Source organism: Chryseobacterium sp. X308, assembly GCF_020733145.1.
Taxonomy (GTDB): Bacteria; Bacteroidota; Bacteroidia; order Flavobacteriales; family Weeksellaceae; genus Chryseobacterium; species Chryseobacterium cupriresistens.
In genome coordinates, this window is the sequence record NZ_JAJFZH010000007.1 from 1 (window position 1) to 212357 (window position 212357).

Consider the following 212357-nt stretch of genomic DNA (forward strand, 5'->3'; position numbering starts at 1 on the left):
CTGCTGCAGTAACATAGTTAAAATCTACCGTATTACCAATGGCTGTACTTCCTGCGTCGATAGAGATCACATCGTTCAGGGTGATGTTTACCGTTGTAGTTGCGGTTGTATTTTGAGCTTGAACATTGTTAGTTCCAAATAGGATTGCTCCAAAAGTTAAGGCTGTGATTGTAATTAGTTTTGTCATGGCAGTAATATTTATTGTTATTTTTTACTTAATTGTTATCTTTTGTATACTGCAAATTTATAGTGGTGGTAAAAGTTTCTTTGTAGTGGAAAAAGGAAGTTCATGTAGTAAAATCACTACAAGGTTTATTCATATGATAAATGAAAAGCCCTCGATACTTTTGTAGTATCGAGGGCTTTTCTATTTAAAATTGGTATTGATTTACAATGCAGTGGCAGTATAAGTTATTTTTTGTGTGTAAGTTCCCTGTGGTTTTCCTAAAAGTACCTTGGATGCATTTTCCGCAGAAATAGAGTAAGCAATATTTAAAGACTGTTTGGTACCTAAACCTGCATTACTCACCAGCACCTGATCATTTGGAGATAAAGTGACCTCATTCAGAGTTCCCACCATACTTCCGCCTGGTATTGCTTTTACCTGTAATATATCTACAGGAATGACATTTGCGCCACTTACAAAGTGTGCACCTTCAGATTTTACTTTTACATCAAAATTTTTGGAGGAAATAATGACTAAACTATTGGGAACTGTCACATTTTTTGATGAATTATAATCTTTTGTGTTCCCATAATTGAAATCTACAGCGCCTTCTGAAGCAGCAGAGCCAATATCCATTGCAATAACATCTGATAAAATAATATTGACTGATGTACTCACATGCTCTGAATGTTGTGCCATAACCCGGTGGGTTCCTAAGGCGGTTGTTCCCAGAGACAACGCAACGATAAAGATTTGCTTTTTCATGATTAATAAATTTAGTGAGGTGTAATAATATTGTCATTCGGAATTCATTATAAAGCTAATAACATTATATGACATTACCAAGACTTTTTTCATTGTTGAGTGTATTATATAAAGAATCTGCCATCTTAAAGCAGTATAAATAATTGATTATAAACTACAAGTATACAAGACAAACATCAATTAATTTAATTAACAATAAGTGATTTTAAATTCGATTAAACACGTCAAAAAATAGAAAAGTCGGAAGATTTTTCTTCCGACGATCATTACCATAAAAGGACTCCTTATTTAATCTTTAGTACCTATTTGTTAACCAATCTGTTTGTTATAAAACATTTTATATTAAAAAACTCTTTTTCCATTTGGTTACTGTGTTTGGGCTTAATTTAAAGTGAATGGCGAGTTGAGTGTTATTAAGTTTATTTTTTTTCTGATAATCAAGCATTTTAAGTATATCCTTTTTCATAAATGAACGATGCTTCTGACTGGCAGCAAAAGTTTCCTTATCCGGAATCCCAAAAATTTTTTCATTAAGTTCCATAATATCCATAACGGATAAACTTTCTTTCTCTAATAATCGTTGACAGGAATCTCTTTTTTCCGGAAACTCTTTTACGATGATGTCATTATAAATTCTTTTATAATCGGGAACTATTTTTTCCATAAAATGTTGTATTTAATTTATTTCGCTTTTATACTTATATATCCATTTATACAAAGTTGTTTTAGGAATTTTATAATGCTCTATTACTGCAGCCTTTGACATTTCTCCTGATTCTATCTGTCTCAGAATAAAATCAATGATTTCCCTTGTGTAAATATTTTTACGAAACTGAGGTAAGCCTGGCTTTTTATTCTGTCTATTTTCTATGCTTTTACCTGCTATTGATGGGGCATACAATATCAAATGCTGAGAATACAGCCTGAAAAAATCATATTCTAATAATTTACTCCATTTCAACAGATTTTCTGTTTCTATACTTGAAGATTTGTACATTCCTTTTATTTCCTGTTCCGTACATTTCATAAAGCTACAGATACGGGATAGTTCTATCCCGCTTTCTGCAACTTCTTTTTCAATCAATGTCCCTATTGGAATCTCTTTAAAATTCATTAGTCCGTGTTTTTAGAATCTTTTAATTGAAGGGTATTTATAAACCGACAGACGGAATTCATCTGCCGGATACAATGAATTTAAGGTGAGCTCATCCGTTCTATTTTATCATTTCATATCAATAGGATGACATTCTTTGTGCTGTCATAAAGACACGTCGGATATTATTGCTGGGATCAGTATCATTTAAATTATCTACAGAAACAAAAACGATTACTCTATACCAGATTCCGTCAACAATTACATCTACCGTTTCTATCTCCTGAGAATTATCACTGGAGCTTGTAGCTGTTACAGGAGTAGAACTGCTATTCATATTGTCTCCCCAGTTAAGATAAATTCCATTATCCGTTTCCATATAACCTCCAGGCGCTAATAAAACGTTCGAGCGGCGGAAGCGGTCTACGCTCGATAATGCCGAATACCATACTTTAATATTAGAACTGGAGGCATTTACCAAACGTGGATTGTAGGTAACGGCTCCTGAACCCTGATTGGAACTTGCATTAAAATCAAGGTCCAATTTTAACTTTCCTCCTAAAATAGCATCATAAGTACCGCCAACCTGTGTGCTCAGCAATCCTATATACGTCGCCGGTAATGTATAAGTAAAGAACTGATACTCTCCAGGTGCAAGTACTTTCCCAACACCTACTGTTGCACTACAGCTCTGCCCTCCTATCGAAATGGGAAATGTTGTTGTATTGGGGCTGGATACTGTTGGTGTTCCGGAAACAGTATAATTTAAAGTACCGGATCCTTGCGCAAAATTACCCTGAGGAAGTGTTGCGGTAAGACCATTGACAGGTCCTATCGTTTGTGGAGCATATACTCCTGCATTGCCTCCTGAATAAGGAATCGACATGGTACCCTGATAAGGAGTTCCGGCGGTATAGGTAAGCGGACTTAGTGTTGCGTCAGTACATCTCAAACCGCTTATCGTTCCCGGCTGTAACGAGCGCCCGTCCAAAGGTCTCCATTGGGTTCCGTCCCAATAAACATATCCCTTAAAGGTAAAGGTAGCCTGAGTTCCCAGATTGTAAACCAATAAGCCAACTGCAGGATTAGGTATTGTAGACGCATCATTATATACCGTTAAAGCTACTCGTGGACCTAAAAACCCTTTTTGGCTGCCCGATGCAAGCTGACTTACATTAAGCTCCAGAATAGCAGATGCATCGGGAATTGCACCAATGCCTGTAGATCCTGAATTGGTTACAATAAAATCATTGGCTAATTGTGCGGCCGTTGGAGTTCCTGTTACAGCATTGTTTTTACCACCATCGATATTGAATATCCCTTGTGGATTTTGCGTATTGATGCCTACTTGAGCGAAAGCTAATGCGCCAACTGTTAAGGCAAGGATTGTATAAAATTTATTTTTCATTTTGTTTGATAATTTGGAAAACGGAAAAGAGTCTTATGAGTACTCTTTTCCATAGTTACTATATTTTGAATTTGTGTTCCTGTTATTTTGCTATAAAATGATTTTGAAAGAGGGAGGAGACCGAATTTGTAGTCCTGCCAGAAAAGCCATTTCGTACACATCGGTTTTAAGAGATTGCTCTGGACAAAACTGTTTTTCGTACAGGATAAATATCTTATGCTTTCTATGTAATATTCCTTGTTTTTCTTTAAACGTGTTGGTTATAATAATAGCAATATCTTCTGATTTTCCATAAAAAATGATAGTAGACCTGCCATTTTCAGCTCTGGATATTTTCTGTTCAGAAATCAATTTTAAAACTCTTTTTTGTTCTTTTTTATCTTTAGCTTTTTTTATAGTATTATTACAAGAATTCTGCAATGGTTTTGATAAATAAGAAGAAAGTACAACAATCTTGATATTGGACATTTGCTGCAGGTTATGCACTTTAGTGTCGGCTTTAATATATAATGAAACCAGACTATCTTTTCTCTCTAACAAAGAAATAATAATACTGTCTTTAATATAGAGGCCACAACTTTTTCCAATATATAATTGAGCATATATCTTACAAAAAGAGCAAAGCAAAAGAAGCATACCTGATGCCTTTGTCATATTGTAACTCTTATTCTTAAAATACATTTTCACCTCATTGGAATTGAGTTGTAAAATTGATCTTATTTTAAGCTTAAATAAAGAAATACCATACGCTACAGATACCTTATCAATACGGTAAAATATACGGCACAGATACCACCAAAAGAATAAAATGCATTTAACCTTCTAATTTTCAAAACATTACAATAAACAATGATAGATCGTTTGATTAACAGCATTAAAAACCAGAAATTCCTGTGCTACGCAAATGGAAATCTGATAATATTACAATTACCATTAACCTTGTATGAAGTTCTGAGAACCAAAAAAAACAACACAATGACAAACAATAATCAAAACCTGATGCAGATAAAAAAACAAAAAACCAATAGTCTAAAAAAATCCGTTGAGGATAAAGTATAAATGAAATTGTGTGGGGTGTCTACAAAAATATGACTATGACTTTTATTATGGTATTAAAAATGGCAGATGATATAGTTTACCTTTTTTTAGTAAAAAACATTCAGAACATTTAAAACTACAATTTCTGACCTACTAATTTCAGTATTATGTACAAGCCGCTATAAAGATTTAACATTACTTAATCACTTGGTATATTTTAGCTTACATTTTTATGGAAAAATAATTTTACATAAATAATTTTCAACTACAAATAAGTAGTATCTTTTAACAAATATTTATGACCAATGTTACGTAAAATTTGGAATTATATACAGAATCTGCATATTGATCCCACTGCTGACAGATTTGAACGTCTGGATGCCCAAATATTAAATTTATTCGCATTTTCTATAGGAATAGTTTTGCTTGTAAGCGGATTCAGAGATTTGCTGTTTGGGTTTGAGGGCTATTTTTTGTTATTGTTTGTGCTAGGCAGTATTTTTCTTATTCTTTTCTTTTTTACTAAGGCCCGGCAAAATATCATGATATGCTTTATTGTTATAGAGCTTGCTATGCTATTGGTTTTCTTCTTTTCATCCACTTCAGGTTTTGAAAATGGCTTGTCATTATATTATTTTTTGCTGCTCATGACTTCGTTATTTATTTTTAACACAAAGAAAAAATTAAAGTATATTATAGCTGTTTTTGCTACCGCGTTTGTTTTATTTCTCATAAGTCATTATTATGATTTTAGAATATTCAGGATTAAAAATGCCGGAAATTTAGAATTTTCAAGAAATCAGAGACTTTTTACTTTTTTACAAGTATTTATATGGTTTGCAATTTTCGGATATTTTATTCTGCTAAAACATTTTACTGTTTTGGAGCTGTACAGAAAAGTCCTTCGTAGCCAGAATATAATTGCTAATATACGTACGAGGCTGGATAAGAAAGACGATATAGATTTAGAAAACCTTGTAAAAATGGCTATGAATGATGACATCGCGTTCATACCAAAAATAAAACAATCATTTCCCGGATTATATGAAAACCTCATGCATGTAAATCCGGAAATTACATCAGAAGAGTTTAAACTATGTGCTCTTCTCAAGCTGAATTTCACTACAAAAGATATTGCGGAATACAATCATATTTCAATACGTACAGTTCAGTCAAGGAAAAGCAGGCTGAGGAAATCATTTGGAATCTCTTCTGATACAGATCTTTACAAATGGATAGATACTTTCTAATTTCCCTTATTTTAGCAGTAGCTGTTTATTAGAAATCAATAAAGCTCAAAAAGAATTTTCTACACTTTTGAAAAAATTGGAATATCGTGGCTTTCTCATATTGAGAATGAGTTCACCCAAAGATCGATGGAGCCTGATAGCTTAGAAATGGAATTGCAAAATCAGAAGATGCCAAGAAAAGACCTGGAAATAAAACATAGGGTTGAAAAAGTTTTAGAAGTGATACCGCATCTATCAAAGCTCTACTCACGAGGAAATACAGAAACTAAACGTGACATTCTGTGTTCGACTTTAACGGAAAAACTTGAATTTGAAGAAAATGCGTTTCGAACACCAAAATTAAATTCTGCGTTATCTCATATCTTACACATTAACAATAGTTTACAAACAAAAAAAAGACGGACAAAACATTAAAAAAAATGTCTCGTCCGTCCGAGTGACCGCAGAGTTGCATTTTCCGAACACTTTTATAGAAGATTTGAACAAAATAGCTGAGCTTGAGTCGTTAAATTTCAAAATTCATATTTGATTATTTTAATCTACCACTTTGGAACTATCAATTTTAGCTATGAACCTTCCATTGCCTTCTATCTCATGAAAGTTCAATCCCCTTGTTACAGCTTTAAAATCTGCTTGAGAGTTTTGAAACGAGGCAAAGACAATACTTTGTGCTTCTTGCTGCAAAGACAGCTCTCTTAAGAACTCATGAAAATCTTTTTAACAAAAGCGGGTGACTCCTATCTTTAGCATAGGAAGTCTCTAAAAGTGCGATATAATAAGCCCACATGGCGCGAATATGATCACTTCCGGAAGAATCAAACCGTAAGTCATAATATTTCAGTTTTCCATTTGGAAGGGCTACTTCTATTATTGGCATTTACTTATCACCGGATATGCGAATAGCGCTTTTATCTTTACTTTGATAGTTGAAATGTGTTAATAAAGTAACGAAACAATTTTCCAGCAATTGAATCTTTTCATCATCCTGTTTCGTAAATAAATCTTCTCCTAAATTTGATTCTAAGCCTTTTAAATTTTCCCACTGATCTGATAGCATTTTGAGGCGATTTTTTAAACCCACTGTAGTTTCTTCAAGCGCTTCATAAACTATAATTAATTTTTTCAGATTGATCTTTAAATATCAGGCTTTTCAACAAAACATAACTGTTATTTAATGGTTACAGCCATGTTAGGAACTACAATATCGCCTGTTAAACCTGTATAACGTTGTGCAAATATTTCAACGTAATCATTCGTGGATAGTTCAGTTGTGCCATTAATTGGCAATACCACAATATCATTTAAAGCAGCTCCACGTCCATATACTTTATACTGACTGATGGCTGTTCCGTTTTTTGCAATATAGATGATATAAGTACCGGCTGCAGGTACCTGAAATGATACAGAACCCGTGACCTGAAAAATTCTTTTCTTTTTACCCACATACTTCAACCTGTTAGGAACCCCATCCGTAGTAAATCTGAACAGGTTTGATGAGGTGGAAACAGATGTTGAAGTGCCAATTTTTACAATATTACTTGGATTGGAGCTGTTAAAACTTACCCCAATACCGGTTCCTACTGGATAATCAACTGAAAAGTCACCAACAGCATTGGTGTCTGCTTCAGTTGGAAGACCTGCTGCCCTGACGGTCCAACTGTTATTAAAATTGTATCCTGAATACGTCCCAGTAGTATAAGGCTTGACATATCCAGCTGTATTGGTTCCTGTAAATACAACGGATTCCATCACCGCATCTCCTGTAATGGTAAGCCCGCTTGTTGAAACATCAAAACCGATTGCCGAACCGTTGACCTGACTAAACCCGCCCTGTTTTTCAACCGATGTAAAGGTTCCCGTAAGCTTTTCGTAGGTGCCGGAATTATTAGCTGCCCAACCCATATTGCTGAGCAGAAGCTGCCCGATATTATTATAGGTTATACCATTGGTATTTCCGGTAAACTGGATGATACTGAGAAACACCAGTCCAAGCCCGGAAATGGTTCCCACACTACTCGAGTTGGCTACAACACTATCTCTGAAGATAAGATTCTGGGTAGCGGCACCTGATATATTAAAAACATTTCCTGATGGTGCACTGAGGGTAACACTCTTAATACTTCCCCCTGTTGCTCCCTCAAAAATATTTCCTGTCGTTCGGACAATAATATCGTTATTGGTATCAAGTCCGTGTATATAAGCATTATTAATTTCTATAGGTCTGTCAAAAACTATCTGTCCGTTGATTTCATACAATGTATCTGCATTCAGAAGGTACCTTGTTCCACCTCCTGCACTTAGTTCCGTTGCCAGCACTGTAGCTAAAACATCTGTAGACTTTATTCGCTTAAAATTAAGTCTTTCAGAGACATTACTTCCTACAGGGAACCATGCTGCCGTATTGGAAGCATAATAGTAAAGCTGTTTGAAATTAGTATCGTACACGATGAGTCCATCAGCAGGTGAAGCAATAGCGATCCGCTGGGCTGTTGTCAGACGTGGAGCTAGCAGCCCTCTTGTTGTGGAGTTGAGATCTAAAATAGAGCTGGGATGAGGAGTTGTTGTATTTATCCCTACCTGGGCTCTCATTGAAAATGAAATAAGAAAAGCCATCAACAACATAAAAAGCTTTCCTGTAAAAGAATTTTTTTTTGTTTTCATATTAAAAGATTTAGGTGGTTTGATAAGGTAATTTTATGTCTCGGGTAAGCAGTAAGTCAGAAAAACACTAATCAGCGTTTTCCGGTGGTCTCAGAGTAAAAATGATTCAGTAATAAAAAAATCTACAGTACTGTATATTTTTCGTAAAAAGGAGTAATTCTTGTTCTGACAATAATTAAAGAAACCAGGTTATCGGATATCAGACAGGATATGGTCATTGTTTTATACCATTTATAGATCATAACGGTAATCCACCTGCCTTTATCAATGAGCCTGTACATCTTTTTTTTAAAGTACATAATAACAATGTCCTTCCTCTTGCCTTTTAGTGAAAATAAGTCTATCATAATATTTTGTAATTTTTAGTTTAACAATTTTTATGGTTTCCTTATTTCATGGATAGTTTTATTATTCCAAATGTCGTGAAATAAATTAATCTCTATTATGACGGTGATCATAAAAAGAACTAGTTAGTCTTTTTTTATTATGTAGGATTGTGTTTATTAATTACGTCAGTATAAAGGCAAAAATCATGGAGTTCCCAATCAAGATTCGACATGAGTTAGCCACATACTTGTTGTATTAACCTGGATTAATGCTATTTTTAATATGGTAGGTCAAAAAGTACATATCTCAAAATGCTGCTTTTTGCCTTCAAACTCACCAATCATTTATGCTTAGGAGGATGGATTTCTTACCAGACAATTCCTCCTAATTCATTCCTTTCACTGACGTGGATATATTGATTATTTAGAACATATCCACATCAATTTTAGTTCAACAAAGCAAACCCCTTACTACGGAACTTGACGTATTAAAGAGTAATCCACCAAAAGTAATAAAATAAAAAAACCTTCCGGGACATTAGGAGGTTGAATATATCTTCATCCGATATTGAAGTAATTGAACACTTAAATATATACCTCTAAAAATGAGAGTCAACTACAGATTTATTAGTTCATAAATAATCCACAATACTCACAAAAATAAAAAAAATCCATTAAAAAATGAAGTTTAAAATGTGTGATTAAGTATCGATAAATGATGTGGTGTCTTATGTCTTTTGTTTCAAAATCTGCATTAACACTAACAAGGCACATACCAAAATCTTCACTATTTAATGAAAATAACGTTTTTGTGGTATGAAATAAAAAATTAGCTTACAAATAGCCTAAATTGCAAGAAGTTTCATATCAACAAAAAATCCCCGGATCTCTCCGAGGATAAAACTAATAACCATGAAAACTCAACTAATGAGTTGTATTTTAATATACGATCAAATTTACGGTATGGATTTTATTAAATAAATAAAAACCTCCCGGATAGCAGGAGGTATAAAAACTTATGTTAAAATTTATTTATTAACAATACAAATGTAATAACTCTCTTCCAATTGATTTATGACTTGGCTCATAAAAAGCTCCCAGGCTAAGAGAGGTGGGTTTATTTTTTTACCAAAAACCTCCTAAAGGGGCGGAAATATCTATATATTTCTTTCCACTAATAAATTAAATACAATAATTTATTCACTATTAAATGATATAAAATCTTTTTTGTGTTTTTGCAAGAAATTTTATTATATTTGATTAAAGTCTGTTATGAAAGCCGACTACTTAATCATGCGACCTCTCCTATTGAGAGGTTTTGTTTTTATTTGGTTCATTAATTTGCATCCTAGTCTTAATGTTACCAAGCCTAAGAATGAGGATCTTCTTATTATAAATTATGAACATGAGGATAACATACGCCTGCAATCCGATTCTGTTACCATCGATTTTTATTTGCTTGCTATAAATTGAGGGTAAAATTGTTTCTTTTTAGACATCCTAATGAAACACTCTGTTAGACATATAAGAATTATCTACTACTTCCCCTGCACTTGGGCGCAAAAAGAAAAATTCAAAAGAAATATCACTTACCTTTGCAGTTGTTTAATGTTTATTATTATGGAAAGCACTTCGATATACAGAAAAAAAGTAGTTCGATATAGTTATCTAAAATTGATTGCTTGTTCAATTTTGGTCAGTATAATTTGTTGTGTACTGGCTTATAGCTTAAAGCATAGTACTGCTTATGTACAGGAAAAATTATCTGAAAAAATTTCCGGCTTTGATCCGAGATTTTATATTATCGCACCAAGTATTGGTATTACGTTGATATATTTCCTGAGAAAATATGCTTTTCAAAGCAGAAAGAATAAGGGAATAAAAGAAATCTATACGACATTGGAAACAAGGAAAGATCACCTGCCCTTTTTTAAAATTCCTTCACACTACATTAATGGCTTCTTAACTGTTGCTTTTGGCGGATCAACGGGAGTTGAAGTCTCAACCGTTGTTGCAACCGCTACAGTAGGTAACCAAGCTTATAAGAGATTACAACCTGCAGGAGCTTACAAAACCGAATTGATATGTGCAGGGGCTATTGCTGGCGTAACTCTGCTATTTGGAAGTTCGTTGGGTGGTTTGTTTTTCGCATTTGAGGTCATTGCACGAAGATACAGCAGGACTTTACTACTTAGTGCATTAACTTCGATGTTCATTGCATCAATTATTGTTTATTATTTTGATTCCACTCCCCTCTTTACTTTTGCAGTAAAAGAATGGCGGTGGCAGGCAATTCCTTTTGTGATTATTTTAGGATTGATAGGAGGAGTTTTGGCACTTTATTTTACTAAGATTGTTATCTATGCAAAATCTTATTTTGCAGAGATAAAAAACAACTTTATCCGAGTTAATATTGGAGCAATAACGGTAGGAGTTTTTATATTTTTCTTGCCAGCACTCTATGGTGACAGTTATCATGGTCTTGAAGAAATTTTAAGAAATAGTTTAGATAAATCTATTGATCTATTATACTTCTTTCCGCTGATCCTGCTCGTTCTGTTAAAACCCCTTGCAGCCTCACTTACATTAGGAGCTGGTGGTGACGGTGGTGTCTTTGCGCCTAGTATCGTAACAGGTGCAATATTAGGTGTTTTGTTTGCTCAGCTTTGTAACCATTATCTCGGAACTCAACTTGTGACTATTAATTTTGCACTTTTTGGTGCGGCGGCAATGCTTTCTGCTGCAATCCATGCACCTTTTACAGCAATATTTATTATTTCAAGTCTTGTTCCCAGTGGATATGTTTTGCTGCTACCATTACTAATTAGCAGTTTAGTTTCAAAAGTACTAGCGAAAAATCTCTTTCCCTATAACGTATATACTTATAAAGAAGAGGCTGTCACTAAATAAATAATACATATGCAGAAATCTAAGTACTTTAATTTTAATAAACATCTTCTACTTTATAACAAATTTCAAACACAAAATCAATGCTTTCCTAGCGCAATAATTTGTAAACATCATACTTAATTAAGGATACATATACGATTTAACAGCTACAGGTAGTGTAATTTAAGTAATTCTAAGTTCATTAGCATCTCCATATCTTCAAACCTTTCATCTTACTCTGAAAAGTTTGAAGTTGTTATGTCTCCACGCTTGGTCTGGCTTCTTCACTGTCTCCGTAAACCGCACGACACCCATCGCCATCAACATAAAAACCTGTTAAATTCCGGCTTGGGCCCCTTTTATATTTTTTACGTTATTTAATAATGTAATGAGCCAATGATATTGTCCATTATATCAGCCGTAATTTATTCAGCACACTATTTGATGAAGTCGCTACCACTTCCTTAATTGAATGAATTCCTGAACTCTAACGGTGAAATATTAGTTTTCGCTTTAAACAGTTTATTGAATGACTGTGGGTGTTCAAACCCCAGTTCATAGGCGATCTCGCTTATGGTAAGTTCAGTTGTGGAAAGTCTCTCTTTGGCTTTTTCGATTAACTTTTCATGGATGATTTGCTGCGTGGTTTGTCCGGTCAACGATTTGAGCATTGCACGCATGTATTGGGGTGATATATTTAGCTTTTCGGAAAGCAGCTGCACCGTAGGCAAGCCATGCTCTATTATATTTTTTCCTTCAAAATAATCCGAAAGAAAATTTTCCAACCTCTCCAAAAACTGATGAATGACTTTCTTACGTGTTATAAACTGGCGCTGATAAAAACGTTGGGAATAATTAAATAGAGTTTCCAATTGAGAAATAATAATGTGTTGGCTGAACTGGTCTATATTGCTCTGATATTCCTGTTTGATATTTTCAATGATCTGCTTCATTTTCAGTTCCTCATCTTCTGATAGGAACAGCGCTTCATTAACAGAATAATCAAAAAATTCATATCTTTTGATGGAAGTGGAAAGTGCCGTATTCCAGAGAAAGTCCGGATGGATCATTAGCATCCATCCGGAAGGATTTCTTCCTTGTTCTTCACGTATCACACTTAAAATCTGATGTGGGGCCATGAAAAACATCACTCCTTCATCAAAATCATAATCATTCTGCCCATACCTGTACTTGTGCTCCATATCACGTTTTAGCGAGATCATATAAAAATCAAACAGAAGGCTCTGTTTTCCGACTTTTGTATGCTCGGTCATATCTTCAAAATTGATCACACTAATAAGCGGGTGCTTCGGCCCCGGCAGACCACGTAGTTTGTGGAAGTCTGAAATGGTCTTAATTCGAACAGGCTTATCGGACATGGAATTATGTGCTTTTATATTAAAATAGATAAAACAAAAATACAGATTATCGGAGTTCCGAAAAATAATACGAACCTTTTAAATCTTCCAATAAAGTTGGATGTACAGGATTCCATCCCAGCGCATTCCTTGTCCATTCACTTGAAGTGGGGTTATCCAGCTCTGCAAAATGCGTAAACCAGGAAAAATGCTGCCCAGCTTCCTGAGAATTCAGCGAGGTAAAAGGAATATTTAAACGATCCGCAATTTCAGCGGCTACTGTCTTGAGCTCAATTCCTTCTTCGGATACTGCATGATATCTGGTTCCATTTTCAAATGGTTTTTCCAGCGCCAATCGGTAGAGCCCTGCCGCATCCAGTCGATGCACAGCTGGCCAGCGGTTATTTCCATCACCAATAACCGAAGAGACACCTTTTTCCTTTGCTATTTTGATAAATAGCGGAACAAAGCCGATCTGATCTCCTTCACCATGCACAGATGGCGATAATCTAATCACGGCGACACGCACACCTTTTGCAACCTGATCGTCCGCGGCATTTTCAGTTGCAATCCTCGGATGTGGGTGATGGACGTTGCGGTCTTTCTCAGTTGTGATGCCATCTTTTGAAAAAAGTGCAGTGCCGGAAGTGATGAGAAAGGGCTTGTCCGTACCAACCAGAGCATCTCCTATGGCGCCGATTACATCCCTATCCAATTCACACATTTCCTCAAACCGCCCAAAATCATGTACAAATCCTAAGTGTATAACTGCATCAGCTGCATTAGCCCCAGATTTCAGACGTTCAAAATCAGTAAGGTCACCGTGGTGGACCTCTGCTCCTGCTTCAATTAACTTCTTTGCAGATTCTTCCGACCTTGCAAGCCCAAGAACCTTGTGACCAGCTCCTAATAATTCTTGTACTACAGCTGTTCCTACGAAACCTGTAGCGCCTGTAACAAATACTTTCATTTCTAATATTATTTATGAAGCAAAGTTCGGGGTTCTTATATCGCAAAATGTAGCCAAAAATAGCTTTGTTGTAGCCAAAACTTACAATTTAACTAAGAGTGATTTAGATGTTTGATTTTAAAGGGTCTTTTAATTGGCAGATATCTCTGTATAGTCCCCGGCGAAACGCAATCCACATCATCAATTCCGGCAATCCTGCTACTGTGTGCATCCTGAATTATCTATTTATCATCAAATCCAAGTAAGAAACACTTCGAGGATAAGGAAATGTTATATCCATATACCATAACAGGTATTTGGAAAATCATGGAAGATCATCTTAAAAATAGAGAAATCAGAAATAAGACTGTGCTAATACAGACTGGCTGGGATATAGATGACAAGGCTAACAGAACAAGACCAGTTCACACAGAGCTACTGGGTACAGGGATTTTGATTGTCTAACATCTTTGTAATTTACATAAATTGCCGGCTAAGAGTTTTTTCCTTCACCGCCGCTCCACCAAAATTTAAAGGTGTCGGGACATTTCCGGTAAGAACTTTTGCTTCAATTGAAAAAAATCATTAAGTTCGAATACGAACTTTATTACACTAAGAAAATTAAACATGGCAAAAAACATTGGACTAACGAAAGATGCCGGCTGGCAGTTTGGAATCAGAAAAACTATGCCAACGAACGTGGAAACACTTTGGGAAACCTTTTTTTCAGACAGGGGCTTAGGCTACTGGGCTGAGGGGGTTGATCAGAACTTTTCGACTTTTAAAGAATATTCACACATCCGAACTACATGGAAGCATAAAGATTTTGAAGAAAGGGCCCATTTGCAGGTCAGGTTTATTCCAACTAAAGATAAGGATAAGACCACAATTTCGATTCATGTTGATAATTTAAAAAATGAAAGTCAACGTGAAGTAACTAAAAAATACTGGTTGGTGGTGATTGAAAGTCTATACTTGCTAACAGCACCCTAGATTTCGGGCCAAGGGGCTAAATCTAATTTTTACTTTCCTTAACAGCTTCGAATAATCCAGGATAACTTTTGATTATACTTCTTGATCTACAAGAATCGTAGTTGAGAATCAGAATCAATGTTTTCATATAGAGATTGCTTTATTGGATTGAATACCATTGCCTTATCGGTTTTATTTCATTGCTCAGGATGTAAATGTATAAGACATCAATTTAAATTATAGCATGAATAATTTTGTGTTCATATCCTCGTTTCTTTTTTCCCCGACAACATAACTCTATATCAACATCATTTTTTGGCAGTCACAAGGGTATATTCACCATCCCAATTATCTTTCAAACCCGGACTTAACACCTCTCCATCTAAACCAATAAAGTTAATTGGCTTATTTATTTCATAACTGTAAGATGCCTATCTGCGATATTCTTCATTCAATCCGGCGAAAACTATCTCTTATCAGCTGATGAACATCAGAAAGTTTATAATACAACTTTCCGCTTATTGTATAATATGGCAGCCTTTTGTCTGAGCGGTAACGTTGCAACGATCTGGCACTGATCTTAAGTAATTGCAAAACATCCTGATTGTCCAGTAACTGTTCTCCGTCAATACTGTTTAAATCATTTTGCTTTCGACTTAATTTTTCGCCAAGAATATCAAATCGGGTCATAATACGCTCCATCCATGCCATAAATTCTGTTCTGTCAATGTTCATGATATTTATTTTAAGAGTAAAGCAAAGTTTACACTTTACTGGGAAATTCTTTCGGTAGACTGTCATAACTACCGAAAGATTATCCGCAAAAAAGACATAAGTTCACTTCATTGATCACAATCTGCAAAAAACTGATTAAGATTGTCGTTTAAAAGCTGAAGAAACTTAGTTCTGTTAATTTTCCTGCTTTTAATTTCATGGAGGGTCTTATAAAAGTTCCCTAAATTAACATTCAGTGATTTTTCGGTAAAACGTATTACCTCACTGAATTCAATATTTCCGCCGTTGAAACAGCAGGTTTGATGAAGTGCGTAGAGAAGTTCAACCAATCCTGACTTTGAAGCCGACCAGTTCAGGGGAGACCTGTCAGTGACTTTTTCAAAAATGTATCCTTCTGTTTGGCTGATCGATTGTAAAAGATATTTCTCTAAAAGATCGTTGGCAAGAATCTGGGCAACTAGGTGATCGTGAGATGTGGCAAACTTTTCATCATAATTATACAGCCCAGATTGAAGTTTTGTTTTGAGATCAAATTGATTCCTGACAAAATACTTCTGGTCCAGAAATGCGGCTTTCCGTCTGTAATATTCATAAAAGTCAATATGCTGCTGATAAAAATCTTTAAGCAATTGCAATTCACAATTATAATATTCTTTTAAACTTAATTGTCCTGCATTCGGTTTCGCCGCCTCAATAGCTAATAAATTTGAATAATAAATAAAACGCGAAATAAAAAGCGGCTTGAGTTCTTTAAAAAAATAAATTTCATCTGCTACGGATGAAAATTCAAGTCTGGCTACCATTGATTTGATGAGTCTTATGGCTGTATCAATTTCCATCAAAGATTTTTCGCAGGCTCCTATCCTATCTTCACTATGAGTAGAATCAATCATCTCTAATTTTTTGTCCAGTTCTCTTTGTAATTCTTTGCACTTTTTAAAAAACAGCTGTATTTCCATATTTTTATTTAAAAAGTACAAAAATTAATCAAATCATCTTTTCATCAATCCTAAACAGTACCATCATTATTTTTGCTATTCTCGATATTCTGGATAAACTCAACAGGGCTCATTGAAGTCATTTCATGAAACAATTTAGAAAATTTTGATCTGTTGGAAAAACCACATTCTTTAGACAGGTCATCGACCGCATATTTTCGCCATAGAGAATCGTTAATAAGCCTTTCTTTTGCATATATAATTCTTAAGCGGTTAATATAAGCATTAAAATTGCAGCCTTTATGCTCATTGATAATGGCAGATAAATATGCTGTATTGGTCTTCAGTTTCTTGGCCAGCTGGTTTTGTGTCAGTCCCTTTTCAAGATAAAAATTTTTCTCTTCCATTTGCTGCAGCTTACTTAGAATGTCTTCCACCAAATGTTCAGGCAGTCTGGAAGTCTTGACACTACTGCTCTGCTTAGGATCATCCTCATCTGGTTGAACATACTCCTTTTCCTTTTTATTTTTTTTCCTTGTTCTGTAATAACCTGCTACAGAAAACACTAAAACACTGATGAACGAAAGCAGTGCTATGGTATAAACGTAGTACGAGGTATTTTCCAATTTTTTCTTTGACTCCATCAGATCTTGTGTATCATATTCTTTATGAATCCTGGTTGAGAGATACTTAAAATCTGCAGATAATATTTTATCAAATTTTAATAATTGTCTAGTATAGTAAAGTTCTTGTTTATGATCTTTCTTATTTCTGTAATAATCAATAAGCAGCTCATATGTTTCTCTGGTCGCTGGTAAAACAAAATTATTTTGCTGAAATACAGAATCCACTTTTTTAAGGAAACCTATTCCTTCATCGTCTTTTTTATTTCTTAACAGAATTTTACCTTTCAAAAAGTAAATAACTGAGGCATTCGTAAAGTCATTTATCTTTTCAATAGCTCCTATAGCAGTATCAAAATCCGACAACGCCTCTTTATCCTTATTATTAAGATAACCCAGCACTGCTTTAAGTTTATAAAAATAACTCCTTTCCAGATCAAAATCTTTATCATTTGATGATTGCTCCAGACCCTGTTCTGTAAGCACTGCTGCTTCCTGATACCTGCCAAGCAGGACAAGACAAATGCCCATCTGATTAAGGCTGTTCAGGTAGCCCTTCTTTCTGTTATATCGAAGATTGGGAAGTGTTTCCGAAGTATGGGGTTTATTATAATATCTGCTGCATTGTAAGAAGATATTAAGGGCTTCCTCGTAATATCCCAGATAGCTTTTAACCACTCCTATATGATAGAGATTTTTGTAGTAGAGATAAGAATTATCAGAATTTTTTAGATATTTCCAGGCCTTTAGATATTCATCTAAGGCTTTCTGATATTTACGTAACGTGAAATAATATATACTGCCCTTAGTGAGATAGGCATTTCCGATTGTTTGAGAATCCTTTGACAATAATGCAGCCCATATCGTACTATCGGCGTAAACAAGTTTTCTGTCTTTGCTAAAGTAGACTGCATCCCTGTAAGCCTGTGATAATTCTTTGTAGTTATTTGTTTTTCCAGCTTCTTTAATATAGGGATTAACAAATTCCAGTGCACGGGCATCATTTTCATCAAAGTTATCATAACGTGCCCTGTAGTCTGAAAACTTCTGACCATCCGTTAAAATGCTAATAAATACAAAAAAAAATATTGCTTTTTTCAAAACAGAAAAAGTTTTCATCACAAATTTTTGAAATACAATGATTATTATTCAAAAGTACACAAATTGAAACAGGAATAAAATTATTTCAACAGAAAGGGAATTTAACAATCATCAAAATAAAACACAACAAATTGATTTCCAAAACATTAAATCAATATTATATTTTGATTTAATTTACAAAACATACCTCAATAATTTATAAATCAAGTCCAAACATCATTTTTTTCAGTCCGTCGATGTTCTAAATTCGTTCTCAGAATTCTAATAAAAACCGGCCGGGATCACTAATTTTTAAATCCCAGATTATGAAAACCTTAATTTACATTTCATCAGGAATTATCATCACTATAATCCTGCATGCCTGTCATCCGGATCAATCTGTATCAGCCGAAGGTCCTCAGGAGAATAATCTCAATATTAATAGTCTTTCTGCAAAATCAGACAGCACACAATATATGGAAAGCGATCCTCCTAAAGATCGCGACCATTGGAAACCTACAAACCAATAACCATTGAAATGAATGATACATCAATTCCAATCCTGACAATAAGATCAGGACAAAAGTGTCCGGTCAGCGGGCTATGGAAAAACAAGGGGACTTTCACCACAACAATCATTATTGCTGAGAAATCAACAATGCCGGAATATTGCGGACAAAAAGTTGTATGGATTCTTTTATACCAATGCTAATAAAATACCATGAGAAAGCTCGTTGAACAACTACCGACATTAACTGCTTACTTTTTTGTACTGCTGTTTATGTACGCATCGGTAAGCAAGATTCTTGATTTTGAAAATTATCAGGTTCAGATTGCCCAGTCTCCTATTCTGACAGCTTATGCCGGAGTGCTATCTTACGCTGTAATAAGTATTGAATTACTGATCGTTATTCTGCTGCTGATTCCACGTTTAAGACCTGCAGGTTTATTCTTTTCTCTGGGGATAATGACCAGTTTCACCGCTTATATCTATATGATCCTGCATTATAGTGAGTCTGTTCCGTGTTCATGCGGGGGTATTCTGGAAAAAATGGACTGGGATGAGCATCTTTTTTTCAATCTTGTATGTGTACTCCTGGCAGTTATTGCGTTGATCTGTATCTATCATAACCAGCAAAAAAACAGATATAAAGCTTATATAATACTATGCGCGACTATCCTGACAAGCTCTTTTGTAGTCATTCTGCTTTATATCAGTTCAGAATACACCATAAAAAAGGAAAATAATTTTACCCGTCGTTTTCTTATCCATCCGCTGATTGAAGATAAAGTATTAAAGCTTGACAATGAACATTATTACTTTGCCGGAAATAACACACTCAATGTATTTCTGGGAAACAAATCAACCCCTTTGGCTCTGACATCCACGGATAATCTTTTTAACGCATTACAAACCATGCATATCTATCCCGATCAGACAGATCACACCTACACTAACCTGCAATTAAGGGTAAAAGATTCAGATTATTATCTCTATGACGGAAGTGTTCCTGTTATTTATAAAGGAAAACTAACAGAACCGGCAGCCCGGACCATCAGCTATAACGAAGTGTACTTTAATCAGCTTGCCGTTATTGATTCTTCAACCTTCGCAGTAAGAATACGCAGCAGTAAGACTGGAGAATATGAATTAGGATTGCTTTCTCTAAATAGTCATCCGAAATTTACCTTACATGACCAGTTGCTGGAAAAGCAGATTGACGGAATATTTGATGCGGACGGCCAATTGGTTACTGACTTAAAAAGCCAACGTATCACCTACATGTATGCCTACAGAAATCAATTCCTGGTAATGAATGACCAGCTTCGGCTCAAGAAATTCAAAACCATTGATACCATTTCAAGGGCGCAGGTTGAGCCCGTTACTCTGGCGGATGGCAGTACAAAATTAAAATCCCGCCCTCAAAAGGTTAACGCTGCCTTAGCGGCTAATGGTCCTTTCCTTTTTAATCAATCCCATCTCATGGGAAAACACGAAAGCAAAGACCGGTGGAAAAGCTCTACGATCGTTGACATCTATAGGACGGACAAACAGGAATATACCGGAAGCTTTTATTTAGATCGTATTGATAACAAACCCGTTTCTCAGATTATGGTCACCGATCAGTACCTCTATGCTATAGCCGGCAGAAAACTGATCCGCTACCGATACCGAACATCTAATGTAAAATATTTTACAGCAGGGGAAGCTGAAAACCTGAACAAAGAGTAAGCAATCATTAACCAAAAACTTCAATTATTATGAAAAAGTTTCTTATTCCTGCCGCCCTGGTGATTATGGGCACAGGAGGTGCATTAGCATCAACCATCGAAAGTTCATCCAAAGTGATTACTATTGGATACAGAGTAGGCAATTTCGGAGAACCTACCTGTGTAGCCGTTAAAAACTGTGAAACAGTTAACACAGGAGTACTCTGCACGTACACAGATGCCACAGGCCCTCACAACTTAAAAAGAATGAGCGGCTCACAGTGCTTCGGAGATTTGTTTGAAATTTTACCGTAAACCCTATCAATTAACAAAAGAGGATGCCACAGGCATCCTTTTTATCATTTACGATTACTTTGAGAAGCCTGAATCACAATATAATTCAGCCACATTTCATTTAACAGCGGTTTTATTTCTGAATTGTATGGTAATTTTTTTAATGAATAGCTACTAATCCCAACCGATGATCTACGCTATGTCCTTTCTCCACTTTCCACTTTACGGTACTGCCGTGTTGGTAGTTTTTTTAAAAAAAGATGAAATTTTCTTCATTTAATTTTTAACACGACGAGTTCTGTCGCTATACGAAACTATCTTTGTATCAGTAAGAAAAAGGATAAGAGCTCTTCCAGTCTTTACTAAGTATTAACCAATTAACCTAACCAAATCATTATGAACAAATTCCCATTTACTCCTGAAGGAGTGCAAGCAAAACAAAAAGAACTGAGTACATTAACTCTTGAAGAGAGATTAAAAATTGCTGAATATGTAGCAAGCAATCCGGTTGAATTCATTTCAGAAAGCTTTGAAATGTCTGATGAACAGCTGTTGTATTTAAAAGAAGTAGAATTAGTCGATATCAGAGTAACAGGATTCAGCCTGGCAATCGGATTCTTAGGACAAATACCTGTTGAGATGCAGGATACAACGCCTCCTTCAGCTTTTGCTGCAAGAGGAAAGAAAAAGAAAGAACTTTCAACCAATGTAAGTACAACAACGAATCCACAAACCGGTTCGACTACTGTTACAGGTTCAGTAGGTATCAAGTGGACCTGGTAATTTACCAAGGCTTATGAACAATAAGGCTGCCCCCATATGGCAGCCTTTATTTATTTTTTTAATTATATTTGCCTGACACCCCGATAAATAAGAAAATGAAAAATATTAAATCACATTTATTTATATTACTATTAACACTAACCCCTTTCTTTTTTAACGCTACGACCATACCTTTTGAGCTTATCGATGGAAAAATTGTTGTTGATGTGAGTATTAAAAATAATAGACATAGCTTTATTTTTGATTCGGGAGCTTTTACCATCATTTCAGCTGAGCTAAAAAACCAGCTGAATGAAAAAAAAAGTACAACTGTTTTCGAAGGCGTAGATGCAAATAACGCAAAGTCTAAGATGGAGGTTTTCTCAACAGATTATATCCAAATAGCAGATCTGAAAATGAAAAACATCAATTTTTCATTTGCTGACATCAACTGGATGAGTGGCCGGGCATGCAAAAAGATCAGCGGGATTTTTGGTGCCAATATGATGAAGGATAAGGTTTGGCGGCTAGATTTTAAGGCAAAGACTATTACAGTCTTTGATAAACCTCAGGAACAATCTGGTACTGTTGCAGCAATCCCTTTTTCCGAAGAAAGCTTCACGGGTGTTCCCAAAATTAATGCTAAAATAAGAAATCAAAATATAGAATTCATTTTTGATACCGGCTCAGGAATGGGCTTTACAGTAAATCAAAAGGTGTATGATAAAATAAAAGATAAAGACTTTATAACTTTTGAAGGACTCTTATCACAATCCTTAAATAGTATTGTAAAAGGGCAAAGACAGGTTGATCTAATGGAAGTCGAGCTTAATAATACCCAACTTGGTCCTCAAATTATTGACAGCAGTTCAGATTCTCCTAATCTCATTGGTACAAAATTTATTGAAAACTACTTGGTAGACCTTGATTTTATCAGCAAAAAAATTCTTCTTGCCAATGAAGGGAAAAAACCGCAATATCAAAGTTTCGGAATCGCATTAGCTCCTGTTGACAACAGCATTGTTATTGTTAACAAACTTGAAGTTCCTCAATTATCAGAGATAAAACTAACGGATAAAATTATTAAAATCAACAACTCTGATGTAACAAAGGCCTCAGGCGACACCTTTTGTAAAATAAAGGAACTCCTTGACCAAAATCAGTCTATTACCATAGAGAATGAATCTCATAAAACATTCACTTTAGAAAAAAAAGATGTTTTACAGTATCTGCATTAGAATTATATAATCACGTAACAGCACTTATCATGCTAAAAGCTTCAGAATATTTCTGAAGCTTTTAGTTTTATTTACCACTTAGTAATTCTTAAAACTGTATATCTTTTTTCATTTGTTTCTCTATCCATGGAATCCCCCTCTTCCCTTTCAGAAAATAATCCCACCAATCCCGTATCCTAATTTCCAAATCTTTCTCTGCCAAGGAACCAGTTGTAAAAACATGTCCTTCTCCCGGATAAAGCAATGCCACGACATCCTTTTTATTTCTTTTCAATCCTATATACAATTCAATCGTCTGATCCCATACAATCCTTTTATCCTCCATCCCGGTCCATAAAAACATCGGGGCACTCACTAGATGTACATTATCAATCGGATTATTATCCATATACAGCTTCTTATTTTCTGCAAAAGAAGCATCCATATTATACTGTCCCTCTTCAAACTGCCAGTAAAAAGGAGTCGATGATGTTTCATTATAGGAAAAATACATTCTGGTCAGATCACTGGCTCCTGCTCCGGAAATATAGGTCTTAAAACGGTGGGAATGTCCTGCTATAAAGTTCGTCCGGTAGCCTCCAAAAGAATGACCTATCAATCCTACATTCCTAAGATCAACGCCCGGATGATTCTCTAAAGCATCCAGAGAACTTTCCACACAGTCGAGTGCTGAGAGTCCTACCCCGGATACTCCGTTTACAATATCCGGCAGATACACAAAATATCCTTCTTCCAGAAGCTTCTTTATAGAAAACCCTACCGGAAAATTATTGAGTGGTGACAAATACTGGTTAGGATTTCTGCTTTGCACTTCATAGATATGTACTACCATCGGATATTTTTTCCCTTCTGTATATCCAATCGGATAATACAGAAGCCCTTTTAAAGATATCTCCTCTTTATTTTTAAAACTAATAATCTCCATACTAATCAAAGCAGATGTTTTATCCTGTGGATTACTCTGAAAGATAACATCCCCTTTTGGGTGTCCGATCTCTTTATAAACAATCCCCGGCGGCTTATGAAGGCTTTCTTCTACATATATGGCTTTATTTAACATTCCATCCGTCTTATACCACGTGATATTAGAGCCTGAAGAAGCCATGAGTGTTTCTACCTTACCCTTATGCCATTTTAAAAAAGTCTTCTCTATGGTTCCTTTCCTTGTTAATGACAAGAGCACCGGAGCATTTATATCCAGTATGCTTCTTCTGAAATTATAACCTGTTTCAGGATATAAATCCGTTTCATCTTTAGTGACCACCCTTACTTCATTTTCCTTATCGATAGTAAGTGCCGTAAACTTTCCATTATTGATTTCATATCTCCAAAGATCACTGCTGGTTTCAAAGTAGATCGTTTTGCCATCTTTACTGAAATACGCTTTTGTCAGGTCCTTTTTTTCAAGAGCTACCCTATTTAACGTTTCTGTATCCAACAATATCCATATTCCTTCCTTATTTTTATACACAAAATGATTTCCGCGATCTGATACTGAAACCTCCGCCTGCATGATGCCCAGATCTTCATACGTATTCTTTTTCATATTATAAAACCAGCCATGAATCAGAGGAAACAGGGTGGAATAATTCTGAAGTTCATCCCTGTTAAACATCAGAAAGTAATCCGAGTTATTCAGGCTTGCTACCGTTGTAAACCGGTCAGAGGGAACCTTGATCACCTTGCCTTCATCTTTCTGCCATATCCAGTATCTTTTTACAAAGGAACCTTCCTGCTTCGCCTCGAGATTCCCGTCATTTCCATACCAGATATCCACCGTTCCTTTTTCTGCCGCAATATGCGTCATTCCCGTAATCATAACCGCTTTTCCTTTCTGTATTTCCGTAAACCGCAGGTATTCCTCCTGCTTTATTTCTCCGATATCCGGATACAGCAGCTCTAAGTTCGCCGTATCCACAAAAACAATTTTCTGAGACTTACTTTCTGTACCAGCATTACCGCCACTTGACACTTCTTCCTTAAGAATCATCAATTTTCCTGAAGGTGTTTCCTCAATGCTCCGTATCATACCGGATGTAGAATATACTCTTTCCACTTTATCACCGGAATACCTGACGAGCTGGTTTTCCCGGCCTTCTTTTTTCACAATATACAATGCAGATACTGAACCACTCAATCTGAAATACTGCACCCGCTCTACTCTTTCCAGCAGTTCAGATTTTGCATTGTAGATATGGAGAATACTGTCACTGGTCTGCACAAAATATTTCTGTCCTTTCTCCATGATCCCGCACTGTATAATACTTCCTGAATCACTGCCCTCCCGGCCTGTTTTCACTTCTTTCTGCATTCCTGTAGCAAGATTCCATAACAGGGCTTTTCCCTGCCCCAATGCCAGCAGCTGATTGCCTTTTACAAAAGAGTACTGGTATTTGTTGGTCAGCGTTCCAACCAGTGATTTTACTCCTGATCTTCCTGCAGCCAGTACCACTGCGGTATCATAATTATTCCTGTACACTTTTGTGGCTACGATCCATTTGCTGTCATCCGACACTTTATTAACGGCAATGTTGTAATACTGGGAACTTTCATCTTCCAATGAATCCCTAAAGACCTGTCCATAACAGACCATTCCCAACAGAATAAGTAAGAGAATAATCAGTTTATTGATGTTAATAGCCATTATTCTGCGGTTTAAGGTTAGGATTAAGGAGAATATCTTTCTGCGGAATGGGCCATACACTATGAAAAGTTTTCCAGTTGGGCTTTACCGCCTGCAGATCAGCGAGCCTGTTATTGCGTTTTAAGTCCAGAAAGCGGTGTCCCATTTCGGTAAAGAACTCCCTTCTGTTTTCCAAGAGGATTTCACCCAGTAAAAGCTCTTTTGAAACTGATGTTAAAGCACTCAGGCCTGCCCGCTGTCTCACCGGATTGATATACTGCAATGCTTCCCCAGTCTTATTCTGCTGAGCCAGCGCTTCAACCAGCAGTAAATAGACTTCTTCCAGACGGAAGACGATAGAATCTTCCGTATCATTGATGGTGATATTTTTATACTTATCCGCTCTGTACCACATATTCCCTCCCACGGTTACCGCAGCCATCCACTGCTGTTTTCTAAGGTCTCCCGCTTCAAATGAATTCACGAGGCTTTCAGATAACGCGTATCCTGTAGGCGCCGCTCCTGAAAAGTAGTATACCATCGCTTCTTTCACAGGATCACCGGGATTCGCGGGCTTTAACTGCCATATAATATGCTTTGAATCCTTCTGAAACACCTTTGACAAGTCATTCTGAAAACTGTACAGCGGACTCCCCAAAATGGTCTTAAGCACATGCTCTGCCTCTGCCCACTTCTGCCTTACCATATACACTTTGGCCAGCATCAGCTCTGCTGTTTTCCGGTTGGGATATACCCTTTCCGCGTCCCGGTACTGATCCGGGAGCAACCCCGCACAGTAAGAAAGATCCGTTTCCAGCCTTGACAGCACCTCCCCGGATTCTATCCTTGACAAAGACTGATTAACCTTATAATCCGTTGTTACCGGATAAGGAACGGGTCCAAAGACCTGCTGAAGATAAAACAAAAGCATGCTACGTACCAGAAGAGCTTCCCCTTCTATCCTGTTCTTTTCATTACCCGGCAAAGCTGATGCTCTGATTCCTTCTATGATGGCATTGGCAGCATAGATATGTTGGTAAGCGGTTGACCATACCGAATACACGGTAGAATTGGTATCGGTCTGCTGGTTATGATACAGCGCCAGTACGCCATTGGTATCGGTTAAGGCATAGGAGTCCAGATCATCGGTATAGACACCCAGAAAAGGTCCCAGTGACTCCCCTGACAACGGTGAGTTATCCCTTAAGCCTGCATATAACCCAGCCAGCGCTGCATTAGCGGTCTGAACATCCGCAAAGACCTTATCTTTTCCGATCTGATTGGAAGGCGTTTCCACTTCCAGCATCTTTTCACAGGAGAAAGCAAGGATACAAAACAGCAGAATCATTCCCGTATTCCTCCAGAACACCATCGCCTTACGATATTGATTTATATTAATTTTAGAATTTTTCATTATTATTTTTTTTTAGCATTTAGATTTACAGGGTGATCAGCACTCCCATGGAATAAGTTTTTAAAGGCGGCAGGAAGCCAATGTTCCTGAACTCAGGATCAGGCCCGAAGTATCTGGTAAAGGTCAGCAGGTTCTGTCCCTGAAAATAAACTTTCACACTTTTAAATGTGCCCTTTACCGGAACCTGATAGCCCAGCTCCAGGTTCTTAAGGCGGATAAAAGAAGCATCGGACACCGTTGCCGTACTGTTCATAAAAAACACATGGAGCTGATTCCTGATCCCATTACTGCCTGAAGAATACGGCATATAGCTTCCCCCGGGATTCTCAGCAGACCATACATCCAGTACCTCCTGAGGCTGGTTATTCATGGTTCCCGGTATCGGCATGATATTGTTATAATTCCAGTTTCTCTGTTTCACAAACTGAAAAAGAAACGACAGGTTCCAGTTCTTATAGCGAAGGGTATTGTTCCAGCCTCCAAAATAACGTACACCTATATTCTCCACAGCCTGCCTGTCATCAGGCGCTGTGATCTTGCCATCGCCATTAAAGTCTTTGAACCGGTATAATCCCGTAGCCGGATCAATTCCTTCATACTGGTATACTTTTACTGAAGTAATAGGCTGTCCTATGACATAGGTATTGGCATAGGTAGACCCTGCAAGACCCGGAAAAGCAACCAGCTTGTTCTTTGGAAAACTTATATTAACGTTTGATTCCCACTGAAAAGCTCCACCTGAAAAAGGTCTCCCGGAGAGTTCCAGCTCCCATCCCGAGTTCTCCACGACGGCATCCAGATTCGCCAGTACACTTGGAAACCCAGTTATGGAAGGAAGCTGATATCCCACCAACTGGCTCGAAGAACGGTTCCTGTACCACGCTGTGATCAGGTTAATCCTGTTTTTCAGAAATCCCAGCTCCAAAGCCGCTTCCAACTTGGTGGTCTTTTCCCAGCTGTAATCCGGATTATACAGCCTTGAAGGATTGAGGCCTGCGGTATTATTATACAGGTATTCCGAGAGATCATAGGTATCCAGATACCCATAGTCTCCAATATTATCACTTCCGGTAGTTCCGTAGCTGCTACGAAGTTTCCCAAAGCTCAGCCATTTCTTATTTTTCAAAAATCCTTCCTGAGAGAATATCCATGCCGCTCCCACGGCCCCGAAATTCGCAAACTTATTGCTGGGACCAAAGCGGCTGCTTCCATCCCTTCTTCCCGTCACATTCAGGATATACCTTCCGGCATATTGGTAATTCACCCTTCCAAAGAAGGCGGCATATCGGTACTCCGTTTTAATCTGATCGGTAATAATCCTGGTCCTTGCCGCTCCTATATTTTCTATAAAAGCATTGCTCTCAAATCCAATCCCGATCATAGAACCCTGATTGCCTGTATCCCGCTGAAAGGTCGTCCCTACCAGCACATCCAAGGCATGTCTGCCCTTCTTCATCTGCCAACTGAGTTGAGGTTCCAAAATAAAGGAAAAACGGTCCTGATTACTTCTATATGACTGCGAGCTTGCACTGGACTGCCCCTGATAGGAAGCAGGATTATACATGGTATTGGGCTTTAATGACCTTTCATCAAAAGACTGGTAATTAAGCCCTCCACTGAACTTCAGAAACCAATATTTCAGCAGTTCATACTGTACATTTATATTGGTTAAAAACTGCTTGTTCTCATAGGAATAGGAGCTGTTATAGAGCCCTGCCGGATTGTTAAAGGAATTGTTCTCCCAATTGAGGCTCCCATCCGGCAGATATAAAGCAGGAGCATAGGGAACCATCAGGTAAGCCTGTCTGGTAATATCCTCACTCAGTACGTTATTTTTCTGAAGGGAAAACCTGCTGGAAACACTGAGCTGAAAACGTTTGTCTTCAGAACTGTGGCTGATATTGGCAGCCAGATTATCCGCCTTATACTTAAACCCTTTTGAAAACACGGTAGACTGCTCATTGTGCCCATAGCCTACCAGAAAACTTGTTCTGTCATTGCCTCCGTTTAAGGAAACATTCGCGGTAAAAGCATCTGCGGTATTTCCGATGAGTTCTTTCCTCCAATCGGTATACCTCCCCTGATCCCACACTCCATTGACATCATAGGCATTAGCCGGATAGGCAGAAATTCCATCATTCTGATAGGCCTGCCTCCGCATCCTTAGATAATCCTCAGTCTTCATCATCGTTAGATTACTGATCACAGAACTCACCGCATAGGAAGTCCCTGCATTTAGTCCCAGATTCCCTGCTCCTCCTGCACCTGCACCAACTTTCCCATTCTTCCCTTTCTTGGTAGTGACCAGCACGACTCCATTCGCTCCCCTAGATCCATAGATCGAGGTCGCATCCGCATCTTTCAGAATCTCAATACTCTCAATATCCGCAGGATTAATACTATTCAGCGGATTGATACTGCTGGCGGGCAGTACCGCTCCTGAAAACTGGGAAGCCATTTCTCCTCCTACCGGAACCCCATCTACTACATACAATGGATTATTCCCCAAAGCCCTCAGACTGTTCTTTCCTCTTATCTGAATATCATAGCCTCCTCCCGGCATTCCCGAGTTCTGTACAATATTCACTCCCGCTACCCTTCCCTGAGCCGCAGAGAGCACATTCAAAACAGGTTGATTTTCTATATCTTTTGCTGAAACTTTGGCGATACTACCAGTTCTTTCTTTGTCTTTAACCTTGTAGTAGCCAGCGTTGAGAATAACTTCTTCGATTCCCTTTACTTTCTGTTCTAAGCTGATATTAACGACTTTCTGATTAGTGAGTGTGAATTTTTCTTCTGCATAATCAGGGTGTCTGAACAATAGGATGGAATTTTCTGCCGAAACCTGTAAGATATAGGCTCCGTTTTTGCCGGTCATGGTTACCTGATCACTACCTTCTTGGGAGATTACGACTCCTGAGAGTGGTTTACCTGATGAGGTTACGGTACCGGAAATGGTGCGTGTTTGAGCTTTTGTAGTAATGCTTACAGTGGTAAACATGAGCCCAAAGAAAATGCCTCCTATATGGTAATAGGAATTTTTCATAGATTTGTAAAGGTTTTTAATTTTTTAAAGATTAAATACTGAACTACGCTCTTTCCCGTTGGTCTGCAAACTCTATGGGAAGGGGCTTTTTTCTTTCTTCTGATTTTTAAGTTGAGTAGTTTTTTTGATTCATTTTTTAGATAAAGACTTTCCTGATGCCCTTTGGTATGAAAAAGGACTGGTGAGGTTCTGTAATCAGTGACCGCAAGGCACCGGAAAGAATATACTATGAATGAAATATGTGTTCCCGTGTAAGCTTGTTAAAGCCGCAATAGGTTGTACCCTCCTATTGTATCGTGTAGTCTGATACTATTTTTGAAAGCGGGCTTAGATTTTTTGTGTAGAGATAAAGCGAACTGCATTGAAAAAAACGGCATGGGACTCTACATTATCCAATTCGGGGTACTGGTATACCTTACATACAGATAAGAGAGCCCACGCCTAGGTCGTGAGCTTCCTGCTTATCATCTCGTATGTTAAAAATTACCAGTTTTCGAATTTGAGACTCTAAGCAATAGCTTCTATTAATCTTTGAAGTATCGCAAAGTTACATTTTCTGTAACCTATTTTACAAATATAATAATATTTCCTTATTGCGCACAGAAAACCGCACTATTTTTTTACCCTTTCTTTTAATTTGTTCTAATGGACGACGAGAAAGACGTAATTATTGAAATTTGCAAATACATTTATCTTAACTGGATTTCAAAGGCGGAATCACAGAGAGATTTTGCATCAAAATGCGGCGTAGAGGAAAGTACTGTTAGAAGAATAAAAAATATTGCACTAGAAACATCAAAGACTGATTACAATATGTCTTTAAAAACTTTGATTAAAATCTGCCAAAAAAATCAAATAACTTTAGAAGATTTTTTCGGAAATATAAATAAATAAAATTCTGACTGATAGTTAGGATTTTATTTAATTTACCAATTGCTTTGTAGTAACGCTCCGAACATTGTTGGAGAACTTGTTCTGTTTCTTTCAATTCTTTTCTGGCTTTGATGTAATCTTTGTTGGTTTAATATAGACCAATTGATAAAATAACAATAGCAATAGTTGAAAAAATACTCTAGATTTTTAGTAATTTCATAGATGTATTTTTTAGTAAAATTGAGAGTAATTCCTTAATTTAATTGATTTAAAGTACATCTAAATATTATAATATTTTTTTAAGTTTTAATCAATAAATATATTTATTGTATGAATGATACAGAAGTTATTCAATTGGTAAATAATGCTCTAGATAATTTTCTAGATAGTTCTGATACTTGGTTACTTAAAAACGATCTTAGTGAGCAAAGTATCTCACATAGAATTGCTCTGCATCTAGATGCATTATTTACTAAGTATAATGTTGATTGTGAATACAACGGTGATGTTGATAGAGATAATAATAAAAAAGCCATCACGATTCTTAAAGACGATTTAAAAGAATTTGGTTTACTAAAAGATTCTGAAGCCAGTGAACTTGAAAGAGAACTAACAAGCAGAGCTGTTTTTCCGGATATTATAATACACAAAAGAGGTTCAAATGATTCTAATTTATGTATTATAGAAGTGAAAAAGAGTACAAGTACTGTAAGCTATAATTATGATTTTATAAAGTTGAAAACTTATACTTCCGATCAATACGATAATACATTAAAATATCAGCTAGGAATTTTTTTGGAAGCTGTTATTCATTTAGAAAAACCTTTTTTCAAGTTAACCTTTTTTAAAGAGGGGAGTCAAATCAAAGCTGTTGATCATGAGAGTTAATATAATAATTTCTGGGTTATAAATAATTTGTTTTAATATTTGCATATTTGATTGATAACCAGAAAACTAAATATATGATCAATAAATTAATTTTACTTGCATTTTTATGTGTTTTTTCAGTCAAAGTTTTATCTCAAGATAGTTTATCAGTGACTTCCATGCAATTAGCGGACTATACTTCAATTAAAAATGATAAGTCAACTCAAGCAGATCCCGTCCCTAATGCTTTGAAAAATATTTTTGACAGACTTTATGTTGAAGATGCTGGAATAGATGCTTATAGAGAAAATCTTGGTGAATTATTAGGACGAATAGTCACTAAGGAAACTACAGGAAACGAAATTGGTTTAATCAGTGTCAAAAGAGATTCTGTAACTATAAATAGTTTTACGCCAACGGAAAATAAACTAATTTCTCATAAACTTACGAAGAATAGTTCGGCTGCTCTAAGCTTATTTATCAACGCTTCTGCAACAGACGATAGAATTTATGAATATCTGGTTACAGATATTTCAAGAGCTATTTTACAATATAAGAATATTGATAAACAAATTCTTAAGAGTGCTACTACAATTGCAGAAAGTAATGATTTGAAGAAATACTACATTATTACAGGTGTAACAGTGACTGAAATATCAAAAAGAGAGTTTACCAAAAAGCAAAAAAATTGATGCTACAAATTTTCCTATGAGTGGCGTTGCGATAACTTTTGGAGGTAGTTTTTTTGTGTCTGATGATAATTTTGAGAGAGAATATAAAATTGGATTTACTGTTACGAGTTTAGCGAAAATTAAGGATGAAGTTGACAAAATGATTAGATAGTAATTTTTAATCTTGGAACGTATAAGATTGTCAAGTAAAACTTGTAAATTCTTAAGACCGTATTTAAAAAAAATGATATAATGAACTATAACCAATTTTCAAAAAAAGAGTCTCTTATAGATGATATTCTTGCTAAGCTTGGAATATTAATTACAAAAAAACTTATAATCAAAATTGATCACGAACCTGATTACGAAATATCTGAATATACGAGAGAGCGTGAAAAGGAATATTATTTGCAGAACTTCTGGAATTTTAAAAATAAATTCAATTCTGTCGTTGAGGCTGAAGTATTAGAAAATCACATTCTTCATTATGACAATTTTATTCAATTAAGTGAAGAGTACAATATTCCTTTTTGCAACGATGAAGAGTGCGAATTCTTACTGGATGTTTTGAAAAAAGATAATGACGCTTTAATAGTTTATGGTTTTGGAACTGATGCGGGTAATTTTCGAATAAATAATCTACGGATTAAATCCATTGATAATTTAAAAGCACGTGTACATTACGATGGTAGTTTTTATGGCAGCAGTTACGAAATAAATCAAAATGATTTTGCTGTTTATTCAATTTTATATGTTAATGCATTGCCGCTAGATATTGATTCTATGCCTTTTTATTATTCTTTGTTGGGAGAAAGTCATCTACTTTTAAAAGAAAAAAAATATAAACTTTCCTATTTTCTACTTTACTCTGCTTTTGAAAGCTTTATAAATTATGAACTTGGAAGAGATGAGGAAGAAGGTAGATTAAAAGATAAACTCAATGAGTTATTTTGTTTAAAATTTCCAAATTTAGGAATACATCAAATTTATACTTCTATTATCACTTTGTTTGATAAATATACTCTAGATAGAAATTCAATTGCGCATGGACGAAATATGATTGATGTTGATGATGTGACAGTCAAAAAATCATTCATTTTTGTTTTAACTATGATTTCTGCTTATCTTCTAAATAGTTCAAAATTTGATGATCTTTATAGTAAGATTAAAAACTAGTATTAACATTCAGTTTTTTTAATTGTTTATATTATTGAAATCTTCTACTTTTCATAGAAAATGTTATTCGATTTCGATCTTGTTGTATTGCATATTTTAGATGCCCATTTTGTATATTTGAGAATAACAAACTATAAACTAATGATCAGACCAAATTGGCAATTAAAATTCAGAGATTTACCTGAAATTCCCCCTTTGAAAAGATGGAGAGATGGAGTTCATTTCACTCAAGAACAAAATATATCATTTAAAATATTTCAGCATCAAGAAATTTCAAGTTCTGAACAAAGTGATTTTATCAGTCTTTTCAAATTCTATGAAGAACTTGATGCTGCTCTTCAAGAACTTGATTACTCTTCATTTGATTCCAGTGAATTTGAAATGTTTAAAAATTATATAGATTATGCTTTTAATTATATTCCACTTTTGGCTAACAAATTATCAGTAATTCATACATATAGACTTGTTGTTAATGAATCTGTTTCAAAAAAAAATGAGAGACTAACTAACATCAGTTTTTTAAAATACCCACCTATAGACATTGTAAAAAGCATTAATCGATATAATAGAGCAAATACTCCAAATACAAGTGTATTATATGTTGCAGAGAATATTGACTCCGCTTTAAAAGAAATAAAACCACCAGTGGGTAAACTAATCACAGTTGGCTTGTGGAAAACAAAAGAGCAAAAAGAAATTATTTCCTATCCAATTTCCCATAGTGACATGGCACTTCCTTTTAATCATGGAGTACAGAAGGCAACCGCAGCATTTGAAAAGTACGGCGATAATCATTCTAAACTCTGGGTTGAATGGTCAAGACATTATTTTAAATTATTAGGAAGAGAGTTTACAAAACCTGTTTCTCATCATTATGAGTATTTGATTAGTGCTATGTTTTCTGAAAGAATTCTTAAAATTAGGAATGATCCCAATCCTTCTTTTAATTTTGACTGTATAATTTATCCAAGTGTCGGAAATGATTTTGGAACTGATAATTTGGCCGTACACCCTGAGTCTGTCGAAAAAGAATTTGGGCTATTGCAAATTACCGAATTTGAAATTGAGGAATGCTATTATGAAAAAGAATATGTCAGAGGTCATCCTGAAGTTATAACTCTTGCAAAGGTCAAAAATAGAGTCAACGCCAGGAGAATACAAGATAATGGAGATATTGTTTGGTAGATGTGGTTATATTGATAATAATTTATTTATCTTATTAAGAACTAATTATATTAAATTTTGGAACAGAAAACACAAGATAGACTATTAATATTAGGTATATTGGGGTTAATAGTAGCAATAATACTTTATAAAAATGGCCCCGAATTGATTCAATCAAGATACTTTTATGATAAAGATATTGGACATAGAGGTGCTATTGGTGATGCTTTTGGAGGTACAGCAGGGCCAATAATCGCTTGGATTGCATCAATTTTAACTTTTATGGCTTTTTACATTCAGTATGAAGCAAATAAAGAACAGCGAAACCAATTTGCTAAACAAGCTGATGATACCGTCATAGAAAGATTTGAGAATAGGTTTTTTGAATTAATAAGAATACATCGAGAGAATGTGGAAGAGCAAAATATTCAGAATATAATTTTGGGTAGAAAAGTATTTACAACTTATTATTTTGAATTAAGATACATTTATTTTGTATTGGAATGCAATTATGATACTTCGACTGACAGTATAAAACTTAGTAAAGAGCAGTTGACTAATTTGGCTTATTTGATTTTTTTCTATGGAATTGGACATGTAAGTGATAGTGTTTTCTCTCATATTGCTCCAGAGATTAATTCTACTGATTTTTTCAAAGCTACTTTAAAGAGATTAGAATGTGAAAAAAATATATATTCTGAGTTTTTGAGCAATAAAGAAAAATATGAAAATAAGATTGGTTTAAGAGTATTAAAATTGAAAAATTTAGAAATAAATCATAATGGAAAAAAAGCTGTTTTTATTCAGCAGTACGAACCCTTTACTGGACATGGGACTAAAATTGGACATTATTATCGTCATTTATTTCAAACGGTTAAATATGTACATTCTCAAGAAAATAAATTATTTACTGATGAGGTTAAATATGATTACGTGAAAATGCTGCGTGCTCAGTTATCAAACTTTGAGCAGGTTATATTATATTACAATTCTATATGTGTTCTTGGTAATGCTTGGATAACAAACGAGTATATTAAGGATTATCATCTTTTGACAAATTTGCCTCTTTCATTTACAGACTTTGGAATACAACCTGAAGAAAAGTTTAAAGCTGAAATATCAATTGATCCTAACTTTTTTGATTGGGAAACATTGAAGAACTCATTTGTTTAAATAAAAAATGAACAATTAAGATGTCTAATATATTTTCGATTTGTACCAGACGTGAGAATCTTGTACGGTGTAATTCACTGGAGCTAGACAATATTATTGAGAGGATCAAACCTGACCTTATTTGAAGAAACTCCGCTATTTTCTTTTGATCATTATTATGTCAGTAAGATACGCAACAGTTTAGAATCAAATGCGATAAATGCACATGTATGTGATTATAATATTTTAAACATACCTATTGATTCAGATGATCTTCATGATAGGCATTTTTTGATAACTTAAGTAAGCTTCATATGCGTATTGAAAGACTTTCAGATAATAGTGGCTATAATTATGGAATATTTAGTTATATCTCTATGATATAGAAGTAGTATTTATAATAGAAAAATCCCTATTTATATAGGGATTTTTTATTTTGGAATTTTTATTATTTCTTAGATTCCTCTACTGATACTTTACGGAATTCCTTGAATAATTTGCTGAGTTCTAAAGCTGATTTTCTGGCTCTTGTTCCTGCTGCCTTATTTCCTTTTTCAGCTTGTTGGTTTGACTCTGTAGTAAATGATTCAAATTCTGCATTAATCTTTTCAATAAGTTCTTTCATATGGTATACAATGTTAAATATGACGCAAATATAATTCTTTGATTTTTTTACATTATAACTTTATCTTTTTTCATTATGAAACTCCAAACATTAATTAATTCCTCGCATATTTTTTATTTCATCTTTTTTTGTTGTTATATTTATATTTAAAAAAATAAAAATTGATGAAATCTCCTTTTAATATTCATCCTCCAAAGAATTGGCAGGATTTTGAAACTCTTTGCTTGAAACTTTGGGGAGAAATATGGAACATACCTCACGAAATTGATTTTAATTCTGACAATGCACAGGGACAACATGGTGTAGATATTTATGGTCCGGTGAATGGAGGCAAGGACTATAATGGAATTCAGTGTAAGAATAAAAAATTAAACCTAATAGATGGATCTCCGAATCGAATCTCAATAAAAGATATTCAGGAGGAAATTGAAAAAGCAAAGCTGTTTAAACCTGACCTAAACAAGCTTGTTATAGCAACATCATTGCCTAAAGATCAAAAAATTGAAGAGTATGTAAGAACTCAAAGTCTACAAAATGTTGAATTAGGATTATTCACAATACAAATATGTTTTTGGGATTTCTTTGAACGTAAACTATCAGAGTTTCCGAATGTTTATAACTGGTATGTGAAGAACGAGGATTTTCACCAGGTCAAAAGCATATCCGTATTATTTCCAAATGGGCAAAATGAAATAAGCTGTTTTCCGAAATTTCAAAAAACAATTAAAAAATATAGGATTAAGAAGGAAATGGATTCTGGAGCCGACGATTTAGACTTGAGTTTATCTTTCAATGAGTTGTTAGAAAAATATAAATTGGACCTGAACACTTCCAAACCGGGTTTCAAAAAATTTAACGATATGTTTGCTAAGATAGATATGAGTAGAAACCCTTTGATGCCTAAAATTAAATGGGAGCAATATTGTTGGTTAAAACTACAAATCACAAATACAGGAGCCGCTGTCATCGAAGATTATAAAATAGAACTTGAATTCGAGGGCGATTTTATAAGAGTTGGAGCTGAAAAAGGACATTTTATATATAATCCAAAGTACGTTAATACAGTTAGAGAATATAGCAATTCAGATGATTCTCTAATTATACTTCCAAAAAACAGAACTTTAGTACAAGCCGATTATTTTACTACAGGGAATTTTTATATTAAGCCTAAAATTGGTGAAGGGAGTGTCATAAAAATGAATTGGAAAATTATATCACGTGACTTTACTGATTCAGGATTTCTTACAATAATAATTGAACCTAAATTTCATCAGATAGTAACTATTGAAAATACTGATTCAACATTAGATGAGAAAGATGAGGTTTCTTATCAAGTAATTGAAAGAACTGGTGTACAACAAATAGGTTATGTCGATTATTATGATAAAGAATCAGATTATAACTTTGAATAGTTTAGAAAGTATCTTATAGAATTACAATTTCTAGAGCCAAAGATCATCTAATTTTATTGGTGAATGTGAATGAAAGTGATAATGACACAAACATTTCAGATCTGATCTGCTATATTGATTACAATAATTTCAGCATGATCAATAGTGAGGTATATTCTATTGTCAATTACCTGTACAAAGTATGCAAAGCTAAAGGGGATTAGAATTGGATATAATGTAAATTTAGAAGCAACTCTATTGATACTTTACAGATTATGTAGTTGGTATTTTGGACATTTTAATCTTAAATTCCCCTAAGGCTATCAAAATATTGTTCTTTGTATTGTTAGTTTCAGTATCTTGTTTTGTAATAATTCAACTAGGTCTTGAGTTGTTTTCAAAGTCTCTATTTCTTCTCTATTTAAAAGCAATATGAATATTTTATCTCTATTTAATGCACTAAGCACTTCGCTATGAGCATTGCTAACTCCATCAGAAACTCCTGTTATACCACTCAATGAAATTAATATTCCTGAACTTACACCTCTATCTTGAAGTTTTCTAACAAACCAACCTACTTCGTTGCTTCCTAGCCTACAAGCTGTATTTTTACATTCTGTAATAATTGCGAAATCTAAAAAATATAAATCGGAACTTCTTTTATCATTAATAAATACAACATCTAATTCGTGAGCGCGAACACCATCTAAAACATTTTTTTCATAAAAACTTACTCCAGATATTTTGTCAAATAAGTATTTTACTAATTCTTCAAGCTTATCACCTTTAACATCACTATTTGGAGCTGTATCCGATTCCAATAAAAGCTTCCTGATATGTCGATTAGAATACCTAGCCATTAGTGTAGATTTTTATGAGACCCGTAGTTTCTTTTATTTAGAATAATATTTTCAAATTTATCATAGATTAAGGCTTCTATAAAATCTTCAAGATCGAATGCTATTATAAAAGGATTTATTTGTGAATCAAAATTGATTCTATTATTAACTCTGTCTAGGTATAATAACAAGCCTAAAGACGAATCAGATTTTTCCGTAAGAAATTTTAATTGTTCAACAGCAGAAAGAATCACATTGCTGTTCCCAATTTTACATTCTACTACAATAGGATTTCCAATAACACGACCTAGAACGTCATTCCAAATTGCAAAATCAACTCCTATATCTTCATTTTTCAAGTTATGAACATATTTCATACGGAGTGTTCTAAAAATCTCTTCAACGACATACTCCATTTCAATACCACTACCTGTAGTACGGAGATTTCTTGTTTGAATTAGTAATGATCTGAAGATATTTTTTATGTTCTCATCGTAAGTATCAGTAAGCATACGATTTATATAAATTCTTTCGGGATTCTTCTTTTTCTTAGGTAATTCACTTACAAATGCGTCAATAGCAATCTTTAATAATTTTTCATCATTGAGATTAGCACTAAGAGAAAGCTTGTTCTCTAAGAAAAAAGGAACTTTTTCAAATTCTTTGTCAATAATAATCAGCGACTGTATTCCTAATCCTTCGCAAACTCCGATTTCATAGATTGTATTTTCATTATATTTAGTTAATATAAAAATTGCAAAATCAACTTGTCGAAGCTTACGCTTCAAAATATCTTGGAATGATGTACCAATTGAACCATCATAAAATTCGTATACTTCAATTTCCTTTTCTCGAAGTATACCATAAATATTTGAAGAATCCGCATTGTAGGAGCCGGATAAGTAGCACTTTAAATGAGTCAACATTTTTATATATTTATAAAAACGCAATGTAGTAATTTTTTAATACCTTAAAAAGAGAATTTATTGAGAAATCTTAAAAGTCAATATTTTCATTTCATGTCTTTTATATTTGTAAACAATTAATAACCATGCTAAAACCCACTCCAAATACCCTTAGAAAAGAATCTATCCACATTGATGGTAAAGACAAGACCGATGAGATAGAATCTTATTCTTTTGAGAACAATAAGTGTGTCGTTGTGTATAAAAGCAGTGGTAAAGCCTATTTTTATCCTCAACATAGAATTAAGATGGTGAGATCTGCTATTCAAAGTGAGAGAGCCGGAAATATTTTTTCTTATGTAAAGGCAATTGCAGCTAGCGTTGGTTTGAAGACCGAGGAAGGTAATAATATTCTTGCCAATAGCTACGGGAGTATCCGTTTTATTCCTGAGACTTCTATTCTATATAATTTCCTTAACGGAAAAGAACCCGAAAAGAATTACCACGCCTCTCCTATTGAAATCTTTCCTTTCGGTTTTAATTTAAGTCAGAAAAAGGGAGTTGACAATGCGTTTTCAAATCCGTTAAGTGTTATTGAAGGTCCTCCGGGAACAGGAAAGACCCAGACCATTCTTAATATTATCGCCAACGCGGTGATGAATAAGCAAAGTGTGGCCGTAGTTTCAAGCAATAATTCGGCGACAAAAAATGTATTTGAGAAACTGGAGAGCAATGGGGTTTCTTTTATAGCGGCATTGTTGGGAAGCAGCCAGAATAAAAAGGAATTTATCGATGCTCAGACTGAAATCCCGGATCTATCAGATTTTAGATTAGAGGAAGAACAGGAACAATCCCTTATGCATTCTATTCCTCTTCTTTTTACTGAGCTTTCTGAAAAGCTGAAACTAAAGAATGAACTGGCTTTACTTGCGCTGGAAATCGATAAGATCAAAACAGAGCATCAGCATTTTACGGATGATGTCGCGTTGGCAACCGAAATCCGTTTTAAAAAGAATGTCAGTTCAGACCAGCTGCTTTCATTATGGGTTACTTTGGAAGATTATGAGAAAAAAGATAAGAGATTTTACTGGTGGCGAAAACTGATATTCCCTTTTCTGTATGGAGTAAGAGATAAGATTTTTTATACTTTATCATATGAAGAGATGATCAGGATTGTTCAGTCAAAATACTATGGAGTAAAAATTTCAGAGCTTGACCTAAGAAAACAGGAGCTTCACAATACATTACAGCATTTTTGCTTCCATGATAAAATGAAAGAATATACGGAAGGATCGATGCAGCTGTTTAAAAACAAACTCTACCAAAAATATAAAGAACAGAAACGTTCAGAATATACCGAATGGGATCTTCGTTTTAAATCAGAAGAATTTATTAAAGATTATCCTGTCATCATGAGTACAACCTACTCGTTAAGGAGAAGTCTTGCTGAAAATGTAGTCTACGATTATGTCATTGTTGACGAATCTTCACAGGTGGATCTTGCAACAGGTGTACTCGCATTATCCTGCGCAAAACAGACCGTCATTGTGGGAGATTTAAAACAGCTCCCCAATGTAGTGGATTCTGCAACAGCAGAAAATACAGATCAGATCTTTAAGAACTATGATATCCCGGAACCATATCGTTATTCCAATCATAGCCTGCTTTCTTCCATTATAGAAGTATTTCCGAATGTATCTAAAACACTGTTAAAGGAACATTATCGCTGCCATCCTAAAATCATTGATTTTTGTAACCGTAAGTTTTATAATGATCAATTAATTATCCTTTCAGAAGGACAAACGGAAAGAGAACCTTTATTAGTCTATAAAACAACTGAAGGCAACCATGCCCGACAAAGAGAGAATCAGCGACAGATTGATGTAATTATTCAGGAAATCATTCCTCAGCAAAAGCTGGAAGGTGTAAATCTGGGAATTGTAACCCCTTATCGTAATCAGACCTTATCGCTACAAAGAACATTTCAGGGAACAGATATCAAAGCTGATACGGTAGATAAATTTCAGGGACGAGAAAATGATGTGATTATTCTATCCACGGTAGATAATGAAATCTCTGAATTCACCGACAATCCCAACCGTCTGAATGTAGCTATTTCCAGAGCAAAAGATCAGCTGATCCTATTGGTGAACGGAAATGAAAGTGACAACGACACGAACATCTCGGATCTGATCCGCTATGTTGATTATAATAATTTCAGCACGATCAAAAGTGAGGTACATTCTATTTTCGATTACCTGTACAAAGGATATGAAGAAAAAAGAAGAGCCCTTTTGTCAAATCAAAAACATAAATCTGTTTTCGACAGTGAGAATCTAATGTATGCGTTAATCAGGGAAGTATTGTCCGACGATCAATTTTCAAAATATGGCGTTATTCTGCATCATCCATTGAGAAATTTATTGTTAGATTTTTCCAAATTAAGTCCTGAAGAAGAGCGTTACGCAAGACATCACGCTACACATCTTGATTTTCTGATCTACAACAAGCTAGGAAAAAACCCTGTATTAGCCATAGAAGTCGATGGATATGAATACCATAAAATAGAGAGCCGACAAGCTGAAAGAGATCTCATGAAAAATGAAATCTTGGAGAAGTATAAAATTCCTTTGGTAAGGTTTTCGACGACGGGAAGTGGGGAAAGAGAGAAGCTGATAAGCGTACTAAAAACATTAATAAGCTAACAGTAAACCCCTTACAAAATTTACAAACGTTTTCTTATTTGAAAGATGAAATTATATACGCTTAACAGATAGATAAATGTTTAATAAAAACCATTTCTGTATTAATGATTATAGACCAATGATATTACTACTTGAGACCAATACAGCATTTCTTATACTTTTTTCCAGAGCCGCAAGGACATCGGTCATTTCTACCAATTTTTTTATGACGGCTCAAATTATTGTTAATTGGAAAATCCCTAACAGTTAATGTTTCCTTAACCATTTTTTTAGTTTCTAAAAAATTAATGTTTTTATTTGCATCCGAATAATACAAAATATCATCCTCGGACCAATCCTTTGCGTTAAGTAGAATGAAATCCTCAGAATTGGTTTGAGTAAATTTAGGAGCATCAATAGCAATCCCTATTATTTTTTCATATTTAGGAAATTTGTTTTTTGTAACACCACAGGCAATTTCAAGCAGCGCTTGTCTTTTAGGTCTATATACATTATCGTAATCCTTATTTCTAGGATCGTGTAATTGTAAAAAGACATAAACTGTATTTTTATAAAAGGATGGCATAATAGATAAATTACGCATAAGCGTTGTCCCATCACCAGGAAATCCTTCTATAGCTCGTGTCATAAGATCGGACAACGTTCTTCTAAAAAATCTAGGTTCTTTAGCCATTTCACAAATGGCGCTTTCACCTTTAAAGATGTTACTATTTCCTTTAAGAGTTTCATCTAAGGCATTTTGAGTAGTATATTGAAGTAGATTATCCCACAGCTCAGATATCTTATTTGCTTCTTTTCTCCTTTTGTACAAAGCCGAATTTTCAAAGGAGTTCCACGCACCTTCGGAAATCATAATACTGGTTGCCTTTTCATCTGTTACTCCAACAAAATGTTTTTGCTTTACCGAATCAAAGTTTTGAAAGTAATTAGCTAACAGGTCTTCTTCTCCGCAATAAATAATACTATCATAGTATTTTAAAGCCTTCTCTTTCTCTGAAAGATATTCAGAAAAATCGTATACAGTATCTAATTCTTTAAGAATGATTTCTAAATTAAAGGTATCAAAAATATGAATAGGCTTATTACTGTCGAGCTCCACAAGAAAAGGAATATCAAGTCCTAATCTTTCCCTTTTACTGTAAGTTACAGCAAGACTTCCGTTAATATTTTCGGGTGAATGCCGCAAACAAGCTTCCGCCGCTCCATGAGCAATAATAATACTATATATAGTTAAATTTTCACGAGGTATGAGTATCGGAAAAGGTGTTGTTTTTTTACTGTCTAAATATATTTTATCGGGATTTTCAAGTACATATCTTCTTGCTCCTTCCGCTGTTCTTATTTGGTTCTCAATTACATTTTTGTGCCAGCGTTTCCATTGCACATCAATATCACCCTCCAAATTATCGAATTTCCTACTTTCACGATCAAAAAATAAAAAAATCTTATTGTCAAAGACAGCCATTAAATCGCACAATTCCTTTGTATCTTCTTTGTAAGGATTTGGATAAGACCATAGTTTTAAGAAAGTAGCATCACATAGTTTTGCTAATATTCTTTCTGTTTCAGTATAACCTGTAGATTTTTCAATTGCCATTAGTTTTAGTCTTTAAGAGATAATGTAAGGTAGCAAATATTTAGTGAGTTTCCCATAGGTTTATTTTTTTATTTGTTAGTCAAGGTTTTAAGCATTCCTAAAGTAAAATTCTGAGACTACGGAAAACCATAATTAGTTCCTTTAAAGTTCATTTAGATTTGCAGATATAAAATTAACTACAATGAAAAAATCGTTACTTTATCTTGTATTACTTCTCTCCGTTATTTCATGTACAAACTATTACACTGTTAGACTACAGGAAGATACACCTCTTTACTACAGCAGTGACAGCAGTAGATCAGTTACCATTATTCCTAAAGATACGGAAGTTTTCTTGTCTTCAAAAGCTGGTAAGAAAAATTATAGCAAACTTAAATGGGGAAATTATTACGGTTGGGCCTATAAACCCAGCTATACAGCTTATAGCGGCTATTCTAACACCTCATCGTATTCTCCTTCACCAGTAAGAGCATCCTCGAGTTATAGTTCTCAATCAAATTCAGGCGGTTCAGTACATGTTAAAGGTTATACGCGAAAAGATGGAACTTATGTGCGACCTCATACAAGGAGTGCACCGAGAAAAAAATAGTTCCAATCAAAACTGTTTTGTCATCCTTCCAAAAAGCAATGATTACGGCTTTCCGTAATGAAAATGATGACCAAAAATTTACTTTTGATCTGGTATTAATCTGTTTTGATATCAAAATAATTATTAATTAATCTTTATTGCAGTATGGATACAATCGAAGCAATCAAGCCAGGACCCAAGCCTAAAAAACCAGATGGAGAACCTGACAGAAGGAGAAGGGTAAACCCTCCCAATCAACCGAAGCATCCAAAGCTAAAACCTCATGAACATGAAAAAGGGGATTAGACTTGGATAAAATGTAGAAGCAGCTGATTAGCTGCTTCTTTATTATATTAATTTTTGGAAATTAATTTCTACTTCCAAATTCAAATGATGTACTGAAATCATTTTTTAGAATGATAAAAGCATCAAACTTTTTACCGTTTTTACTCTTCATGTTTTTGATTAATGATGTTTTGTTTTGAGTTAATAATAAAGTAAGATCTTTAATACTAAGCTGTATTCCACATATAGTTCTAAAGAGAATCCAACTGCATTGTTCATCCGGGCATTTGACAATTTTATCCTTGATAATAAGATGATGTTGTTGGCATTTGGGGCATTTTATTTGTGGGATGTTTTCTTGGGGAATATGGAGTGATAAAAGTTCACTGGTGATTTCTGCTGTGTAGTGTTGGATGTCGTTCATGAACTGGTCTTTGTTGAGTTCACCTTTTTCAATTCTATCCAGTGCTATTTCCCATTCCGCAGTTATTTGGACATTGACTATTTTTTTGTCTTTAACAAGGTTATAAGTCTGTAAACCTTTATCTGTAGGATGCAGGGTTTTGCTTTTCCTTATGATATAATTTCTGCTGAGCAGGGTTTCAATAATAGAAGCTCGGGTGGCTGGGGTTCCGATACCGATAGTAGATAGTGCCTGCTTTTCTTCTTTGTTTTCAATCGAACTTCCTGCGTTTTCCATGGCTGATAAAAGATCAGCTTCTGTATAAAGTTTAGGTGGTTGTGTGGTTTTTTTCAATAACTCGGTTTTTGAAATCTTCAGTTCATCGCCAATTTTGAATTCTGGAAGTTCTGTAAGAGCTTCTGCATCATTGAGAATTTCATTATCAGATAGAATCCCTTTGATGGCACGCCAGCCTTTCTCCAGTATTTTTGATCCTTTGATCTGGAATTCATAATGATGTACTTTTATCATAATTTGGCTTACTTGTTTTGTACAGGCATGGGATAATGACTCCAATAAACGGTAAGCAATCATCTCATAAATGGCTTTTTCAGTTGCAGTAAGTGCGGATGGAACTTTCGTAGTGATGAGTAAACCATGATGATCCGTTACTTTTACATCATTAACGATTCTCTTGTTGAAGTTTCCGAATTTTAAAGTAGATATGGCTGATTTAAATTGATCGTTTGTATTGAGGATTCTGACAAGTTCAGGAATCTCCGCCCATAAATCTTCAGGAATATACTTGCTGCCGGTTCTGGGATAGGTAATGAATTTCTTTTCATACAAACTTTGGGCAACTTTTAAAACTTCATCGGCAGAAAGGCCAAGCTTTCTGTTGGCTTCTTTCTGTAATTCTGTGAGATCAAAAAGTAAAGGAGATTGTTCCTTCACTGTTGTAATGGATACATCTTCTACAACAGCTCTTCCCTCCCGTTCTATGGATTTTTGGATTTGTTCTGTCTGCTTCTTTTCTTCCCACTGCAATAATGAAAGACTGATAAAGTCTGTATATTCTTTTCTGTGATTCAGCTGGATTTGAAAGTACTTTTGCTTGGTGAAGTTCTGATTTTGTAGGAATCTTTGACAGATTAAAGCAAGAGTTGGTGTTTGTACTCTGCCTAATGAATAAACATCTTGGTTTCCTGCAATGGTTAATGCCTGAGTAGCATTGATTCCAACCAGCCAGTCCGCTTCACTTCTGGCTTTAGCTGCCTGATACAAACCGTCAAAGGCTTCGCCAGGCTGGAGGTTTTTAAAACCGTCCTGTATTGCTTTTTCGGTAAGGGAACTGATCCAGAGTCTTTCAAAGGGTTTGTTGCATTGTATGTAGTGATAGATATAGCGGAAGATCAACTCTCCTTCCCTTCCAGCATCTGTAGCCACAATAATACTGCTGCATTGATTGATGACTTGTTTTATGGTGTTGAGTTGTTTTAAAGCCGAAGGATCAGGCTCATAGCCTTTTGCTGTCTTTAGTTTTTTGGGAGTTAGAATAAAAGGGTTTGGAAAGATAGGCAAAGAGGCTTTGTTAAAGCCTCTTATACCATAATTTTCAGGCATTCCTAACGCGATTAGATGTCCTAATGCCCAGGTGACACAATAGCCGTTACCGGATAAATAACCCTCTTTTTTTTCATGAACGCCTAACAACTGTGCAATTTCCCTTGCAACACTCGGTTTTTCTGCAATGATTGCTTTCATATGATGGATTTAAATGTTGATTATAATTTTTGTCTTCTTGGATTTCTAACCTTTTTTTGCTGATCTTCCTGTTGTTTATTGGCAGGCTGTTGCTGTTTTGATTCTAAAGGCTCCTTCACATTTTTAGTAGCTTCATTGGTTTTACCTTGGGTGTTAACCGTAGTTTGAGTTTTATGATCTTCTGTAGGTTTTGCCCCTTCTTTGAGCTTATTGGGATGATTGAAGGAGAAATCAGTTTTGGAAGTTTCTTTGTTGAAAGTAATATAGCCTTGATAGGCTTTACCTTTAGCATCCTGGAGGCCATCGATATAAATGGTTTGTCCGGCTTTGAATTTTCATACTGTGAATCGTCAAGTTCTTTTCCTCTGAATACTCTGGGAGCTTCTTGATCCATATGTTGACTTTGCTGTTGATTGTGTTGTTGGTTTTGTTGGGGTGACTGATTATTGTTGAACAGAAATTCTACATACCGCTTATCTGCATTGAATTGTACAGTGGCATCGAAAAGTTCACCTTTTTTAGAGGTCATCCCTTCAAGATATAATGGTCCTCCTTCCAACAGGATTTGTTTCTGATGTTCATAGAGTTGTATTCCTTTGATTTCATCAGGGATTTTCATATACTCCGCTCTATAGGCTACTAGTTCATTGGTGAGCCGGTCACGGCTGATGATTGATGGAATAATTTCATCGGTTTTAGGATTGACCAGATCCACTACCCTGCCCATATTCCCGGTTTCTCTAAGGTTCTTTTTGTCTTCATCACTGAACTGATGACCTAAGAATTTATTATTGAGACTGGGCTCTTTTCGGATTCCATGCAGATGAATGGCAACCTGTCCTGTATCTCCTGTCTGAAGGGAAAGCCTGACATCCATCTTGCTCACTGCCGTTCCCAGATTAATGGTGATGGGAATTAATGTATTGGTTTTAAAACCTCTGAGTAATGAATCCATAGCGTTCATCTTTTCAAGCTTCTCCTGATTAAGGCCGAATTTCTCCATCGTTTTCCAGTCGATCTGTTCAAGCTGAAAACGATATTCCTGATTGTCTGTGTTGTTGTCCATTGTATTTTGATTTTTGGGATTATTATTGTGTTGAGGTAAAACTTCGTAGTCTTTCAGCTTTTCTTTTTCTTCGGGGGATGCCTGATCAACATACTTCTGAAGATCCTTGGCGGTATTGACAGCATCATATTCTGAAACCTTGAAAAAGTTGAAATGCGTGGGGTTTTTAAGCTGCCGGTAAAAGTTGGAAAAGAAATTGGAGAATAGATCGCCGTGTTTATCAACCCTGATCAACTGCTCATTATCCTTTTTTTCTTGTGGAGGAACCTTTTGCAGATTCCCATCCTGATCAATTCCTTTAACCATTTCAACCTGGTTGGTATGAATGTTCAGCACTATCAAAGTGTCTGTTGATGGTTTGAGTCCACCAGATTCCTGTGAATTTATCAATTCATCTTCCATTGTATTTTATTTAATGGAACGAAGGTATAGGCTTAATTAAGTGACTCGTAAAGATTGGAATGGTGATGAATGATTTGGCGGTGGATGTCTTGCTACTATCAAGAGTTTAAACACTCCCGGATCAATTGATGGACATCAGAAAGCTTATAATACAGCTTTCCGCTGATAGTATAGTAAGGCAGCTTTTTATCAGTCCGGTACCGCTGTAATGATCGGGAACTTATTTTTAAAAGCTGTAAAACATCCTGGTTATCCAGAAGCTGCTCTCCGTCTACTTCTATAAATCTGGATTGGTTCTTAATCATCTGTTCTTTCAGTAGGTCAAATCTTTCCATGATTCTTTCCATCCAGGCTATAAATTCTGTTCTTTCGATATTCATAACTGTGATTTTTATGATTGCTGGTGATGTAAAATTGAACAAGAGAAATCATATAAAATCACTACTTTTTCATAGTAATGAAAAAAAATATCGATTGATAAGAAACCTTAACCCACAGGATTGTAACTTACAAATTATTTAATAGTAATGACTACCGACTATGAGTGAAATGTCTGATTTTAGAGAAAATTATATTAAACAACTTGAAAGAGAGGCAGAAAAAGCATTAAAAGACAATGAAAAAATAATTCTTGAGTTTATACACTTTGCTACGAACAAAAATCTAGAATTAACTACTCAAAATTTTAAGTATACGCAAATATCAGGCATTATTGTTGAATCACCTGACATACTTTTGAAATTAAACGAAGATCTACTCCCTGACAAGGGCGGGCTTTTAGACTATAAGATGAGAAGTTCAATTTAAAAAGCAAATATTCTCTGATGGTTATTTTTTTACAGACAACTATATCACAATGGCTAAGTCTTTATTCAGACGGAACTACTCATTTTTAAACGGCTACCAACTGGCTCATTGTGATTCTCTTTTGAAATATTTTCTACATGCGGATCGGAAAAGGATATCCGTATCAATGATATGATAATAAATACAGATGTTTTCTTGGGGAGAAGATCAATTTGGAAAAACATTATATCCAAAATGATTTAATCGCAATCAACGAATGATTAGATAGTATAATGGAACGAAATATTAATTAATTTTGTAGACAGATACTGAATATTATTACTATAATGCAAATAATACCTGTTAGAAATATTCATTCAAGGATAAAAGAGCCTGGTACTTCGGGAGAATTTATTATCTGGAATTTGCGTGAACTTTTAGCTGGCAAAGATATGGTGCAGGAACTACACAGGCACAGTTTCTATTTCCTGCTCATTATAGAAAACGGTACCGGCGAGCACATTATTGATTTTATTTCTTATCCGTTGGTTGATCGATGTATTTACCTGATACATCCGGGGCAAGTTCATGAACTTATGCTTAGCTCAAATAGCAAAGGCTATCTTTTACAGTTTACGGATGAATTTTACCTGAATTATGATATCACAACAAATCAGATACTGAAGGAAATCAGTCAGAATAGCTACTATTCAGCTGCCCCTGAATCTTTTGAAAAAATATTGTCTTTAATGGCAACAATAAAAAAAGAAATATCTGATAAAAAATATAGATATGAATATGCCATACAAGTAAATCTTCAATTGCTTTTTGTAGAATTATTAAGACAAAAACATAATCTTATTACAACTCAAACTGATGAAAAAAAATCTTATCAGTTAAAACGCTTAGAAGAATTTAAGGAGTTGATAGCCGATAACATCTCTGATCATAAACAGATTTTTTGGTATGCTGATCAAATGAATATGACTACCTACCAATTAAATTCCATCACAAGAGCAACTTTAGGCAAAACATGTTCAAAGCTCATTAACGATCATATCTTGCTTGAAGCAAAACGCTATCTTTTGGCCACGACCAATCAGATTAACCAAATCTCATGGCATCTTGGATATGAAGATGTCTCTTATTTTATCCGTTTCTTTAAAAAACATACAGGCTATTCTCCAGAAGCGTTCAGAAACAATTTTAAATAAGTCCCATTCAACTTCATTTTTGTCCTATTATCTGGGTAAAGCTCTATAATACCTTTGCAGCTGTAACATGCAAGGTGTATGAAAATAATACGAAAAATACTACTTACGGGAATTGTCGGAACATTCTCAACGGATATTTGGACTATCATTCTAAAGGTTTTTGGAGTACATTCTCACGGACTGTTGCTTGTAGGCCAATGGATAATTTCTCATTTAAGCCTATCCTCGCAAAAAGAACTTGAGGGGAAAGCATTATATCTCGGTTGGACGGCGCATTACTGTCTTGGAATGCTATTCGCCTTTGTACCCATTGCGCTATATGGACAGAAGTGGCTGCATCGCCCTACTTTTGCTACCGCATTAATCACAGGCCTGACTACATTCATGTTCAGTATTTTCATCATCCAGCCGATACTAAATTTTGGTGTGGCATTTTCCGAATATACCGGACAGCCTATTATTCTCCTGAAAGTAGCCTTGTTTCATATTGTGTATTGTATCGGATTATACGGTACAGCAAGAATGATAGCTAATTGTCCAAAAACTCAAAAAACATAAAAAATACCGAATATGAAATACACTGATAAAGGATTGTTAACGACAATTTCACTATGCATATTGCTAGCCTCCTTGGGAACCAGCATTGTTAATATTGCACTTCCTTCATTAACTGCTTTTTTTGCGGCGAGCTTCCAGGCCATTCAATGGGTTGTTATTGCTTACCTGCTTACTATTACTGCATTTGTTGCCATTGCAGGCAAGTTGGCAGATCAACATGGTCATGAAAAAACGTTACTTTTCGGAATCGTTGTATTTACGCTTTCTTCATTAGCGTCGGCGTATGTGTCTAATATTTGGTTATTAATTGTTATGAGGGCAATTCAGGGAGTAGGAGCTGCTATATTGTTGACGGTAAGTATGGCAATGGTTAAAAGGAATATAGCAAAGGAGAGAACTGGAACTGCTATGGGGATTCTGGGTACAATGTCTGCCATCGGAACTGCAATAGGACCTTCAGCAGGAGGATTACTGTTATCCCATTTTGGATGGCCGTCTATTTTTCTACTGCTTACTTTTTTGGGAATAACAGTTTTTTTTTCTGGCAAAACGTTTTCTCACAAAAGAAGAGCCTATATACAGATCTGGACAAATACATTTTGCCGATATGCTACTGCTCTCGTTTACGGTAGGAACCTATGCATTAGCAATGACCATCAGTAAAGAAAGTTTCAATATATACACACTTCTGTTATTTCTGGTTTCACTTCTTTTGGGAATGCTTTTTTTCTTGGTACAGAAGCGCAGAACACATCGCCTGATAGATGTCAGTATCACTAAAAATAAACTCCTGATAAGTTCATTACTGAGAAATTTAATTGTTTCATGCTTGATGATGACTACGCTGATTGTCGGTCCTTTTTTCCTTGCGTCAGGTTTAGGGTTCAGTAATGACGTGGTAGGTGGAATAATGTCCATAGGCCCGATGATTTCCATTTTCACTGGCATTCCTTCAGGGAAGATCGTAGATAATATTGGTACTGAGCTTACTATGAATACAAGCTTGATTATATTGCTTGCCGGGACACTATGTTTAGCCTTACTGCCCGGTATTTTTGGATGGGTAGGATATGTTATCGGAATCATCCTGCTAACTCCGGGATATCAACTGTTTCAGGCAGCCAATAATACTTCTATAATGTCAACAGTAGGTGAAAAGCAGACAGGTGCTGTTTCTGGTATTCTGAATTTATCCCGTAATATCGGGCTTATTACAGGAGCCTCGCTAATGGGCACATTATTTATGAAGGCTACAGAATCCGCACCCGAAGCAGCGAGTCAATCCGAAAGAATGTTTTTCGGACTTCAGATAACCTTTCTTTTTGTTGCTTTCCTTCTGATACCGTTAATCCTGAAAAGTCTTGTCCATAAATATAAGTTAAATAAAAAGTAAATAGAAAATGATTTCAAAAATCTCATTATTGCACGCTATTGCTATCCCTTTTTTGAGAACGTTCACTCTATTATTATTTTTATCCTCTTTGCCTGTCTGCGCACAAACAGTCAATGAGTTTAATTCGTGGTGGTATTACACAGGAACGTATAAGATACTGCCCCGCATTAACGTGCAGACAATGTATTCGTGGAATAGGAATGATTTCGTTAGAAACTGGCAACAATCAAAACTAAAAATAGGAGCCGACTATGAGTTTAACAGGCATTGGAAAATTGCTGCGGGTTACGAATGGATAATCCTTTATCCTTACGGAGAATTTCCTATTTCAAAAAAGCGTGCGGAACATCGGATTTATGAAGAATTAAAACATGATTTTGTGTTAGGCAAATTCAAGCTAAGTACTAGTGTAAGAGCGGAACATCGCTTTCTGAATACTGATGTAACTCACCGCATTCGATTACAGACGGGCGTAAAATTTCCCGTGTGGAAACAACAGAACCAATCTTTGATAGGTCTCTCTTTTTATGAGCAGATGATATTGAATACAGACAAACAATTGGTGAATCAGTATCTGGCACAAAACAGGCTTTATGGAGGAGCGGATATTTTCCTGGACAAATCGCTTACGCTAGGCCTAGGATAATTAAACCATCGCATTTATTTAACGAAAAACCGCATAGAAAATAATCATACTTTAATAATTTCTTTATACCATTATTTGGATTTGACTAAGAAATAACAACATTCACTAATTTGATGAATGAAAACATCATCCAAAAATAATATCTAAAAATGATTCTCTAATTTTGTAAAATGCATGAAAATTACTCAAACTAATCTCACCGGTTATACCGCCATCTGAGAGAAAATGGTGTTTACAATATTTTGAGCCCACACTCTTTCCTAAAAACCGAGTGATTGAAGAAGAAGGCATGATACCAAAGTATTTGTACTTTGTAGTTTCGGGATACCTACGACTTTTTCACTACAATGATTATGGAGATGAAGTAACCACTCATATCAACTGTCCACCTGGATTTATCACCTCATACATTAATTTTATTAATCAGACAAAATCCAATGAAAATTTGGAATGTATTACAGAATGTAAGCTGTTGAGAATTAGCAAAAATAATCTGGATATATTGACCGAAAAGAGTACCCTTTTTAAAAACTTCAGCATTTCGGTTTTTCAGCAATCGCTTGTCTATAATGATCATAGATCAAAAGAACTGGCGACATTAAGTGGTAAAGAACGATACCGGAAATTTATAAAAGATTATCCGCATATTTTACAGAATGTCCCATTACAATATATCGCTTCATTTCTTGGCATGGACCCTAAGAGTCTAAGCCGAATAAGAAAGGAATCACATTTATAAACTTAAGTGATAAACATGACAAATTTGTAGCATTAAAAATTTTAATCACAATTGACATTAAGTAACATTTGTGAAGTATACCTAGAAAAGCTTTGCCGAATTTTGTCTCATATATTAAACAATTAAAAATTATGGTACAGAAAAATTTGGCTTTAGTAACAGGTGCAAATGGGCATCTGGGAAATAACCTTGTGAGACTGCTGATAAAAAAAGGCGTTCCCGTGCGTGCGGCTGTCCGCAACATCAAAAATACGGCACCCTTTGCAGGGCTGGAGTGCGAGGTGGTACAAGCCGATATAACAAACATGCAATCTCTGACCACTGCATTGCAAGGTATACAAACATTTTATGCGGTCGGTGCTGCTTTTAAACTTTGGGCCAAAGACCCTAAAAAGGAAATCTATGATGTCAATATAGAAGGAACCCGCCTTCAGATAGAAGCTGCTGCACAAGCTGGCGTAAAACGCATTGTTTATGTAAGTTCTATTGCTGCGTTGAACTACACCAAACTTCCGACAAAAGAAAGCAACGGTTACAATCCCGATCGCAGGGATATGTATTATAACTCAAAAAACGACGGTGAAAAAATGGCCTTTGACCTGGCCAAAAAACACAATATAGAATTGGTTGCCGTATTGCCGTCTGCCATGATTGGTAGTGAATCATTTGCACCGCTAAATGTATCTTACAATATCATTAACCTGATTTTGAAAAAACAAATCCCTATAGAAACCAATATTACTCTTAATTGGATTGATGTAAAAGACGTTGCCGAAGGATGCTACCTCGCAGCAACAAAAGGCAGAGCCGGCGAACGCTACATTTTAGCAAACGAACAATGTATGTCGATTAAAGAAACAACCAAAATTGCTCAAGAACTTTTGCCTGAACTGAACATTAAATTACCCACTGCTGTTCCTAAACCCATACTTTTCGCAATTGCATGGCTAATGGAAATAGTAAGCAAAATTACATCAAAAACACCATTGCTTACTAATAAAGACATTGCCATGTTTTCGGGACTTCAGCAAAATTTTGATATTTCAAAAGCCCGGACAGAACTTGGTTTTGATCCTAAAAATCCAGTGCAAGCAGTAAAAGAGGCAATATACTATCTGCGAGAAAACGAAAATCGCCTATAAATTTTGTCTGAAGCAGCCATCATTAAAACTTTTCAATCTCTCTTCCTTATTGACTCATTGCCCAGGTGGTTAAAAGCATCTAGTCTTCTTTGTTGTGCAGTTTTCGTCTTATACCTAACGAGTATAGCAATGGTGTGGTTGATCATTGGATAGATTATAATACAAATCCCTATGATTAAGCCAGTTCCAAATAAGCCAAATATAATATGTAAAACTTGCATAGAATCCTGAAACATACCAAAAGAGATCTGCTCTGAAAAGTAAATCCATTTTGAACGTTTAACTCCCATCACCAGCAATATAAGCCAAAATCCTAAGAATGAAGCATTAAAGATCCGGCTTCCCAGAAAAATAGTCTTTTTAACTTTTGGTCTCATTCCTTTTACAATTTCCAGGATAAAACTTACAGAAGACAACAGAATAGTGGTATTAATCCCGATGATAGTTCCCATAGAATGAGCCACCGTAATGTGTGTTCCATGTGTAAAAAGATTAATGGCAGGAATGGAAATCAACAATGCTAAAAACAGGTTCAGAAAGATCCATAACTCTGATAGCATCAGCATACGGTAAGAGACTGAAAACTGTTTCTTACTTTGTGCCGGAATATCTTTTTTCCAAAGATAGATGATTCTTAGCAGGATGATCCATTCCGTCATACTGATGATATATGCTAAATAACGGATCCATTCTGCATTCGGAACGGGATAAATGTGATGTGCCCAATTGAACATCACATTAATAAGACCGAGGAAGAAAAAAAAGAATCCCGTTTTTGAATGGCTGTAACCTGACTTTCCACTGTTTCTTTCCATTACATACATAGAGGTACCGTATACCAACATATTCCATGCCCCTACATAGGCACCGCCTGCTTTCCACTGCATCGTAAGGTTTTGAGTATAGTGTTCTCTGAAGTAAGGCAGGATCCAGAGGTGAGCTTCTGTAAAATGAAAAATCACCAATACGATTCCCGTTCCCCACATCCAGTAATATACAGGCCAACGGGAAAAAGTACGCCACATCACACGAAAATAATAAATTCCGAACAAGATCCATCCTAAAAGAATAGGTACATAGAAACCATGAGGAAATTCAAGGTATTCTTTTCCTTCAAATTTCTTGAATATATAACAAGCCGCTATCAATATACCCGTAAATGTAAAGACCCAAAATTGCCACTTCATAATCCCTGAGCTTGTCTTATCATTCTGGATATACCACATGATCCCGCCAATAGCTGTCATAAAGATCCATGAAAGGGCAAAAAGAGTATGTAACGGCCGAAGAACAGTAAATGGAAATATGGTTTTAGCAAAATCCGGAACCGCATACTGTACACCAGATAAAAAACCAACAAAAAGACACAGTACCAGGCTCAGCAGCCCGATCAGTATATAATAGAAAGGATAAGCGTTATTTTTCATTTTTTACTTTTTGTGGATAGTCTACCCATCCGCCATAATTGATCACAGCATTCTGTGTTGGATAATACCCCGTTCTATCAACTTCTTTTAAAAATTGTAGGATCTGGTCCTGCTGATCAGGCGAAAAATCGAATTTGGGCATGGATTTGATCCCGCTGATCATCATTACCTTTAGATATTCATCACTTTTATCAGGCCTGGACGTAACATTAGTAAGATCAGGGCCTAAATATCCCCCCAGACCATACAGTTGATGACAAGCATTACAATTATTTTCCAGCCACAGTCTCTCACCGTTCAAGGCTTTTTCTGAAAGCTTAAAATCACCGTAATCTGCCTTTTCAGTATAAATTTCTCTATTGTAGAATGCGTAGATGAAAACCATGAAAAGAAAGATGCCCGCGTAGTATTTATTCATCTTCATTGATATTATGTTGTATGAATCTAAGTCTGTAGTGATCTCCAAATAAAACATTCTTCCTATTGGGGACGTTAGGTGCCGGGATCTGCCGGAATAAGGCTGAGTAAAAATGTGTACTTTTTTTCTGCTTCTGAACATATAGGATAATTTCCATCCGCGTAATACTCCTCATAATGAATATTTTAATTACTTGAAATGATGATAATACAACCTCGAATCATATACTCCATTGATCGCTTTATGTATAGAATAACATGATTTATGACACAAAAATAGAAAAAAAATCTATAATAAGACAAAAATGTCTTATTTATAATATCTTTGTGCAAGTAAACTAGATTATTAAAAAAAACCGAAACAATGAACGCAAATTTATCTTCCGCCCACAGAATTCTGTTTCTGAATACTTTGGCATTTACGATCTGTTTTGCCTGTTGGACTTTAAACGGTGTTTTAGTTACTTATCTTGTTGACAACAATATTTTCAACTGGTCTGTGGTAGAAACAGGCTGGCTTTTGGGAATCCCTATTCTTTCAGGCTCTATCATGAGACTTCCCTTAGGGATTTTAACAGATAAATATGGAGGAAAACCTGTATTCTCAACTTTACTTTTACTTTGCAGCATACCTTTATTTTTATTATATTTTGCAGATTCTTATTGGATCTATTTGTTATTAAGTGTCCTATTCGGAATGGTGGGCACAGCATTTGCCGTAGGTATTGCCTTCACTTCTGCTTGGTACCCGAAAGAATGGCAGGGACGTGCATTGGGAATATTCGGAATGGGAAATGCAGGAGCTGCTCTTACTACATTTTTTGCTCCTACTCTGCTCAATTATCTATCTGCTGATGATCCGGAAAACGGATGGAGAATGCTTCCCATCATCTACGGAATTACGTTAACGATCATCGGATTTATATTCCTGTTTTTTGTTGAAAATAAAAAAGCAGCAGTTCAGAACAAATCAGTAAAACAGCTTCTTAATCCTTTAAGCAAAATCAGGGTTTGGCGATTCGGTCTGTATTATTTTCTGGTATTCGGCCTGTTTGTTGCTTTCTCGCAATGGTTATTGCCTTATTATGTAAGTGTTTACCAAACTACATTGGTTTTAGCAGGACTTCTTACTTCCGCATTCAGTTTACCGAGCGGTGTGATCCGTGCATTTGGAGGCTATCTCTCAGATAAATTCGGGGCCAGAAAAGTCATGTACTGGGTACTCTATTCTTCTCTGGTCTTAAGCGGATTATTGATGCTTCCTAAAATGGAGATTTTGACACCGGGAAAAGGAATCACTGCAAAAAAAACAGGAACAGTTCAAACCATTGAAAAAGATAAGATTATTCTTGATAACGGGGAATTCAGCATCAGTTCAAAACCTGAAATACCTCAGCAAACCTCTGTATTACCCAAATCATTTTCATGGCAGGAAGTTTTGGTAAAACACAATGAAAAAGTACAGAAAAAACAACTTTTAGCACAGGGCGTTACCCTCATCAAATTTGAAGCACATATATGGGTTTTCTCCATTCTTGTCATTCTTATTGGCATTATGTGGGGAATCGGTAAAGCGGCCGTCTACAAACATATCCCTGAATACTTTCCGAATGAAGTGGGTGTTGTTGGTGGAATGGTAGGGCTTATCGGTGGTTTAGGAGGCTTCATTGGACCTATCTTATTTGGTTATCTCCTAGATTTTTCAGGATTATGGACCAGCTCATGGATTTTCGTGTTCCTGGTTTCAGCCATATCTCTTTTCTGGATGAATACAATAATCAAAAAAATGACACATAAAGAAGCACCACACATTAAGGATAGAATTGAACATGTCAATTGCAACAAAGATTAACATTAAACCCAAAAATAAACAACTAAAAAGATGAATGATTCACATTGGCTCACCAACTATGACTCTTCCAACGAAGAATTCTGGAAACGCAGCGGCAAAAAAACAGCATGGAAAACATTGACCATTACAACTGCGGCTCTCACCTTATCTTTCGCGACCTGGTTTTTATACAGCGTCATCGTTATCAAACTTCCTCACATTGGCTTTCAGTTCACAGATGACCAGCTATTCTGGATGGGAGCAATGCCCGGATTAGCGGGAGGGCTTCTAAGAATTGTCAATACATTTCTAATTCCTATCTATGGTACCAGAAAGGTAGTTTCTGTCAGTTCACTCATCAAGATCATTCCTGTGGTCATGCTTGGATTTGCCGTTATGAATCCTGAGACATCCTTTACTTATTTTATGGTGATTGGATTCTTGTTGGGAATCGGTGGTGGAGACTTTTCATCTTTTATGCCTTCAACATCCTTATTTTTCCCGAAAAAAGAAGCCGGAACCGCACTCGGTATTCAGGCTGGAATCGGTAATTTTGGAGTAAGCCTGGTACAGTTGCTTTCACCACTTGTGATCAGTTTAAGTATCTTTTCATTCATGGGAGGTGGCGAGATCATTGTGGAAACAGGTAAAACCATCTACTTGGAAAATATTGCGTTCATCTATGTTATTCCACTATTTATCATTGGAATCTGGGCATGGTTCTCATTAAAAAGTATTCCGGTAAAGGCATCTTTCAAAGAGCAATTGGACATCTTCAAGGATAAACATACCCTGTACTGTACAATGACCTATATCATGACCTTCGGGATTTTTGCAGGATTTTCGGCATCCTTCCCTATGATGATCAAAAACCTGTATGTTCCTTTAGACAAAAACCTTGATCCGCTACAGTTTGCATTTTACGGACCGCTTATTGGTTCAGCATCCAGAGTGATCTTTGGAAAAGTTGCTGATAAGATCGGAGGTGCATTACTTACACAGGTTACCGGAATAGCATTGATCATCCTGATTTGCAGATTGATTCTCGGAGGATATTTAACACCTACTTCTCCCGATCAGTTCGAGGGTTTCCTATTTATCGTTTTAGCCATCTTTTTCTTCACAGGAATTGGAAATGCAGCAACGTTCAAGCAATTCCCAGTCATTTTCTCAGATTCTCCGAGAAAAGCAGCCGGAGTTATAGGCTGGACTGCAGCAGTGGCCGCTTTCGGACCTTTTGTGTTCAATGTTTTGATCACACAATCCAGAATGATGACAGGTGATTCAAGGCTCTTTTTCTGGTTTTTGGTAGTGGGTTGCGTAATGGCTACAGCTGTCAACTGGCATTTCTATACCAAATCGGGATGTGAAAGACCTTGTTAATAATAAAAACTTAAAAAAAATGAAAAAAAACCTCATGTTACTGATGATGATGATGATGATATCCATCATTCTGAATGTTGTTCTGGTCTATAAATTCTTTTATCAGGGCGAAAAAGTGATCATTAAAAAAGACAGCAGATCCGAGATAAAAATGACCAAAGAAAACCGTGAATATGTGATGGCAGAAATGCGGGGTTTCTTGGAAAGTGTACAAAAGATCAATGACGGAATTGCTAAAAACGATCCCAATATGGTCGCCGGTGTTGGTCAGCAATCCGGAGCCTGTAAGATAAATACCATTCCTCAGGGATTGGTAAGATCTTTACCCTATGAGTTCAAACAAATGGGCTTTCATACCCATGAACTTTTTGATGTAATGTCAAAAATGGCCAAGCAAAAATACGACAGACAGGAAATTCAGGTGAAAATGAATGAACTTCTCAACAACTGTGTTGCTTGTCATCAAACTTATAAAATAACCGCTGAACCTTAATGAAATGTTTAAGAACAAAATTACTTTAGGCATTTTAAGCCTCGCTTTCGGATTGGCCAATGCACAAATGGATAGTCTGAAAATGAACATTGATCTGCGAACACGAGCAGAACTGGATAATGGAGCAAGAACCCTCATTCCAAAAGGGAAATCTGCAGAGACAACTGTTCTTTCCCGTGCTCGAGTCGGAATAGATTATTATTATAAAAACCTGGAAGTTTACCTCAGTGCACAGGATGTAAGAACATGGGGAGAAACAGCTTCCAATACAGGAAAAAATCAGAACTTCACCATTCATGAAGCCTGGGCAAAATATCAGTTTTCAGGCCAATTTTCTTTGAAACTAGGGAAACAGATTCTTTCCTACGACAACGAACGTTTACTTGGGACATTGGATTGGATGATGCAGGGACGAAGTTTTGAAACTTTGAAAGGTATTTATACCCTAAGTCCGAATTCTAAAATCGAAGCTGCAATCACCTACAACAATGATGATAATGATACCAATGATTTGTCCGAAAAAGAGATTTACAGCATTTCGGAGGGTGGAGAAATCACAAAATCACTTCAGGTTTTGCATTATCAATTTACCGGAAACAACAAATTCCTATTCTCAGCCATCGCTCTGAATAATATTTTGCAAAATCCATCAGGTACCCATTATGATATGTTGACAATGGGAATCAATGCGAAAAAATATTTCGAAAACATCGGTTTTTTCGGTTCAGCATATTATCAAACGGGTAAAAACACAAGCGCTCAGACCAAGTCTGCTTATCAGTTTTCAATCAATTCAGATTTTCTGATTCATCCAAAGATTAATATTGTTGCCGGGACGGAATGGCTTTCCGGTAGGAGTTATGATACTTATTCCGGAGAAAACAGATCGTTCAGCCCTTTGTATGGAACCAATCACCTGCATAATGGGTTTATGGATTATTTTTATTTTGGAACAAGCCATTTTAACGGTTTCGGGTTGAATGATTATTATCTTAAATCTACTTTTAAGTTTAATTCTAACTCCATAATTACGGGTAACCTGCACATTTTCACTACAAACGGAAAACTGGGTGAGAATAATCTGGAAAAAAAATATTCATCTTATTTAGGAAGCGAACTGGATCTGGTTCTCATCCAAAAATTCTGGAAAGTGATCACGGTAAACCTAGGTCATTCCTTTATGTTTGCAAGTGACAGTATGAAAGTCCTTAAAAATGTTTCAGAACCAAAAGATCTGCAAACGTGGACGTGGCTTGCTCTGAAAATTGCGCCTAATTTCAAACTGAAATAATTTGTCTTGATCGATGAAAGTCATTAGAATTTTAGTGGCTTTCATTTTTTTAAGCTTCACTTCAACTTTATACCAAATATGAATCTCCTAAAATCTATGGTTTCGGCGAGGTTTTTGTATTTTTACAACCAAGTTAGTAGTTTAATCATTAATAAGAATAAATGTTGATATTTTCGAATACATGTCAGTATGCAATAAAAGCATGTATTATACTTGCCATTGAAAGGCGGAAGATTGGGATCGCAGATATTTCGGAAAAAATAGGCACCCCTACCCCTTTCACTTCCAAAATTTTACAGCATATGACCAGAAAAAAACTGATTTCTTCAGGAAAAGGAAAAGGTGGTGGTTTTTATCTCGATGATGAACAATTTGAGAATCTGACAATCAAAGACATCTATGAAAATTTTGAAGGTAAGGAAGTTCTTACCTCATGTCTTTTAGGGTTATCCTTATGTAATGGGGAAAATCCCTGTCCCATTCATCACCTTGCTGTTGCTGTAAAGGAAAAAGTGATGATCATGTTCCAATATAAGATCAAAGATCTGAAAGATCTTGGAAGTGTAATGAAGCTGATGAATGAGCCAGAAGTATTTTAAATTCTACAGCTTATAACTGCGGAATCTGGATCTGATCAATTTTTGATCTGTATGATTTCAGTTCAGAAAAAATACGGTCTACTTTTGATCTGAAATAGTTTGTATGGGCAAAAAGATCTTCATAATAAGCAATTCCTTTCAGTAAATTAGCTTTGAAGCTCTCCCATTTTTTCACCTGAGATTTGGTGATCTCTTCAGAAAAATCGGCTATTTCGTTTTTAAGATGATCCACATACAGTTTCAATTCGTTGATAAAGACATTTGGACGGCGTTCGTCCGGCAAAACATTTTCGTATCCGTAAATATGGCGAACCATTTCCGAAAGTGAAAGTTCTCTGTCGAAAAAGCTAAGATTAGGTCCCGGGCAAATAACAACTCCCTGTTTCTCACCTTTTATCGGCAATCCGTGTTCCAGATAAGCGGAATTGACAAGACCTACACAAAGGCAGGATTTATCGGTGATATTTTTTCTGCTTTTTTCGTATTGTTTATCTGTAAGATTTGCTCTGTTATTTTCCAGCTCATCCATTTTGATATCCTGATATTTTTTTGAAGCGGTACAGGTTCCTTTCGGATCAAATTCTTTGCTTAAAGCCAAAAGTTTTTTAGGACATGAACTCCCGAACTTACTTTTTGCTATATTTTTTTCCTTGATGATCTCATTGCTTGTTCCTTTGATTGTATTGAACGGAACTCCCAATGGTGATATGTTGCTCAGATAGAAGTCTTCTTCTTTTCCTTTCACCAGAAGATCTCTTGTTTCCTGATCGAGAGAAGTAGCTTCCGGAACCAACAAAAACGGAGAACCCCATCCTACACTGTCTGCATTATAATTTGAGAGAAGAAATTCGTGTTCTTCAGAAGTTCCTACACCGCCTTGTACAGAAATTTTAATGTCTAAAGGCTCGGAAGGAGCCGTTTTACCCTTTTGTTTCAATGCTTCGCTCCATAAAGAATATGCCGAAAACTGGAGTTCACTCTTTTTTTGTTTGAATTCCTCCATGATTGGACCCATCAAAAGTCCGTCCGTAGCAAAAGCATGACCACCACAATTCAAACCGGATTCTATTCTGTATTCCGAAACCCAAAGTCCTTTTTTTGCAAGAAAATTTCCCTGGATCATCGCTGAACGGAAATCACTTACCTTGATGATGATCTTCTTTTTCAGTTCTCCGTTTTCATTAGGAAAAAAGTGTTCAAATTCCTCCAGATAGCTGTATAATCTGGGATTCATCCCTGCTGAAAACACTACAGATGAAGACAGTTTACTCTTCGCAAAACCACGCAGAGAAGCATGGGCATCATTATAAATCGTAGGAAGCTGTACATCCTTCACGAAGTTGTCCTTATCTACTTTGGTCATGATGTTGACATCAATTTCGCCCGGAAAAAGGTTTTCATCAATGAATTTTTTAATGTCTGCTGCGAAATCGTTTTTCTTATCGAGAATGTTCTGTAATCCTTTTTTGAAATCGGAAGTACTCGGCAACATTCCGATAAACTGTTTTAAGCTTTCTGTGTTTTTGGTAATTTCTTCTTTAAAATATTTACATTTTTTCGTAACAATATCATCCATCATATCCAGATATGCCGTGATTCTTCTCGCTCTGTGATCTTCCGATTTTATGGAAATGGCAGAATAATCAAAATTGAATTTCTTACTGTAAAAATCTCTCATTCTTTCCACGATCTCATCATCGATAATAGACACTACGGAAGAAATTCCAAACTGGGCAACACGGATCGGACTGTCTATGGTATAAGCCAGTCCCATTACAGGAATATGAAAATTGTGTACTGGTTTTTTGTTCATTATTTATTAAATTGGTTTAGATTGATATTTTTAAATTCTTTATTGATGTAATTCTTTATTCTTAAAGCTCTGATAAACATCCCGATCGAGATCATAATGACCACCGAAGCAAAAAGCAGCCAGTATTTTGCACTTAAAAATGGAATGTAAACGATGGAAAAGAATCCCGAAAGTCCCAAAATAACCTCATTACATATGATCCCGAAGATCATGATCACAATACTGGTCTGAAGGAATTTGTTGATCTTGATATTTTCCAGATGCAGCATTTTCCAGATCAGGAAAAGACTCACTCCCATCAGTAAAACCAAGTGCAAATACCCGATCACGATATTGATATTGCTGAAAGCGTAAATTCCCAGTTCAGGAATTGCCGATAAGATCTGAAGAATGAATTTTCCTAAAAATGCAAAGCCTACAACCACAAGAAGCCATTTTTGTATGACATGCTGTTTTTTGAATAGTTTGGTTTGCTCGAACCATCTCCAAAGTTTAATTGCTCCTATAATCTGAAGGATAGAAATCACACCGAAAAAGATGTGAAGGAGCTCCGGCATATCTATCCATAAAATGGAAAGTCCATATCCGAAAAAGCATCCAACAGCCAATAAGCGGAAAATGGTTTTATTCAGTTTTTCCTGAATTTGAACGCCGTATTTTTTCAGGGAGATCAAAAACAAACCTATGGAGGAAAACAGGAAAAATCCGTTATACTGAAAATGAAGATAAAAATAGGTAGAAGCTCTGAACAGCACATCGAACTCGTCTTTCCTTGCCGAAAAATATCCCAACCCGAAAATTCCGATCGCCGACAATGTAGCAAAGAATGCTCCTGACTTCAGCCAAATGGTTTCAGGATTCTTATTTTTCCTAAGATCAATCAGTAAAAATAGATAATAAGCAAAACCGGTAAATAAAGCTACTGAAGAAAACACGATGGAAAGCCAGAAATACCCTCCATAAAGAAAAGTAATCAGCATTCCGTATGAACCGATCTGATTAAAAATCTGCAAAAACTGATACTTTGAAACGGCAATTCCAGCATCACTTTCAGTCAGGTATTTCGTAACAAAAAGATAAATCGCTGCCGAAACCCATCCGTAAAATGCAAAATGAGAATGCGATTCCTGCATGAATTTATGAGAAAATCCCGGAAGTGAAAATGCGAGATTATACCTCATCATAACACCGACCACCGATACTATGAAGAAATTGAACAGGCAAAGCTTCAGCCAGAAATTAAAGTTTTTCATTACTACATTATTTTCATTTAATCATCAATTTTCTACACGGAAAAGCACTGAGTTCCTCTTCGCTATGATTGGTCATAAAAACCGTCGCTCCATTATTTTGATGTTCAACGATCTCCGTCATCATTATTTTTCTCATTAAAGGATCCACTGCGGAAAGCGGTTCATCAAGGAGAATGATCTCAGCATCCTGAACCAAAGCTCTTGCCAATGCAATCCTCTGCTGTTGCCCTCCTGAAAGTTTTGATGGGAAAACATTTTCAAAGTTTTTAAGGTTAAATTTTTCCAGTAAACGATCGATTTTTTCAGTGTTTTTTTCCTTCTGTGCAAAAGTAATATTCTGTCTTACCGTCATATTCGGAAACAAAGCATAATTCTGAAACATCAATGCTGTATTACGTTTTTGCGGAGGAAGAAAAATCCGGTTTTCAGTATCCAATACCGTTTCGTTGTTGATGTTAATCACCCCAAAATTCGGTGTAAGCAATCCTGCCATGATCTTAAAAAACACAGTCTTTCCAATCCCCGAATCTCCTGAAACGTGTATAATCCCACCTGTTTCCAGCTGTTCATTAACCTCTAACATTTTACTTCCCGAAGAGGTAAAAATCTGATGTTTTAGGTGGATCTCAATCATCGGAAAGTTGTAAAGTTAATTTTGCGGTTAATACTGTAAATCAGAAGCAAGATTAAAAAAGACAGTATGAAAAGGACAAATGCATACTTATTGGCTGCTTCAAAATTAAGTGCCTGAACCTGATCGTAAATAGCCACTGAGGCAATTCTTGTTTCCTTCGGAATATTTCCTCCCACCATGATCACAATCCCGAATTCCCCTATACAATGCGCAAAAGTGAGCGCAATAGCTGTAATAACGGAAGTCTTTATATTGGGGATAAGCACGCGGAAAAGGGTAACCAATTTTGATTTTCCCATCGTGTAGGAAGCTTGTCTAAGTTCATCAGGCAACGCTGAAAATCCATTCTGTAAAGGCTGGATCATAAACGGAAGGTTAGCAATAATACTCGACACAACAATTCCATTGAACGAAAAAGCCAACCGGACATCGAAACATTCCTGAAGATATTTCCCGAACGCATTTTCCGGACTGAAAGCCACCAAAAGATAATATCCCATTACGGTAGGAGGCAGTACCATTGGCATACAAATAAGAGTTTCCAGAACAAATTTCAGCTTGAAACGGGAATAGGTGAGCCAATATGCCACAGGAATGCCTATGATGATCAGTATCAAAGTGGTCACCAATGCTAATTTTCCTGTTAGGAATAATGTGTAGATAAATTCCTGATCTAGCATTTAGTGTCGTATTTCAGTTTGGTATCCGTATTTTTGCCAGATCTGTGCTGTTTTTCTGTTTCTTATAAAATCAAAGAACTGCTTGGCTTCTGTCTGTTTTTTTCCTTTCAGCAGGATGCCGCTTTGTGGGATTGAAGCTGCTTCGTTCTCCGACAAGAGATAATAATTCCCTTTAGCTTTCATTTCTTTGCTCATAGCTGTAGAAAGGGCTATAAAAGCGAGATCAGCATTCCCTGTAGCGGCAAATTGTGCAGCCTGACCAATGTTTTCCGCCCAGACTATTTTGTGTTCGATCTTTGGATAGATTCCTGTATTTTTCAAAGCCTGAACGGTATTTTTCCCATATGGAGCCAATTCAGGATCAGCAATTGCGATTTTTTTTATTTCGGGGTTCAATGATGTTTGCAAACCTTCTGAAAGATCAAATGCCGAGCTCCACATCGCTACTTTTCCTAATGCATATATTTCGGCTTTACCGAAATTCCTGTTTTCGTTTTTAATTTTCTCTATGAAAGAGGAATCTGCGGAGAGAAAGAGATCAAAGGGTGCTCCATTGACAATCTGCTGAGTCAATAATCCTGAAGATCCGAAGGTAAGTTCTATTTTTTTACCGGGATTTTCCGTTATATAAAGTTTTTTTAATTCTTCCAGAACATCTCTGAGGTTAGCCGCTGCTGCAACAAAAACAAATGAATTTTGTGCGCTATTTTTCTGATGGCCAGATTCTTTTTTACAGCCAAAAAAAAGTAACAAAGTGAAAATGGTAAAAAATAAATGTCCGAATCGAATCAATCTGTCCATAAGTAGCACGAAAAGAAATATTTATAATAAGACTTTCTTATCTCTTTTCAAAGATAAGGGTATAAGTTGAATTATTCAAATAACATTTCGTGAAAAATGAAGATTAATCCAGTTTTTTCAGGGTCCTGCATTTTTCTTTTTCTCCTGTTTTTATCAGAGAAATGTCAACATATTTTACCAATCGTTTGCTTGCCAATTCAAACTCTTTTGCCTTTTTATCAGCATATTCGTAGGTATACCCTACTCCCATCACCACTTTATGGCCGTTGCAGATCCCCATTGCCAAATAGAGGTACTCGCCTATTCCTGCTTGTTTATAAGTTGTCATACTGTTTAAAATTAATGATAAAAATCATTTCCAGAACTGATCCGGATAGTTGTCCTGCTCTTTCTGATGGATAAGGCTCAGTTTGTTTCCTATTTCCGTCATTTCATCATCTGATAAATGGTTTTCCAGATGTGGAAAATACATTCGTTCTTCAAAACGTATATGCCCACTCAAAGCATCTGCAAAATCTTCTAAAAGTCTGGGATTCTGAGATTGATTCACAGTATTAATCAGCTTTCTTATTTCAGAATGTTCTTTCTGCATCTGAAACTGAAGGCTTTCATTTTCCGGTTCCGGCAATACGGTATCCTCTATTTCAAAATGTTTGCTCAGGCTTTCCTGCCAAAAATAGTTGATATATTTTTTGATCCTGTCGTAAATAATATTCTTTCTTACCCCTTCACGGATCTTCCAGCTGCACAACAATCCGAAATGATGATCTCTTGATAGTGGTACTAAATTTTCATTCCTTTTCATATCTTCAAATTTTAAAAAGAACTGCCGCCTTTCAGCAGCAGCTCAAGTTGATTATATTATCTCTTTTCTTTTAATGACCATCCTGTTTTAAGTCCGATAATGAAAATGACGATCAACAGTTCTCCCACAGCAAGCAACACATCCCCGGGAACGCGCAGCCAGCGTAAGGTATGCATCATATCGGTTTGCATGAATTCTGCGGAACGGGCATACCAATATCCTTCTTTAATAGATGCAACAGACTGCATGATGCCAATAGGAAGTAAACTGATGGTAACCATGACCAATAAGCCGATGTTGGTAAGCCAGAATGCCCATCCAATGAGTTTATCATTCCAGTGCCTGTCCGGATACAATCCACGCAATACAAACATCATCAATCCGATTCCTAAAATTCCGTACACTCCGAATAATGCAGCATGACCATGTACAGCTGTTGTATTCAAGCCCTGAATATAGTATAGCGCAATCGGCGGATTAATCGCAAATCCAAAGATCCCTGCTCCTAAGAAATTCCAGAAACACATAGCAATGAAGCAGTAGATCGGCCATTTGTAAGCTCTGATCCATTTTGTGGATTTACTGATCTTATAATTCTGCCATGCTTCAAACCCAATCAATACCAACGGAACAATTTCCAATGCACTGAATGTAGCTCCTAAAGCCAATACTGCGGTAGGTGTAGCACTGAAATACAAGTGGTGGAATGTTCCTAAGATACCCCCTGCAAGGAAAATAATGGTAGAGAACAATACGGCATTGGTAGCGGATTTTAATCCTAATAATCCCAATCTTGTAAATAAGAATGCTGCTACAACGGTTGCAAATACTTCAAAGAAACCTTCTACCCAAAGGTGTACGACCCACCATCTCCAATATTCGGCAATTGCCATGTGTGTTTGTCTTCCGTACATTAATCCTGCTCCATAGAACAATGCGATCGCTACTGCAGAAAGCGTGAATAAAAGTAGTAAATGTCTGTTGGCATCTTTTTTCTTCAAGGCAGGTAATAAGGCTCTGATCATCAATACCAACCACAAAATAAGCCCGACCAATAGTAAAATCTGCCATACTCTACCCAATTCTACATATTCGTATCCGGAATGTCCCCAAAGGAAATTATCAACATACCCTAATTTCTGCATTACTCCGAACCATTGTCCTGCCAATGAACCTAAAACCACGATCAGCAATGCCCCGAATAAAACATTCACCCCAAGTACCTGATATTTTGGTTCGTATCCTGAAACGGCAGGTGCAATATATAATCCTGTTGCCAACCATGAGGTTGCAATCCAGAAAATAGCCAGCTGAACATGCCAGCTTCGGGAAATGGATTGTGGCAGGATCTCATCCAGCGGAAATCCATAGAAAGCACTTCCTTCTACCCCGTAATGTGCGGTAACTACCCCTGCAAGCATCTGAACCAGGATCAGAAGAGCAACAACCCAGATATATTTTAACGTAGCCCTCATGGAAGGAGTTGGCTTCATATTTCTTAAAGGATCTTCCAACGGAAGTTTCTCGCTGAGTTCTTCTTCTTTATGACGGGCATGATAAAATACGAGTAAACCTACACAACCCAACAGCATCAGGACACTGAAACCTGACCATAAGTGCAATGAAGGCGGCGGAATATTACCGATCATCTCATCATGAGGCCAGTTATTGGTATATGAAACCTCATCGCCGGGACGATCTGTGATACAAACCCACGCTGCCCATGAGAAGAAGGCATTCATTTTTGCCATTCTTTCGGGAGTCTTAACTGTATTTTTCGGAATAGCGTATTGATCTCTCAGCTTTGCCATTTCCGGATCATCCATGAATATTTTTGCATAATACTTAGCCAGTTCTGCCTGTACTTTAGCACGTTCCGGACTGATCACAATGGTGTTTGTGGCTTCGTCCAACGTATTTTTGCGGATTTCTTTTTTCAGAAGAACCTTGTATTTCGCCTGTTCATCGTCGGATAAATCTTTATAAACTTTTCCATCTTTTTTAGCCAGTTCTTCCAGAAGAAGAAGTGATTCGCGGTGAAGATAGTCGGCACTCCAGTCAGGCGCGATGTATGCTCCGTGTCCCCATATACTTCCAACGGTCTGTCCCCCGATAGATTGCCAAACATTTTGTCCGTCTTTGATGTCCTGTCCGGTTGCTATAATGGTACCATCTGTAGTTACAATTTTGTCGGGAACCGGCGGAATCTTTCTGTAGATCTCCACGCCATAGAAAATAAGTACCGCAAAGGAACCCAGAATGACCGCCGTGAGCCAGATCCATAATTTTTTAGGTGTCATATACTCAATTTTTAATGTTGTACTTTACTGAAATTCTTTTTCCAGTTTAATTGCTTTCGGGAAAAGGATGTTATTTTCCAGATGAATGTGCTTGTGAAGATCATTTTCAAAATCCTGAAGCATTGAGAAAGTTACTCTATATGTGTTGCAGGCATCAGCCGGAGGAGTGTATTCATCAGTAAGTTCTGCAATCTTTCTCAGTCTTTCCCCTTCTACGGTGTGTTCATGCTTCATCATGTTCACCGGATTTTCCACTGTTCCGAATGGCGGCTGTGGAATTGCACTTCCGTCAATCTGTGCTTTAACCATGTTTTTAATGAATGGGAAAAGCATAAGTTCTTCTTTCTTCATGTGTGCTCCCAGATCCTGTGCAGAAGCATCAAACAGCTCTCTGATCTCAAACAGTTCGGGATGACTTCCACCATGTACCTTACAAAGCTTGTCTAAAAATGCCTGAAGAACAGGTGTTTTCTCTTCCACGTAGCGGTGATGTGTCTTCTCTACATAATCTGCGAGTAAATCTAATGGCCAACTGTTGAAATCAATAGAATTGTCATCTCTTTTTGAAAGGTTTTCTATTTCTTCGTAGATGGGTTCTGTATCGATCTTTCTGTTTTCGCAGGCTTCTTCGATGGTTCTGCCTCCTTTGCAGCAGAAATCGATTCCGTACTTTTTGAATATTGCAGCAGTTCTAAAATCTTCCGCCACTATTTCGCCTATAAAATCTGTCTTTATATTCATAATTTAATACTTTTTTATCTTTTATTGTTTTAAAATTTTTTGTTTTTTTTAAGGATTTATATTCTTATGATTTTTTTAATGAAAGAATATATTTTACCATTTTCTGTGCATTTTCTTTACTCATTCCGGCATGTGGTGTCATAGGAATATCTCCCCAAACGCCTTTACCTCCGTCAATGATTTTCTGTGCAAGCTGATCAATATCTGCTTCTGTATATTTAGCAGCCACTTCCTGATAAGCAGGACCTACTAACTTTGAGTCTAGCTTATGACAACCAAGGCAGTCTGTACCTTCCACCAATGATTTTCCTTCTGCAATTTCAGCTTCAGGACCGCTTGCTGCAGCTGTGGATGTAATCTCTGAAGAGTCTGCCGGTTTAGGTTCATCAAGCATTATATTGGATTCTGTAGCGTTTGTTGTATCTGTTGCTACTGTTTCTTTTTTGTCTGAACAAGCGGTGATGCTAAGTGATAACAGTAATGCTGCTAATAATAATTTTTTCATTGTTAAATACTTTTCGGATTATAATTCTAATTGTTTTTTGATTTCTTTTACAAGGGCTTCATTATCATTTCCTAAGCCCTCTTTCTGGAAAGCGAGTATTCCTTCTTTAGAATAGACACTGATGATATTGGAGTGAGAAAATTCTATCGGTGAAATTTCTTTATACTTCACAGCCATGATATTAGCCAATTCCCTTGTTTCTGCTTCTGTACTTCGGATGAAAGTCCATTCATCATCCTTAAATTTATTGATTTCCATATAGGCTTTCATAACTTCCGGCGTGTCTGTTTCAGGATCGATAGAGATCAAAACATATTGGATGTCATCACTGTCTACTTTTCCTACCATTTTAGAAATGTTTCTCATTTCATCAGCCAGTCTGGGGCAAGCCGTTTTGCATGAGGTAAAGATCATGGTGGTAACAATTACTTTTCCCTGGAAGTCGGAGAAGGTTATTTTACTTCCGTCCTGTTTTTCCCATTCAGAAGCCAGATTGTATATGGAATCAGGTTTCAAAGGTTCGTTTTTTTTGCTGCAGGAGAATAAAACCAGTGCCAACAAAAAATATAATAGACTTTTCATTTTATTTAAACTTTAATTAATCTTTCGCACATCTAAATCCAAGGTTGTTGAGACAGTAATCGGCTTTCAAGCTTCCTCTGAGTGCATACCGGACAAATGCCGCATAATTTCTGAGATCCGCTGATGTAACTGCCGCGCCTGCACAGAATAGAGATTCATTGGTGGTATTATCTTTTCTGGATTCCCCGCTCATCATCACCGAATTGAAATCATAGGTCCATTCCCACACCATTCCGTACATATCATAAACACCGTAATAATTAGGTTGTGAATGCTTTACAGGCTGTTTGCTTTTATCTTTTTTCTGATAGGATTTCAATATAAATTCTGTAAACTCCGGCTTTTGGGAAGCATCTTTGGAATCTCTGTCCGCAAGTGCTACATATTCCCATTCATCTATTGTCGGAAGTCTTTTCCCTACACTTTCGGCATACGCTTTTGCGGCATACCAGGAAACATTGGTGACAGGCGTTTCCGGACCTAAGTTTTCAGGAATTTCAAAATCGCTCTTCCAGTTTTTCAGATAGGTTGTATCTGCATATAGTCTTAGGATCTTACTTTTGGCCCATTGGGGATTTTTCTTCAGGAATTCGAGATATTCTCCATTGGTAACAGGACTTTCGTCAAGATAAAATGTTTTAACTTTTACGATTCTCCCTGAATCTTTACCAATAAAGGCTTTATACGTTCCCCCATCTATTTTTACCATTTTTTTTGAGCTGGAGACTTTGTTCGGATGGTGTTGAACGTGGGGCTTCGTATCAGAAACATCGCGGTGACCGGAACAGGAAACCTGACTGATAACAATTATAAAAAATATTACTAATACACCTTTCATGATTTCCCTTTTTATAATCCCCAATGAGACCTAAGTAATAACACCCTTTCAACTATATATTTACTTTAATTTAATTTTTCTTATAAATGGCCGGATTTTCAGGACCCGTCACTTTTATTTTTCCCAAAGCTCCTTTATTGAATGCTCTGAAAATGGCATGGTCTACGATCACATATTCTCCCGGAACGGTTGCTTTAAATTCTACGATTGTAGCTCCTCCCGGTGGAATCAAAGTAGTTTGTACATCTTCATTGATCTTGCTTCCTCCTTCTATGTATACTTTGTCAAAGATCTCACCGATAACGTGGAAAGAAGAGGTAAGGTTGGGTCCTCCGTTTCCTACATAAAAACGAACTGTTTCTCCAACTTTAGCCTGAAGTTCCCCTTTACCTAGCAAAGCACCTGTATGTCCGTTGAACACTACATATTCAGGATGTTCTGCAATGGCTTTGTCCATATCAAATTCCTGTAATCCTTTATCCCCGAATTTTCCTTTGGTGTAGAAATCTCCTTGCATGATGTAAAACTCCTTGTCTACTTTCGGTAAACCTCCTTCCGGTTCGATAAGGATCAAACCGTACATTCCGTTGGCGATATGCATTCCTACAGGTGCTGTTGCACAATGATAGACATACAGTCCGGGATTCAAGGCTTTAAAATTGAATACTTTCTCTGTTCCTGGTGCTACAAATGTGGCTTCTGCTCCTCCTCCGGGACCGTTCACGGCATGAAGGTCTATGTTATGAGGAAAATTGCTGTTTTCATTGTTTTTAAGGTGAAGCTCGATCTCATCTCCTACTCTTGCGCGGATAAAACTACCGGGAACTGTTCCGTTGAATGTCCAGAAGTTATATTGCGTTCCATCTGCCAATTCACCGACTTTTTCAATAATTTCCAGTCTTACAATGACTTTTTTGGCAGCTCTCTCTCCTACAGGAGCAGGTACATAAGGCGGAGCAACCAGTTTTTGTTCTTCTGATGAACCGTCAGTAGCTATTTTTTCGGCATCCGCTGTTTTATCTGTGGCAGCGGATGGATTTTGTTTGCATGAATTCATACTGATGAACGCAGACAAAACGGCAGTGATGAAGATGGATTTTTTCATTTTGATTGGTTTACGTTTTTTGGCTTAAAATAATTTTATTCAATTTAACAAGATATAAATACCTTTTAGTGTTTTATTTGTCACTGCTTAAAACTCGATTTTAATTGATTCTGATAAATATTTTATTTTTTTAAAAAAGTCAGTTTCAAATCTAAGTTCTTGACAAACATTCTGATCTTGGAGTTTTCCAGCATATCTCTTATTTCTTTACGGATATGTTTGAAATCATTATGGATAGGACAAGGATGATCTTCCGAGCATTCTCTGAGTCCTAAACCACAACCTGAAAAAAGTTTGTCTCCGTCTATCTCTCTTACAATATCTGCTATAGATTGCTCGAGGTTATTTTCATCCATATAAAAACCACCGTTGGGTCCTTTTGCAGATTGTACAAAACCTTTTCTGCTGAGTTCCTGTAGTATTTTGGCAATGAAATACTCCGGGGAATCTATTCCTGATGAAATATCTTTGATCCCTACTCTGCTTCCGTCCTTGGTCTTCTGCGCGATGAAGATCAGTGCACGAATGGCGTATTCACAGGTTTTAGAAAACATTTGTTATTTTTATATTACAAAGATATATATTCGAATTTATATAAAAGAGTTTTTGGTATTTTATTTTTCATGATAATCATCACTCCCATTCCAAAAGTCTTCTTTCTCCCTCGATCTTTTTGATCTCCGAAATATCCTGAGACATTTCGATAACCCCTCGATAGTTCTTCTGTGCGTCTCTTACGGCAAAATATCGTACATAGATTAACTTGTCACGATAATTGAACCAGAACGATGCTTCATTTTGCTCTCCTTTTCTGAAAGCTTCCAATATTTTCAGAACGGTATCCACACTTTTCGGAGGATGGCAAAAACGCACTTCTCTTCCGATAATTCCTGCACTTCTCGGGAAAACACGAATGTCTCCACGGTTATAGAAAATCACTCTGTCGTTTTCATCCACATAGGTAAGATCCAGCGGCAATGTTCTGAATAAAAGATTCACCTGTTCCACTGTCATATATCCTTCATCAAAGTGTGATGCATTTTCATCAAAACTTACATCGGTTCTTATGGTTTTATCTTCGGAAGGATGTACATACTGCTCTTCTTCCGGATATTTTGCGGGTGGCTGACTCAGCATCCAGCCGATTTCATCTTCGCCTTCTCTCATTTTTATCCATTCTTCATCGGTAAGGATCTCCATTGCATTCGGGAAGAGAACCATTTTTTCCACCTGCATCAGATTTCTTAAGTTCTGACCCGCATATTCTATGTTTTGTTTTGCGGAATCCAGATCTTTTTCTTCAATATTTTTTCTGATGATCCTGAAAATATCCCGGATCGTATCATGGAAAGACCACATATTTCTGGAAGGTCCGGTCCACCTTTTTTGCTCCAGAAAAGGAAACAGTTGATTTTCTTTTCGCTCAAATCTCCTCTCAACGGTTGACAAGTGGTTGAAAAGGTTATAAAATTTCTGAAATTCTTCCTTCGGATCTGTTTGAAGCAATTCTTCCAGTAATGTATCGATCAGCTCCTCTTCCACCAGATAAGTGTGAACGGGATGTCCTGCTTTTAATTGATTTTTATCCATTTTAGTTTTAATAGAATATTAATACCTTTTTGTCTTTTATAGAACAAAGGTAAGATTTCAACTTCAATTAAAAGAGTTTTTTATCTTTTAATATACTGATTTTTATCAGCAATCTTTAATGCTTTCCGCCGTTCAGTATTTTATAGATGTGCAGAATCCCCGGGAATATAGAATCCATCGACTCTTCGGCTCCTTTTGTTGAGCCTGGAAGTGCGATCACCAGAGTATCACCGATCATCCCGGCAAGACTTCTCGATAACATCGAATAAGGAGTTCTTTGCTGACCATAATTTCTGATCGCTTCGGCAACTCCGGGAATTTCTCTGTCCAACAACGGACGAACAGCTTCGGGAGTGACATCTCGTTTCGAAAGCCCGGTTCCGCCTGTAATCATTACCAACGAGATTCCGTCTTCTGCATACAGCCTGATCTTGCTCTGGATCTCAGCAATTTCATCAGGAATAACCACATAATCATTAATGTTTACCTTATTTTTCTCAAGGGATGAAATAATGGCTTTTCCTGCTTTATCTTCTTTTTTACCTTCAAAAATACTGTCCGAACACACAATTACAGATGCTGTGATCCCTTCGCCGGAATCTTTGATATCGGATTTTCCGCCTTTTTTCTCAAGCAGCCTGATGTTTTTGATCTCAATGTTTTTATCGATCGGTTTCAGCATATCATACATGGTAAGGGCAACGATTGAAGCGGAATGCATCGCCTCCACTTCTACCCCGGTTTTATAGATCGTATGAATTTCTGAAGTGATATGAATATCCAAATCCATGATCTCAAACTGAATAGAGGTATATTCTATAGGAAGCGGATGACAGTCCGGAATAACATCACTCGTTTTTTTGGCTGCGAATAAACCTGCTGTTTTGGACATTTCAAAAACATTTCCTTTCGGAACTTTTTGATTCACAATAGCATCGATCGTCTCCTGTGAACTGACGCTGACAACGGCTTCTGCAATAGCTTTCCTGAGTGTATTTGTTTTATGTGTGATATTAACCATACTTTATTGTTTATTTTCTTTCCAGGAGTGAGATTTATCCTCCAAAATTTCTTTCCCCCACAACGGAACTTCCTTTTTGATCCTGTCCACCATTTCGTCACATGCATTGATGGCTTCCTTACGATGTGGAGCTGAAGTAAACACAAAAAGACAGATCTCCCCCACTTTGATGTTTCCCAATGAATGATAGATGTGAGCGCAGGTAAGTCCGTATTTGGTTATGATCTCTTCACGGATTTCATGGGCTTTTTCCAATGCCATCTCCTGATAAGCTGTGAATTCTATAGATTCAACTTTCTTATCGTTGATTTTGTCTTCCCGAACCTGACCCAGGAATATGCTATGACCACCAATACTTGTTTTTACCGTGTGTTTAGCAATACTTTCGGCAACGAATGCAGGATCAATAGGACCTTCTATAAATATATTCTTAATTTTTTTCATGATAAACTGATTTTGCTCCGGTCGGGAAATGCCTGATCTCTTTTTCCGGAAAATAAGTTTTTGTGATCTCCACCGCTTTTTTGCTTCGGATTCCTGAGGCGCAAATGAAACAGATGTTTTGATAGGATTTTAATGATTGTAAATGTTGTTCAAGTGATGCCAATGGAATTTCCAGAGCGTTTAAAGCTTTCAATCTCGGTTGTTCTTCAGTTTCTCTTACATCAATAAGAACACTGTTTTTCTGATTCAGAAATTCTTCTAAAGCTGAATGCGAGCTGATGTCATCACCTTTATGGATATTACAGAATACATCATAATTGAAATTTTTGAATTCCTCTATGGTTTTCGGTCCTGATCTTTCTTTATTTTCAGTAAAAGTCATTTTCAGCGACTGGTAATTTTTGGTATTAAAGATCAGTAACTCATGTACCAAAACCTCATCTGAGCCGATCAGCAATTTGATGACTTCATTAGCCTGAAAAGTACCAATAACGGATGAATGGGACGGCAAAACTCCTGCTTCATTACAGTTCGGAACTTCATTAGGATTTGGCGGTATCGGAAAAAGATCCCGGTATTGTGTCACCGAATTTACTTTTTCAACATTGAAAACCGCCACTTGACCTTCATATCTGAAGATAGAAGCATACACCAAAGGTTTTTTCAAAAGAAAACAGGCATCATTCAATAAGTATCTTGTCATAAAATTATCGGTACAATCTACGATCACATCAAAATTATGGATCAATGAAAGAACATTTTGTGTGGTGACCAGCTCCTGAAAAGCGACTATTTCGGTTTCAGAATTCATGGTATTCAAATGTTCGAGGGCTGCAACGACTTTTGGAGTTCCCACATCTTGCTCGTCATATAAAAACTGACGGTGAAGATTGTGCAGATCTACTTTATCAGAATCTGCTATTCCTATCACTCCGACTCCTGAAGAGACCAAAATCTGGAGAACAGGGCATCCCAATCCGCCTGCTCCAACCACTAAAACTGATGAACGGGCAAGCTTTTCCTGTGCTTCAACGCCAAAATTCGGAAGTATAATCTGTCTGCTATATCTGTTTATATTCATGGTAATGTATTTTTTTAACCTCCTGAGTAGGGAGGTAATAATGCAATTTCTGCTTCACCTGAAATCAAGTGCTGGTTTTCTGCTTTCACTCCATTCACAACGACTAAAAAAGTGGTTTTCCCCAATTCAGGAAATTTTTCGAACAATTGCGATCTGAGTTCAGCAACACTGGCTGTATTGTGCAATGGAAGATCGTATTCTTCTACTTTAAAGATGTCTGTGAGTTTGCCAAATATTTTAAGTTTCATCTGTCCTGATTTTAAGTAATTCTAATTTATTTATCATACGTTCTGCCTCCCAAAAGCTTTCCGGTGTATTGATATTCAAAAACTGTGGTCTAAAGGATTCATCATACTGAATATAATGAGCATCTTGCTGTTCCAGAAATCGGGTCATTCTCAGGCGGTCATTCTTAATTGAATTTGCTAAAACATCAAGAACCACATAAGGATAAATGCCTAAAACCGGATATACTTTACCTTCACATTCCGCGATACTGATCTTATTTTCTGCTCTTCTTTGAAGAATATCTTTCATCAATTCCGTAGAAACAAAAGGCATATCGCAGCTACATACGAAAATATCTTCCTGACAGTGCTCTAAAGCAGACCGAATTCCTTCCATAGGACCTTTTTGCTCATATCGATCTTTAATCACATTCATTGGAACAGGATCACCTGAACGGTTTCCGGAAATAAAAACCTCATCGAATACTTTCGCCAAATTATCCACAACATGTTGTATCATCGTTTTTCCACTCATCTTCATGAGGGCTTTATCCTGTCCCATTCGGGAACTTTTACCACCCGCTAAAACAACTGCTTTCATTTCTGATCATTTTCAAATCCTCCAGATCTTTATTTTTTCACCAGGATTTATTTCGGTTATATTTTCAGGAAATTCAACCAGACAGTTTGCCTGTGCCACAGAATTCATTTTGTATGATTCCTGACCATTGAGGATGTGCACTTTTCCCTGGGAATACCAAGCTTTTAAAAACTGTGTCTGCTCACTGCTTCTTTTCATTACGAAAGATTCTGAAACCGCCACATCCTGACTTTCATTAAGGTTCTTTCTTCCGAAACATCCCAATACAAACGGTTTTACATACTGATGGTAACAGGAAAATACAGATGCTGGATTTCCCGGTAACGCAAAAACAAATTTTTCGTTAAATTTCCCGAAGAATAAAGGTTTTCCTGGCTTTTGTCTTACTTTATAAAACAATTCCGTAACACCCAGTTTTTCCAGAGCAGGTTTTACATAATCATAATCTCCCACGGAAATTCCGCCTGTAATCAGTACAATATCTGCATTTTCAAAGGCTTCTTTAATCGCAGAAAAAGTTGTTTCTTGTCTGTCTTCGGCATGTTTTATGAAGGAAAATTGATGATTGATCTCCGCTAAAGCAGCCTGTAAAGTGTATGTATTGGAATTGTAAATTTCTCCATCGGATAAAGTTTTCCCAACTTCCACCAGTTCATTGCCGGTAAAAACAAGACCGATCTTTAACCGTTTATAAACCTTAACTTTTTCTATTCCAAATCCTGCCAGAAATCCGATCACTGAATGATTGATAAATGTGTTCTTTTCCACAATCACAGTTCCTTTCTCGGTTTGTGAAGCTTTGAGACGGATATGGTCCCCTTTTTTAATTTCATCTGTATTACATTGGATATAATCTCCGTTGCGGACTACTTTTTCCTGCATCACCACAGTATCTATACTTTCCGGAACCTTTGCCCCAGTAAAGATCCGTACAGCTTCTCCTTTACCTAAAATAGGGTCATTTGTTGAAATTCCTGCAGGAATTGTATTGGTAACTTTTAATTTGGTAGAATCTTTCAAATCATCAAAACGAAATCCATACCCATCCATCGCAGAATTATCGAAAGACGGCACATCTAAGGTCGCCATGATAGGTTCTGCCGTATAAAAACCCAAAGCTTCCAACAGAGGCAATATCATATTCTCTGTCGGGAAAATATGGTTCTCTATGATTTCTCTGGCTTCAGAAACACTTATGTATTGATTCATTCTGATCATGCCTTGCTATTGCACTCTTGTTACTTCTATGCTTTTCAGCCATTTTACGTGACGAGGACCCGTTTTGGTATCAGACAGACTCACGAGGATCATTTCGCCTTTTTCTTTCAGGGGGTTTCCGTTCTGTTCAAATACTACATACACTTTATCTCCAGTAGGGTTATTGAACAATTCTGCCCATGAAAAGGTAGCTTTGTAATCATCTGAAGCTCTTGCAACAATGTAGAAATTCCTGTCTGTGTGATCCTTCTGTGCAATTTTTGCCTTTTCCACAATTTCTGTAAGCAGAACACCTTTAGTAGATTCTATATGACTTTTGGATATCCCCGACTGACAGACAATATCAAAATCTTTAATTTCCTTTACATTCATTTTTTTCAAAGAATCTACAGTGAGTGTCAAGGGCTTAACGACATCTCCCATTACGGTTATCTCTTTGTTTACATAGATCCAGTCATCATCATCGTGCTTATGATTTTCTTTTTCCGAAATGTTTTCTGAAATATGAGCCATACTTTGCACTTCAGGTTTTGCTGCTTCAGGTTTACTGCATTGCAACATTGGGTAGGTCATCGCTACCACCCAAATGAATTTTAAAAATTTTCTCACGGTTTGATTTATTAGTTTTTAAAATGATTACAGTTTTTTAGTTATTATTAATTTTTGTTTTTATTTTTTTCCAAATATAAAACTACCCGCCGATTTTTATCATACTCCGATTAACAATTGATTGATTTTTTACACTTCCCATTTCAGAAAACTGTCCACCTTTCTCTTTATGCTTTCTGGTGATGCCTAATTGAATCAGTTCCAGAAGGTCTTCTTCGTTTCTGAAAGCCTTCAGCAAATCAAATTCATCCGCTCCGAAAAGACAGTTTTTCATTTTCCCATCTGAAGTGATCCTGATTCGGTTACAGCCAGCACAGAAAGCATTGCTCATGGTAGAGATCAGTCCGAAAACTCCTTTGCTTTCTTCACTAATCCGATATTTTCTGGATGTATCATTTTTCTGATCCGTTATTTTTTCAAACGTAAAGTGCTGTGAAACCAAATCAAGCATTTCCGCGACCGGAATCACTTTTGCTTTTTCCCAAGAATTTCCGGTGAATGGCATAAATTCTATAAACCTCAACTCTATCGGATAATGATGGGATAAGGCAATGAATTCCGGGATCTCATCATCATTGAAACCCCGCATTACCACCATATTCAGTTTTACATTAAACCCTCTTCTGATGCTTTCTTTGATATTGTCCCAAACGGGTTGAAACAGGTCTCTTTTGGTAATGTATTTAAACTTTTCGCGATCCAGAGAATCAATACTGATATTGAGATTTTTAACGTTACATTCTTCCAGCGCATCAAAATACTTATGAAGCAAAACCCCATTGGTTGTAACTCCTGTATTGACATTTAACTTGGAAATCTGTCGGATGATATTTTCAAAATCATGTCTTACCAAAGGTTCTCCCCCTGTGATTCTGATCTTGTTAATCCCATAATGATGAACAAAAACCCTTGCAATTTCGAAAATTTCGCGGCTGCTCATCAGTTCTACGGATGATGTACTTTTGAACGGTTCATCGGGCATACAGTATAGACATCTGAAATTACAGTTGTCCGTAATGGAAAGCCTCAAGTAATCGTGTTTTCTGCCAAAAGAATCAAGCAAATCAATAGGCATTGTCATTCTCCTCTTCTGATTTTTTAATCTGTCCTGTAGGAATATCCGGTACATATCTCAAAAAGAAAAGTGTACACAGAAATATAACCACTGATCCAATTGCCGAATAGGCTGCAAAGTCCAGGTTTTCTTTATCCAAAGCCTTGTTGATCGTTCCAAACAAAAGCCACATTTGCAGACTTACCAGCAGAATATAGACGCTGATAATGGCAACAAGCATTTCATTGATTCTGAATGTTACTTTTTTAATAGGTTTCTTTCGTACTGACATCTCGGTAATTTTTTGTGTTGAACTTATCCGTGGCTTTCTTCGGTTTCTTTTTCAAAATCCGTCACATATATTTTATCCTCTTTGATCACGACCTTTAACTGCGGAAGCGGTCTCGGTGGCGGTCCCTGAATAACAGATCCGTCATCCGGATTGAAAAACCCGTGGTGACAAGGGCATTCGATCAGCTGTTCATTATGATTGTATAGCACAGAACATGACAAATGGGTACATTTTTGTTCAAAAACTTTCCATGTATCTTCTGCGAGACGGATAAGCATATAGGGATTACGATGATCTTCATTGATATAGAACGTTCTCATTCCTCCCACCTGTAGATCGGTCGTTAATCCTATAAAATAGGGTTTTATTTCTTTCTCTTTTCTGAAAAAATTAAACAATGGAACGGCTACATTGGCAAATGCCAAAGTGCCTGAGAAAAAAGTGATCAGTTTGATGAATTCTTTTCTGGAAACATATGCTGCCTCACGTTTTTTAATAGGAAAATCGGCTTTCCAGGCGGGGATTTTTTTATGATTTTCTGACATGTTAGTATGATTAAAAAACTTTTAATTCTTCGCTGCCTTTCGGCATCATTATATTTACTTTTGTATTTACGACTTCTTTCCCGAAAATAAAGCGGTTCACAGGTGTGCTGTTCGGTCTTTTCTTCGCTACATTCTCTCTGGTATCAAAGGTTAAGGCCCCACTGGGACAAACTGTTGCACACATAGGTTTAAGACCCGTACTGGTCCTGTCGTAGCACATATTGCACTTCATCATTAGCATCGCACTTTGATCCGGAATCTGCGGAACTCCGAACGGACAACCAATAACACAATTCGCACATCCGATACATTTTGATGTATCTGCGGTATGCACAATACCATATTCATCTTTTGTAATAGCATCTGCGGGACATACATTCGCACAAATGGGATCTTCACAATGCATACACACCTGCACGGTGGTCTGAACAGTTTCTGCCCTGTCTACATAATGAATATGAATCATCGAGGTTTCTCCGTTAGTCTCACATTCTGCACAAGCCATCTCACACGAGTGACAGCCGATGCAGCGCTGCATATCAACGAAGAATTCCATATCATTAAATTTTTCAAACTGTTCCGCCATAATCTTTTTAAAATTTAATATTGAATATCTCTACTTTGGTTAGCCAATTCTTTTGAATTTTCTCCTTTTTTACGCCCTGTTTTCTCCAATTTGCAGGCACAAACTTTAAATTCCGGTATCTTTGAAACAGGATCTAAAGCATCAATGGTCAACTGATTGACAGAATTCACACCGCCCCAGTGATAGGGGATGAAAACAGTATCTTCCCTGATTGTTTCCACCACATTTGCAGGGAACAAGGCACTTCCTCTTCGGGTAGACACTTTGATCAGGTCATTTTCCTGAATGCCATATTGTGCAGCCAATTTAGGATGGATCTCAAGTAATGGTTCTGGATAAATATCTACCAGCTTTCCAATTCTTCTTGTCTGTGAACCACTTAAATACTGACTTACTACTCTTCCTGTTGTCAATACAATCGGATATTCTTCATCCGGCTCCTCCATTGGTTTTTTGTATGGAGTCGGATTAAAATGTGCTTTTTTATCATTTGTATTGAATTGTCTATCTTCCCAAAGTCTTGGAGTTCCGGGATGTTCTTCACTAGGGCAAGGCCAGAAAATTCCCAGATTTCTTTCTATTCTTCCATACGTGATTCCGTAATAGTCTGCCGCACTGCCTTTGGAAGCTCTTCTAAGTTCATTGAAGGTTTCTTCGCTGTTTTTATAGCTGAATTTATCGCCTTCACCTAATCTTCGTGCCAGTTCCATAATGATTTCGCTGTCACGCTTAGCTTTTCCCGGAGGAGCTACCACAGCTCTAATTCTAATCACTCTTCCTTCTGCCGATGTAGTGGTTCCTTCTTCTTCTTCCTGCAAGGAGCCTGCAAGAATTATATTGGCGTGACGTAAGGTTTCTGATAAAAAGAAATCGATTCCTGCATAGAATTCCAGTTTTTCCAGTGCTGCACGAACGTTATTGTTATTCGGTAAGGAAACCAATGGATTGAAACATATCGATAATAAACCTTTGATCTCTCCACGATTGATGGCTTCAATGATCTCATAAGCACTCAGGCCTTTTCCCGGCATATCTTCCTCTTTGATGCCCCAAATATCAGCAACAAATCTTCTGTGTTCTGGATTTTCAATGTCTCTGTTTCCGGGAAGCTGATCACATTTATGACCATGCTCTCTTCCGCCCTGCCCATTTCCCTGTCCTGTAATCGTTCCGTAACCGCAATACGGTTTCCCGATCCTTCCGGTTGCCAACACCAGATTGATACAGCTGGAAACATTCTGAACACCTTTAGAGTGATGTTCTATCCCACGGGCATGCATCAAAAAACTGGTTTTAGCTTTTCCCCACATTTCTGCAGCTTTGTAGATCAGTTCTGCAGGAACACCAGTTACTTCTTCTCCCCATTCCAGAGTACAGTCTTTCACGGCTTCGGCAGCTTCTTCAAATCCTGAAGTGTGATTATTGATAAAATCATGGTCGAGCCAATTGTTATCAATTAAAACTTTCAGCATAGTATTGGTAAGTGCTGAATCTGTTCCCGGTTTAATTGGCAAATGGATATCTGCAGTTCTTGCAATCGGGATCTGACGCGGATCTATCACTATTAATTTTGCTCCGTTATCGCGGGCTTCCCAGATTTTATGTGTTAAAACAGGAAAACATTCGCTTACATTGGCTCCAGTAATGATGATTATTTCTGCATGAGCCAGATCAGCCCAACTGTTGGAAGATCTATCCATCCCAAAAGCTTTTTTATTTCCTGCTCCGGCACTCACCATACAAAGGCGGCCATTATAGTCAAGGTTGGCAGTTTTCAGAGCGACACGGGCAAATTTCCCTATCATATAGCTTTTCTCGTTGGTAAGGGATACCCCGGAAAGCATAGCAAAAGAATTTTTTCCGTATTGTTCCTGGATTCTTCTAATCTCTTTCACCACTACGTCATACGCTTCATCCCATTCGATCGGAACAAAACCTTTTCCATCCACTCTTTTGTAAGGTGAAAGCAAACGATCGGGGTGATTGTCCTGCATATATCGCTGAACTCCTTTCGGACAAAGTCTTCCTTCATTGAACGGAAAATCATTCCAGGGTTCAAAGCCAACAACTTTTTTGTCTTTTACTTTTAGTTGAATTCCACACTGCAAACCGCAAAAACAACAATGCGTTTTTATCAATGCATCGGGATTTTGTGGATTTGATCGTACAGTTCCTTTGTTAGGATAGTGTTGATGTGGGCCAAATATATTGATGATCTCGTCAGCTGATACGGGTAATTTTGCCATTTTATTCTATTTTAACCAAAATATTTTCCTGATTCTTGTCTTGCTTTAAGGTGCGCTTTGGCTAGCATTGCTCTTTTTCCTTCGGGACTGTAATCCAAATAGCTTTTGCCATCTTCGCGTACTAAATCAAAGCCCATTTTTTTTGTGATTTCCTTCAGGTCATCAATATGCATTTTTGTGGTGTATTCGTCGCCTGTATGCGGACAAACCTGCATTCCCCTTCGTTTTCCTTCAATTTTATAGATATTTGCTCCCACTTGTGCTGGTCGCTGAAAGATGTGAAAGAACTTTCCAAAAGGGATCCACATAAGGAACATAGCTACCGTAATGGCATGGGTAATAGCCATAAACTGACTCATTTTTCCTTCGAGATAGGTATAATCAAACCAAATTCCCAATCCTGTCACAGAAACAGCTACCAATAAGATCAAAGGAAGCCAGTCTCTTTCAAACCATTGGGTAGCGATAAGACCTTCATCCACGAATCTTCTGTGCATCATAATGAGACAACCCACGATAACCATGATCGAGGTCCAAACCAGAATATGGAAAAAGAAAACGGCTATGGCAGTATCGAGAGGAAATGTCATCACAATAAAGCCCATCATATGGGTTTCATACTGATCTATGGTTCCTGGTTTTAAGGTGAAGTGCAGCCATCCAAATGTAAGTCCGAATGTGACCATAAATGAGATGAGACATCCTGTAGCTAAAAGGAAATGTCCTAACCAACGCGTTTTACCTCTTGGAGCGATGAATTTCTGAAAAATGATGTTACGAACAGATAAACGGATCACTTCTTTTACATAAACCGGGTAATCTTTACTGAAAATAAATTCCCAGGTACGCTTCCAGTATTTCTGTGTTGCCGGACGCTGTTTCCATACCGAATGATGATAGACAACTCCGAAAGTCATGCTGATCGTTCCGAAGAAATAAATGATCAAAGCGGCATCAAAATTCTGTAGATTTACCGATCCTATTACCGTAACGGCAATGACCACTAATGTGGCAATGATGGCATTAATAAATGCTTTTTTATTGATCTTTGTGAAAATGCTGAACATCTGTATAAGTTTTTAATGGTCATTCACTTAGTTGCATGCAGAATTAATCTCTGTAACAAAGATACAGTAATCAGATATTAAAATAAGACAAAAATATCTTATTTTAATTCATTCAAAATAATTTTTGAAGAATACACACCATATTCAACTGAAAATCAAATATTTAATACAAACATGATTTACATCATAGATCTAAAATCCAATCTAGATCCATAAAAAAGTACTGTAAAACAGTACTTTTTCGATTTATTTATTGTTAAGGAAATAGCCATTCAAAATCCTTCCCGTGGTGAGATCTTTCAATACCTGATTGGTGCTTATGCTGTTAAGTCCTCCCAAGTCTGCGATCCACTTCCCTGTTTTTAAGTAATCCAGATTTTCCAGTAAAATCGGATGTTTCCTTTTCATTTGTTTTTCGTTCAATCCGGTATAAAGGCCGACTTTTAGCTTTTCTCTTTTTGTCATGGAAATCAGAGCAATGAGTTCAGAATCTACCCATTCCCCTCCCATAAAAAGAACACAGGTAATCGTTTTTTTATATTTCGTGATTAAATTCCGAAAAATATCATGAGTAAGCTCTGTTCCGTTTTCAGGATTCCACAGATGTTCTGAATGGCAACCTTCACACGCTAATTGACAGCCTGTAATGGTAAGACATAGTGAAACCTCATCAGGAATTTCCTGCAGAACAATATCATAGCTATCATACTTCAGCATTCCCGTAATATCTTCTTTTTTCTTCTTTCTGGCGATCTTTAGAGAAGTTGGTGACTTTTTTCAGATAACCGATCACACGTGTAGCGTAATCAATATCATCAGACTGACATTCTGTACAGTGATCCATCGTTTTTTTGTTGATATAACCGCAACTATTGCAAACCGTCACTTTTATATTGAAGCAGAAATAATTACATCCTGTATACGCAGCCACATTCAATAGTTTTTTAAAACCTTCCTGGGTAGGATATTCTTCAAGATTGCAATGATAAGCAGAGCCTCCGTCAAGATACTGTATATACTCGTTTCCGTGAAGGAAGAATTTATCGATTAGGTTTTGGCTTTCATCTTCAACAATATAGAAGTAAGAATTGTAGCAGTCTCTCGGAACGTACAGCCAGTCTTCTTTATCCCATTTGGCATTTTTTACACCCAGGTTTTCGGCAGGAACAAATTCTGTATTGAACATATATCCATATTTTTCTTTGGCTTCTTTATTTTTCGTAAAAATCAGTTTAAGATTTTCATTGATGAAGTTTTTGTAGCGCTCATTATCTGAAATTTCAATGCCCAGAAATTCTGCAGCTTCCACCATTCCGTTGATCCCAATGGTAAGGAACTGTTTGTCAAGAGAAATGAAACCCGCATCGTATACCGGAAGCATTCCCGCATTCTTATAATCCTGAATAAGACTTCTGAAAGCCACTTGATATTTATGAATATTATCAATCATTGTCTCTAACGGAATTTCTTTCTGATAAAGACGATTCATATTGATGGTGATTACATTGATGCTTCCTGTAGATACTCCTCCTGCCCCCAAAGAATAGCTGAATGTATTGTCTGATATTTCGTTTCTCAGTCTGCAACAACTTGCCAGAGAATCAGCGTTTTCGGACTGATAAATGAAGAATGAATTTCCTTCGCTCAACTCTTTTGAACAGAAATCTGCAAAGGCCTCATCATAGACTTTTTTGTCCCTAGTGAGCATTGCTGCCGTAATTACAGGGAATGTGAGTACTGCTTTGCAACGTTCTTTATTGAACCATTGCATGAAAAATTGCTGAAGTCTGTCCAAAAAGAAATAATCAGGCTTGCTTCCATCAGGAAAAAAGAATGTTCCGAACATTGAATCGAAGTAAGGTCTGTCGTACAAGGAAATATTCCAGAAAACGGACTGGTAACCGCGGGCTGCAGCCGGCTGATTGATAGCGTATACAACGTGTTGAAGCTCATTTTCAATCATTTCGGCATGTGTTTGAATATAATTTTCACCAAAATCTTTTCTTGCAAAGTGATCGAAATACAGCAGAAATTCCACGGTCGCCACAGCACCTGCGAATTGTGAAGATACTGAAAAAAGAAAATTCACAAAGGAGCCACAGAAACTGCCCAAATGTTTGGGGGCTTTAGACTCGCCACCAAGCTTTGTCAATCCGTCCAAAAGCAACGGATACATGGATACACTTACACAGTATGGTTTTAGACTTGTTTCATCATGAGCATAGATTTCATGTTCTTCCAACTGTCTTATATATTCTTTGGCAAGGCTTGCTCCAAAGAGTTCTTCTATCTTATTACCAATAAGATTGCGATTGATCTGGATGTTGATATCTTTGTTCAATTCTGCTTCCATGGTTGCAATATTTTTGGTGGAAACATTCGCGTTCGAGTCAAATATTGCTCCACTTGCGGCATTTTGAGATGCCAAATAGTTTTCAATGAAATTGCATTTGTTGGCCAACTGCTGTTCTGTAAGTCTTGTGAATTTGTTTTTCATAATATTCATTTAATAAGATATAAAGATGTTAATGTCTTTTATTTAGATAGAAGAAAGTTACATTGCCAAACAGGAAAATCCAGTACAAATGAAACAGGCTTCCAAAATATCTGCTGACAAAAATATAAAATAGTTTACATACTCTTTATAAACACAACTATTTTCATTAGATAATTTAGTAAAATTTGCATCCTTTAGATTCGATCTGTAGATATTATTATTAAAAGAATTTAATTTAAAGTATAACTAGTGTGTTAATAAACCAATCTTATAGAAACATCCATTACAACGTAAAAATAATCCATTTTTAAAGACCTTGTAAAGATCCAACTTTGTAACAGATAAAATTGATAAATAAAACCATAAAATTTATACAAAATGTCTGTTTCTGATTTATTTAAACCCCTCACTTTTCTGCACGGTTCGCCGATGAGAAACCGTTTTATGTTGGCTCCCCTGACCAGTCAGCAAAGTGATTTTGATGGTACAGCCTCCAAATACGACCAAATATGGATGGAACAATTGGCAAAGGGCGGCTACGGATTAATCCAAACCAGCGCATCTACAGTAGAAGCCGGAGCCATTGCATTTGAACGGCAGTTGGGAATTCACAGTGATAAACATTTACCTGGATTAACGAAAATGGCAACAGCTATTCGTGGAGGGGGAGCTTTATCGGCTGTACAGCTTCATCACGCTGGACACCGAGCCAAACCAGAGTTTGGAGGAATTCCGGCTCCTGCATCAAGCAAAACATTGAAAGATATTAAAGCAATCTCAACCGAAGACGTGGAAAGAATTCGTGACAGTTTTATTGAAGCGGCAAAAAGGGCGCAATTATCTGGTTTTGATGGCGTTTCTGTTCACGGTGCTTTTGGTTGGATTTTGTCTGAATTTCTCTCACCAAACCTGAATGACCGAACCGATAAATATGGAGGAAGTATAGAAAACCGGGCACGATTCACCATTGAAGTGATTGAAGGAATTCGCAAAGCTTGTGGAAATGATTTTCAGATTGGATGGCGCTTGTCGATTGAACGATACGGACTTCGTTTGGAAGAATTACGTGAAATTACCACCGAAATTTTTGATAAAGAATTGATTGATTATCTGGATTTGGCACTTTGGGATTCGGCTCAGCTTGTAAGGGAAGGAAGTTTTAAAGGCAAAACGATGTTGAGTGTTTTTACAGAGCTTCCAAGAAAAGGCGTTCGCCTGGGTGCAGCCGGAAAAATTATGAGCGCACAGCGGGCCGGAGAATTACTGGATGAAGGTTGTGATTTTGTGCTGATTGCCAGAGCTGGAATCCTTCAGAGGGATTTTCCGCTTCAGGTAAAAGTGAATCCGTTGTATGACAGTCCACAGTTGCCTGTAACAGCCGATTTTCTTCGTGAAGGCGGACTGAGTGAACGTTTTATTGAAACGATGCGAGGCTGGCAAACTTTTGTAAAACCCGGATCATAATAAATTTGAATTTTACTTTGAGCGAACTTTTTAACTAAAGTTCGCTTTTCTATGAATATTAAAGGACCAACTAAAAAAAATCTCCATTACAAAGTAGAAATGATCCATTCTTTAGCGTACTTTATTCCCACATCTTTGCAGTGTAAATTAAATTTTTATACAATGAAAAAGACAGCAATTATTATTCTTTCTGACCCAAAGTCTGGATCGGAAGAAGCTTTAGGAAGAGTGTTCAACGCTTTGGCTTCGGCTTACGAATTCAAGCACGCGGGTGAAGATGTGAAAATTATTTTTCAGGGAACAGGAATCAGATGGCCGGAACAATTGGAAAAAGCAGACCATCCTGTTCACGGGCTTTACAATGAAGTGAAAGATTATGTTCATGGTCTTTCGAAAGGTTGTGTAGCAGTATTTGGGACGGAAATTTCCGGGTACGAGTTATTGAACGAAAACGAGGTTCCTGGAACACCTGGTTTGCCAAGTTTCCTTAACCTGAGAAATGAGGGTTACGATATTTTGATTTTCTAATCTTGTCTTAAAACTGCTCTTTGAAATTTTTAAAGGGCAGTTTTGATTTAAAAATAATAATTAAATTGCAGAAACAATGCTATCACAATCTGTCTATACTCTCGTGAACGAGCAAAACGGAAATCTGGCTTTCAAACTTTTTGAGTTTGATAACAACAGCTATTTTGACCATATTCAGCGGAATAATTATTTTACTTTAATTCTGATTACTTCGGGAGAAGGCGTTGCGACGGTTGACCTTTGCGATTATTCTTTCAAGGAAAATACGCTGTTTGCATTTTATCCGTATCAGCCTTTTATGCTACAGTCTGCGAAGCCGATTATGGGAATTTCGATACAGTTTCACCACGATTTTTTCTGTATTTACAGGCATCATAAGGAAATTGCAGCGAATGGAATTTTATTCAATAATGTTTATCAACAGCCGTTTATTAGTTTAAACGAATTTAGTAAGAGTTCCATTTTAAATTTGATTAACGGAATTGCTAATGAACTTAAAAACGATGCTTTCAGAAAGGATGAAGTTTTGATTTCTTATTTAAAAATTTTGCTGGTTACGGCGACAAGAATTAAACTGGAACAGCAAACGATTCAAAATTCTGAAACGGTAAATATTAAGCAGCAGTTTATCATTCAAAATCTTAAAAATGCGATTGAAGATAATTTCAGAACTAAACATTCAGCCAGTGATTATGCGGATTTATTGAATCAAACTCCGGCTTCACTGGCAAGAATTACAAAGAATCATTTCAATAAAACCCTTTCTGATTTAATTACGGAACGAATTATTATCGAGGCTAAAAGAGAATTGTATCTTACAGACAAAACAATTAAAGAAATTGCCTACGAATTGGGCTATGAGGACGAATATTATTTTAGTCGGCTTTTTAAGAATAAAACAGATGTTTCACCACAGATTTATAGAAATACTATCGGTTTCAACAGAGGAGCAGAATCTAATTAAAATAAAAATGAATAATTACAATCAATACATGCTTGAATGCATCGAACTTGCAAAACAAGCTTTGGAAAAAGGAAATCCGCCAGTCGGATCTCTTTTGGTTTTTGAAAACAAAATTATAGGCAGAGGAATTGAATCTGGAAAATCAAGCGGAGATATTACGCAACACGCAGAAATTTTAGCGGTAAAAGATGCTTTAGTAAATGGTTACAGAGATGTTTTGGAGGAATCTGTTATGTTTTCAACTCACGAGCCTTGCATAATGTGTTCCTATCTTATCAGACATCATAAAATTGCGAAATTGGTCTTTGGAGTTTCTGTTCCTTTTGTTGGCGGACAATCTTCTGAATTTAAAATTCTTGAAACGGAAACGGTTCCCAAATGGGGAAATAGGCCTGAAATTGAATCGGGAATATTGCAGCACGAATGTGAGTTATTGAATGAACAGTTTACAGACTATCTTGCAAAACAGAAGTAAATACTAAAGTTTCAGTACGGTCAAAAGTTCAACAATTATTTTAGCTGTTGCACCCCAAACCTTATGGTTATCAACTTCATAATAAGGCGTTGTCACCAAATCTCCGGGAATACTGATTTCACTGCAACCGATAATATTGGGGGCTGAAAAGTACTCCAACTTTAATTCGAAAATTTGTTGTACTTCCCGAGAATCAGGTTTAAAATTTGGCCGATATGGAACATAACCAACTACAGGTAAGACATTGAAATCACTTGGGCCGATAAATATTTCGGTTAATATTCCTAAAATTTTGACCTCATCAGAATTTACTCCGATTTCTTCCTTTGCTTCACGAAGTGCAGTTTGGATAAGATTTTCATCAGTCAACTCAAATCTTCCTCCTGGAAAACCAACCTCATTGGAATGAAAACCATCGTAAGAATTCCTTAAAATCAAAGGGAAATAAATTTCATTATCGATTGGATATAAAAGCATCAAAACCGCGCTTTTCCGCGTTTTTCGTGTTGGTCTTAAAGTCAGATAACTTGCAGAAAGAGCTTCCATTATTTGATGTGCTTTTTCTCCTGGAAGTGTTTTATGGAGATTTTTCTGAATCTTTTCAATCAGTGAAGAAAAATTTTGCTTTTTCATAATTGCAGTTTTAACAGATTAAAAAAGTCGGCTAAATCCACTGTTAATAGATATTAGCCGACTCATCTTCTCAACATTCACAGGAAATATCCGAACAAGATTGCCCGCTAAAAGATTCCGGGATAAACATTGTTGTCAACCTTTCCTCAATAATTTCTTTTAAACTTTCAAAAGACTGAAAACCATGAGTCAAAACTTTCACAGTTCCGTTTTCCAAAGTCAGTAAAGTTGGAAATCCCTTTACGCCTAATTGCCTGCTAAATTGAAATCCTTGAGCAGTTTTCAATTTTATCTCTTCCGAATGAAATCCTTCTAAAAAAGTTTTTTTTTCAATTCCAAGTTCTTCTGCTAATTCTGCCAAAACCCCATCATTGGTAATATCTTTTCCTTCCACATAAAACGATTTTTGCATCAGGCTTAAAAATTCGAAATCTTTCTCCGGTAAAAACCTTTGGACTACTACTAAGGCCCTGCTCGAAGGCTCTGTATCATAATGAAAACTATCAGAAACAAACTTCATCGAATGGTCGAAATACTGACCACTGCGAAGACTTACGCTTCTCCAGTGATATGCTAGGAAATCTTTATACTCTTTTGTCACTTTCTGTGTGCTTCCCGGTGCAAAACCTCCTGAAATAATCTGTAAATCAATATCCGGATAGCTTTCTTTCAGTTTTTTCATCACCGGACTAAAACCGTAACACCAGGAACACATTGGGTCTGTAAAATAATACAATTTCATTGTTTTAAATTTTAATTGTTTTAAATTTATAAGACAAAGTTCAGCTTGTTTTGAATGAATTGATTTCTTAAAAAGTTCAAAAACTATCGTGAAAAGTTTAGAATGATTTTGTGCTAAAGTTGCTTTTGCAACTGTTTCGGTGTGTTTCTATATTTCTGTTTAAATGATGCTATAAAATGAGCGGGAGTTTCAAAGCCGACTTCATATGCTATTTCCGTAACGTTCTTTTCTGATTTTTTTAATAATTCGTACGACTCTTCCAATCTACGCTGCATAATCCATTTTCCGGGATTTGTTTTAAAGGTCTGCATAAATTTTCTTTTAAATGTTGACAAGCTACAATTGGCAAGAAAAGCATATTGCTCAAGAGAAATATTCTCTTTGTAGTTATTCTGCATTAATACGACCAAATCGGGATTATGATGATTATCAAGACTGCGTAATCGTTTTTCAAAATGATAACCATTTGGGGCAGAAATCAAGATCTGAAATAACTCTCTGATTTTAAATGGCAATAAAATCTGTAAACGCTCTTTATCCTGACTTAACTCGAAATAAGATTTAAGCTGATCAATCACCGAATTCATTAATTTATCCTCCTCAAGCAACGCAATATCTCCGTTAAGACAGTCTTCGCCTTGTGTGTCCGAAGTATTTTTACAATCGAATATTGTATCTATTTGGGATTGGAGCCAAGTATCAGAGAAAAAGATAATTATTGATTCGTAATCTTTTTCTTCATCTTCGATTTTGTCAGAAACCAGATAAGAACCTTTTTTCATAAAAAAACCGGAACCTGCCGGAACAACCCTCTTCATTCCACATCCCAAAATCTCCTTTGTACCTTGCAGAACAATGCTAATCATATTCATGTGAACGCACATATTAGCTCTGATAATTTCCTTAGAAGTCTGATAATACATCACTTGGATATCATCATTCCAAGATAAAACCTTGGAATTTTCTTTGATAATTTTACTGCAATTGAGATCGTTCATTTGCTCAATAATCTTCGTTCTGTGATCTGTAAAATTGATGAATCTGAATCTGATAAAAAATGGATAATTTTCACTTTGTAATGGATAAATTTTGTTGAAAATACTTTTATAAATTAAAAAAGAGAGGTATAATAATACATCTCTTCTTGCTAATTCCGGTTGCTAGTACATTTAATTTATTATTGCAAATTAAGCAACACTGTCTCTTCTTTTTCAGGATTAAAGCGATTCAAAAAATCCAGATATAAAGGTACGCTTCTTTCCACCCATTCTTCCGATGGCTCGAATGTCATTCCGTAGTATGCAAAATAGGGTTGATAGTCGGCTTTTATCCAATCAAACATTGCTTCATAAGGATGAGTGAGATCATCAAGATTAAATTTCAAAGGCGTGCCGCGTTGTAAATGTTCTTCTTTCAAACCTAATGAAATAGCCAAAGCGACTTTCTTTCCTCTAAACTTAAATCCGCTTGAACTCCCATATGCCCAACCGTGTGTAAGAACTTCGTCCAACCACTTTTTTAATAATGCTGGAGCACAATACCAATAGTATGGGAATTGGAAAATGATATGATCGTGCTCTTCAATTAGTTTTTGTTCTGCTGCAATATCAAATTTTTGATCAGGATAAACTTTATGTAATTGATGTATTTGGAATTTTTCAGGATATTTTTCTAATTCTGTAAGCCATCTTTTGTTGATGACAGAGTTATCCATATCGGGATGCGTGATGATAATTAATGTCTTTTTCATTTTAAATTTTTAGTATTTAATTAAGTTTTGATAGACAAAATTAGATCATGATTTGAAGCACTTATTTCATTAAAAGTTCAAAAAATACTGTAAAAAGCTCAGAGTTATTATTGGGATATTGGTAACGTTGTTGTTGTTTTGATTTGGTATACTAAAATATATAGTTGTCATAATTTAAAGGATATTAAACTTGAAACAAGTTCATTTTTATCCTGCAAATTAGACTGAGGAAGTCTGGTTATTATCCAAGATTCCAAGAGTTTTGAGTTTAGCATTAGATGCTAATGATTTATCCGGAACATTGTTTGTGATCGATTATAATCCAACCTCTCAACATACAAGCGAATTGCTAAATATCATCTCTACTCGACATCAAACCCAACGATCTGTATCAAAATCTTGCCATTCTTTCCTCAATACTGACCTTCTTTGGATTTCAAATTTTACTTCTCTTTAGTATTTTGGTAAATCATTGTTTACTATCTAAACTTTATCGGTTATTAGTCTTTTATGCTTCTTTCCCCACTCGATCATATCAGTAATTAGAGTGCCATATTCCTTTGCATACTCTGTGAATTCATATTCAATGATTGAAGGGAAATCTACATCAACGATTCTTGTAATTAATTTATTGGCTTCGAGTTCTTTTAAATTTAATGATAACATCCGTTTTGTAATTCCCGGAATGCTTTTTTCAATGTCACTAAAACGCTTATTCCCATTACAGATAGAATAGATAATAGGTAGTTTCCACTTCCCCCCGATTACATAAATTGTGTCCTGCAATGCCTTTATATCCTGAGCGTCAATTTTGGTTTTTACACATTCTTTCATATTCTTAAAATCTTTATTGTTTAATTATTTTAACAAAATAAGTTTTGCTTTTGTCCAATAGGCTTCGTCCATTTTCAATTTCAAGTATCAGCCGTGATACCGGTTACAAAGTTATACCTAATTGCTTATAACTTTGCATAAGTAAATGAGATAAAGGATCAAAATTTTATAAAAATTTATTCAAATTCTCAACAACATTATACAATTACTAAAATGAAAGCAGTCATATTAAAAAAGCAGGGAAATGTTGACCAATTATCAATGGCAGAGCTTCCCATTCCAACACCTAACGATAATGAAGTGCTCATCAGAGTTCATGCAATAAGCATTAATCCTACAGATATCTATGCACGGCAAAACCCTGCATTAGACTACATATTTAACAATGAAACACCCAAAATATTGGGCTGGGATGTTTCTGGTGTAATTGAAGCTGTCGGAAATAATGTCAGCACCTTTACTATTGGTGACGAGGTGTTCGGTCTACTCAATTTTCCAACCTTTACTACAGCCGGACACGCTAAAGCTTATGCAGAATATGTAATTGCCAATATAGTTGACATTACAATAAAACCTGCTAATATTTCCCATGATGAAGCAGCTGCTGCAGGCATGGCAGCATTAACTACCTGGCAACCGCTCATCAAAAATCCTATAAAAATGGGCGACCGTGTGCTTATAACCGCAGCCGGTGGCGGTGTGGGGCATTTTGCCGTGCAATTTGCCAAATATTTTGGAGCTTATGTTATTGCTGTAGCTTCCGGATCAAAAAAGGATTTGGTAATAAGCCTTGGAGCAGATGAATTTGTCGATTATCAAAAGACTGATTTCTTAGAAGTAATCGAACCGGTAGACTATGTTATTGAAGGCTTACGGGATGAGCATATCCAAAAAACCCTTAGCATAGTGAAAAAGGGAGGTACATTATTAAGCCTATGGTCTCACATTGATGGAAGCGAATGGGAAAAGCGTGCTAAAGAATTAGATGTGCATGCGTACTATAATGCTGTCGTTTCAAATGGAAAAGATATGAAGGCCATTGCAGGATTAATGAAAGAAGGTTTAGTAAAATCACATGTTTCAAAACGATTTAAACTTGAAGAAATAGCACAGGCCCATACGGAACTCGAAAAAAACCACACGGCAGGTAAAATTATCGTCAATCCGTAACGATAAATCTTCAGTAGAAGTCTTAGAAATTGTATGTGATCAACGCTACTTATAGCAGGTATCTATAACTAATATTAACAAACTTTAAAATAAAAATTACATAAAATGTCAACATTAAAAGGAAAAGCAGCCTTCGTTACCGGAGGAACTCGCGGAATGGGGAAAGCAATCGTAGAACGTCTTGCAAAAGAAGGCGCAATGGTGGCTTTCACTTATTTAAACTCAGAAAACAGCGCACAGCAAATTGTATCTGATATTGTTGAGGCCGGAGGAAAAGCATTAGCCATAAAAGCTAATGGAGCAATTCAAGGTGCGGTAGAAAGTGCCATCGAAGAAGCTATAGCAGCATTTGGCAGGATTGATATATTGGTGAATAATGCTGCTGTAGCCGTAAACGGTCCGATTGAAACGGCAAGCGAACGAGCAGAAGCATACAATAACCAGATCGATGTAAATATTCGTTCTGTTGCCGAAGCCGTTAGAACAGCACAGAAATATATGCCAGACGGAGGACGCATCATCAACATTGCTTCCGTTGGCGGAATCAGGATTGGCAGTCCGGGTATGTCTGATTACATAGCCACAAAAGCCGCTGTTTCTGCTTATACCAGAGGCCTTGCATGGGATCTCGCACCAAGAAAAATTACAGTGAACAGTGTAGAACCGGGAGCTACGGAAACAGATATGCTGATTAATGCTGATGAAAATATACGTCAGTATCTTATGGATTCTATTCCGCTAAAGCGCTTTGCACTTCCAGAGGAAGTAGCATCCTTAGTTAATTTCCTCGCAGGTGATGAAGCAGGATATATTACAGGCAGCAGCTTTAAAATTGACGGTGGAATTTCTGCATAATTGATTTTGCAACAATATAAAACAGGACAAAGTTTTAAAACTTTGTCCTGTCGTTTAAATAATCCATTATATAGTATTAAAAATAGCTAAGTATGAATGTTACGGTATGTGAACTCAGCAATGATAGAAGTGAATTTTTAGAAGACTGGCGAGAACTTCAAATTTATCTCGCTCAAAATAAGACAGATTTACTACTCTTACCTGAAATGCCTTTTTATTCCTGGTTTGTTAATCAGAAAGAGGTTTCAATAAAAGTACAACAAGAAAGTGTAGAACAACATTTGTTTTGGATGAAAGAGGTAGAAAAACTTGAAGCAAAGTATATTATTTATTCCGCTCCCGAAATAGTTGGTACAAAATTTTATAATACGGCATTTGTATTTCAAAGAGGAAAAGGGCATCGGAGAATTCATACCAAAGCTTTTTTTCCAGAAGAAGATCATTTTTGGGAAGAGAGCTGGTTCGACAAAGAAGATAATATTTCCTTCGACGCAGTTCAACTTGATGAATTGAAAATAGGAGTACTGATGTGTACTGAGCTGTGGTTTACCGAAAAGGCCCGTCAGTATGGAAAGCAGGATGTAGATGTATTGTTATGCCCCAGAGCGACAGGAAAGTCCTCTGTTGACCAATGGCTAACTATTGGAAGAGCATCAGCAATTATATCGGGAACCTATTGTTTAAGTTCTAATAGATCAGGATGGGGTGAGGATTTCGATTGGGGTGGTGCAGGCTGGATCATTGAACCGGTGACAGGGAATTTATTAGAATCAACTACCCCAGAAAGAAAATTTGCTACCCATTGCATAGATGTGAAAAGATCAGTCCAAGCAAAGAAAGAATACCCCCTCTATGTTAATACTAACAAACGGTATCTCGAAAAGGAGTAATTTATCTTTTCTTGAAACCTTTAAAAACTCTGATAAATACATCATCGTAAAATACCTTTGCAAATTTAGTCAGATTATCGGATAATACTAATTCTGATAGCATCTCCAATAATAAAAAAGTGTAGAGCAGCATCAGCTTTGGATGAAGAAAGAGAAAAAACTGTTTATTAAGATTTGCAAAACTAATCAATAAAACCGACATGCTGATTTTACATAACTTCAGATACAACAGGACTTTCAATTTCTATTTACCTAACAAAAATAGAGTAAATGTATGGAGAAACGATACTTAATGGTAAGATATAATATAACCCTTTATGTCTTTCAAACCCATATAAACAACTCCTGATTTTATTCTCTGGATAGAATAAAATAGCAGGAGTTTCTAGGAACATTTTTTTCTTTATTGTTGTTTTTAGAATCTTATAGTGTTACTTCAAGATACTTAAAGCTTAGTGACTATTAAGTAACCATAATTATCACTTCCGTTCGGTCTATTCATTTGACATGTTGGGGTATTATAGCTGTCTCCTCCGGCATAATTAACAAACAGCGCCACTTTTTCATTGACTGTAGTACTCTGATAGGCAACAATAAGTTTCTGTGGATTAGCATAACCATAACTGCTACTATGAATTCCTCCTGTCGCGCTTCTTCGGGCAATCGCATAATCTCTGAAAATTGTATTTGTAGTATAGGCGGAGCTTCCGCTATTAGCTGTAGTGAATATCGTATTTATTGCAATTTGCCCTGTATTGGATGAAGTTGTTGGAAGCCCGGTACAAAGCGCTGTCTGATACATTTCAAAAAGATAGACACCAGGCTCAGGAATCGTCAGATAACTTATATTACTTACAGACTGTGAGTTTACCGTTCCTGAAGCATCGGTTCCGAATCCAAAACCAGTCGTATTACCTAGAACATCTCCCCCTGCAGGGAACGGTATATTGGTATATATATTTGTGTCAAAAAGCGAAAAGCTCCCGAATGACGTGCTTCGTTTAAAATAAAAATACTGGATTGTTGCAGGCTTAATCTTGGCTGCACCAGTCGCATCAACAGCTAACGGGCTGTAAGGAGAAGACAAAACCGGGAGATTTTCATGTTTCACATCAGTCTTTACATGCAGTAAATCAGTTGGTAAAGATGTTCCTGTATTAATTCCTATATTTCCATTACTTTGGAGTTTCAATAATTCTGATCCATCTGAATTGTTAACTTCCAAGGCTTTAACACTCAAAACATTTCCATTTGAAACAATATCTAATGTTGCTGAGGGATTATTGGTATTAATACCAACCTGTCCCCACACTTCAGTGCACACTGAAGTGAAAATTATTAAAAATATCTTTCTCATAATTTGTGAATTATAATTTGGAAATATTCATTGTTATTTTATTGGATAGACCGGGAGGTGTCGCAAAGGAGCACACATTTGAGGGAAAGGTATCACCAAAACCATAATTTACGAAAAGAGCAATTTTTTCATTGGCAGCTGTAGTTTCAAATACTAAAAAAACGGTGTGAGGAAGGGGAAAATTGTAAGGCCCCGCAATTACCGCACCAGTATCATTTCTTCTAGACAAACCATTATAACGCACCACTGCCAACCTGTTGTAGCTGTTATTAGCAGCAGCTTTAAACAATACTGTACCTATTCCCAACATATTATTAGATGAATCTGTGGGACTTCCAGTGCAACTGGTATAGTAATTTAAATTAATTTTATAAACTCCAGGCTCCGGAAAAGTGATGTAGTTAACATTTGAAGCTGAAACTACCGCACTATTAACATTCAAGGAAGCCGAAGCATCAGTCCCGAATCCTGCATTAATAGTATTGGTAATAGCTTGTGCAGACGCAAGGGGAATATTGGTATAAACCCCTGTATCAGAAAGTGGGAATGCAGAAGTTGTAACTGTTGATGCCATTGCCATATAAAGATATTTGGTAGGTTCCGGAACATAAATTCCTACCGTTCCATCATCTTTGATAGCAAGAGGTGATAAACTACCAGAGACAATAGGTAGGTTTTCATACCTCACACTACCATTGGTATGCAATTTTGCACTTGGGTTTACAACATTAACACCTACATTACCATTATCAAGAATTGTTAGAAGTTCTGTTCCATTTGAATTACTTACTTCAAGTGCTTTAGTTGTATTTGTATTTCCCTTTGACCTAATATCCAGCATAGCAGAGGGATTTACTTCATTAATACCAACTTGTGCATTTACAGTCACCGATATTAATACACTTACAAAAAATACTGTTTTTTTCATATATGTTGTTTTAAAGTTATTGAAAATGATAATGTAAAAAGATAAATCAGTGTCAAGCTTAATCTATTTATATAAAACGGTGTGAGATAATTATTCGAAAAAGCAGATTAACTACGTATTAAGCTCTTATAGTATAGGGGATTTTTTTCATTACATTAAATATGAAATTACTATTTAATACAAGTTTAATTGTCTTGTCAAAAGTATTATAACAGCTCAGAAAAATCTATACTGCATTTGCACTGCATCAATTAAACAACTGATTATAAACCAATTAAATTAAATATAGTTATCACCTTAAATTGTATAAGAAAATAAACTCAATTAATATTTTTTTTCTTAATAATAAGGTTTGATGTAATAAGGATGTAATCTCACCCACTTTAGGCACACTTAAAAGTAGAGTTTTTTGTTAATAATTTATTGTTGTCGCTGTTAAAATTTTGTTGAAATGTGGGAAAATCCCTTGAGTTATTGTTTTTGATTTTTCCATATTTCAATAAAAATTCTCTGGGTGTGAGGTATTGCAGCGCACTGTGTGGCCGTTCATTATTGTACATCCACATCCAGATTTCTACATAATTTCTCATCTGATTGATGTTCTCAAATAAGTAAACATCTAAGAATTCTGTACGAAAAGTCCTGTTGAATCTTTCTACCAAAGAGTTTTGCGTTGGTTTTCCGGGCTGAATATAATGAAGGACAATTTCATTCTTGCCGCACCAATCTTTTAATTTTTCTGCAATGAACTCAGGACCATTATCCACTCTTATTTTTTCCGGTTTTCCACGCCAGTCGATCAGCTGTTCCAATTGTGAAACTACTCTTGCAGATGGTAAACTGGTATCAATTGTAATATTCAAAATTTCCCTGTTAAAATCATCGATAATATTCAGGCTTCTCACACATTTACCATTCTCCAGAGTGTCATGCATAAAATCCATACTCCACGTTACATTGGGATAAACAGGACGAAGCAAAGGCTCCTTCACCCTTGCAGGAAGCCGTTTCTTTCGTTTGCTTCTTAGATTCAGCTTCATCGATCTGTAGATTCTGTAAACCCGCTTGTGATTCCACCCAAATCCCAGGTTTCTCAAGCGGTGATACATTGTCCAAAATCCCCAGGTCTGATGCTGATCTGCAAGCAAAACCAACTCCTCCCTAATCTTATCGTCCTCATTATCCGTCTTCTTTTTGTAATAAAATACCGAACTGTTTATGATGAAAAGTCTACACGCATTCCGCACGCTTATTCCATGTTCTGAACCGGAATAAGCAACCAGTTCTCTCTTTTCGGAAGGTGTTAAAGCTTTTTTGCGATCACATCTTTCATCACAATATTTTCCAACGTAAGCTCTGCTACAATTTTTTTGTACTGCGAAAGTTCCTTCTCCATTTCCTTCATTTTGGAAAGTTGCTGAACATCCAAACTGCCATATTTACTTTTCCATTTGTAAAATGTTGGTTGGCTGATGCCATGTTCCCGGCAAATCTCATTTACTGGTTTCCCCTGATTTTGTTCAGATAAAATCTTAATAATCTGAACTTCTGAAAATTTACTGTTTTTCATAGTCTTCCAAATTTAAAAACTATATCTTTAAATGTTCCAGATTTTGGGGAAGATTACAAGGAGATTATTACTGACCATTTATCATAGCAATACAACTAATGATTCATTGTAAGTAGCATGTTTTTTCACAGAGTATGAATTTAATATTACTGTATATTTGCGATAAGCAATGAAAGTACAAACTTCTCCATTGTACAAGAAAAGTCAAAAGTAAGGCGGAAAAATTGACGAAAATTCTTAGTAAAAGCTCATTTAATACAGTAAGTAATGTCAAATATTATCTGTTACATAAAGATAATATCAATGTTCTAAAACCCATTTGTTAAAATCTATTTCTTTTGAAAGCTCAAGTTTCTTTCTTAATCTATATTTCTTGGATTCAACAGTTCTTAGCGATATATTGTCATATTCAGCAATTTGCTTATTGGAAAAGTTCAGTTTGATAAATGCACATAATCTTAAATCATTTGAGTTGAGTTGACTATACTTCGAGGTAAGATGGTTACAAAATTCGGGATACAGTTCCTTAAACCGATTCATAAAAGAAGGATCAGAATTTTTTGCCAGTTGAATCAATTCATCATAAACATTGGTTAGTTTTCTTTTGAGTTCCTGAGATTCCTGTATTTTTTGACCGATTAAAATATCTTTTAGCTTGTCGCGCTTTTTTAACTCAATCGATATCAAATAAATTGCTACCACACTCATAATTATAATACTAATAATGACATAATACAGGTAAAATTTATTGTTTTTTTCTTTTTCCAATTCTTCGTCAAGAATTTTTTCAACTACAGTATTAGTAACGGTTTGTTCTTCTGCTCTTAAACTGTCACTTAGCAGCGAGCGCTTTAGTGCATATTCATTCTCTTTCTCCTTGTCGTTAAGTCCTTTATAAGCTTCTGAAATTAATTCATACGATTCCAGATTTCTTTTTCTTAGATTAGCTTTAGTTGTGATTTCTAACGAATTAAATAAATAATTCAATGCCTTTGCATACTGCTTTTTTCTGATGTATAGTTTCCCGAAAGCCCGTAGCACATTAGCCTTACCTTCGATCGGAATTTCCTTTTTGAACAATAATTCATTAGCTTTATTAATATAAAATTCAGCTGAATCAATATTCTTTTTTTGAAAATGTCTGTTAGCAATAGTTATAAACAACATAGGCATGGGAGACTGCATACATTTTTTTTCATTACTATATACTGAATCCATCATCCCTAAGACCTGAAAGCTATTTCGTTTCCAATCGTAGATACCATATAACCTTTTCTCTCTTAGCTTTTTATCTTCTATTTTTTGCGCATAGGCAAATGCGATATCAAAACTTCTGATCGCCTGCGAGTGCATATTTAGTGAATTATAATTAATGCCGTAAGCAAAATACAGATATGCTAAAAGGTTATCATCATCTTCTTTTTCAAGTTCCTTTTTAGCAATCTCTAAAAAATCCAGACTCATTTTGTTTTTCTTGAGTAAAGTCAGAGCATAGGCAATATTAATGTTCCCTCTTATCTTACCTTTCTTATAATCCTGTTTGCGAGCTAATTCAAGACATATTTTTTCTTGCGAAATTATTTGTTTTAATTCACCACTTCTCAACAGTTTAGTAAAAACATCTGTCTGCAAACTGTCAATTTTATGTTTTGAGAGTTGTGGCTTATATTCTAAAAAAGAAAAAATGATCCCTAAACAAAGTACTTTTCTAAAATAAATCATAACAATATCTAATATTGAATTAATATTTCAAAAAGCTATATTTAATCCTTTTATCAATAGTGATATATATCTTTTCCAGATCATTTGAAAAAAATTTATAGTTATTAAATAGGGGTAATTGTAATCTTTTTTGCATACATTTTTAGGTCTTAACTTTATAACAATTTAGATGTCTTAATTTATATTATTTTATTTAACAAAAAGCTATTTAAAATAAAATTAATTCTAAACTATAATAAATATTCAAAAAAAATATAAACATTTATATAATTAAAATCACAAGCGTATCAACTATGCACAACCAACAAAAAAATAAACTTTTTTTAGCAAGGTATACTATATTTGAAAAATACACATTGTAGAAAATTCGACCGCAATCTATTAGTAGTGAAACTGATATTTTATCAAAACCCACCTTTAAACAAGTAATTATCTTCTGATATGACGATATTATTTTTTTCCATTAACATCTTATTGTCGGGGGTTCACTAGTTATTTTATAACTATAAACATAATCTTAATATAAATCTCATAAATCTATCAAAACAATTAGTTTTTCTGAGTGGCAATGCATTCTATTTCGATGCTTGCATTTCTTGGTAATGACTTTATCTCAACTGTACTGCGTGCCGGAAAGCGGTTTTTGAAATAATGATTATATATCTTATTTACTGTTTCAAACTGTTTCATATCAGTAATGAATATGGTGGTTTTGACAATATGATCAAAATCGGAATGATTGTCCTTGAGAATAGTTTTTAAGTTTTCAAAAATCTGTACTATTTGTTCTTCAAAACCTTCTTTTAAGCGGTTTGTTTTTGGATCTATTCCTATCTGGCCCGATACAAACACTAAATTTTCATAGCTGGTTGAATGGCTGTAGGGACCTATGGCTTTTGGTAAATCCGTATGTTTTACTGCTACAATCTGTTTTTTTGTACTGCATGACAACAATGTCAGGGCTAAGAAAAGCAATATAAATCTGTGCATTTTGGTTCATTTGATATTAAAAAAAGAGGTTAGCTTTTTAGACTAACCTCATCCTGTACTTATCCTATTTTTTGATGAAGTTCAATAATTCGGTATTAAATTTATCCAACTCTTCGATGAACAAGGCATGACCGCTTTTTTCAAAAGGAACTAACGTTGAGTTTTTAAGCAAAATATTCATTTGTTCCGCAAGATCATAAGAACAGATTTTATCCAGCTTACCGTGTAAGATCAAAGTAGGAATTGTTATTTTCTTCAAATCATTACGCAAATCGCTATCCCTCAGAGTTTTTAATCCCTCAGCCATTGCATAAGGTGATGCCTGAGCCTGAATGCCTCCCAACCAAGCACCATGACCTTGGGAAACGCTGGTCTCATTAGCTGGGAATATTTTACCAAATGTGGCGAATAATTCCGGACGGTTAGTGTTGTTTAGGTGTATCAAACCATTGACATCTTCTTTAGTCCACAGGCCATAATTAAAGTCTGCCCTTTTTGTCCATATCGGTGCTGCTGCCCCAAATAAAGCCATTTTTGAAACGTGGGCAGCATTGTATTTGGCTACATAGTGGATCACTGTAGCACCACCCATTGAAAATCCGCCGATTGTAGCATTTTTAACATCCAATTTGTCCAAAACAACCTTGATATCATCTGCAAATACATCATAATTATATTTGCCTCCCGGTTTGTCAGACAGTCCGAATCCTCTTAAAGTGATACCAATCACACGATATCCTTTTTGGATAAAATCGGCATACTGGTATTCATACATGGCATCACTCAATGGCCATCCGTGAATTAAAACAATAGGCTCTCCCTCACCAAGGTCCGTTACATGAAGTTTCACATTTTTCTCTACTTCAATATATTCTTCTCTTCCAAAGGCTGCTGGTGTTCTTTTTGTTTGTGATAAAACTGTGTTTGAAATTAATGTTGTAAATAATACGACTGCTAAGATTAAATTTTTCATGTTTCTTTAAATATTTATTATTGTTGTTATTTTGACACTACAAAGTTGCTCTTATTCCTCAGGCCTTCCAATGGACGGCTTTCGCTTTGAATTGTACTTTTTGTCTCTCTTGATTTCTATTCTTTTATAAATGATAGGATATCCTTGTTGATTACATCAGCATTGATGGTAGGCATGCCGTGAGAATAGCCCGGATAAATGATCAGTTGGCTATTTTTAAGAAGTTCTGCAGCCTTTACTGCCGTAGTCTGATAAGGCACAATCTGATCATCATCACCATGGAGTACTAAAACAGGTATTTCCAGACTTTTTAGGTCCTTTGTAAAATCGGTCTCAGAAAAGACTTTGATACAGTCATATTGTGCCTTGATACCACCCATCATTCCCTGTCTCCACCAGTTGTCCTGTATACCTTTTTTAATAACCGCATCTTCTCTGTTGTAACCGTAGAAAGGCACTGTAAGATCCTGATAGAATTGCTGTCTGTTATGAAGTGTATTATGGCGGATATCGTCAAATACAGCAAGTGGCACCCCTTCAGGATTATTGACATCAGCAATCATATAAGGTGTAATTGCACTTATTAAAACCACTTTAGATACGCGGTTTTTTCCATATTGGGCAGCATATCTTATTGCTTCGCCACCACCTGTTGAATGACCTACGTGGATCACATCTTTTAAATTCAGGTACTCTACCAATTCTGCAACATCCGCTGCATACGTGTCCATGTCATTACCCTTATAGGTTTGAGTCGATCTTCCGTGCCCTCTTCTGTCATGGGAAACAACTCTATATCCTTTTTCCAGAAAGAACATCATCTGTGCATCCCAGTCGTCGGATGACAATGGCCATCCATGGTGAAAAAATATCGGTTGCCCTTCACCTAAATCTTTGAAATAAATTTCTGTTCCGTCTTTTACTGTAAACTTGTTCATGTCTTTACTATTTAATTGTTGTTATTGTTCCTTTTTGTTATTGCAAAGTTGGGGTAATTCCGAAGGCGTATCAATGGATGGTTTTCGCTTTGAATTGCACTTTTTGCCCCAACAGGAACCAGTAGTATTATGAACAATCTGTTTTTGGGGACAAGTAAGGTGTAAATATGAAAAAAGCACAACCGATCAGGGCTGTGCTTGTACTGGATATTGGAGAAATATCTGGTTAAAACTGCTTTCTAAAACTGGTTGGGGATATTCCCGTGTGTTTGGTGAAAAAGCGGACAAAATAGGCGTCGTCTTCGTAATTCAATGTGTAGGCAATCTCTTTGACACTCATTGTAGTATGTACTAAAAGACGCTTACTTTCAAGTATAATACGGTTTTTTATAATTTCATTTGGTGTGTCTTTACTAACCAGGCTTATTTTTTTACTTAGATTTTTTGGCGTAATACAAAGCAAATCAGCATAATCAGCTACAGTATGGAGAGTCTTGAAATGCTGTTCTACCAATTTGCTGAATTTCCGCAGAAATTGGACATCGGCCTGCTGTATATTGTCTGCCAGCTGATGTTGCTGCTTCCAGATGCGTGTAGATTTAAGAATGATCAGTTTTAACAATGTCCTCAACATTTCTTCTGTACCGGAATCTTCATTTTTCAATTCGGACTGAATATCACTGATGATCTTTTGTATATCAGCAGACTGTTCTTCATTTAAATTGATGAATGGAATTTCAAACACATTGTTATACAGAATACCATCACAGGCAACTTCATGATCATGAATTTCCACACAGTAAAAATCCTTGTTAAAATGCATCAGTTGCCCGCCGATAGTTTCACAGGGCTTTACGATGACATAGGGATTAATAAATAATAAGGTATCTGTTTTCATTTCAATCTCCTGAAAATCCACTTGTATAATAGCTTTTTGTGGAATGAACAGGACTTTGATATGTTCGTTTATTTTGTTGAGGGTATCATTTTGAACGGAGGATTTGCTAAATTCTAAATTCCCAAATTTTTTAAATGAAAATTCCTTTATCATTATAATGATTTAAAAATTGCTATGTACATCAACTTAATTAGAAGTCTACTGTAAAAATAAGGAATAATACAACAGTAATGTCAACAGTATTTCTTTATTATCCAAGAGTTCATTATACTTTAGTTCCAATTACTTTCATGTATCTAAAGTAATCTGGTTCCGTAATTAATCAATAGAAACAGAATCAAATCCCGAAACTTGTAATTCATTAGGTACAGGAATGTAGGACCAGCAAATTACATCCATTTGAAAACCTCCCATGCCCTGCCATTTCTGAAGCTCAAAGTCATAATAGCCCAGATCAAAATTATCTAAATCTTTATCGTACAATAAAACAGTTCTCGAAAATTGCTCTCCTTCTACCTGGGTAGGAAATTGATCCACTGGATTAAATTTTAGTTCTTCATTCATAATTATAGTTTTTCAAATAGTAAAGATCTGTTCGAATCAAATTTAACACTATTTCCTGATTCTTTTTATTATATGGTGGAACGAATGATTGTAATCATTTAAAAACCTATGCACAGGATTATGATGATTATGATCATAGATCGTTGAAGATCTGGTAGATACTTTGGATTCACCTAACCTGGGTTACTATAAAAATACATTAATAGAAAATTGTTCTTCCATCAAGCTTCAGGATCTTTTCTTGTGCCATCTTTTTAATCGTCCGTATTACTGTTTCGACCCGTAAACCTGTCAAATTGGCAATTTGCTGCCTGGTAAGTGGAACAGGATAAGAGTAAGGATTTTGTTTTAAGGAACTATCCTTATAATAATCCATTAATGATTTTATTTTCGACATCGGGTCAGTGGATGAATTGTTGAACAGCATCACATACTTATCGAAGAGACGGTCTGACAGATGACGGAAAATTGTAAACATCAATTCTCTATTGGTACTCAACATATATAGAAAGTTGGATTTTGGTAATTTCAGAATTATGCAGTCAGTTTTAGCGATGGCATTCATCGGATAATTCTTATTGGCAAAAAGTAAAGATTCTCCAAAACTCTGACCTTCTGAGAGGATATTCAGGGTAAATTCTTTTCCATCCTCGTGATAATTATTCAGTTCTACTGTACCCTTAACAATCTGGAAATAATAATGGGGAACACTTCCCATTTCATAAATAATTTCCTTTGCGGGATAATCCTCGTAAACGGCTCCATTTTCGAGCAAAAGATTTTCATCGATGATCATATTATCTATATTTTGTTATGGTTCCAAATGAATATCTTAGCAAAAATTGGCAGTAACTTTACATACAAATTTTGGGCCATTCACATACAAAAAAGCCCTTCAATAAATGTTTCAATGACCATATGCCCAACTCCTAAAAATCAGATATCGATCTATTGGCTGCCCAAATAATTACTAAAGACGCTCCAATATCCGCACCTGTAGCTTTTTAATTTTTCAGACTGCTTCTCAATCTTCTTTAAAATAACGTATTTATGCCTCGTCTTTAGTATTTTTGACGAGACCTATCCCCGAAAAAAAGAATATCAGTCCAAGAACTCCGATCACTCCTAAAGTCGTATAGGCTGAGCTTTTATTAATCAATTCATATCCTGTATAAATCAAACCTGCGATTCCTAAAACAGTCAGTATTGTTCCAAATGTGCGTTTAACGTTCATAACAGTATTTTTTTAAAATAATAGTACTCTACAATTTTTTGCCAGTTACTTGCGCTGATATTTTTGAGATTATCAGCACAGCCTTAAAAACAGTTTTCCCCTATTCAGTTAAATGAGATATGAGGTTAAAAACTATGCTCCGAACTTTAAGGAAAGGCTGATTACTTTTCCCTCTCTTTTTTGTTTGTTAACTACCATCATATGATTAATATCCGGCAGTTAAAAAAATTGCAAAAATTAAGCCGTTTGGATAAAAATATTCTTTAACGAGTGGGAAATGCCATAATAAATCCTATTGAATTCTATTTTGTTTTTTATATATGTAAAAATCGAGTTAAAGTTCCGCTTGGAATTATGGTTGTAGACCAGAAGCATTAATAGTTAATCCCCATTTATTTTTCATATAATCATGTAATGGGGTATCCCAGAAGTAAGGAGGTGGGCAATACTCACTTATTTCCGGAAGTATCCTCTGAATCCTTTCTTCATAGATAGGATTTTCTTCAAATTTTTCTGATATCTCTGAATACTTCTCACTTATAAAACGTATAAGCTCATTATCTATGAGTATTCCTTTCTTCTTTAATTGATCCAGCTCTTTAAAAAATTCAATTACAACCTTTTTATATTGCTCATCATCAATAGTTGAAAGAGATTCAAAATTCAAATAAGTATCTATAATATTATTAATTTCTGTTATTTTAGTAGTTTCCATAATCTTATGCTGCTTTAAAATAACTTTGCCAATAAAAACCCTGTTACTAAAGCTATAACAGCTGCGATTACAATCTTTATATAATCTGTTTTACTATTTTTAACCTCTGTATTCAGTCTTACATTTTCCTGCTGTAAAGATTCTACTGCAGCCTTTAGAGAAGCTGTCTTCTCATTAATAACTGACTGTAAGTTTTTCTCATGTAAAACATTGAGTTCCTTTTTATAGCTTTCCATTTCCTGCTGTCTTAGTTTCTGCTGTTCTGAAAAACTCTTTTGTGTTTCCTGAAGCTGTTTAGCAGAAGACTCCTGAAATTTCTGGAACTCTTCAGTTCTTTTTGAAAGCTGATCTGTTAAAGTTTTTACCTGCTGGCCATGTTTTTCAGTAAGATCCTTCTTTAACTTCTCTACCTCTTCATTACGAACCTTAAGCTGCTCCGTAAAAATCTTTACCTGATTTTCAGCCTGCTCCTTAAAGTTTTTCTGTGCTTCGGTAAATTCGTCATTTTTCGTTTTAAGCTGCTTTTCTAGTGTTAACACTTGCTCTGCAAACTGTTTGCCTACATCCTTTTTAACTTCATCAATCAGTAATGCCCGGGAATTTGATTTTTCATGAGACAACTTTTCAACGATGGAGCGAAGCCCTGCTCCATAATCATGAGGAAGATGAAATCTTTTATCTGCCAGCTTATCGAGCAAAGTTTCATCTACCGTATGCCCTATTGCTGTGACTGTCACTGCTTCTATTGTAATAAACAATTCTGAAAGCTGTAAATCATTAAAAGTTTCCATACTTTGTTTGTCTCCCCCACCTCTTACCAATGCTATGATATCGTAGCCTAATGCTGAAACTTCTTCAAGTTTGGAAACAATAGAGGTCGATGAAGTAATACTGCAGGTATATTCCGAGACCTGGAAATACTTCTGGGAAACATCCAATCCTTCTGCAAAGTCTCTTTGTACAATCGCATTATTTCCATAAATGTTAGCAATTCGGATCGGTTCATCTTTCAGAATCTTTTCTCTGATCACAGTTTCCAGGTCCTTAGAACCCTTCCCAAGCTTCTTCTGGATAAGCTCATATCTCTGTAATTCTTCCTCCGAAATTGCGCGTTCTTCCTGCTGAATAATCTCATCGACTACAAAGCGAAGTTCCACAGAAGAGTTCTTAATACTTTTCTCAATATATCCTCTGAGGGTATAGATCTCATTATTTTCAATCTTACTTCTCAGTAACGCAGAAACCCGTACCCCAATAGAAATTGTATCAGATTCTGAAAATAAATTATCATAGTAATAATTTCCATAGGCCTTCCCACCACCAAAAGAGTATCTTCCCTTAAGATAAATAAGATTAACCGTTGCATTAAGTTTTAATGCATTACTAAAAAGGCCAAGTACCGATCCCGGAGAATAAACCTGATATGCCAACTCATTTCCCTGCATGTTTTTCAAACTCAAAATTAAATGACTTCAAAGGTATTGTTATTTTATTAATTTAACTTTTCAAACCTAGCATTGCTAGAATTCCCAATAATATGCATCCACATTATCAACCATTTTATTTTACAAAAATACACTCCGTAAACGACAAAACATGTCGTATTTTATCCCTAGAAAAATGGAACCCTGCCGGTTGAAGTTTTTTGATAAATTATAACAACTATTGTACTACCAGATCTGATAGAATAGAGAAAAAGTATGGGGTCAACGAATATAGTATTATTGTTAAAAAACGATCATTTCTTAGAACATCAATTTTGGAATGCAAAGTAACAAACAAGGTTTGAACGTTAAAATTCGTTAATTTAAACTATTATATAATAATTATTCTTGAGATTTGTTGTGAACATAAAATATATTAATATGAAAAATTTAAAAAAGCTTAACAAAGCAGAATTAAAAACAATTGTTGGCGGAGCAGATTGTACCAGACTATGTTTTATAAATGATAAATTAACATGCGTTCCGTATAATTCATGTGGCGGCCCTGGGCTTGAGCCATAAAAAAGAATAACCTGTTTTTCAGATACGTATTTTCAAAATACTTTCAATAACAGTAAACCATGAAAAACAGGTTATTACCTTAAAAACATCTATACACACCTAAGAATCAAGAACTAACCTGAACGTCAGATTAATCCGCTCTTTCATGGGTATTATAGATTTAGCTATCCGATGCTCCCAGTTTTCCTGCAAATCGCCTTTCATGATAAGCAGAGAACCATGCGGAAGCGGTAAACTGTACTTACTGGCATGGTGGTCTTTTTTCCTGAAATCAAGGTTCCTGGTTTGCCCAAGGCTGATAGAGGCAATCACAGGCCGTTTACCATACCGGCTTTCTTTATCTCTATGCCAGGCCACAGAATCATTATGGTCTCTGTAGAGATTTAATAAAACTCCATTAAACTTACAGTTAAACTCTTTTTCTATCCTTTCCTTGAGCAAGAACAGTTCAGGAGTCCATGGATTTCTTGCCCTTTCTTTTTTTTGAGCACCATAATCTTTTGAATCCCCATACCATGCTGTCAGCCGTGGAGTCAATATCATTTTATCATACATTTTCTGTGTACGCTGTTCCCATGACGCGGTATTGAGCAGCTTATCTTTTAACTGATCAGCTTGCTCTTTACTTAGAAAATGCTCCCTGTATTCCAAAAGATCCTTTGGAAATTCATAGAAAGCTTCTGTATCGAATAAACTTAACTGATTCATAATTCTTCTTATCAAAAATTTTACTATTGCTACTGTATCTTATGTCTTGGCAATCCAATCTCATGGGCCTGCGGATAAGGTTCTCTATAGGTCATGCTTACATCTTCCCTGATCTGCCTGTGAATATCATATTGTTTTTCTTTATCATAAGCATACCTTGGATCAGGAATCATGGGCATCTTTGCCATTTTATGAATGGTAACGGTAGGAAAATGAAAATCAACTTCCACGGTTCCAAGGAGCAGATAACATCCGCCGCCCTGAAAATCGTATTTCTTTAGACTGTCCGGAAAATGAGCGGTATCAAAATAATCTCCGTTCACATCGATCCACGTACCAAAATACATGGTGCCTTTCTTGGTAGGAACATGTTTTCTTGAAATCAGATACGCCAGCATTTTAACCTGCTGCTTATGAAACTTCAATAAATCCTTCACCAAAACAGAACCCCGGTACCGGGTCTGTAACAGATCAAAAGGGCTGTATGAAACAGGAAACCCAATGAGTTCAATTTCATCAAAGGCATCCTCAAAATGTTCCCGCTTTAATTCAGGAAGCTTAAATTCCTGAACCGGTTCTTCAATCAGCATTAGCCCTCTGTTTTCAGGCTTAAAGTTAACAAGCAGAACTCTCGCCTCAACAAGCAGTTCATTTTTAGGTTTTCCAGTAAACCGGAAGGCGCCGATAAAAATCAGGATCTGTATGGTTTCAATACCAATGGGAATACGTCTTATAAAATTCTCCAATGATGTATATACTCCGTTGGTTTTTCTTTCCTCGACAATACCGTGGGCAATTCTTGTTTCCAGCCCTTCCAAAAGCATTAATCCCAGATAGATATCCGTCCCTTTCAGTGTTGTCTGATACTCACTGTTATTAATACAGGGAACCTGGATATTTCCGCCCGACATTTTTGCTTCATGAATATAGACTTCAGTTCTATAAAAACCTCCCTGGTTATTAATCACTGACACCATAAATTCCAATGGGTAATATACCTTTAAATACAGACTCTGATAACTCTCCACCGCGTAGGATGCCGAGTGTGCTTTACAGAAAGAATACCCGGCAAAAGATTCAATCTGTCTGTATGCCTCAGCGGTCAACAGTTCCGAATGGCCCTTCTCCTTACAGGATGCAAAGAAATTATCCTTCACCTGCTGAAGCTTTTTAATCGATCTTCCTTTTCCGCTCATGGCTCTTCGTAAGATATCCCCGTCCGCTAATGATAATCCTCCAAAGTACTGGGCAATCTTAATCACATCTTCCTGATATACCATAATGCCATAGGTTTCTTTCAGATGCTCTTCAAATACCGGATGAAAATATTCAAACTGATCCGGATGGTTATGCCTGAAAATATATTCCCGCATCATTCCGCTCTGAGCCACTCCTGGGCGGATAATGGAGGAAGCGGCGACCAGTGTTCTGTAATTATCACACTTAAGTCTTCTTAAAAGACCGCGCATGGCGGGAGATTCTATATAAAAACAGCCGATGGTTCTTCCTATCGCCAGATATTCATTGGTCTTTTCTTCATCTTTTGACAGTGATGTATCGCGGATATCCACAGCGATTCCTTTTGTTTTCTTAATAAGAGCTACCGTATCATTGATGGTACCCAGTCCTCTCTGGGAAAGAATATCAAATTTTTCCAACCCGATATCTTCTGCCACATTCATATCAAACTGAACAATCGGAAAACCTTTGGGAGGCATTTCAAGTGCCGTATAACTTGTAATGGGTTCTTCAGAAATCAGAATTCCACAGGAATGCATGCTTCTCTGATTGGGAAATTTCTCCAGCAGCTTACCATACTTTTGTACCATCCGCACTACCTTGTTCCTTTCATGGTCTTCCATAGGCTTTGTCGCCAGATCATCCAATTCTTCTTTAGGAAGTCCAAACACTTTTCCCACTTCTCTGAAAATAGACCGGTATTTAAACTCCACATTGGTTCCGCAAAAGGCTACATGATCCTTTCCATACCGGTCAAAAACATACTCCAATATCGTATCCCTGTTCTGCCAGCTCCAGTCGATATCAAAATCAGGCGGAGACTTCCGGTTAAGATTTAAGAAACGTTCAAAATACAGGTCCAATTCCAAAGGACAGATGTCGGTTATTCCCAGACAATAGCTTACAATAGAATTAGCACCACTTCCCCTTCCCACATGCATAAGCCCCAAGCTGTTGCTGTAACGGATAATATCCCAGGTTATTAAAAAATAAGAACAGAAATTAAGTTCATCGATCACTTTCAGTTCTTTTTCCACTCTTAATCTGGCCATTTCATGATGAGTTCCGTATCTTTTTTCCAGTCCTGAATATGCCAGCCTGCGAAGTAATTTTACATCATCTGCTTTTGATTTTGTATAAAATTGTTTATTCTTTACCTTTTTAAAATCAAATTCAAAGCTGCATTGTGCCAGCATTGCTTTTGTTCTTGTAACAATCTCCGGATATCTTTCAAATGCCTTTGCAATCTCCTTTTCAGTCATAAAATATTCTGATTCCCTGCATATATCCCGTTTAGTGAGCTTTGACAATAAGGTATTATGATCAATGGCCCTGAGAATTTTATGCAGTTTATACTCCTCACCGGTTCTGAATGTAACAGGATGCAGAACTACCATTCTGGAAATCAGTTTCCGGTACTCAGGTCTTATCAAAAAATTCAGTTCTTCTATTCTCACCCCAACCCGTTCATTTTCCTTTAAGACTTCCGGGATATTACTCATAGGATAAACCACAAAGATATTTTCAAATTCCGGCGCTGTCTCTGAAAGTTCCTTATCGTCACAGTTATGCTGAGTAATAATGGTATTGACTTCTCTTATTCCTGAAAACTCTTTTGCAACAGCAATATAAAGAAGTTTGCCTTCCTTGCGGACCTCAACGCCCACAATAGGTTTAATACCCACCCGTTCGCATTCTTTCTTAAAATCATAAATACCGGTAACGGTATTGATATCCGTCAGTACCATTTCTGTACTCCCTGATGCATAAGCCTGCTTCACCAATTCCTCTATGGATAGGGTCCCATATCGGAGGCTGTGAAAAGAATGACAATTCAAAAACATTATTAAAAATTTAAAATTATTTTTCAAAATCAAAACCTGAAGCTCTCCCAACTGCTCCCATACCGTAGCGGTTTTTCAGATAATCCATGGTCTGATATAAATTCATCTGCTCCTCAGTATCTTCAAACAGATTCATCTGGTGATTCCCATGTACGAGGCCGGTAAAGCGCAGCCCTACCAGACGAAGTCTCATTCTTCTGGTATATACTTTATTGAATAATTCCAGAGCCACTCTTGACAGGGTATGATCTGCAGAAGTGTAAGAAACTTTGCATTGTTTGGTTTCCGTATCAAAATTGGCATACCGTATTTTTACAACCACTGTGGATGTCAGCCATTTTTCCTTTCTGAGCTGATACGCTAACTGTTCCGCCATTCCCGATATCAGTCTTTTCAGTTCTAAGACATCCGTAGTATCATTGGTAAAAGTTCTCTCTGTAGAAATGGATTTTCTTTCCGAATAAGGAACTACAGGATTTTCATCAATTCCATTGGCTTTTTTCCAAAGCTCTTTTCCGTTCACGCCGATCATCTGTTGCAATACCAACATGGGCATTTCAGATAAAGTATGAATGGTACGGATTCCAATTCTTGATAATAACTGAAAAGTTTTATCTCCCACCATCGGAATCTTTTTAATGGATAATGGATTTAAAAAAGGTTTGATCTCCAAATCTTTAATTTCCAGTCGGCCCACCGGTTTCGCTTCTCCCGTTCCTATCTTTGAAACAGTTTTATTAGCAGATAAAGCAAAGCTTATAGGAAGTCCTGTTTCTTTGGTAACAGCTGCCGCAATTTCCTGGGTCCACTGATAGCAACCGAAAAATTTATCCATACCTGAAAGATCCAGATAAAATTCATCAATACTCGCCTTTTCCATTACCGGAACTCTTTCCTGGATAATTTCAGTCACAGTATGAGATAAATTGGAATACAGCTCATGGTCTCCCCGGATGACTTTCGCATCAGGGCACAACCGGACTGCCATTCGGATCGGCATGGCAGAACGGACTCCAAATTTCCTTGCTTCATAGGAGCATGATGCTACCACTCCACGGTCACCTCCGCCAATAATCAGGGGAATTCCGTCAAGCTGAGAATTATTACGTCTCTCGCAGGATACAAAGAATGTATCCAGATCCATATGTACAATCGCCCGGTTCACGTCACAAAATTAGATACTATATGTATCATTTTTCATATATTTGCAGATACAATTTGTATCAATGTCAATTTTTTCAGATAACATCAGGTTTTTAAGAACTCAGAAAAAATTATCCCAGCAGGAACTGGCGGATAAAATTTTGCTGAGCAGGGTCCGGTATTCAAAATATGAGGACGGGCGTTCGGAAGCCCCCTACGAAATACTGATCAGAATTTCAAAGTATTTCAATTTAAGTATTGATCTTCTTTTGACAGTGGATATCAGGAAATATCCTTTAGAAGATGTATTGAGACTTCCGGATAATAGAATTGTTCTACCAGTTGTCGTTGATCAATTAGGTAACAACAGTATTGAAATTGTTCCCCAAAAAGCCTCCATGGGATATTTATCAGGATACAGTGATCCTGAATATATTGAAAGCTTACAGAGAATTTCACTACCCTTTCTGACCAACGGAAAATACAGAGCGTTTCCGGCAAAAGGCGATTCCATGCCGCCCTTTAAAGACGGTTCTTACATTGTCGGGAAATATATAGAAAATATAAAGGATTTAAAGTCCGGCAAAAGTTATGTTTTCGTCACCCTGAATGATGGTATCTCTTATAAAAGACTTATCTCTTTGAATGAAAAATCAATAACCGTAGCAGCTGACAATTCATTTTATACACCTTATGATATTCCTTTCGGAGAAATCGTTGAAGTATGGCAGTATGCTTCTGGAATATTTCCTGAAGATTTTGAACCTGAGCTTTTTGAAAACTATAATGTGAAGGAAATACTGCTTGGGATTCAAAAAGATATCCGGATACTTGATGAAAAGTTTTCAAAAAAATTAGATTAAAATAATTTACACTATCCCATTATTATAACTATGAATATCTCCTATTACGATTTTCAGAATTTAACCGATCGCCAGACACAATATGAACTTGTACTAACTCATGGACGCATCATCAGTGAAAGAATGGTTTCCCAATCAAGATATGTTTTGTATGAAATTTCAAATTTTTCGGTAGAGCTGATCTATGACAACATGCATAATAAAATTATTGGTATGAATCTTTTTGAAAAGCACTCCAGTTATAGATAAAAATCCTGTTTTATCAATAATAAAACAGGACAAAAAACACAAATGATGAAAAAAAAAACGTCTCGATCGAGACGGCGTAAAATTAATTATTTTTACCATAGTAGCAACAAAAAGCTGTTAAAAAATTAATGTCTTATTGGTATTTTCCAGACAATCCCAGCCAAATATCCCCATCTACTTCCACTTTTAACTTTTCCTATCCAATAGGTCTAACTTCGATGTTAAATCAATACTTAACATCATGGAAGATATAGCAAATACCCAAAATCCTGATCCTGCATTAATTAATACTCTGCTGGTTTTAAACCCTAAGACCAACAAAATAGAAGTGGTAAAAACTGTTGATGAAAAAGGTGATCTGAAAACAGTATCCAATACCCGGAAAAACCAGAATCAGTTTTTAAAAATTGATAAGCAGGGCGATTTATTTTCCAACTTTTTTTCCAATTTCCTCAGCCAGCTCAAAAACCCTACTTCATTTAATTTTTTTACCTCTCCTCTCAAAGAATCTGAAAAAATTGGAAAACAGATTGAGCATTACCTCAAGCATTCAAGCAGTAAAGGTGAAGAATTTCTGAAGACCTATAAAATAGTAACCCCAAACACCATTACAATGAGTACAAATCCATCATCAGAAAAAGAATATCAGTACTCCCAGGATCAGATCGACTGGGATATGATGTCAAAATTTGGGCTGACGCAGGAAAAATTAGAAAAAGCCAATGCCCTGGAACCCATGCTAAGAGGATTCAAAACCAATGGTCTCGTTCCCATCAGTCTTAATCTCGGAACAGCGCTTATCCGGATAGACGCCCGTCTTTCACTCAGCACTAATGATGCCGGCAATGTCATGATCAATCTCCACGGCATCAGAAAAGAACCTAATTTCAATTTTAAGTTTCTAGGTCATGAATTTACTGCTGAAGACCGTAAAAATCTAATGGAAACCGGAAATATGGGACGTGTTGTAGATCTTGTCAATCCAAAGACTGATGAAATCATTCCTTCCCTTATCAGCAGAGACCGGCTGACTAATGAACTTGTTGCCTATCGAGCGGAGTACATGAAAGTTCCTGATGAAATCAAGGGTGTTAGATTAGATGAAGCCCAAAAGCAGACGCTTATAGAGGGCAAAGCATTATATCTGGAAGGGATGATCTCTACTAAAGGGGAACCTTTCAATGCCCATGTCCAGTTTAATGCTGATAAAAAGTATGTTGAATTTCTTTTTGATCAAAAGCAGATTCAGCAACAATCTCAAACCCATACACAGACAGAGATACCAAGATCATTCAGAGGCAAAGAATTAAGTGACGAGCAGTATAGTCAGTTTAAAGCAGGCCAAACGATTTATCTCGACGGATTGCTGGATAAAAAGAATCAGCCCTATCAGGGATATATCACTCTTAATAAGGAGAACGGAAAAATCGATTTCTCATTTCAGAATCCTGATAAAATCCAACATAAGGCAAAGCCTACTGAGGAGCATACAACCCAGACAGTAGTGAATTCAGAAGGCAAGACCAACGAAGCCACCAAGCATTTAAAGAAGCCTCTACAAAAGGGTCAGCAGGCACCTAAAGACAAAAGACAGCAGTTAAAACAGGACAAAGCTCAGTTGCGCGCTAGAAAACGCCTATAATACCCACTTCAATTAATAATCATTATGAAAGCAGTATTAGCAGAAAAGCCAAGTGTTGCCAGAGAAATAGCAATGGTTTTGGGAGCAACAGAAAAGAAAGATGGATATCTGACCGGTAATGGCTATGCCGTTACCTGGGCTTTTGGCCATTTGATTACACTCGGGATGCCAGAAGATTATGGCATTTCAGCTTGTAAAAAGCAGACTTTACCTATTTTACCTGACCCTTTTAAACTAACCATCAGAAAAGTAAGAAAAGAAAAACAACTGATAACTGATCCTGGCGTATCCAAACAGCTAAAAATCATAGAAAAATTGTTTACATCATGCAGCAGTATTATTGTTGCTACAGACTCAGGAAGAGAAGGGGAACTGATCTTCCGGTACATCTATGAGTATTTGAACTGTACCCTGCCATTTGAAAGATTATGGATCAGTTCACTCACTGAAAAAGCCATTAGGCACGGTTTTCAAAATCTGAAGCCGGGTCACCTATATGATGGATTATTCCATGCTGCTCAGTGCAGAAACAGAGCCGACTGGTTATTAGATATTAACACGACCCAGGCACTAACTATAGCAGCAGATGACGGGTTATATTCACTTGGAAGGGTCCAGACTCCCACTTTAGCTTTACTCTGCAAACGTTATAGAGAATATAAAGAGTTCACAAGCCAGCAATACTGGCAGATTGAGCTTATGCATCAAAAAGATTTTGTGGAGTTCAAAAGTCTTGGAGTACTCAAATTCAGCGATAAAAAACAAGCTGAGGACTTTGTAAAATCACTGGAAAGAAACAGGACTAAAGCAACAGTCACTGCGATTACTTCACACCCCATAACAGAACATGCTCCTCTTCTGTTTGACTTAACCGGCCTTCAGAAGGAAGCTAATAAAAGATTCAGCTTCAGTGCTGAGCGAACACTCGATATTGCCCAAAGCCTTTATGAAAAAAGGTTCATTACCTATCCACGTACGGGCAGCCAATATATTTCAGAAGATCTATGGCCGGACATTCCAGATCTCATAAGAGTACTGCAGGAATGGGAACCTTATAAAACCGCAGCAAGGATAATCCCATGGGGAAACTTCAATAAAAGCATTGTCAAGAATGCTAAAGTTACCGATCATCACGGGCTGCTTACCACAGAAAAAATACCTTCAGTACTTACTTCAGAAGAAAAGGTGATATATGATCTGATTGCTTTTCGATTATTTGAGGCCGTCTCACCGCCATGTGTCAAAGAGATCACAGAAATCAGTTTACAGGTACTTCACTATGATTTTACAGCTAAGGGACAAAAGATATTACAAACAGGCTGGCGCCATGTCAACGGCAATTTTTCTGAAGGTATCGAAGAAATCCGGCAATTTCCTGAGTTAAAAGAAGAAATGGATCTAAAGATTAAAATGTTTGCTGTTCTGGAAAAGAAAACGCAGCCTCCCAGCCTTTATACCGAAGGAACCTTGCTTTCTGCAATGGAAAATGCAGGCAAAAATATTGAAGAAACAGGGCAGCGAAAATATGTAAAGAATATCGGAATCGGCACTCCTGCCACGCGTGCCTCTACTATTGAGACACTGCTTGACAGTGGGTATATCAGAAGGCAAAAGAAACTGCTTATTCCTACTGATAAAGGCTTACAGGTATATGATTTAGTTAAGGATAAAAAAATTGCGGACGTTTCTATGACTGCAGAATGGGAACAGTCCATGGAGGATATTGAGAATAATGAATTGGGTGCTGCTGAATTTCAAAAGAACATTGAAAACTACACGATGACGATCACGGAAGAATTACTGCAGATAAAAATTGAAAGAACTCATCTTCCCGGTATTGTATGTCCCAAATGTAAAACCCAGTCATTGATGATTGATGATCGTGTTATAAAATGTCCTGATACGTATTGTAACTGGTATCAATTCCGAAATATCTGCGGAACCCTGATCGAAACAGCCGACATTGAAAGACTTGTCGAAAACGGGAGAACCGCATTAATCAAGGGTATGAAAAGCAGATCAGGTAAAACTTTTAATGCCCATATCATCCTTAACGAAAAAGCTGAAAGTTCATTTGAATTTGAACAAAAAAGACGATAAAGCAGCTCAATACTATCGATTTTCTAATCTCACAACTCTTATAAAAGCAAACTTAATTAACAATATAACGCATAGACACAGTAAATCGGAAAAGAGAATCATTTGTTTTAAATTTGCACTCGATTCTCATGTTTAATTTGAGTTTTCATGGTTATTAGTTTTTTATCCCCGGTCTCCGGGGATTTTTACTTTATTTTTTGGGTATTAAATGCTGTAACTCAGGATCGGCTTTAATACGCTTCATTTCATTTTCAATAATCTCTACCATATCAAGCTTCACTTTTTTATAGTTCTCTTCAATAATTGATGTGAACCGGTCTTCTCCACTATCATTTACAAATGATAAAATCTCTGGTATCCGCTGATAAAATTTAGTTTCTTCAGCTACTTTCTCATTATCCACTACGATTTCTGCATGAAACATTTTCTGTTCAATTCTTTCATCAAAATTATCAGATACAGCTCCTACAAACATTCCCTGGCTTAATGTTGAGATTTTGGAAGCCGGTATCAAGCTGTCCAGCTGGGTAGATATGGAAGTAGATTTATCATTTCTGTTGATGGTTATGCTTTGCCTTTTCTGCAAAATCTTTCCAAAACGCTCTGAAAGATTTTTTGCGGTATCTCCGACTACCTGTCCGCTGAATATATTGCCTACTGTATTCTGAATCACTTTACTTTCTTTGTCTCCGTAATCTCTGATCAGCTGAGAAAAATCCTGAAATCCTAAGCAGACAGCTACTTTATTGCTTCTTGCGGTTGCAATCAGATTATCCAATCCCCGGAAATAAATCGTAGGCAATTCATCAATAATCACTGAACTCTTTAGTTGTCCTTTTTTATTGATGAGTTTTACGATTCTGGAATTGTACAAACCCAGTGCTGCTGAATAGATATTCTGCCGATCCGGGTTATTCCCTACACATAATATTTTCGGTTCTTTCGGATTGTTGATATCCAATGAAAAATCATCTCCGGTCATGACCCAATATAGCTGAGGAGATATCATTCGTGATAAAGGAATCTTAGCAGAGGCGATCTGCCCCTGAAGCTGGTCTTGTGCGCCACCTTGCCACGCGTCCATGAAAGGGGAAAGATAATTCTCAAGATCAGTATAAGAAGTTAATATTGTGAAAACATCAGAGTATTTTTTATTGAGTAATTCAATGGCATGCGGAAAAGTGCAGTATTTACCATTTTCATATATTTTCAGGAACCAGATAATAGCAGCTAAAAGAATAATGGGGGATTCCACGAAGAAGTCTCCTTGCTTTTGAATCCAGGTTCTGTTTAAATTGAGCATGATGGTGTAAGCTGCTTCATAGGCATCTGAAATATCCGTCATAAAGTCAGGATTTAAAGGATTGCACCGATGGCTTCTTCGGGGATCATCAAAATTAATGACATAAAATTTCGGTTTTACTTTGTATTTATCCTGATGTTTCAATACATGATTATAAGCAATTGTTGAAAGATCATCAAACTTAAAATCATAGATGTACATGGAGAACCCCTTCTCAATCTGCTGTTTGATATAATTATTAACAATGGCGTATGATTTCCCTGAACCTGGTGTCCCCAGGACAATGGTTGCCCTGAATGGGTTAACAATATTAATCCAGCCTTGATTCCATTTTCCTTTATAATAGAATTTAGTGGGAAGGTTAACAGAATATTCATTTTCCATCAGTTGGGTTTCCTGCATAAAACTTTCATTCTCATTATTGAATACATCATCCATCAGGTTATGTTTTAACAAACGGCTCATCCATACCCCTGATACCATTAGGAGGATATATCCTACTGACATTGAAATCGTATATAAAAGAATGCCTGCCCCGCCCCATTTCAGCAAAATAGTATTCAAGAAAAACAACACCGTTCCTACTGCCATGAAGCCGATAATCCGAGGCCAGGTTATCTTCTCGTCTTTTACTCCTTTTGTTCCCAGGCAGCTTAGAGAGAGTAATACAATGCTAAAAACTTTTGTATAGAGACAGTGAGAGAACAACCCTGCCGTTCTTTGGAAATTCAGCAGTATTCTGTTGATAACTTCCAATGTCCATCCTTTTTCATGAAAAAATGGATAACAATACCAGTAATAATGCATCAGTACCATTAAAATACTGACGGTACGCATAAAAGCCATAATTTTAGCTAAGCCCCGTAGATCATCTTCACCCTGCATATCATTTATTTTTAGAGTTAGGATGATGAATTTATCGGGTAACAGAAGTCTGCTTTCTACACTGGCAGTGTCAGGCATTATAAGGAAGCATTTGGCACAGTATCGAAATTTATTTTCTCATGAATCATAGCAGTTGTTGACCAAGGAATTTTTTACATTTGTCTTATAACAAAATATCAATGAAACCTGTACAATCAAAATACACTGAATTACTGGACAGTATCGGATCCGCTATTGAGGTTGCAAGACAAAATGCGGTCAAGGCAGTTAATACTGAACTGGTGAAAGCCAACTGGGAAATTGGCAGGCATATCGTGGAATACGAGCAGCATGGTGAGGAACGTGCAGAATACGGAAGTAACTTACTGGCAACACTTTCCAAAGATCTGAGGCAGCGTTACGGCAAAGGATTTGGCAGGCGTAATATTTTAGATATGCGCAGATTTTATCTGACCTATCAAAAATGGCAGGCAGTGCCTGCCAAATTAAGCTGGACTCATCTGGTTACTTTGCTGGGCATTTCTGATGATACGGCAAGGAAGTTCTATGAAAAACAGGCAGTACTGGAAAATTGGGGCTACCGTGAACTGGAAAGGCAGATCAACTCTTCCCTTTTTGAAAGACTGGCATTGAGCAAAGATAAAAAGGGCGTACTGCAACTGGCGGAAAAAGGTCATATCGTAACCGATTCCACAGAGGCTATAAAAGATCCGTATGTCCTGGACTTTCTCAAATTACCTCAAAGTCATCGTGTTACCGAAAAAGCATTGGAACAGAAGATTATTGACAATCTGCAGATGTTTCTTTTAGAACTGGGAAAGGGTTTTACATTTGTCGGAAGACAGTATAAGATATCACTTCGTAACAGGCATTTTTATATTGATCTTGTATTCTACCACCGTATCTTAAAATGTTTTGTGCTGATTGATTTAAAAATAAAACAGGTTGAGCACAATGATATAGGACAAATGAATTTATATCTGAACTACTTTAAATCTGAAGAAAATGTTGTGGATGATAATGAGCCTATAGGCATTATCCTTTCTGCGGAAAAAGATGAAGTATTGGTGGAATATGCAACAGGTGGTATTTCTAATAAAATATTTGTTTCCAAATACCAGTTGTATTTACCTGATAAAAAGGAATTACAGCAAAAAGTACAGGCAATTATGCAAAAAGAAGGCTAAGGGTAAGAAATCATCAGATTATCTTTTTCTTTTCTTTTTCCACTTTCGCATTTGCTGTGAAAAAATTCGTTCTTCATCGTCTTCTCTCTGCACCGTTGGCAACAATCCGGGAAATGAGTCCATTGATTCAGTGTCACGTAAATCATCATTGTCATTATTTAAAAATCCAAATAAGGGATGAAGTTGAAGGGATAAAAATTGATTTGTTGGGAGTGATTCAGCTTCTGCCTGCTTTGCATCAGAGGATTTATTTAAATGCTCCTGGTTCTTCCATAAATCATTAAAAACAGCAGCGGAATATTCTTTTCCCAAATTTGAACCATTCCATACTGTTCGGGTGTTATGATCGATAAACGTAATTCCATAAATCCGTCCACCTTCATTTCTGCGGATTACCGTATTAACACCCACAGACTTTAAATTCTCCACAAAATCTTTTTCATGATGACTCACTTTGAGGGCATTATCAATCCAGCCCTTTATTTCAGTTTTATTCGATTGAAGAATAGATTCTTTACTTTTTAAAAAATGAGACTCCAGTGCAGGTAAGAGTGCAGCTTTTCCAATGCTTGAAGCTTTCAATGGGTTTCCAATTTTATGTTTGTTTGTATCCAATGCAAAATACACCAACCCCCGCTGTGGTTTTCCATGCAATTCGCCTTCAATTTTTTCAACTGCTATATTGAAAAGTGAAAGCAGCGCATTGTACTCTCCAAGTGTTTTAAAGGAATACACATCAGCTATATTCCTGATGACGGAGGCGATCTGATGTTTAATATTTCCAGTCTGATAATCAACCGGTTTGAAAACCAGGTTGTTTTTCACATTCTGCCTTTCTGCAGCTGGCCATAAATCATAGGTATTTTCGAGTTGTCTGCACATATTCATCGACCGCCTTTTCTCAAATCGATCTGATATTTTCCTGCCATTTTCATCAACACATACAGACACAATATGAATATGGATACGGTCGATATCAGTGTGTTTAAAAACCATGTAAGGCTGTTCACCGTACCCCATTCCATTCATATACTCTTCTGCCATCTTCACAAAATCCTTATCACTGACCTTATCATTCGGATCTGGATTAAGCGATATATGTAAAGTATGTTTTTCCGTTTTTTGATTGGCAGCCAGATAAGGATCGAAAGATCTCAAGAGTTGGGGTATAGTATATTTCCCATCTGTGGATTCCACCATTTTATTCATCAACAAAATTTGTCCTTGTCCCTTTTCCACCTTATGATGATTATAGGCTAAGGCACCGTATAAATTACTGCTTCTGCCAATTTTTACAATCATTGAACCATCATTTTTCTCTATTCCCGTTAGTAAATTCATTAGCCAATTCAATAATTTTCCGGCATAAAGCTGAAAGCTCAGCAGTATGTTTCTCCAATAGAAACAGAAATGCCGCAGCTTTTTTTTCGGTAAAATGAGTATATAATAACTTAACTACCTGATTGTAATTCACGCCCACTGCTCTGAACTGGGAATAAAAGGAAGTCAGCCTCATGTAAAAATCAACAGTACCTTTATCAATTTTTACTGTTTTTATTTCTTTTGAAAACAATACGGAAGTTATAAATTTAGCTTTATTATCTATTCCAGAGGCTTCAAATAAAGACAGAAATTTGCTATTATCTTCATCATCCAGCCGAAAAACATACCGGTGATTACAAGGGTTTATCTTTGGCTTTCGCCCACCTTTACCTCTCTTATTATTTTTCTGATCATTCATTAGATTTCCATTTAAAGTTTATAAACCTCGACTTCGGAGAGTGTTTCAAAGCTCCCGGCAGGGCAAGTTGTTTTGAGGCACAAAAAACAGTTATGAGGCACTCAAAACACAACTTGCCGTGTTCAGGGGAACACCCTATTTACCATATCACAAAAAATATTGTAACAAGCGATCAACATCTTTCAGATGTTGTAATAAACACCAACTCTTCTTAAAATTGTAAACAACAAGGTAAACAGAAACAACCGGATATCTACAATATTTCCCCCTTCCAATAACTGCCAAATAACACCAGGTACCACCTGAAGATCAGCACTGGTTTTGAAAACTCTTTCCTTTACAGCAACACATAAAGTTGATGATGAAACGGGTAAATTATAAAAATGTAAAGTTTTAAAACTATAAAAGCGTAAAAGCAGAAAAGCAGTTAGAGATATTCAAAAAAAGGTATTCTCTCAGCAAAGCAGTTGTAGATATACCCTGTAAAAATGATGTAAATGTATACATCTTTAGAATTTTAAGATAATACAGGAGTACCCCTACATATAAATCAACTTATACAGATTCTTACCATTCAACATTATAAAACAACAATAAATACATGCATCATGAAAGCAACAAAAAAAACTTTAAAAGTAAGTTTCTCCACTCAAAAAGGAGGTGTGGGAAAATCGACGATTACCATATTACTTGCCGGCGTATTACATTACCGCCTGGGATACAATGTTTTAGTCATGGATTGTGATTTTCCACAATACAGCCTAAGCAATATGAGGGAACGTGATAAAAAAGCAATTATGCTCAACGAGTACCATAAGAAGGCTGCTATGAAACAATTCCAACTGATCAATAAGAAAGCATATCCGATTATACGCTGTAAGGCAGAAAATGCAATAGAAGAAGCTACCCGATATATTAAACAAACTACCATAGTTCCGGATATTATCTTTTATGATCTGCCTGGTACCGCCAATACCAAAGGGGTGCTGACGACCTTGAAATCAATGGATTTTATTTTTGCTCCCATGACTGCTGACCGTTTGGTTGTAGAAAGTACGTTAGGATTTACCAAAGCTTTTATGGCGCTTCCTTCCGGTGAGCATGATTTTTCGCAACAAGCGTTATGGCTATTCTGGAATCAGATTGATGGTCGGGAAAAGACCGGGTTATACGAAATCTACGAAAAAGCGATTGCGACTCTTCAGATGAATATAATGGATACGCGAATCATGGACAGTAAACGATTTCGTAAGGAATCCGACCATATCGGAAACAGTATTTTCAGATCAACACTGTTACCAGCAGACTATACGCTTTTAAAAGTGACAAGAATGGATCTGTTTATTGAAGAGTTTCTAAGAATCACAAATCTATAAAACCCAAAAGATGGCTACAAACAATGAGAACAACGATTTAGAAAAGGCTACTGTTGATGAAGAGTATTTAATGCAGGTCATCAGTGGTGAACAAACGGCTCTTGACGAACAAAATCATACAACCAAACCAGCTGTTCAAAAGTCCAAAGAAAAAGCAAAAACCAATTCTTTTAAAAAACTGAACTATGAAAAGACCTTTTTAACCAATCGCTTTCCTTCAGGAAGGAATGGTAAAGTGGTCTACATACGCCCCGAGTATCATGAAATATTATTGCGGATTGTACAGCTTTCCAGAGAAGAAAGGACAACTCTCTATTCCTATATTGACAATATTCTTGAACAGCATTTTCTGGAATATGGAAACGAGATTACGGAGTATTTTAACAATCACTTTAAACCCATTTTATAACTATGGAGACTCTCATCATTATTTGTCTTCTGATCATAATTCTGCTATTACTCCATGACAAAATTATCCGAAAACAATCCCATTGTCACAAAACTGAAGACCAAGCAAATAATAAAAAGCAACTCAATATTATGGGTGAAGCAAAAACTTCACTCCATTCTATGACAATGACTTCCTCTGAAAGACAAGAAAATGAACTTGGTTTTGATCCCTCTAATTTAGACATAGAATATGATATCAGCGAAAATATCAGTCTATTAAATCCGCAGGAAGAGCCGGAATATGGTTTTAATAATGAACCTGATTTTATTGAAGAGGAAGAAGAATGGAAAAAGTATAGAATAATCGGTGAGGATAACAGTTTAGCCCAAGGGATTACCTTTGAAGAACTGAGCTCTGTGGAGATGTTTGTGAAACAAAATAGTTTTACCTTATCTCAAAAGGAAACAGCAGCAGCGATCGTTCAAAAAACTTATGGAACCGAATTATATACCTTACTTGAGAATTCTATGGAAAATGATTCCCATAAAATAGCATTACTATTAGATAATTCTTTTAACAATGAAGGAATATCCGGTTCTTCCGATATGCGGAAAAGCGATCTCAATGATTTTGAAATAGGGAAATTCATTTGAAGTTCCCTATTTTCTTTATAAAGCACTAAACTATTTGATCAAAAACAGCTTTTTGTAAAAAATGAAGATCACCTTTTTCTGCCATTATTTTCTGATCTGGGTCAGTTGGACGTATCGCTAACCCAATTGTTCTATAGGAATATCTTTAACAAGATTTTTAGCAATATCATCAACTTTTGGAACTCTCCACTTTGTTAAATTAGCCAAATAAATCATCCATGTAAGTTCTCTACCGCTCATCTGCTGACTTTTTAAAATTTTTGTTAAAGTTTTAGACAGTAAAGTATCTACTTCTCATACATCCTTTCGATATTATCCCCATATTCCCATTTATATCAAAAAGATTCCTGCCATCTTCAAAGAAAATAGCTTTAGGACTTTGCATCTTACTGATAATTCTTTTGGATTCTTTGTTATATACCCACAACATATTGTTTTCATCACTAAAATTCTTATTCAGGAATTTGGGTATGTAGTGATGTCTCTTTGATTGTTCTTTCATGGTTAAGTACTATTTTTTGAAAGTAATCAAAATATTCTTTATAAAGCATTATAGAGCCAAACAATTCCTGAAAACACCAAATTCCCAGGTGGCAACCCCATACCAAACACCTTTGTCTCAGAACCCGTAAAGCACGGGTTTTCATCATCATAAAATCTATTCATTATGAAAAGACAAAGAAAAAAAATCGTCTTAACAGCATTGCTTCTGTTAATCGGATTGAGTATGAATGCCCAGGGAAATGGTTCTGCAGGAATCACTGAAGCAACTCAAATGGTTACTTCCTATTTTGACCCTGCAACGAAACTGATTTATGCCATTGGTGCGGTAGTAGGCTTAATTGGAGGGGTCAAGGTTTACAACAAATTCAGCAGTGGTGACCCTGATACCAGTAAAACTGCTGCCAGCTGGTTTGGAGCGTGTATCTTCTTAATTGTTGCAGCTACCATCCTACGTTCATTCTTCCTTTAAAATCATTGATGATGAATACCTATCATATCAACAAAGGAATCGGAAGAACGGTAGAGTTCAAAGGATTGAAAGCACAGTACCTGTTCATTTTTGCAGGAGGATTATTGGGAATACTTGTATTTATCATGATCATGTATATGGCTGGTGTCAATACCTATATCTGCTTACTTCTTGGAGGAACTATTTCTGGTCTTCTCATTTGGAAGACCTTTTCTCTCAACAGAAAGTATGGAGAACATGGATTAATGAAATTGGGAGCAAAAAAGAAGCATCCAAGGTACATCATCAGCCGAAAATCCATTTTCAGGTATATCAAGATACACTCTAAAAAAGCTGTAGCATGAGAAATCAATCCAAAGCGACAACGCTGGAAAGCAGATTTCCACTGCTAGGTGTAGAAGAGAACTGCATTATTTCAAAAGATGCTGATGTTACGGTTTGTTTCAAGGTAAGTCTTCCGGAACTGTTTACGGTAGCGTCAGCTGAGTATGAAGCTATCCATTCGGCTTGGTTTAAAGCCATAAAGACATTACCTGATTACAGCATCGTTCACAAACAGGATTGGTTTATTAAGGAAAATTACCGTCCTGATTTATCTAATGACGATCAAAATTTTCTGTCCAAGTCTTTTGAAAGGCACTTTAACGAAAGACCTTTCCTGAATCATTATTGCTATCTGTTTCTTAACAAAACTACAAAGGAAAGGATGAGAACACAGAGTAATTTCTCGTCACTTTGTAAAGGAGTTTTGATTCCAAAAGAGATCAGGGATAAAGAAGTGATCAGCAGATTCATGGAAGCGGTTGATCAGTTTGAAAGGATTATGAATGACAGTGGATATGTTTTCCTTGAAAAAATGACCGCTGATGAAATTACGGGAACAGCAAAACAATCGGGATTGTTAGAACAGTATCTGACTCTGTCCAGAGAAATTAATCCATCTCTCCAAGACCTCAACTTAGGAGCAGAAGAATTGCGTATCGGTAACAACCGCATCAGCATGCACACTCTTTCGGATACGGATGATCTTCCGGGTACAGTTTCTTCGCACAGCAGATACGAAAAGTTAAGCACCGACAGAAGTGACTGCTTGCTCTCATTTGCATCTCCGGTTGGACTGCTACTCAGCTGTAATCACATCTACAATCAATATCTGTTTATTGATAACAGTGATGAAAACCTAAACAAATTTGAAAAGTCTGCGAGAAATATGCATTCGTTGGCAAGATACAGCAGAGCCAATCAGATTAACAAGGAATGGATTGAAAAGTATCTCAATGAAGCGCATTCTTTCGGACTACAGTCTATACGTGCCCATTTCAATATTATGTGTTGGTCTGATAATCCTGCTGAGCTTAAACAGCTAAAAAATGATACCGGAAGTGCCTTGGCACTGATGGAATGTAAACCCCGTCATAACACAACAGATACTGCAACATTGTACTGGGCAGGAATTCCCGGGAATGCAGGAGATTTTCCGAGTGAAGAAAGTTTCTACACGTTTATAGAACCTGCCTTATGTTTTTTCACTGAAGAAACCAATTATCAGGATTCCCCTTCACCTTTTGGGATAAAGATGGCAGACCGATTGACGGGAAAACCTATCCATCTGGATATTTCAGATCTTCCGATGAAACAGGGAATCATTACCAATCGAAACAAGTTCATTTTGGGACCTTCGGGGAGTGGGAAGTCTTTTTTTACCAACCATATGGTGAGGCAGTATTATGAGCAGGGAGCCCATGTTCTGTTGGTCGACACCGGAAATTCCTATCAGGGGTTATGCGAACTGATCAAAGGTAAAACAAAGGGTGAAGATGGAGTTTACTTTACTTATACAGAAGACAATCCGATTGCTTTCAATCCATTCTATACTGATGATGGAGTTTTTGATATAGAAAAACGGGAAAGCATCAAAACACTTATTCTCACACTATGGAAAAGAGATGATGAACCGCCAACCCGCTCCGAAGAAGTTGCTTTATCCAATGCATTCAGCGGCTATATTGATCGAATCAAAAATAATGAGCAGTTCCCTTCATTTAATGGCTTTTACGAGTATGTAAAAAATGATTATCAAAAAGTATTAGAGCAAAAAAAAGTCAGGGAAAAAGACTTTGATATTGCCAACTTTCTGAATGTTTTAGAGCCTTATTATAAAGGCGGAGAATATGATTACTTATTGAATTCAGAAAAGCAATTAGATCTTCTTTCTAAGCGATTTATCGTTTTTGAAATTGATGCGATCAAGGATCATAAAATCCTTTTTCCCATTGTAACCATTATCATCATGGAAGTTTTCATTAACAAAATGCGAAGACTGAAAGGAATCAGAAAACTGATCCTGATTGAAGAAGCCTGGAAGGCAATTGCTAAAGAAGGAATGGCTGAGTACATCAAATACCTCTTCAAAACTGTAAGAAAATTCTTTGGAGAAGCCATTGTCGTTACACAAGAGGTGGATGACATCATTCATTCTCCCATTGTTAAGGAAAGCATCATCAACAATTCAGACTGTAAGATCCTTTTGGATCAGCGGAAATACATGAACAAGTTTGATGATATTCAGTCTATGCTGGGTCTTACAGACAAAGAAAAAGCACAGGTTCTTTCCATCAATATGAATAATGATCCGAAAAGACTGTATAAAGAAGTCTGGATCGGATTAGGAGGAACGCACTCTGCTGTATATGCCACGGAAGTTTCCACAGAAGAATATCTGGCCTATACCACAGAAGAAACGGAGAAAATGGAAGTCATGCAATTGGCTTCTGAACTTGATGGCAATTTAGAGCATGCCATCAAGAGGATTTCTCTTAAGAGAATCAAATCGAATACAAAAGAAACTTAAATCATTTAAAATTTTACAACAATGAAAAATTCAATCATTACAACAGTTATGGTTATTGTATTAGCTATAACATCATTTGCAAAAGCACAATTTGTGGTTACGGATCCGGCTAATCTGGCTTCAGGAATACTCAACTCCGCCAATGAAATTGTACAGACCTCATCGACTGTTTCGAATGTAGTTAAGAACTTCAATGAAGTTAAAAAGGTTTATGAGCAGGGTAAGGAATATTATGACAAACTGAAAGCAGTAAACAATTTAGTAAAAGATGCCCGTAAAGTTCAGCAGACTGTTTTATTGGTGGGTGATGTTTCCGAAATGTATGTCAATAATTTCGGAAAGATGCTGAATGATCCCAATTTCAATGCTCAGGAGTTAACCGCTATCGCTAACGGTTACTCAACACTATTGAACGAAAGCACTGAACTGCTTAAAGAACTAAAACAGATTGTCACCTCTACCAATCTATCATTGAATGATAAGGAAAGAATGGAAATTATTGACAGAGTATATAAAGAGGTGAAAGATTATCACAATCTGGTAAGATATTACACCAATAAGAATATCTCTGTCAGTTATCTGAGAGCTAAAAAGCAGAACAATACGCAGAGAGTTCTAAACCTGTATGGTACCGTTAATCAAAAATACTGGTAAGATGGAACCTACTAATTTACATGAGGTGCTTCGTTCCGTGTATGAAGAGATGATGCCGATGTGTGCTGACATGGCAGCAGTTGCAAAAGGAGTTGCAGGGCTGGGAGCATTATTCTATGTGGCCGTAAAGGTTTGGCAGGCATTAAGTCGTGCCGAACCGATTGATCTGTTTCCTATGCTCAGACCATTTGCCATCGGAATCTGCATTATGTTCTTTTCAACAATTGTCTTAGGCAGCATCAACGGAGTATTAAGTCCGGTCGTTCAGGGCAGCCACTCCATGCTGGAGGGTCAGGTATTAGATCTTAATGAACTCCAGCAGAAAAAAGATCTGCTGGAAAGGGAGGCTATGCTTCGAAATCCTGAAATGGCTTATCTCATTTCTGATGAAGAATTTGACAAAAAATTGGAAGAACTGGGATGGTCACCTTCTGATTTGGTGACAATGTCGGGAATGTATATTGAAAGAGAAATGTTTGCCATTAAAAAAGATATCAGAGACGGTTTCAGAGAATTTCTGGAAATACTCTTTCAGGCAGCGGCCTTGGTGATTGATACAATCAGAACTTTCTTTCTCATAGTACTTTCGATTCTTGGTCCTATTGCATTTGCCATATCGGTTTGGGATGGTTTTCAATCTACGCTTACCCAATGGCTGACCAGATACATCAGTGTATACCTATGGTTACCGGTGGCTGATATGTTCAGTGCTATCCTGGCAAAGATTCAATCCCTTATTATAGAAAGGGATATTGAAATGCTGGCAGATCCCAACTTTATTCCAGATACTTCCAATACGGTGTACATTATCTATATGATCATTGGAATCATTGGCTATTTCACTGTACCTACCGTTACAGGCTGGATCATTCAAGCGGGCGGAGCGGGAAACTTTATGCGGAATGTTACCCAGATGGCACAAAAGTCAGGAAATATTGCCGGTGCGGCGGCGGGTTCTGTAGCTGGTAATATATCAGGAAGGCTTCTTAAATAACAAAATCATCAAATCATGGAATTTAAAACCTTAAGAAATATAGAAAACAGCTTTAAGCAGATCAGGTTATTCACCTTCATTTTCGCTCTGCTATGCTTTGGGGTGGTTGGTATTGTTGTCTATCAGTCATATAGCTTTGCCGAAGAACAGAGGCAAAAAATATATGTCCTGGATAATGGCAAATCACTTATGGTTGCACTGTCCCAGGATATGTCCATTAACAGACCCGTAGAAGCAAGGGAGCACGTAAGGCGGTTTCATGAACTGTTTTTTACGATTGCCCCCGATAAAAATGCGATTGAAAGCAATGTGAAAAGGGCATTTAATCTGGCTGATCAGTCCGCATTCAACTACTACAAAGATCTTTCTGAAAAAGGATATTATAACCGGATAATCAGTGGAAATATACAGCAGAGAATTGAAATTGACAGTATCGCTGCGAATTTCAGCAGCTATCCATATTCAGTAAAAACTTATGGCAGGCAGTTTATCATCCGATCCAGTAACCTTACGATCCGAAACCTGATCACCAACTGCTTCCTTGTTAATTCAGTACGATCTGACAGTAATCCACAGGGATTTACAATTGAAAAATTCAATGTACTTGAAAATAAAGATCTCGAAACCGTTAACCGATAAATGAACAAACATGAAGAAATTAACCCTACGAATTGACCGGTGGATAGAAAAAACGGAAAGCCAGTGGAAAGCAATTCCTATAAAAAAGCAGCGCGTACTGACAAAACTATTTTTTACAGGATATACACTTTTGACCATACTTGTTATCATTCGGATATGGGCAAAAGGAACTGGCAGTACTGATATACCGCTCATCAGGCATATCACTACTGCACCAGCAGATCTCAAAATCAAACAGCAGGCAGGCAATTCAATCTATAATTCCCCACAAAACAATCATGATGAAAGCCCAAAATAACAGCAGTATCAGAGTCAGGGAAGGCAACCAAAGCAATAGTTCCGAATACGGATTTGAAAACCGAAAGCTCATGATTGAGCAGTTGAAAAAACCATTCATTTATCTACTAATGGTTATTGCATGTGCGAGTTTCCTGTTCTTAGTCTTTAAACCGGAAAAAGAGAATGATAACGCAGAAAAGGCAGGTTTCAATTCAGTTATTCCGCAGGCATCTGACGGCCAGTTGCAGTCTGATAAGCAAAAAGCGTATGAACAGCAGTTGCTTGAACAGCAAAATGAAGAGAAAAAAAATGCCCTCACAACCTTATCAGACTATTGGACGGATTCTTCTTCAGAAACATTACCCTCGGATCCGATGTCTTTACAAGATAAATCTGAATCTGTCTTATCCGCCCGGAATTCGATGGGCAGTTATCAGAATACCCGGCAAGTCTTAGGCTCATTTTACAGCAGGGATGATCAGGAAGTGGAGCACCTTAAAAAAGAAATCCATCGGTTACGAACAGAGGTTACAGAGCGGGAATCAATACCGGCCAGCACAAGTATCAATAACCAGCTGGAGCTCATGGAAAAATCTTACCAGATGGCGGCCAAATATTTTCCAACTTCTAAACAGGAGGTTTCAGAAAATAAAGGCGAAATAAAAGAAGGATCAGCTTCTGCTAAAACCATGATCACCATTGCAAAGCCTGTCATTCATCCTATTGTTTCAAGTTTATACCGCAGTACATCAGACAGCATCACCCTTAGCAGTATTTATGCTCAAAGATTTACAGGAATTCAGGATCAACAGTTCCAGGAATCACAACCCAGAAACAGTATCCGCGCTGTCATTCCAGAAACAAAAACAGTCACCTCTGAAAGTGTTATTTCAGTAAGGATCCTGGAGTCTATTTTGCTTGGACACATAAAAATCCCTTCTGGAACTTTTCTGAAAGCCAAGTGCAGATTTCAGGGCGAAAGATTGCAGCTTCATATCTCTGCCATAGAGTATGGAGGCATGATTGAGCCTGTTGACATTGATATCCACGATAATGACGGACTGCCAGGACTACATATTCCCTACTCTTCCGAACAAAGTGCCCTCAGTGAAATGGCCGCCAACATGGGCCAGAATTCAGGAACAAGCATTATGATGACGCAGTCTGCAGGACAACAGGTTGTTGCCGATATGTCCAAAGGGGTTATTCAGGGAATAGCGGGATATTTTCAGAAAAAGGTCAGGAATCAAAAAGTAACTGTAAAGACAGGACATCATGTTTTCTTAGTTCCAAAAAGTAAATAACATATAATTATACCATCATGAGAATAATACATCATATAAAGCTCTTAATAATTTTTTCGTTTATTCTGATAAATACTGTTAAGGCGCAGAGCCGTGCAGGAGATAGCCCGCTCCATAAGGCACGGCTGAATCCATACAAAATGCAGGTCACTTATGATAAAACAACCCATCTCCTATTTCCTTCGCCAATACGATATGTTGATTTGGGTAGTGATTATCTTACAGCAGGCAAAACAGAAGATCTAGGAAATATTTTAAGGATTAAAGCAGCAATAAAAGATTTCGAGACAGAAACCAATTTTTCAGTGGTCACAAAAGATGGCAGGTTTTACAGTTTTGATGTTGTATATGATCCTTATCCTGATATACTCAGCTATGATCTTTCTAAATTACTTATGGAGACTGAAAAAGAGAGCGATCCTGAGGTTCTGTTTGAGGAACTCCAAGGGGATTCATCCGCTCTTACAGATCATATAATGAAAACACTGCAAAAAAGTACGAAACGCGGCACCAGACATATTCATGCAAAGACTGATGGTGTGTATTTCTCATTGAAATCGTTGAATACATTCAGGGGCAAGTTCTATTTTGTTCTTCAGATCAAGAACAGCCGAAATATCAATTATGATATCGATTTTATCCATTTTAAAATAACGGATAAAAAAAACCTCAAACGGACTGCTGTTCAGGAAAAAGTGATGTGTCCTGTACGGATATATTCTCCAGTAACAAATGTAGAAAGCCACTCCACTGCTATAAGTGTTTATCTTTTCGACCAATTTACATTGCTGAAAGATCAGGCACTCAGCATTGAAATATTTGAAAAAAACGGTGGCCGTCATCAGCAGTTAAAGGTAAAAAACAGAGATCTGGTCAGGGCAAAAATTATCAAATATGCTCTCAATCGTACAATATAAATTTACAGCGAAAAGACATCTTCGACCAAAGGAAAATCTGTCTTTTCGCCAAAAAATTTAAAAAACGGCAATTTTTAATTGCTGTTTTTTTATGATTATATTTACAAATCACTTACAGTAAACCTTCATCAGCAAATGACAAGTATTCTGCTGACGTTAAAATACAATGATCCTGCAGTTGAATATTTAAAAATTCAGAGGCATTCTTGATTGTACCGGTCATTTTCCGATCCTCAGATGACGGCTTTAAACTTCCCGAAGGATGGTTGGTGCTACAATGACATTAACCTCTTTAACTTCTTGGAAAAAATCATCTGTCACCACTCTTGGTCTACAGTTTAAATAAGAAGAAATGGAAAATCTACGTAAACATCTTCACCAACGTACTTTTAAGAAAGGTTTCGTCAAAAGTAATTAACAAAATGTCCTCGATTTCCTTCCAGCTGAATGTCCGATAATTACTTGGATTGGTAAAATAGATTGAATGTGGTTCAGCTTCAAAGCTTTGCTCATCGATTGTATATCTTCCACTGCCATTCTTGAAGAACAAAAAAAGAGAAAAATTGGGTCGGTAAGACGCAGATTGATAAGGAAGTTTGAACGGGATATCTCTTAAATTGAAAATAGTGAATCCCTCCATAAGATCAAACAGGTCTACAGGAAAGTTCAGTGCTTTGTATAGCTGAAATAGAGATGAGATTCGAAATTGTCTGTTGATTCCACTTTTACTGCATTTCAAATTTGACTTCCAAATTTAATAATTTGAAAACTTAAACTGATAAAATCAGGAATTGGTCTGTAGTCTTGATGCAAATATTAATATTTAAAAATGCTTGATCCCGATATGCTTCTTTACCTAATTTCATCCGAAAACTGATCTACGATCTTTTTCAGATTAATTCCTTTGCCTAATACCGGTTTAAAAATATCTCCTTCGCTCTGCATTCTTTCTATAGCATTGAAAATATGAAAATCAGCAATCTTCAAGCCCTTTTTAACTTCGTCCCAGTAAAGCGGCATGGAAACTGTAGCACCGGGTTTCGGACGGACAGAATAAGCTGCTGCGATGGTAGCATGAGGTCTGTTCTGTAAAAAATCCAGATACATCTTCCCTTTTCTATCCTTTATGGTCCGTTCGATACTTGTAAATTCAGGCAATTCCTTATGTACAAGAGTAACAATTACTCTTGCAAATTCTTTTGACTGTTCGTAGGTGTATTTATTTCCGAGAGGAATATAAATATGCAGCCCGGTAGATCCGCTTGTTTTACAATAGCTTGGAACCCCCATATCATCCAGAATACCTTTTGTTACCTGCGCTGCTTCGATCACCTGCTCAAATGAATTTTTATCCGGATCAAGATCAATAATACAAAAAGTAGGATGCTCAGGTTTTTTAATGGTACTGTTCCATGGATTCATTTCAATACATCCCAGATTAGCCATATACAGCAATGTAGCCTCATCTTTTCCTACAAGATAATGCCGGTCTTTATTATCGGTATCGCTATGATATAAATAAGTTTCTGCCCAATCGGGAGCTGTTTTCGTAACATCCTTGAAATAAAATCCTTCATCCTCGATACCGTTGGGAAAACGGTTCATGCTTTGCGGACGGTCTTTAAGATAAGGCAGAATAAAAGGGGCTGCCTGGTAATAGTAATTAATAAGATCTCTTTTTGTGATCCCTTCTTTAGGCCAGAATAATTTATCAAGATTGGTAAATTTGAGTTCATGTCTGTTTATTTTCCGCACCTGGCTTTTATCTTTCGGATTAAGAAGAGTTTTACGGCTGGTCCCGGTTCTTGCTTTTATCATTTTACCAGGGTGATCTTCTACTAGCTTTTCTATAGGTGCTTCTGTTTCCAGAACAACTTTTTTCGCATTTTTATCCTCTCTCATTCCCTCAAAAGAAGGATGCCTCATAACCCCATCACTCGTCATCTCTGCAAAGCTTACTTCACACACTAATTCAGGACGAAGCCATGTTACCGTTGCATGTGGAGGGTTGGGTCTGAACCGTGAGGGTTTATTCACATCAGGCTCTTCTGCAAAAGGTGCTTTTTTGATGATCAGCGGTTTAAAAAGTTCCATCATTTCCGTCTGCAGCTTTCTATTGAATCCTGTTCCTACTTTTCCTGTATATATGAATTTACTGCCTTCATATACTCCAACAAGAATACTGCTGAAGAGCTTATTGGAATCATCGTTCAGGGTATATCCGCCAATCACAACTTCCTGCCTTTTATTAGCTTTAATTTTGAGCCAATCCCGGGATCGGTTATGTACATGATAAACACTGTCCTTACGTTTTGCCATTATACCTTCAAGGCCAAGCCTTTTCGCTTCTTCTAAAAAATCAGTACCTGACGTTTCAAAATGTTCACTGACAATAATACTGTTACTTTCAGGAAGCACTTTCCTTAAGACCGCTTTCCTTTCCAAAAGGGAAAGATCCTTTAAGTCTTTGCCTTCATACCATAGAATATCAAACACATAATAAACCAGATCGCCATCTGCTTCGCTCCGCCAATTCTGAAGCCGTCCAAAATCAGCGGTACCCTTTTGGGTCAGGACAACAATTTCACCGTCTATCACTGCATTCAGATTCAATTTTTTAAGTTCATCATATATAGGATAAAATTTTTCGCCAAAACTTTTATCGTTACGGGACTTTAATTCAACCTCACCATCATTCATAAATGCTACCGCTCTGTACCCATCCCATTTCACTTCATAGATCCATTCATCATTATCAAACGGCTTATCAACCAATGTTGCCAGCATCGGCTCAATTCGGGTATAAAATTTTTGTTCAGGCGATTTATTAAGAAGAGATTTGATGTTACTCTTACTTTCAGGTTCTTTATCGGTTCCAGCTTTCCTTTTCGTATTTTTCCTATTCTTTACAGCCTCATCTTCATTAATATCTGTTTTTCCATAGATATTAGCCGTTGCTTTTTCCATCTGTTCAATTGTCTTACCGGAAATCACTGACTTACCTTTCTCTGTAATATCTTTTTCACTGGCATATTGATCTTCAAGCTTCATCAGCAGCCAGCCGTTATCCCCCCTTCCATGCGCTTTTACGAGAGCAAACTCTCCTTTAAGCTTTTCACCATTGAGTATAAACTTAAGTTTCCCGGAATATAGTTGATGAAGAAGATTCTTCTCTTGTTTTGTATGATCTTCATCTTGCAAATCTGCCGGCATATAGGTCCCCTGGTCCCACACGATCACAGTTCCACCACCATATTGCCCCTTGGGAGTAATACCTTCAAAATTCCGGTAGTCATAAGGATGATCTTCAACCATCATAGCCAGTCTTTTTATGTCAGGATCCATTGAAGGCCCTTTTGGCACTGCCCAGCTTTTTAATATCCCATCCATTTCAAGACGAAAATCATAATGAAGATGTGAGGCATCATGTTTCTGAATCACAAAATGCAGCTCTTTTCCATTTGGTTTTCCTCCAAAAGGCTCTGGGGTCTTTTCTTCAGAACGCTTTTTGCGGTATTCAGATAAGCCCATAAAAATAGTTTTAAGATTTATTGCAGTGAGTAAAGAATCTTTACTTTCTATGTTTTTCCTTGAGATATTTTTCAAGTATTTTACGGTCATTCGATCCGGTTGCCCTTATCGCTCCTGTTACAGCCTGAGATGTCACTCCCATTTTTTCCTTAAAATATTGGATTTCGTAATTTTCCGATCCGCTGACTTTATTTCGGTCAGATGAACCTCTTTTGGATTTATTGTCTGCCATGATCTGATGTTTTGAGAATAAATATTTTGTAGGTTAAAAAAATTACAAAAACCAAGCCGTTTTGCGAAAATATATTTTATCATCACAGGATTTACTGTACCAACAACGATAAATAGGAGAAGAATGAATTACAAAGTAATTCTTAGGCTATCTCTATCGACCGGCTATGAAGATGCCGTTGGGTCGTCTTCCTACTTTAATCCTTGAACATATAATTTAGGTAATTGACACTCAGATTCAATTCATCTATTATTAAAATAAACATTCGGTAAGCTTTCCAGCTTTGTAATAAACAACTGAGCAAAATAAAATTAAGCTCCAACCTGATCCACGCAGCCAATTCTCAGAACTTAGATATAATGCTTCAGGAAAAGAAATCCTTACTGTAATGGTTTCAGATATTGGAGACAGAACAATATACGGTTACAAGACCGATATCGTATCAGGTAAAATAAACTACCGATAGACATCGAAAATGCATATCAGGAATCTACCACGTAAAGTGGTGTTCTAGAATGGAAATTCCGATTCATACAACTACTCAAAAAATAAATAGTAAAAGCGATGTGCCAACACTCTGTCCGGCTGATAAAATGTTAAAAGTAAATTCCTTACCATCCTCATGGTAAGTATTTACCTATACTGTTCCTTTAACAATCTGGAAATAATACTGAGGAATGCTACCAAAATGAAAGATTATTTCTTTGTCAGCATAGTCTTTGTAAACAGCTCCATTTTCGAGCAAAAGATTTTCATCGATGATCATATTCTTTTCATTTAAAGTGATTCAACAAAAAATCTTAGTAAATTGGTAAAAACAAATATCAAAATTCAAGCCATATCCCTAGCAAATACTGGTTAAAAGTTAAAAATATAAACCAAACATAATCTATAATAATAAATTTAAAATATAAAGATATTTTCCAGTAGCATATTTGTATTTTAAATCAATTTATAATATTATTTATTCTTTTTTGAAGTTGTAAAATTGCATGTGTTTAGCTGATATTGCATTTATGAGAAATATCTTCAATAATTAATTTAAGCCAATTAAAATGAAATATTATCCAATACCAGAAGCTTTAATGAATTATGTTGAATCTATCTGGTCATTTGAAAGCCCGGAGCAGATGGAAGCTGATGAACAAGCAGCTATAATTCCATCAGGTCGTTGGATCGTCATATGGAATTATAGTGGGAAATATGAACATATTATTCAAAATCAATCTTATCATCATTCGACATTTGATCTTCATTTGGTAGGACAGCACCATACTAAAATTGTGCTCAAAGGCAATGTTCCCGTACATTCCATCGGTATCAGTTTCAAGCCATACGGTTATTACTCAATAGCAGGTAGCGATCTTTCCAATTATCTCAGCAAAGTGGTTTCCATCTCAAAAAGAAAGCTTGACGGCTCTGAAGTTTTGACAGATTTTTCAGGAAACCTTCAGGAATCAGTAACTCAGCTTACCGAACTGCTTACAGAAAGGATAAGGTTTGAACCAGATAGCCGTGTTGTCCATATTGCGGAACAAATAAACGCTCACAAGGGCAATATTTTAATTAAAGATCTTTTTGCAGGAATTAATACTTCGCAACGCCACCTTAACAAACTCTTTAAGTTGCAGACTGGAATTACTCCCAAGGAATATGCCTCAATAGTACGTTTTCAGGAGATATTTAACCGTTACATAAGAAATAAAAAACCAGAGAATAAAAATGAACTGTACGATCTTTTTTATGATGAATCCCATTTTTTGCAAAGCTTCCGTAAAGTCTTAACATTACAACCGAATGTATTTCTGAAAAAAAACAATAAACTGGGAAACGAGTTTATTAAAAAATAAACAGGTCTGTTTTTTCCTATCACCAACTACATCTGTACTGTTACTTTGCAGAAAAAAAACAGAACAATATGCTAAACAAAGTAACTGACACAGCAAAAGAGCTTATTACCTTTAAAGCTGCAACTACGACTATACCGTATGCAAAAGAAATTGCAAAGTATTTCAGTATTGACAATCCACTGAATTCAGATTTTGGGTTCAGGGCAAGTGTGCTCCATTTTGAAATGCGCTACCTTTCCCTTGACTTTTTCCTTGAAAAGAGTGTTTCCTCGGCAGTACTTGAATTGTCAGCCGGATATTCATTGCGTGGGTTGGAATACACCAGTAAAAATCCTGACAGGATCTATTTTGATACTGATCTCAGGACGGTAATGAATGAAAAAATGGAAATGTTAAAACGTCTGAATATTCCTGTTCCCGGCAACCTTAAGTTTCAGGAATTTGACGTTTTGAACCCCGGCAGTATTCTGACTAAAGATGAGGATCTTCTTATTATTAATGAAGGCCTGCTCATGTATTTTGATAGAGAAAAGCAGTCTCAAATCCTTAAAAATATACATTCGGTCTTGCAGGAAAACGGAGGAACCTGGGTAACAGCTGATATTTATCTCAAACACGAAACAGGTTCCGTAGGTAGCGATAAGGATAAAAAATGGGCACGCTTCTTTAAATCAAATAATGTCATGGAAAATTATTTTGTTTCTTTTGACCAGGCAGAACAATTTTTTTATGACAATGGATTTATTATTATAAATAAATATGAACCTGAATTTGAAAAATTCAGCAGCCTTCCCAGTTTATTGAATTCTGCATCTCCCCAACAGCTGGAGGCCTTGAGAAGTAAAGGAAATGTTCAGCAGACATGGCAGCTTAAGATTAGGTAATACTATAATAATCCTTTATGTCTACTACTATATACCTTACGCTTTAAATGAAACGAATCTGAGTTTGTACCCATGTGATAGTTTGTTTGGATTTTGAAATATTATGAGATTTTTTCATCTTTAAAAAGAATTGAATTACAAGAATCAAGTATTATTTCCTTAATAAGTTAACAATAAACTGTGGCGGAAGCATGGCACTTGTTACTTTAAAAGATGGAAATATGGATAATACACTGGTTAAAGAATACAGTTCGTATCCCGTATTGAAAAATTTGAAAAAAACGATGGCTGCCATCAGCGGTTAAAGGTAAAAAACAGAGATCTGGTCAGGGCAAAAATTATCAAATATGCTCCCAATCGTACAATATAAATTTACCGCGAAAAAACACCTTCGACCAAAGGAAGATCTGTCTTTTCGCCGAAAATTAAAAAAACGGCAATCTTTAATCGCCGTTTTTATGATTATAATTTACAAAATCTCTCACAGTAAACCTTCATCAGCAAATGATAAGTATTCTGTAGATGTTAAAATACAATGATCCAGCAGTTGAATATTTAAAAATTCAGAGGCATTCCTGATTTTACCGGTCATTTTCAGATCCTCAGATGACGGTTTTAAACTTCCCGATGGATGGTTATGTGCTACAATAATAGATGACGCATTACACAATAAGGCGGCCTGCATAATAATTCTAATATCCACCAGTGTTGCAGAAATTCCAGATTCCGAAATTTTCTTTATTCCTAAAACGTTATGTGCATGATTCAAATAGAGTGCATAAAATGATTCTCTATAGTCAATTTGGCTACTATCAAAATGTGCTCTGAATACTTCAACCGCATCATCTGAATTTGTTATCAGTTTTTCGGCATTCCCTTCTCTTGAATAAGTTAATTTAATTTCATTGACAATATTAAACTTCATTTGTTTTGCTCCGGATACGGCGGAGCCTTTCTTTTCCCGTACCTGCTTAATTATTAAATCAATTCCTCTTCCTATTGAGCCCAAGACTCTATTGATATTTCTCAAAAGAAAAACTGGAAAAAAGAAAGCAGATTATTGTTACGGGCAAAGTGAAAGGCAAAAGGAAACGGAATAACTGGAGGGTACCTTTAGGGAGGAAACCGTTTATGCCGTAGTCTTTTGACAGGGATATAGATAGAAAGGCTGACCGTTACAACTTGGCTGCCTTTTTACCGGTTATTTTTGAAATATCTGTAAACAATATTCAATTAAATAAGCCAGCAAAAGACATTATGTTCCAAATGAGCAGCTATTCACCATGATAAAGCAGTTAATAGTAATTTAACTCATAGTTAAACACATAGTACCGGAACTGACTAAATAGAGATGGTTTATGAAGAGAAATCGTAATCATAAAATAAGAAAAAGTAATGCTATAAAGACATTACCAAGATCATTATATAGTTATCATACTATTCAGCAACTTCCTTTTGAAAAAACAAAAAAAATACTTTTAAATTCGGGGCTAAAATTAACTGACCAAGAAGTAAAAGTAATCTCTGAAATTTTGCACAAAATTGCAGAACTCATTATAAAAGAGTTTATTACCAAATAATTCTTATATTGCATAAATTATTTTTTTTTTGAATAACAATAGAAAGATCATGAAGATAGCAGATTTATACATTCGGGTTTCTACCGACGAACAGGCGGATAAAGGTTATTCTCAGAGGGATCAGTTTGAACGGCTTGAGCGTTACTGCAAACAAAACAATTTAATTATTGGTCAGACGATATTTGAAGATCATTCGGCAAAAAACTTTGTAAGGCCAGAATGGATTAAATATGTCAATCATATAAAAAAAAGGAGTACAAAATCCAATTATTTGCTTTTTACCAAATGGGATCGCTTTAGTCGAAATGCTGGCGACGCCTATCAAATGATTAAGCTGCTACAAAATCACAATATTTCTCCACAAGCTATTGAACAGCCACTGGACACAAGTATCCCTGAAAATAAAATGATGCTTGCTATCTACCTTGCTGCTCCAGAAGTAGAAAATGATCGCAGAGCGTTAAATACATTATACGGAATGAGAAGAGCGCAGAAAGAAGGACGAGTTATGGGAACCGCTTCTTACGGGTACATCAATAAATGTACTGAAGATGGCCGAAAATATGTGGCTATAAAAGAACCCGAAGCATCAAACATGCGCTGGGCTTTTAACGAACTTTCTAAAGGAAAATATGCCATAGACCAAATACGCAAAAAAATGAATTCGATGGGAGGAGGTCCTATCAGTAGAAGTTCATTTTATAAGTCTATCCGTAACCCTATTTATTGTGGCAAAATTTTTATAAAGGCTTATAAAGATGAGGAGGAATGTATTGTTGAAGGAAAGCATAAACCCCTGATTTCTGATTCATTATTTATCCAAGTTCAGCAGGTACTCACTGGAAAAGCGAAGGATGAAAGGCCAAGGGGCAAAATTCTTGTTTCGGAGAATTTACCACTCAGAGGTTTTCTGAAATGTCCCAGATGTGGGGAACATATCTCAGGAAGCGGCTCCAAGGGCAAACTTAAAATATATTACTATTACCATTGTAATTCAAAGTGTGGCTACAGATACAATTCCACTGTGGTCAATACAATTTTTGAAGAGCAATTAAAAACATTGAGTTTTAACGAAAGCGCAAAACAATTATTAAAGGAAATAATACTGTTTAATTTTAAACATATCCAACAAAATGTTGATGACAGAAAAAAAGATCTTATCTCGCAATTACAAGATTTAAATAATAAATTAGACAATGCCAGAGACAAATACTTGAACGATCTGCTAGATTATGATGATTACCGTCTCATAAAATCTGATACCAAAGCTAAGTTAGACAATTTAGAAATGGAATTACAAAATCAGAAATTGACAAGAAAAAATCTTGATATCACGAAAAAAGTTGAAACGGTTCTAAAGATCATACCTAATCTGTCAAAGCTCTACTCACAAGGAGATACAGAAACTAAACGTGACATATTGTGTTCGATTTTATCAGAAAAACTTGAGTTTGAAGAAAATGCGTTTCGAACACCAAAATTAAATTCTGCGTTATCTTATATCTTACACATTAACAATAGTTTACAAACAAAAAAAGACGGACAAAACATTAAAAAAAATGTCTCGTCCGTCCGAGTGACCGCAGAAGGATTCGAACCCTCACTGTCGGAGCCGAAATCCGAAGTTCTATCCATTAAACTATGCAGCCGTATTCATAAGTAATGAATGATAAGTAATGAGTAATGCTTGGTTACCTATCATTTATACTTTAGAAAGTAATTTTCACGCCTCCCAGAATCTGTGCACCCAGGACTTTATATCCCTTGTACGTCTGGTATTTTGAGCTCAGAAGATTATTTCCGAGTGCGAAAATACTGAAATTTTTGTGAATTTTATACTCTGCGGAAAGATTTAAATCAGCATACCCACCAACTTTATCATTTGTATTCTCTGTAGACTGGTAAATTATGTTAGGATCACCTACCCCTTCTATCGCATAAGAGTTTGTAGTTCTGTCACTTGCAAATATTCCTTTGAATCCAAGTAATAACTTCTTGTCAAGCATCGTATATTTTGCCCCGATGCTCGCATTGAACAAAGGAACGTTATAAATGTTGTCGTAAGCCTTAAGATCGTACTTGGTGAACCTCAATTCTCCGTCTAAAATAAGATTAGCCAATGGGAAATACTGCACACTACCCTTAATATCGCTTACATTTCCGTCATCATACACTGCAGAGAATGTATTGGCAAAATTGTAGGCGGAACGATTAACAGAGTTGTTATCGAAAAGATCATTGGCCTTAAAGAACATAATATCTCTCATTTTTCCATAACCCGCAGAGAAGTCGTATTTCAGCGTTTCATCAATATCTCCTCTTAATCCCACATAAAAATGATATTTTGTCTCTGTAGGCTTTAAAAACTGATCAGAAAGGATAAATGGATTCGTCTGTAACATATCTCCGTACGTATTTAGTTTTAAACCACCGTCTACCCCTCCGTAGAATTTAAATTCATTAGCAGCGGCAAACTGAAACTCCGCCTGCGGGAACCAATAAGTTTTATTATTTTTTTGCTGTTCTAACTGATCGTTGGAATTTTTAGCATTCAGGAAAGAGAATGAAGATCCTAATGTCAAATAAGAGTCTCCTTTTCTGAAAGTTACTTTCGGTGTCAGGCTGGTATTGAAGAAGTTAGCAGAGTTTTTATCCCTGATGGCAAAATCTGTCTTTACCGCATCCAATCCTACTCCAAGGTCAGCATTCAGGTTGATTCCTGATTTTCCTAATTCAACAGCATGTTTGGAGAAATTGGCAAGAATAGACACCTGATTTTCCTGAGCATCAAAATGATCTTTAAGGAATGATGATTTTACTCTTACATCATTTAAGATTTCGTTGGAATAAAAATCGTAATACCCGTTTACTTTAAACTGATTTACTTTTTGTTTCAGATCAAGCTCTCCGGTAGGCTGCATAGCGTAGATCCCATAATAATTATAGCTGTCTAAGCCATATTCAGCATTAAGGTTGAACTTCCCTTTTTCACCGTAAGAGTTGAGGAAAGCGGCGATATTCGCTGAAGTCTGCCCGGATTTCCAGTCGTAATCTTTTTTAAGACCATTGGTGGAAAGAACATGAACATCTGCTCCCACTTCAAGTTTATTTTCAAGAGTTTTTGAAACGTTTCCATCTACCAGGATTTTCCCGTAGTTACCCATTCCGAACTGGAAATAATTATTCTGAGCAGTTCCGTCAAATTTAGGTGCTACGTCCTCTCCCTGAATGGTTGAAGTTTTGAAATCTGAAACAGCAGGAACATCTGTGATGGTATATTTCACAGGTGTCTGCGATTTCTCTTCCGGCGGATAATTTTTAATGGTTTCCACAGAAGTTTTCTTTTTCTCGATCTTCTTCACTTCCGGTTCTCTTTTTTTGTTAAGAACCAGCTTTTCCTCCTTGATCTGGGAAAACGCCACCGACGAAACCCCTAAAAATAATATGGATAATAATTGAATTTTCTTGTTCATATTTTCTTTATTTGAAAAAAATATATAACGGGCTTTTATTTATTGGAAGCAATATAACTGCCTAATAAAGCTTTCCCCGACTGTTTTGAAAAAGTTCTCCCCAGTCTGAATATATTAAACAGCCAAAGGCTTTGATAAACTTGTAATTTGTATTGATAATTTTTTGTTGCACTATTCTCAGCTACATCATAACTGTAAACAATATCATAAGGAAATGCTGAAGGCAGTAACCCGACTGTAATCATACTTCCTATCATTGGGTTTCCGCAAGGAGGAGTATAGGTTTTCATCGGATGCAGTGTTATCTTAGATACATTGGTACTGTCTTCTACAATTTCATAAATATCAGAATGTTTTAAAACCTCAAATTCTTTCTTAAGATCCTTATTCACTACAAAAGCTTTCTGTTTTTGGAAGTCAGCTTTTGCATGGTTATACTCTTTTGGATAGGCACTGTACGAAGGAATGCAGCTCCAGAGTGAAGCAGAAATTAAAAAGGAATATATGGCAATTTTAAAAACCTTCATGTACTATTTCTTAATCTGTTTTTTAACTTCTTTTGCTTCTGCAACAATTTCAGGGAAATCCTTATAGTTTGCAATGATCTGATCACAGGTATAGCTTGCCTGGTAGTTATCTTTCAGGCCGATATAGTTTTTAGCCATCAATACCAACGCTTTTGCTCCCCAGAATTCTTCTGATGCATAGTTATTGGCAAGCTTAAAGATCGTCTCATTAGAAGACTTGAAAGCTTTTCCTTTGTTCTGATAATAGGCTTTTGCATACAGAGCTTCTGCAGCTACCGAAGTATTCGATGATTTTTCAAGAGAAGAATAGGCAGTCTGTGCATCTTTATCTTTTCCGGAGTTCATCAGGCTTCTTGCTTTGATCACTTTCGCAGTTTCAATAACGGCTGCCGAGTTTTTAGAATTGGCGATTACTGCATTGGCTAATTTTTCAGCTTCTGAGAAATTATTTTCTTCCGCATACAGCTTCATCAATTCCACATTTGCATAGTTTTTAATGCTGATGTTGGAAGAATTTTTAATGCCTTCAAGGTACTTTTTAGCTTCAGCACTATTCCCTTGAGCAAGGAAAATCTGAGCTAAACGAGTTTGCGCATCATCCTGGTAATCATTCTGAATTCCAGCAACTTCCTGAAGCACAAGTAAAGCTTTGGTTGAATTGTTGGTCTGATAATAACTCTCTCCCAATTCATACTTCGCCTGGTACAATCCTTCCCCTGTCGGGTTCTGTGTGAGATACTTTTCATAATAAGCAATGGCGTTCTTATAATCTTTCTTCGCAAACAACTGCTTACCTGTAGATAAGTTGATCTCATCAATTTCAGCAGCATCTACATTCACCCCAATATTTCTTGCGAAAGTTTCGTATCCTGAAACATCTCCGTTTTTCGTGAAGATAGGTTTGGCAGCCTGAACTACTTTCTGAGCATATGCTGTATTTTTATACTGCTCACCCAGAGATTTCAATTCGGAAAGTGCTTTATCATTCTGGTTTTGATCGATGTAATTCTGCGCTCTATAGATAGAAGCATTCGCAATCAGATCTTTGTCGGAAGAACCTTTAATTACTTTTCCGAAATAATCATTGGAGTTGGCAAAATCATCCTGAGCGGCATATGCTGTTCCTATTTCGTACTGAGCATCATCATAATATTCTGAATCCGGATATTTTGATAAAAGGTTTTTAAGGTTGTTAATCTTCGCCTGTGTATCCCCTTTGAATCCCAGAGCCATTGCTTTTTGATACAAAGTATAATCCGTAGCATCTTCGTTTTTATCATAGATAGCAATGGCTTCGTTCAGATCATTGTTGGCATAATGGATATCTGCAAGACGAAGCTCTGCATCATTTTTAAACTCCGGTTTCGGATTGGTAAGATACTGTTTAAAGTAAGTAGCAGCCTGATCAAACTTTTTGGATTTAAAATAGGCATATCCTAAATCATAAGGCAGCTGCTGTTTTTCAGGGAAATTTTCAGTCAGAAGCTTTTCGTAACGAACAATGGCAGAAGGATAGTTTCCTTTCTGGTAATATACCTGTGCCAGCCAGTATAAAGCTCTGCTGTTGAATTCTTTATTGATATTGAAACCAAGACTTCTTAAGAAATATTTCTCAGCTTCATCATAATTTCCTTTGTTGAATTCTTCAGTCCCTAATAAATAAGAAACCTCCTGGTCTACTTTGTTGATCTCAGGAGTTGAACTCTGCAATCTGTCAATAGCATTCAGAGTTTCTTTATAGTTTCCGGAATACAGATAGGATTTCACCAGTAATGACCTCATTTCTGTGGCATTGGCATCATCCTGATTCTCGTTGATATAACTTTGGATCACCGCTGAAGGACTTTCAAACGGGTTACCGATATCGTAACTTAATTTAGCGTACTGCTCATGAGCCAGTTTTTTCACTTTCGCATCATAATCCATCTGATAAGAAGAACGGAATGCAGAAAGAGCCTCCTGTTTTTTATCTACGGCCAGATAAGCATTTCCTAACTGGTAATAAGCATTTTGAGCTAAAGCAGAATTACTGTTCAGAAGCTGGTTGTAATAAGAAACCGCTTCATCATATTTCTTCAGCTGTGCAGCCACAAATCCCATCTCATACAAATCGTTTTCAGATGGATTCTGCTGTACACTCAGATAATCTTTTAAATGTGGATAGGCAGAAGTGTAATCATTCTTCATGAAATAACTCTCCCCAATAATCTTATGAACTTCTGCTTTATAAGAATCTGAAATATTTTCGTTCAACAAAGCTGTTCCTTCTGTAATAGCCTGATCGTAGTTCTTATCATTGTAATACATCTGTACATAATAAGGACGTACCAGCTTTGAGAATTTATCCTGATCTTTTATCGAATCAAAATACTGGAAAGCTTTATCATTCTGTCTATTGCTGTAATACAAATGCCCAAGCATATAAGCAATATCTCCTTTTTGGGACTGATCTGCTGATTTATAAGCTTCTTCAAGGGCATCAGTAGCTCCCTTGGAATCACCCGTCATGAATTTTGCATATCCAAGCTTCAGGATATACTCGGTATTCTCCTCTTTCGAAAGCTGATACTGGTTCACTTTTTTCAAAGTCTCCAGCGCTTTATCGAAATCTTTTTTTGCTAAATAATAATCTGCCAGTGGAAGATTAGCCTGCGCAAAATAAGCAGAATTAGGGTATTCTTTCATGAAAGCGGTTAACCCTTCTTCAGCATGATTTTTCTGAAGAATCACACCGATCACATTATCAAAAAACTGGGCGCCTTCCTTTTTCGAACGGGACAAATTCTGATTGTAGAAATATTGTCTTGCATATTCGTACTGGGAAGCGTTGTATATTTTGGTCTGATAAAGATTTTCGGCTAGATTGAACCTGTAATTTTCTTTCTGGGTAAAATATTGGGACTGTTGAGCATCGGAAATTCCGAAATAGATGACCGCAGCCGCTAAAAGTATTTTTTTTGATTTCATTCTTCTTGATATAAGAAAATTAGTCTAAATAAGTTAACGAAAATATTAAAAACTTATTGTTTAAGCAAGTTTTAACAGTGTTAATGACAGTTAATTCTTATTTGATAACAATGTAAATTTTCTCACCATACAATGATAAAATTTACTACATTCGTTTGATAAAATATAAACAATTTTAATAAACAGTTATCAAAAACATATTTTAATTTGATACTTTTTCAACAGCAGCTAAAAACATACCATAAACACACCATCTCATGAAATTTAAGATTCTTTTAGCATTAATTGGGGTAAATCTCCTGCAGGCACAAAAGTTTTATTTTCCAAAGACAGCTGTAAATGACTCTGTTATATTGGAAAAACAGATTCCAGGACTTGCACAGCAAGTGATTCCTCATCTCCAGTCGGTAAAATACAAACCGGAAAACACCGTTGATCTTATGGATAACCTTTTCCGTTTGCAGATAGTGGCTCAGGATTATAAAAATTCGCTGACTTCTCTTACTGAAAACCGTAAGCTCTTTGCGGATAACAATATGGGAGACTACAGATATATCGGATTTGAACTGTATGCCCTTGCGAAAATGGAGCAAAAAGAAAACAGCACCTCATTTTCCAATGCCCTTCAGAAAGTATTCAACCCAAAATATGAAAGTCTTCCGGAAAAACTGATTCCAAGGCTTGAGCTCGCTCTTGACGGAGATGTGAAAGCATCCAGAAAACTGTTGAAGAGTCTGCTGGATAAGCAAAAAGGCAAAGACAGCATCGATTACAGAACGGCACTGGCTCTATGTAAAAGTTATCTGAATTATAAAACCTACTCCACCATTAAGCCTCAGGTCATGCAGCTGCTGGCCTCAAAAGACAATGAAAGATTCATTACCGAAACGAAAGATCTTAAGATCAACGGGAACACCTTAACGATCACTATTGTCCGCAAAAAGGAAAATACTTCCCAACTTCCTGTTATTTTAACCAATAATATCTATGCAGGTCCCATTGATGGTTTCTTTGGAAAGAGAGCTGCCACTTATAATTATGTAGGTGCGGTTGTCAATACCAGAGGTAAGAGAAACAGCAATGATACGAACAATCCTTTTGAGCATGAATCGCAAGACATCTATGAAGTGATAGACTGGGTCAGCAAACAGCCCTGGTGCAACGGGAAAGTAGGAATGATCGGAGGAAGCTATTTAGGCTTCAGCCAGTGGGCAGCCGTAAAAAAAGTGCATCCGGCTTTGAAAACAATTGTTCCACAGGTTGCAGTGGGAATCGGGATTGATTATCCGGCTCAGAATAATATCTTCATGAGCTATATGCTTCAGTGGATCCGGTATGTTACCAATAATAAGTTTACCGATGAAGCAGATTTTACCAATGCTGTAAAATGGGATTCTATTTTTACAAAATGGTATAAAAGCGGGGAATCATTCAGGTCGTTAGATAAAATAAGCGGGAAACCCAGCAAAATATTCCAGCGATGGCTGGATCATCCGGGATATGATGAATACTGGCAGAAAATGGTTCCTTACAAAGAGGATTTTTCTAAAATCAATATTCCGATCCTGACGACTACAGGATATTATGACGACGATCAGATTGGTGCGTTGTATTATTTTAAGCAACATCATCAATACAATAAAAACGCAGATCATTATCTGGTCATAGGCCCTTATAATCATGGTGGAGCTCAAAGTTTCGGATTTACTTACGTGAATGGTAATCCTATTGATCCGGTGGCCAGAATAAGCATTGATGACCTTGCTTTTTCATGGTTTGATTATATTCTTAAGGAAGGCAAAAAACCTGAAATTTTAAAAGACAGAATCAATTTTCAGGTCATGAATACGAATACCTGGAAACATGTGGGTGATCTCGATAAAATGCATAATTCTTCTTTGAAATTCTACCTTCAGGACAAAAAAAATACGTCTTCAGTCTTTAATAAGCCTGAAACCAGAAATTTCACAACCCAAATTATTGATTTTAAAAACAGGGATCAGAAAGACATTTATTACAAAGTCAGCAAAAAAGACAGTATCAAAATGACTAATTCTGTCGCTTTTGAAAGTGAAATTCTTGACAAGGATATGATCATGAGTGGAAACCTGTCAGGAGTTTTCAATATTTCGATCAATAAAAAAGATTTTGATACGGATACCTATCTGTACCAGATTTCTCCTGATGGAAAATCCTATTTACTATCCACTCATATCGTGAGAGCCAGCTATGCAAAAAACAATCAAAAACGACAGCTTCTTGAACCGGGCAAGACAGAACAGATTCCCATTAACAACTCGTATGTTATGAGTAAAAAGATAGAGAAAGGAAGCAAACTCCTTTTGTTGGTCGGAGTCAATAAAAATCCTAATTGGCAGATTAATTATGGATCTGGCAAAGACGTAAGTGAAGAAACCATAAAGGATTCCGGGGAGCCGCTGGAGGTAAAATGGTACAATGACAGTTATGTGGAAGTCCCTGTTTATAAAGATTAAAAACCTTTTTAAACAAGTTTCAGCAGACTTCATGTGATAAAACAACAATAAATCATTTCATTCTTTACTGATAAAAATTCTTAATTTAGTCAGCTAAAAAAATAAACAATTGGGTAATTATGGAGAAGTACCTATTTTGATATGATACTTTTTCATCAGAAGCTCAAAATACATCATTAATGAAATTTAAGATACTTTTAGCATTATGTTTTGTCAATATAATGCAGGCTCAGAAATTTTACTTTCCGAGGACAGCGGCAACAGATTCTACAATGTTGGAAAAACAAATCCCGGAACTGGCTTTAAAGGTGATTACTGAACATCAATCTCCTAAAAACAAACCGAAGTATACGCTCACGTTTTTAGACAATCAGTTTCGTTTACAGCTCGCTGCAAAAGATTATAAAAACTCCATTGCAAGTTTAACGGATTACCGTAAGGAATATGCAGACCATAATATGGCAGGGAACAAATATCTTGCTTTTGAAATCTACAGCATGGCAAGACTGATGGAAAAGGATAAAAAAATTTCGTTTTCCAATGCTCTTCAAACCGCCTTTACTACAAAATATGAAAGTTTATCCGAACCGCTGACCACCAAAGTAGGGCCCACTCTGGATATTGATTCAGATGTAAAGGACCATAAAAAGAGATTGAATGCAACACTTGACAAACAAAAAGATAAGGACAGCATAGACTATGCTTCCGCTCTGGCTTTATGTAAGAACTATGTCAATTATAAGACTTACTCAAGCATCAAGCCTCAGATTATGCAGCTGTTCAAAGTAAAGGAGCAGGAAAAATTCATCATTGAAACCAAAATCCTTACTTTAAAAAAAGGAACAAAACTTACCATTACGATTGTACGAAAAAAAGAAAACACTTCTCCTCTTCCCGTTATACTTACCAATAATATTTATGCCGGGGAATTTTTAGATGCAGCGATAGGGAAAAGAGCAGCAGTTTACAATTACGTAGGAGCCGTGGTTAACACCCGTGGAAAAAGAGACAGCAATGACCCCAATCATCCATTTGAAGACGAAGCTCAGGATCTTTATGAAGTCATCGACTGGGTCAGCAAGCAACCGTGGAGCAATGGTAAAGTAGGAATGATAGGCGGAAGTTATTTAGGATTCAGCCAATGGGCAGCTGCCAAAAAACTGCACCCGGCTTTGAAAACCATTGTACCTCAGGTTTCGGTAGGAATCGGAATAGATTATCCTTCTCAAAATAATGTATTCAAGGGTTATATGCTCCAGTGGATTCACTATGTCACCAATAATAAGCTGACTGATGAAGCAAGCTTTAATAATGATACAAAATGGGATTCCATCAATACAGCATGGTACAAAAGCGGCAGATCATTCAGAGCACTTGATTCTTTAAGCAGGAAGCCCAATACAATATTCCAAAGATGGCTGGATCATCCCGGTTATGATAAATACTGGCAAAACATGGTCCCTTACAAAAAAGAATTTGCCAAAATAAACATTCCTGTTTTAACAACTACAGGTTATTATGATGCTGATCAGATCGGAGCATTGTATTATTATAAAGAACATCACAAATACAACAAAAACCCTAACCATTATTTAGTGATAGGACCTTATGATCATGCAGCAGCTCAAAGTTATGGATACAATTATGTTTATGTTTTCGGTTATGGAAATCTACTCATAGATCCTGTAGCCAGAATAAGTATTGATCAACTTGCTTTTTCATGGTTTGATTATATTCTGAAGGATGGCAAAAAACCGGAACTTCTAAAAGATAAAGTCAATTTTCAGATCATGAACAGTAATACATGGAAACATGTTCCTGCTCTTGATAAAATGCACTCATCTTCTCTTAAATTTTATCTTCAGGACCGTAAAAACGGTTCTTCAGTTTTTGAGAAACCCGGAACTGAACAATTTACCCAACAGACCATTGACTTTAAAGACAGAAATCCGAAATATCTTTATCATACAGTAAGCAAGCAGGATAGTGTATATGTAACCAATTCTATTTATTTTGAAAGTGAAATTCTGGAAAAGGATATTACAATAAGCGGAAATTTATCCGGAATATTCAACGTTTCCATCAACAAAAAGGATTTTGATCCCAAAACCCTATTATATCAGGTACAACCTGATGGTAAGATATTTTTACTGTCTACACATCTTACCCGAGCCAGCTATGCAAAAAACAATTCCAAACGTCATCTGCTTAAGCCCGGAAAAAAGGAGCAGATCCCAATCAAAAACTCATTTTTCATCAGCAAAAAAATAGAAAAAGGAAGTAAACTGGTCTTACTGGTAGGAGTTAATAAAAATAAGAACTGGCAGGTCAATTATGGCACAGGAAAAAATGTAAGTGATGAAACTATAAAAGATGCAGGTGAGCCTTTGGAAATAAAATGGTACAACGACAGTTATGTGGAAATTCCCATTTATAAAGAGTGAATTCTTTTGTTTGCGCATTTTTCCCCAAATGTTTTTAACAACTGTTAACATCAAAATAAAAAATCATTACATTTGCTTTTTTTCAAATCAAATATAGTTATTGAATGAGTCAACTTTTTAGAAGAAAAATCTATTCAGATACAGATACTTCGACGGGACTTTTAAGAGTGCTGGGTGTATGGGACATTGTATTTTTTGGTATTGCGGCCATTATTGGAGCTGGGAGTTTCAGCAGTTTGGGAGAAGCCGTTTTCAGAGGCGGTCCCGGTGTAATACTACTCTATTTGATTTGTGGTTTTGCCTGTGGGTTTACCGCTTTATGCTACGCTGAATTTGCCAGCAGAATTCCTACGGCAGGTTCTGCTTATACCTATGCTTACGCCAGTTTTGGAGAACTTATCGCCTGGGTAATTGGCTGGGCGCTGATCATGGAATATTCTTTTGGAAACATTTATGTAGCCTTTTCCTGGTCGGATTATTTCACCAGTTTCCTGGGACGTCTTGGAATGCACATTCCTGATTATCTGACCTGCAGCTATACTGAAGCAAGGAAAGCTGTTCAATATGGTTCAGAAAATAAAGAACTGTTAAATGCATGGAAAACAGCACCGTTAATCGGAAGTTTGAAATTCATTGTAGATATTCCGGCGTTGGTGATCAATGGTTTAATTACATGGCTTTGCTATGTTGGAGTAAAAGAAAGTAAAAACTTCAACAACTCTCTGGTTATCTTAAAGCTTGGAGTAATTTTACTGGTTATTCTTGTTGGTTTTGCTTATATCAATACTGAAAACTGGACCCCGGTAAGCCCGACAACCGGAACACCATCCTTCATGCCGAATGGTTTTGCCGGAGTAATGAGTGCCGTATCGGGAGTATTCTTCGCCTATATCGGATTTGATGCCTTAAGTGTTCTTTCCGAAGAGACCAAAGACCCGCAGAAGACCTTACCAAAAGGAATGATTATCTCTCTTGTATTGTGTACCGTGATCTATATTGCTTTGACATTGGTATTAACAGGAATGGTAGATTACAAAAAATTTGATGGCGTGGGAGATCCGCTTTCATTTATATTTGAAAAAACGAATGCTAATGTAGCCTGGATGGAGCTTGTTGTTTCCTTCGTTGCGATTGTTGCCATTACTACCGTATTATTGGTTTTTCAGATGGGACAGCCGAGAATATGGTATGCCATGAGCCGTGACGGACTGATGCCTGCAAGATTTCAAAAAATACATCCTAAGTATAAAACGCCATCCTACGCAACGATCGTTACAGGAATTGTGGTAGGTATTCCTATCCTGTTTACGGATAAAACGTTCATCCTTGATTTTACCAGTATCGGAACTATTTTCGCTTTTGTACTGGTATGTGCCGGAGTACTAATGCTTCCAGCTAAAGAAAAAATTAAAGGCAGATTCCACCTTCCTTACGTGAATGGTAAAATCATTTTCCCTGTCATTTTCATTGGAGGTTTACTGGCTTTCTACCAGTGGCAGCCTGAGTTTTTTGATAACCTGATGAACTGGTCAGACCCTAATGAAGGAGAATTCAGAGCTTCTATTTTCTTTTTTATTATCATCAACCTGATTCTATGTATCGTAGCTTTTATCAAGAATTTATCATTAATTCCATTGATTGGTTTAAGTTCATGTCTGTATCTTCTTACAGGAATGAGCCATGAGAACTGGTTCTGGTTCGGAATGTGGTTCCTGATCGGTATGGTTATTTATTTCTGCTACGGATATAAAAATAGCAAGCTTGGAAAAGAATTAAAGGACAGCTAAGTAAGTACTTAATAAAATTGCGGAAAGGCAAAATAGCAAATAGGTTAGACCTGATGGAAAGACTGATTTGTTATTTTGCCTTTTTACTTTTGGGGCTCTTTTAAAAATCGGCAGAATTATTGCTTTCAACTCAATTGAACCAACAAACTAACCCGCCATGTCTGAAAGAATCAAAACCTACAGAGAGTTTTATCAGTTTTATCTTACTGAGCATAGTAAAACAGGAACCCGCATTTTCCATTTTATCGGAACGTTTCTCGTATTTTTCGTTATAGGGTATGTCATCAGTTCCGGAAAGGAGCGATTTCTATGGTACATCCCGATTGTAGGCTATGGATTTGCCTGGTTCAGTCATGCTGTGATCGAGAGAAATAAGCCGGCTACTTTTAAATATCCTTTATGGTCTTTAATCTCGGACTTCAGACTGTTTTTTGAGCTGCTGATCGGTAAGCAGAAATTCTTTACGTCCAATAACCAGCCTCAAAAGCAGGAATAGCCTTTAGTTTCTTTTCTTTTTTTAGTTTTGAAAATGCAAGAGCATTTCGACTTAGCACAATGTGAGATTTTCAGCAAATGATGATATTATTTTTCTCGCAGATTGTGGAGATTTCGCAGATTTTTTTTTAATAATATCTGCCTAGTGTTCAAGAGCTGTAGAGGATATTAAAGTTTAGATTGAGATTGCTTCATCTTCGGTTCGCAATGACTATATGTTGGTAGAATTCTGTTTATTCTGATGGAGTTTCTTCCCAATCAGATAACCCAATGAAGGCAGAATACATGACAATACAACCGGAACTATCAAAGCCAGACCTGATCCGTCAAGAATAACCGTTAAAGGAAAAAGATAGCCATTATAAATGATGAACGCCAATGTAAAAAGAAAACTGTCACTATTACCTGTAGAAAGAATATTAAAATCGCTTCCAAACTGATCAAACAAACCGGAGCAAACGAATAAGAAGACATTCACAAAAAACATCCATAGGACCGTTCTGTAGATCATTCTTTTTTTTGCATTCAGATATCCGCCGAGGATCAGAAATAAAGACAAAATTCCGGAAACGCCATAATCCAGTCCTGAAACATCAACTTCACTACCCATTCTTCCAAAGAAATACATGGCATACAATACCAGATTTCCGAGATAGATGACCGTTACATAATTCATACGTTAAAAATTTTGTGTTTACGGTTAGTATTGTTTTTCAAATATGTCGTAATGAACCGTGTTTACTATCTTCTCTGCAAGGATGTCTCCATCTACTTTTTTCCGTTCAGGAATATAGCTTGAAAAGGTTATCGTATGATCTTTATTGATTGTTACTTCCACTTCTTCAAGGATATTTTTATCATCTACATAAAACTGGATCCTGTTTTCTACAACTCTCCAGAAAGAAAGTCTTGGTTCAGATGGACTGCAGTCACCCGACTTCCCTTCTACATAATTATAAATGGCAAAACCATCTTCCCTGATGGCATAATTTCTCATCAGGCGGCAGTTATCGAACTCTTTTATCACTTTCTTTTTACCTTCATAAAATCCGGCTTCCTTCAGTTTCCAGAATCCAGTAACGTTTTCTTTGGTTAATTTTTGGGCATTGACCAAAGAAAAGGCCATACAGGAAGCAAGAAAAAATATCTTAGACATAATGAATTTGTGTTTTTTTTGATTGTAAACAAATATACTAGTGAGTAAAGAATTACGGTGGGCGGTGAAGCCGCCCGCCGTAATTCTAAACCTTAAACCTTAAACTTTGAACTTAAAGGATTCTATTTGAATTTCTTCTTAAAGTTGAATTTAAGCATATTCATGAGTCCCGGTTCAATAATGTCAATTCCCAGTCCGAAATTGCTGTCGGCAATGGTATGATGATCTGTTCTGAACTTTTCAAACTCACTTTGTGGAATTTCAATATTGATAAGAGGGTTGTATTCAATATAAACACTTGCCCCGTTTTTGTTTACTTTTTTTCGGCTTTTATAATCAAAATACGGGTTGGATATCGTACTTTCCTGAACTGTATATTTTTCTTCAACATCAATTTTCTGATCCGTCTGCAAATTGATTTCATATTTCTCACTGTCGAAATTATGCCAGAAAGGTAAATCTTTGTGGATGAAATCTCTTGCACTCGCCTTCACTACATTCCGGTCAAAGTACATCAGAAAACGGTTTTTCTGTGGATCCACAAAGTAAGGATTTTCAATGGTTGCAGTATATTGGATCTTAACTTCATTCAGTCTTTTGTCATCACTTACTACATCAATAGCAGCATCTTTGAATACGTTTCGGACATCTGTACCATTGCGGTCGCCTGAATAATTAAGCGCATAGAAAAGGAAGCTGTTCCAGCTGTCTATGATTTCTCTTTTATTGGTACTTTTAAAATACCTTCTCATAGCATTGGCTCTGTTTCCTTTGTAAGTCGTTGATAAAGTAAGCTTTCCGGTATTGCCCTGTGCATTTAAATCTACTCTTTCATCAATGCAGAAATAAGGGAATTTATAAGATTTTCTTACCTGAAGCTCCTGATCTTTCTTCACTTCCAGATAATGCATAAAATAGATAAAGCCTCTGTTTTCAATCAATCCGAATTCATCACGGATGGTAGCATCAATGAAATATTCTTCACCTTTATAATTCACTTTTACGACAACATGATTGAAACTTAACAGGGATGGCAGATAGTATTTAATATAATAATCTGTATTAAAATTAACCAGCACTACAGATGCATCTACTCCTATATAATCAAGGATTACTTTCAATAAAACCGATTTTGCCTTACAATCGCCCTGTTTATTTTCATACGTTACTGATGGTTCCTGTGGCTTATGACCATTCATTTCATCTGCATTGAAGACATAATAGATATGATTTTGTACATATTCTATGGCAAACTGCAGTTTTTCGTCCTGATCAGCAATGGCATCGAGTTTTTCAACCAGATTGGGAGCAAAATCCTTTAACGAAGATTTGTTAAAAATCTCCTCATAGAACGGTACAATATAGTTGGAAAGGTCTTTCCAATTGCTTTCTGTAGCAAAATCTACATAAGGGAAAATTTCACGGCCTGAATCTACAGGGTTGATATAATTCTCTTCTTCAATGACAAATCTGTCTCCTTTTTTCAGATAACTGATTTCCGGCTCAAGAACGTTTCCCTGCTCATCTCTGAAAAATGTTTTTTTATAGGCAATAGTCTGTTCACGTTCGTTGATGAACGTAAATTTAAAACTTCCATAAGCCCAATAGTTATCAGGACTTACCCAGACATACTTTGAGAATTCCTTTCTTAGAAAATCACGGTCTGTAAATTCTTTGATTCTTGAATCTTCTAAAATCAGAACATCATACAGCCTGAGATCTTTAATGGTAATATTGATTTTTTTATTACTGCTAAGAACTCCGCCACTGCTTTGGTTTTCACTGTCAAGAACCTTTATTTTTGTGTCCGGAATCTTATCGATCAGTACTCCATCCCTTAACACACTGATTCTGTGAATCTGGTAGACTTCATTTTCCTCCACAATCACATCAGAAACAGAAGCTCTTTCCAGGTTTCCAGGTTCGTTCAGAGTATACGCCATGCAGACGTACTCACTGTTTTCCGTATTGCTTGTATAGTATTTTTTGTCTAAAAAATAGCAGTAATCACGACCTTCATCAATTTGTCTTCTGGCAAATTCGGAGTCTTTGATTCGGTTTTTTATTTCCTCATCCCCGATATTTCCTGCCCACATTTCAGGTTTTTGAATCCTGTAATTTTCAACTTGCATTTGATTATCCATATTTATTATAAGAATTATATTTTGGTTAGTGTTTAAGAAATTCAAATTAAACAATTAAAAAAGTAAAAAACAATAGCAGAAGTACTACAAATTCAGTATTTTTTTTCGGCACAGTAATTGCGAGGTATGGGGAAAATCAAGTTTATGAAAAGTATAGCAACAATTCTAAAAGGGGCAGCACCCGCATTAGCATTATTCGCAATGACGCAATGTACAACCACAGCCAATGCATCCGCAGGTGATGAAAAAACATTCATCGTAGGACCACAAACAGCAGATTGTACAGGAGTAGCTCCTATGAAATGTCTGCAGGTAAAAGAAAACGCTTCCGGAAACTGGACGAATTTCTACAGCAATATCGAAGGATTTACTTATGAACCGGGGTATGAATATGTTTTAAAAGTAAAAACAGAAAAAATTGAAAATCCGCCAGCTGACGGATCTTCCATAAAATACACTTTGGTAAAGCAGGTTTCTAAAACGAAAAAAGCAGAACTGGCAGCCAATGAAAAAACAATTATCGTAGGACCACAAACCGTAGAGTGTTCTGCCGGAGCTGGCCGTATGCAATGCATGCAGGTAAAAGAAAGTGCTTCTGCAGACTGGACGAATTTCTACAGCCCTATTGAAGGTTTCACTTATGAGCCGGGTTACGAATATGTTTTAAAAGTAAAAACAGAAAAAATCGCTAATCCTCCGGCAGATGCTTCTTCAATCAAATATACATTGGTAGAACAGGTTTCTAAAACGAAGAAATAATAAATAAAAAACCGCTTCTGAAAATTCAGAAGCGGTTTTTATTTTGCGGGAAGCTGGAAGAACGAAGTCAGAAGTTGCTTTTGGACGATCCGAAAAAGTCAGCAAATGATCCATTTTTACGTGTTTATTTCTGTCTGTCTTTTTACTTCCTTTTTATCTTAAAACCCAGTCTCTTTTTGTGGAGGATCAGGATATTTTCCTTTTGTAGCCTCTCCCACTGTGTTGGCTGTTGTCATCGCCACTACAAGATCGTTCAGCATTCCGCTGGCTGCTGTTGGTGAATTGGGAAGGAGTACAAGATTACTTCTGTTGCTGGCGCCCACAGAATGTAAAGTATCATAATGCTGTGTCACCACAATCAACGCTGATGCTTCATGAGAATTGATATCCACATTATTCAGCATTCTTACAGATTCTTCCAGTCCTTTGGCAATTTCTCTTCTCTGGTCGGCAATTCCCTGCCCTTGTAATTTCTTGGATTCTGCTTCTGCTTTTGCAACGGCAACAATTCTGATTCTTTGTGCTTCAGATTCGTATTCGGCTGCTGTTTTTTCTCTTTCTGCTGCATTGATCCTGTTCATGGCATGTTTTACCTGCTCATCCGGATCAATATCTGTTACCAAAGCTTTGATAATATCATAACCATAACTGTTCATGGCATCCTGAAGCTCGCTTTTCACTGCAATGGCCACGTCATCTTTTCTTACAAAAACATCGTCCAGTTTTAATTTTGGAACCTCTGCTCTTACGACATCAAAAACAAAAGAAGTAATTTGATTTTCAGGATTTTCCAAACGATAATAAGCATCTCCCACCTGACTTCTGATGACCTGATACTGAACAGAAATTTTCATTTTGATGAAAACATTGTCTAATGTTTTGGTATCAATAAGTACATCCAACTGCTGAATTCTCAGATTAAGTCTTTTGGCAATCTGATCTATGATGGGCAGCTTCAGGTGAAGACCTGAATGCTTTACCGCACGGAATTTCCCGAAACGTTCTATAATTGCTGCTGTTTCCTGCTTAACGACAAAAAACGAAGCGAATAAAATGATAAGCCCGAAGAAAATAACGGGTGCAAAATATATACTCATAGTTTTAATTTTTATTAATATGTCGTTACACCACCTGTTTTTGTTAAAAACATTTTTTGTAAGTAGCTGCTTAAATATAAGAAAAATAAATGTAAGATCCGGAATATAATCCCCGGGAAATCAGACTTGATGATATCATATTTTTTTTAAAAACCAAAATTATTCTGAAAAAGACTTACTTTTGAATATTCATTACATCATGGTCAATTCAAAAGAAATATTAAAAGATCACATCTCTAAATTCACTTCAATTACTGAAGAACAATTGGATTATGTTTTCGGACATTTTAACCTGATCTCTTTAAAAAAAGGGCAAAGTCTTATTTCGGAAGGCGATTTTGTGAATCATGAATATTTTGTTCTGGAAGGCTGTCTGAAAGCATTTTATCTAAATGACAGCATGAAAATGTTTATCCTTCAGTTTGCCATGCCTACGTGGTGGGTGACAGATTTTGATGCACTTTACAATAAAACAAGAGCAACCATCAATGTAGACTGTATCACCAATGCCAGCATCCTTTCTATTTCCAACGAGGACAGGGAAAAGATCTGTAATGAAATTCATGAAGTTGAACATTTTTTCAGATGGAGAACCAATAAAGGGTATGTAGCCGCCCAGAAACGCCTGTTATCTTTTATGAATAATGATGCCAGATTCCGGTATGAAGAACTTCTATCCATGTATCCTCAGTTGTACAATCTGGTTCCGAAACATCTGATTGCATCTTATCTGGGAGTAACCAGAGAAACTTTGAGCAGACTGCATCAATAATCAACCTCTTTAAAACAATTAATCTCTTCTTCTATTTTGTGAGGTACATCACGTAACTTTTTCCTTCATTCGGCTGAACTTTGTGTCAATATTTAAACCCAATAAAAATGGACACAAAAAATTTTAAAGTCAATACAGAAAACAGTACTATCGACTGGATCGGAAGAAAAGTAACCGGCGCTCACAACGGAACTATCGGTATAAAAGACGGAAACTTCACATTTGGAGAAGGAAGTTCTATGTCAGGAAAGTTTGTCATAGATACCCGTTCCATCAAAATCCAAGACATTGAAGATGCTGAAACCAATGCGCAGTTTGCCAATCATCTGGCTTCTGATGATTTCTTTAATTCTGAGCAGTTTCCTGAAGCTTATTTCGAGATCACTCATGCAGAACCTGGCGATGAAAATCTTTATTATGCAAAAGGAGATCTTACCATAAAAGGAATTACACATCCTATAGACACAAGCCTGCAGATTGTAAAAACAGATAATATGGCCGTTCTAAAAACCAAGATCATAGTAGACAGAACGAAATTCAACATCAAATTCAGATCTTCCAATTTCTTCACCAATCTTGGTGATACGCTGATATACAACAATTTTGACTTAAACATCCATCTTGTAGCGGAAGCTTATTAATTCTATAACCTTAAAAATTGACCATCATGCCATTCATCAAAGTAGATGTACTTCGCGAAGATCTTAACCGCGAAACAAAACAGCAATTAATCAGAAAAATAAGTGAAGCTGTCACCTCAGTTTTAAATAAGGATCCTCATTTAACGCATATTGTCATCAATGAAATTGAAGATGACAACTGGGGATATGCCGGAGAACAGGTTTCAGTATTAAAAGAACAGGGATTTTCAACAGGAAAAAAATAAATCAGCAATGAAAAAACAAACCATCATTATAACAGGAGCTTCTTCAGGGATAGGATTGGAAACCGCCCGTTATTTCCTGGACAGAGGCGATAATGTCATCATCAACTCACAAATGGCATCCAAATTAGAGGAAGTTTATCATGAATTGGGAGCAGGAGAAAACCTGGCAATGGTTGCCGGAAGTGTTTCTGACAAATCAACAGGGGAAGCATTGGTAAAAACAGCAATTGAAAGATTCGGATCAATCGACGTTCTCGTCAATAATGCCGGAATTTACGAGAACAAGCCTTTCCTTGAAGTTACCGAAGATTATCTGGACCGTTTTTTAGCAACGAATTTAAAAGGAACATTCTTCACTACACAGGCTGTTATTCCTCAGATGATCAGACAAAAAGAGGGTGTGGTAATTAATGTAGGAACACCATTGGTGTATCATGCCATTGCGGAGTCTCCTTCCACAGCGCCTATTTCGAGTAAGGGTGCTATTCATGCACTGACTTTGCAGCTGGCGGCAGAGTTTGGGAAAGATAATATCAGAGTCAATACGGTGGCTCCCGGATTGATAAGAACTCCCATGCATGGTGCAGACCTTGACAATAATGCAAGAATTCACCTCATTAATCGTATCGGAGAGCCGGAAGAAGTTGCTCAGATGATTCATGCGATTGCTAAGAACACATTGATTTCCGGTGCCATCATCAATGTTGACGGCGGAATGGGTGCCGGGCACCATTTATCATGAAACTATCATTAATTATAGCATGGCTGCTCAGCTTTCCGTTGGGCGGCCATGCACAAAATGTAAAGAATATGAAAACCAGTCAGACCGCAGAAACTGAAATAAGAAATGTGATAGAGAACTATTATTTCAAAGGAATTAATGAAGGGAATACTGAACTTCTTGGAAAAGCATTTTATAAAGGAGCTTTGCTTTTCGGGGATATCAATGGAGTTCCGTATTTCAAAACTGCAGAGCAATATATTGAAGGCGTTGGAAATCGTATAAGTCCGCAGAAATCAGGAAAAGGTTTTAAAGCGGAGATTATTTCAATCGACATTATGAATTCAATTGCTGTTGCAAAATTAAACGTAAGGATGTATGATTTTAATTATTATAATTTCATAACTTTCAATCATATAGACAGACAATGGATGATCGTTAACAAGACTTTGACCAATGTACAGCCTTAATTCAGATTTTTAATAAAAACCAATACAATCATGTGGAATAAAAATAGAATTACGGAATTACTGGGAATAGAATATCCTATTCTGCAGGGACCTTTCGGCGGAGGCCTTTCCACCGTTGAACTGACAACAACAGTGAGTAATCTCGGTGGATTGGGAGGTTTCGGAGCTTATACTTTGTCACAGCAGGAAATCTATGACGTTCACAGAGCCATACAATCCAAAACGGACAAACCTTATAATCTCAATCTCTGGGTAAGCGATCACGATATCATTAACGAAAAACACACAAAAGAACAATACCAAAAGGCTGTTGAGACTTTCAAACCTTATTTTGATCTTTTGCAGACGGATATTCCTTTACCACCACTCTCTTTTGAATCAAGATTTCAAAATCAGCTGAACACGGTTCTGGATATTAAGCCTAAAGTTTTCAGTTTTATGTTCGGACTTTTGGATGAAAATATCATCGAAGATCTTCACCGTCAGGGGACTGTTGTGCTGGGAAATGCAACAACGCCGGATGAAGCTGTTGCTCTGGAAAAAACAGGAGTGGATATTATTGTGGCTTCAGGTTTTGAGAGTGGCGGCCACAGACCTTCGTTTCTGGATAGTGCTGAGTTTTCTGTAACGGGAACTTTTGCTTTGATTCAATTGATTAAAGATAAGGTAAAAATTCCTGTAGTTGCTGCAGGAGGAATTGCCAACGGCCGTGGAATTGCGGGTGCTTTTAAGCTGGGAGCCGATGCTGTACAGATCGGAACGGCATTTCTGGCTACTGAAGAATCCGGAGCGTTACCGATACACAGAGAGTTTTTATTTTCCGAAGCTGCGAAATCCACTACTTTAACCAGAGCTTATACCGGAAGATTAGGACGTGGGGTTACTACAAAAATCACAAGAGATGTATTGGCTGCAACAGAAAAAACACTACCGTTCCCATTGCAGACGCATTTTATGGGAGCATTGAGAAAAGCGGCTTTGGAACAGCAAAAAAATGATCTGGTTTTCTTCTGGTCCGGTCAGATTGCGCCGCTTTTAAAGCATAAAAAAGCCTCTGCTTTAATGAGATCACTAATTGAAGAGGCTTCTGAATTATTACAGTAAATAGAATCTACACGGTCATTCCGATGTCTATTCCTTTAATTTTTCTATATAAATCGGTAGCGTAATTATCTGTCATTCCGGAAACGAAATCAATAACCCCAAGAACTTTCTGATAATCGGTGCCGTCATTGTAAATGAATTGCTTTGGAATTAATTTCAAAGCTTTTTCATCATATGATTTTCTGTTATCTTTAGACTTCAGAATGGAAGGAATAAAATGATCCAGCAATTCGTACATTACGTTATACCCCGCATTTTCAATTTCAACAACTGCTTTATGATTGTAAATTTTTTCTACGGAAAAACTTTCAATATCCTGTAATGCTTTGTTTTCTTTCTTGTAAATATCAAGTAAGCCGTTGCCAAGATTTCCTTCAAGAATCGTTTCAAAGTTATGCTTATACATCTCAATCGATTTGTTGATTAATGCATTGATTACTTTTGCTCTTAAATAAGAAATCTGTTCATTTTCATTGGATATAGAACTTAACTTTGTTTCAATTCTCTGAACATCATCAGTCTCCGATTTTACCAGCTCGAAAAACAGGTTTTTGCAGTCTGCTGTGGAAACAATTCCCAATCTGTGAGCATCTTCCATATCAATGATGTTATAACAGATATCGTCAGCCGCCTCTACGAGCCATACAAAAGGATGTCTTTTAAAAATGTGAGGTTCTTCACTTTCAGAAATAAGCTGGGTTCCTTTGGCAATTTCCAGGAAAATATCTTTTTCATTCTGGAAAAACCCGAATTTCTTCCGGTGAATAATTCCTTTCTTTTTCGCTACCGCTTCACACGGATATTTTGCGATACTTGCCAGCGTTGAGAATGTCAGCTGGATACCTCCTGCATCTTTCCCTTGCTGTTGCTGTGCCAGCACTCTGATGGCGTTGGCATTTCCTTCAAAATTAACCAGATCCGCCCACTCCTTTTCATTGAACTTAGATTTCAGATCCTTTTCATTTCTTTCAAAATAGCTTGCAATAGCATCTTCCCCGGAATGTCCGAATGCAGGATTTCCCACATCATGGCATAAACATGCTGCGGCAATTACATTTCCTAAATTATAGAGATAAAAATTCTTTGAATCTTCAGTCAGCTCGTTTTTAAAATCTTCAGCAATAAATTCACCGATAATACTTCCCAAACTTCTTCCTACGGATGATACTTCAAGAGAATGCGTAAGTCTGTTGTGTACAAAAACACTTCCCGGAAGAGGAAAAACCTGCGTTTTATTCTGCAATCTTCTGAAGGCAGAAGAGAAGATAATTCTGTCGAAATCCCTTTGAAAATCAGTTCGCGAAGCTTTGGTCTGTGGATTGTTTCCTGTACGTTGATTGGTGAAAATCTGGTTTAAATTCATCATTTTTCAAAATTACTCCAAATTTTAATTGTACGGAATAGTATTTAGATTTTTATTAGTGAGATCTTCCATTCAAAAAATCTATTATAGTAAACGTTTTTTAGGGATCGGAAAATTTGATGAAATATTTTACATTTGGTGTAACTAATACATTGAAGATTATGAATGATTCTTCTTCATGTCAATTTTAAATTCTTAATACAATGACAGACAACACATGGCTCAACAGATGGGATGAAAGATACAGCACCAAAGAGTTTGCGTATGGAACAGAACCCAACAATTATCTCAGAGAACAATTAACACGGTTAACGCCCGGAAAAATACTTTTTCCTGCAGAAGGTGAAGGCCGGAATGCCGTTTTCGCAGCAACACAGGGATGGAAGGTTTCAGCTTTTGACATCAGTGCAAACGGCAGGAATAAAGCGTTACAACTTGCAGAACAACTGGAAACCACCATTGATTATCAGGTTGGAGAACTTTCAACGTTAAACTATCAGAAAGAACAATTTGATGCCATTGCTCTTATTTATGCTCATTTCCCGGGAGACATTAAATCTTCTATCCATCAGATGCTGAATCAGTATCTGCGTAAAGGCGGTTTTATTATTTTCGAAGCTTTCAGTAAAAACCATCTTGAATATATTGCAAAGAACGAGAAAGTGGGCGGTCCAAAGGATAGTGAATCTTTATTTTCTATTGAAGAAATCAAAGCTGATTTTCCGGATTATGATATTATTGAATTAGCAGAAACAGAAATTGAGCTCAATGAGGGACTATTTCACAACGGGACAGGTTCCGTCATTCGTTTTGTAGGACAAAAACTGGCCTAAAAATATTTTAAACAGGTTTGTTTTGGGATAAAAATCAGGTTTTATGCAGCTATGGAATATTATTTGAATCTTTATCTCAAAACAAACGTATGCCTGAAGGTCCATCCATCATATTAATGAAAGAAAGCCTGCAGCCATTTGCAGGACAGCAAGTGACAGAAGTTTCAGGGAATGCCCAATTTGAGAAAGATTCTTTTATTGGCCAGACTCTTCTCGAAATCCGTACTTTTGGAAAACAGACTTACCTCGTTTTTGAAAAAGCAGCCATCCGGATTCATTTATTAATGTTTGGTTCTTATAGCATTGATGAGCAGACCAAGCCGGATAAAAGTTTGCGTTTAGCCTTGTTTTTCGCTACCGGAAGTATTTATTTTTATACCTGCTCTGTGAAATCCGTAGATCTTGATTTTCTCTCCACCATTGATTGGGAAGCCGATGTAATGAGCGATCAGTGGAATCCCAAAAAAGCAGAAGAGAAATTGAAATCCAATCCGAAAATGATGGTTTGTGATGCATTGATGAATCAGGATATTTTTTCGGGTGTGGGAAATATTATTAAAAATGAGGTTCTTTTCAGGATTGGCGTACAGCCGGAAAGCTTAGTGGGTAATCTTCCTGCTAAAAAAAGAAAAGAATTAATCGCTGAAGCCAGAAATTACAGTTTCGATTTTCTGAAATGGAAAAGAGAATTTGTTCTGAAAAAGCACTGGCTGGTTCATACAAAATCGGTATGTCCGGTTTGTGGACAAAAATTGGTTAAGAAACAAACGGGCGTAGGAAAAAGAAGAAGTTTTTATTGTGAAAAGGATCAGAAGCTTTATTGAATAAACGGTTATTTTTATGTTTTGGCTGAAGCCGTTGATTGTTTTTATTTATCTAACTGACTAAAGCCCATTGCTATTGAATCATAATATTCTATTTTTTCCCACTGATTACACAGATTTTCTAATCATTTGACTGATATTTATTATTACTCATTGCTCATTGCTCATTGCTCATTACCTATTACTCATGTATTAGTCTGAGTTGAGAAGACCTCCTGCAAATTTTGTAAAGAACTCGGAGCGGTAGACTTCTCCAAGAGGAATTTCGGAATCTTCGATGTATATATTATGATTGTCAAATGAATCTATATAATTCATATTCACCACGTAGGATTTGCTGACTCTGATAAAGGTTTCCCCGGAAATCTTCTGATGAATGGTTTTTAAATTCATTGCAGTGATCAGCTTTTGCTGCTTTGTATAAATAACGACATAGTCTTTGAGCCCTTCAATAAATTTAATATCTGAAAAACTGATTTTATAGAACCTGCGTTCTGCCTTTATGAACAGGAAGTCTGCGGTATTGGATTCTACCGTATTTTTCACGGTATTCTTAGATAAAAGTTCGGTGTAAAGTACCGCTTTATCAATTGCTTTTTCCAGCCTTTGAGGATCAATAGGTTTCAAAAGATAGTCTACTGCTTCCAGTTCATAACTTTTCAGGGCATATTGAGAATAGGCAGTTGTAAAAATGATCAGTGATTTTTTCGGAAGCATTTCTGCAAATTCAAGACCTGTTACCATAGGCATTTCTATATCAAGGAAAATAAGATCTACCTCATTATCTTTAAGAAATTCGAGAGCAGAAAGCGCATTGGAAAATTCCCCAAGGATATCGATTCCGGAAATTTCAGTGATCAGCGATCTCATTTCGGATCTTGCCAGAGGTTCATCATCAATTATAATACAGTTCATCACACGGGAATTTTTAAATTTACTATATATTCTTTCTTTCCGGGATCTGTCTTCAGATCAAAAGTATCACTATAAAGAAGTTCCAGTCTTCTTGTGATATTGGCGAGCCCAAGTCCACTGCTCTTTTTGTCCGAAGGAAGATAACCGGTACTTATTGAATTTACACATTTAAAATAAAGCTGCCTTTTATTGATATTGATTTCTATTTTCACATAGGATTCTCTTCCACTGAGATCTACACTATGCTTCACAGCATTTTCTACAAAAGTGGTAAACAGATTCGGAGGAATAAAGGTACTGCTTATTACTCTTTGATCAATATTGACCTGAATGTCAAAAGAGAAATTGTCCCGTCTTATTTTTTCAAGATTTAAAAAATTGGACAGGAAATCAATCTCTGAAGTCAGCAGCGTTTTTTCTTCGCTGTTTTCATACAGCTGATATCTGAGAAACTCGGAAAGTTTTACAATGACTACAGATGCTTTGGCCGGATCTGTTCTGATCAATGCTTTTACATTATTCAGCATGTTGAACAGAAAATGAGGATTAATCTGATTTCTTAGCTCATTCAGCTCCATATTCAGCGTAAGATTACTCAGCTCATTAATTCTTTTATTATCACTGATCCATTTCTGTAAAAGCTTTATGGTTGTCGTTGTCAGGATAATCGGAATACACATCAGAACGCCCTCATAAATACCTCCTCTTTCATTATCTTTCGGAATATATTGTGTTCTGAAATCCTGAAAAAGATGTCTGAAACTGTACCCGATGAAATTAAGTCCCACCACACCCATAAGGACGAGCAGAACAAGATAAGTGACATATTTTGTTTTAAAGAAAAACCGGGGAACCAATACATATATATTAATGTAGACCATTGCGATCAGAATCACATACACAAAGAATAAAACATAGTACTGATATATTCCGGAATACCAATGCCAGAATCTTGCGCTGTACAGTAAAAAGAAAAAGAAGATCAGGAACAGCAGATGCCTTCGGAATCCATATTTCGCTTCCACCAGAAAATCGATCACAAAGGTTTCTTCAAATTTCCACGGGCTATATTTCATATGGCAGGCTCATTTTATTACAAAAATAGGCAATAACGGAAATTAAAGTTGTTTTATTATACAAAACCGGTATTTTATTATACCAATGATCATCCTTCAGGATTTCGTATAAAATACCAGCCATTTTGTATAAAAACAAATTTGTATCCTTCTTTTCTCTATTTCTTTGTGCTGATAAATGAACACATATGGAATTAACAGCTTTTCAAGAACTCACTCAGGAAATATCAATAGAATGTTTTTTTATGACAGCATCTCAACAGGAAGAAAAGGTAATACAGCTTATCGATCTTCATCATTTTATAGAATGTTACGATGCAAAAATGAAAATTGTTAGTTACCTGCATCATTCCATTAATATTGTAGTCCATGAAGGGGAGAAAAAAGGAGTTCTGTTTTGTGACCTGAAACATTCTGCCGTTCCCGATAGCAATGCATCTGAAGAGTTTAGAAGAAGACATAGACTTTCAGAACTCTGGTTTGTTTTTGTAGAGGAAACATTTGTTCCTGATACTGCCTGCTACACGGATGCAATTATTGAAAACAGCCTGGATATATTCTACGACAGGATTTTTACCTTCAATTTTTTCCAATCTATCATTCAACCCTTAAAAAAATAAAACTGATTGTATAATATCTGAACTTATTTTTAAAATTCACAAGCTGGAAGATTAAAAAAAAATTAAAATTTTCTTCTTCCGGCTTTTAACCATTTCTTCAAAATACAATCAAAAAACAAAGCCGGCATAAGCTGTTTCAAATTTCAGGGATTCCCTTCTCCTTATGAAAACTCTTATTACTGCATGCACATTACTGACGAAAAAGGATTTAAGAATTTGTATAAGAATTTATTAAAAACAGGACATGGCAGTACCCAAACAAATATTTCAGACTTTTAAAACCAAAAAGCTTCCTTTGATAACACGATATCACATCTGGAATATGAAAAGAAAGAATCCGGAATACAGCTACTTCTTTTATGATGACAGTGATATTGAAAAATTTCTCACAGAAGAATTTCCTCCCAGCTATATTGAAACCTACCATAAACTGACAATTGGTGCTGCAAAAGCTGACTTTTTCAGGTACGCTGTTTTATATAAAAAAGGAGGCATTTATCTGGATATTGACAGCAGTATCGTAAAGCCGTTCCGGGAACTTATCAAAGAAACTGACGAAGCGGTGATCAGTGCGGAAAGACATGCCAATTTATTTGTGCAATGGGGACTTATTTTTAATAAAAGCCATCCTTTTCTTAAGAAGACATTAGAACTGATGCTTGATAATATCAATAATCACCGGTATCCGAATGATGTACACGCTACTACTGGTCCTACTGTCTTCAGTAAGGGTATAAAACAGTCTCTGGCAGAAAATCCTTCTATTCCTTTTACTTTATTTGACGGCATTGAGTTCAGAGGTTTTTTAAAGTTCAAATATAAACTGGGGAAGTTCTTTTTATACAAAAAAAGGTCTGAACACTGGAAGCAGCAGCAAATGCAGCAGGATATTATTGTTTAATGGGTTCCCATTTTTGAGAATACATTGATAATAATCACTCCGGTTACAATCAGGACAATACCAATGATAGCCGGCAGATCCGGGATCTGTTTGAAGGCTATCACTCCGATCATCGTTATAAATACAATCCCTACTCCGGACCAGATGGCGTAGGTAATTCCTACAGGAATCTGACGAAGCGTAAGGCTTAAAAAATAAAAAGCGCAGGCATATCCGGCAACTGTTACTACAGATGGCCATAGTTTGGAAAATTCCTCAGATTTTTTCAGAAAAGTAGTGGCAATAATTTCAAATATGATTGCCAGAGCAAGAAAAATATAACTGCGTCCCATAAAATTCATTCTTTATACAAAAGTAGTAAAAGCCTCCGGGTAATTCAAAAAATGACATCCAAGCCATCGGTCAGCAGACAATGTTATTTTCAGTTGTGACACAAACTCCTATTTCTTTCTGACATGAAATATGACAGCTGACAAAAATTCCAACATAGAAATCAGTGTTAAAAATAAATTTTATTAACATAAAAATCTGTTTGAAGTGAAAAATTAACGTGCAAAAAATACACTTTAAAACAATATTATGCTAAGCATTATTTATTATTTGTTTTATCAAGTCCAATATAGAAGTCGATAAACGATTAACACATTCACATAATTTTACAGATAGAATAATAAAAGTATTAATAAATTCCAAATAATACATTAATTTATTGTAAACAAAAATTCACCAATACATGAACCTGAAACACGCTAATACACTGATAAACATCATAGTATTTTACTTTGGCACATGATTTGAAAGTAGTAATATTGCAATTGAAAGATTGATAAAAAAAAGTCAAATAATTAAAAATAATACAAAATGATAACTTATATCGGTATCGCAACAGGTTTAGTCGTAATTACTTCATATTTCATGACAGTAAGAAGAGAAAGAAACTAATCTTAAAACAAAACAAGCCTATAGAAAATCTATACTAATTATATTGTTTTATGTTTTTAGTCTGAGAGATCGGATCGCTCTTTTACCCATCGGGTAAAAGGGTCCAAAAACATAAGCAGAAAGATCTTAGTTTCATAACAAATTTTAATATCCAATGAATAAAGCCGGTCGCAAGTCTGGCTTTATTTTTTATTGAGTCTTTTTCCCACAAATCTCACAGATTTTCACAAATTGTTGCTAACACCAACATCAGTTCATTTATCATTTATAATCCATTTTACGCTGGACCAGCTGTTTATTATTTTTCAGGATTCTTTTTGACGTCCAATAAAGCTTTATCTTTGTTTACTCAATATTTTTTAATTGTCATTATGAATCTGTACAACCTTATTATTCAAGATAAAGAACAGGTAAATCTTAACGAAGTATTTCTCAATGCGAACAACAGGGAGCAGCTTGTACAGCTTATCAAGGAGCATGCTTATGTTAAGGAACTGCAGGAATACGGCCTGCCGGTTAACCATAAGATTCTGCTTGAAGGAAGTTCCGGATGTGGAAAAACAATGACGGCCAAGGCCATTGCCAATGCTCTGGGAAAAAATATTATTATTTTAAACCTTAGCAATATTGTCTCGTCCCGTATCGGAGAAACGTCCCAGAATATTAAAATGATTTTTGATAAAGCCGCCAGAGAAAGATCCGTACTTTTTCTTGACGAACTGGATCAGATCGGAAAAGCAAGAGGCAGCGATGATAAAGATGTAGGCGAAATGAGAAGATTAGTTAATACCCTGATTCAGCTGATTGATTATTATCCTGAGAATGCTCTTTTAATCTGTGCCACCAATCATCCTGAGATTATTGATACTGCCCTTTTAAGACGTTTCCAGCTAAAAATTAATTATGAAATGCCTTCCGCTGAGGTTCTGGATTCGTACTATAATCAATTATTAGCACAGTTTCCGGAAGATTTGAGAACGATTGAAAGAAAATACTCTGTTTCTTTTGCTGAAGCTAAAGACCATGCTTTAACCGCCGTCAAAGCTGCTTTAATAAAAAAGCTGGAGGCTAAAGAAATTATCCCATCATGAAAGAAGACATTCTCCACAATCTCACTTTGATCAATGAAAGAATAAGAAAGGCTTGTGATCAATCAGGAAGGAATATTGATGATGTAAGGTTATTGCTCGCTACTAAAACTGTTTCTGCAGACCGTATCAAAATTGCTTTGGAAAACGGACAGGAATTAATCGCAGAAAACAAAGTACAGGAATTGAAGGAGAAATATGAAGACCTGAAAGACATTCCTCATGAAAATCATTTTATAGGCCATCTTCAGACCAATAAAATAAAAGATATCCTGAAATACGATGTTACCTGCGTCCAGTCTCTGGATCGACTGGAACTTGCTGAAAAACTTCATCAAAGACTTTTGGCTGAAAACAGAACGATGGATGTTTTGATTCAGGTGAATACATCCAATGAAGAAAGCAAATTTGGAGTTGATCCCAGTGAAGCTATTGAGCTTATCCGAAAAATTTCCGACTACTCTACTTTAAAGATAAAGGGATTGATGACCATCGGCTTATTCAGTGCTGAAACTGAGAAAGTAAGAGCATGCTTTAAAATCCTGAAAAAACTTCAGCAGGACATCATCACCGAAAATATCCCCAACGTAGAAATGAAAGAGCTTTCCATGGGAATGAGCAGCGATCTGGAAACAGCCATTGAAGAAGGCGCCACCATTGTACGGGTGGGAACTGCCGTTTTTGGAGCGAGAATCTATCCGGACAGTTATTATTGGGATGAAGGAAAAACAAATAACTAAGCTTACAACTCTATGTTCCCATTTACTTATACTTTTGAGAGAGAAATCATTAAAGAGAAAACCTCTGATGAGGTCATCTATACAGTACGTGATCTGCTAAAAGAAAAAAAGGTTCAAAACATTCTTTACGGGCATGGATTTGTTTCTTTAGATGAAGGTTTTCCCAGAGCCAGAAGCAATAACGATTACTTATCTTTAATTGATGAAGGAGTATTTACTTATAATGAAAAAACCAAGATATTGACTTATAAAGTAAAACTATGGAAATTACATCTTTTCGCCCTTATATTGCTTATCATTACGATGATTTATTTTGATGGTTTCTTTGGTAAATTGCTTCCTGTTTTCGGACTTTTGATCAATCATTTATTCTCTTATTTTGGAAGTCAAGGTTTAATTGAAGAAATTGCCCATAAGCTGAATTACCTTTCATAATCCCACTCTCCTATTTATTTGTCGGTAACTAAAAGTAATCAAAAAATCCCTGAAACAATACGTTTTTAAAGTCTACAAATCCGGTATACTTTTTGCTGTAAATATTTCGTAACCAAACAAATACATTTATGGATAAAAAATTACTATCGGTATGTCTGTTCATGACATTATTATTCTTTTTTTCATGTGAAAAAGAAAACACACAGATGAAAAGTGGAATTTCCATTGAAACCATTTCAATTATAACCTGCGTTACTATGGGCTTTGCTATTTTGCTGGCGTATAGTTTTAAACGAAGATAACAATCCGGAATTTAAATACTAAGCACCTCTCAGTTTTTTGGGAGGTGATTTTGTTTTAATTAAAAAGAATTTGGTACAAATCTTCAGCTCCACATATTAATATCCACGCTCCGCAAAGTCTCCTGACTTTGAGGCATATAAAAACACTGTAAAATATCTAATTTACAGCTCCATTAATTATCTTTGATAAAAACCAGATATGAAAGAAGGATATGTTATCAGAGATCAGGATAGACCTCACTTTTTAACCTGTACTATTATTGAATGGATAGATATTTTTACCCGAAAAACATATCGGGATAGCATTATAGAATGCTTTGAATTCTGCATCAAAAACAAAGGAATGATTCTTTATGGCTATGTCATCATGAGCAACCATTTACACTTTATTGTACAGTCAAGGGATGGGAAACTCTCAGATCTAATCAGAGATTTTAAAAAATTTACGGCGAAAAAAATATTAGAAAAAATACAAACAGAACCTGAAAGTCGAAAAGACTGGATTTTAGAACGATTGGCTAAAGCTACAGAAACTCATTCAAGAAATAAAAATTTTCAGGTTTGGCAATATGGAAATCATGCTGAGGAGATTTTCAACTTACAATTTCTATGGGATAAATTAAACTATATTCATCTAAACCCAGTTCGTGCCGGAATTGTATCAAAAGCAAATCACTATATTTATTCTTCAGCAACAAATTATTCTAATGGTACAGGAATAATCAATTCAATTGAAATTGCAGAAAATCCAGTGATCAATATAAATAGAAATTCTGAATTTTGGAAATACAACAATTATGATGATGAATAATGTACTCAAAGTCAGGAGACTTTGCGTAGCTAAGCAAATAAAAATCATTGAGATTGCTTCGCTGCGCTCGCAATGACAATGAACGTACAAATCTAGTAATTTGTAGAAAAAACACATCGTTTAAGCTTCGCTGAGTAGAACGCCTTTGCGAACATTTGAAACAATTAGTTGTCAAAAAATCCTTGCGACATTTGCGTTAAAGAGATTGCTCTATTTTATGCGCAATGACTATGAAATAAACAAAAATCCCTCTCATTACTGAAAGGGATTTTTTTATCGTTAAAAAACTGAGATTACATATAAGCTTCAATCGGCTCACAAGTACATACCAGGTTTCTGTCTCCGTAAGCTTCATCTACTCTTGATACAGAAGCGAAGAATTTGTGGTCTCTTACCCACTCTAACGGATAAGCTGCCTTTTCTCTGCTGTATGGTTTATCCCATGAATCTGAGATTACCAGCTGTTCTGTATGAGGAGCATTTTTCAATACGTTGTTTGTTGCATCTGCTTCTCCATTAGCAATTTCATCAATTTCTTTTTTGATGGAGATCAATGCTTCTGCAAAACGATCGATTTCAGCCTTGCTTTCAGATTCTGTAGGCTCAATCATTAATGTACCTGCAACCGGGAAAGAAACGGTAGGAGCATGGAAACCATAATCCATCAATCTCTTCGCCACATCTGCCACTTCAATTCCTAAAGATTTGAACTGACGGAAATCTACGATACATTCGTGAGCTACTCTTCCGTTTTCGTTTGAATATAAAATCGGGAAATGCTCTGCTAACACTTCTTTCAGATAGTTAGCGTTAAGGATAGCATGTCCTGTAGCCTTTTTAAGACCTTCAGTTCCTAACATTTTGATGTAAGCATAAGAAATGTTAAGGATCAATCCTGAACCGTAAGGTGCTGCAGAAATACCGTCGATTGCTTCTTTAGAACCAATTCTGATATTTGCGTTGGAAGGAAGGAAAGGTACTAAGTGCTTAGCAACACAGATCGGACCTACTCCAGGGCCCCCACCTCCGTGAGGAATTGCGAAAGTTTTATGAAGGTTAAGGTGGCAAACGTCCGCACCAATGTTTCCAGGACTTGTAAATCCTACCTGAGCGTTCATATTCGCACCATCCATATATACTTGTCCTCCGTGCTCGTGGATAAGGTTGGTAATTTCTTTAATGTTGGCATCAAAGAAACCGTAAGTTGAAGGATAAGTAATCATTACAGCTGATAAGTTGGCTGAATGAAGTTCTGTTTTAGCTTTAAGATCTTCGAAGTCGATTTCCCCGTTTTCAAGGTTTTTCACGACTACGATTTTCATTCCTGCCATAGCAGCAGAAGCCGGGTTGGTACCGTGTGCAGACTGAGGGATCAATACTACATTTCTGTGGTGGTCACCTCTTGAGATATGATATTGTCTGATCACCATTAATCCTGCATATTCTCCTTGAGCTCCGGAGTTTGGCTGAAGAGAAGTTCCTGCAAAACCTGTAATTTCTGCTAAGTCTTTCTCCAGTTCACGGATCATTTCCTGATACCCTTCAGCCTGGTTTACAGGTACGAATGGGTGAATTGCGCCCCAGTTTTCCCATGAAAGTGGTAACATCTGAGTGGCTGCATTCAGTTTCATGGTACAAGATCCTAAAGAAATCATTGAATGAGTCAATGATAGGTCTTTTCTCTCAAGACGCTTGATGTAACGCATCAATTCTGTTTCCGTGTGGTATTTGTTGAATACTGATTCTGTAAGAATTTCGTCTTTTCTTAAGTTTTCTTCAGGAATACTGTATCCTTCTTTGATTTCTAATTTGAAAGTCTGCTTGTCTTTGAACTGAGCGAAAGAAGCCATCAGATAGTTTAATTTCTCTAATGTTGTACTTTCGTTGATCGCAATACTTACTACACCTTCTGTGAAATAGTTTAAGTTTAATCTGTGATCAAGCATTAGTCTTACCAATCTTGCTTTCTCATCTTCAGCCATAGTGATTTTCACAGTATCGAAGATTGGCTCTTCTACTACCTGATATCCTAATGCTTTAAGACCGTTTTTCAAAGCATTTGCTTTAAAGTGTATCTGATCAGCGATATAGTTTAATCCTTTTGGTCCGTGGTAAACAGCATACATACCTGCCATTACAGCCAAAAGAACCTGAGCTGTACAGATGTTTGAAGTAGCTTTCTCTCTTTTGATGTGCTGCTCTCTGGTCTGTAATGCCATTCTTAATGCACGTTTTCCGTACATATCCTGAGAAACCCCAATGATTCTTCCCGGAATATCTCTTTTATAATCTTCTCTACAAGCGAAGAAAGCTGCGTGAGGACCTCCGTACCCTAATGGAATACCAAATCTCTGCGTTGTTCCTACGGCACAGTCAGCACCCATTTCTGCCGGAGACTTTAGCTTAACCAAAGCCATCGGATCACAAGCAACCGCTACCTGAAGATCAAGTTTTTTATATTCTACAATATCTTCTGTATAGTCTAAAACGATTCCGTTTTTACCAGGATATTGTAATAAAACACCATAATAAGAACCATCAAACTGGTGTGTTTTATGATCTCCTACTACAATCTCAATTTCTAACCCTTCAGCTTTTGTTTTTAATACAGAAATGGTTTGTGGAAGAACAAGGTCAGAAATGAAGAACTTGTTAGCTCCGGCTTTTTTCTGGTCTTTAGATCTGTTGTTGAAGAACATATGCATTGCTTCAGCAGCAGCAGTAGATTCATCCAATAAAGATGCATTTGCCAATGCAAAACCTGTAAGATCGCATACTACAGTCTGGAAATTAAGAAGAGCTTCAAGTCTTCCCTGTGCAATTTCTGCCTGATATGGAGTATACGCAGTATACCAGCTAGGGTTTTCAAAAATATTTCTCTGGATTGCTGAAGGCAAAAGGGTATTGTGGTATCCGAATCCGATATAACTTGTATAATCAGTATTTTTAGATGCCAATTCTTTTGAGTGGTTCAACATTTCGTATTCAGAAAGTGGTTCCGAGATCTCAATATCTTTCTCTAAACGGATAGAAGAAGGGATGGTTTGAGAAATTAACTCTTCAATACTAGAAACGCCAAGTTTCTCCAACATCGCCTGTTTATCGGCTTCATTAAGGGAAATGTGACGGCTCACAAACTGTTCTGTATTCATTTTTATTTATTAGATTTTGTTTGTAAAAAGATGGGTAAAATTACAATTTTTTGAATGATTTCACAAGAGTACCAGAGAGGTGATAATTCACACATCTATTTGTGATTTTTCTCACAATTTGCATTTCGTAAATTATGATACGGTTAACATTAATTTCATCAACAATAACCATTATTCTATACATAATATACAAGGAAAACCATCAATTTATATATAATTAAGTTCTTTATGTATTGTTAAATTAGTGTATATCATCAATAAATTTCACCTTTATTATTGAATCTATTAAACGAATTTTTTTTAAAATATAATGTGTTCAACATCTATTTTTGTACTTATACTGAAAGTGTCTGCCGTTCAAATTTAATTCCATTAAAACTCTTTTAAAGTAATTTGCAACTGCTATTCATCAGGTTGTAAGAATTTTATGAAATTTTATTAATTATATTTATTCTAAATTAATATATTTGCAGCATGAATATGATTATCCCATTTAAAGTTCCGCCATTGGCACCTTACTCATTCAATAACGAAGAGATGTTCTGTGAAAAGAAATCATGCTGTAAAAAATTCAAAAAAGGGAAAAGATGTAAAAAATGCCCGGGAAGAAAGAAAATGGCATAAACTAGCTGAAATTTTTGATCAGCATATAGATCGCAATTGCCAAAATAATAATTCCCCAGATCAGCATCATAATTTTAGGCTGACCTGATTTGTTAATTCGGGTACTGGGTTGTGGCTTAAACATTTCTTCCACTGTGTTTTTGAACTTTTCAGAATCATTTTCAAAAACTTCTGTGATGGTGATTCCCTGAACAACCGTTTTGTGCAAAAGAGAATTCGTTGCATGAAGCAGAAGCTGGAATTTTCCATCCTTAAATTCTGTGATTTTAAAAACCCTTTCTCCATACGTTTTTTCTAATCCAAAAGGCAATACCTTTACTACATCGGCATTACTCGTCTGCCAGTTGATGATAATCTCCTCTCCTTTTTTCGCATGGATTTTATTCGCTGTAAAAGTTTTGATGGCTGGCGGAATATTATACCTGAAACTTCGCTGATGATTTTCCAGATTCTGATCATAAGTACGTCTGAGTGCGCGATCACTTAGGGTCTCATAGGCCTCCTGAATCTCACGGAAACGGTCTGCAAAAAAGTCGTCATTGTCATTTTTATCGGGATGATATTTTAAAGACAGTTTACGATAGGCTTTTTTGACGTCTTCTTCTGAAGCATCCTGTGATATACCGAGAAAATAATAGTAATCTTTCATTGAGCAATACAAAAATAAGGATTTATTTTTCTTTGCATTTGATGTTTACGGTAATTTTTTGTTGAAAGTATGGATCAAAAAGCCATTGCTAACTGCAGGTGAAGAAATCTAAATATCTCTCATAATTTATTGGTTGGAAAGCGCAAGGGCGCCAAGTTTCTTACATTTACCTGCATATTTTAAGGCGCAAAGATTTTATCTCCGATAAAATTTCAACGGCGAGTTTGTCATTCCGGGCAAAGTAAGGAATCTCAACTTCATATTATAGGTATTTCCCACAGATCCCGCAGATTACCCAGATTATTTCGTAGTAACTTCAATCATAAGAACCCAACGGTAATAGACCGACCGAAATTACTTACGGGAAATCCAATCCTTAGTGGGAGCAATCCACTCATTGAGTGCTTTGAAAAGAAAGCCATGGTTCAATCCCGTATTAAGTTCAATTTCCTTAAAATCTTTTAGGTGGGATCTGACGAACCGCTGTTCATACGACATTGGCACATGTCCGTCATCTGATCTCTCCGTAATGGAAAGAATCCTTCCGTACAATCTGAAATTTTTATCTTTTTCCAAAGAATCATCTTTGAAACTAGCTCCGATGAAGACAAATTTCAATTGTGGATTCTTTTCATAATAAGAGACATATTGTGCAATATAACCTCCCTGAGAAGTTCCCACAATGGTAATCCTTCCGGCAGGAATTCCTTTTTTCAGGAGACTATCAATCTGTTTCTTTACCTTTTCAGCATACACAGATGGATCTGTGCCAGCTTTTCTCTTCTCAGATATAACAACCGTATTTTGATCTCTCAGCTTGCTGAGTATTGTCTCATATTCTGCAACACCATATTTGGAATGCTTTTCCTCAAAAGAATGGTCTTCCAAAAATTTATTATGTAAAAAGAAAACATATTGTTTTTGTTGTGACTTTTGGCCAAACAATATGATCGAAAAAAATGAAAATATGACAATAAAAATATTTCTAAATCTCATCATAACCGGAAATAGCTTTTATTTAGAAAGAAACAAATATAGTGTTAATAGACTTTACCGGGAATATTTTATATAAAAATTCCGGCTCGGGAAGCTTCGCTTCCCGAGCCGGAATGTAACAATTTCAATTTAGTTTTTACTTTTCTTATGCTTCGCAGGTATTATCCTTTTTGCAGCATTTTGAACGGAATTCTTTTTTGAATTTTCCTTTCAGTTCCTGATAGTCTTCCTCATTCATTTCCCTGATCTTATCTGCCAGTCCGAAAGGTGACTTTTCTTTGATTCCGTACTCATCAAAAATACCTTTGATAAATCTTCTTCTTTGTATTGCTTTTTTAGCGATTAAGGCTACACCTGCAACGGCTAATGCTCCAAGAGCCCCTTTTAATGCTGAATTTTTCATTTTTTCAAAATTTTAAATTTTACTACTTCTTGTTTTTTATAGAGACGAATGAATGCTGATTTTTACTTTACTACTTCTTTAAAAATTTCAGATTATTCGTTATTTCTGTTGAAGAATCCACCGGAGCATTTATTTCTCCAGACTTCTTTAAATTTCTCTCTTTCCTCAGGAGATAAACCTGCCATTTTTTCTCTCATCTTTCTTTCCTTGAAATCTCTCACCCCTTTACCAAAGTGGAAACCTCCGAAAAGAATTTTGCTTAAGATCAGTATTCCCATGGCCTGCCAGAAAGTAATTGTTTTTGCTCCTAAAATCTCCGGAAGAAGGCAGTTCCAAAGCATCATGACAATCCATGTAACGGCAGCTAAAATTAATGGCGGGCACAGCAATAAAAAAATCCAACCCTTTTTGTGTTTATGATTCATAACTTCTGTTTCTAACTTTTTAAATCTTCGTATAACTTTCTCAATCTGTTTCTCAAGTGCTTCACAGCATAGTTTTTTCTACTGATGATAGTTTTGATGTTTTCTCCCTGTTCATCGGCGATCTCCTGGAGGGTTTTGTCGTTCAGTTCATTTTCTACGTAGACCAGCCTTTGTTTTTCGGGAAGTTCATCAAGTGCTTCAAACAGTTTTTTCCAGATCTCATCCTGAAACATCTTCACTTCAGGACCGGCACTTTCATCCATCAAAAGGATATCCTTGATAGAAAAACTGCCGTCTTCATCTTCATATACGAAATCTTCAAGATTTTCCGTTTTCTTTTTCCGGTAACGGTCTGTGATCTTATTCGCCGTCACCCTGTACAGCCAGCCCCCAACGTTTACGATCTCAGAAAGATTCGTAAGGCTACTGAACTGATACCACACTTCCTGCAGAATATCTTCCGCATCCTCCGTGTTTTTCACTTTCGGACGAATATAAGACATCAGCTTCCCTCCGTAGTTGGAAACGGTCTGTGAGATGATGTTTTCTTTCTCCTTCTGTGGCATTGTTATTTTTTCGACAACCTCCATACTGATATGACGGTTAGCCTTTTGGTTTTACTTTAATAAATTTAAAATATTTTTCTTACAATTCAATTTTTCTTTTATTCATCGGTTTTTATCTTCTCAATTATTCCCGGATTACTCATTACTCATTACTCATTACTTATGTTTAAAGGAGCTTTTTCCCGCTATCCGCTCATACTCCTCACGCCAAATTATCCCACCCTCTTACCCTCCGGCTCTCCCACTCATGCTCCGGGGTAACCGCTGCTATCGGGGCTAAGTTGGTGAGTGATAATTGGTAATTGATGAATGATGGATGATAAAATTGTAAAACAATATTTTTGTTGGAAAACGCAAGGGCGCAAAGTTTTTATCATTATAATGTATAATTGTAAGGCGCAAGAAAATCAGAGATTTTCAGCAAGCGATCTGTCTTATTATTTTCTAATCATGGGACTTCTCAAATCTATTTAGTCAACATAATCAGCTAAAAGACTAAAATAGGCAGTCTTCAATTTTATCGGAGATAAAATCCTTGCGTCTTAAAAATATACAGATTGTTGTGAAAATTTTTAGCGTCTTTGCGTTTTCCAACTCTACTACTTCTGGTTTTAATGAGATTGCTTCGCTTTGCTCGCAATGACTTTATGGTAAAAAGAAACGGAAGACTGAGCCTTCCGTTCCAAACATTATAAAATTATAGTTTACTTATTAAAATTTTCAGCAAAGAATCCTAACATCGATTTGTAAAGTTCAATTCTGTTCGGCTCTTTTCCAAATCCGTGTCCTTCATCGTATTTTACCAGATAAGGAACTTCAAATCCTTTGGCACGCATTGCTTTTACAATCTGATCAGATTCATTGATGTTTACTCTTGGGTCATTAGCTCCCTGTACTACGAATAAAGGTTTCTTAATCTTATCAATCTGAAATACAGGGGATACTTCTTTAGCAATTTTAGCTTCCTCAGGATTATCAAGATCGTACCAGATCTGTTTTACCATTTCTTTGTATGGTTTCCAGTATTCCGGGAAAGAATCAAAGAAAGTAAAGATGTTGGATACCCCTACATAATCCACTCCACAAGCATATAAATCCGGAGTTTTGATCAATCCCATCAATGTTGCATATCCACCGTGGCTTCCTCCGTAAATGGCCACTTTATCCTTGTCTACCCATCCCTGTTCAATGGCGTATTTTACTCCGTCTTCCACATCATCCATTGCTTTTCTTCCAATTTGTTTGTAACCCGCTTTCTGGAATGATTTTCCATATCCGCCGGAGATTCTGAAGTTAACCTGAAGCGTAGCATATCCACGGCTTGCAAACAACTGTGTTTCCGGATTGAATCCCCAGCTGTCTCTGATTCCCTGAGGTCCGCCGTGAGGATTTACAATCAAAGGAACTTTTTTACCTTCCAATGCCGCTTTAGGCAGGGTAATATATCCATGGATTGTCAACCCGTCTCTGCTTTTAAATTCGATAGGTCTCATTTCAGCCATGTCTTCTTCCTTCAGCTGTGGCATCAGGTTGTACAGAAGCTTGGTCTGCTTGGTTTTGGTGTCGTATTCATAATAAGTTCCATACAGCTTATCACTTCCTACAACAACCAGAAGTTTATCATTATTATCGTCAGAAGAAACAATTCCAAATTCCTTATCTCCAAACTGAGATTTTAACTTATCATGTATTTCCTTATAGAATTTACTCATCGGAACTGTTTCTCCCTTAGTTCCTTCATAGCTGATATAATCAAGCTCATAGTTTCTGTTTTTACCCGCTGTGCTTATTGAGCTTACATCATATACAGGATTGGAATAAACCTCTTTAATCACTGCATTCTTCTTCAGATCATACAGGACGATTCTCGCTTTATCGCTATCCAGATTGGTTACTACATACGCTTCATCTTTATTTTTAGAATTTTCATTAAACTCTATAATACTGAAGGTATCAGACCAGTCTGCAGATTTGATCAGGTTGAATTTCCCGGTCTGCAGATCTTTATAATAGGTTTTGGTGGTTAATCCGTTTTCAAGGACGCTATAACCTCTCAGATTTCCGTCTTTATCAAAAAGATAATCGTCGATAGGGCTGTTGACATCTTTATTTTCATACAGCTGGGTCATTTCCCCGGTAACAAAATTGATTTTAAAAGGCTCAAAGATCTGCTTGTTGTTTTTATTCATGGTAACCACAACAAAATCAGTATCTTTTATAGGAATGATGGCCTGCACTTTTACTCCGTCAAATGGTGTTAAATCCTTTTGATTCCCTCCGTCTGTATCGGTAGCATACAGGTGGATATTTTCATTTCCGCCCCTATCTTGTGTATAGAAAAGGCGTTTTTTGTTCAGCCAGCCATAGTTTCTTATCAGATCATCTTTTTCTACAATAGCTTTGGTAATTTTTCCGGTGCTAAGATCTTTTACATAAACATGATTTTTTTTCTCCTGATCTTTTTCTTTATAGGAAAGATATTTCCCATCAGGAGAGATTTTAAATGCTGAAGCTTTAGGTCTTGCAAAATAGTCTTCGACTTTGTATTTAAAGTTTCCTTTGTCGTAAGAAATCAGTTTCTCAAGATTAGCCTTGGAAGATGGCAAAGTAGGATCTCCAGGCAGTTTGGCAGTAGAACTCTGTGCGTTGGTCATAATGGTGGATAGTACAATAAGGGCTGTACCGAAAATGTTGTGATTTAGATTCATAACTTCTGTTTTAAAGGTTAAAGTTATATAGGCATTTCATTTTTAGATTAATAAAAACTCATGCTTTTCTACAATAAGACTCGTTACACCTATAAAATGTTACATTTTTATCTCATTTAGTTAAAAAAATCCCGATTATATAAAAAAGACAGCCTTTACAGACTGTCTTTTTTAGTGTAAATAAATTCCGAAATACCAGGTCCAGACTATTAAAATAATCTGCATGGGAATCCTTTGGGTATAAAGATACTTCATTCCCGGCCCTGTGTAATCGGCTTTAAAAATATTAATCTTCTTTCTGGAAGAATTGATATTGGCTATAAAAACCAATACGTAAAAAATAATGAGTAAAATTGCTGTTATCTCACGGATGGCCGGAATCATAAGCCCGATTCCCGCTGCAATCTCCAGAACTCCTGTACAATATACCCAAAACATCCTGGCAGGAATAAAATTAGGAATCATCATCGCCATTCCCTTTTGAAATTTAAAATGAGAGAAACCTATAAATATGATGAAAACAGCCATTCCAAGGTTTCCTGAAAATATAAAATCCGGCTTTCCCTGAAACAAAAAAGTCCCCAGCAAAGCCAGAATAAATGTTGCGAAAAGTATTACGAGTAATTTCATTTTTAGGCAGTAGGTTTTAGGTGGCAGGTAGCAGTATTCAGGATAAGATACCAACTCTAAACATTAAACTTTAAACGTTGAACTTCTTTACACTGAACCAAGGCTCACTCCTTCCGCAAGACTTTTCACAACCATCAATCCTTTTGTGAAGCCTGTATTCATATGATCCTGCCACTGTTTTTCTACCTGAACTTCGGCATGAAGTTTCGTTTTTCCGTCAAAGTCTATCAGAAAGTATTTTTCAAAACTCCCGTTCCACTCCATGACTTCTTTGCTCTGTGTGTCTTCATGGCCTTCTTTATCTACCATTCCCAGATGTTTGAACACAATATGATTGGGCTCGTCCATGCTGTCTATGGTTGAAACCATTCCTTCTCCCTGTGCATTCAGGAAATAGGTTTTCCCTCCTACTTTCCAGTCAGATTTCATAGTAGATCCTGCTCCGAAATACTTGGTCCATTCACTATATGTTTCAGGATTCCATAGGATGTCCCACACTTTCTGCATAGGTGCATCAATTACTGTTTCGTATGATAAGGTTTCCATTTTTTATTTTTTACGGTGGTCATTGCGAGCAAAGCGAAGTAATCTCAGAGCTCGCAGATTTTTCTTTAATTCTAACTCAATTATTTACAGCTGATTTTCTGAAAGATGTTTAACGAGTGACATCGCTTTTGGAAACTTCTCTTCAAAAAATTCTTTAAATTCTGCCGGTGTCTGAATTTCTGTTTTCAGTAAAGTGCCTTCTTCGTTCTCCTCAAGAAAGTAAGCCTCTGTAGCTTCACCCCAGTCCTGAGGAACTTCAATGCCTTCATAAATTTCTCCAAGGTGCAAAAATTTTATTTCCTCGTTGGGAATCATTTTTTCCACCCTGCTGTACATTCCGTTGTTTTTCGGATCAAGAAATTTGACAATATTATTTTCTTCAAGTGTTCCTTCATAAAAAGAACCTTCTGTAAATGCTGTTGTCCATTGTCTGTAGGTAATATCACCCCAAAGGACACTCCATACTTTTTCAGGTTCGGCATTGATTTCTATTTCGTATGATAATTTTTCCATTTTTAAGTATTAATGGGTGGGTAATGGGTTGGAGGGTTTGAGAGTTTGAGAGTTTGAGGGTTGGAGGGTTGGAGGGTTGGAGGGTGAGTGAAATTACTGATCAATCACTTCTAACTTCTAACTTCTAACTTCTCATTCTATCCTCCGACAAAATCACCACCATTGATATGAATAATTTCTCCTGTAATATAACTTGCATCCTTTGAGGCAAGAAAAACATAAGCTGGTGCTACTTCAGAAGGTTGTCCCGCACGTTTCAGCGGAGTGTCTTTTCCAAAGGTGGAAAGATCATCAAAAGCTTCTTTCACCAATGGCGTCCATATAGGTCCTGGTGCAATTCCGTTTACCAGGATTTCTTTTTCTGCAAGATTATCGGCCAGAGACCGGATAAAGGACAAAACAGCACCTTTTGTTGCCGCATAATCTAATAAGTGGTCACTTCCGCGGTACGCTGTAACAGAGGTTGTACAAATAATCCTTCCTCCTTTGGGTATCATCGGAAGAAAATTTCTGGTGAACGAAATCATGGAAATGATATTGGTATCAAACGTTTCCTGAATCTGTTCATCAGAGATTTTTTCCAGACTGCTTTTTGAGGTATGAATTCCTGCATTATTAACAAGAATATCAATATTCTTCCACTCTGTTTTAATCTTGTCTGCGCATTTGGTTCTGAATGCTTTCCGGGTAAGATCTCCTTTGATCACAAGACAATTCTGTCCTTCTTTCTCAACCAGCTTTTGGGTCTCTCTGGCATCATCGTCACTTTCTTTATAGATAATGGCGACATCTGCTCCTTCCCTGGCAAAATGAACGGCCACCGCCTGTCCTATGCCGCTGTCTCCTCCGGAAATAACCGCTTTTTTACCCTGCAGCTTCCGGCTTCCCTGATAATCGTTCCGGATAATTTCCGGAAACACCCCTTCTTTAGGGACTTTTGACTTAGAGTCTGATTTGTTCTGTGTTTTCATATGCAAATCTTTTTCCTAAATCACATCAAACAATACGCCGAAAATATTTAAGAATTATAAGCATCTTCCAGATCCTGAATAATAATTTTCTGCATTTTCATCATCGCCTGAACAACTTTATAAGCTTTTTCCTGGTTAGAATCATTCATCAGCTGGATGAGTCTTTTAGGAACAATCTGCCAGCTTAATCCGTATTTATCTTTCAGCCAGCCACACATACTTTCTCTGCCGCCATCGGCTGTAAAGGCATTCCAATATTTGTCCGTTTGCTCCTGGTCATCTGTCATTACCACTAATGATATTCCTTCATTGAAGTCAAACGGGTGATCATAGGAATTATCCATACAGAATACGCTGTAATTATCTATTGTAAAATGAGCATGCTGAACATTTTCTGCCGGTTCCGGAATGTTATGTCCTTCGCTCCCTGCTCCGTAGGTCAATATATTTCCTATGCTTGAATTGGGAAAAGTTTTCGTGTAAAGTTCCATTGCTTCTTTGGCTTTGCCGTTGTTCGCATGGATAAACATCAAAGTAGGAATTATTTTCTGATCGCTTGCTTTTTCTCGCAGAAACAACTGCCATGTTACACCGTATTTATCCTGAACCCATCCATATTTCGGGCTCCATGAGTAAGATCCCAGTTCCATCAAAGCTATTCCGCCATCCAGTAATTGATCCCAGTATTTTTGAACCTCATCTTCTGTTTCACAGATGACCATGAAAGAGATAGAAGCATTTTTTTTGAATTGAGGGCCTCCATTCAGAAGCATGATTCTTTGTCCAAACAAATCAATGTTCATTACTACAGGAGTATCTGCAGTGATTTCTCCTCCAAAAACTTTACAATAAAATTCTGCTGACTGCTTAGCGTCTCCATCATACCAGAGACATGGGAAAATATCGTTATTCATAATTTTAATTTTTAATAAAGGTGGTGTAATTTAATTCTCTATACAGCAAAACAGATCTTATGCCTTTGCTTTTAAACGGCACCAATCCGTTTTACTGCAATGACACTGCAAAATTTTTCAGTTGTATATATATATTATGCTTCTTTAAAGCAGACCTGATTTTCTTTCATGTAATTCTTCAGTTTCATCATTGCATTTTTACCGAAACCATGAAGCTGCATGATTTCTTTTTCGGAATAATCTGAAAGTTTTTCCAAAGAATTTATTTTTTCTTTTTCTAAGGCTCTTCTTGCCGGTATTGCAATAACTCCGTGAAGGAATTGCTCTGTAGAGTCATAATTAAAAGCATACATAGAGTTTAAACTCTTTGACATGATAACTAGATTGATCATGGCTACAAAAAAATATTGTTAATGATTCTCAACATATTTGTGGAAGTTGTTGAGAATAGCATACCAGCCATCCCGCTGCATTTCCACAGAATTTTGTTTTTCCGGATCGAAAATTTCAATCACTTTTGTTGTATTCTCATCTATCTTATCAAATACAACTTCCACTTTTCGTCCGTCCTCCAGGTGATACTTAATGACCTCATGAGGAATAATCTCATCATATACGCCTTCAAAATCGAATCCGAAGCTTTTGTCTTTTGCTTCCATTCTGTTTTTGAATTTGCCTCCTACTACAAGGTTATTTTCAGAACTAGGACAGTGCCAGGTTTCATGGGCGAAATTCCATTTCGTAATGTGCTTGGGTTCATTGAAATAATTCCAAACCTTCTCCACCGGTGCTAAAATTGTGATGTCTATTTTAATTGGATCCATAGTTCTATATTTTTAAAAGTTTAAATAAAGAGCTGCCCAAAAATGAGCATCTCTTTATTATCATTAGTTAAATATAAGATTATTTTGCAGATTCTTCATTATAGTTCACCATCCAATGAACACCATACTTATCCTGAAAACATCCGAAGTAGTCTCCCCAGAACTGATCTTCAATTGGCATTTCCACGTTTCCGCCATCAGAAAGTTCTTTAAAAATCCTGTCTGCTTCGCTTTTTGAATCAGGGAAAATAGACACATAATTATTATTTCCTACGGTAAGAGTCTGCCCGAATGCCGGTACAATATCGGATGCCATTAACAGGTCTCCGCCTACAGGCAAAGCAATGTGCATTACCCTGTTTTTTTCTTCTTCTGACAGATTTTCGGTACCGGGTGCATTGCCCATTTTATGAATTCCACCAACGAATTCACCACCGAAAACACTTTTGTAAAAATTGAACGCTTCTTCAGCTGTTCCATCAAAATTCAGATACGGATTTAACTTAGCCATGATTTTTAATTTTAAAGTTATTATTATAAAATATTGTTTCTGCTGTTGATCCATTAAGGATTAATTAATTTACTATGAATAAAAAAACGCTTAATGGTTTAAAAATTTTTCTACTTCTCTGACGGTAAAGTCTATTAAGTTGGTATCAATACTTCCATCAAAATCCGGCATCATATAAGTACCATGAGTTGCAGGAAGTATCAGTAACCGGGAGCCTTTCACCAACCGCCACATTTCGGCAGTATGTTCCGGCTTCATCACATCCTGATCGCCGCTGATAAATAATGCAGGTGATTTGATCGACCTCAGCACTTCATCATTCCAGTTCTGAAAAGTCTGCATCCTTGTACAATCTTTCTCAAAAAGGTTTTCAAGCTTTGAAAAATCAGGATTGAGGCTTAAAAAATTAATTTTAAAAGGTTCCGGCATTGAGTCAAAAGTTGCTTCCTGCATTCCTTCAAAAAAACCGTCTATCATTCCGCTTCTTTTGTAGAAAGCTGAGGCAACAACCAGTTTTTCAACAATGTCCGGATGTCGGTGCCCAATCTGCATTACCGTACTTCCTCCATTACTGAATCCCCAGAATGAAGCTTTTTCAATGTTGAGTTCTGCCAATAGTCCTGCGACATCGTCTGCATCCTGCTCAAAGGTTTCCGGAATATCGCGATGCTCACTTCTGCCATGATTTTGTAAATCGATTCCTATGAGCTGAAATTTACCTTCAAGCCTTGCGATGACTTCTTTAAAATCATATAGAATAGAAGAGCCTCCGCCATGAATTAAAACCACAGGCTTTCCCGATCCGTAGATTTCATAGTATAATTGGATTCCGTTGACTTTTTTATAGCCTTTTTCTACTGGATTCATTGTTAATACTTAAGGTTTTCGTCCACATCATATTTCATTCCCGGATAATCCAAAATTCTGCGCATAAGACCTATCTGCCCGCAGAGATAGTCTTCACGGCCGATGCACATTCCGACAAAATTGAGTTTTGTTTCTTTAATGAAAGGGATGTTCATTCCTATTTCAAATATTTCATCCAGTTCTTCATCGGTTACTTCCTGAAGTTTTTGAAAGACTTTGGCTGAAATTGTATGAAAGTTTTCTTTCAGTTCAGCAAGGGTTGGATATTTAAAACTTTCATCCAGTGCTTTTCCCTGGAAAAACAAATCATTGTACGGGTCTTCTCCCTGAAGCCCAAGTACTGAACCTAATCCGTAGCGCATGTTGACAAAGTTTCCTGCCATCCATACGATATGATTGGTTTTATTTTCAATTCTTTTCAAGGCATCTTCTTCCGAAATGCCGTCCAAAACGTTCATAAAGCTTTGGGAATGCATTCTGTAAGCCGGAATAACGAGCTCCATTTTTTTTGATTTTGGTGTGTTCATTTTTAATCAGAGATTAGAAGTTAGAAATTAGTGGTTAGTAGGTTGGAGAAACGCAAAGGCGCTAAGAGTTTTACAAACCATTCGCTTTTAAGGCGCGGGGATTTTATCTACGATAAAATTGTACTCTTCTAAAAAGGGAATACTCATATTTCAGCGATGTACCTGTCATTCCGAGCGAAGTAAGGAGTCTAAAAACAGCATGCTACTTTATAGCACCCGGTTTTCCTAAAATTCTACGGAGGTAACCCAGCTGCCCACTGTGATAGATTTCATGAAGGCTTAAGGTTGATATATCTTTAACCATTTCAGGTTTAAAACTCTCAAGCGTGCTGAGCTTTGCTTCCAGCTTATCCTGGGATTGCTTAAGATAGGATTTTAAATCTTCGAAACTAATCAATTTATCTTTATGATCTAAAGCAATTTCACCCCTGTTATAGAAAGAAAATCTTTCAATATCCCAGACAGATTCTTCTCCTAAAATATTCAGTAATGGATTTCTGATGTAGATCAGATGTCCAAGAATCCAGTTCATACAATTGGCTTCACCATTGGGAAAAATCACAGATTCTTCATGGGTAATACCATCGATATTCATCGTAATCACAAAATAGTTACTGGTTACCTGATTTTTTATGATTTCTATATCGTTTGATTGTGTTTCCATATGATATATTTTGTGGTGTTATGGATTATTCTGCAGGGATCTGAGAGACATCACCATGCACTACTTCCCACTGATGGCCGTTGATATCAGCAAAACTGCTTTGATACATCCATCCGTAATCTACAGGCTCACTGTATTTTGACCCTCCATTTTCGATCGCTGTTTTTACCATACCGTCTACTTCTTCCCGGCTGTTGACTCCGATAGCAAGAAGTACCTGAGTAGTATCTCCTTTCGCAAAAGGCCTGTTGGTAAAGGTTTGGAAAAATTCTTCTTTAAGAAACATAGTGTAGATATGATTTTCTTTCATGACTACGCATATTGCTTTCTCATCTGAAAACTGTTCATTAATAGAAAAGCCAAGCTTCGTCCAGAATTCTCTGGTTTTTTGAACGTCTTTTACAGGTAAATTGACGTAAATATCTGTAATATTCATTTTGTAAATTTTAGTGGTGATTGTTATCCAAAATTACCGGGATTTGGTAAGAGTACGCTTGCCCTATGACAAGATTTATTTTTATTTAATTTATTCAGCAGGCATTTGAGACATATCTGCAAAAGTAATATTCCAGCCATGCCCATCCGGATCCCAGAAAGAATTCTGGTACATCCATCCGTAATCCTGGGGCTCTTCGTGCTGTCGTGCTCCGTTATCTACAGCAGTATTTACTATTTTATCTACTTCTTCACGGCTGTTCAAACCTACCGCTACAAGAACCTGACTGGTATTTTCTTTGGCAACAGGTTTATTGGTGAAGGTCATAAAATAATCTTCCTGGAGAAACATCACATAGATGGTATCATTCAAAACAACGCAAGTTGCTTTATCATCAGAGAATTGTTCATTGATAGAAAAACCTACCTTAGTCCAGAATTCTTTGGTTTTCTGTACATCTTTTACCGGAAGGTTGACATAAATTTGATTGACTTTCATTTTTTGTAATTTTAGTGTTAATCTGTAATCCAAAATTACCAAGGTGCAATGAAAATCTACTTGTCATAGGGCAAGATTTAATTTTTCTTGGGATGAGAAACGATTTCTTTACGGATACGGCTCAGGGAAGTATCTGTAACTCCCAAGTAGGATGCAATTTGTTTCAAGGGTGCCCATTGTACTACTTTAGATTTCTGCTCCAGCAGATTCAGATATCTTCTGGTGGCAGAAAGGGTAAACATTTCTACAGATCTTTGTTTGTAAGCAAAAAGTTCCTGAGACATCCATGATCTTCCCCATTCCCTGAGGTTTGGGATTTTATGGAACAACTCCTGGAAGGTATCATAATCCAGCCTCCAGCACTCGCAGTCTGTGATACAAACGATATTTTCCTGAGAGGGAACCCGCTGAAACATTGACAACACCTCAATGATGACTTCATTTTCTACAAAAAAGTGGGTGGTTACTTCATTTCCATTGAAATCATTAACATAGGAACGCGCCAATCCGCTTTCAAGAATATAATATTCATTGGCCGTTTTTCCTTCCTCAAGAATGAAATCACCTTTCTGGAAAGATCTTTTTTCATGAGCCTGGAATATTTCAGCAAGCTCTTCGGGGAAAAAGAAAGGGAAATCATAGCAGGTTTCTAAGGCTTTATTGGTCATTGGTGTCAATTTTTTTAAGTCTTTAAAAGTAAAATTTTTAATTGAATTCAGAGCAAAAAATATTAAACAAAGCATTGAATATTTTCATAAAAAGCACATACCCTATTGAAATTAAATACATTTCAAAGCTTTTTGTTTTTAAACAGTTATTTGAAACATACTATCTCTGGCCACCCCGTCAAAAATTCTTTGAATTTTCGCCACCCCTCCGGAGGATGGGAATGTCTATCTGCCGATACAGTAATGGTAAGTTTTTTACAGGAAATATTTTTTTAAAACAGTGAGAGCTGTATTGGCTTGGGAGGATTATCGGGTTTCTGGGCATCGCCGAATACCGTTTTTCCGCCAAAACGCCAGGAATTCTGTCTTTCTTCTTCGATCACCTGCTGAATATCAAAATCCGGAGTGAAATCTTTTTCTGCTTTTGTTATGATCTGATGAAGTTTATTTAAAGAATTCAGCTTATCAGAATTTCCAAGTTTGGATTTTTCAATCCCTTTTCTCAGGATGCTGATACTTTCATCATACGTATTGATCGGCACCGGGAAAGGGTGTCCGTCTTTACCGCCATGAGCAAAGGAAAACCTTGCCGGATCTGCAAATCTTGACGGTGCCCCGTGAATCACTTCACTGACCAGAGCCAATGACTGCATGGTTCTTGGCCCTACTCCTTCCAGCATCAGCAGGTCTTCAAAATTCTGTGGCTGCTGTTCTCTGGTAACATACAGCAGGGCTCCGAGACGTTTCAGATCAACATCAGAAGCCTGCACATCATGGTGGGCAGGTAGAATCAATCTGGCAAAATCCTTCATCACCTCAGCCGAATCAGTATGGGAAATATCCAGAATTCCTTTTCTGTTCTCTGAAGCTTCGGTATCCGTAAGGTTAAGAATTCTCCCTCTCGAAATCCCATTGATTCCTGTGTGCGGCTGTTCTACAAAAGAGGTAATGTTTTCCGAGTGCCAGTGGTAACGTCTTGCTGTTCCGTCAGATTCATGCATTCCCTGCTGAATGACGCTCCAGTTTCCATTGTCTGAGAGAATGAAATTGTGCAGATACAACTGATAGCCATCCTGAATGGCCGTATTATCTACTTTTGCAGAAAGCTTGCTGGCTCTTACCAGTTCTGTTCCGTTCAATCCGGTTTTATCTGCAATTTTAATGAGCTCTGATGGAGTTTCGCGGGAAAACTTCCCTTTTCCGCCACAGATATAAAGTCCCAGCGATTGAGAATTTGGGTTAACAGAACGTTTTAAAGCTCCCATAACGGAAGTGGTAATCCCTGAAGAATGCCAGTCCATTCCCATCACGGCTCCAAAACTCTGGAACCAGAATGGATCTGCCAAACGACGTAAGACCTCGTCTTTACCGTAATCCATGAGAATGACTTCAATAATGGAAAGCCCCAGAACAGACATGCGTTCATACAGCCATGGCGGTACTTTGCCATAGTGAAGAGGTAAATCTGCTGTTCCTGATCGTTTCATTCTAAGATTAAAGTGTAAAGGTAAGTTTTATTCACCTTATTATTTAATGATCCGGATCATTATTAATAATCAACTACGGTAAAATATACGGATTCATAAAACCCGTTTTTATTGGTGAGACAGTATATTAATCAGTCTATCAAATGGATCTATAACGAAAAATCTTCGTACTCCCCATTCTTCATGGGTAAGTTCATAAGTGATTTCAAAGCCTGCATTTTTCATTTTATCATAGATTTCACCCACATTATCCACTTCAATGGACAGGTCGGGAACTTCTGTATTATTTCCTCCCTGTTCAGCAAAGCTGATCTGAACTTTGGCTTCTTCCTCATTGCCCAATGTTTTAATCCAGCCATGATCCATCAAAACCTCCAGTCCCAGAATTTCCTGATAAAACCGGCTGGCTTTTGAAATAGTATTCGTTTTAATATTGACTACGATTCTTTTTACCATGTTCAAATTTTTTGATTAAAAAAGCCTTGTGAAATTACGTAAAATTCACAAGGCTTAATCAACTATTGAATTGTATCTTGATTAAATGGAAGCCGCGGCTTCTAAAATAAGCTGAGTAACTTCTTCAGGATGTGATGCCAGTGAAGCGTGTCCTGCATCTAACGAGATGATCTTCTTGGGTTCAAGACGCTCCGCCATTTCTTTTTCGGTTTCTGCAGGGATCATACGGTCCTGCAATGAAATCTGATACCAGCTTGGGCGTGTTTTCCATGCCGGTTCACCCGCTATATCACCAAAACACTGGCCGTGAATAGGCTTTTGTGACAATGACATCACCAAGGCTTTTTCATCGTCTAAATCCTGGCAGAAAGCAGATTTAAATTCATCATATTTAATCCATAAAAAGCCTTTGTTATCAGGATAAATACTTGCTCCGCCAGGCGATTCGCGTCTTCCTAAAAGTGATCCAAGACTGTCTCCGGCATCAGGGGCAAATGCAGCAATATAAACGAGTCCCGCCACTTTATCGTGATTTCCGGCTCCTGAGATAACAGCACCACCATAGGAATGTCCTACTAAAAGCACTTTCCCTTCCTGAGCATCAATAAGGTCTTTGGTCTTATTAATATCATCCTGTAGAGAAGTTAACGGGTTCTGAACACTTCTTACTTTATATCCTGCTTTTGTCAATGAAGGGATAATGTACTGCCAGTGTGACCCGTCTCCCCAAGCTCCGTGTACCAAAATAATGGTTAAATCTTTTTGTTCCATAATGATTGTGTTAAATTTGATATGGTAAAGCTACGGCTTAGAATATGAGCAGACGTTAACTTAAGTTAATTTACAATCCGGCTTCTTATTCTGCTGAGTGACTGCTCTGTTACACCCAAATAACTGGCAATATGTTTCTGGGCTATTTTCTGAAAGAGCGCAGGCTGTTTTTTGAGCAAATTGAGATATCTGTTTTCAGGGGAATAGCACAATAGGTCATCAATCCGTTTTTTGGCATCCAGATAAATTTTTTCACTCATCACTCTTCCGAATCCCTGCCAGTAAGCCTCTTTTTTATATAAATTCCGCAGGTGATCTTTACTCAACAGCAGAATTTCACAGTTTTCCAATGCCTGGATATTCATATTGGATACAGTATCACAAAGAATGCTTTCATAATCGGTGAAAAATTCATTTTCAAAATAAAATCCAAAATTGATTTCGCGCCCCCGATCATTGATGTAGAAACATCTGATGGTTCCTTTCTTTATAAACCCCAGGTATTTGCATTTCTCTCCCTGTTTGAGAAAAAAGTCAGATTTTAAAAGCTTTGTATCATGAAGTAAAGCGTAGAATTCTTCAAAATGATCTGAATCTACCTGAAAAATTTCTCCATATTTCTGATAATTATTTGACGTCATTTGGTGTGATCTGATTGGTTTTATATTCAAAAAAGCCTTGCAAAATCATATTCACAAGGCTTTTCTACAAAAATTATTTTATTATTTCAATGCTGCAAGAGCGGCATCGTAATTAGGTTCATTAGCAATTTCAGGAACCTGCTCAGTATATACTACTTTGTTGTTTTCGTCTGTAACGATCACGGCGCGGCTCAGTAATCCTTTCATAGGAGAATCTGCGATGGTCACTTCATAATCGTCTCCGAAGCTGCTTCTGAAATCTGAAAGTGTTTCTACATTATTCAATCCTTCTGCTGCACAGAATCTTCCTAATGCAAATGGAAGGTCTTTAGAAACATTGATGATCACCGTATTATCAAGCTTTGAAGCTTCCTCATTGAATTTTCTGGAAGAAGCGGCACAGGTAGGGGTATCAATGCTTGGGAAAATATTGAATACTTTTTTCTTTCCGTCAAAATTTTGAAGGGTTTTCACATTTAATCCTGAATCTACCAATGCAAAGTCTTTTACAGTGGTTCCTACTGATGGTAATGCTCCTATTGTGTGTACTTCTTCCTTTTAAAGTGATTGTCGTTGACATAATATTTATTTTTTTAGTTTTTCAAATGTAATCAAAAAAGAAAATTTTTCCGGTTTTATTATGGTTAAATTAATCTTAAAGTGAGAATAAAAAACATCTTATTGATTATCAGTTTTATCAGACATAATTATTATGTAGCTGCAGCCTTCAAAAAGCCTGATTTTAAGGACAAAAAGTTCAGCCTCTGAACATTATAAAATTATTTCTAAAATAAATATAACCGGAAGGTGAACATAAATTAAGCAGATATCAATATAAAGAGTCAAAAGCCTCTTTTTTTTATGGAAATATCTTCAATAAAACAATGATATTTACTAAATTTGTGGGACTTAAAATTTCAAATAAAAAATAACAGTATAATGTCAGAAAAATCAAAAATCTATTACACACTTACTGATGAAGCTCCAATGCTGGCTACTCACTCGTTTTTACCTATCGTAAAAGCTTTTACAAAATCAGCAGATATCGAAATCGCAGTACCGGACATTTCTTTGGCAGGAAGAATTTTAGCCAACTTCCCTGAGTTTTTGAAAGACGACCAAAAGATCGGTGATGCTTTGGCAGAACTTGGAGAATTGGCAACAAAACCTGAAGCCAACATCATTAAGTTACCGAACATTTCTGCTTCTGTACCTCAATTGGATGCAGCGATTGCTGAATTACAAGGTAAAGGTTTCGCAGTTCCAAACTATCCTGCAGAACCTAAAAATGACGAAGAAAAAGCGATCAAAGCTAAATATGCCAAGGTATTAGGAAGTGCTGTAAACCCTGTATTAAGAGAAGGAAACTCTGACAGACGTGCTCCAAAAGCTGTTAAAAACTATGCAAAAGCTAATCCTCACAGAATGGGTGATTGGGCATCTGACAGCAAAACTGATGTGGCTCACATGAACAATGGTGATTTCTATGGTACAGAAACTTCTACAACTTTAGAAAACGCTACAAAATACAGAATCGTATTTAAAGGAAATGACGGTTCTGAATCTGTTTTAAAAGACTACGCAGGTCTTCTGGCTGGTGAAGTAATTGATTCTTCTGTTATGAACTTAAAGGCATTGAAAGCATTCGTTCAGGAAGCCATCGAAGAAGCTAAAAACAAAAATGTACTTCTTTCTGCTCACCTTAAAGCAACGATGATGAAAATCTCTGACCCTATCATTTTCGGGGCTATTGTTGAGACTTTCTTCAAAGAAGTATTCACTAAATATGCTGAGACATTCAAATCTTTAGATATTAATCCAAACAACGGTCTTGCTGATCTTTTCGAAAAAATCAAAGGAAATGCTCAGGAAGCTGACATCAAAGCTGATATTGAAAAAGCTCTTGCTGAAGGACCTAGAGTGGCTATGGTAAACTCTGATAAAGGAATTACCAACTTCCACGTACCTTCAGATATCATTGTTGATGCTTCTATGGCTGCTCTTGTAAGAGGCGGAGGTAAAATGTGGAACAAAGACGGAAATGAAGAAGATACCGTTTGTATCATTCCGGATCGTTCTTATGCAGGTTTCTACCAGTCTGTGATTGACGATATGAAAGCGCACGGAAAATTGGACCCTACCACAATGGGATCTGTTCCAAACGTAGGTTTAATGGCTCAGAAAGCTGAAGAATATGGTTCTCACGATAAAACTTTCCAATTGTCAGCTGACGGAACTGTAGAAGTTCAGGATGAAGCCGGAAACGTTCTTCTTTCTCAGAAAGTAGAAAAAGATGATATCTTCAGAATGTGTCAGACTAAAGATGCTCCTATCCAGGACTGGGTAAAATTAGCGGTAAACAGATCAAGATTATCTGATACTCCTGCTATCTTCTGGTTAGACAAAGGAAGAGCTCACGACAGAGAAATCATCAAAAAAGTAGAAAAATATCTTGCTGATCACGATACAACAGGTCTTGACATCAGAATCCTTGATGTAAAAGATGCTATGACTGAAACGTTGAAGAGAGCAAGAGAAGGTAAAGATACAATCTCAGTTTCCGGAAACGTATTGAGAGATTATTTAACAGACCTTTTCCCAATCCTTGAGCTTGGTACTTCTGCAAAAATGCTTTCTATCGTTCCATTGATGAATGGTGGTGGTTTATTTGAAACTGGTGCCGGAGGTTCTGCTCCAAAACATATTGAGCAGTTCCTGGAAGAAGGATACCTAAGATGGGATTCTCTGGGTGAATTCTTAGCACTTCAGGCTTCTTTAGAGCATCTTGCACAAACTCAGGGAAATACAAAGTCTCAGGTTTTAGCTGATGCATTGGATGAAGCTAACGCTAAATTCTTAGCTACAGATAAATCTCCTGCAAGAAAAGTGGGTCAGATAGACAACAGAGGTTCTCACTTCTATCTGGCAATGTATTGGGCTGAAGCGTTGGCGAACCAGACTGCTGATGCTGAACTGGCTGCTCAGTTTGCTCCTGTTGCTCAGGCAATGCAGGAAAATGAAGAAGTAATCAATGCTGAATTAATTGGTGCTCAGGGTAAACCTCAGAACATTGAAGGTTACTACAAAGCTGATACGTATAAAACATATGCAGCCATGAGACCTAGCACTGTTTTAAATGAAATTATTGACGGAATCTAAAATTTATGAAAAAAACTATAACCTTATTATTTGCTTATTTATCAATATTTTCATGCAGCAGTTCAAACGATGATATTACGGAGGTGGTCACAGTAACACCTCCTGTTATTGAAAATAAGATCAATTTAACTTCAACTTACAGTGATACCACTGAAACGGTAAGCTTAAAATGGACGCTCAGCGGAGATGCCACTTATAATCATTATAAAATTGTAAGAAGTGATTCTCAAAATGGGATACAATCCGAAATTGGTAATAGCTATCCGAATCAGTTTACATTTACTTCAGCCGTACCATTTAACCCTTATGTAGAATATCAGGTTATTGGTATTAAGGTTAATGGTGAAGAGGTTAAAAGTAACATTATAAAAATTGAAAGACCTGAGATCAAATTGGTTAATCTTAAAACTTTTGATGCCCAATTTGATAAAAACTCCGGAAAGCTATACCTATTAGATACGGATGGGAAAATTGCTATTTATGATGTGAATACAAACTCTGTTACCCATCAGATCAGCACAAATGCAACTTTAGGCTACTCTGATATTGGAACCTATAATGGAAGTGTAGAACTATATGTTCCCAGAAATGATGGTTGGGTAGATATTTATGATGGAAATGATCTGACATTGAAAGCTCAGGTGAGTTTCGGAATGCCACTCATCAGTACTGTATATCATAACGGTATACTTTACGGTTCTTCAAATAGTAATAGCAGTTCCAGTGTGATTAAATCAGCAAGCAGAGCTACAAAAGCTATCATTTCTCAATCACCTCAGCTTTATTATAATAGTGGAAGGATGAGAAAAGCTGTAGGAACTTCTGTGCAATTATATACCATAACACAGAATATTTCACCTGTAGATATGGATCTTTATAATTTTGATCTTAATGGGAATTACATCAGTCATCAGGACGATACTTATCATGGAGATCACCCACTTAATTACAGGATATTTGAAGCATTTCCTGATGGAAGAATCATTACGGCAAGTTCTGGTTCTGTCTATAATTCGCAAATGATTTATCAGAATGATCTGCCTTCCGGAAATTCCAAGCTTTCAAGTTTTGATTTTGATGGTAACAGTATTATTGCAGGAACTACAAGTAAGACCATTGAGCTTTATAACATCAATTCTTACACAAAAACCAAGACAATCAATACAAAAAGATATCCTTATAAAGTGTTCAGCTACAATAATAAGGTAGTCTGTGTAAGTTCAGTTACTCAACTCAACGTTCAGTCTTATGATTATTCGGGAATAATTCCTGACAATGTAATGATCGAAATTTTTGACAAATAGTTATAAACCTCTCCTTCGTGAGAGGTTTTTTATTGGTATTATTTTCTATCCTCCACAATCACTCTCCTATGCTCCCTGCCCCAGTTGATCATTTCCTGAATGATATTTCCAAAGGTTCGGCAGTATTCTGTGGGTTCATATTCTATTAAAACAGGAGTTTCGGGATAAACGGTGCGTTTTAGCAGTTTATTCAGTTCCATATCTTTCAGTTCTTTTGAAAGCATTCTGGTGGTAATTCCGGGAATACTCCTTTCAATTTCCCTGAAGCGTCTGTTCCCGTTACACAGTGAATTGATGACAGGAATCCGCCATTTGCCTCCGATAAAATAAAGGGTATCCTGTAATGCTCTGAGTTCTTCGTTCTGGTCTCGTTCCATAATTGCAAAGTTAAGTGATATCATTCGTGATACTGGTATACTCTGTGATACTGATTACAAAAGTATACCATTTTGAAATAACTTTGTCAAAAAAATTTACAATGAAAAAATTCAGTAACAAACTGGCTATCGTAACAGGAGGAAACAGCGGGATCGGATTCGCTGCAGCAAAAGAACTTATTGCAGAAGGAGCAACTGTGATCATTACCGGAAGGCGAAAAGATGCCGTAGAAAAAGCAGCCCGCGAACTTGGTGCCATTCCGTTTATCGCAGATCAGGCCAACCTTAACGATATTGATCTTTTAAAAGAAAATATTGAGAAACAATTCGGGAAAATAGATATCCTGTTTATCAATGCAGGAATTACAGGTACATTGACTGCTATTGAAAATATGGATACCGAAAATTTTGATCAGGTGATGAACATCAATTTCAGGGGAGCTTACTTTACATTAAGCAAATTCATTCCATTATTAAATGATGGTGCTTCTGTTATCTTTTTATCTTCTATTGTGGCTTCTACCTATAAACCCAACAGTTCGGCTTATCAGGCAAGCAAAGCAGCATTAAATTCTATTGCCAAAACGGCAGCAGCAGAATTAGCCCCAAGAAAAATCAGAGTGAATATGATAAGCCCGGGCCCTATAAAAACCGAAATTATGAGTAAAGCAGGGCTGGATGAAGAAACGTTGAAAAATATTCAAAACCATCTCATAGAACAGATTCCAATGAAGAAAATGGGAACCGCTGAAGAGATTGCCAAACTGGTTACCTATTTGTCAGATGATCAGATTTCGGGCTATGTCACCGGAACTGAAATTGTGATAGATGGTGGTATTACTTTATAAACAACAGATTTAATCAAATCCCGGTAATTGCGTTACCGGGATTTTCTTGTGGATTTTCAGGGTTAAAAATTCCGGATTCGCCTTTTGATTTGTCCAGCTCAGTCTGTTTTTCATTTCAAAGTATGGGCTTCCCGCCTACTTTTGAATCAGAAAATAAAAACAATACTCATTATGGATACCGTAAAGAAAAAAAGAAATCCCATCGCCATTGTCTTTCTGGCGATATTAGGAATCTTCGGAGGGCTGCAGTTATTCAGTAAACCTTTGGAAGGAAAACCGGTTACAGGGAAAATTGAAGCCCCAAAGGAAGTGATCAGTATTCTTGAAAACTCATGTTTCAGCTGTCATTCCAATCAGCAGAATTTAAGCTGGTATGATAAACTTGCTCCTGTTTCCTGGGCAGTGAACAAAGATATCAAAAGAGCCAGAGAAGTCCTGAACTTCTCAGAATGGGAAAAGTTATCTACTGCAGAACATCAGGGAAAAATGTACGCTATTCTCAATATGATGCAAAGTGGTAAAATGCCTCTCCATGAGTACACCCTTCTGCATCCCTCAGCCAGGATTACAGCAAAAGATATTGAAACGATCAAAAAATATACAATTTCCTTATCCTCAGCAGGTCCTTCTGTTCAAAAAAAGATTGAGACACCTCAGGTATCATCCTCTGTACTAGATCCGGCATCAACCAATTTCCCGGTTTCTCCCAACGGTGTTCGATACACCGGTGATTTTAAAAACTGGAAAGTAATCAGTATGAGTACGCTGTTTGATAACTCTATCCGTGTAATTTATGGAAATGATATTGCGGTAAAGGCTGTGGAAACAGAGAATTTTCATCCGTGGCCGGACGGAAGTGTGGTAGTAAAATCCGTATGGAAACAAGAAGAGCTTCCGGATGGAGAAATCAGACCCGGGAAATTTATCAATGCACAGTTTATGGTTAAAGATTCCAAGCAGTATCAAGATACAGAGGGTTGGGGATTTGCAAAATTTTCCGGAGATGATCTTCATCCGACAGGAAAAACGGCTTCTTTCGCCAAAGAATCCTGCATCGCCTGCCACAGACAACTCGCTGAAAAAACAGGATATCTGTTTGATGTTCCCATGAAAGTAAATACCCAAAGACTCATTCAAAATTTACAGAAAAAATGAAAAATACAATCCTGATCTTATTGGTAAGCCTTGTTTCTCTTACCGCTTGCAGCAAAGAAAATAGTAATACAAATAATGGCTTTTCAAGGGTTGTTTTTGACCCGGGTCCTCTCAAATTTATCTCTAATTCTTTAAATCCTAAAAAAGAAACTATGTCTGCCTTATATGGGAACGAAAAAGCACTGGAATCCTTATCAAATAAAAGCCAGGCACCTGAAGCAGGTGCTGTGATGAAACTGGTTACCTGGAAATACCATGATAATCCTCAGTATATTGGAGGAACCATCACCGGAGAACTGGTAAGTATCGAAACTGTTCAGGCAGACAGTGCCGGAAATGTCTCTTATGATCTTAAAAATGATCAGCCTGAGAATACTTTCTCAGACACAAAAGAAAGAATACAGTATTTCATGAGTTACCGTCCCGTAGCGAGGCCATAATAAAATTTCTGTTTCACTATTTATCATAATATTTCCAATAAAAACATTAATTTAACCTTTTCAAATCAGCAGATTTCATGCAACAGCAAAAAATAAAAATCTCACCGGCCATTATCTGGATAAGCTCCGTTTTCCTGGGAGTTCTATCTTCTGTACCCCAGCTGGCGTCTCATGAGTTCAACTGGAAAGAGGCCGCGGTAAACTCGGCCATTACAGCAGCATTTTCCGTTATCATGTGGTATATCAATATCTATATGCTGAACCGTACAGGAAAACGCAGACAGCATATCTCTTATTCCAGATTGATGGTGGTATTGGCTTTCGGGATGGTGATTATGTTTGGACTGGCATGGATTCAGCAGCTGATTCTGTCTCATATCAATTTTGGTCCTGTAATGCTGATGGTGGAAGTAAGGGGAATTCTGATCAACCTGGTTTGCTATATGTTTCTTACGCTGCTTCAGAACAACTATACAGGGCAGCAGATACAGCTTGAACTGGAAAAGGTAAAGAGTGATAATCTGGGTGCTCAGTATGAATTATTAAAGCAGCAGATCAATCCGCATTTTCTTTTCAACAGTTTGAATACGTTAAAATTAATGGCAGAGACTCATGACGAAGAAACCGTTGATTTTATTGTCAAGCTTTCTGATTTTTACCGTTTTACGCTGGAAAGCCGTAAGCTGGATCTGATCAGCGTTCAGGAAGAAATGAAAATCGTGGATTCTTATCTTTTTCTTCAGAAAGCCCGTTTTGGAGAAGGGATTAAGTTTACCAACGAACTTGGAAAAGAAACCGCTCAAACGCTTATTCCTCCTTTTACCCTTCAGCTATTGGTGGAGAACTGTATCAAACATAATATTGTCTCGCAAAGTAAGCCTTTACACATCAAAATCTATAATGCAGATGACAAAATTGTTATTGAAAATCCTATACAGCGAAAACTAACTCCTGAAGATTCTTTGGGAGTTGGGCTGGACAATATTAAAATGCGCTACAAACATTTATTGGAAAAGGATATTACCATTCATTCAGACGAAAAAACATTTCAGATAAAACTACCATTAATCCATGAATATAATCATTATTGAAGATGAATTCAGGGCGGCAAAATCCCTGCAGAATTTAATTTCAGACTTAAAACCGGAATCAAAGATACTGGGTGTTTACGACAGTATCGAAACAAGTATTGAAGGCTTAAAAGAGATCAAACCTGATCTTATTTTTATGGATATCCATCTTTCGGACGGACTCTCCTTTGAAATTTTCAAATCGGTGGAGATTACCTGCCCTGTGGTTTTCTGTACTGCCTTTGATCAGTATATGCTGGATGCTTTTAAAAGCAAAGGAGTTGATTATGTTTTGAAACCTTTTTCCAGAGAAGATATTGCCGAAGCCCTGCGAAAGGTTGATGAACTGAAAAAATTCTTCCAGAAGAACGAACTTCCGGACCTGGAGTCTCTGATACAGAAAATCAGCCAGCCTGCTGCCGCAGGTAAGAGTAGTTTTCTGGTTTTTAAAAATCAGAAATACACCACCATTCCTACCGAAGACATTGCTTATTTTTACATTCATAATGAGATCACCCATCTGGTTACATTCACAAAGGAACAGTTTCCTCTTACCCAGCCTTTAGGACAAGTGGCGGAACAGGTTTCTGACAAACAATTCTTCAGAGTTAACAGGCAATATCTCGTTAATTTTAGAGCGATTAAAGAAATGGAGCATTATTTTCAGCGTAAAATACTGGTAAAGCTTACCGTTGAAACTCCCGAAAAACTTTTAATTAATAAAGAAAAAACGCATAGTTTCTTTACGTGGCTGGAGGACAGGTAGAGGAGAAAGGAAGCTGGAAGCTGGGTGCTGGAAGTACTTGAAGGCTTTATAATCAATAAAATTTTTATTTAAATATACTATAGCCC

The 212357-nt window shown here is 36.5% G+C and carries 209 protein-coding genes, 1 tRNA gene and 6 pseudogenes; 89 read left to right on the plus strand and 127 right to left on the minus strand.

Annotated features, from left to right (window positions below; all coding sequences use genetic code 11):
• From LIV57_RS09615 to LIV57_RS09640, 6 genes and pseudogenes are all read right to left on the minus strand, one after another.
• Nucleotides 1–187: pseudogene (locus tag LIV57_RS09615) on the minus strand (peptidoglycan-binding protein LysM); the annotation flags it as partial.
• 201 nt (nucleotides 188–388) lie between these two features.
• A complete protein-coding gene (locus LIV57_RS09620) occupies nucleotides 389–931 on the minus strand; it encodes a peptidoglycan-binding protein LysM (RefSeq protein WP_202838705.1) in 543 nt (180 codons plus the stop codon).
• 337 nt (nucleotides 932–1268) lie between these two features.
• Entirely contained in the window at nucleotides 1269–1595 is a 327-nt protein-coding gene (locus LIV57_RS09625; protein WP_202838704.1) for a helix-turn-helix domain-containing protein, read from the minus strand.
• A gap of 12 nt (nucleotides 1596–1607) precedes the next feature.
• Nucleotides 1608–2045, minus strand: a complete 438-nt coding sequence (locus LIV57_RS09630; protein ID WP_202838703.1) for a transposase — start codon at nucleotides 2043–2045, stop codon at nucleotides 1608–1610.
• A 118-nt stretch (nucleotides 2046–2163) separates the two neighbouring features.
• Nucleotides 2164–3432 carry a hypothetical protein gene (locus LIV57_RS09635; protein ID WP_227942421.1) on the minus strand — a complete coding sequence of 423 codons (1269 nt, stop codon included), beginning with the start codon at nucleotides 3430–3432 and terminating at the stop codon, nucleotides 2164–2166.
• A 90-nt stretch (nucleotides 3433–3522) separates the two neighbouring features.
• Nucleotides 3523–4086, minus strand: a complete 564-nt coding sequence (locus LIV57_RS09640; RefSeq protein WP_227942422.1) for a hypothetical protein — start codon at nucleotides 4084–4086, stop codon at nucleotides 3523–3525.
• Between the two features lie 689 nt (nucleotides 4087–4775).
• Here LIV57_RS09640 and LIV57_RS09645 point away from each other — a divergent pair.
• A complete protein-coding gene (locus LIV57_RS09645; RefSeq protein ID WP_227942423.1) occupies nucleotides 4776–5720 on the plus strand; it encodes a helix-turn-helix transcriptional regulator in 945 nt (314 codons plus the stop codon).
• An 877-nt stretch (nucleotides 5721–6597) separates the two neighbouring features.
• On the opposite strand, the gene LIV57_RS09650 is transcribed toward LIV57_RS09645, so the two are convergent.
• From LIV57_RS09650 to LIV57_RS09660, 3 genes are all read right to left on the minus strand, one after another.
• Entirely contained in the window at nucleotides 6598–6777 is a 180-nt protein-coding gene (locus LIV57_RS09650) for a hypothetical protein (protein ID WP_047433473.1), read from the minus strand.
• A 110-nt stretch (nucleotides 6778–6887) separates the two neighbouring features.
• On the minus strand, nucleotides 6888–8381 hold the full coding sequence (locus LIV57_RS09655; RefSeq protein ID WP_047433474.1) for a hypothetical protein: 1494 nt from the start codon (nucleotides 8379–8381) through the stop codon (nucleotides 6888–6890).
• Between the two features lie 122 nt (nucleotides 8382–8503).
• Nucleotides 8504–8728 (minus strand): hypothetical protein, encoded by a 225-nt coding sequence (locus LIV57_RS09660; protein ID WP_227942424.1) that lies wholly within the window; start codon nucleotides 8726–8728, stop codon nucleotides 8504–8506.
• Nucleotides 8729–10327: 1599 nt separating this feature from the next.
• Between LIV57_RS09660 and LIV57_RS09665 the strand changes: the two genes are divergently transcribed.
• On the plus strand, nucleotides 10328–11617 hold the full coding sequence (locus tag LIV57_RS09665) for a chloride channel protein (protein ID WP_227942425.1): 1290 nt from the start codon (nucleotides 10328–10330) through the stop codon (nucleotides 11615–11617).
• Between the two features lie 443 nt (nucleotides 11618–12060).
• Here the strand turns inward: LIV57_RS09665 and LIV57_RS09670 are convergent, their stop codons facing one another.
• Complete coding sequence (locus LIV57_RS09670; RefSeq protein ID WP_047433476.1) at nucleotides 12061–12975, minus strand: helix-turn-helix domain-containing protein; 915 nt, start codon at nucleotides 12973–12975, stop codon at nucleotides 12061–12063.
• Nucleotides 12976–13021: 46 nt separating this feature from the next.
• Entirely contained in the window at nucleotides 13022–13924 is a 903-nt protein-coding gene (locus LIV57_RS09675) for an SDR family oxidoreductase (protein ID WP_227942426.1), read from the minus strand.
• Between the two features lie 606 nt (nucleotides 13925–14530).
• On the opposite strand from LIV57_RS09675, the gene LIV57_RS09680 reads away from it, so the two are divergent.
• The gene (locus LIV57_RS09680) at nucleotides 14531–14896 is read left to right on the plus strand and encodes a hypothetical protein (protein ID WP_120231234.1); all 366 of its coding nucleotides are present in this window, start codon (nucleotides 14531–14533) and stop codon (nucleotides 14894–14896) included.
• A gap of 426 nt (nucleotides 14897–15322) precedes the next feature.
• On the opposite strand, the gene LIV57_RS09685 is transcribed toward LIV57_RS09680, so the two are convergent.
• The 3 genes from LIV57_RS09685 to LIV57_RS09695 all read right to left on the minus strand — a co-directional run bounded on the left by LIV57_RS09685 (nucleotide 15323) and on the right by LIV57_RS09695 (nucleotide 18290).
• Entirely contained in the window at nucleotides 15323–15610 is a 288-nt protein-coding gene (locus tag LIV57_RS09685; RefSeq protein WP_047433479.1) for a helix-turn-helix domain-containing protein, read from the minus strand.
• A gap of 107 nt (nucleotides 15611–15717) precedes the next feature.
• Entirely contained in the window at nucleotides 15718–16569 is an 852-nt protein-coding gene (locus tag LIV57_RS09690) for an RteC domain-containing protein (RefSeq protein WP_227942427.1), read from the minus strand.
• 50 nt (nucleotides 16570–16619) lie between these two features.
• Nucleotides 16620–18290, minus strand: a complete 1671-nt coding sequence (locus LIV57_RS09695; protein WP_123277880.1) for a helix-turn-helix domain-containing protein — start codon at nucleotides 18288–18290, stop codon at nucleotides 16620–16622.
• A 287-nt stretch (nucleotides 18291–18577) separates the two neighbouring features.
• Here LIV57_RS09695 and LIV57_RS09700 point away from each other — a divergent pair, with 287 nt between their 5' ends.
• From LIV57_RS09700 to LIV57_RS09725, 6 genes are all read left to right on the plus strand, one after another.
• Nucleotides 18578–18781: a hypothetical protein gene (locus tag LIV57_RS09700; RefSeq protein ID WP_047433482.1), complete on the plus strand. Its 204-nt coding sequence runs from the start codon at nucleotides 18578–18580 to the stop codon at nucleotides 18779–18781.
• Nucleotides 18782–18789: 8 nt separating this feature from the next.
• Entirely contained in the window at nucleotides 18790–18963 is a 174-nt protein-coding gene (locus LIV57_RS09705; protein ID WP_183037380.1) for a hypothetical protein, read from the plus strand.
• Between the two features lie 9 nt (nucleotides 18964–18972).
• Entirely contained in the window at nucleotides 18973–20484 is a 1512-nt protein-coding gene (locus tag LIV57_RS09710) for a MauE/DoxX family redox-associated membrane protein (RefSeq protein WP_227942428.1), read from the plus strand.
• A gap of 29 nt (nucleotides 20485–20513) precedes the next feature.
• Nucleotides 20514–20777, plus strand: coding sequence for a hypothetical protein (locus LIV57_RS09715; RefSeq protein ID WP_047433484.1), 264 nt, complete (start codon nucleotides 20514–20516; stop codon nucleotides 20775–20777).
• A gap of 375 nt (nucleotides 20778–21152) precedes the next feature.
• The gene (locus LIV57_RS09720; RefSeq protein ID WP_047433486.1) at nucleotides 21153–21539 is read left to right on the plus strand and encodes a hypothetical protein; all 387 of its coding nucleotides are present in this window, start codon (nucleotides 21153–21155) and stop codon (nucleotides 21537–21539) included.
• A 95-nt stretch (nucleotides 21540–21634) separates the two neighbouring features.
• Nucleotides 21635–22756 (plus strand): aspartyl protease family protein, encoded by a 1122-nt coding sequence (locus LIV57_RS09725; protein WP_047433487.1) that lies wholly within the window; start codon nucleotides 21635–21637, stop codon nucleotides 22754–22756.
• A gap of 88 nt (nucleotides 22757–22844) precedes the next feature.
• Here LIV57_RS09725 and LIV57_RS09730 read toward each other — a convergent pair whose 3' ends face one another.
• From LIV57_RS09730 to LIV57_RS09740, 3 genes are read right to left on the minus strand one after another with little or no spacing between them, the layout of a single operon-like run.
• Nucleotides 22845–25400: a prolyl oligopeptidase family serine peptidase gene (locus LIV57_RS09730; RefSeq protein ID WP_227942429.1), complete on the minus strand. Its 2556-nt coding sequence runs from the start codon at nucleotides 25398–25400 to the stop codon at nucleotides 22845–22847.
• The gene (locus LIV57_RS09735; RefSeq protein WP_227942430.1) at nucleotides 25390–26793 is read right to left on the minus strand and encodes a RagB/SusD family nutrient uptake outer membrane protein; all 1404 of its coding nucleotides are present in this window, start codon (nucleotides 26791–26793) and stop codon (nucleotides 25390–25392) included. Before LIV57_RS09735 ends, LIV57_RS09730 begins: the two co-directional genes overlap by 11 nt.
• Nucleotides 26794–26818: 25 nt before the next feature.
• A complete protein-coding gene (locus tag LIV57_RS09740; RefSeq protein ID WP_227942431.1) occupies nucleotides 26819–29839 on the minus strand; it encodes a SusC/RagA family TonB-linked outer membrane protein in 3021 nt (1006 codons plus the stop codon).
• Between the two features lie 645 nt (nucleotides 29840–30484).
• Between LIV57_RS09740 and LIV57_RS09745 the strand changes: the two genes are divergently transcribed.
• The 6 genes from LIV57_RS09745 to LIV57_RS09770 all read left to right on the plus strand — a co-directional run bounded on the left by LIV57_RS09745 (nucleotide 30485) and on the right by LIV57_RS09770 (nucleotide 35763).
• On the plus strand, nucleotides 30485–30733 hold the full coding sequence (locus tag LIV57_RS09745) for a helix-turn-helix domain-containing protein (protein ID WP_227942432.1): 249 nt from the start codon (nucleotides 30485–30487) through the stop codon (nucleotides 30731–30733).
• A gap of 309 nt (nucleotides 30734–31042) precedes the next feature.
• Nucleotides 31043–31600 carry a hypothetical protein gene (locus tag LIV57_RS09750; RefSeq protein ID WP_227942433.1) on the plus strand — a complete coding sequence of 186 codons (558 nt, stop codon included), beginning with the start codon at nucleotides 31043–31045 and terminating at the stop codon, nucleotides 31598–31600.
• Between the two features lie 74 nt (nucleotides 31601–31674).
• Nucleotides 31675–32271, plus strand: a complete 597-nt coding sequence (locus tag LIV57_RS09755) for a hypothetical protein (RefSeq protein ID WP_227942434.1) — start codon at nucleotides 31675–31677, stop codon at nucleotides 32269–32271.
• Nucleotides 32272–32502: 231 nt separating this feature from the next.
• The gene (locus LIV57_RS09760; protein ID WP_227942435.1) at nucleotides 32503–33426 is read left to right on the plus strand and encodes a hypothetical protein; all 924 of its coding nucleotides are present in this window, start codon (nucleotides 32503–32505) and stop codon (nucleotides 33424–33426) included.
• Nucleotides 33427–33567: 141 nt separating this feature from the next.
• Nucleotides 33568–34611, plus strand: a complete 1044-nt coding sequence (locus LIV57_RS09765) for an RES domain-containing protein (RefSeq protein ID WP_227942436.1) — start codon at nucleotides 33568–33570, stop codon at nucleotides 34609–34611.
• A gap of 57 nt (nucleotides 34612–34668) precedes the next feature.
• Nucleotides 34669–35763, plus strand: a complete 1095-nt coding sequence (locus LIV57_RS09770; protein WP_227942437.1) for a putative phage abortive infection protein — start codon at nucleotides 34669–34671, stop codon at nucleotides 35761–35763.
• Nucleotides 35764–36190: 427 nt separating this feature from the next.
• Here the strand turns inward: LIV57_RS09770 and LIV57_RS09775 are convergent, their stop codons facing one another.
• Nucleotides 36191–36367 (minus strand): histone H1, encoded by a 177-nt coding sequence (locus LIV57_RS09775; protein WP_227942438.1) that lies wholly within the window; start codon nucleotides 36365–36367, stop codon nucleotides 36191–36193.
• A gap of 164 nt (nucleotides 36368–36531) precedes the next feature.
• Here LIV57_RS09775 and LIV57_RS09780 point away from each other — a divergent pair, with 164 nt between their 5' ends.
• Entirely contained in the window at nucleotides 36532–37779 is a 1248-nt protein-coding gene (locus LIV57_RS09780) for a hypothetical protein (protein ID WP_227942439.1), read from the plus strand.
• 302 nt (nucleotides 37780–38081) lie between these two features.
• Here the strand turns inward: LIV57_RS09780 and LIV57_RS09785 are convergent, their stop codons facing one another.
• Nucleotides 38082–38618, minus strand: a complete 537-nt coding sequence (locus LIV57_RS09785) for a restriction endonuclease (RefSeq protein ID WP_227942440.1) — start codon at nucleotides 38616–38618, stop codon at nucleotides 38082–38084.
• Nucleotides 38618–39523, minus strand: a complete 906-nt coding sequence (locus tag LIV57_RS09790; RefSeq protein ID WP_227942441.1) for a restriction endonuclease — start codon at nucleotides 39521–39523, stop codon at nucleotides 38618–38620. The genes LIV57_RS09785 and LIV57_RS09790 overlap by 1 nt, the downstream gene beginning before the upstream one ends.
• A 125-nt stretch (nucleotides 39524–39648) precedes the next feature.
• Between LIV57_RS09790 and LIV57_RS09795 the strand changes: the two genes are divergently transcribed.
• Nucleotides 39649–42207 (plus strand): AAA domain-containing protein, encoded by a 2559-nt coding sequence (locus LIV57_RS09795; RefSeq protein ID WP_227942442.1) that lies wholly within the window; start codon nucleotides 39649–39651, stop codon nucleotides 42205–42207.
• 127 nt (nucleotides 42208–42334) lie between these two features.
• Here the strand turns inward: LIV57_RS09795 and LIV57_RS09800 are convergent, their stop codons facing one another.
• Nucleotides 42335–43804: an SEC-C metal-binding domain-containing protein gene (locus LIV57_RS09800; RefSeq protein WP_227942443.1), complete on the minus strand. Its 1470-nt coding sequence runs from the start codon at nucleotides 43802–43804 to the stop codon at nucleotides 42335–42337.
• Nucleotides 43805–43985: 181 nt separating this feature from the next.
• On the opposite strand from LIV57_RS09800, the gene LIV57_RS09805 reads away from it, so the two are divergent.
• Nucleotides 43986–44393 (plus strand): hypothetical protein, encoded by a 408-nt coding sequence (locus tag LIV57_RS09805; RefSeq protein ID WP_227942444.1) that lies wholly within the window; start codon nucleotides 43986–43988, stop codon nucleotides 44391–44393.
• Nucleotides 44394–44537: 144 nt separating this feature from the next.
• Nucleotides 44538–44678: a hypothetical protein gene (locus LIV57_RS09810; RefSeq protein ID WP_185248280.1), complete on the plus strand. Its 141-nt coding sequence runs from the start codon at nucleotides 44538–44540 to the stop codon at nucleotides 44676–44678.
• Nucleotides 44679–44739: 61 nt separating this feature from the next.
• Here the strand turns inward: LIV57_RS09810 and LIV57_RS09815 are convergent, their stop codons facing one another.
• The 3 genes and pseudogenes from LIV57_RS09815 to LIV57_RS09825 form a co-directional block, all read right to left on the minus strand.
• A complete protein-coding gene (locus LIV57_RS09815; protein WP_227942445.1) occupies nucleotides 44740–46824 on the minus strand; it encodes a type IA DNA topoisomerase in 2085 nt (694 codons plus the stop codon).
• A gap of 20 nt (nucleotides 46825–46844) precedes the next feature.
• Nucleotides 46845–48292, minus strand: a pseudogene (locus tag LIV57_RS09820) (DUF3945 domain-containing protein).
• 98 nt (nucleotides 48293–48390) lie between these two features.
• Nucleotides 48391–48672: a helix-turn-helix domain-containing protein gene (locus tag LIV57_RS09825; RefSeq protein WP_073174892.1), complete on the minus strand. Its 282-nt coding sequence runs from the start codon at nucleotides 48670–48672 to the stop codon at nucleotides 48391–48393.
• Nucleotides 48673–48832: 160 nt separating this feature from the next.
• Between LIV57_RS09825 and LIV57_RS09830 the strand changes: the two genes are divergently transcribed.
• The 8 genes from LIV57_RS09830 (at nucleotide 48833) to LIV57_RS09865 (ending at nucleotide 54770) form a co-directional block, all read left to right on the plus strand.
• On the plus strand, nucleotides 48833–49099 hold the full coding sequence (locus tag LIV57_RS09830; RefSeq protein ID WP_123277902.1) for a hypothetical protein: 267 nt from the start codon (nucleotides 48833–48835) through the stop codon (nucleotides 49097–49099).
• A 326-nt stretch (nucleotides 49100–49425) separates the two neighbouring features.
• Nucleotides 49426–50292 carry an AraC family transcriptional regulator gene (locus LIV57_RS09835; protein WP_123263103.1) on the plus strand — a complete coding sequence of 289 codons (867 nt, stop codon included), beginning with the start codon at nucleotides 49426–49428 and terminating at the stop codon, nucleotides 50290–50292.
• A gap of 78 nt (nucleotides 50293–50370) precedes the next feature.
• Nucleotides 50371–50850: a DUF2938 family protein gene (locus LIV57_RS09840; protein WP_227942446.1), complete on the plus strand. Its 480-nt coding sequence runs from the start codon at nucleotides 50371–50373 to the stop codon at nucleotides 50848–50850.
• 12 nt (nucleotides 50851–50862) lie between these two features.
• The gene (locus tag LIV57_RS09845; protein ID WP_227942447.1) at nucleotides 50863–51513 is read left to right on the plus strand and encodes an MFS transporter; all 651 of its coding nucleotides are present in this window, start codon (nucleotides 50863–50865) and stop codon (nucleotides 51511–51513) included.
• A complete protein-coding gene (locus LIV57_RS09850) occupies nucleotides 51458–52243 on the plus strand; it encodes an MFS transporter (protein ID WP_227942448.1) in 786 nt (261 codons plus the stop codon). The genes LIV57_RS09845 and LIV57_RS09850 overlap by 56 nt, the downstream gene beginning before the upstream one ends.
• 7 nt (nucleotides 52244–52250) lie before the next feature.
• Complete coding sequence (locus LIV57_RS09855; protein ID WP_227942449.1) at nucleotides 52251–52889, plus strand: DUF2490 domain-containing protein; 639 nt, start codon at nucleotides 52251–52253, stop codon at nucleotides 52887–52889.
• 205 nt (nucleotides 52890–53094) lie between these two features.
• Nucleotides 53095–53628: a Crp/Fnr family transcriptional regulator gene (locus LIV57_RS09860; RefSeq protein ID WP_317259038.1), complete on the plus strand. Its 534-nt coding sequence runs from the start codon at nucleotides 53095–53097 to the stop codon at nucleotides 53626–53628.
• 131 nt (nucleotides 53629–53759) lie between these two features.
• Complete coding sequence (locus LIV57_RS09865) at nucleotides 53760–54770, plus strand: NAD-dependent epimerase/dehydratase family protein (RefSeq protein ID WP_120231255.1); 1011 nt, start codon at nucleotides 53760–53762, stop codon at nucleotides 54768–54770.
• Nucleotides 54771–54802: 32 nt separating this feature from the next.
• Here the strand turns inward: LIV57_RS09865 and LIV57_RS09870 are convergent, their stop codons facing one another.
• Complete coding sequence (locus LIV57_RS09870; RefSeq protein ID WP_227942451.1) at nucleotides 54803–56197, minus strand: cbb3-type cytochrome c oxidase subunit I; 1395 nt, start codon at nucleotides 56195–56197, stop codon at nucleotides 54803–54805.
• Nucleotides 56187–56615: a c-type cytochrome gene (locus LIV57_RS09875; RefSeq protein ID WP_166668339.1), complete on the minus strand. Its 429-nt coding sequence runs from the start codon at nucleotides 56613–56615 to the stop codon at nucleotides 56187–56189. The genes LIV57_RS09870 and LIV57_RS09875 overlap by 11 nt, the downstream gene beginning before the upstream one ends.
• Nucleotides 56616–56978: 363 nt before the next feature.
• On the opposite strand from LIV57_RS09875, the gene LIV57_RS09880 reads away from it, so the two are divergent.
• The 5 genes from LIV57_RS09880 to LIV57_RS09900 all read left to right on the plus strand — a co-directional run bounded on the left by LIV57_RS09880 (nucleotide 56979) and on the right by LIV57_RS09900 (nucleotide 62211).
• Nucleotides 56979–58466 carry an MFS transporter gene (locus LIV57_RS09880; protein ID WP_227942452.1) on the plus strand — a complete coding sequence of 496 codons (1488 nt, stop codon included), beginning with the start codon at nucleotides 56979–56981 and terminating at the stop codon, nucleotides 58464–58466.
• 30 nt (nucleotides 58467–58496) lie between these two features.
• Complete coding sequence (locus LIV57_RS09885; protein ID WP_123263096.1) at nucleotides 58497–59828, plus strand: MFS transporter; 1332 nt, start codon at nucleotides 58497–58499, stop codon at nucleotides 59826–59828.
• Nucleotides 59829–59847: 19 nt separating this feature from the next.
• Nucleotides 59848–60321 (plus strand): hypothetical protein, encoded by a 474-nt coding sequence (locus LIV57_RS09890; RefSeq protein WP_227942453.1) that lies wholly within the window; start codon nucleotides 59848–59850, stop codon nucleotides 60319–60321.
• Between the two features lie 4 nt (nucleotides 60322–60325).
• Nucleotides 60326–61612: an alginate export family protein gene (locus LIV57_RS09895; RefSeq protein WP_042721890.1), complete on the plus strand. Its 1287-nt coding sequence runs from the start codon at nucleotides 60326–60328 to the stop codon at nucleotides 61610–61612.
• A gap of 161 nt (nucleotides 61613–61773) precedes the next feature.
• A complete protein-coding gene (locus LIV57_RS09900; protein WP_227942454.1) occupies nucleotides 61774–62211 on the plus strand; it encodes an RrF2 family transcriptional regulator in 438 nt (145 codons plus the stop codon).
• Nucleotides 62212–62221: 10 nt separating this feature from the next.
• On the opposite strand, the gene LIV57_RS09905 is transcribed toward LIV57_RS09900, so the two are convergent.
• From LIV57_RS09905 to nrdD, 30 genes are all read right to left on the minus strand, one after another.
• Nucleotides 62222–64024 carry a hypothetical protein gene (locus LIV57_RS09905; protein ID WP_123277907.1) on the minus strand — a complete coding sequence of 601 codons (1803 nt, stop codon included), beginning with the start codon at nucleotides 64022–64024 and terminating at the stop codon, nucleotides 62222–62224.
• Complete coding sequence (locus LIV57_RS09910; RefSeq protein ID WP_042721888.1) at nucleotides 64024–65277, minus strand: hypothetical protein; 1254 nt, start codon at nucleotides 65275–65277, stop codon at nucleotides 64024–64026. Before LIV57_RS09910 ends, LIV57_RS09905 begins: the two co-directional genes overlap by 1 nt.
• A gap of 13 nt (nucleotides 65278–65290) precedes the next feature.
• A complete protein-coding gene (locus LIV57_RS09915; RefSeq protein ID WP_042721887.1) occupies nucleotides 65291–65911 on the minus strand; it encodes an ATP-binding cassette domain-containing protein in 621 nt (206 codons plus the stop codon).
• Nucleotides 65908–66591, minus strand: coding sequence for a molybdate ABC transporter permease subunit (gene modB, locus LIV57_RS09920; RefSeq protein ID WP_042721886.1), 684 nt, complete (start codon nucleotides 66589–66591; stop codon nucleotides 65908–65910). The genes LIV57_RS09915 and modB overlap by 4 nt, the downstream gene beginning before the upstream one ends.
• Nucleotides 66592–67344, minus strand: a complete 753-nt coding sequence (gene modA, locus LIV57_RS09925) for a molybdate ABC transporter substrate-binding protein (protein WP_227942455.1) — start codon at nucleotides 67342–67344, stop codon at nucleotides 66592–66594.
• Nucleotides 67345–67495: 151 nt separating this feature from the next.
• Nucleotides 67496–67720: a hypothetical protein gene (locus LIV57_RS09930; protein WP_120231264.1), complete on the minus strand. Its 225-nt coding sequence runs from the start codon at nucleotides 67718–67720 to the stop codon at nucleotides 67496–67498.
• 24 nt (nucleotides 67721–67744) lie between these two features.
• The gene (locus LIV57_RS09935; protein ID WP_120231265.1) at nucleotides 67745–68197 is read right to left on the minus strand and encodes a hemerythrin domain-containing protein; all 453 of its coding nucleotides are present in this window, start codon (nucleotides 68195–68197) and stop codon (nucleotides 67745–67747) included.
• Nucleotides 68198–68253: 56 nt separating this feature from the next.
• Nucleotides 68254–70497: a nitric-oxide reductase large subunit gene (locus tag LIV57_RS09940; protein WP_042721883.1), complete on the minus strand. Its 2244-nt coding sequence runs from the start codon at nucleotides 70495–70497 to the stop codon at nucleotides 68254–68256.
• Between the two features lie 24 nt (nucleotides 70498–70521).
• Complete coding sequence (gene ric / locus LIV57_RS09945; protein WP_042721882.1) at nucleotides 70522–71238, minus strand: iron-sulfur cluster repair di-iron protein; 717 nt, start codon at nucleotides 71236–71238, stop codon at nucleotides 70522–70524.
• 64 nt (nucleotides 71239–71302) lie between these two features.
• Nucleotides 71303–71743 carry a c-type cytochrome gene (locus LIV57_RS09950; RefSeq protein ID WP_120231266.1) on the minus strand — a complete coding sequence of 147 codons (441 nt, stop codon included), beginning with the start codon at nucleotides 71741–71743 and terminating at the stop codon, nucleotides 71303–71305.
• A gap of 18 nt (nucleotides 71744–71761) precedes the next feature.
• On the minus strand, nucleotides 71762–72325 hold the full coding sequence (locus LIV57_RS09955) for an SCO family protein (protein ID WP_042721880.1): 564 nt from the start codon (nucleotides 72323–72325) through the stop codon (nucleotides 71762–71764).
• A 16-nt stretch (nucleotides 72326–72341) separates the two neighbouring features.
• Entirely contained in the window at nucleotides 72342–73163 is an 822-nt protein-coding gene (locus LIV57_RS09960; RefSeq protein ID WP_123277908.1) for a formylglycine-generating enzyme family protein, read from the minus strand.
• 70 nt (nucleotides 73164–73233) lie between these two features.
• A complete protein-coding gene (gene nirK / locus LIV57_RS09965; protein WP_042721878.1) occupies nucleotides 73234–74268 on the minus strand; it encodes a copper-containing nitrite reductase in 1035 nt (344 codons plus the stop codon).
• Between the two features lie 122 nt (nucleotides 74269–74390).
• Nucleotides 74391–74822, minus strand: coding sequence for an RrF2 family transcriptional regulator (locus tag LIV57_RS09970; protein ID WP_227942456.1), 432 nt, complete (start codon nucleotides 74820–74822; stop codon nucleotides 74391–74393).
• Between the two features lie 79 nt (nucleotides 74823–74901).
• On the minus strand, nucleotides 74902–75858 hold the full coding sequence (locus LIV57_RS09975) for a DUF438 domain-containing protein (protein ID WP_120231268.1): 957 nt from the start codon (nucleotides 75856–75858) through the stop codon (nucleotides 74902–74904).
• Nucleotides 75859–75973: 115 nt separating this feature from the next.
• Nucleotides 75974–76879, minus strand: coding sequence for a bifunctional molybdenum cofactor biosynthesis protein MoaC/MoaB (gene moaCB / locus LIV57_RS09980; protein ID WP_123277909.1), 906 nt, complete (start codon nucleotides 76877–76879; stop codon nucleotides 75974–75976).
• A 3-nt stretch (nucleotides 76880–76882) separates the two neighbouring features.
• The gene (locus tag LIV57_RS09985) at nucleotides 76883–77323 is read right to left on the minus strand and encodes a molybdenum cofactor biosynthesis protein MoaE (RefSeq protein WP_120231270.1); all 441 of its coding nucleotides are present in this window, start codon (nucleotides 77321–77323) and stop codon (nucleotides 76883–76885) included.
• Nucleotides 77310–78404 (minus strand): ThiF family adenylyltransferase, encoded by a 1095-nt coding sequence (locus tag LIV57_RS09990; protein ID WP_120231271.1) that lies wholly within the window; start codon nucleotides 78402–78404, stop codon nucleotides 77310–77312. The genes LIV57_RS09985 and LIV57_RS09990 overlap by 14 nt, the downstream gene beginning before the upstream one ends.
• Nucleotides 78405–78418: 14 nt before the next feature.
• Nucleotides 78419–78652, minus strand: coding sequence for a MoaD/ThiS family protein (locus tag LIV57_RS09995; protein WP_042721872.1), 234 nt, complete (start codon nucleotides 78650–78652; stop codon nucleotides 78419–78421).
• On the minus strand, nucleotides 78642–79232 hold the full coding sequence (locus LIV57_RS10000; protein ID WP_120231272.1) for a molybdenum cofactor guanylyltransferase: 591 nt from the start codon (nucleotides 79230–79232) through the stop codon (nucleotides 78642–78644). Before LIV57_RS10000 ends, LIV57_RS09995 begins: the two co-directional genes overlap by 11 nt.
• Nucleotides 79233–79244: 12 nt before the next feature.
• Nucleotides 79245–80441 (minus strand): gephyrin-like molybdotransferase Glp, encoded by a 1197-nt coding sequence (gene glp, locus LIV57_RS10005; protein ID WP_227942457.1) that lies wholly within the window; start codon nucleotides 80439–80441, stop codon nucleotides 79245–79247.
• Nucleotides 80442–80456: 15 nt separating this feature from the next.
• Complete coding sequence (locus LIV57_RS10010; protein ID WP_227942458.1) at nucleotides 80457–81059, minus strand: molybdopterin-dependent oxidoreductase; 603 nt, start codon at nucleotides 81057–81059, stop codon at nucleotides 80457–80459.
• An 82-nt stretch (nucleotides 81060–81141) separates the two neighbouring features.
• Complete coding sequence (moaA, locus tag LIV57_RS10015) at nucleotides 81142–82140, minus strand: GTP 3',8-cyclase MoaA (protein WP_227942459.1); 999 nt, start codon at nucleotides 82138–82140, stop codon at nucleotides 81142–81144.
• Nucleotides 82124–82405, minus strand: coding sequence for a DUF6755 family protein (locus tag LIV57_RS10020; RefSeq protein ID WP_120231273.1), 282 nt, complete (start codon nucleotides 82403–82405; stop codon nucleotides 82124–82126). The genes moaA and LIV57_RS10020 overlap by 17 nt, the downstream gene beginning before the upstream one ends.
• Before the next feature lie 23 nt (nucleotides 82406–82428).
• Nucleotides 82429–82950 carry a ubiquinol-cytochrome c reductase iron-sulfur subunit gene (locus tag LIV57_RS10025; RefSeq protein WP_042721863.1) on the minus strand — a complete coding sequence of 174 codons (522 nt, stop codon included), beginning with the start codon at nucleotides 82948–82950 and terminating at the stop codon, nucleotides 82429–82431.
• Nucleotides 82951–82960: 10 nt separating this feature from the next.
• Complete coding sequence (locus tag LIV57_RS10030; protein WP_042721862.1) at nucleotides 82961–83536, minus strand: 4Fe-4S dicluster domain-containing protein; 576 nt, start codon at nucleotides 83534–83536, stop codon at nucleotides 82961–82963.
• A gap of 14 nt (nucleotides 83537–83550) precedes the next feature.
• Nucleotides 83551–85782: a molybdopterin oxidoreductase family protein gene (locus LIV57_RS10035; protein WP_227942460.1), complete on the minus strand. Its 2232-nt coding sequence runs from the start codon at nucleotides 85780–85782 to the stop codon at nucleotides 83551–83553.
• Nucleotides 85783–85793: 11 nt separating this feature from the next.
• Nucleotides 85794–86849, minus strand: coding sequence for a hypothetical protein (locus LIV57_RS10040; protein ID WP_042721860.1), 1056 nt, complete (start codon nucleotides 86847–86849; stop codon nucleotides 85794–85796).
• 246 nt (nucleotides 86850–87095) lie between these two features.
• Entirely contained in the window at nucleotides 87096–87566 is a 471-nt protein-coding gene (gene nrdG / locus LIV57_RS10045) for an anaerobic ribonucleoside-triphosphate reductase activating protein (RefSeq protein WP_120231276.1), read from the minus strand.
• Nucleotides 87553–89346, minus strand: a complete 1794-nt coding sequence (nrdD, locus tag LIV57_RS10050) for an anaerobic ribonucleoside-triphosphate reductase (protein WP_227942461.1) — start codon at nucleotides 89344–89346, stop codon at nucleotides 87553–87555. Before nrdD ends, nrdG begins: the two co-directional genes overlap by 14 nt.
• Nucleotides 89347–89724: 378 nt before the next feature.
• Here nrdD and LIV57_RS10055 point away from each other — a divergent pair, with 378 nt between their 5' ends.
• The 4 genes from LIV57_RS10055 to LIV57_RS10070 all read left to right on the plus strand — a co-directional run bounded on the left by LIV57_RS10055 (nucleotide 89725) and on the right by LIV57_RS10070 (nucleotide 92777).
• Nucleotides 89725–90810 (plus strand): NADH:flavin oxidoreductase, encoded by a 1086-nt coding sequence (locus LIV57_RS10055; RefSeq protein ID WP_227942462.1) that lies wholly within the window; start codon nucleotides 89725–89727, stop codon nucleotides 90808–90810.
• Nucleotides 90811–90972: 162 nt separating this feature from the next.
• A complete protein-coding gene (locus tag LIV57_RS10060; protein WP_042721867.1) occupies nucleotides 90973–91338 on the plus strand; it encodes a DsrE family protein in 366 nt (121 codons plus the stop codon).
• A 76-nt stretch (nucleotides 91339–91414) separates the two neighbouring features.
• The gene (locus LIV57_RS10065; protein WP_227942463.1) at nucleotides 91415–92302 is read left to right on the plus strand and encodes a helix-turn-helix domain-containing protein; all 888 of its coding nucleotides are present in this window, start codon (nucleotides 91415–91417) and stop codon (nucleotides 92300–92302) included.
• Between the two features lie 7 nt (nucleotides 92303–92309).
• A complete protein-coding gene (locus LIV57_RS10070; protein ID WP_227942464.1) occupies nucleotides 92310–92777 on the plus strand; it encodes a nucleoside deaminase in 468 nt (155 codons plus the stop codon).
• Nucleotides 92778–92780: 3 nt separating this feature from the next.
• On the opposite strand, the gene LIV57_RS10075 is transcribed toward LIV57_RS10070, so the two are convergent.
• The 5 genes from LIV57_RS10075 to LIV57_RS10095 form a co-directional block, all read right to left on the minus strand.
• Nucleotides 92781–93410 carry an NUDIX hydrolase gene (locus LIV57_RS10075; protein WP_042721856.1) on the minus strand — a complete coding sequence of 210 codons (630 nt, stop codon included), beginning with the start codon at nucleotides 93408–93410 and terminating at the stop codon, nucleotides 92781–92783.
• Nucleotides 93411–93480: 70 nt separating this feature from the next.
• The gene (locus LIV57_RS10080; RefSeq protein ID WP_227942465.1) at nucleotides 93481–94152 is read right to left on the minus strand and encodes a DsbA family protein; all 672 of its coding nucleotides are present in this window, start codon (nucleotides 94150–94152) and stop codon (nucleotides 93481–93483) included.
• Between the two features lie 113 nt (nucleotides 94153–94265).
• The gene (locus LIV57_RS10085) at nucleotides 94266–95150 is read right to left on the minus strand and encodes a helix-turn-helix domain-containing protein (RefSeq protein ID WP_227942466.1); all 885 of its coding nucleotides are present in this window, start codon (nucleotides 95148–95150) and stop codon (nucleotides 94266–94268) included.
• A gap of 179 nt (nucleotides 95151–95329) precedes the next feature.
• Entirely contained in the window at nucleotides 95330–95902 is a 573-nt protein-coding gene (locus LIV57_RS10090) for an NAD(P)H-dependent oxidoreductase (RefSeq protein ID WP_227942467.1), read from the minus strand.
• Between the two features lie 483 nt (nucleotides 95903–96385).
• Entirely contained in the window at nucleotides 96386–96736 is a 351-nt protein-coding gene (locus LIV57_RS10095; protein WP_227942468.1) for a winged helix-turn-helix transcriptional regulator, read from the minus strand.
• 213 nt (nucleotides 96737–96949) lie between these two features.
• On the opposite strand from LIV57_RS10095, the gene LIV57_RS10100 reads away from it, so the two are divergent.
• The 3 genes from LIV57_RS10100 to LIV57_RS10110 all read left to right on the plus strand — a co-directional run bounded on the left by LIV57_RS10100 (nucleotide 96950) and on the right by LIV57_RS10110 (nucleotide 99651).
• Complete coding sequence (locus tag LIV57_RS10100) at nucleotides 96950–97906, plus strand: NADP-dependent oxidoreductase (RefSeq protein ID WP_227942469.1); 957 nt, start codon at nucleotides 96950–96952, stop codon at nucleotides 97904–97906.
• A gap of 105 nt (nucleotides 97907–98011) precedes the next feature.
• The gene (locus LIV57_RS10105) at nucleotides 98012–98761 is read left to right on the plus strand and encodes an SDR family NAD(P)-dependent oxidoreductase (protein ID WP_227942470.1); all 750 of its coding nucleotides are present in this window, start codon (nucleotides 98012–98014) and stop codon (nucleotides 98759–98761) included.
• A 92-nt stretch (nucleotides 98762–98853) separates the two neighbouring features.
• The gene (locus LIV57_RS10110; RefSeq protein ID WP_227942471.1) at nucleotides 98854–99651 is read left to right on the plus strand and encodes a carbon-nitrogen hydrolase family protein; all 798 of its coding nucleotides are present in this window, start codon (nucleotides 98854–98856) and stop codon (nucleotides 99649–99651) included.
• A 445-nt stretch (nucleotides 99652–100096) separates the two neighbouring features.
• Here the strand turns inward: LIV57_RS10110 and LIV57_RS10115 are convergent, their stop codons facing one another.
• From LIV57_RS10115 to LIV57_RS10175, 13 genes and pseudogenes are all read right to left on the minus strand, one after another.
• On the minus strand, nucleotides 100097–101008 hold the full coding sequence (locus LIV57_RS10115) for a hypothetical protein (RefSeq protein WP_227942472.1): 912 nt from the start codon (nucleotides 101006–101008) through the stop codon (nucleotides 100097–100099).
• A 10-nt stretch (nucleotides 101009–101018) separates the two neighbouring features.
• Nucleotides 101019–101936 (minus strand): hypothetical protein, encoded by a 918-nt coding sequence (locus tag LIV57_RS10120; RefSeq protein WP_227942473.1) that lies wholly within the window; start codon nucleotides 101934–101936, stop codon nucleotides 101019–101021.
• Nucleotides 101937–102430: 494 nt separating this feature from the next.
• Nucleotides 102431–103506: pseudogene (locus LIV57_RS10125) on the minus strand (IS3 family transposase); the annotation flags it as partial.
• Nucleotides 103507–103806: 300 nt separating this feature from the next.
• A complete protein-coding gene (locus tag LIV57_RS10130; protein ID WP_227942474.1) occupies nucleotides 103807–105228 on the minus strand; it encodes a helix-turn-helix transcriptional regulator in 1422 nt (473 codons plus the stop codon).
• A 549-nt stretch (nucleotides 105229–105777) separates the two neighbouring features.
• Nucleotides 105778–106218, minus strand: a complete 441-nt coding sequence (locus LIV57_RS10135; RefSeq protein ID WP_227942475.1) for a Rid family detoxifying hydrolase — start codon at nucleotides 106216–106218, stop codon at nucleotides 105778–105780.
• A 64-nt stretch (nucleotides 106219–106282) separates the two neighbouring features.
• Nucleotides 106283–107191, minus strand: a complete 909-nt coding sequence (locus LIV57_RS10140; protein ID WP_227942476.1) for an alpha/beta fold hydrolase — start codon at nucleotides 107189–107191, stop codon at nucleotides 106283–106285.
• A 116-nt stretch (nucleotides 107192–107307) separates the two neighbouring features.
• Nucleotides 107308–108129 (minus strand): alpha/beta fold hydrolase, encoded by an 822-nt coding sequence (locus tag LIV57_RS10145; RefSeq protein WP_227942477.1) that lies wholly within the window; start codon nucleotides 108127–108129, stop codon nucleotides 107308–107310.
• A gap of 226 nt (nucleotides 108130–108355) precedes the next feature.
• A complete protein-coding gene (locus LIV57_RS10150; protein WP_227942478.1) occupies nucleotides 108356–109180 on the minus strand; it encodes a helix-turn-helix domain-containing protein in 825 nt (274 codons plus the stop codon).
• A gap of 165 nt (nucleotides 109181–109345) precedes the next feature.
• Nucleotides 109346–109591 (minus strand): hypothetical protein, encoded by a 246-nt coding sequence (locus LIV57_RS10155; protein WP_227942479.1) that lies wholly within the window; start codon nucleotides 109589–109591, stop codon nucleotides 109346–109348.
• 199 nt (nucleotides 109592–109790) lie between these two features.
• Nucleotides 109791–110387, minus strand: coding sequence for a Crp/Fnr family transcriptional regulator (locus tag LIV57_RS10160; protein ID WP_227942480.1), 597 nt, complete (start codon nucleotides 110385–110387; stop codon nucleotides 109791–109793).
• A gap of 252 nt (nucleotides 110388–110639) precedes the next feature.
• Nucleotides 110640–110825 carry a hypothetical protein gene (locus LIV57_RS10165; protein ID WP_047433500.1) on the minus strand — a complete coding sequence of 62 codons (186 nt, stop codon included), beginning with the start codon at nucleotides 110823–110825 and terminating at the stop codon, nucleotides 110640–110642.
• Nucleotides 110826–111177: 352 nt separating this feature from the next.
• Nucleotides 111178–111540: a hypothetical protein gene (locus tag LIV57_RS10170; protein ID WP_227942481.1), complete on the minus strand. Its 363-nt coding sequence runs from the start codon at nucleotides 111538–111540 to the stop codon at nucleotides 111178–111180.
• Between the two features lie 14 nt (nucleotides 111541–111554).
• Nucleotides 111555–112985: an exodeoxyribonuclease VII large subunit gene (locus LIV57_RS10175; RefSeq protein WP_227942482.1), complete on the minus strand. Its 1431-nt coding sequence runs from the start codon at nucleotides 112983–112985 to the stop codon at nucleotides 111555–111557.
• 420 nt (nucleotides 112986–113405) lie between these two features.
• Between LIV57_RS10175 and LIV57_RS10180 the strand changes: the two genes are divergently transcribed.
• Nucleotides 113406–113546 (plus strand): bacteriocin-like protein, encoded by a 141-nt coding sequence (locus LIV57_RS10180; RefSeq protein WP_110010354.1) that lies wholly within the window; start codon nucleotides 113406–113408, stop codon nucleotides 113544–113546.
• A gap of 99 nt (nucleotides 113547–113645) precedes the next feature.
• Here the strand turns inward: LIV57_RS10180 and LIV57_RS10185 are convergent, their stop codons facing one another.
• From LIV57_RS10185 to dinB, 3 genes are read right to left on the minus strand one after another with little or no spacing between them, the layout of a single operon-like run.
• The gene (locus LIV57_RS10185; protein WP_227942483.1) at nucleotides 113646–114254 is read right to left on the minus strand and encodes an alpha-ketoglutarate-dependent dioxygenase AlkB family protein; all 609 of its coding nucleotides are present in this window, start codon (nucleotides 114252–114254) and stop codon (nucleotides 113646–113648) included.
• Nucleotides 114255–114283: 29 nt separating this feature from the next.
• Nucleotides 114284–117337 carry a DNA polymerase III subunit alpha gene (locus LIV57_RS10190; RefSeq protein ID WP_227942484.1) on the minus strand — a complete coding sequence of 1018 codons (3054 nt, stop codon included), beginning with the start codon at nucleotides 117335–117337 and terminating at the stop codon, nucleotides 114284–114286.
• 16 nt (nucleotides 117338–117353) lie between these two features.
• Nucleotides 117354–118502, minus strand: coding sequence for a DNA polymerase IV (gene dinB / locus LIV57_RS10195; RefSeq protein WP_227942485.1), 1149 nt, complete (start codon nucleotides 118500–118502; stop codon nucleotides 117354–117356).
• A gap of 61 nt (nucleotides 118503–118563) precedes the next feature.
• Between dinB and LIV57_RS10200 the strand changes: the two genes are divergently transcribed.
• The 4 genes from LIV57_RS10200 to LIV57_RS10215 all read left to right on the plus strand — a co-directional run bounded on the left by LIV57_RS10200 (nucleotide 118564) and on the right by LIV57_RS10215 (nucleotide 123334).
• The gene (locus LIV57_RS10200) at nucleotides 118564–119343 is read left to right on the plus strand and encodes an XRE family transcriptional regulator (RefSeq protein ID WP_120231287.1); all 780 of its coding nucleotides are present in this window, start codon (nucleotides 118564–118566) and stop codon (nucleotides 119341–119343) included.
• Nucleotides 119344–119373: 30 nt separating this feature from the next.
• Nucleotides 119374–119592, plus strand: a complete 219-nt coding sequence (locus tag LIV57_RS10205; protein WP_120231288.1) for a hypothetical protein — start codon at nucleotides 119374–119376, stop codon at nucleotides 119590–119592.
• 241 nt (nucleotides 119593–119833) lie between these two features.
• Nucleotides 119834–121234 (plus strand): DUF3945 domain-containing protein, encoded by a 1401-nt coding sequence (locus LIV57_RS10210; protein ID WP_227942486.1) that lies wholly within the window; start codon nucleotides 119834–119836, stop codon nucleotides 121232–121234.
• Between the two features lie 24 nt (nucleotides 121235–121258).
• Nucleotides 121259–123334, plus strand: a complete 2076-nt coding sequence (locus LIV57_RS10215; protein ID WP_227942487.1) for a type IA DNA topoisomerase — start codon at nucleotides 121259–121261, stop codon at nucleotides 123332–123334.
• 190 nt (nucleotides 123335–123524) lie between these two features.
• Here the strand turns inward: LIV57_RS10215 and mobC are convergent, their stop codons facing one another.
• Nucleotides 123525–125522 carry a conjugal transfer protein MobC gene (gene mobC / locus LIV57_RS10220; protein WP_227942563.1) on the minus strand — a complete coding sequence of 666 codons (1998 nt, stop codon included), beginning with the start codon at nucleotides 125520–125522 and terminating at the stop codon, nucleotides 123525–123527.
• A gap of 179 nt (nucleotides 125523–125701) precedes the next feature.
• On the opposite strand from mobC, the gene LIV57_RS10225 reads away from it, so the two are divergent.
• Nucleotides 125702–126709, plus strand: a complete 1008-nt coding sequence (locus tag LIV57_RS10225) for a YhcG family protein (RefSeq protein WP_227942488.1) — start codon at nucleotides 125702–125704, stop codon at nucleotides 126707–126709.
• An 18-nt stretch (nucleotides 126710–126727) separates the two neighbouring features.
• On the opposite strand, the gene mobB is transcribed toward LIV57_RS10225, so the two are convergent.
• On the minus strand, nucleotides 126728–128050 hold the full coding sequence (mobB, locus tag LIV57_RS10230) for a conjugal transfer protein MobB (RefSeq protein WP_317259037.1): 1323 nt from the start codon (nucleotides 128048–128050) through the stop codon (nucleotides 126728–126730).
• Nucleotides 128019–128450, minus strand: a complete 432-nt coding sequence (gene mobA / locus LIV57_RS10235; protein WP_227942489.1) for a conjugal transfer protein MobA — start codon at nucleotides 128448–128450, stop codon at nucleotides 128019–128021. The genes mobB and mobA overlap by 32 nt, the downstream gene beginning before the upstream one ends.
• 608 nt (nucleotides 128451–129058) lie before the next feature.
• Between mobA and LIV57_RS10240 the strand changes: the two genes are divergently transcribed.
• From LIV57_RS10240 to LIV57_RS10250, 3 genes are read left to right on the plus strand one after another with little or no spacing between them, the layout of a single operon-like run.
• Nucleotides 129059–129826, plus strand: a complete 768-nt coding sequence (locus LIV57_RS10240; protein ID WP_227942490.1) for a ParA family protein — start codon at nucleotides 129059–129061, stop codon at nucleotides 129824–129826.
• 10 nt (nucleotides 129827–129836) lie between these two features.
• Nucleotides 129837–130235: a DUF3408 domain-containing protein gene (locus LIV57_RS10245; protein ID WP_227942491.1), complete on the plus strand. Its 399-nt coding sequence runs from the start codon at nucleotides 129837–129839 to the stop codon at nucleotides 130233–130235.
• Nucleotides 130236–130237: 2 nt separating this feature from the next.
• Nucleotides 130238–130870 carry a conjugal transfer protein TraD gene (locus LIV57_RS10250; RefSeq protein WP_227942492.1) on the plus strand — a complete coding sequence of 211 codons (633 nt, stop codon included), beginning with the start codon at nucleotides 130238–130240 and terminating at the stop codon, nucleotides 130868–130870.
• A 117-nt stretch (nucleotides 130871–130987) separates the two neighbouring features.
• Here LIV57_RS10250 and LIV57_RS22890 read toward each other — a convergent pair whose 3' ends face one another.
• Both LIV57_RS22890 and LIV57_RS22970 read right to left on the minus strand, forming a co-directional pair.
• Nucleotides 130988–131110 (minus strand): hypothetical protein, encoded by a 123-nt coding sequence (locus tag LIV57_RS22890; protein WP_262908318.1) that lies wholly within the window; start codon nucleotides 131108–131110, stop codon nucleotides 130988–130990.
• Nucleotides 131111–131141: 31 nt separating this feature from the next.
• Nucleotides 131142–131372 (minus strand): DUF4238 domain-containing protein, encoded by a 231-nt coding sequence (locus LIV57_RS22970; RefSeq protein WP_227942493.1) that lies wholly within the window; start codon nucleotides 131370–131372, stop codon nucleotides 131142–131144.
• A gap of 165 nt (nucleotides 131373–131537) precedes the next feature.
• Between LIV57_RS22970 and LIV57_RS10260 the strand changes: the two genes are divergently transcribed.
• From LIV57_RS10260 to traN, 9 genes are read left to right on the plus strand one after another with little or no spacing between them, the layout of a single operon-like run.
• Entirely contained in the window at nucleotides 131538–131843 is a 306-nt protein-coding gene (locus LIV57_RS10260; RefSeq protein ID WP_227942494.1) for a DUF4134 domain-containing protein, read from the plus strand.
• Between the two features lie 11 nt (nucleotides 131844–131854).
• The gene (locus LIV57_RS10265) at nucleotides 131855–132187 is read left to right on the plus strand and encodes a DUF4133 domain-containing protein (RefSeq protein ID WP_227942565.1); all 333 of its coding nucleotides are present in this window, start codon (nucleotides 131855–131857) and stop codon (nucleotides 132185–132187) included.
• Nucleotides 132184–134694 (plus strand): TraG family conjugative transposon ATPase, encoded by a 2511-nt coding sequence (locus LIV57_RS10270; RefSeq protein WP_227942495.1) that lies wholly within the window; start codon nucleotides 132184–132186, stop codon nucleotides 134692–134694. The genes LIV57_RS10265 and LIV57_RS10270 overlap by 4 nt, the downstream gene beginning before the upstream one ends.
• A 21-nt stretch (nucleotides 134695–134715) precedes the next feature.
• Nucleotides 134716–135348 carry a DUF4141 domain-containing protein gene (locus LIV57_RS10275; RefSeq protein ID WP_227942496.1) on the plus strand — a complete coding sequence of 211 codons (633 nt, stop codon included), beginning with the start codon at nucleotides 134716–134718 and terminating at the stop codon, nucleotides 135346–135348.
• Nucleotide 135349: 1 nt separating this feature from the next.
• The gene (gene traJ, locus LIV57_RS10280) at nucleotides 135350–136342 is read left to right on the plus strand and encodes a conjugative transposon protein TraJ (protein WP_227942497.1); all 993 of its coding nucleotides are present in this window, start codon (nucleotides 135350–135352) and stop codon (nucleotides 136340–136342) included.
• 15 nt (nucleotides 136343–136357) lie between these two features.
• Complete coding sequence (traK, locus tag LIV57_RS10285) at nucleotides 136358–136981, plus strand: conjugative transposon protein TraK (protein WP_227942498.1); 624 nt, start codon at nucleotides 136358–136360, stop codon at nucleotides 136979–136981.
• Nucleotides 136982–136991: 10 nt separating this feature from the next.
• A complete protein-coding gene (locus tag LIV57_RS10290; RefSeq protein WP_227942499.1) occupies nucleotides 136992–137279 on the plus strand; it encodes a hypothetical protein in 288 nt (95 codons plus the stop codon).
• Nucleotides 137260–138564, plus strand: a complete 1305-nt coding sequence (gene traM, locus LIV57_RS10295; RefSeq protein ID WP_227942500.1) for a conjugative transposon protein TraM — start codon at nucleotides 137260–137262, stop codon at nucleotides 138562–138564. Before LIV57_RS10290 ends, traM begins: the two co-directional genes overlap by 20 nt.
• A 17-nt stretch (nucleotides 138565–138581) precedes the next feature.
• The gene (gene traN / locus LIV57_RS10300; RefSeq protein WP_227942501.1) at nucleotides 138582–139481 is read left to right on the plus strand and encodes a conjugative transposon protein TraN; all 900 of its coding nucleotides are present in this window, start codon (nucleotides 138582–138584) and stop codon (nucleotides 139479–139481) included.
• A 112-nt stretch (nucleotides 139482–139593) separates the two neighbouring features.
• Here traN and LIV57_RS10305 read toward each other — a convergent pair.
• The 5 genes and pseudogenes from LIV57_RS10305 to LIV57_RS22895 form a co-directional block, all read right to left on the minus strand.
• Nucleotides 139594–139740: pseudogene (locus LIV57_RS10305) on the minus strand (JAB domain-containing protein); the annotation flags it as partial.
• A 102-nt stretch (nucleotides 139741–139842) separates the two neighbouring features.
• Nucleotides 139843–140220: a hypothetical protein gene (locus LIV57_RS10310; RefSeq protein WP_227942503.1), complete on the minus strand. Its 378-nt coding sequence runs from the start codon at nucleotides 140218–140220 to the stop codon at nucleotides 139843–139845.
• Nucleotides 140221–140333: 113 nt separating this feature from the next.
• Nucleotides 140334–143012 carry a DNA ligase D gene (ligD, locus tag LIV57_RS10315; protein ID WP_227942504.1) on the minus strand — a complete coding sequence of 893 codons (2679 nt, stop codon included), beginning with the start codon at nucleotides 143010–143012 and terminating at the stop codon, nucleotides 140334–140336.
• 40 nt (nucleotides 143013–143052) lie between these two features.
• Nucleotides 143053–143244 carry a DUF3606 domain-containing protein gene (locus LIV57_RS10320; protein WP_202838626.1) on the minus strand — a complete coding sequence of 64 codons (192 nt, stop codon included), beginning with the start codon at nucleotides 143242–143244 and terminating at the stop codon, nucleotides 143053–143055.
• 637 nt (nucleotides 143245–143881) lie between these two features.
• Nucleotides 143882–144010, minus strand: coding sequence for a hypothetical protein (locus LIV57_RS22895; protein WP_262908319.1), 129 nt, complete (start codon nucleotides 144008–144010; stop codon nucleotides 143882–143884).
• 289 nt (nucleotides 144011–144299) lie between these two features.
• On the opposite strand from LIV57_RS22895, the gene LIV57_RS10325 reads away from it, so the two are divergent.
• Nucleotides 144300–145094 carry a helix-turn-helix domain-containing protein gene (locus tag LIV57_RS10325; protein WP_227942505.1) on the plus strand — a complete coding sequence of 265 codons (795 nt, stop codon included), beginning with the start codon at nucleotides 144300–144302 and terminating at the stop codon, nucleotides 145092–145094.
• Between the two features lie 68 nt (nucleotides 145095–145162).
• A complete protein-coding gene (locus LIV57_RS10330; RefSeq protein WP_227942506.1) occupies nucleotides 145163–145978 on the plus strand; it encodes a hypothetical protein in 816 nt (271 codons plus the stop codon).
• Nucleotides 145979–146459: 481 nt separating this feature from the next.
• Here the strand turns inward: LIV57_RS10330 and LIV57_RS10335 are convergent, their stop codons facing one another.
• Complete coding sequence (locus LIV57_RS10335; protein ID WP_227942507.1) at nucleotides 146460–146987, minus strand: RadC family protein; 528 nt, start codon at nucleotides 146985–146987, stop codon at nucleotides 146460–146462.
• A 349-nt stretch (nucleotides 146988–147336) separates the two neighbouring features.
• Here LIV57_RS10335 and LIV57_RS10340 point away from each other — a divergent pair, with 349 nt between their 5' ends.
• The gene (locus LIV57_RS10340; RefSeq protein ID WP_202838622.1) at nucleotides 147337–147558 is read left to right on the plus strand and encodes a hypothetical protein; all 222 of its coding nucleotides are present in this window, start codon (nucleotides 147337–147339) and stop codon (nucleotides 147556–147558) included.
• A gap of 49 nt (nucleotides 147559–147607) precedes the next feature.
• Nucleotides 147608–148390: pseudogene (locus LIV57_RS22975) on the plus strand (recombinase family protein); the annotation flags it as partial.
• 745 nt (nucleotides 148391–149135) lie between these two features.
• Here the strand turns inward: LIV57_RS22975 and LIV57_RS10350 are convergent.
• From LIV57_RS10350 to LIV57_RS10365, 4 genes are all read right to left on the minus strand, one after another.
• Nucleotides 149136–149207, minus strand: a tRNA-Arg gene (locus LIV57_RS10350).
• A gap of 60 nt (nucleotides 149208–149267) precedes the next feature.
• Complete coding sequence (locus LIV57_RS10355; RefSeq protein WP_227942508.1) at nucleotides 149268–151031, minus strand: TonB-dependent receptor; 1764 nt, start codon at nucleotides 151029–151031, stop codon at nucleotides 149268–149270.
• Between the two features lie 35 nt (nucleotides 151032–151066).
• Complete coding sequence (locus tag LIV57_RS10360; protein WP_227942509.1) at nucleotides 151067–151558, minus strand: hypothetical protein; 492 nt, start codon at nucleotides 151556–151558, stop codon at nucleotides 151067–151069.
• 3 nt (nucleotides 151559–151561) lie between these two features.
• Nucleotides 151562–154525 (minus strand): tetratricopeptide repeat protein, encoded by a 2964-nt coding sequence (locus LIV57_RS10365; protein ID WP_227942510.1) that lies wholly within the window; start codon nucleotides 154523–154525, stop codon nucleotides 151562–151564.
• A gap of 257 nt (nucleotides 154526–154782) precedes the next feature.
• On the opposite strand from LIV57_RS10365, the gene LIV57_RS10370 reads away from it, so the two are divergent.
• From LIV57_RS10370 to LIV57_RS10385, 4 genes are all read left to right on the plus strand, one after another.
• Complete coding sequence (locus tag LIV57_RS10370; RefSeq protein ID WP_227942511.1) at nucleotides 154783–157020, plus strand: CocE/NonD family hydrolase; 2238 nt, start codon at nucleotides 154783–154785, stop codon at nucleotides 157018–157020.
• A 179-nt stretch (nucleotides 157021–157199) separates the two neighbouring features.
• Nucleotides 157200–159464: a CocE/NonD family hydrolase gene (locus tag LIV57_RS10375; protein WP_227942512.1), complete on the plus strand. Its 2265-nt coding sequence runs from the start codon at nucleotides 157200–157202 to the stop codon at nucleotides 159462–159464.
• A 104-nt stretch (nucleotides 159465–159568) separates the two neighbouring features.
• Entirely contained in the window at nucleotides 159569–161251 is a 1683-nt protein-coding gene (locus LIV57_RS10380) for an APC family permease (protein WP_227942513.1), read from the plus strand.
• A gap of 157 nt (nucleotides 161252–161408) precedes the next feature.
• Nucleotides 161409–161747, plus strand: coding sequence for a DUF962 domain-containing protein (locus tag LIV57_RS10385; RefSeq protein ID WP_227942514.1), 339 nt, complete (start codon nucleotides 161409–161411; stop codon nucleotides 161745–161747).
• Nucleotides 161748–161957: 210 nt separating this feature from the next.
• Here the strand turns inward: LIV57_RS10385 and LIV57_RS10390 are convergent, their stop codons facing one another.
• From LIV57_RS10390 to LIV57_RS10400, 3 genes are all read right to left on the minus strand, one after another.
• Nucleotides 161958–162422 carry a hypothetical protein gene (locus LIV57_RS10390; protein ID WP_227942515.1) on the minus strand — a complete coding sequence of 155 codons (465 nt, stop codon included), beginning with the start codon at nucleotides 162420–162422 and terminating at the stop codon, nucleotides 161958–161960.
• A gap of 24 nt (nucleotides 162423–162446) precedes the next feature.
• On the minus strand, nucleotides 162447–162902 hold the full coding sequence (locus tag LIV57_RS10395) for a lipocalin family protein (protein ID WP_227942516.1): 456 nt from the start codon (nucleotides 162900–162902) through the stop codon (nucleotides 162447–162449).
• Between the two features lie 122 nt (nucleotides 162903–163024).
• Entirely contained in the window at nucleotides 163025–165034 is a 2010-nt protein-coding gene (locus tag LIV57_RS10400) for a hypothetical protein (RefSeq protein ID WP_410673610.1), read from the minus strand.
• A gap of 156 nt (nucleotides 165035–165190) precedes the next feature.
• On the opposite strand from LIV57_RS10400, the gene LIV57_RS10405 reads away from it, so the two are divergent.
• Nucleotides 165191–165805 carry a DUF4377 domain-containing protein gene (locus tag LIV57_RS10405; protein WP_227942518.1) on the plus strand — a complete coding sequence of 205 codons (615 nt, stop codon included), beginning with the start codon at nucleotides 165191–165193 and terminating at the stop codon, nucleotides 165803–165805.
• 158 nt (nucleotides 165806–165963) lie between these two features.
• On the opposite strand, the gene LIV57_RS10410 is transcribed toward LIV57_RS10405, so the two are convergent.
• Complete coding sequence (locus LIV57_RS10410) at nucleotides 165964–166902, minus strand: SPFH domain-containing protein (RefSeq protein WP_062675312.1); 939 nt, start codon at nucleotides 166900–166902, stop codon at nucleotides 165964–165966.
• A gap of 181 nt (nucleotides 166903–167083) precedes the next feature.
• Here LIV57_RS10410 and LIV57_RS10415 point away from each other — a divergent pair, with 181 nt between their 5' ends.
• The 6 genes from LIV57_RS10415 to LIV57_RS10440 all read left to right on the plus strand — a co-directional run bounded on the left by LIV57_RS10415 (nucleotide 167084) and on the right by LIV57_RS10440 (nucleotide 170855).
• Complete coding sequence (locus LIV57_RS10415; RefSeq protein WP_227942519.1) at nucleotides 167084–167674, plus strand: Crp/Fnr family transcriptional regulator; 591 nt, start codon at nucleotides 167084–167086, stop codon at nucleotides 167672–167674.
• Between the two features lie 107 nt (nucleotides 167675–167781).
• On the plus strand, nucleotides 167782–168315 hold the full coding sequence (locus LIV57_RS10420) for a YceI family protein (RefSeq protein ID WP_227942520.1): 534 nt from the start codon (nucleotides 167782–167784) through the stop codon (nucleotides 168313–168315).
• A 26-nt stretch (nucleotides 168316–168341) separates the two neighbouring features.
• Nucleotides 168342–168560, plus strand: coding sequence for a tautomerase family protein (locus LIV57_RS10425; RefSeq protein ID WP_062675241.1), 219 nt, complete (start codon nucleotides 168342–168344; stop codon nucleotides 168558–168560).
• 7 nt (nucleotides 168561–168567) lie between these two features.
• The gene (locus tag LIV57_RS10430; protein ID WP_227942521.1) at nucleotides 168568–169302 is read left to right on the plus strand and encodes an SDR family NAD(P)-dependent oxidoreductase; all 735 of its coding nucleotides are present in this window, start codon (nucleotides 168568–168570) and stop codon (nucleotides 169300–169302) included.
• Nucleotides 169299–169751: a nuclear transport factor 2 family protein gene (locus LIV57_RS10435; protein ID WP_227942522.1), complete on the plus strand. Its 453-nt coding sequence runs from the start codon at nucleotides 169299–169301 to the stop codon at nucleotides 169749–169751. The genes LIV57_RS10430 and LIV57_RS10435 overlap by 4 nt, the downstream gene beginning before the upstream one ends.
• Nucleotides 169752–169781: 30 nt before the next feature.
• Nucleotides 169782–170855 (plus strand): NAD(P)H-dependent flavin oxidoreductase, encoded by a 1074-nt coding sequence (locus LIV57_RS10440; RefSeq protein WP_227942523.1) that lies wholly within the window; start codon nucleotides 169782–169784, stop codon nucleotides 170853–170855.
• A gap of 7 nt (nucleotides 170856–170862) precedes the next feature.
• Here LIV57_RS10440 and LIV57_RS10445 read toward each other — a convergent pair whose 3' ends face one another.
• Nucleotides 170863–172218, minus strand: coding sequence for a deoxyguanosinetriphosphate triphosphohydrolase (locus LIV57_RS10445; protein ID WP_227942566.1), 1356 nt, complete (start codon nucleotides 172216–172218; stop codon nucleotides 170863–170865).
• A 203-nt stretch (nucleotides 172219–172421) separates the two neighbouring features.
• On the opposite strand from LIV57_RS10445, the gene LIV57_RS10450 reads away from it, so the two are divergent.
• Complete coding sequence (locus tag LIV57_RS10450) at nucleotides 172422–173051, plus strand: class I SAM-dependent methyltransferase (protein ID WP_227942524.1); 630 nt, start codon at nucleotides 172422–172424, stop codon at nucleotides 173049–173051.
• An 89-nt stretch (nucleotides 173052–173140) separates the two neighbouring features.
• Entirely contained in the window at nucleotides 173141–173875 is a 735-nt protein-coding gene (locus tag LIV57_RS10455; protein ID WP_227942525.1) for a DNA-formamidopyrimidine glycosylase family protein, read from the plus strand.
• A gap of 192 nt (nucleotides 173876–174067) precedes the next feature.
• Here the strand turns inward: LIV57_RS10455 and LIV57_RS10460 are convergent, their stop codons facing one another.
• Nucleotides 174068–174790: a LytR/AlgR family response regulator transcription factor gene (locus LIV57_RS10460; RefSeq protein ID WP_227942526.1), complete on the minus strand. Its 723-nt coding sequence runs from the start codon at nucleotides 174788–174790 to the stop codon at nucleotides 174068–174070.
• Nucleotides 174790–175866: a sensor histidine kinase gene (locus LIV57_RS10465; RefSeq protein WP_227942527.1), complete on the minus strand. Its 1077-nt coding sequence runs from the start codon at nucleotides 175864–175866 to the stop codon at nucleotides 174790–174792. The genes LIV57_RS10460 and LIV57_RS10465 overlap by 1 nt, the downstream gene beginning before the upstream one ends.
• 245 nt (nucleotides 175867–176111) lie before the next feature.
• Between LIV57_RS10465 and LIV57_RS10470 the strand changes: the two genes are divergently transcribed.
• Together LIV57_RS10470 and LIV57_RS10475 are read left to right on the plus strand one after the other, a co-directional pair.
• On the plus strand, nucleotides 176112–176486 hold the full coding sequence (locus tag LIV57_RS10470) for a hypothetical protein (protein WP_227942528.1): 375 nt from the start codon (nucleotides 176112–176114) through the stop codon (nucleotides 176484–176486).
• A gap of 244 nt (nucleotides 176487–176730) precedes the next feature.
• A complete protein-coding gene (locus LIV57_RS10475; protein WP_227942529.1) occupies nucleotides 176731–177387 on the plus strand; it encodes a glycosyltransferase family 32 protein in 657 nt (218 codons plus the stop codon).
• Here the strand turns inward: LIV57_RS10475 and LIV57_RS10480 are convergent.
• Nucleotides 177384–177719: a DMT family transporter gene (locus tag LIV57_RS10480; RefSeq protein WP_227942530.1), complete on the minus strand. Its 336-nt coding sequence runs from the start codon at nucleotides 177717–177719 to the stop codon at nucleotides 177384–177386. The two genes, LIV57_RS10475 and LIV57_RS10480, sit on opposite strands and share 4 nt — an antisense overlap.
• 981 nt (nucleotides 177720–178700) lie before the next feature.
• Between LIV57_RS10480 and LIV57_RS10485 the strand changes: the two genes are divergently transcribed.
• The 5 genes from LIV57_RS10485 to LIV57_RS10505 all read left to right on the plus strand — a co-directional run bounded on the left by LIV57_RS10485 (nucleotide 178701) and on the right by LIV57_RS10505 (nucleotide 181705).
• Nucleotides 178701–179420 (plus strand): AAA family ATPase, encoded by a 720-nt coding sequence (locus LIV57_RS10485; RefSeq protein WP_227942531.1) that lies wholly within the window; start codon nucleotides 178701–178703, stop codon nucleotides 179418–179420.
• Nucleotides 179417–180157 (plus strand): YggS family pyridoxal phosphate-dependent enzyme, encoded by a 741-nt coding sequence (locus tag LIV57_RS10490; protein ID WP_227942532.1) that lies wholly within the window; start codon nucleotides 179417–179419, stop codon nucleotides 180155–180157. Before LIV57_RS10485 ends, LIV57_RS10490 begins: the two co-directional genes overlap by 4 nt.
• 12 nt (nucleotides 180158–180169) lie before the next feature.
• Entirely contained in the window at nucleotides 180170–180592 is a 423-nt protein-coding gene (locus LIV57_RS10495; protein WP_227942533.1) for a hypothetical protein, read from the plus strand.
• A 128-nt stretch (nucleotides 180593–180720) separates the two neighbouring features.
• Nucleotides 180721–180894: a hypothetical protein gene (locus LIV57_RS10500; protein WP_185114222.1), complete on the plus strand. Its 174-nt coding sequence runs from the start codon at nucleotides 180721–180723 to the stop codon at nucleotides 180892–180894.
• Between the two features lie 199 nt (nucleotides 180895–181093).
• On the plus strand, nucleotides 181094–181705 hold the full coding sequence (locus tag LIV57_RS10505) for an REP-associated tyrosine transposase (protein WP_227942534.1): 612 nt from the start codon (nucleotides 181094–181096) through the stop codon (nucleotides 181703–181705).
• A gap of 293 nt (nucleotides 181706–181998) precedes the next feature.
• On the opposite strand, the gene gcvP is transcribed toward LIV57_RS10505, so the two are convergent.
• Nucleotides 181999–184857 (minus strand): aminomethyl-transferring glycine dehydrogenase, encoded by a 2859-nt coding sequence (gcvP, locus tag LIV57_RS10510; protein WP_227942535.1) that lies wholly within the window; start codon nucleotides 184855–184857, stop codon nucleotides 181999–182001.
• A gap of 474 nt (nucleotides 184858–185331) precedes the next feature.
• On the opposite strand from gcvP, the gene LIV57_RS10515 reads away from it, so the two are divergent.
• A complete protein-coding gene (locus LIV57_RS10515; protein ID WP_227942536.1) occupies nucleotides 185332–185481 on the plus strand; it encodes a hypothetical protein in 150 nt (49 codons plus the stop codon).
• A gap of 1 nt (nucleotide 185482) precedes the next feature.
• Here LIV57_RS10515 and LIV57_RS10520 read toward each other — a convergent pair whose 3' ends face one another.
• The 25 genes and pseudogenes from LIV57_RS10520 to tpx all read right to left on the minus strand — a co-directional run bounded on the left by LIV57_RS10520 (nucleotide 185483) and on the right by tpx (nucleotide 203732).
• The gene (locus tag LIV57_RS10520; protein ID WP_227942537.1) at nucleotides 185483–186130 is read right to left on the minus strand and encodes a J domain-containing protein; all 648 of its coding nucleotides are present in this window, start codon (nucleotides 186128–186130) and stop codon (nucleotides 185483–185485) included.
• A gap of 354 nt (nucleotides 186131–186484) precedes the next feature.
• Nucleotides 186485–187018 (minus strand): alpha/beta hydrolase, encoded by a 534-nt coding sequence (locus LIV57_RS10525; RefSeq protein ID WP_227942538.1) that lies wholly within the window; start codon nucleotides 187016–187018, stop codon nucleotides 186485–186487.
• 253 nt (nucleotides 187019–187271) lie between these two features.
• Nucleotides 187272–187529 carry a hypothetical protein gene (locus LIV57_RS10530; protein ID WP_110010383.1) on the minus strand — a complete coding sequence of 86 codons (258 nt, stop codon included), beginning with the start codon at nucleotides 187527–187529 and terminating at the stop codon, nucleotides 187272–187274.
• Between the two features lie 92 nt (nucleotides 187530–187621).
• The gene (locus tag LIV57_RS10535; RefSeq protein ID WP_047433535.1) at nucleotides 187622–187954 is read right to left on the minus strand and encodes a hypothetical protein; all 333 of its coding nucleotides are present in this window, start codon (nucleotides 187952–187954) and stop codon (nucleotides 187622–187624) included.
• An 11-nt stretch (nucleotides 187955–187965) separates the two neighbouring features.
• Nucleotides 187966–188520, minus strand: coding sequence for an RNA polymerase sigma factor (locus LIV57_RS10540; protein WP_227942539.1), 555 nt, complete (start codon nucleotides 188518–188520; stop codon nucleotides 187966–187968).
• Between the two features lie 704 nt (nucleotides 188521–189224).
• Complete coding sequence (locus tag LIV57_RS10545) at nucleotides 189225–191228, minus strand: alpha/beta hydrolase family protein (RefSeq protein WP_227942540.1); 2004 nt, start codon at nucleotides 191226–191228, stop codon at nucleotides 189225–189227.
• A gap of 171 nt (nucleotides 191229–191399) precedes the next feature.
• Entirely contained in the window at nucleotides 191400–191858 is a 459-nt protein-coding gene (locus LIV57_RS10550) for a hypothetical protein (protein WP_227942541.1), read from the minus strand.
• A gap of 87 nt (nucleotides 191859–191945) precedes the next feature.
• Nucleotides 191946–192404, minus strand: a complete 459-nt coding sequence (locus LIV57_RS10555) for an SRPBCC family protein (protein WP_227942542.1) — start codon at nucleotides 192402–192404, stop codon at nucleotides 191946–191948.
• 84 nt (nucleotides 192405–192488) lie between these two features.
• Nucleotides 192489–192917, minus strand: a complete 429-nt coding sequence (locus tag LIV57_RS10560; RefSeq protein WP_062675262.1) for a hypothetical protein — start codon at nucleotides 192915–192917, stop codon at nucleotides 192489–192491.
• A 137-nt stretch (nucleotides 192918–193054) separates the two neighbouring features.
• Complete coding sequence (locus tag LIV57_RS10565) at nucleotides 193055–193888, minus strand: SDR family oxidoreductase (RefSeq protein WP_227942543.1); 834 nt, start codon at nucleotides 193886–193888, stop codon at nucleotides 193055–193057.
• A 47-nt stretch (nucleotides 193889–193935) separates the two neighbouring features.
• Nucleotides 193936–194802 carry a VOC family protein gene (locus LIV57_RS10570; protein ID WP_227942544.1) on the minus strand — a complete coding sequence of 289 codons (867 nt, stop codon included), beginning with the start codon at nucleotides 194800–194802 and terminating at the stop codon, nucleotides 193936–193938.
• A 134-nt stretch (nucleotides 194803–194936) separates the two neighbouring features.
• On the minus strand, nucleotides 194937–195176 hold the full coding sequence (locus LIV57_RS10575) for a hypothetical protein (protein WP_227942545.1): 240 nt from the start codon (nucleotides 195174–195176) through the stop codon (nucleotides 194937–194939).
• Between the two features lie 36 nt (nucleotides 195177–195212).
• The gene (locus LIV57_RS10580; protein ID WP_227942546.1) at nucleotides 195213–195626 is read right to left on the minus strand and encodes an SRPBCC family protein; all 414 of its coding nucleotides are present in this window, start codon (nucleotides 195624–195626) and stop codon (nucleotides 195213–195215) included.
• A gap of 79 nt (nucleotides 195627–195705) precedes the next feature.
• Nucleotides 195706–196137 (minus strand): VOC family protein, encoded by a 432-nt coding sequence (locus LIV57_RS10585; protein WP_062675266.1) that lies wholly within the window; start codon nucleotides 196135–196137, stop codon nucleotides 195706–195708.
• Nucleotides 196138–196227: 90 nt separating this feature from the next.
• Nucleotides 196228–197004, minus strand: a complete 777-nt coding sequence (locus LIV57_RS10590; RefSeq protein WP_227942547.1) for an alpha/beta fold hydrolase — start codon at nucleotides 197002–197004, stop codon at nucleotides 196228–196230.
• 2 nt (nucleotides 197005–197006) lie between these two features.
• A complete protein-coding gene (locus tag LIV57_RS10595) occupies nucleotides 197007–197507 on the minus strand; it encodes a DinB family protein (RefSeq protein WP_227942548.1) in 501 nt (166 codons plus the stop codon).
• A 226-nt stretch (nucleotides 197508–197733) separates the two neighbouring features.
• Nucleotides 197734–198195: a hypothetical protein gene (locus tag LIV57_RS10600; protein WP_227942549.1), complete on the minus strand. Its 462-nt coding sequence runs from the start codon at nucleotides 198193–198195 to the stop codon at nucleotides 197734–197736.
• A 25-nt stretch (nucleotides 198196–198220) separates the two neighbouring features.
• On the minus strand, nucleotides 198221–198631 hold the full coding sequence (locus tag LIV57_RS10605; RefSeq protein WP_227942550.1) for a VOC family protein: 411 nt from the start codon (nucleotides 198629–198631) through the stop codon (nucleotides 198221–198223).
• Nucleotides 198632–198721: 90 nt separating this feature from the next.
• Complete coding sequence (locus LIV57_RS10610; protein WP_120231590.1) at nucleotides 198722–199129, minus strand: VOC family protein; 408 nt, start codon at nucleotides 199127–199129, stop codon at nucleotides 198722–198724.
• Between the two features lie 77 nt (nucleotides 199130–199206).
• Nucleotides 199207–199797 (minus strand): Crp/Fnr family transcriptional regulator, encoded by a 591-nt coding sequence (locus LIV57_RS10615; RefSeq protein ID WP_227942551.1) that lies wholly within the window; start codon nucleotides 199795–199797, stop codon nucleotides 199207–199209.
• 272 nt (nucleotides 199798–200069) lie between these two features.
• Nucleotides 200070–201284 carry a DUF763 domain-containing protein gene (locus LIV57_RS10620; protein ID WP_227942552.1) on the minus strand — a complete coding sequence of 405 codons (1215 nt, stop codon included), beginning with the start codon at nucleotides 201282–201284 and terminating at the stop codon, nucleotides 200070–200072.
• Nucleotides 201285–201392: 108 nt separating this feature from the next.
• On the minus strand, nucleotides 201393–201740 hold the full coding sequence (locus LIV57_RS10625) for a VOC family protein (RefSeq protein WP_227942553.1): 348 nt from the start codon (nucleotides 201738–201740) through the stop codon (nucleotides 201393–201395).
• 81 nt (nucleotides 201741–201821) lie between these two features.
• A complete protein-coding gene (locus LIV57_RS10630; protein ID WP_227942554.1) occupies nucleotides 201822–202511 on the minus strand; it encodes an alpha/beta hydrolase in 690 nt (229 codons plus the stop codon).
• 65 nt (nucleotides 202512–202576) lie between these two features.
• Entirely contained in the window at nucleotides 202577–203152 is a 576-nt protein-coding gene (locus tag LIV57_RS10635) for a Crp/Fnr family transcriptional regulator (RefSeq protein WP_227942555.1), read from the minus strand.
• An 81-nt stretch (nucleotides 203153–203233) separates the two neighbouring features.
• Nucleotides 203234–203732, minus strand: a pseudogene (tpx, locus tag LIV57_RS10640) (thiol peroxidase).
• A 359-nt stretch (nucleotides 203733–204091) separates the two neighbouring features.
• Here tpx and LIV57_RS10645 point away from each other — a divergent pair.
• Nucleotides 204092–206311, plus strand: coding sequence for an NADP-dependent isocitrate dehydrogenase (locus LIV57_RS10645; RefSeq protein WP_227942556.1), 2220 nt, complete (start codon nucleotides 204092–204094; stop codon nucleotides 206309–206311).
• 5 nt (nucleotides 206312–206316) lie between these two features.
• Nucleotides 206317–207615, plus strand: a complete 1299-nt coding sequence (locus LIV57_RS10650; protein ID WP_227942557.1) for a hypothetical protein — start codon at nucleotides 206317–206319, stop codon at nucleotides 207613–207615.
• A 38-nt stretch (nucleotides 207616–207653) separates the two neighbouring features.
• Here LIV57_RS10650 and LIV57_RS10655 read toward each other — a convergent pair whose 3' ends face one another.
• Nucleotides 207654–207992, minus strand: a complete 339-nt coding sequence (locus LIV57_RS10655; protein WP_114821030.1) for a winged helix-turn-helix transcriptional regulator — start codon at nucleotides 207990–207992, stop codon at nucleotides 207654–207656.
• Nucleotides 207993–208093: 101 nt separating this feature from the next.
• On the opposite strand from LIV57_RS10655, the gene LIV57_RS10660 reads away from it, so the two are divergent.
• The 5 genes from LIV57_RS10660 to LIV57_RS10680 all read left to right on the plus strand — a co-directional run bounded on the left by LIV57_RS10660 (nucleotide 208094) and on the right by LIV57_RS10680 (nucleotide 212271).
• Nucleotides 208094–208840, plus strand: a complete 747-nt coding sequence (locus LIV57_RS10660) for an SDR family oxidoreductase (protein WP_227942558.1) — start codon at nucleotides 208094–208096, stop codon at nucleotides 208838–208840.
• 171 nt (nucleotides 208841–209011) lie between these two features.
• Entirely contained in the window at nucleotides 209012–209995 is a 984-nt protein-coding gene (locus LIV57_RS10665; RefSeq protein WP_227942559.1) for a heme-binding domain-containing protein, read from the plus strand.
• Entirely contained in the window at nucleotides 209992–210435 is a 444-nt protein-coding gene (locus LIV57_RS10670; RefSeq protein ID WP_227942560.1) for a cytochrome P460 family protein, read from the plus strand. Before LIV57_RS10665 ends, LIV57_RS10670 begins: the two co-directional genes overlap by 4 nt.
• Nucleotides 210436–210512: 77 nt before the next feature.
• Entirely contained in the window at nucleotides 210513–211526 is a 1014-nt protein-coding gene (locus LIV57_RS10675) for a sensor histidine kinase (RefSeq protein WP_227942561.1), read from the plus strand.
• On the plus strand, nucleotides 211507–212271 hold the full coding sequence (locus tag LIV57_RS10680; RefSeq protein WP_227942562.1) for a LytR/AlgR family response regulator transcription factor: 765 nt from the start codon (nucleotides 211507–211509) through the stop codon (nucleotides 212269–212271). The genes LIV57_RS10675 and LIV57_RS10680 overlap by 20 nt, the downstream gene beginning before the upstream one ends.
• The last annotated feature ends 86 nt before the right edge of the window (nucleotides 212272–212357 follow it).

Bases quoted from the DNA above. Each gene is read 5' to 3' on its own strand.
- LIV57_RS10650 (WP_227942557.1), top strand. From the start codon at position 206,317: ATGAAAAAAACTATAACCTTATTATTTGCTTATTTATCAATATTTTCA.
- LIV57_RS10130 (WP_227942474.1), bottom strand. From the start codon at position 105,228: ATGATTTATTTTAGAAAAGTACTTTGTTTAGGGATCATTTTTTCTTTT.
- traM (WP_227942500.1), top strand. From the start codon at position 137,260: ATGATGAAAGCCCAAAATAACAGCAGTATCAGAGTCAGGGAAGGCAAC.
- LIV57_RS09845 (WP_227942447.1), top strand. From the start codon at position 50,863: ATGAAATACACTGATAAAGGATTGTTAACGACAATTTCACTATGCATA.
- LIV57_RS10390 (WP_227942515.1), bottom strand. From the start codon at position 162,422: ATGAATTATGTAACGGTCATCTATCTCGGAAATCTGGTATTGTATGCC.
- LIV57_RS09785 (WP_227942440.1), bottom strand. From the start codon at position 38,618: ATGGCTAGGTATTCTAATCGACATATCAGGAAGCTTTTATTGGAATCG.
- LIV57_RS09740 (WP_227942431.1), bottom strand. From the start codon at position 29,839: ATGAAAAATTCCTATTACCATATAGGAGGCATTTTCTTTGGGCTCATG.
- LIV57_RS10160 (WP_227942480.1), bottom strand. From the start codon at position 110,387: ATGATCATCGATGAAAATCTTTTGCTCGAAAATGGAGCCGTTTACGAG.
- LIV57_RS09975 (WP_120231268.1), bottom strand. From the start codon at position 75,858: ATGGATAAAAATCAATTAAAAGCAGGACATCCCGTTCACACTTATCTG.
- LIV57_RS10200 (WP_120231287.1), top strand. From the start codon at position 118,564: ATGTCAATTTTTTCAGATAACATCAGGTTTTTAAGAACTCAGAAAAAA.
- LIV57_RS10135 (WP_227942475.1), bottom strand. From the start codon at position 106,218: ATGCACAGATTTATATTGCTTTTCTTAGCCCTGACATTGTTGTCATGC.
- gcvP (WP_227942535.1), bottom strand. From the start codon at position 184,857: ATGAATACAGAACAGTTTGTGAGCCGTCACATTTCCCTTAATGAAGCC.
- LIV57_RS10270 (WP_227942495.1), top strand. From the start codon at position 132,184: ATGAGAAATCAATCCAAAGCGACAACGCTGGAAAGCAGATTTCCACTG.
- LIV57_RS10175 (WP_227942482.1), bottom strand. From the start codon at position 112,985: ATGCAGGGAAATGAGTTGGCATATCAGGTTTATTCTCCGGGATCGGTA.
- LIV57_RS09855 (WP_227942449.1), top strand. From the start codon at position 52,251: ATGATTTCAAAAATCTCATTATTGCACGCTATTGCTATCCCTTTTTTG.
- LIV57_RS10535 (WP_047433535.1), bottom strand. From the start codon at position 187,954: ATGAATCATAAACACAAAAAGGGTTGGATTTTTTTATTGCTGTGCCCG.
- LIV57_RS09630 (WP_202838703.1), bottom strand. From the start codon at position 2,045: ATGAATTTTAAAGAGATTCCAATAGGGACATTGATTGAAAAAGAAGTT.
- LIV57_RS10040 (WP_042721860.1), bottom strand. From the start codon at position 86,849: ATGTTCAGCATTTTCACAAAGATCAATAAAAAAGCATTTATTAATGCC.
- LIV57_RS10430 (WP_227942521.1), top strand. From the start codon at position 168,568: ATGAAAAAACAAACCATCATTATAACAGGAGCTTCTTCAGGGATAGGA.
- LIV57_RS09670 (WP_047433476.1), bottom strand. From the start codon at position 12,975: ATGTCCGATAAGCCTGTTCGAATTAAGACCATTTCAGACTTCCACAAA.
- LIV57_RS09715 (WP_047433484.1), top strand. From the start codon at position 20,514: ATGAAAAAGTTTCTTATTCCTGCCGCCCTGGTGATTATGGGCACAGGA.
- LIV57_RS10075 (WP_042721856.1), bottom strand. From the start codon at position 93,410: ATGAAAAAGCAAAATTTTTCTTCACTGATTGAAAAGATTCAGAAAAAT.
- LIV57_RS10320 (WP_202838626.1), bottom strand. From the start codon at position 143,244: ATGGCAGACAATAAATCCAAAAGAGGTTCATCTGACCGAAATAAAGTC.
- LIV57_RS09895 (WP_042721890.1), top strand. From the start codon at position 60,326: ATGTTTAAGAACAAAATTACTTTAGGCATTTTAAGCCTCGCTTTCGGA.
- LIV57_RS09985 (WP_120231270.1), bottom strand. From the start codon at position 77,323: ATGAAAAAAATTAAGAATATATTTATAGAAGGTCCTATTGATCCTGCA.
- LIV57_RS10460 (WP_227942526.1), bottom strand. From the start codon at position 174,790: ATGAACTGTATTATAATTGATGATGAACCTCTGGCAAGATCCGAAATG.
- LIV57_RS10440 (WP_227942523.1), top strand. From the start codon at position 169,782: ATGTGGAATAAAAATAGAATTACGGAATTACTGGGAATAGAATATCCT.
- LIV57_RS10550 (WP_227942541.1), bottom strand. From the start codon at position 191,858: ATGAAATTACTCGTAATACTTTTCGCAACATTTATTCTGGCTTTGCTG.
- LIV57_RS10030 (WP_042721862.1), bottom strand. From the start codon at position 83,536: ATGGCGGAACAGTTTGAAAAATTTAATGATATGGAATTCTTCGTTGAT.
- LIV57_RS10355 (WP_227942508.1), bottom strand. From the start codon at position 151,031: ATGAACAAGAAAATTCAATTATTATCCATATTATTTTTAGGGGTTTCG.
- LIV57_RS09725 (WP_047433487.1), top strand. From the start codon at position 21,635: ATGAAAAATATTAAATCACATTTATTTATATTACTATTAACACTAACC.
- LIV57_RS09805 (WP_227942444.1), top strand. From the start codon at position 43,986: ATGAAAAAATCGTTACTTTATCTTGTATTACTTCTCTCCGTTATTTCA.
- LIV57_RS10580 (WP_227942546.1), bottom strand. From the start codon at position 195,626: ATGGATCCAATTAAAATAGACATCACAATTTTAGCACCGGTGGAGAAG.
- LIV57_RS10630 (WP_227942554.1), bottom strand. From the start codon at position 202,511: ATGGAACAAAAAGATTTAACCATTATTTTGGTACACGGAGCTTGGGGA.
- LIV57_RS09745 (WP_227942432.1), top strand. From the start codon at position 30,485: ATGGACGACGAGAAAGACGTAATTATTGAAATTTGCAAATACATTTAT.
- LIV57_RS09650 (WP_047433473.1), bottom strand. From the start codon at position 6,777: ATGCTATCAGATCAGTGGGAAAATTTAAAAGGCTTAGAATCAAATTTA.
- LIV57_RS10375 (WP_227942512.1), top strand. From the start codon at position 157,200: ATGAAATTTAAGATACTTTTAGCATTATGTTTTGTCAATATAATGCAG.
- LIV57_RS10455 (WP_227942525.1), top strand. From the start codon at position 173,141: ATGCCTGAAGGTCCATCCATCATATTAATGAAAGAAAGCCTGCAGCCA.
- LIV57_RS10675 (WP_227942561.1), top strand. From the start codon at position 210,513: ATGCAACAGCAAAAAATAAAAATCTCACCGGCCATTATCTGGATAAGC.
- LIV57_RS10155 (WP_227942479.1), bottom strand. From the start codon at position 109,591: ATGAATGAAGAACTAAAATTTAATCCAGTGGATCAATTTCCTACCCAG.
- LIV57_RS09905 (WP_123277907.1), bottom strand. From the start codon at position 64,024: ATGAACAAAAAACCAGTACACAATTTTCATATTCCTGTAATGGGACTG.
- LIV57_RS10545 (WP_227942540.1), bottom strand. From the start codon at position 191,228: ATGAATCTAAATCACAACATTTTCGGTACAGCCCTTATTGTACTATCC.
- LIV57_RS10575 (WP_227942545.1), bottom strand. From the start codon at position 195,176: ATGTCAAAGAGTTTAAACTCTATGTATGCTTTTAATTATGACTCTACA.
- nirK (WP_042721878.1), bottom strand. From the start codon at position 74,268: ATGAAAAAATCCATCTTCATCACTGCCGTTTTGTCTGCGTTCATCAGT.
- LIV57_RS22970 (WP_227942493.1), bottom strand. From the start codon at position 131,372: ATGAAAGAACAATCAAAGAGACATCACTACATACCCAAATTCCTGAAT.
- LIV57_RS10250 (WP_227942492.1), top strand. From the start codon at position 130,238: ATGGAGACTCTCATCATTATTTGTCTTCTGATCATAATTCTGCTATTA.
- LIV57_RS09915 (WP_042721887.1), bottom strand. From the start codon at position 65,911: ATGATTGAGATCCACCTAAAACATCAGATTTTTACCTCTTCGGGAAGT.
- LIV57_RS10490 (WP_227942532.1), top strand. From the start codon at position 179,417: ATGAAAGAAGACATTCTCCACAATCTCACTTTGATCAATGAAAGAATA.
- LIV57_RS10260 (WP_227942494.1), top strand. From the start codon at position 131,538: ATGAAAAGACAAAGAAAAAAAATCGTCTTAACAGCATTGCTTCTGTTA.
- LIV57_RS10655 (WP_114821030.1), bottom strand. From the start codon at position 207,992: ATGGAACGAGACCAGAACGAAGAACTCAGAGCATTACAGGATACCCTT.
- LIV57_RS10215 (WP_227942487.1), top strand. From the start codon at position 121,259: ATGAAAGCAGTATTAGCAGAAAAGCCAAGTGTTGCCAGAGAAATAGCA.
- LIV57_RS10340 (WP_202838622.1), top strand. From the start codon at position 147,337: ATGAAGAGAAATCGTAATCATAAAATAAGAAAAAGTAATGCTATAAAG.
- LIV57_RS10400 (WP_410673610.1), bottom strand. From the start codon at position 165,034: ATGCAAGTTGAAAATTACAGGATTCAAAAACCTGAAATGTGGGCAGGA.
- LIV57_RS10600 (WP_227942549.1), bottom strand. From the start codon at position 198,195: ATGGAAACACAATCAAACGATATAGAAATCATAAAAAATCAGGTAACC.
- LIV57_RS10150 (WP_227942478.1), bottom strand. From the start codon at position 109,180: ATGATAAAGGAATTTTCATTTAAAAAATTTGGGAATTTAGAATTTAGC.
- modB (WP_042721886.1), bottom strand. From the start codon at position 66,591: ATGCTAGATCAGGAATTTATCTACACATTATTCCTAACAGGAAAATTA.
- LIV57_RS09640 (WP_227942422.1), bottom strand. From the start codon at position 4,086: ATGACAAAGGCATCAGGTATGCTTCTTTTGCTTTGCTCTTTTTGTAAG.
- LIV57_RS10265 (WP_227942565.1), top strand. From the start codon at position 131,855: ATGAATACCTATCATATCAACAAAGGAATCGGAAGAACGGTAGAGTTC.
- LIV57_RS10405 (WP_227942518.1), top strand. From the start codon at position 165,191: ATGAAAAGTATAGCAACAATTCTAAAAGGGGCAGCACCCGCATTAGCA.
- LIV57_RS10470 (WP_227942528.1), top strand. From the start codon at position 176,112: ATGACAGCATCTCAACAGGAAGAAAAGGTAATACAGCTTATCGATCTT.
- LIV57_RS10140 (WP_227942476.1), bottom strand. From the start codon at position 107,191: ATGAAAAATTTAATCTTAGCAGTCGTATTATTTACAACATTAATTTCA.
- LIV57_RS10670 (WP_227942560.1), top strand. From the start codon at position 209,992: ATGAAAAATACAATCCTGATCTTATTGGTAAGCCTTGTTTCTCTTACC.
- LIV57_RS10170 (WP_227942481.1), bottom strand. From the start codon at position 111,540: ATGGAAACTACTAAAATAACAGAAATTAATAATATTATAGATACTTAT.
- LIV57_RS10370 (WP_227942511.1), top strand. From the start codon at position 154,783: ATGAAATTTAAGATTCTTTTAGCATTAATTGGGGTAAATCTCCTGCAG.
- LIV57_RS09790 (WP_227942441.1), bottom strand. From the start codon at position 39,523: ATGTTGACTCATTTAAAGTGCTACTTATCCGGCTCCTACAATGCGGAT.
- LIV57_RS10385 (WP_227942514.1), top strand. From the start codon at position 161,409: ATGTCTGAAAGAATCAAAACCTACAGAGAGTTTTATCAGTTTTATCTT.
- LIV57_RS10090 (WP_227942467.1), bottom strand. From the start codon at position 95,902: ATGAAAAAGACATTAATTATCATCACGCATCCCGATATGGATAACTCT.
- LIV57_RS09850 (WP_227942448.1), top strand. From the start codon at position 51,458: ATGCTACTGCTCTCGTTTACGGTAGGAACCTATGCATTAGCAATGACC.
- LIV57_RS10025 (WP_042721863.1), bottom strand. From the start codon at position 82,950: ATGTCAGAAAATCATAAAAAAATCCCCGCCTGGAAAGCCGATTTTCCT.
- LIV57_RS10635 (WP_227942555.1), bottom strand. From the start codon at position 203,152: ATGACGTCAAATAATTATCAGAAATATGGAGAAATTTTTCAGGTAGAT.
- LIV57_RS10590 (WP_227942547.1), bottom strand. From the start codon at position 197,004: ATGAATCCAGTAGAAAAAGGCTATAAAAAAGTCAACGGAATCCAATTA.
- LIV57_RS09865 (WP_120231255.1), top strand. From the start codon at position 53,760: ATGGTACAGAAAAATTTGGCTTTAGTAACAGGTGCAAATGGGCATCTG.
- LIV57_RS09735 (WP_227942430.1), bottom strand. From the start codon at position 26,793: ATGAAAAATTCTAAAATTAATATAAATCAATATCGTAAGGCGATGGTG.
- LIV57_RS09890 (WP_227942453.1), top strand. From the start codon at position 59,848: ATGAAAAAAAACCTCATGTTACTGATGATGATGATGATGATATCCATC.
- LIV57_RS09835 (WP_123263103.1), top strand. From the start codon at position 49,426: ATGCAAATAATACCTGTTAGAAATATTCATTCAAGGATAAAAGAGCCT.
- LIV57_RS09665 (WP_227942425.1), top strand. From the start codon at position 10,328: ATGGAAAGCACTTCGATATACAGAAAAAAAGTAGTTCGATATAGTTAT.
- traK (WP_227942498.1), top strand. From the start codon at position 136,358: ATGGAATTTAAAACCTTAAGAAATATAGAAAACAGCTTTAAGCAGATC.
- LIV57_RS10105 (WP_227942470.1), top strand. From the start codon at position 98,012: ATGTCAACATTAAAAGGAAAAGCAGCCTTCGTTACCGGAGGAACTCGC.
- LIV57_RS09815 (WP_227942445.1), bottom strand. From the start codon at position 46,824: ATGAAAGCAATCATTGCAGAAAAACCGAGTGTTGCAAGGGAAATTGCA.
- LIV57_RS10145 (WP_227942477.1), bottom strand. From the start codon at position 108,129: ATGAACAAGTTTACAGTAAAAGACGGAACAGAAATTTATTTCAAAGAT.
- LIV57_RS10605 (WP_227942550.1), bottom strand. From the start codon at position 198,631: ATGAATATTACAGATATTTACGTCAATTTACCTGTAAAAGACGTTCAA.
- LIV57_RS10365 (WP_227942510.1), bottom strand. From the start codon at position 154,525: ATGAAATCAAAAAAAATACTTTTAGCGGCTGCGGTCATCTATTTCGGA.
- LIV57_RS10495 (WP_227942533.1), top strand. From the start codon at position 180,170: ATGTTCCCATTTACTTATACTTTTGAGAGAGAAATCATTAAAGAGAAA.
- LIV57_RS09880 (WP_227942452.1), top strand. From the start codon at position 56,979: ATGAACGCAAATTTATCTTCCGCCCACAGAATTCTGTTTCTGAATACT.
- LIV57_RS10065 (WP_227942463.1), top strand. From the start codon at position 91,415: ATGCTATCACAATCTGTCTATACTCTCGTGAACGAGCAAAACGGAAAT.
- LIV57_RS10500 (WP_185114222.1), top strand. From the start codon at position 180,721: ATGGATAAAAAATTACTATCGGTATGTCTGTTCATGACATTATTATTC.
- LIV57_RS09970 (WP_227942456.1), bottom strand. From the start codon at position 74,822: ATGTTTTCTAAAACCTGTGAATACGCCATTCGTGCACTGATCTTCATC.
- LIV57_RS10610 (WP_120231590.1), bottom strand. From the start codon at position 199,129: ATGAAAGTCAATCAAATTTATGTCAACCTTCCGGTAAAAGATGTACAG.
- LIV57_RS09810 (WP_185248280.1), top strand. From the start codon at position 44,538: ATGGATACAATCGAAGCAATCAAGCCAGGACCCAAGCCTAAAAAACCA.
- LIV57_RS10480 (WP_227942530.1), bottom strand. From the start codon at position 177,719: ATGGGACGCAGTTATATTTTTCTTGCTCTGGCAATCATATTTGAAATT.
- LIV57_RS09720 (WP_047433486.1), top strand. From the start codon at position 21,153: ATGAACAAATTCCCATTTACTCCTGAAGGAGTGCAAGCAAAACAAAAA.
- LIV57_RS10020 (WP_120231273.1), bottom strand. From the start codon at position 82,405: ATGTCAGTACGAAAGAAACCTATTAAAAAAGTAACATTCAGAATCAAT.
- LIV57_RS10290 (WP_227942499.1), top strand. From the start codon at position 136,992: ATGAAGAAATTAACCCTACGAATTGACCGGTGGATAGAAAAAACGGAA.
- LIV57_RS10205 (WP_120231288.1), top strand. From the start codon at position 119,374: ATGAATATCTCCTATTACGATTTTCAGAATTTAACCGATCGCCAGACA.
- LIV57_RS09910 (WP_042721888.1), bottom strand. From the start codon at position 65,277: ATGAAAAACTTTAATTTCTGGCTGAAGCTTTGCCTGTTCAATTTCTTC.
- LIV57_RS10665 (WP_227942559.1), top strand. From the start codon at position 209,012: ATGGATACCGTAAAGAAAAAAAGAAATCCCATCGCCATTGTCTTTCTG.
- LIV57_RS10585 (WP_062675266.1), bottom strand. From the start codon at position 196,137: ATGGCTAAGTTAAATCCGTATCTGAATTTTGATGGAACAGCTGAAGAA.
- LIV57_RS10165 (WP_047433500.1), bottom strand. From the start codon at position 110,825: ATGAACGTTAAACGCACATTTGGAACAATACTGACTGTTTTAGGAATC.
- mobB (WP_317259037.1), bottom strand. From the start codon at position 128,050: ATGAATTTACTAACGGGAATAGAGAAAAATGATGGTTCAATGATTGTA.
- LIV57_RS09780 (WP_227942439.1), top strand. From the start codon at position 36,532: ATGAAATCTCCTTTTAATATTCATCCTCCAAAGAATTGGCAGGATTTT.
- LIV57_RS09795 (WP_227942442.1), top strand. From the start codon at position 39,649: ATGCTAAAACCCACTCCAAATACCCTTAGAAAAGAATCTATCCACATT.
- LIV57_RS10085 (WP_227942466.1), bottom strand. From the start codon at position 95,150: ATGAACGATCTCAATTGCAGTAAAATTATCAAAGAAAATTCCAAGGTT.
- LIV57_RS22890 (WP_262908318.1), bottom strand. From the start codon at position 131,110: ATGAGCGGTAGAGAACTTACATGGATGATTTATTTGGCTAATTTAACA.
- LIV57_RS09800 (WP_227942443.1), bottom strand. From the start codon at position 43,804: ATGGCAATTGAAAAATCTACAGGTTATACTGAAACAGAAAGAATATTA.
- LIV57_RS10120 (WP_227942473.1), bottom strand. From the start codon at position 101,936: ATGAAAAAAACAGTATTTTTTGTAAGTGTATTAATATCGGTGACTGTA.
- LIV57_RS09775 (WP_227942438.1), bottom strand. From the start codon at position 36,367: ATGAAAGAACTTATTGAAAAGATTAATGCAGAATTTGAATCATTTACT.
- LIV57_RS10595 (WP_227942548.1), bottom strand. From the start codon at position 197,507: ATGGAGCTCGTTATTCCGGCTTACAGAATGCATTCCCAAAGCTTTATG.
- LIV57_RS09940 (WP_042721883.1), bottom strand. From the start codon at position 70,497: ATGACACCTAAAAAATTATGGATCTGGCTCACGGCGGTCATTCTGGGT.
- nrdD (WP_227942461.1), bottom strand. From the start codon at position 89,346: ATGAAAAACAAATTCACAAGACTTACAGAACAGCAGTTGGCCAACAAA.
- LIV57_RS10095 (WP_227942468.1), bottom strand. From the start codon at position 96,736: ATGAAAGAATGTGTAAAAACCAAAATTGACGCTCAGGATATAAAGGCA.
- LIV57_RS09675 (WP_227942426.1), bottom strand. From the start codon at position 13,924: ATGAAAGTATTTGTTACAGGCGCTACAGGTTTCGTAGGAACAGCTGTA.
- glp (WP_227942457.1), bottom strand. From the start codon at position 80,441: ATGAATCAATACATAAGTGTTTCTGAAGCCAGAGAAATCATAGAGAAC.
- LIV57_RS09700 (WP_047433482.1), top strand. From the start codon at position 18,578: ATGAAAACCTTAATTTACATTTCATCAGGAATTATCATCACTATAATC.
- moaA (WP_227942459.1), bottom strand. From the start codon at position 82,140: ATGACAATGCCTATTGATTTGCTTGATTCTTTTGGCAGAAAACACGAT.
- LIV57_RS09840 (WP_227942446.1), top strand. From the start codon at position 50,371: ATGAAAATAATACGAAAAATACTACTTACGGGAATTGTCGGAACATTC.
- LIV57_RS10475 (WP_227942529.1), top strand. From the start codon at position 176,731: ATGGCAGTACCCAAACAAATATTTCAGACTTTTAAAACCAAAAAGCTT.
- LIV57_RS10055 (WP_227942462.1), top strand. From the start codon at position 89,725: ATGTCTGTTTCTGATTTATTTAAACCCCTCACTTTTCTGCACGGTTCG.
- LIV57_RS09900 (WP_227942454.1), top strand. From the start codon at position 61,774: ATGTTGATATTTTCGAATACATGTCAGTATGCAATAAAAGCATGTATT.
- LIV57_RS09695 (WP_123277880.1), bottom strand. From the start codon at position 18,290: ATGAAAACTTTTTCTGTTTTGAAAAAAGCAATATTTTTTTTTGTATTT.
- LIV57_RS10395 (WP_227942516.1), bottom strand. From the start codon at position 162,902: ATGTCTAAGATATTTTTTCTTGCTTCCTGTATGGCCTTTTCTTTGGTC.
- LIV57_RS10225 (WP_227942488.1), top strand. From the start codon at position 125,702: ATGAAACCTGTACAATCAAAATACACTGAATTACTGGACAGTATCGGA.
- LIV57_RS10330 (WP_227942506.1), top strand. From the start codon at position 145,163: ATGCTAAACAAAGTAACTGACACAGCAAAAGAGCTTATTACCTTTAAA.
- LIV57_RS10110 (WP_227942471.1), top strand. From the start codon at position 98,854: ATGAATGTTACGGTATGTGAACTCAGCAATGATAGAAGTGAATTTTTA.
- LIV57_RS10435 (WP_227942522.1), top strand. From the start codon at position 169,299: ATGAAACTATCATTAATTATAGCATGGCTGCTCAGCTTTCCGTTGGGC.
- LIV57_RS09660 (WP_227942424.1), bottom strand. From the start codon at position 8,728: ATGATAGACTTATTTTCACTAAAAGGCAAGAGGAAGGACATTGTTATT.
- LIV57_RS09955 (WP_042721880.1), bottom strand. From the start codon at position 72,325: ATGAAAAGTCTATTATATTTTTTGTTGGCACTGGTTTTATTCTCCTGC.
- mobC (WP_227942563.1), bottom strand. From the start codon at position 125,522: ATGCAGGGTGAAGATGATCTACGGGGCTTAGCTAAAATTATGGCTTTT.
- LIV57_RS10530 (WP_110010383.1), bottom strand. From the start codon at position 187,529: ATGAAAAATTCAGCATTAAAAGGGGCTCTTGGAGCATTAGCCGTTGCA.
- LIV57_RS09995 (WP_042721872.1), bottom strand. From the start codon at position 78,652: ATGAAACTTAAAATATTTGGCAAACTCACAGACATCTTTAAAGTAGAA.
- LIV57_RS10245 (WP_227942491.1), top strand. From the start codon at position 129,837: ATGGCTACAAACAATGAGAACAACGATTTAGAAAAGGCTACTGTTGAT.
- LIV57_RS09645 (WP_227942423.1), top strand. From the start codon at position 4,776: ATGTTACGTAAAATTTGGAATTATATACAGAATCTGCATATTGATCCC.
- LIV57_RS09635 (WP_227942421.1), bottom strand. From the start codon at position 3,432: ATGAAAAATAAATTTTATACAATCCTTGCCTTAACAGTTGGCGCATTA.
- LIV57_RS09685 (WP_047433479.1), bottom strand. From the start codon at position 15,610: ATGAACATTGACAGAACAGAATTTATGGCATGGATGGAGCGTATTATG.
- LIV57_RS10560 (WP_062675262.1), bottom strand. From the start codon at position 192,917: ATGGAAAAATTATCATACGAAATAGAAATCAATGCCGAACCTGAAAAA.
- LIV57_RS10380 (WP_227942513.1), top strand. From the start codon at position 159,569: ATGAGTCAACTTTTTAGAAGAAAAATCTATTCAGATACAGATACTTCG.
- nrdG (WP_120231276.1), bottom strand. From the start codon at position 87,566: ATGCTGAAGTATGATAGCTATGATATTGTTCTGCAGGAAATTCCTGAT.
- LIV57_RS10505 (WP_227942534.1), top strand. From the start codon at position 181,094: ATGAAAGAAGGATATGTTATCAGAGATCAGGATAGACCTCACTTTTTA.
- LIV57_RS10555 (WP_227942542.1), bottom strand. From the start codon at position 192,404: ATGGAAACCTTATCATACGAAACAGTAATTGATGCACCTATGCAGAAA.
- LIV57_RS09875 (WP_166668339.1), bottom strand. From the start codon at position 56,615: ATGAATAAATACTACGCGGGCATCTTTCTTTTCATGGTTTTCATCTAC.
- LIV57_RS09885 (WP_123263096.1), top strand. From the start codon at position 58,497: ATGAATGATTCACATTGGCTCACCAACTATGACTCTTCCAACGAAGAA.
- LIV57_RS10325 (WP_227942505.1), top strand. From the start codon at position 144,300: ATGAAATATTATCCAATACCAGAAGCTTTAATGAATTATGTTGAATCT.
- LIV57_RS09830 (WP_123277902.1), top strand. From the start codon at position 48,833: ATGAGTGAAATGTCTGATTTTAGAGAAAATTATATTAAACAACTTGAA.
- LIV57_RS10275 (WP_227942496.1), top strand. From the start codon at position 134,716: ATGAAAAATTCAATCATTACAACAGTTATGGTTATTGTATTAGCTATA.
- LIV57_RS09655 (WP_047433474.1), bottom strand. From the start codon at position 8,381: ATGAAAACAAAAAAAAATTCTTTTACAGGAAAGCTTTTTATGTTGTTG.
- LIV57_RS10540 (WP_227942539.1), bottom strand. From the start codon at position 188,520: ATGCCACAGAAGGAGAAAGAAAACATCATCTCACAGACCGTTTCCAAC.
- LIV57_RS09755 (WP_227942434.1), top strand. From the start codon at position 31,675: ATGATCAATAAATTAATTTTACTTGCATTTTTATGTGTTTTTTCAGTC.
- LIV57_RS10645 (WP_227942556.1), top strand. From the start codon at position 204,092: ATGTCAGAAAAATCAAAAATCTATTACACACTTACTGATGAAGCTCCA.
- LIV57_RS10515 (WP_227942536.1), top strand. From the start codon at position 185,332: ATGAATATGATTATCCCATTTAAAGTTCCGCCATTGGCACCTTACTCA.
- mobA (WP_227942489.1), bottom strand. From the start codon at position 128,450: ATGAATGATCAGAAAAATAATAAGAGAGGTAAAGGTGGGCGAAAGCCA.
- LIV57_RS09990 (WP_120231271.1), bottom strand. From the start codon at position 78,404: ATGAATATAAACAGATATAGCAGACAGATTATACTTCCGAATTTTGGC.
- LIV57_RS09935 (WP_120231265.1), bottom strand. From the start codon at position 68,197: ATGAAAAGGAATGAAAATTTAGTACCACTATCAAGAGATCATCATTTC.
- LIV57_RS09950 (WP_120231266.1), bottom strand. From the start codon at position 71,743: ATGAAAAAATTATTATTAGCAGCATTACTGTTATCACTTAGCATCACC.
- LIV57_RS09705 (WP_183037380.1), top strand. From the start codon at position 18,790: ATGAATGATACATCAATTCCAATCCTGACAATAAGATCAGGACAAAAG.
- LIV57_RS09680 (WP_120231234.1), top strand. From the start codon at position 14,531: ATGGCAAAAAACATTGGACTAACGAAAGATGCCGGCTGGCAGTTTGGA.
- LIV57_RS09690 (WP_227942427.1), bottom strand. From the start codon at position 16,569: ATGGAAATACAGCTGTTTTTTAAAAAGTGCAAAGAATTACAAAGAGAA.
- traJ (WP_227942497.1), top strand. From the start codon at position 135,350: ATGGAACCTACTAATTTACATGAGGTGCTTCGTTCCGTGTATGAAGAG.
- LIV57_RS10445 (WP_227942566.1), bottom strand. From the start codon at position 172,218: ATGAATTTAAACCAGATTTTCACCAATCAACGTACAGGAAACAATCCA.
- LIV57_RS10190 (WP_227942484.1), bottom strand. From the start codon at position 117,337: ATGTTTTTGAATTGTCATTCTTTTCACAGCCTCCGATATGGGACCCTA.
- LIV57_RS10060 (WP_042721867.1), top strand. From the start codon at position 90,973: ATGAAAAAGACAGCAATTATTATTCTTTCTGACCCAAAGTCTGGATCG.
- LIV57_RS09730 (WP_227942429.1), bottom strand. From the start codon at position 25,400: ATGGCTATTAACATCAATAAACTGATTATTCTCTTACTTATTCTGTTG.
- LIV57_RS09930 (WP_120231264.1), bottom strand. From the start codon at position 67,720: ATGACAACTTATAAACAAGCAGGAATAGGCGAGTACCTCTATTTGGCA.
- LIV57_RS10660 (WP_227942558.1), top strand. From the start codon at position 208,094: ATGAAAAAATTCAGTAACAAACTGGCTATCGTAACAGGAGGAAACAGC.
- LIV57_RS09765 (WP_227942436.1), top strand. From the start codon at position 33,568: ATGATCAGACCAAATTGGCAATTAAAATTCAGAGATTTACCTGAAATT.
- ligD (WP_227942504.1), bottom strand. From the start codon at position 143,012: ATGGGCTTATCTGAATACCGCAAAAAGCGTTCTGAAGAAAAGACCCCA.
- LIV57_RS09870 (WP_227942451.1), bottom strand. From the start codon at position 56,197: ATGAAAAATAACGCTTATCCTTTCTATTATATACTGATCGGGCTGCTG.
- traN (WP_227942501.1), top strand. From the start codon at position 138,582: ATGAGAATAATACATCATATAAAGCTCTTAATAATTTTTTCGTTTATT.
- LIV57_RS10520 (WP_227942537.1), bottom strand. From the start codon at position 186,130: ATGAAAGATTACTATTATTTTCTCGGTATATCACAGGATGCTTCAGAA.
- LIV57_RS09710 (WP_227942428.1), top strand. From the start codon at position 18,973: ATGAGAAAGCTCGTTGAACAACTACCGACATTAACTGCTTACTTTTTT.
- LIV57_RS10680 (WP_227942562.1), top strand. From the start codon at position 211,507: ATGAATATAATCATTATTGAAGATGAATTCAGGGCGGCAAAATCCCTG.
- LIV57_RS09960 (WP_123277908.1), bottom strand. From the start codon at position 73,163: ATGAAAGGTGTATTAGTAATATTTTTTATAATTGTTATCAGTCAGGTT.
- LIV57_RS10240 (WP_227942490.1), top strand. From the start codon at position 129,059: ATGAAAGCAACAAAAAAAACTTTAAAAGTAAGTTTCTCCACTCAAAAA.
- LIV57_RS09825 (WP_073174892.1), bottom strand. From the start codon at position 48,672: ATGAATATCGAAAGAACAGAATTTATAGCCTGGATGGAAAGAATCATG.
- LIV57_RS10425 (WP_062675241.1), top strand. From the start codon at position 168,342: ATGCCATTCATCAAAGTAGATGTACTTCGCGAAGATCTTAACCGCGAA.
- LIV57_RS10035 (WP_227942460.1), bottom strand. From the start codon at position 85,782: ATGGCAAAATTACCCGTATCAGCTGACGAGATCATCAATATATTTGGC.
- LIV57_RS10565 (WP_227942543.1), bottom strand. From the start codon at position 193,888: ATGAAAACACAGAACAAATCAGACTCTAAGTCAAAAGTCCCTAAAGAA.
- LIV57_RS10000 (WP_120231272.1), bottom strand. From the start codon at position 79,232: ATGAAAGCAGTTGTTTTAGCGGGTGGTAAAAGTTCCCGAATGGGACAG.
- LIV57_RS10420 (WP_227942520.1), top strand. From the start codon at position 167,782: ATGGACACAAAAAATTTTAAAGTCAATACAGAAAACAGTACTATCGAC.
- LIV57_RS09620 (WP_202838705.1), bottom strand. From the start codon at position 931: ATGAAAAAGCAAATCTTTATCGTTGCGTTGTCTCTGGGAACAACCGCC.
- LIV57_RS10450 (WP_227942524.1), top strand. From the start codon at position 172,422: ATGACAGACAACACATGGCTCAACAGATGGGATGAAAGATACAGCACC.
- LIV57_RS10185 (WP_227942483.1), bottom strand. From the start codon at position 114,254: ATGAATCAGTTAAGTTTATTCGATACAGAAGCTTTCTATGAATTTCCA.
- LIV57_RS10625 (WP_227942553.1), bottom strand. From the start codon at position 201,740: ATGGTAAAAAGAATCGTAGTCAATATTAAAACGAATACTATTTCAAAA.
- LIV57_RS10070 (WP_227942464.1), top strand. From the start codon at position 92,310: ATGAATAATTACAATCAATACATGCTTGAATGCATCGAACTTGCAAAA.
- LIV57_RS10100 (WP_227942469.1), top strand. From the start codon at position 96,950: ATGAAAGCAGTCATATTAAAAAAGCAGGGAAATGTTGACCAATTATCA.
- LIV57_RS10080 (WP_227942465.1), bottom strand. From the start codon at position 94,152: ATGAAATTGTATTATTTTACAGACCCAATGTGTTCCTGGTGTTACGGT.
- LIV57_RS10210 (WP_227942486.1), top strand. From the start codon at position 119,834: ATGGAAGATATAGCAAATACCCAAAATCCTGATCCTGCATTAATTAAT.
- LIV57_RS10570 (WP_227942544.1), bottom strand. From the start codon at position 194,802: ATGAATAACGATATTTTCCCATGTCTCTGGTATGATGGAGACGCTAAG.
- LIV57_RS09625 (WP_202838704.1), bottom strand. From the start codon at position 1,595: ATGGAAAAAATAGTTCCCGATTATAAAAGAATTTATAATGACATCATC.
- LIV57_RS10115 (WP_227942472.1), bottom strand. From the start codon at position 101,008: ATGAGAAAGATATTTTTAATAATTTTCACTTCAGTGTGCACTGAAGTG.
- LIV57_RS10620 (WP_227942552.1), bottom strand. From the start codon at position 201,284: ATGAAACGATCAGGAACAGCAGATTTACCTCTTCACTATGGCAAAGTA.
- moaCB (WP_123277909.1), bottom strand. From the start codon at position 76,879: ATGGTTAATATCACACATAAAACAAATACACTCAGGAAAGCTATTGCA.
- LIV57_RS22895 (WP_262908319.1), bottom strand. From the start codon at position 144,010: ATGATCATCGATGAAAATCTTTTGCTCGAAAATGGAGCTGTTTACAAA.
- LIV57_RS10410 (WP_062675312.1), bottom strand. From the start codon at position 166,902: ATGAGTATATATTTTGCACCCGTTATTTTCTTCGGGCTTATCATTTTA.
- LIV57_RS10180 (WP_110010354.1), top strand. From the start codon at position 113,406: ATGAAAAATTTAAAAAAGCTTAACAAAGCAGAATTAAAAACAATTGTT.
- ric (WP_042721882.1), bottom strand. From the start codon at position 71,238: ATGAATATAAAGACAGATTTTATAGGCGAAATAGTGGCGGAAGATTTT.
- LIV57_RS10615 (WP_227942551.1), bottom strand. From the start codon at position 199,797: ATGACCAATAAAGCCTTAGAAACCTGCTATGATTTCCCTTTCTTTTTC.
- LIV57_RS10485 (WP_227942531.1), top strand. From the start codon at position 178,701: ATGAATCTGTACAACCTTATTATTCAAGATAAAGAACAGGTAAATCTT.
- LIV57_RS10360 (WP_227942509.1), bottom strand. From the start codon at position 151,558: ATGAAGGTTTTTAAAATTGCCATATATTCCTTTTTAATTTCTGCTTCA.
- LIV57_RS10465 (WP_227942527.1), bottom strand. From the start codon at position 175,866: ATGAAATATAGCCCGTGGAAATTTGAAGAAACCTTTGTGATCGATTTT.
- LIV57_RS09750 (WP_227942433.1), top strand. From the start codon at position 31,043: ATGAATGATACAGAAGTTATTCAATTGGTAAATAATGCTCTAGATAAT.
- LIV57_RS09760 (WP_227942435.1), top strand. From the start codon at position 32,503: ATGAACTATAACCAATTTTCAAAAAAAGAGTCTCTTATAGATGATATT.